The organism is Devosia sp., assembly GCF_048261455.1.
Lineage (GTDB): Bacteria > Pseudomonadota > Alphaproteobacteria > Rhizobiales > Devosiaceae > Devosia_A.
On sequence record NZ_JBLXGA010000005.1, the window covers coordinates 1 to 225,919 of the forward strand.

A 225,919-nucleotide genomic window follows, 5' to 3' on the forward strand; every position below is an offset into this window, starting at 1 on the left:
GGGCCACCAATGGCCGATGAACTAGTTGCGACCGCGCGGTTGGCGCTTGAGGCCGCACGTACGATCGGGGAGCTCGATCTTGGTCAGGCGGTCGTTGCGGTAGGGCAGCGCATTGTTGCCGCAGAGGACATCGCGGGCACCGACGCCTTGCTCCACAGAACCACTCAGTTGCGGGCCGCGGGCCTCACTGGTGACGGCGGCGAGACGATGGTGCTGGCCAAGGCCAGCAAGCCACAGCAGCCCCTGGCGGTCGACATGCCGGCCATCGGTCCCGATACAGTCACTGGCTGCGCCAAGGCCGGCATCGGCCTCATCGTGCTTGAGGCCGGGCGTTGTCTGGTCTTGGGCGCCGACGAGCTGAAGCGCCGCGCCAGAGCCACGGGCATCAGTGTCGTTGGCCTCGCAAGCGATGGCTGATCCGCTGAAGCTGTTCATCGTTGCCGGCGAAGCCTCCGGCGACCGCATCGGTGGAGATCTGGTAAAGCGCCTGCGGGCCCGACAGCCTGTCACGGTGACGGGGGTGGGCGGGCCAGAACTGACGGGTCTCGGCCTCAACAGCCTGTTCCCCATGGACGATCTGGCGGTGATGGGCTTTGCCGATGTGTTGCGCCGTGCGCCGCTGCTGCTGTGGCGGTTGCGCCAGACCGCCAGGGCGATCATCGCGCAGCGGCCGGATGTTGTCGTGTTGATCGACTCGCAGGTTTTTTCTCATCTTCTGGCGCAGCGCGTTCGCCGCACCTGTCCTCAGATCAAGCTGGTGCTGTACGTTGCGCCTACGGTGTGGGCCTGGAAGCCGGAACGCGCCGCAGAACTCAAGCCATTGTTTGACGAACTGCTGGCCGTGCTGCCCTTCGAGCCGCGCGTCGTGGCAGATCTCGGGGGGCCGCCAACGCACTACGTCGGGCACCCGGCGCTCGACAGCGTAGCCTGGCGCGACAGCCCGACGGAGCGGGGGCCTTTGCTCCTGCTGCCGGGCAGCCGCAAGGGCGAGCTCAAGCGCCATCTCGAAATGATGCGGGTTGGGGTCGAACGGCTGCACGCTCATCCGGCGGTCGATGGCTTCGTCCTGCCGACGCCGGCGTCGCATGCAGAGCGCGTCCGGGCTGCCACGGCAGACTGGGCTGCGCCCGTCACGATCGTCAGGGGCGAGGCACGCTATAATGCGTTTTCCGGAGCGGTGGGGGCCTTTGCCACGAGCGGCACCGTGACCCTTGAACTGGCCCTGGCCGGCGTGCCGATGGTGATCGCGTATGTCGCCGATCGCCAGCAATCCAAGCGCTACAACGCAATTGGCCGTCCGCCCATCGGTCTACCCAATATCGTGGCCGGTCAGTCAGTGGTACCCGAGATGCTGTTCGAGGCGGGCAGCGATACGTCCGAGGCGCTGTCCAGTCTCAAAAAGCTCATGGATGATCCCGCGACGCGCCAGCGCCAGCTGAACGATTTCCGTGCGATCCGCGCGCTCATGCAAAACGGGGCGCCAGAGGCGCCCCGTGAAGATCCTGCCGATCGTGTGCTGGCTGTTGCGGCTCAGCGCTCGTCCATGGGGACGTAGTCGCGCACCGGCGAGCCCTGGTAGAGCTGGCGCGGGCGGCCGATTTTCTTCTGCGGGTCTGCAATCATTTCCTGCCACTGGGCGATCCAGCCGACGGTGCGGCTCAGCGCGAAGATGGCGGTGAACATCGAGGTGGGGAAACCGATCGCCTCGAGGATGATGCCCGAATAGAAATCGACGTTGGGATAGAGCTTGCGGGAGATGAAGTACTCGTCGGTCAGCGCAATTCGCTCGAGTTCCTGCGCCACCTGCAGCAGCGGGTTGTTTTCAACACCCATCAGGTCGAGCACTTCACGTGCCGACTCCTGCATCACCTTGGCGCGCGGATCGTAGTTCTTGTAGACCCGGTGGCCGAAGCCCATCAGGCGCACATTGCTGGACTTGTCCTTCACCTTGGCGATGAACTCGGGGATCTTGTCCACTGTGCCGATCTGCTTGAGCATGTTCAGCGCGGCTTCGTTGGCGCCGCCATGCGCCGGGCCCCACAGACACGCGACGCCAGCCGCGATACAGGCGAACGGATTGGCATCGGACGAGCCGGCGAGCCGGACCGTCGAAGTCGAGGCGTTCTGCTCGTGATCGGCGTGCAGGGTGAAGATCAGGTCCATCGCCTTGGCGACGACGGGGTTCACCTCATACTCTTCAGCCGGGACCGAGAAGCACATCTGCAAAAAGTTCGACGCGTAGTCGAGATCGTTGCGCGGATAGACGAACGGCTGGCCCACGGCATACTTGTAGGCCATGGCGACGATCGTCGGGATCTTGGCGATCATCCGGATCGAGGCGATCTCGCGCTGCTCGGGGTCACTGATGTCGGTCGAGTCGTGATAGAACGCCGCCATGGCGCCGACGACGCCGCAGACGATCGCCATCGGGTGCGCGTCCCGCCGGAAGCCACGATAGAAATAGTGCATCTGCTCGTGCACCATGGTGTGGCGGGTCACCCGGCCTTCGAAATCCTTCATCTGCTCTTTGTCGGGCAGCTCGCCGTAAAGCAGCAGGTAGCAGACCTCGAGGTAGTTGGCATTGTCGGCCAACTGATCGATCGGGTAGCCCCGATACATCAGCTCGCCCTTGTCACCATCGATATAGGTGATGGCGCTGTCGGTCGCGGCGGTCGAAGTAAACCCCGGGTCGTAGGTGAACATGCCGGTCTTGGCATACAGCGAACGGATGTCGATGACTTCGGGGCCAACCGAGCCCGAAAGAACCGGGAATTCGTGGGTCTGATCCCCGATGGTCAGTTTGGCGAGTTTATCGGTCATGAGCGCACTCCTTTGGGCCGCAATGGCCCGCGAGTAGGTGGGTGCGGGCAGGCCAGATAGTCGTTAAGGGGCAGGTAGATTGGCGTAACCCATCTACCCCATGTCTGCAACAGGCTGGTTAAACGTACTATTTTTGCGCCGCACCAGCCGCAGGTCAGGCCGCCTGATCGGCCAGGCGGGCCAGTGTTTCCTCGCGGCCGATCAGCACCATCACCTCGAAAATACCGGGTGAAACGGTCCGGCCGGTCAAGGCCGCGCGCAAAGGCTGCGCAACCTTGCCGAGCTTGAGGCCCTGCGCCTCGGCAAAGCTGCGGGCAGCGGCGTCGATCGCGGGCACCGCCCAGTCATCCAGTCCGCCAAGCACTTCTGCGAAGGCAGCAATATGCCCACGCGCAGCGTCGGTCAGTTGCTTGGCCGCCGACTCATCGATCGGCAGCGGCCGCACCTGATAGATGAACTGGGCAAGATCGATCAGTTCGAGCACGGTCTTGGCCCTCGGCTGCAGCTCGGGCAAGGCGGTCAGTACGGTGTCGCGATTGGCCGCAAGACCCTCGGCATCGACCGTGCGCTCCAGCTCTGTCGCGGTCTCGACCATGACCTCATAGAGCCGCTGGGGCGCCGCCTCGCGGATATAGTGGCCGTTGATGTTCTCGAGCTTCACGAAATCGAAGCGCGCGGCGCCCTTGTTCAGGCCATCGAGGCCGAACCACTCGACCATCTGCTCGGTCGAGAACATTTCGTCGTCGCCATGGCTCCAGCCGAGTCGGGCGAGATAATTGCGCATGGCCTCGGGCAGATAGCCCATCTGGCGATAGGCCTCGACCCCCAGGGCGCCGTGGCGCTTGGACAGCTTGGCGCCATCCGGTCCGTGGATCAGCGGGATATGGGCCATGTCCGGCACCTGCCAGCCCATGCCGTTGTAGATGATGATCTGGCGGGCGGCATTGGTCAGGTGGTCGTCACCGCGGATGATATGGGTCACGCCCATGTCGTGGTCGTCGACCACCACGGCCAGCATATATGTCGGCGTGCCGTCCGAGCGCAGGATAATGAAGTCGTCGAGATTTTCGGTCTTGAAGACGACGTCGCCCTGCACGTGATCGCGCACGGTGATCTCACCGGATTCGGGCGCCTTGATCCTGACGACGGGCTTCACGCCCTCTGGCGCCTCCGACGGATCGCGGTCGCGCCAATAGCCATTGTAGCGCGGGGCCTTGCCGGCGGCGCGGGCGTCCTCACGCATCTGCGTCAGCTCTTCTGGGGAGCAGTAGCAGTAGTAAGCCTGGCCGCGCTCAAGCAGCTCCATGACCACTTCGGTGTGCCGGTCGGCGCGCGAGAACTGCATCACCGGTTCGTCGTTCCAGTCGAGCCCGAGCCATTTCATGCCGTCGAAGATTGCCTGGACGGCGTCGTCGGTCGACCGTTCGCGATCGGTATCCTCGATGCGCAGCAGCATCTTGCCGCCGTGGTGCCGGGCGAAGGCCCAGTTGAACAGAGCCGTGCGGGCTCCGCCGATGTGAAGGTATCCGGTGGGCGAGGGCGCGAAGCGCGTAACGACCTGAGCTGACATGCGGTACTTTCCGATCTCTCGGGCTTATTTCTTGCCGGGTGTGTAGCACTTGCCCACGAGAGCGCAAGGGCAAGCGATTGACAGGTGTGTCCGTGCGAGGCAGCAACTCTGAAGGGGAGGATGCCAGCATGGCGCATATCGTGATGGACGCGCTTGGACATCAGGCGATCCGGGAGGCCGGTACCGAAGCGTCGGCCTATGGCATGCCCGCCGAAAGTGCCGGCCGCTGGCGCGGCAAGCGGCTGCAGGGGTTCCGCCAGATGTTGTCGGATGGCGGGCATACTATCGAAATCAGCCTGCCGACGCCGGACGTACTGGCGGCCGCCGACCTGTTGGTCGTCCCCAGCCGCTCGCAACTGCTGCCCTATGCGCCGGATGACCTCAAGGCAATCGGAAGCTTCGTCGCTAATGGCGGGCGCCTGATGATCCTTGGCAATCATCGCGGCATGGTGCTGCCGCAGCAGCAACTAGCCGCGGCGCTGAAGCTGCCGTTCACTTTCGCCAATGCCAGCATCGGTGGCGATCCGCAGATCGCCTTGCTGACCCATGCTGTGACGACAGACGTCACTGCGCTCGCGGTCCGCAACGCGTGCTGGCTGCAGGCGGGACCCGGCAGCGAAGTTCTGGCGCGTTTCGCCGTTGAGGCGCAGCCCTTTGCCCTCGGGAGTGCCGGCCCGGCCGGCCGGGTATTGGCCATTGCCGATTCCGGCTTCATGGCCAGCCTCGATGACGCAGGGCGCGCGATGTTCGAGTCCGCGGACAATGCCCGCTTTTTTGCCAATGCCGTGGCCTGGCTGCTGCAAAGCGACTAGCCGCGTCGGCACGAATTGGCGTCACGCGTGACGGGGACGGTTGAAAGGGGTTAGTATTTTCCCCCATCGGGGCAGGGGACGCCGATGGCCCAGACCGACACGCATGTTGCGGTTCGTCCACCCGCCCGGTCGCTGCTGGCGCCCGGGCCCGAAGTGCGTGTGCCAGACGCCGCGGTCATACGCACCGGTGCAGCCAGATCCGGCACCGGTACGACCGCGGCCATCGCCCAGGCTTTTGCGCATCGGCGCCTGCTGATCCTTACGCCATTCGCGATGATCCTCGGTGTGGTACTGGCGCTGCGTGTGCCGCCATCGCCGCTCGGGCTAGTGGTCGTCGGGCTGGCTTTGGCCATCGGCTTGAGCCGCTCGGGCGCGCGCCCGGTCGCCTTCCGTCTGCTGGCCATCTGTGCCGCCGTATGGCTCGGCTATGGCTTGCCCAGCGTTCATGGCGCGCTGTTCGGCACTGAGATGCTCGCCCGTCCCGCCTATGGCAGCTATCAGATGCGGGTTGATCGGGTGCTCTCGACGCCCGAGAGCGGCCAGCGTCTGATTATCTCCGGCATCACCGAGGGACCGCATACCAGATCGTTACCGATTAGACGGGCACGGATCGTCGCGAAGACCGATCTCGGTCTGGCGCCCGGTGACATCATTGCTGCGCCGGTGCGCTTCTATCCCGTGCCCGGCCCCGTGCTGCCGAACAGTTTCGACCCACAGTTGCATGGCTATTTCGACGGGATCGGCGCCTATGGCACGACGACCGATACGGTCACGCGAGTGACGGCAGGCGACAGTGCCGCCCCAAACCGCCTTGTCGATCAGACCAGACGGGGCATCGCCGCGCGCATCGACCATACCCTTTCACAGCCCTCCGCCGGCGTCGCCCGGGCACTTATCATCGGGGACCAGTCGGAAGTTCTCGATGAGACGCGCGAGATCATGGCAACCGCCGGGCTGGCGCACGTCCTCGCGGTCTCGGGCCTGCATCTTACCCTCGTGACCGGGCTGGTGCTGGTCGCACTGCGGGGCGGGCTCGCGCTGATCCCGGCGCTCCACAGCCATTTGTCGATCAAGCAGTTGGCTGCCGCCGGTGCGGTCGTCGCCGGGCTCAGCTACTTCGCCATTTCGGGCGGCAGCGTTGCGGCGCAGCGCGCCACCATCATGCTGGTTCTGCTGCTGGGCGCCGTCTTGGTCGGTCGCCGCGCCTTTACCATGCGCAATGTCGCGATCGCGGCATTGGTGGTGATCCTCACCGATCCGGCGAGCGTCGTCCGTCCCAGTTTCCAGCTCTCCTTCGCCGCCGTCGTGGCGCTGATCGGCGTCTGGGAACTGGTGCGACGCAGTGAACATCGCGAGCGCAGCGGGCTGGCGCGCGTCGGCGGCTATTTCGTCGGCATCGTCGCCACCAGCCTCGTCGCCGGCGCGGCCACGCTGTTGTTCTCGGTCTACCATTTCCAGCAGACCTCGCCGCTTGGCGTTTTGGGCAATCTCGTCGCCTTGCCCCTCGTCGGCTTTGTGGTGATGCCGGCGGCGCTTGTCGGCACCTTGCTGATGCCGTTCGGCTGGGATGCGCCCTTCATCGCCATCATGGGCTGGGCCATCGACCGGATGATCGATCTCGCGACGCTGGTGGCCGGCTGGAGCGAGGCGATAGACGCCAGCCCTCTGCTGACGCCGCTGTCCCTCGGTCTGGGGCTGGCAGCCTTCGCCTGGTTCGCCTTCATCGAAGGCTGGTGGCGGCTGATCGCACCCGCGCTGCTGATACCCGCCGTCGTCCTGCTGGGAATGGACCGTCCTCCAGATCTGCTGATCGCCGACAGCACCCAGGCCATTGCCTTGCACGGCGATGCCGGTCTCGAACTGGTCGCGGGCAGGGGCGGTTTTGCCGTCGAGGTCTGGCGCGACCACTTCGCGTCACCGATTTCAGCAAACCCGGATCGCCTGAGCTGCGACAGCATTGCCTGTGTCGGCAGCGGTGCCGGGGCCGGCAGTTTCCGGCTGGCCTATGTGCTCGATCCGGCAGGGTTTTTCGAAGAGTGCGGCACTGTCGATCTGGTCGTCAGCCGGCGCTACGCTCCCAGTACATGCGCTGCCCCGCTGGTCATCGACGCCGGCAAGCTGGCCGAGCACGGCGTGCACTGGCTGCGCTGGGATGCGATGGCGCGGCGGTTCGAGATCCGCCGCGCCATCGAAGACCGGTCTCTGCCCTGGCGCGCGCAGCGATAAACTCGCCGCATTTGCGCCATAATCAGGCTTAACGCGCGTTAAGACCTAGAGCTTGATGGCGGGTTCGGGAATGCCGGCCACGTCGAGCTGGACGGCAAAGGTGCTGCCGGCGATCGGATCGCGCTCCAGCTCTTCGGGTGTCATGCCCTCGCGGGCCGTGGTGATGTAGAGCGTCTTCATGTCCTTGCCGCCAAAGGCCGGACAGGAGGTCCGGCCGGTGGGCACTTCGATTTCCATGTCCAGCTTGCCGTCGGGGGTGAAACGCACGATCTTGCCGGCGCCCCAGCGGGCATTCCACATGCAGCCTTCGGAATCGATCACCGCGCCATCGGCATGGCCATCGACCAGACCCGACACGAAGCTCGTCCATTCCCCGATCGGCATGCCGGTTTCTGGATCCAGGTCGCATTTCATGATGTCCGAGCCGTTGTGGCAGAAATAGCCGATGCGGCCGTCGGGCGAGAAACAGGTGGTGTTGGGAATGCCGAGCCCGTCGCGCAGCTGGGTGAGCTTGCCGGCGCGATAGTGATAGAGCGCCCCGGCGCCAGCTTCGGCGCGCCGGCCCATGGTGCCGATCCAGAAGGCGCCGGAGGGGTGCACCCGGCTGTCATTAGACCGGTTTCCCGGCTTGTCCGCCTCGATCTCGACGATGGTCTCGGAGCTGTCGGTGGTGAAATCATAGCGCAGCAGGGCGCCGGACTGCGCCACGGCCATGGTGTTGGCGTCGATCACCGCGGCGGCGGCAACCGTGTCCTTGAAGGTGATACGATCGACCATATGCCCCTGGTCTGTGGCGCTCAGCATCGTCTGGTTCAGAATGTCGAACCAGAACAGCCGCTCATGCTGCGGATGCCAGAACGGGCCTTCGCCGAGTTCGCAGCGGCTGTCGACAAACATCTCGGCTTTCAGGCTCATTTCGATAGTCCCTCCTCATAGGCCGCGACGGCGGCGACGGCCCGTTCGGCCACGGTCTCGGCCGTCATCCCGGGCGTATAGATATAGGTGCCGAGTCCGAAACCGGCGCACCCGGCTGCGAAATACTCGATGAAATTGTCGGGTTTGGCGCCGCCCACGGCGTAGAGCGGCAGGCCTTCGGGCAGCACTGCGCGCATCGCCTTGATGCCCTTGGGGCCCAGAACTTCGGCCGGAAAGAACTTCAGTCCGGTTGCGCCGGCGCGGATCGCGGCAAAGGCATCGGTGGGCGAGAACACGCCGGGGTAGGAGGCCATATGGCACTCAACGGTGTGCGAGATCACCTCGGAATTGGTATCGGGCGACACGACGAAGGTACCGCCGGCTTCGGCGACCTGCTCGACTTCGCGGGGCGACAAGACCGTACCGGCACCGATCATCGCGCTGCCGCCAAAGCGTTCGGCCGCACGGGCGATCGAGGTCAGGGCGTCCGGCGAATTGAGCGGCACCTCGATCATGGTGATGCCGGCGTCGATCAGTGCTGTGCACACCGCATCGATTTCGGGCGGCGTGATACCGCGCAGAATGGCGATCAGGTGACGGTGCTGGATCATTGCAATTGCTCCCTGGCGGCCTTGAGGCCGGCGAGCGTTGCGTCCGTCGCATCGATGATGCGCGTCGTAACGCCCTTTTTCGAAAAGGCGCGGGCATAAAGCGCGGTGAGGCGCGCGCCGCCGATGAGGGGGATCGGGTCGGACCCGTGCTCAACAGTCTGGGCGCCGATTTCCGCACCGATCAGCAGGCCCGACAGATAGCCGGCGCACCAGGCGGGGCTCCGGCCCGACAGCAGTGCCGCAGCGCGGGTCTTGAACAGCATGGCGGTCAGCAGTTCGGGGTGCGACAGGCCCGCTTCTGTGCCGGCGTCGAAACCCTGTTCGCGATCCGCCGTATCGAGGTCACCGGCAAAGGAGTGGCGCAGAACGGAATGGGTGCGCAGCACGTCGAACAGTTCGCCGGTCATCGCCGAGGAAAACCGCTCGAGCCGCGTGCCATCCAGCGTTGCCCATTTGCTGTGGGTGCCGGGCATGACGATCAGCCCGGAATATCCCGGCAGCAGTGCGGAAAGCCCAAGCAGCTGGGTTTCTTCGCCGCGCATCACGTCCTCGGCGCCGCGCTCGCGCTGACAGACGCCTGGCAGGATACGCACCTTGTAGCTGCCGTCGGGCATGTTCGGGGCCACAGTGGCGGCTGCCAGCTGGCTGAGGTCTGCCGGGGCGTCCATATAGGGCGCCTCCATCCAGCCCTGACGGGCGCCCGCCATGCCACACACCAGCACTTCGGTGCCGGCAGCATCGGTTTCGGCCATCAGGGCGCGCAGCGTCGACGGATATTGCTCCGCCGTCAGCTTGCTCATGCCATCAGTCGAGTCACGCGACAGCACGGTCTTGCCGTGCGCATCAATTCCCCAGGCGCGCAGATTGGTCGTTCCCCAATCCACCGCAATCCAATTCACCCCGCCGGGCACAGCCCACTCCCTCGTCAATATCGGCGCTATTTTGATCTTGCCCTGCGCCTTCAAAGCGCCCGATCCCTAGCAGGATTGTCCCCCTCAACACCAGCATGTGCAACAAAAAAGGCCGGTCACACGGACCGGCCAAGGGGGCTGCATGGGGATAAACCGGGTAGCGGGGCTGCTGCTCAGTAGCGGCGGATCAGCCCGACGAGCCGGCCCTGCACGCGCACCCGGTCGGGCGGGAAAATGCGCGTCTCGTAGGCCGGGTTGGCCGCTTCGAGGGCGACGGAATTGCCCTTGCGGCGCAGTCGCTTGAGGGTTGCTTCCTCATCGTCGACCAACGCCACGACGATTTCGCCGGTGCTCGCAGCGTCCTGCTTGCGGATCAAGACGGTGTCGCCATCGAAAATGCCGGCGTCGATCATCGAGTCGCCGCGCACCTCAAGGGCGTAATGGTCACCGGACCCGAGCATTTCGGGTGGCACCATGATCGAATGGGAATGGGACTGGATTGCCTCGATCGGCGTACCGGCGGCGATGCGGCCCATGACCGGCACGGTGACCGACTGGCCGGCATCGGACTGCGCCGGGGCGGGGCGGGGCGGTGGCGACGCCACCCGGCCCAGATTGCCCTCGATAACGCTGGGCTCGAACTTGGCACGGCGGCCACCGAGTGTCGGGTTCATCGAATCCGGCAGCTTCACCACTTCCAGCGCCCTGGCCCGATTGGGCAGACGGCGGATGAAGCCACGCTCTTCGAGGGCGGTGATCAGACGGTGAATTCCGGACTTGCTGCGCAGGTCGAGCGCATCCTTCATTTCGTCGAAAGACGGCGGAATGCCGGTTTCCTTCATCCGTTCATGGATGAACATCAGGAGCTCGTGTTGCTTGCGCGTCAGCATGGTGACCCCATGGATGGATTCGGAACAAAGGCTGAACCTGTATACGTGTTCCAGTTATGTTCTGCAACCATGAAGAAACTTTTTCTGTTCCGGGCCGGTATCTCACCTTCCGGGGTGAAAATTATCCGTCGCCCTTAACAGCTTGTAAGTTCGGATCTTGCAATTATCGGCCCGCTACCACTGGTGGCATATGAGGTATTGCGTATGTGGCTTTCGCTTCTGGCAAGTTTTGCCGCCGTCGGTTTCTTCGTATCCGTCTGGGCCAATTTGCAGGATTGGGCGCTGTCACAACGGACACTGGTTGCGTCCAGCATTTTTGGCATACTGATGGGACTGGCCTCGATCAGCGCTCTGGCGTTGTCGATCGATGTGGCGGCAGGTGTGAAGTTCGATCTGCGGGGTACCGCCATCGCGGTGGCGGCCATTCTCGGCGGGCCGGTTGCTGCGCTCGTCGCGGCCGTGATGGCCGGTACTGCCCGTCTGGTGGTTGGCGGCGCCGGCGCAATTGCCGGTCTCGTTTCGATCGGCCTGACCGTGCTCGCCGGCCTTGCCAGCTATTACATGAGCCGGGGCCGGTTGCCGAATCTTCCGCAAATTCTGCTCTCCTCCTTCCTCGCGGGTCTGGCGCCGCTCGTCGCCGTGGTGACGATCGAAGGCGAGGCCGTCCGGAATACGGTCTGGGCGACGGGGGGGCTGCCGATCTTCGTTCTGACGATGCTTTCGACCTTCAGTGCAGTGTGGCTCGTCGTCATCAACAGCCGTCGCGCGGCCGAGCGCGCTTTGTTGCTCGGCGCGATAAAGCATGCGCCGGACTATTTTTACGTCAAGAACCCGAAAAGCCAGATCATGGCGGCGAACCGCAATGTGGCGCATTTGATCGGTGCCGATGGGGTCGAAGACGTCAAGGGCAAGACCGATTTCGAAATGTCCAGTCCTGAGCGGGCGCAGATCCTGCTCGAGGAGGAACAGCACATCGTCGAAACCGGCGAGCCGCTGCTCAACAAGCATGAAATGATCGAGATTGCCGAGGGCGAAGCGCGCCATTTCGTTTCGTCCAAGACGCCGGTTCAGTTGGGCAATGGCCAGGTTGTGGGCATTGTCGGCGTCAGTCGCGACATCACGGCGGAACATGAGATCCGCACGGAACTGTCGGAAAGCCGAGACCGGCTCTCCTTCATCCTGCAGGAGATGTCGGATGGCGTCGCGCTGATCCGCCACGACGGCACGATCGTGCTCTCCAATCAGCGCTATCGGGACATGTTCCCGCGTACCGGCAGCGCGCGCGTTCCCGGCGCCTATCTTCCGACCATCCTGCAGGCCGTGATCGACACCGGGGAGCAGCCGGCGGTGACCGCGGCCGATGCGAAGGCCTGGATGTCTGATGTGATGCACGCCATGCGCACGGGCGGCGATCAGCTGGTGCAATTGTTCGACGGGCGCTGGCTGCACATGCGCACGCAGGTTCATGCCGAGGGCATGTCGATCGCGGTCGTCTCCGACATCACGGCCATCAAGCGGGCCGAGACCAATTTGCGGGCGATGACCAAGCAGCTGGAGCATTTGGCGCTGACCGACGGTCTGACCTCGCTGGTCAACCGCCGTGGGTTTGACGATGCCATCGACCGCGAAGTCGGTCGGGCCCGTCGCAGCGACACGCCGATCAGCGTGCTGCTGATCGATGTCGATCGGTTCAAGGCCTACAACGACCGTTATGGCCACCTCGAGGGTGATTCCTGCCTGCAGGCTGTCGCCGAGGCACTACGCTCAGCGGTAAAGCGGCCCGTCGACGTCGTTGCGCGCTATGGTGGCGAGGAATTCGCCATCCTCTTGCCCGACACCGGCAACACGGGCGCCTATCATGTTGCCGAAGAAATTCGCAGCGCAGTGCGCAACAGAGCCATCGAACACGAGGCCAGCGAAAAGGGCATCGTCACCGTCAGCATCGGGACGGCCACGATGGAGGGCATCGATCCAGATCTGACGCCGCGCCTGCTGATGCTGCGGGCCGACGAGGCGCTCTATCTCGCCAAGGGCGGCGGCCGCGACAAGACAGCGGTGTGGACCGACCCCAAGCAGACCTTCGCCAACGTCGCCTATCTCTAGCACGTCAGCCCCAGTTGAGCGGAATGACCTCGACGATCTCTCCGGGCGGCTGGCCGGGATCGTTTTCCCGTTGCACGATCAGCGCATCGGCGGCGGCCAGCGAGGATCCATGGGCGCTGTCGGTCTCGAGGATCGGGCGCACCTGCAGATAGCCGATATCGTTGCGGCTCAGGCTGGCGCGGAGGTAATGCCTGCGCGAGCCGTTCGGGGGCAGGGCGCCCAGCGTCGGAACGCCGAAGCGCGGCCAGAACGGGTCGGTGTGTCCCAGAAGCGCCCGAAGCGCCGGACGCAGGATCACCGTCGCCGTCACCAGCGCCGAGACCGGATTGCCCGGCAGACCGAAAATCAGGGTCTTGCCACGAGTGCCGAACATCAGCGGCTTGCCCGGGCGCATGCTGAGCTTCCAGAAATCGAGCGTCACGCCGAGGTCCTTCAGCACGTCCTGCACCAGATCACGCTCGCCGACGCTGGCGCCGCCGGTCGTCACCAGGATATCGACGCCCATGTCGAAGGCGCTCAGCATGGCTGCGTCCAGCTTGGCCTTGTCGTCGGGCACGATACCGAGATCGACGACCTTTTCAGCGAAAGCCGACAACATCGGGATCAGCCCATAGCTGTTGGAGGCAACGATCTGGTCATTGCCCAGCGGCGTGCCGGGCGGCACCAGTTCATCCCCCGTCGCCATGATGGCGATGCGCGGGCGGCGGCTCACCGTCACGTTCGGCAGGTTGGCCGCGGCCGCAAGGCTCAACATGGCCGGCGTCAGCGCAGTGCCGGCGGGCAGCAGTTCCTTGCCACGCTCGAAGTCAAAACCTTGCTTCCGGATATTCTGGCCAACCGTGGGCTGCTTTTCGAAGCGGATCCGGTTGCCTTCGGCGGTCGCCTCTTCCTGCATGATCACCGCATCGGCACCGATCGGCAGCGGCGCGCCGGTGAAGATGCGCACGCATTGGCCGTGCTCCATCATCCCGACGAAACGCGCGCCGGCCTGGGCCGTGCCGGCCATCTTGAGGGCTCGGTCGGGCGTCGCCTCGCTGGCCCGCACGGCATAGCCGTCCATGGCGCTCGAATCGAACGGGGGCTGATTGTGCGTCGCGACCAGCGGGCTCGCCAGCACCCGGCGATGGGCGCGCCCCAGCGGCACGGATTCGCTGCCGAGGTCCGGCAGCTTGCCAAAAATGCGCTCAAGCGCTTCGTCGACTGAAATCAACGCCGGAAGTCTCCTGATTTGCCGCCGGACTTTTCTTCGAGCTGCACGGCAAGAATGCGCATCGCCCGGTCATGCGATTTGGCCATGTCATAGAGCGTCAATGCGGCGACACTGGCGGCGGTCATGGCTTCCATTTCGACACCGGTCTGGGCCGTGGTTTCCGCCGTGGCGGTGACCAGCAGGGTCGCGCCGTTGGCGGCAATCTCGACCTCGACGCGGCTCAGCCCGATCGGGTGGCAGAGCGGAATGAGTTCAGCGGTCTTTTTGGCCGCCATGATGCCGGCGATCCGGGCCACGGCCAACGCATCGCCCTTCTTGAGCTCACCTCCCACGATCAACGCAATCGTTTCCGGCTGCGCGTCCAGCCGGGCCGTCGCAACCGCCCGCCGCCGTGTCACCGCCTTGTCGGCGATATCGACGATATGCGCTTCCCCACGTTGATTGAGGTGGGTCAGCGCCATGTCAGGCGCCCCGCAGAAGCGTCTGCGTCGCCGCAGTCACGTCGTCCTGGCGCATCAGGCTCTCGCCGACGAGGAAGGTGCCGATGCCCACGGTCTCTTCGAGCATGCGCATGTCGTCATGCGTGTTGATGCCGCTTTCGGAGACGAGATGTACGCCCGACGGCACGCCGACGGCGAGGTTCTTCGAGGTGTTCAGCGTCGTTTCGAACGTCCTGAGATTGCGGTTGTTGATGCCGATGAACTCGGCGTTGAGACCCACGGCGCGGTCGAGTTCGATCTGGTCGTGCACTTCGACCAGCGCATCCATGCGCCATTCCTCGGCAGCGTCGAGCAGATAGCGGGCCGTGTCGTCGGTCACCGCGGCGAGGATGATCAGGATGCAGTCGGCGCCATAGGCGCGGCTTTCGGCGACCTGATAGGTCTCGAACAGAAAGTCCTTGCGCAGCACCGGCAGGCGCGTGGCGTTGCGGGCCTCGATCAGATAGCCGGGCGCGCCCTGAAAACTCGGCCGATCGGTCAGCACCGACAGGCAGGCGGCGCCGCCCAGCTCGTAGGCCCGGGCGATGGCTGCCGGATCGAAATCCTCGCGGATCAGTCCCTTCGAGGGGCTCGCCTTTTTCACCTCGGCGATGAGGGCGAAGTCCTTTTCCTCGCGCTTTTTCTTCAGCGCCGAGAGGAAGCGCCGCACCGGCGGGGCGTCATGCGCCTCGGCCACCACTTCGTTCCACGGGCGCAGGGTCTTGGCGGCCGCGATCTCCTCGCGCTTGTAGGTTTCGATCTGCTTGAGAATATCGGTCATCAGTCGCGTCCGTTCGATACCGCCACGAGGCGGGCGAGTGTCTGTTTGGCCTTGCCGCTGTCCACGATCTCGCGCGCCATGGCAATGCCGTCTTCAATAGTGTCCACCTTGTCCGCCACCAGCAGCGCCGCCCCTGCGTTGAGGAGCACCGTGTCCCGGTAGGCGCCGGGGGCGCCGTCGAACAGCGCCATCATCGCCGCCGCATTGTCTTCCGGCGTGCCGCCGAGCAGGTCCTTGGGATCAGTCAGGCTGAGCCCGACCTTGTCGGGATGAAGTTCGAAACTGCGCAGGTCGCCGCCGGCAATCTGGGCGACGAAATTCGGCCCCGAGGTCGACAGCTCGTCCAGCCCTTCGCTCGAATGCACGACCCAGGCCTTGATGGCGCGGTTGGCGAGCAGCGCGGCGGCCACCGGCTCGACCCATTCGGTCGAATAGACGCCCAGCAGATAGCGCCGCACTCCGGCGGGATTGGATTGGGGGCCGAGCAGGTTGAACAGGGTGCGCACGCCCATTTCGGCGCGGGCCGGGCCGACATGGCGCATCGCCGGGTGATGGCTGGGGGCGAACATGAAGCCGATCCCGGCACGCGCAATGGTGTCGCTGATCTCGTCCGGGGTCAGGTCGAGCTTGACGCCCAGGGCTTCCAGCACCTGCGAGGCGCCAGAACGCGAAGAAAGCGCCTTGTTGCCATGCTTGGCCACCGGCACGCCCGCCGCCGCTACCACCAGCGCGGTTGTGGTCGAAATGTTGACGCTGCCCATCCCGTCGCCGCCGGTGCCGACGATGTCGATGGCGTCTTCGGGCGCGGTCACCGGCACCATCTGCTCGCGCAGGATGGAGACGGCCGCGGCGATCTCGCCGACCGTTTCGCCCTTGATCCGCATGCCCATCAGAAAGGCGCCGATCTGGCTCGGGGTGGCGTCGCCCGACATGATGATGCGCATAACGCCGCGCATTTCCTCGCCCGTCAGATCCTTGCTGTCGGCGATCTTGGCCAGTGCCTGCCGGATGTCCATCACGCAGCCCTCTTGCGGTTGAAGTCGGAAGCAATGTTCAGAAAATTCTGCAGCAGCGCATGGCCGTTCTCGGAGGCAATGCTCTCAGGATGAAACTGCACGCCATGGCTGGGGTGTTGCCGATGCTGCATGCCCATGATCAGTCCGTCGTCGGTGGTCGCCGTCACTTCCAGTACGTCCGGCAGGCTCTCGGGTGCGACGGTCAGCGAATGATAGCGCGTCGCCTCGAACCCGGCGTTGAGCCCGCGGAACAGGCCCTTGCCGGTATGGCTGATACGGCTGGTCTTGCCGTGCATGAGTTCTGGCGCGCGGACCACGGTGCCGCCATTCGCCTGTCCCAGCGCCTGATGACCGAGGCAGACGCCTAGGATCGGGATGGTCGGCGCAAAGCGGGTAATCACGTCGAGGCAGATACCGGCTTCGTTCGGCGTACAGGGACCGGGCGACAAAACGATACCCTCGGGCGCCAGCGCGGCGATCTCGTCGAGGGTGATCTTGTCATTGCGATGAACGCTCGGTTCGGCACCGAGCTCGCCCAGGAAATGGACGAGGTTGTAGGTAAAGCTGTCGTAGTTATCGATAATGAGGAGGCGCATGGCTCGGGTTCCTGATGGCACGCTTTGTAAACACCGGAGGAGCCCCGCGAAAGCGGGAATCTCAGGTCAAAGCGCGCTTCGCCATCGGTTGTGCGCCGTGTGTGTCATTGTCCCACCCGGGCCTCGCCGGCGTAGCGGAGGGCTTCCTCGGCGGCGCTGAACAGGGCGCGGGCCTTGTTTTCACATTCGAGCTGTTCGAGTTCGGGCCTGGAATCGGCAACGACACCGGCGCCCGCCTGCACATAGATCTTGCCATCCGAAACGATGGCGGTGCGCAGCACGATACAGGTGTCCATGGTGCCGTCGGCGCCGAAATAGCCGACACAGCCGCCATAGATGCCGCGCCGTGACTTTTCGAGTTCGTCGATGATCTCCATCGCCCGCACTTTGGGCGCGCCGGACACCGTGCCGGCGGGAAAGCCGGCGGACAGCGCATCGACGAAATCCCTGTTCTCGTCGAGATCGCCGATGACATTCGAAACGATGTGCATGACGTGCGAATAATATTCGAGAAAGAAGCGATCGGTCACTTCGACCGACCCGATCTTGGCCACTCGGCCGACATCGTTGCGTCCCAGATCGAGCAGCATCAGATGTTCAGCCAGTTCCTTGGGATCGCTGAGCAGTTCCTCGGCCAGTTCCTTGTCGCGGGTCGGCGTGGCGCCGCGCTTGCGGGTGCCGGCGATGGGGCGGATGGTGACCTTGCCCTTTTCGACCTTCACCAAGATTTCCGGGCTCGAGCCGGCGACGGCGAAGTCGCCGAAATCCAGCATGTACATATAGGGCGAGGGGTTGGTGCGGCGCAGCGCGCGATAGAGCGCAGTCGGCGGCAGATCGAAATCGGCCTCGAAGCGCTGGCTCAGCACAACCTGAAAGATGTCACCGGCACGGATGTAGTCCTTGGCGTCCTCGACCATCTTCCGATAGGCGTCGGGCGATGTGTTGGAGCGCACGGCGATTTTGTCGAGCTTCGGCGGTGCCGCGGTATAGGGCAGGGTACGCCCCAGGCGTGACACGGCATCGTCGATCCGGTCCTGCGCCGCTTCCCAGGCCTGTTTCGCCGTCACGCCCTCGCGCACATAGACGGGTGCGGTCAGATAGAGTTCATCCTTGAGCGTATCGAAGACGGCCAGCACAGACGGGCGCATCAGCACCGATTCCGGAAAGCCCAGCGGGTCCGGGTTGGCGTCCGGCAGGGTCTCCATCAGCCGGACCATGTCATAGCCGAGATAGCCGTAAATGCCTGCCGCGGTGGAGGGCAGGCCGGCCGGCACGTCGGCCTGGCTCTCGGCCACGAGGGCACGCAGTGCTTCCAGCGGTGGTTCATCCAGCGGCTCGAAGGCCTCCGGGTCGGTCCCGGCACGGCGGTTGATGCGTGCCTCGCCCTTTTCGACCCGCATGATGATGTCGGGGGCGAAACCGATCATCGAGAACCGGCCGCGCGTCGCCCCATCCTGCACGCTTTCGAGCAGGAACGTGTTTCTGCGGCCCTCTGCCAGCTTCAGATAGGCGCCGATCGGAGTTTCCAGATCGGCCACGACACGGCGAAAGACGATCTGGGCGCGCCCGGAGTCATAGCCATCCGAAAAACTGGCAAACTCGGCGTCATCCATTATTGCGCCGCCGAGTCGAGGCCAAGCGTGCTGCTCAGCACGGCGTTGTTCAGCGTCACACCCTGGCTGTCCTTGATGCCGGTGATGAGCCCGACATAGAGCGACTCGAGCGTGCCATCGGCAACGAACTGGGTCATCGCGTCGGTTGCGGCGGTGTCGCCCGGGGTCACATCAACCACCTTGAACAGCACCTGATTGCCATTGCTGTTCAGCGCCGAGCCAAAGTGACCGGCGCCGCCACCAAAGATGGCCGACGCGACGGTGCTGTCGATCTCGGTGCCGGGGCTGCCGCCGCGGGTCAGCGGCTGGCTGAGCTGCGGGAACTGGCCGGCGTTGATCGCGACATCATCGAAAGAGGTGCCGGATTCGATCTCGGCGGTCAGCCTGTCCACCTCGGCCGACAGCGCTTCGGATTCGCGCTGCGCAGTCAGCTCGGCGACAAGCTGCTCGCGCACCTCTTCGAGGGTCTGGTCGCGCGCCGGCTCGACCGACTTGAGGTCGAACCAGACGTTGGCATTGGCGCCCAGGGTCACCGTCGGGGCGAGATCGCCCACTTCTGTCGTGAAGACGCGGGACGCGACGCGGCTGCGATCTTCCTCGGGCAGGCCCGGTACCGCGGCCAGCGCTTCGCCATCGGCTGTCATCGTCACTTCGCTGACGTCGAGATCGAAGCGTTCGGCGATCTCGTCCAGCGGCCTGAAGGCGGCCCGCAGCTCCTCGATCTGGTCGAGGATGTCATTATATTCGTTCCGTGCCTGCTTGAGGGCCAGCGACTGGGCGATCTCTTCACTGGCTTCGGCCAGGCTGGTTTCGCCAGCCGGCTCGATCGCCGTCACAGCGATCGCGCGTTTGGCGCCGATGCCGTCGATGATGGTGAAATCACCTTCGTCGGTCGAAAAGGCAGCGTCGGCGAGATCCGAATTGCGGATTTCCGCCTGGGCCAGCGTGCCGAGCGGCTCGGTGGTCAGGCCCGCTTCGGATACCAGCGTATCGAAGCTCTTGCCCTCGGCTTTGCCGGTCTCGAAGGCGGTCACGAGTTCGGGCGTCGCCAGCCCAACCTGCACGATGGTGCGCTTTTCGACGCGCTGGCGGCTGGCGCGGGTGCGCTCGTATTCTTCGGCGATCTCGTCCTCGCCGATGATCATGTTCTCGGCCAGCACCGCGGGGGAGAGGGCGAGCACATCGACGACGCGGGTCTCCTGAGTGCGGAAGCGGCTCTGGTTCTCTTCGAGATAGGCCTGCAGTTCCTCGTCGGTCGGCGCCTCCACCGGCGGCAGGAAGGCGGTGTTGAGCACGAAGTAGTCTACGGTGCGCGTATCGCCGGCATAGCGGCCCAGCAGCGCGGTCGCCGCCGTCGGGGCCGGAGGATCGGCCAGCAGGCCAGCGATCAGTTGCTGGCGCCGTGCCGCATTGGCCTGCAGTTCGAAATACTCCGCCTCGGTGTAACCGCTCTGCTCCAGCACCCGCTCGAAATTGGTCCGATCGAAATTGCCCAATGCGTTGAAAAAGCTGCTATCCTGTCTCAGCAGCTCGGCGAGGCGGGCATCGGATGCACCCAGTCCCATGTCCTTGGCGAGCGAGTTGACGGCCACATCATTGGACAATTGACCGATCACATTGGAGACCAGTCCGCTCGCCACAGCCTCTTCAGTGGTCGGCACCCGACCGATCCGCTGTGCCATTGCGTTGAGCTGGCTGTTATAGGCGCGCTGGAAGTCGCGCACAGAAATTTCTTCGCCACCAACAGATGCAACACTGTTGGTGCCCAGTGTAAATATCACATTGGAAATGCCGAATCCGGCGAGACCGACGATCAACAGGAGTCCCAGGATCTTGCCGATCCAGGTCCGGGCGAGATTGCGCAAGGCATTGAGCATCAGGAGCGTTCCAATGGGTCGAATTCATTCCACCGTATGATGGCGGCGGGATACTAGACAGGGTGAAGTTGGTGCCGCAAGGCACAGAAGACGCGGGGTATGGCAAACGCCTGCGTTAGGCAAGTGGAAGGAGTACCAGTCAGATGGCACAGATTACCCCTCTTATCGCGGGCAATTGGAAGATGAACGGCACCACGGTGCAGCTCGGCGAGGTTGAGCGGCTGGCCGAACTGGTGACCGAAGGCGACGGCCCGCGGTGCACGGTGGTGATCTGCCCGCCGGCGACCATGCTCGAGCGGCTCAACACGATCACGGCATCGGCCGGCATCGTGACGGGCGGCCAGGATTGTCATCCGGCAGCACATGGCCCGCATACCGGCGACATCAGCGCGCAGATGCTGTCCGACTGCGGTGCGCAATACGTCATTGTCGGCCATTCCGAACGCCGGCTCGGTCACGGCGAAACCGACCATCTCGTCCAGCAGAAGGCGCTGGCCGCGTTCGCATCGGGCCTCGTGCCGATCATCTGCGTGGGGGAATCGGAAGACGAACGTGAATCCGGTTCGGCCGAAAAGGTGGTGCTCGGCCAGCTGGCCGAGGCGCTACCGGACAATTGGGGGCCGTTCGGCTTCATCGTCGCCTATGAGCCGGTATGGGCTATCGGCACCGGCAAGACGCCGACCATGCACGACATCGAGGACATGCACGCCACGATCCGCAAATATCTTGTCGAGCATTATGGTGAAAACGGCGAAGGCACCCGAATTCTCTATGGCGGCTCGATGAAGCCGTACAATGCGCGCGACATTCTGCGGCTGAAAAACGTCAATGGCGGGCTCGTCGGGGGCGCAAGCCTCTTGGCAAACGACTTCTATAACATTATCTCGGCGGTCTGAAGCCGGTCGGCCGCTCACACAACGGGCGGCCGAAGCGGCTGGCATTTGTTCTGGCGTGCGTGTAGAAGCCGCCGAAACCCGATATCGAACGCCACAGGTCCTCATGGCCAATATTCTTATCGTCGCCTATCTGCTGATCGTGCTCGCGCTGATTGCAGTCATCCTGATTCAGCGGTCCGAAGGCGGCGGTCTGGGCATGGGCTCGAGCAATTCCAACGGACTCGTGTCCGCCCGTGGCTCGGCCAACCTGCTGACCCGCACCACTGCCATTCTGGCCGCGCTGTTCTTTGCCACGGCAATCGGACTGACCATTCTGGCCGAAATCGATCGCGGGACCAGTTCCATTCTCGACCAGGTCGGAACGGACGGCGAATCGCCGACGACCGTGCTCGACGCCATGGAGCAGCTGCAGCAGCAGTCCACCGACGATCTGCCGGTACCGGCTGCCGCAGAACCCGACGCGCTGCCTGTGCCGGACGAGACTGCGCCTGCCGAAACCGCGCCTCAGACCACTTCCGACGAAGTTTCGGCTGATCCGGGCCTGGCCGTGCCGGAGGCTGCGCCGCCAGCCAGCACCGACATTTCCGACGCTCCAGCGACGACCGAGGCGCCGACGACCACCGACAGCGCCGCGCCGGCCGAGTCGGATACGACAAATCGACCGGCGGCGCCCTCGAACTGAGGCAGCCGCGGTAGAGACCGGGAAGGGGATGGAAACATCCCCTTCTTCTTTTGTGGAGCCGGGTGTGGGCAACGCCATTCCCGCTTCGAATCACGAATATGACCTCATAAGGTGAAGGCCCATGGCTCGGTACGTTTTTATCACCGGTGGCGTGGTTTCCAGCTTGGGCAAGGGACTCGCCTCTGCGGCGCTCGGCGCCGTGCTGCAGGCTCGCGGCTACAAGGTTCGGTTACGCAAGCTGGACCCCTATCTCAACGTCGATCCCGGCACGATGTCGCCGACCCAGCACGGCGAGGTCTTCGTCACCGATGACGGCGCCGAGACCGATCTCGATCTGGGGCACTACGAGCGCTTCACCGGGCGTCACGCCAACAAGCGCGACAACATCACCACCGGGCGCATCTATTCCGACATCATCGCCAAGGAGCGCCGCGGCGATTACCTTGGCGCCACCGTCCAGGTCATTCCGCACGTCACCGACACGATCAAGGATTTCGTGCTCGAGGGGAACGAGGATTTCGACTTCGTCCTCGTCGAGATCGGCGGCACCGTCGGCGACATCGAAGGCCTGCCGTTCTTCGAGGCCATCCGCCAGCTCGGCAATGAACTGCCGCGCGGGCATGCGGTCTATGTCCACCTGACGCTGATGCCGTTCATCCCGAGCGCCGGCGAGCTCAAGACCAAGCCGACACAGCATTCGGTCGCCGAACTGCGCTCGATCGGCATTTCGCCCGATGTGCTGCTGGTGCGTTGTGACCGCCCGGTGCCGGCCGCCGAACGGCGCAAGCTGGCGCTCTTCTGCAACGTGCGTGAAACGGCGGTGATCCAGGGTCTCGATGTCGCCTCGATCTACGACGTGCCGCTGGCCTATCACCACGAAGGTCTCGACCGCGAAGTGCTCTCGGCCTTCGGCATCACCGACGCCCCCGAGCCCGACCTCAGCCAGTGGGAAGAAGTCTCCTCGCGGCTGCACAATCCCGAGGGCGAGGTGAACATCGCCATCGTCGGCAAATATACCGGCCTCAAGGATGCCTATAAGTCGCTCAGCGAAGCGCTGGTGCATGGCGGCATCGCCAACAAGGTCAAGGTCAACATCAACTGGATCGATTCCGAGATCTTCGAGCGCGAGGATCCCGCGCCCTGGCTCGAGCATATCCACGGCATTCTGGTGCCTGGCGGCTTCGGCGAGCGCGGTTCGGCCGGCAAGATCGCCGCGGCGCGCTTCGCCCGGCTCAAGGATGTGCCGTATTTCGGCATCTGCTTCGGCATGCAGATGGCCTGCATCGAGGCGGCGCGGAACACCGCCGGTATCAAGACCGCCAATTCCACCGAGTTCGGCGCGACCAAGGATCCGATCGTCGGTCTGATGACCGAGTGGACCAAGGGCGATGAAAAGGAAACCCGCTCCGCCGAAGGCGACCTCGGGGGCACGATGCGTCTCGGTTCCTACACCGCGCAGCTGACCCGCGGCAGCCGCGTCGCCGATATCTACGGCGCGACGCGGATCTCCGAGCGGCACCGTCACCGCTACGAAGTGAACATGAACTACCGCAAGGTGCTCGAGGCCAATGGCCTGCTGTTCTCCGGCGTCTCGCCCGACGGCAAGCTGCCCGAAATCGTCGAGCGCACCGATCATCCGTGGTTCATCGGCGTTCAGTTTCATCCCGAACTGAAGTCCAAGCCCTTCGAGCCGCACCCGCTGTTCGCCAGCTTCATCGAGGCGGCCACGGTGCAGAGCCGGCTGGTCTGATGGAACTGAGGACGGCGCGGCTGATCCTGCGCCGTGCCCGGCCTGAGGACCTGCAAGACATTCATGCGGTGATGTCCTCGCCGGCGGCCATGCAATACTGGTCGCGCCTGCCGCATGAGTCCCTCGCGGTCACCGAGGAATGGTTTCCGCGCAGCCTCTTGTGCGAGGGCAATCCCGAAGCAGACGAGTGGGTGATCGAATTCGGTGGCCGCGCCGTCGGCTATGTCGGCATCTGGAAGCCGCCGGAGTTCGGCTTCATTCTGCATCCCGATGTCTGGGGGCAGGGGATCGGCTCCGAGGCGGTCACCGCCTATCTCGATCACGCCTTCGATCATTTCGACATTGATGAAATCACCGCCGATGTCGATCCACGCAACGCCGGGTCGCTGCGGCTGCTCGAAAAGCATGGCTTTCGCATTACCGGCACAGAGAAGAACACCTTCAAGCTGGGCGAAGAATGGGCCGACAGCGTCTATCTGAGCCTGCAGCGTTCGGACTGGGTGGCCCGCTCAACCGGTTCGGCCTGAGTGCGACGTCGCCGCGGCACCAGCGCGCTTGACCCGTCTGGCGGCGGGGGATGAAATCGCAGGGTCTGTTGAGGTAAGTTTTCATGACCAGCGCCTTTCCCATCGTCCGCCTGCGCCACTTCGAAACCGGTGACGCCGCCACGCGCCAGCGCATTGCCGCGGAGGTCGACGAGATCTGCCGCACCACCGGGTTTCTGGCCATCGCCGAGCACGGCATTGCGCCGGAGGTGATCGCCGATGCCTGGGACAAGGCGAAGATGTTCTTCGATCAGCCCGCCGAGACCAAGCAGCAGGTGAAGGTGCCATACCCCGGCTATCCCTTCGGCTATATGGGGCCGGGGTCCGAAGCGTTGGCGGCCTCGCGCGGCATGGCGACGCCGCCCGACCTCAAGGAAAGCTTCAACGGCGGCCCGCCCTCGGTTCCGCCGGGCCTCACCGACGCGGACGCACTGGCCTTCTGCTATGCGCCGACTCCATGGCCGGATGCTCCTCAGGGCTTTCGCGAGGCCTGGGCGGCCTATTACGCGGCACTCGAGGATCTCGCTTCGCGGATCATGACGCTGTTCGCTGCGGCGCTCGGGCTGCCCGACGATTTCTTCGCCAACAAGATCGACCATCCGGTCAGCGCCTTGCGGGCCTTGAACTATCCCGAGGTGGACGTGGCACCCGCACCGGGACAACTGCGCGCCGGGGCCCATTCGGACTATGGCAGCCTGACGATCCTTCTGCCGCAACCAGGCTCCGAGGGCCTGCAGATCGAGCAGGCGGATGGCAGCTGGCGCGACGTGCCGCCGATCCCCGGCGCCTTCGTCATAAACATCGGCGACCTGATGGCCCGCTGGACCAATGAGCGCTGGGTGTCGACCGTGCACCGGGTGGTCAATCCGTCGCGCCCCGAGGCCGCGGAGGCGCGGCGGCAGTCCTTTGCCTATTTCCACCAGGCCAACTGGTTCGCCAACATCGAATGCCTCGATGTGTGCCTCGCGCCGGGCGAAACGCCAAAGCACCCGCCGGTGCTGTCGGGCCCGTACCTGATGAGCAAGTTCAAATCCACCGTCGCGGCCTGATCGGAGGGCACCATGGCTGAAATCCTCTCACTGTCGAAAGCCCGCAAGGCGAAAGCCCGAACGGCCAAGGAACAGCAGGCCGAACAGAACCGCGCCAGGTTCGGCCGCACCAAGGCCGAAAAGCTACGCGACGCCGCCGAGCAGGCGCTTGCCACAAAGCTGCTGGACGACGCGAAGCGCGAGGACTAACCCAATTCGTTTAAAGCCATTTCCGGAGACGAGACATGCCGACGCTTTATGACTTTTCCGCCCCCCTCATTGATGGCAGCGCCAAGCCGCTGGCCGACTATCGCGACAAGGTCGTCATGGTGGTGAACGTCGCCAGCAAGTGCGGGCTGACGCCGCAATATGCGGGGCTCGAGCAGCTCTACAAGGACTATGCCGATCGCGGTCTGGTCATCCTCGGTTTCCCCTGCAACCAGTTCGCCCAGCAGGAGCCGGGCGCGGAGTCGGAGATCGCGGCCTTTTGCGACATGAACTACGGGGTCACCTTTCCGTTGTTCTCCAAGGTCACCGTAAATGGCCGCGGCACGCATCCGCTCTATCAGTGGCTGAAAAAGAAGGCCCCGGGCCTGCTCGGTGTCGGCGCCATTCCGTGGAACTTCACGAAGTTTCTCGTCGATCGCAGCGGCACCAAGGTCACGCGGTTTTCGCCGCAGGCCGAACCCGACTCCCTGCGCGAGGCTATCGAAGCGGCGCTCTAGCGGGGCAGGGCGGCGGCTCTTCTTCCGACGAGGGCCGAGACGTCGCCTGCCGCGAACGTGGGCAGTGCTGGTGCGCCATGTGAATGCGCGGGCGCACCGATGCCATTCGCACTTGAGGTCCGCCGACCAGTTCAATTGCCGAGTTTGACGCTCAAGCGGGCCGTGACCGAGAAGACGTCGGGCGTAACCTCGTAAGGAATATCGTACTCGAATGTTGCGGTATCGAACTCCGCATATCGCGCTTCGAGACCCAGCATGATCGCATCGGAAACCGCATATTCTCCGCCCGCGCCGACGGTCCACCCCGTCAGGGTCTGGGGATCTTCAAATCGATCTTCGGTGGCGATCTCTTCAGTGTTCCCGTCGTAGTGAAGAAACGCTGCGCCGGCGGTCACGTATACGAGGGTTCTATCCAACGTCACGCCGGCACGTCCGCGTAGTGATGCCATCCAGTCGGCGCCGGACGTACAGGTATAGTCCGTATTGGAACACAGGCGCGTTTCTTCGAAATCGGTCGCGGCAATGTCGGCTTCAACGCCGAAAACCAGGTGGTCGATCTGCAAATTGTAGCCCGCCTGAACGCCGGCAAGCGCGCCGGAGGCGTCAGGGTGAACGAGAAAGGCTGGAAACGTTAGGTTGGGGTGAAGTTGGCCTCCGCCGAGTTGCACACCGGCGTAGAGGCCATTCCAATCGTAGCCAGGGTCCATTTCAATCTGCGGTGTTCTGTCGGCCGCCATCGTCGACGCCACGGAGAGCGTGGAGACAACGGCAACACAGCATAAAACCGGCAGCATGCGCGACTGCAGAGTTGCCATTTCACTCCTCCTCGAAGCTGGCAGGGCGTTCACCTCGTGAACCATGAGCAGGACAATGATTTTTTATGGTTACGAAGTAATTAAGCGCGATTTACGCGCGCGGTCATGCCAACCGCCTCAGCATGTCTCTTCATGGCGTCCGGATCACAATAAACTGGCGCCACCTGACAGAAATGCGTCGCAAACATCTTGGGCGCCGGTTGCATTCCGCTGGTGTGCGAACTGTGTGTCATGCCACCTGGAAGCAGTCTGCCAGCCACCGTTCATCGGCGTGTCCAAACCGTGGCGACATTGCAGCCATGCCCGGCACGTGTGCCGGTGGCAGATCGGACGCTGAATCATTAACCCGCTGCAAGCCGTTGGAAGGACGAAACAATCCAGCGACTGTCCCCGTCCGGCTAGCTGCCCCTAGACTGGTTGCCGTCGCACACAGGAGGAGCTCGGCGAACCCGCAAAAAGGCCCAAGTGAACGATCCGGGCAATTCCGTTCAGTTCCCTGCGGTCCCGGCGCAGACACCTCTCGGCCGCCGTCGCGCCCGCGGCCCTTCAGGGGTGGAACACATTGGCGGATCGGGCTAATTTGGCGCGCGGGCGGTGCGAAGCATCGCCCTTGTCTTTGGGAGGAGTGATCATGGCAAAAGTGGCAATCATCGGCGGCAGCGGGCATGTCGGCACCTATCTGGTTCCGAAGCTGGTCGAGGCCGGGCACGCCGTGGTCAATGTCACCCGCGGCCAATCGAAGCCCTATCAGGACAATGCCGCCTGGTCGGCGGTCGAAACCGTCACCATCGATCGCGAGGCCGCCGAAGCTGATGGCAGCTTTGGTGCGCAGATCGCGGATCTCGGTGCCGATATCGTCATCGACATGATCTGCTTCACCCCGGCCAGCGCCCGGCATCTGGTCGAGGCGCTCAGGGACAAGGTGCAGCACTTCATCCATTGCGGCACGATCTGGGTCTATGGCCACAACACCGCGGTACCGGCGACCGAAGACCAGCCGCTCAACGGGTTTGGCGACTATGGGCGCCAGAAGGCCGAGATCGAGACCTACCTGCTCAACGAGGCGCGGCGTAACGGCTTCCCGGCGACCGTCTTCCGTCCCGGCCATATCGTCGGACCGGGCTGGGTGCCGCTCAACCCGGCCGGCCATTTCGACCCGGCGGTCTATTCCACCATTGCGCGCGGCGAAGCGCTGACGCTCCCCAATTTCGGGCTCGAGACCATCCACCACGTCCATGCCGACGATCTGGCGCGGCTGGTGATGGCGATCATCGCCAATCATTCGACTGCGGTCGGCGAAGCGTTCAACGCCGTGTCGCCGCAGGCCATCAACCTGCGCGGCTATGCCGAGGCGATGTATCGCTGGTTCGGGCACGAACCCAATCTCAGCTACGCGCCCTATGACACCTGGAAGGCGAGCCAGTCGGCGGAAAACGCCCAGGCGACCTGGGAACACATCGCGCGCAGCCCCTCGCACTCCATGGTCAAGGCGCAGCGCCTGCTCGGCTATGCGCCCCGCTGGTCGTCGCTCGAAGCGGTCAAGGAAGCCGTCACGGCGCTGATTGCCGATGGCCGGGTGAGCCGCGGGTAGGGTGCGGCAGCATAATTTAATCCGCGCGCCCTCTTCACTGTGTCACAACCCTTGTCTAACAAGGGCTCACCCATTCAGCTGATACGAGGCACCACATGTCCACCATCGTCGACATCACCGGACGGCAGATTTTCGATAGCCGCGGCAATCCCACGGTCGAAGTGGATGTGGTGCTCGATGATGGCAGTTTCGGCCGGGCCGCGGTGCCGTCGGGCGCCTCGACCGGTGCGCATGAGGCCGTGGAACTGCGTGACGGCGGCAAGGCCTATATGGGCAAGGGCGTCACCAATGCCGTCGATGCGGTCAACACCGAGATCTTTTCGGAGATCCAGGGCCTCGACGCACTGGACCAGCTGGAAATCGACCGGGCGCTGATCGAGCTGGACGGCACGCCGAACAAGTCGCGTCTTGGCGCCAATGCCATTCTCGGCGTGTCGCTGGCCGTCGCCAAGGCCGCCGCCGAATCCTCGTCGCTGCCACTGTTCCGCTATCTGGGCGGGCCGAACGCCCATGTGCTGCCGGTGCCGATGATGAACATCATCAATGGCGGCATGCATGCCGACAATCCGATCGACATGCAGGAGTTCATGATCCTGCCGGTCGGCGCCGAATCCATTGCCCATGCGGTGCAGATGGGCTCGGAAATCTTCCACACGCTGAAAAAGGCCCTGGCTGCCGACGGTCACAACACCAATGTGGGTGACGAGGGTGGCTTTGCGCCGAACCTGCAGTCCGCTGAAGCGGCGCTGGAGTATATCGTCGGTTCCATCCAGAAAGCCGGCTACGAGCCGGGCAAGGATGTCTATCTGGGCCTCGATTGCGCCGCGACCGAGTATTTCAAGTCCGGCAAATACGAGATGGAAGGCGAGGGCAAGTCGCTGTCTTCCGAAGATAACGCGCGCTTCATTGCCGATCTGGTCGGCAAATTCCCGATCATCACCGTCGAGGACGGCATGGGCGAGGACGACTGGGAGGGCTGGAAGGCCCTGACCGAGATGATTGGCGACAAGGTGCAGCTGGTGGGTGACGACCTGTTCGTCACCAATACCGAGCGGCTGAAGTCCGGCATCAAGATGGGCGTTGCCAACTCGATCCTCGTCAAGGTCAACCAGATCGGCTCGCTGTCCGAGACCCTCGACGCCGTCGAGACCGCGCATCGCGCCGGCTACACCTCGGTGATGTCGCACCGTTCGGGCGAGACCGAGGATTCGACCATCGCCGACCTCGCCGTGGCGCTCAACTGCGGGCAGATCAAGACGGGTTCGCTCAGCCGCTCGGACCGGCTGGCCAAGTACAACCAGCTGATCCGCATCGAGGAGTTGCTGGGCGCCGCGGGGCATTACGCCGGCACGGACATCCTCAAGGACTAAGGCCTACGCCTGACCAATCCATCGGGGGCGGCCAGAGCTGCCCCCATGCATGGGGAGGGTCATATGCTGACCATCCGCTCCTATGAAGACACAGATCGCGATGCGACGATCGAGATCTTCCTCGGCGCCATCCGCCAGACGGCCGCGCGCGACTACACTCCCGCCCAAATCACTGCCTGGGCGCAAGTCGCAGATCCTGACGCCTGGCATGAGACCCGTTTGTCGCGACCGACCTGGATCGCCGAGCTGGACGGCCGTCCAGTAGGCTTTACCGATCTCGGTCCCGACGGCCTCATCGACATGCTGTTCGTCGCCCCCGATGCTGCCGGCCGCGGCGTGGCGGCGCGCCTGTTGCAGCAGGTCAACGCCACGGCGCTCGCCGCCGGCATGGCGCGTTTGTGGACCCAGGCCAGTCTGACTGCCGAGGGTTTCTTCGCCCGCCACGGTTTTGGCGTCGTCCGCCGCCAGATTGTCGAAAGGCGCGGCCAGCGCCTGCGCAACGCCCTTATGGACAAGGCACTGCCCACTCAGACCGCCGCTGAGCTCTCGTCCGTGACCCTGCAGGCGGCGGAACAGGCCGATGTGGCCGCCCTGTCTGCATTTTCAGTCGCGACCTATGTCGCGGCATTCGGGGCCGGTTTCACACCCGCGGACCTTGCCAGCCATCTGGCGCGCAATCTCTCCATGACGCGCTGGCGCGATTATCTCGCATCTGACTCCGTCCTCATGGCGATCGCCAACCAGGCCCCCGTCGGTTTCGTGCAGTTCGGTCCGGGCGAGACGCCGGACGCCTGGGGCTTGCACCGGCTCTATGTCGCTGCGCACCAGCAGGGGCGGGGCGTGGGCTCCATGCTGCTGGACACTGCCCTGAAGCGGATCGACCACGCTGGCGCTCGAACTGTGACACTCACTGTATGGGGCCAGAATGCCGGCGCCATCCGGCTTTACGAGCGTGCCGGGTTTGTCCCTGTCGACCGTGTGCCCTTTACGACCGAGTCGGGCGCCGTGCTCGGGCACGACCTCGTCATGCGGCGGGGTTAGTGCCCGACTTATCCCCGTCCCCTCGCGCTGTGGCATCCTGACATGAAACCGGCTGTTAACGGCCGGTGAACTATCGTCAGCCGGTTCGTTGCAAGGTTTTACTGGATGTCCACTCGCCTCAAACGCCCTGCATTCTGGCGCCATGTCGCCGTCGCCTTGGGGCTCGTCGCCTTTCAGGGCTATCTGGGTTTCAGCTATTTTTCCGGGCAGTTCGGCATCGAAAGCCAGGATATGCTGGAGGCGCAGATCGACGAGCTGAATGCCAGTTCAAATGCGCTGCAGGCCGAAATCGATTCCTATGTCCACCGCATCGCGCTGTTCCAGACGACGCGACTGGATCCGGACCTGGTGTCGGAGCGCGCCCGCGCCTTGCTCTCCATGTCCGAGCCGGACGATATCGTTGTTCTGGTCGATCCAGTGACCGGTAAACCGCTTTCCAGTTCACCATACGCATTAACCGAAGTCAAGTTAAGCTCAATTATCGCAGCGGAAACAGACTGATAGATCTGGTTCTTGTTCTCAAACGCCAGATTGGCGTTGGCGAGACTCTTGCGCTATGATGCCGAAACAGCGGAGCCGTACGCGGCCCGTATCTGACGTGGCATCTTACCTGCGGAGCACTCGCTTATGGCGCGTAAAGCGGGGGCCAAATCGGCCCAGTCCAACGTCCCCGAACTGACCAAGGAACAGGAACTCGCCGCCTTTCGCGACATGCTGCTCATCCGCCGCTTTGAAGAAAAAGCCGGCCAGATGTACGGCATGGGGCTGATCGGCGGTTTCTGTCACCTGTATATCGGTCAGGAAGCGGTGGTTACCGGGGTCACCATGGCCTCGAAAAAGGGCGAAGACGCCCAGATCACCGGTTATCGGGATCACGGCCACATGCTGGTCATGGGGCTCGACCCCAAGGGCGTCATGGCGGAGCTCACCGGGCGTGAGGGCGGCTTGTCGAAAGGCAAGGGCGGCTCCATGCACATGTTCTCCAACGAGCATCGCTTCTACGGCGGCAACGGCATCGTCGGCGCCCAGGTGTCGCTCGGCACCGGGCTGGCCTTCGCGGCCAAGTACCGCGAAGACGACACTGTTTCGATCAGCTATTTCGGCGACGGGGCGGCCAACCAGGGCCAGGTCTACGAGAGCTTCAATATGGCGAAGCTGTGGAACCTGCCCGTGGTCTACATCGTCGAGAACAACCGCTACGGCATGGGCACCTCGGTCGAGCGCGCCTCGGGTCAGCCGGACTTTTCCAAGCGCGGCATCTCCTTCGGTATCGAGGGCGAGCAGGTCGACGGCATGGACATCCGGTTGGTGCATGACGCCGCCCAGCGCGCCATCGAGCACGCCCGTTCCGGCAAGGGCCCGTATATTCTCGAAATGCTGACCTATCGCTATCGCGGCCACTCGATGTCCGATCCGGCGAAATATCGCAGCCGTGACGAAGTCTCGAGCATGCGCGCCGAACGCGATCCGATCGAGCAGGTGCGTAAGCGCATCCTTGAGAACAAGTACGAGACGGAAGAAGGCCTCAAGGAAATCGAGACCGAGATCCGCGCCATCGTCACCGAAGCAGCCGATTTCGCCACCAGCGATGCCGAGCCGCCGGCGTCGGAGCTGTGGACCGACATCTACGCTGAAGCCGAATGAGCGTCGCCCTGCTGGTCATTGCAGGTCTGGTCTGGCTGGTTGCGGCCTATGCGTTCGTGCGCATTCTCACCAGCTGGTACCGGGTGTTTGCGGCGGCGCCTGCGGGGCAAGGCTTTGAGACCGTGTGGAACTTTGCGCGGTTCAACTTCCCGGTCGCCGAAAAGCGCATCGGCGCCGCGGCGCTCCGGCTGGTCGGCATCTATCGTCAGTCGATCGCGATTTTTGCCGCCTGTATCGGCACACTGGTCGCGGTGACGGTGGTCAATATCGTGATCGGGAAAGCGGCCTGATGCGCATCAGTGCACAAAAGATCTCGAAAGTGACGCCGGATGGGCAGCGGTGGAATCGACTGGGGCCTGTGGCTGCTGGCAGCCGGGGTCACCGCGCTGATGGTGGCGTTCTTCGTCTTCGTCGGCACCACAGCCTTCACGCGGCTGCGCCGGCTTATCGGGTTGATCGACGCCTGGCCGCAGATACGGCGGGCACGCGTCGCGGCGGAGGCACGGGCAGGGGGACGGCATCCGTTCTGGCTGCGTGCGGCGCGGGGTCTGGTGCTCATCGCTCTGGCCGGCGTGCTGACCATCATCATCTGGCGGCGCTTCATCTGACGCGCCGCATATCGGTTTCCGGGGCGCCGCGCGCGCTACGGGTAGAATTATTGGGAACGCGCATCGCGGCGAAGCCTGAAGGAAGTGCCATCAATGCCAACTGACATTCTCATGCCTGCGCTCTCGCCGACCATGGAAGAGGGCAAGCTCGCCAAGTGGCTCGTCAAGGAAGGCGACAAGGTCAGCTCGGGTGACGTGCTCGCCGAGATCGAGACCGACAAGGCGACGATGGAAGTCGAAGCCGTGGACGAAGGAACCGTCGGCAAGATCCTCGTCGAAGAGGGCACCGAAGGCGTGAAGGTCAATGCGCCGATCGCCGTGCTGATCGGCGAGGGCGAAAGCGCCGACGACGTCAAATCCGAGAGCAAGCCGGCCGAGACTGCGCCGGAGCCGGCCGAGGCGCCTGTCGTTTCCGCCGAAAAGGCTGCTGACGACGCACCGGCCGATCAGGCTTCGCCTGCGGCACCGAAGTTCGAGCCCGAGGCCGATCCCGATCTGCCCGATGGCGTCGAGATGGTCGAGATGACCGTCCGCCAGGCGCTGAACGAGGCGATGGCCGAGGAAATGCGCAAGGACGGCGACGTTTTCATCATGGGCGAGGAAGTCGCCGAATATCAGGGCGCCTACAAGATCACCCAGGGCCTGCTCGACGAGTTCGGGCCCAAGCGGGTGGTCGACACCCCGATCACCGAGCATGGCTTTGCCGGCGTCGGCGTCGGTGCCGCCTTCGCAGGCCTGCGCCCGATCGTCGAATTCATGACCTGGAACTTCGCCATGCAGGCGATCGACCAGATCATCAACTCCGCCGCCAAGCAGCTCTACATGTCGGGCGGCCAGGTGACGGCGCCGATCGTCTTCCGTGGCCCGAACGGTGCCGCGGCGCGCGTCGGCGCCCAGCACAGCCAGGACTATTCGGCCTGGTACAGTCATGTCCCGGGCCTTTATGTCATCGCGCCCTATAGCGCTGCCGACGCCAAGGGCCTGCTCAAGGCCGCCATCCGGTCGAATACGCCGGTGATCTTTCTCGAAAACGAAATCCTCTACGGCGCCAGCGGGCTCGTTCCCAAGGTCGACGACTATGTGCTGCCGATCGGCAAGGCGCGCATCGCCCGCCAGGGCAAGGATGTCACCATCGTCTCGTTCTCGATGGGCATGCGCTACGCCACCCAGGCGACCGAAAAGCTGGTGGAGCAGGGCGTCGATGTCGAGCTGATCGATCTCAGGACCCTGCGGCCCATGGATACGGCGACGATCATCGAGTCGGTCAAAAAGACCGGCCGCCTCGTCACCGTCGAGGAAGGCTGGCCGCAGAGCGGTGTCGGTGCGGAAATCTGCGCCACCGTCATGGCCGAGGCTTTCGACTATCTCGACGCACCGCCGACCCGGGTCACCGGCAAGGACGTGCCGATGCCCTATGCGGCCAACCTCGAAAAGCTGGCGCTGCCGAATGTCGATGAAGTCATCGCCGCAGTGAACGCCGTCACGTATCGGGGTTGAGGATGTCGGTCTCAGCTGACGACCAGAAATTCCTCGATGCCGCCTATGAGGAGGCCCAGAAGGGCCTGACCGAAGGCGGCATCCCGATCGGCTCGGTGCTGGTGCGCGACGGCGAGATCATCGGGCGCGGGCATAACCAGCGCGTGCAGCAGGGCGATGCCATCCTGCACGGCGAAATGGACGCGATCCGCAATGCGGGTCGGCAAAAGACCTATAAGGACGTGACCTGCTACACCACGCTGAGCCCCTGCATGATGTGCACCGGCACCATCATCCAGTTCGGCATTTCCCGTGTGGTCGTGGCAGAATCGAAGAATTTCAAGGGTTTTCAGGACGTGCTGTCACTCGCAGGCGTCGACGTGATGGACTATCACGACGAACGCTGCGAGCACATGATGGCCAAGTTCATAAAAGACCATCCCGAAGTGTGGAACGAAGATATCGGCGAGTGAGGCAGTCATGAGCATCAACATCACCATGCCCGCACTTTCTCCGACCATGGAGGAAGGCAAACTCGCCAAATGGCACGTCAAGGAGGGTGACACCGTCTCCTCCGGCGATGTCATTGCCGAGATCGAGACCGACAAGGCGACGATGGAAGTCGAAGCCGTCGACGAGGGCACCATCGGCAAGATCGTCGTCGCCGAGGGCAGCGACAATGTGAAGGTCAACGCCGTCATCGCGGTGCTGCTCGCCGAGGGCGAAAGCGCCGACGACATCGGCGACGTTGCAGCCGACGCGCCGAAGTCCGAGGACAAGACCGAAGACAAGGCCGACGCCAAGCCGGATCCGGCTCAGAAGGGCAGTGACGAGCCCGAGCGCGAAAAGGCCGCCGAACACAAGCCGGCCGATGCCGGCGCGCTGCCGCGCGAGAATACAAAGACGCAGGCCGCAGAGGGCGATGACGCTGCCAAGGAGGCCAAGTCGGCCGCCAATGGCAGTGATAGCGGCCGGGTCTTCGCCTCGCCTCTGGCCCGGCGCCTCGCCAAGGACGCGGGCATCGAGATTTCCGCCATCAACGGCACCGGCCCGAAAGGCCGGGTGGTCAAGTCCGACGTTGAAGCGGTCAAGTCCGGCAAGACGCAGCTCAAGCAGGGTGCGGCTTCGTCGTCGAAGGCACCTGCCAGCGGGGGCGGTGCGGCGATGCCAGGCGGGCTCACCAAGGATCAGGTGCTGGCCCAGTTCGAGGAGGGTACCTACGAGCTCGTTCCGAACGACGGCATGCGCAAGGTCGTCGCGGCGCGACTCACCGAGTCCAAGCAGACAGTTCCGCACTTCTACCTCACGCTCGATTGCAACATCGATGCGCTGATGGAAGCCCGGGCGCAGATCAATGCCGCTGCGCCGAAGTCCAAGGACGGCAAGCCCGAGTACAAGCTCAGCGTCAACGACTTCATCATGAAGGCCTGGGCGGCGGCGCTGATGCAGGTGCCGATGGCCAATGCGACATGGGCCGGGGATTCGATCCTCTACCACAAGCACGCCGACGTGGCGGTTGCGGTGTCGGTGCCCGGCGGGCTGTTCACCCCGGTGGTCAAGTCCTGCGATACCAAGTCGCTGCGCCAGATTTCCGACGAAGTGAAAGACCTTGCCGGTCGCGCCCGCTCCAAAAAGCTCGCGCCGCATGAATACCAGGGCGGGGCCTCGTCGGTCTCGAACCTCGGCATGTTCGGCATCAAGAACTTCTCGGCCGTCATCAACCCGCCGCATGGCACCATCCTCGCGGTCGGCGCCGGCGAAGAGCGGGTCTATGTCGACAAGGGCGAGATCAAGACTGGTCAGTTCATGTCGGTGACGCTTAGCTGCGATCACCGCGCCGTCGATGGTGCCCTCGGCGCCGAACTGCTGGCCAAGTTCAAATCTCTGATCGAAACGCCGATGATGATGATGGTCTGATCGACCAGCATCTGGCGGTCGCCGCGCAGCGGCGGCCGCATGCTCTGACCCGACTTGAGCCGGCACGTGATGCGCGACGGAGGGGAAGTATCGATGAAAACCATTCTCGCTTTTGGCGACAGCCTGACCTTCGGGGCGAATCCGATCCCCGGTGGGCCGCGGCATGCCTATGAGAACCGCTGGCCGACGGCGCTCGAAAAGGCGCTGGAGGGCAAGGTCCGGGTCATCGCCGAAGGGCTCGGCGGGCGCACGACAATCCATGACGACTGGGGGACCGGCGCCGACCGTAATGGCGCGCGCGTGCTGCCGACGCTGCTCGAAAGCCATGCGCCGCTCGACATGGTCATCATCATGCTCGGCACCAATGATCTGAAGCCGTTCCTCGGCCGGACGGCTCAGGAAGCCGCCAACGGGGTGCGCCGGCTGGTGCAGATCGTGCGCGGACATTTCATCCGGCCGGGCGACCTCGTGCCCGACATCATCATGGTCTCGCCGCCGCATATCATCTTTTCGGATCACCCGGAGATGCTGCCGCATTTCGGCGGACGTGCGGTGATCGCGGAAAGCGAAGAGATGGCCCGCTGGTACAAGCTGCGCGCCGACGAATATGGCTGCGGCTTTTTCGACGCGGCGACCGTCGCCAAGGCGGACCCGGCCGATGGCGTCCACCTCAACCCCGAAAACACCCGCAAGATCGGCGAGGGCCTTGCGCCGCTGGTTCGCGAAAGGCTCGGCCTGTGACCGACGCCGTCGCCATCCGTCCGGCGCGCAGGTCCGACGCCGCCGACATGGCCCTGCTGGTCAATATCGCCGGCCATGGGCTGCCGTCCTATGTGTGGTCGCAGTCGGAAATGATGGCAGAGGTGGATAGCGCCTTCGAAGTCGGGCGGATGCGCGCGATGCGCGACGACGGCTCGTTTTCCTGGCGCAACGCGCTGCTCGCCGCCACCGATGACGAGGTGGCCGGCATGCTGGTCGGTTATCGCCAGCCCGACGAGATCGCCCCCGAAGACACCAGCGACATGAACCCCGTCTTCAGGCCATTGGTCGAACTCGAGGCCGAGGCGCCGGGCACCTGGTACCTCAACATTCTGGCGGTGTTCTCAAGCTGGCGCGGCAAGGGCGTCGGCGGGATGCTGATCAAGGCAGCTGGAGAGCGCGCCACAGACGAAAAGGCGAAGGGCCTCAGCCTGATCGCCGCAGATGACAATACGAGCGCCTTACGCTTTTACGAGCGCCAGGGGTTCCAGCGCCGCGCCGAAAGGCCGGTGGTTCCGTATCCCGGTGGTCCGCAGTCGGGCCATTGGCTGCTGATGGTGAAGGAATAGACATGGCTGACACTTACGATCTCATCGTCATCGGTGGCGGGCCGGGCGGCTATATCGCGGCCATTCGCGCAGCGCAGCTCGGGCTGAAGACCGCCGTGGTCGAGCGCGAACACATGGCCGGCATCTGCTCCAACTGGGGCTGCATTCCCACCAAGGCACTGCTGCGCTCGGCCGAGGTCTATGGGCATATGGCCCATGCCAAGGATTATGGCCTGTCCGCCGGGGACTTCGGCTTCGACATTCCTGCCATCGTCGATCGCTCGCGCAAGATCGCCGGGCAGATGAACAATGGCGTCCAGTTCCTGATGAAAAAGAACAAGGTCGACATCATCTGGGGCGAGGCGGAACTCACCGCCGCCGATACGATCTCGGTCAGCAAGATGAAGAAGAAGCCGGTCGAGCCGCAGTGGCCCGCGCCGAAGAACGTGCTGCCCGAAGGCACCTACAAGGCCAAGAACATCATCATCGCCACTGGCGCGCGCCCGCGCGTGCTGCCCGGCATCGAGCCCGATGGCGAAAAGATCTGGACCTATTTCGAGGCGATGAAGCCCGAAAAGCTGCCCAAGTCGCTGGTCATCATGGGCTCGGGCGCCATCGGCATGGAGTTCGCCTCCTTCTACCGCTCGCTCGGCGCCGAAGTGACCGTCGTCGAACTGCTGCCCACCATCCTGCCGGTCGAGGATGCCGAGATCGCTGCGCATGTGAAAAAGCGCTTTGAGAAGCGCGGCATCAAGATCATCACCGACGCCAAGGTGGCCAAGGTCGAAAAGACCAAGGACGGCATCGTCGCCCATATTGAACCCAAGAAGGGCGACGCGCAGAAGCTTTCGGCCGACGCGCTGATCTCCGCCGTCGGCGTCCAGTGCAACACCGAGAACCTCGGGCTCGAGAAGGTCGGCGTGAAGGTCGATCGCGGTGCGATCGTCATCGATCCCTACGGCCGCACCAATGTGAAGGGCGTGTGGGCCATCGGCGACGTCGCCGGCCCGCCGATGCTGGCGCACAAGGCCGAACACGAGGCGGTCATCACCGTCGAGGCCATTGCCGGTATCAATAATGCCGCGCATCCGCTCGACAAGACCAAGGTGCCCGGCTGCACCTATTGCGAGCCGCAGATCGCCAGCGTCGGCATGACCGAGGCCAAGGCCAAGGAAGCGGGCCGTGACATCAAGGTTGGCCGCTTCCCCTTCGTCGGCAACGGCAAGGCCATTGCGCTGGGCGAGTCAGAGGGCATGGTGAAAACCATCTTCGATGCCAAGACCGGCGAACTGCTTGGGGCCCATATGGTCGGCGCCGAGGTCACCGAACTGATCCAGGGCTTCGTCGTCGCTATGGGCCTCGAAACCACCGAAGAAGAACTGATCCACACCATCTTCCCGCACCCCACACTCTCCGAGACGATGAAGGAAAGTGTGCTCGATGCCTATGGCCGGGCGCTGAACATCTAGTCGTCGAAGGAATATATTATGGTCAAGGCAATTCAGGTCGGCCTCGGCGGCTGGGGCTTCAACTGGTCGCAGGAGGTCATTCCGAACGTCCCCAATGTCGAGATGGTCGGCTATGTCGACACCAATCCCGACGCCATCAAGCGGGTCACCGAAACGCTGGGCGTCGCGCCCGAGCTGTGCTTTGCCTCGCTCGCCGATGCGGCTGCGGCCACCAAGGCCGATCTGGTCATCGCGACGCTGCGCACCGATGCGCACTATCCGGTGGTCAAGCAGGCGCTCGAGCTGGGGATGAACGTCATTGTCGAAAAGCCCTTTGCCTCGACCATCGAACAGGCCCGCGAACTGGTCGAGATCGCAGAGCGGAACAATCTGATCCTGATGGTCAGCCAGAACTATCGGCATCAGCAGGCGCCGCTCGCCGTCAGCGAGATGATCGCCGACGAAAAATTCGGCCCGGTGAACTTCGTCAGCATCGATTTCCGCCGCCACGCGCCGACCCAGGGCTATCGTTACTGGGACATGCCCGATCCGCTCTTGGCGGACATGTCGATCCACCATTTCGATCTGATGCGCATGGTGCTCAAGAAGAACCCGGTTCGCATCTCCTGCCGCACCTGGAACCCGGCCGGCAGCCCGTTCTCTTATGATCCGGCGGGCGTGGCGCTCATCGAGTTCGAGGGCGGCACCATGGTCAGCTATCGCGGCTCGTGGGTCAGCACCGGCACACCGACGGCCTGGTCGGGCGAATGGAGCATCGACTGCGCCAAGGGCGAGCTGGCCTGGACCTCGCGCGACGATTTCCAGGGGACGACCAAGCCCGACCATCTGGTCCTGCGCCCACTCGAAGGGGCCGAGGACGTGGTCAAGCTCAAGCCGATCGCCTTCACCGATCGCCTGGGCACGCTGAACGCCATGGCCAACGCCGTGGCGACAGGCACGCTGCCGCCGCACTTCAGCTCCGGACGGGATAATCTGTGGAGCCTGGGGCTGACGGTCTCGGCCATCAAGTCGGCCAGCCAGGATGGCGCCTGGGTGCATGTCGCGGACGTGGTCGATCTGGCAGAGTAGGGCGCATGGACGAGCTGCTGAACTCGGATTGGGGTCCGATCCTGATCTTCCTCGCCATCGGGCTGGTCGCCGGCTGGCTCGCCAGCCTGATCGTTGGTGGCGGCGGGATCCTGCGCAATATCATTGTCGGGGTCATCGGCGCCTTTGTGGGCGGCTGGCTGCTGGGGGCACTCAATGTCACGCTGCCGATCGATAATGCACTGCTCAGCCAGATCATCACCGCGACGCTCGGTGCGATCGTGGTGATCGTCGTGGCCCGGGTCATCGCCCGGTAAACTTGCGGGTGACGGGGTTGAAGCCAGCCCGCCGCCACGCGATATCGCAGGCATCACCAGACGCGGCCCGACACGCGGCGCCGCAAACTTGAAACGGGGGAAACGTGACGATGGGCAAGATGGACACACGGGCCATTCTGATTTTTCTGGGTATCGGCATTGTCGCCGGTTTCCTGGCAAGCCTCGTAGTCGGCGGCGGCGGTCTGATCACCTATCTGATCTCGGGTGTGATTGGTTCGTTCGTCGGAGGCTATCTGTTCTCCGCGGCCAAGATCAATCTGGGCATCAAGAACCCGATCGTGTCGCAGATCATCGTCTCGACGGTTGGTGCGATCATCGTTTTGATCATCGCCCGCCTCATCACCTAGGACATTGCACGTGGTCACACTGATCGACAGAGCGGACACGGCGCCGCGGCATCCCGAAAAGGCGCGTCGGCCCGAAAACGAGATGCTGCGCAAGCCGGACTGGATCCGGGTCAAGGCGCCCGGGTCACAGGTCTATCGCGAAACCCAACAGATCGTGCGCGAGAACAATCTCGTCACGGTGTGTGAGGAAGCGGGGTGTCCGAACATCGGTGAATGCTGGTCCAAAAAGCACGCGACCATGATGATCATGGGCGAGATCTGCACGCGGGCCTGCGCCTTCTGCAATGTGCGCACCGGACTGCCGACGGCGCTCGACACCGACGAGCCGGAAAATGTCGCCAACGCCGTCGCCAAGCTCGGTCTCAACCACGTGGTCATCACCTCGGTCGACCGCGATGACCTGCCGGATGGCGGGGCGGAGCATTTCGCCCAGGTGATCCGTGCCATCCGGGCCAAGACGCCGAGGACCACGATCGAGATCCTGACGCCCGATTTCCTGCGCAAGGACGGGGCTCTGGAGATCGTCGTCGCGGCCAAGCCCGACGTCTTCAACCACAATCTCGAGACGGTGCCGTCGAAATATCTCAAGGTGCGGCCCGGCGCGCGCTACTTCCATTCGATCCGCCTGCTGCAGCGGGTGAAGGAACTCGACCCGACGATGTTCACCAAGTCCGGCATCATGGTCGGGCTGGGTGAGGAGCGGAACGAAGTCCTGCAGCTGATGGACGATCTGCGTTCGGCCGAAGTCGACTTCCTGACCATCGGCCAGTACCTGGCGCCGACCAAGCGCCACCACCCCGTCGCCCGTTTCGTTACGCCGGACGAGTTCAAGTCCTACGCGACCGTTGCCACCACCAAGGGCTTCCTGCTGGTCTCCTCCAGCCCCTTGACCCGTTCTTCCCATCACGCCGGCGAGGATTTCGAGCGCCTGCGCGCTGCCCGTCTCGCCAAGGTTGCCCATGCCTGATCTGTTTCTCGAGCGGCATGTGCCGCATCTGCCCAAGTCCATGTTCGAGCTTGTTGCCGATCTCGAAAGCTACCCGCGCTTCGTGCCCAACTGCAAAGCCATGGACGTGAAGCCCAACGGCGGGCGCGGCAAGCTGGCGAAGATGACCATCCAGTTCGGTCCGGTCACCCAGGCCTATACCAGCGAGGTCACAGCCGACCCGCAGGCGATGACCATCATCGCCAAGTCCGATGACGGCCCGTTCAAGTTCCTCGACAGCAAGTGGTCGTTCGAGCCCGAAGGGCAGGGGACGCGCATCACCTTCGACATCGACTTCAAGATTTCGAACCCCCTGCTGGCTGCGGTGGCCGAGCCCGCGTTCGCTGCCAAGCAGGACGAGATCATCGACGCCTTCGTCGCCGAGGCGGATCGCCGCTTCGGCTAGGCCCGGGCGGCCTTCAGCACCAGTTTCAGCGCTTCGATCACCGTCGCATGGCGCACGCCGTCGCGGTCGAGATCGCTGAACTGTTTGCGCAGGTGACGGGTGCCGTCTTCTGTCGCGAGCGCGAAGTGCACCAGGCCGACCGGCTTCTTCTCGGTGCCGCCATCGGGGCCCGCCACCCCGGTCACCGCGACCGCGATATGGGTGCCAGCCGCGCCCATGGCGCCATCCGCCATGGCCATGGCGACGTCCTTGGATACCGCGCCATGCTGGCGCAGCAGCCCGAAGGGCACGCCGATCATCCCGATCTTGGCCTCATTGGCATAGGTGACGAAGCCGCCATAAACGACAGACGACGAGCCGGGCACCGCAGTCAGCGCGCCGGCGATGAGCCCGCCGGTGCAGCTTTCGGCGGTGGAGATGGTCAGCCCCTTGGCCTTCAGCGCCGCGATCGTTTCCTCGGCCAGCGCGGCGATGTCGCCCGGCAGCTTCATGACCCGGCCTCGCGGGGCAGCTCGACGCTGGCACTGGCCATGGCGAAGACGCCTTCCTCGCGCCCGACATAGCCGAGCCGCTCATTGGTCGTCGCCTTGATGCCCACCCGGTCAGGGCTGATGCCGCAAGTCTCGGCAATCACCGCTTTCATTTCGGCGGCGTGCGGGCCGACCTTGGGCACCTCGGCGACGATGGTCACGTCGACATTGACGATCCGGCCGCCGCGTTCGCCGACCAACTTGGCGGCATGCGCCAGGAAGACGGTCGAGCGCGCACCCTTCCATTGCGGATCAGACGGCGGAAAGTGCTGGCCGATATCGCCTTCGCCGATGGTGCCATAAAGGGCGTCGCTGAGCGCGTGCAGGGCCACGTCGGCGTCGGAATGGCCCTTGAGTTTCTGATGATGCGGGATGCGCACCCCGCCCAGCCAGACCGCATCGCCGGGTGCGAAGGGATGCACGTCATAGCCGCTGCCGATCCGCGTTTCCATGCGACGGTCTCCTTCCAACAGGCGCTCGGCCCGGGCAAAATCCTCGGGCTGTGTGATCTTTATGTTGCGCGAACTGCCGGGCGTCAGGATCACGTCGAACCCGGCCCATTCGGCAATCGCCGCATCGTCGGTGAACTCGTCCGGAACGGCGGTCGCCATACGGTGCGCTTCGAGAATCTTGCTGAAGCGGAAGCCCTGCGGGGTCTGGGCGGCGAACAGTTCGCGCCGGTCCTCGGTGCCGTCGGTGGTGCGGCCGTCGCGCGAGCGCTTGATCGTGTCGGTGACCGCGGTGACGGGCAGCGCGGCCACGCCATCCTCAAGCGCCGCCAGGACGCCGTCGAACACCTCGTCCGAGACCATCGGCCGCGCTGCATCCTGAATCAGCACTAGGTCAGGCTGATGCGCCTCCAGAGCCTCGAGACCCGCCAGCACCGACCCCTGCCGGGTGAGGGCGCCCATGGCCGGCGGCAGTAGCCGAGGATGCGTCAGTTTGAGGTCGGCATAGAGCGACTGGTGATCCGGGCTGATGACCGGCAGCACCCAGCGGACCTCGGATCTGCCTAGAAAAGCATCCAGCGTGCGCGCCAGAACCGGGCGACCGGCCAAAGGGCGATATTGCTTTGGCACGCCGGCTCCGCTAGCAGAGGCACGTACACCACGCCCGGCTGCAACGACAATGACTGCAATCGAAGGGTCGGGCATGGCGGTGAAAACTCTTGTCGCTCGGTATGTTGCTGGTCTATCGGCGCCATGCGCAGGCGGCAAGGGGCAGGGGTGCAATCGCTGGTCGTCGGATCACGGTGGTTGCGTATTCCCAACAAGTTTGATTACTCTGCGGGCATTCCCTGTAAATGAGCAAATCTGGGGCAATCGGTGGCTAATCTTGCCTGCGGCTTGAGCATTGGTGCGCACGCACCGCGTTGCCGTGCGTTCCTCGCGCCCATGGCGGGGATCACGGATGCGCCCATGCGCGCGCTGGCCGAGCGTTTCGGTGCGGGGCTGGTCGTTTCCGAAATGATCGCCTCCAACGCCCTCGCTACCGGCATGGACGAGATGGTGCGCAAGCTCGACAAGTCCGGTTCACTGCCACACGTCGTGCAGTTGGCCGGTTGTGAAGCCGAGTGGATGCGCCGGGGCGCCGAAATCGCCCAGGCGGCAGGAGCCGACATCATCGACATCAACATGGGCTGTCCCTCGAAACGCGTCACCACGGGCTATGCCGGCTCCGCGCTGATGCGTGTGCCCGACGAGGCACTGCGGTTGATTGATGCAGTGGTTGGCGCGACGCCGCTGCCGGTTACGGTCAAGATGCGGCTGGGCTGGGACGACGACAGCCTGAACGCGGCCGAACTGGCCAAGCGGGCCGTCGACGCCGGCGCGCAGATGATCACTGTCCATGGCCGGACGCGCCAGCAGTTCTACAAGGGCACGGCGCGCTGGGAGCTGGTGCGCGCTGTGGTCGAGGCTGTCGATGTCCCGGTCGTCGTCAACGGCGACATCGTTGATTTCGCCTCGGCCCGAACGGCTCTGGCACAGTCCGGCGCCGATGCCGTGATGATCGGGCGGGGCGCCCAAGGGCAGCCTTGGGTCGTCGGCCAGATCGGTGCCGCGCTCGAGGGTGAGACGCCGCGCGCCACTCCGACGGGGGCCGCGCTGACCGATCTCGTTCTCGACCACTACGAGGCGATGCTGAAGAGCTATGGCACCGCCACCGGGGTCCGCGTCGCGCGCAAGCATCTGGGCTGGTACCTCGATGCAGCCGCAGCCGATCTCGACAAGGCCGTCCGTACGCGGCTGCTCAAGTGTGAAACGCCGTCCGAGGTGCAGGCTATGATTCCAGAGGCCTTCGCGACGGACCTGAGGCAGGCCGCATGACCGACGTTCCAGAACTTTCCGCCGCGGTGCTGCAGGCGCTGCCGCAGCCCGTCCTCGTCTGCGGCGAGGATCGCACCATCGTCTTCGTCAACTACGCGGCCGAGGCGTTCTTCGGTGGATCTCTCAGCGTGCTCACCCGCCAGCGCCTCGACGATCTGATCGCTTTTGGTTCTCCCATCGTCGGCCTCGTCCAATCGGTGATCGAGCGCCATGCGCCGATGACCGAGTATCGCGTGCGGGTCGGCTCTTCTCGCTTCGGCAATGCCAATGACGATCGAGTGGTCGACGTCTTCGCTACGCCGATGCCCGAGCTAGAGGGCCGCATTGCGCTGCTGTTTCAGGAGCGCACCATGGCCGACAAGATCGACCGACAACTGGTCAGTCGCGGCGCGGCGCGCTCGGTGACCGGGCTGGCATCCATGTTGGCGCATGAGATCAAGAACCCGCTCTCCGGCATTCGCGGAGCGGCACAATTGCTCGAGCAGTCGGTGTCGGACGAGGAACTGCCCTTGGCGCGCCTCGTGCGCGACGAGGTCGACCGGATCGTCGATCTCATCGACCGGGTTGAAGTGTTCGGCGACGATCGTCCCATCGAGCGCGAACCGATCAACATCCATGTCATTCTCGACCGGGTGAAGCTGCTGACCAAGAGCGGCGTGGCGCGCAACATCAGCTTCGTCGAGGACTACGATCCCTCGCTGCCACCAGTACAGGGCAATCGCGATCAGCTCATTCAGGTGTTCCTGAACATCGTCAAGAATGCTGCCGAAGCCCTTGAACATACGAGTAAACCCGAAATCAAGTTCTCGACGGCATTCCGCCCGGGCATCCGCATCTCGGTGCAGGGCGTCAACGAGCGCATCTCGCTGCCGCTGGAGATCATCATCGAGGACAATGGTCCCGGTGCCTCACCCGATCTGGTGCCAATCCTGTTCGACCCCTTCGTCACGACCAAATCCAACGGATCCGGTTTGGGCCTCGCACTCGTCGCCAAGATCATCGGCGACCATGGCGGGGTCGTCGACATGGATACCCGCCCGGGCCGCACCAAGTTCCGCGTTCTGCTGCCTGTCGCTCCCCGGCCGGCTCCGACTTTGACCAAAGAGGGAACTGACAAATGAGTCACACCGTGCTGCTGGCCGATGATGATGCCGCCATCCGCATGGTGCTCAATCAGGCCCTGACGCGTGCCGGTTATGAGGTACGTCCCACCGGCAACCTGTCGACCATGTGGAACTGGGTGAGCCGCGGGGAGGGGGACCTGCTGATCACCGATGTGGCGATGCCCGACGGCAATGCCTTCGAGATCATTCCCAAGATCAAGAAGCTGCGCCCCGATCTGCCCATGGTGGTGATGAGCGCGCAGAACACCTTCATGACCGCGATCCGCGCCAACGAGGTCGGCGCCTACGAGTACCTTCCAAAGCCCTTCGACATTGCCGAAGTGCTCTCTGTCGTGGCGCGGGCCCTGGCCGACGCCAAGAAGCCGACGCCGAGCGAACGCAAGGCGGATGAACCGGGCGAGACCATGCCGCTGGTCGGCCGGTCGGCCGCCATGCAGGACATCTATCGCGCCCTGGCGCGCCTGATGCAGACCGACCTCACGGTGATGATCACCGGCGAGAGCGGCACCGGCAAGGAGCTGGTGGCTCGGGCGCTGCATGACTTCGGCAAGCGCCGGAACGGACCGTTCGTCGCCATCAACATGGCGGCGATTCCGCGCGATCTGATCGAGGCGGAACTGTTCGGTCACGAAAAGGGCGCCTTCACCGGCGCCACGGCGCGGTCGTCCGGCCGCTTCGAACAGGCCGAGGGCGGCACGCTGTTCCTCGACGAGATTGGCGACATGCCGATGGATGCACAGACCCGGCTGCTGCGCGTCTTGCAGGAAGGCGAATATACGATGGTCGGCGGGCGCACGCCGATCAAATCCAATGTCCGCATCGTCGCCGCAACGCATCGTGACCTGAGCCAGATGATCCGCCAGGGGCTGTTCCGCGAGGATCTCTACTACCGGCTCAATGTCGTGCCGATCCGGCTGCCGCCGTTGCGCGAACGCGCCGACGACATCAGCGATCTGGTGCATCATTTCCTGCGGGCCGCCCAACAGGAAGGTGAGCCGGTCAAGACCATTTCGCCTGACGCCGTGCGGCTGATGCAGAACTATTCCTGGCCGGGCAATGTGCGCGAACTGGAAAATCTCGTCCGGCGCCTGTCGGCGCTCTATGCGGATGAGAACATCTCCATCGAAGTCGTCCAGAGCGAACTCAACCTTGCTGACCGGCCGTCGATGCCGGCGGCCAGCGGGCCGGTCGATGTGTCGACCGCCGTGGAGACCCATGTGGCGCAACTGCTGCGCGAGTATGAGCCCAACCTGCCGCCAGCAGGGCTCTATCAGAGGGTGATCGATCGGGTCGAGGCGCCATTGATCGCCATGGCGCTCAATGCCTGCGGTGGCAACCAGATCCGCGCCGCAGACCTGTTGGGGCTGAACCGGAACACTCTGCGCAAGAAGATCCGCACGCACAGCATCGAGATCGTCAAGCAGAGCCGCCGGCAGGGCTAACTGTGGCATTGTGGCCACCATGTTGCTCCGGGTGGGTACGTAGTCGACGCACAAAGCTGGTGGCGAATGTAACCTGTGTCACATTTCGGCAACATTTGACCTTGATGGCTTGGGTCTGCTGATCCACTGTCCGATCGATCCGTCCCAACGCGGCCCTGCCAATGTCCGAAGTAGCGACAGCATCCACCGATCGGCCAGCCGCGCGCGAGGCCATGCCGTCGCACGCCCGCTTCGCCATCCTGAGCGACATGGGTCGGCAAACCCTTCGGTCGATCGGACTGATCGTCGTGCTGCTGTCGGTCTTCGTATCGTCCGGCTCGTTCCTGATCATGACCGGCGCGACCGATATCGAGCCTACGCCGGAAGTGTGGACGATCATCTGGGTGGTGAACGGCCTGCTGGTGTTGACAGTGGTCGCCCTTGTCCTCACCGAAGCTGTGCTGTTGGCTCAGGCCCGTCTGCGGCGCCAGGCCGGCGCCGGGATGCAGGTGCGCATGGTGGCGATGTTCGCCATGGTGGCTGCCATTCCCGCGCTGCTGGTCGCCGTCGTCGCGATGATCTCTCTGAACCAGGGACTGGATCAGTGGTTCTCTGAGCGCACGCGCTCTATGGTCGAGAGTTCCCGGCTGGTGGCGCGCTCCTACATGCTGGAGCATGCGCAGGTTTTGCGCGACGACATCATCTGGGTGGCCACCGAACTCGAACAGGCGCGCGGCACGTTCGATACCGATCAGCAGAAATTTCAGCGCATTCTGACCGCGCTCGCGGTTACCCGCTCGCTGCCATACGCCTACCTGGTATCGACCGATGGCAGTATCGTCATGCGGGCGCAGATCAACGTGCCGGGCGCCGAGCCGCGGCTGCCTGAGGGTGTCACCAGCGGCGTGGTCGAGGGGCGGCCGAGCGAGATCGGTCCGGGACGAACCAATCTTATCGGGTCCATCGTCAAGCTGCGTGGCTATGACAACACCTTCCTGTTCGTCGCCCGGCAGGTGGACCCCGAGGTCCTCGAGTTCATGCGGCTGACGGACGACAACATCTCGCAGTACCGCGAATATGAGTCGAATCGTCTGGTGTTCCAGATCACGTTCACGCTGATGTATGTCGGCCTGGCGCTGGTGTTGCTGCTGGCCGCCGTGTGGATCGGCATCGCTCTGGCCAACCGTTTCGTCGACCCGATCAGAAACCTGATGATCGCCTCGAACCGGGTGAGCGATGGTGACCTCGACGTGCAGGTGCCGGTGCAGCCGGGCAGGGGGGATCTGCGCGATCTGTCCAATCGCTTCAACACCATGACGCAGCAATTGCGCTCCCAGCGCGTTGCGCTGCTCGAAGCCAGCGAGACCAACGAGAAACGCCGGCAGTTTACCGAGGCCGTGGTGGCAGGCGTTTCAGCCGGCATCGTCGGTCTCGACGCCTATGGCGCCATCACGCTGGTCAACGCGCGTGCCAGCGAGATGATCGGGGCCGACGAGATCGCCTTGATCGGGCGGCGGATCGAAGAGGTCATCCCGGCTTTGGCGCCGGTGCTCGAGAACGCGCGCGCGGCGCGCCGCGGGCAGTTGCGCGACCAGATCGAGATCGGTTCGGGGCCGGACTACCGCACCTATCAGGTGCAGCTGACCCGCGAAGGCACGATGACTGAAAACAAGGGCTTCGTCATCACGCTCGACGATATCACCGATCTGCTGTCGGCGCAGCGCACCGGTGCCTGGGCGGATGTCGCGCGGCGCATCGCGCACGAGATCAAGAACCCACTGACCCCGATCCAGCTCAGTGCCGAGCGGCTCCGCCGCCGCTATGCCGACAAGCTGACCGACGACTTCGATGTCTTCGACAAATGCATCAACACCATCGTGCGGCAGGTGGGCGACATCGGCCGGATGGTCGACGAGTTCTCCTCCTTTGCCCGCATGCCCGAGGCTCGCCCGGAGGCTGGCAATCTCACGGATGCCATCAAGCAGGCGGCGTTCCTCGAAAGCGTCCGTCTGCCTGAAGTTTCACTGAAGGTCGAAGTCCCGGACACGCCGATCCAGGCGATGTTCGACAATCGCCTGATCAGCCAGGTGCTCACCAATCTAATCAAGAATGCGGTGGAGGCGATCGAGGGCGCCGGGATCGAGGCGATCAAGGATCCGCGCATCGTGGTCGAGGCCCACGAAGAGGGCGATCGCGTGCGCATCTCGATTTCCGACAATGGCAAGGGCTGGCCAAAGGAAAACCGCAACCGGCTGCTCGAACCGTACGTTACGACGAGAGACAAGGGTACGGGACTGGGCCTTGCAATCGTGGCCAAGATCATTGAACAGCATGGCGGGCGCGTCGATCTCATCGATGCCGACCCTGATGAAAACGGGCGCGTCGGCGCTTGTTTCACCTTTACCCTGCCGCTCCTCGCGGCGGGGGAAAGCGCCGATGGAGCGGCAGCGGCTCCAGATGGCGGCCCCGGGGAACCACCCGGAACGACGACGACCACAAATGCGGGTGGGGCAAAGCCCAAACAAACAGAACAAGGGGAGCCGCAATTGCAAGCGGTCGATAACAGCTGATGGCCCTCGATATCCTGATCATTGACGATGAAGACGATATCCGTGACCTGATCGCGGGTATTCTGGAGGACGAGGGGCACGAGGCGCGGCAGGCGCATGATGCCGATTCTGCCCTCAATGAGATCGCGCGACGCCGGCCCAGCCTGGTGTTTCTCGACATCTGGATGCAGGGCAGCCGACTCGACGGGCTGCAGCTGCTCGACGTGTTCCAGAGCCAGCACCCCGACATGCCGGTCGTGATGATTTCCGGCCATGGCAACGTGGAAACCGCGGTCTCGGCCATTCGCCGCGGCGCTTACGACTATATCGAGAAGCCGTTCAAGGTGGACCGTCTGCTGCTCATTACCCAGCGTGCGACAGAGTCGGCCCGGCTGAAAAATGAGGTCGCCGACCTCCGGGAGCGCTCCGACACTGCTGTCGAACTGGCAGGTACATCGCCGGACCTGCAGAATGTGCGTGGCCTTATCGAGAAATCTGCACCGACCAATTCTCGCATTTTTATCGCGGGCGCCTCGGGGACGGGGAAGGGCTTGAGCGCCCGGTTGCTGCATCAGAGGTCGGCTCGGGCCGACGCGCCGTTTGTTGAAATCAACTGCTCGCTCTATTCGCCCGACGAGGTGCAGGTTGTACTGTTCGGTCGCGAAACCCGCGAAAAGACCGGGAACCTGCGCACCGAGGTCGGGGCGCTGGAACGGGCGCATGGCGGCACGCTCTACCTCTCTGAGATTGCGGCGCTGCCGGCCCCGGCCCAGCAAGCGCTGCTGCGGACACTGGTTGAGAGCAAGTTCACCCGAGTCGGCGGTTCGGCACCCGTCCCCATCGACGTACGTATCATCTCGTCGAGCTCGCAGAATGTGACGGCCCATATCGAGCAGGGCCAGTTCCGCTCGGACCTGTTCCACCGGCTGTCGATCGTCCCGATTCATCTGACGCCGCTCAAGGACCGCCGCGAAGACATTCCACCGCTGATCGATATCTTCATCGAGCAGGTGTGCAGGCTGCACAATCTCAAGCCCATGTCGGTCGGTCCGGACGCCGTCGCGGTGCTGCAAGGCCAGGACTGGCCCGGCAATGCGCGGCAGCTGCGCAACTCGATCGAGCGGCTGCTGATCCTGGTCAAGGACCAGACGCCGCCGGATGGGGTGATCACCGCTGCCTTGCTGCCCCCGGACATTGGTGAAGTGCTGCCGACGGTCGGTGACGGCGATTCGTCGGCGCACCTGATGAGCCTGCCGTTGCGCGAGGCCCGCGAGGTGTTTGAGCGGCAGTATCTGATGGCGCAGATCGAGCGCTTTGGCGGCAATATCTCCAAGACCGCAGAGTTTGTCGGCATGGAGCGCAGTGCCTTGCACCGAAAGATAAAGTCGCTGGGCCTCTGACCATCCGGGCAGGGGTGTGCGGCTATCCACCCCCATCGTTCTGTGCCATAGTCTGCTATGAGTGGGATGAAGCAAAACGTTGGGGAGCGGGGCGACGGCGGGTCGAACCGCCTATCAACGCGAAGTGTCTGCCGGTAACCGCCGGACAGCCTTCGCAACACAAGAGGCCGAGAAATGCCCGAGAAAGTCCAGAATCTGCAGGACGCTTTCCTCAATCACGTACGCAAGCAGAAGGTGCCGGTGACCATTTTCCTGGTCAATGGCGTCAAGCTGCAGGGCGTGATCACCTGGTTCGATAATTTCTGTCTGTTGCTGCGCCGCGATGCCCAGTCGCAGCTCGTGTACAAGCATGCGATTTCGACCATCATGCCCGGCGCCCCGATCCAGCTGTTCGATCCCGAACATACCAGCGACGACTGAACGGAACGGCTGACCGCACTTTATGGGTGATCCAACCGAAGACGACCGCAAGGGCCCGCAACGCTTCATCGACCGACAGCAGGCGGCCACGCGCGTGGGCCTTATCGTGCCCGATGTGCGCGGCGCGGACATGCGCCACAGCATTGAGGCCCGGCAGGGCGAGTTCGAAGGGCTGGCGCAGGCGATACACGTTGATGTGGTGTTTTCCGAAGTGCTGCGCGTGCGCGAAATCCGACCGGCGACCTTCGTCGGCGGCGGGCACGTCAAGGAAATCGCCACGCGGGTGAAAGAGGAGGAGATCGAACTTCTCCTCGTCGATACGGCTCTGCACCCCATCCAGCAGTGTAATCTCGAAAAAGAAACCGGGGCCAAGGTGCTCGACCGCACCGGCCTGATCCTCGAGATTTTCGGCGAGCGCGCCGCGACGCGGGAAGGTGTGCTGCAGGTCGAACTGGCGCACCTCAACTACCAGAAGAGCCGGCTAGTGCGGTCCTGGACCCACCTTGAACGGCAGCGCGGCAGCGGCGGCTTCGGCTTCATGGGCGGCCCGGGCGAAACGCAGATCGAAAGCGATCGGCGCCAGCTGCAGGATCGGATCAAGATGCTGGAAGAGCGCATCGAGAAGGTCCGGCAGAACCGGGCCCTGCAAAAGGGGCGCCGGGATATCGTTCCGTTCCCGGTTGTCGCGCTCGTCGGCTATACCAACGCCGGCAAGTCGAGCATCTTCAACAATCTGACCGGGGCAGGGGTGTTCGAAAAGGACCTGCTGTTCGCGACCCTCGACACCACCGTGCGCAAGCTCGAATTGCCGCATGGCCGTGAGGTCATGCTGTCGGATACCGTGGGATTCGTTTCCGATCTGCCGACCGATCTGATCGCCGCCTTCCGCGCCACGTTGGAAGAGGTGCTCGAGGCCGACGTGATCCTGCATGTGCGGGACATTTCCAATCCCGACCATGTGGCGCAGGCCAGCGACGTGCTCAATGTGCTGTCGGAACTCGGCGTTTCATCGGAGGAAACGCCTATCATCGAGGTCTGGAACAAGATCGACCTCTTGCCGCCATCGGCCGAGGGCGGGCAGAGCAACACGCCCGCCGGACATGTTGCCAGTGTGTGCAGAGTCTCGGCTCATACCGGCGAGGGCCTGCCCGAGCTACTGCTGCAGGTCGAAACGGTGCTGGCTGCCCAGGCACGCACCTACAAGGTCCGGGTCGAGCATGCTCAGGGCGGCGCCGATGTCGGCTGGCTGTACAGCCATGCCGAGGTCATCGGCAGCGAAGCGGACCAAGACGACGCCCAGATTTTCGAGGTCCGGGTCGACCCGCGTCACGCATCGGCGTTTACCGAGCGCTTTGCGGGCCGCATCGAGAGTTCAAACGTCACCGCCTGATTTGTCGGCCGCCCGGATTTCGTTCCAGTAGCCGTCGAGTCGCTCGAGGCCTGCATCCTCCATTGCCACGCCATCCTTGGCCGCGCGCGCTTCAACATATTGGAAGCGACGCGAGAATTTGAGGTTGGCGTCACGCAGAGCGGCTTCGGGATCGACACCGAGCTGGCGGGCCAGGTTGACCGTGGCGAACAGCAGGTCGCCGATCTCTTCGGTGACGGCGGCCTGTGGTTGGTTCTCGGTGACGGCGGCTTCGACTTCGGCGAATTCTTCCTGCACCTTGTCGGCGGTTTCGCGCCAGCTCGGCCAGTCGAAACCGACCTTGGCGGCCCGTTTGGTCAGCTTTTCGGCGCGCATCAGGGCGGGCAGGGCATAGGGCACATCGTCCAGCAGTGAGGCCTTGGCCTGCCCCTTTTTCGCTGCCTTTCTGGCGCGCTCGTCGGCCTTCACTTCTTCCCATTTGGCCTTGGCGCCGCCGGCATTTCTGGCGGCTTCCTCGCCAAACACATGCGGGTGCCGACGGATCAGCTTTTCGGTGACGGCATAGATCACGTCGCCGATTTCAAACAGGCCGCGCTCGCGCGCCATTTGCGCGTGATACACCGGCTGCAGCAGCAGGTCGCCCAGTTCCTCGCGCAGATCATCATAGTCCTCGCGCTCGATGGCATCCGCCACCTCATAGGCTTCCTCGATCGTATAGTTCTTGATCGTCGAGAAATCCTGCTCGATGTCCCACGGACAGCCGCCGTCGGGATTGCGCAGCGCCGCCATGATCTCGAGCAGGCGCGACAGATCGCGTGATGGGGTCATGACAGCGCTCCCGTCGGAATGGTCCGGCTCAGACAAGGTCGAGTGCGATCGTCTGCGCACCGAGTTCGACCTCGACACGCCCGGGGCCGGAGGATGGCACAAGGCCGCACAGAGAGCCGGTGGTGACGCGCATCCCGGCCTTGAGCGGCATGTGGGCCTGCTGGTTGCGGGCATAGGCCATCAGCGAATTGTTCACGGCGCCGAAGCCGTGCTCGGCCGGCGCGCGATAGAGCTCTTCGCCCTTGAAACGCACGACGATGTCCAGGCCGTCGAAAGAGTCGCCTGAGGACCGCGGCGTCGGATCATAGCCATAGCCATAGGCGGACATGCTGTCGGCCAGTCCACCGGCATAACCGGCTTTGCTGCGGTCCGTGAAGCGCGAGCCACAAATCTCGATGCCGCCGACATAGTGGTCGATGGCCGCAAGGATTTCGCCGTCCGTCGCATCGGTAGCGATATCGGCCTTGAGCACGGCGGCGATCTCGACCTCGATGCCGATCACCGTCGCGGCCGGCAGCTTCAGCGTCGCGGCTTCGCCGACACGGGAGGCAAAGATCGGCGCGGCAACGCCAACGCCGTCGGGCGACACGGCGGTCTTCAGCATGCCGACCGTCTCTCCGAGGCCAGCCATAACTGCGGCCTGGATGCGGAAACCTGCGCCAATGTCGACGGCAGTGAAGGGCGAGGGGTCGACGCTCGACGTCGCGGCCCGCTGGGCCGCTATGAGGGACTGGGAGAGCTCGGCTTCAGAGGTCAAAGTGATATTCCTTGATTCGCATAAGATATATTATGGAACTGGCGCAAGTCGCGGATGCTGCCGCTTCCTGCGACTTTCGGCCGTTTTGGCCTGTGGTAAGCCATTATGCCCCGGTTCTGCGACGTGCGGACAATATGGAATTGGTCATCGCCTTTGTCTGTCCAGCCGCGCCTATCGTCGCTGTGCGACGACCATGCCGCCAATGATCAACCCAACGCCGATCAGGATCAATGGGACATTCCCGTTGTTCGGCGCAAAGACCATGTCCATGAGCACGCTCGAGACCATTTGACCGGCGATGATCAGGATTGCGGTCTGTGCCGCACCGATCCGCGGGATCAGCCAGCTGCCGGCGGCGACGAACACCACGCCGATCGGGCCACCGATATAATCGTACAACGGCGCGTCGCCAGCGCCGGCCGGGATGAGCCCGCCAATGATAAGGCCCAGCAACGTCAGCGCGGCAAAGCCGACCACATGGTTCCACAGCGAAGCCACCAGCGGCGATGTCGAGACGCTGAGACGGCCGTTGACCTGACGGCTGACGCCGACCAGCACGCCGGCACAGGCTGCAAACCCGATGGCGGCGATCATGATGCACGCCCGAGAAAGATGATGATGGCGCTGCCGGACAGGATCAGCGCCAGAGACAGCACGTCGCGCCGCTCGAGACGACGCGACGGTAGGCCAAACCAGCCCCAGCGGTCGGCTGCCAGTCCGAACAGCACCTGACCGGCGAGACCGAGCGCCAGTGTGCCCGAGAGCGCCAGCGCCGAATTGACCGCGCTCGAGGTCAGCATCACAGTCGCGGCGCCCGACAGGCCGCCGAGATAGGCCCACAGCGGCGCCTTTGGCACGCCGGCGGCGCTCGGGGTGCGTTTGGGCAGAACCATAAGGAACACCACAGCGGCGACCGTGCCGGTGCCATGCGCCACCCAGGACGAGAACAGCGCATTGCCATAGCGGCCGAGTTCGCCGTTGAAGTGCACCATGAGCGTCAACAGGAAACCGCTGCCGACCGCTGCGGCGAGGGAGATCATGCGCTCCCTACCCTTGCCCGCCACTACTGTTGTCATCAACCGGCTGCGCCGTCGACGACCGCGGTCGCAGTGATCTCAATACGCAGGCCTGCGGCCAGCAACTCCTTGACCACAACCGTTGCGCGGATCGGATACGGCTTGGTGTCGAAGAACTCGGCATAGACCCGGTTCATGCCCTTGGCGTCGGCGCTGTCGGTGAGAAAGACCTGTACCTGAACGATATTGGTGAGCTTGCCACCGGCGGCGGTCACGGCCTGCTTGAGATTGTTGAGCGCCTGCCGGGCCTGCACCTCGATGTCGCCGGTGATGATTTCACCGGTTTGCGGATCCTCCGATATCACAACCATCCACACCTGGTTGCCGGCGCGCACGCAATCGTTGATCGGGCCGCTGGACGGCGCGATGCCGGTGTCGATCACTTCGATCATGGTCATGCCTTTAGAAGTAGACGGCCCGTCGCATCGTGTGCGGCGGGCCTGGCAATCGTTGAACTAGAGCGTCTTGTCGAACCAATCGACTGTCAGCTTCATCAGCGCGTCGAAGGCAGTCATGTCGCCGGTGAAAATATTGAAGGTGTGGTCTGCGCCGTCGATGATCTCCACGGCCTCGGGGCTGCCACTGGCTGCATCGATAATCTGTTCCGTAGCCGCCGGCGGCACGACGCGGTCGTTGGCGCCGGCAATTGCCAGAACAGCGCCGTCATAGCCCGCCAGCTCGCCAGCAATGTCAGTGTTCCGGGCCTCTTCGAACCAGTCGATCGACACGTTCAACGGCGCGCGCCATTCGAACTCGGCCACGGCGAAACCGTTTTCCTTCGCTTCGTCGTAGAGCTCGGCGAAAGCGCCGCTCATGTCGAGCGCGCCAGCCCAGGTGACGACCGACTTCACGTCATCGCGGCGGGCCGCCGTCAGCATGGCGATCGTGCCGCCTTGAGACCAGCCGAGCACGCCGAGGCGCGCATCGTCAATCTCGTCGAGGCTCCTCATGTAGTCGATGACCGCAGCGCCGTCCGCGACACCGCTGGTGAATGTATACTCGGTATAGTCGACCTCGCTGTCGCCATTGCCGGCAAAATCGAAGCGTGCGCTGGCGATGCCGGCGGCAGCCAGTTGCGGCGCCAGCAGGTCATAGCCGTTACCCGCTTCGTGACGATTGGAGCCTGTACCGTGATACATCACGACGAAAGGGAACGGACCATCGCCATCTGGCAGGGTGACCGTTACCGGCACCTGGTGCCCTGCCCCGTCGATCATCAGGGTTTCTTCGGCCGCCATGGCCGGAGCTGCGCCGAGCGCTACAGCCATGAGAACAGGAATAACTCTTTTCATATCAGTCACCTCTTCAATCTGCCGCCGCTGCCCAATGTCGCGATCAGCGCGGACCCGTTACCGTTCCCGCACTAACGTCGATTTGCAAGCCGTCATAGGCCGGCCGCACGTGATCAGGGGTCGTGGCATCGGTTTGGGCGTAGTCGAGGTCGATGTGCAGATTGGTGAGCACTGCGGCGCGTGGCTTGAGATCGTCAATGAGCGCAAGCGACTCCGGCAGGCTCAGATGGCTGGGATGCGGCGTCGGGCGCAGCGCATCGAGGATCCAGACATCAAGGTCACTGACCGCTTGTCGCGACTCCGGCGGGATACCGCTAAGGTCACACGAATAGGCGAAACCGCCGATGCGGAAGCCAAGCGAGTCGATTTCACCATGCTCCTGGCGGAACGGCAGGACGGTGATCGTGCCACCCGGCCCGTCCACCACCAGTTCCTCGCCGGCCGCGATGATATGCTGGGTCAGAATGGGCGGATATCCCGACCCCGGCGGCGTCGAAAAGCAGTACTCGAAGCTGGGCACAATGCGCGCTGCCGCTGCTTCGCTGAAATAGACGTCGACGCGCTTGCGGGTGTTCAGGGCCAGGACCCGCAGGTCGTCTATGCCATGGGTGTGGTCGGCATGTTCGTGGGTATAGAGCACCGCATCGACGCGATCGACATTGGTGTCGAGTAGCTGCTCGCGAATGTCGCAACCGGTATCGATGATGATCCGGGTCGGCTCGTCTGCGTCCTCGGAATAGCCCTCGATCAGCAGCGAGCAGCGGCGCCGGCGATTGCGTGGATCGGCCGGATCGCAGACGCCCCACGCGCCACCGACCCGCGGCACACCGCCGGACGAGCCGCAGCCCATGATCGTTGCGATGATGCGCGACGCTTTAGGCATCAGGCTTTGGCCTTTGAGAACAAACGATAAAAGTTCTCAGTCGTTTCGCGACCAAGCTGCTCGACAGAGATATTGCGAACCTCGGCGACCTTCGCCGCCGTATGCGCCACAAAGGATGGTTCATTTGTCTGGCCACGGTGCGGGATCGGCGCCAGATACGGCGCATCGGTCTCGACCAGATAGCGATCCGCCGGGACCATGGCGGCCACCTCGCGGATTTCCTCGGCGTTCTTGAAAGTGATGATGCCGGAGAACGAAATGTAGCCGCCCAGATCCAACGCCGTCCGCGCCAGTTCCATGCCGGCGGTGAAGCAGTGCAGAAGGAAGGGGAAGGGCCCCTGCCCCGATTCCTCTTTGAGGATCTCGGCCATGTCTTCATCCGCAGCGCGCGAATGAATGACCAGCGGCAGGCCGGTGATCCGCGCCGCTGCAACATGACGGCGCAGCCCGGTTTCCTGGGCGTCCTTTGGCGCGTTGTCGTAGAAATAGTCGAGACCGGCCTCACCGATTGCCACGCAACGCGGATGCGCGCTCAGCCGCACCAGATCCTCGGTCTGGATATGCAGTTCCTCATCAGCGTGATGCGGATGCGTCCCCACCGAGCACCAGATCTGGGGATGCGTTTCGGCGATCGCCTTGATCCGGTCGAAGCGATCGACATGGGTCGAAATCGTCACCATGGCGTCGATGCCGGCCGCCCGGGCGCGATCCAGCACGCCGGCGCGGTCCTCCGCAAGCTCGGGAAAGTCGAGATGGCAGTGGCTATCGATCAGCATGGGCTCAGGCGTTGGTTTTGGGCAGTTCGAACTTCTTGAACACCGGCTCGGGCTTGGGCAAGTGGGTGCCGGCGGGAATGCCGTCTGCCGCCAGCGCATGGGTCAGCAGGCGCGCATCTTCCGACACCGCCAGCGTATCCAGCATCTTGGTCGCCGCTTCGGGCACAAAGGCCAGCGCGGCGATGGCGGCGCGGCGCACCAGATCGGCCGTCGTTGCCAGAATGGTGCCCATCCGTGGCAAATCGGCTTTCAGACCCCATGGCGCCTGATCGGCGAAATAGAGGTTGGCAGCGCTCAACGCCGCGATCAGTTCGCCGGTCGCCTCCGTGACGAGCTGTCCCTGCATCGCCGTCTGCATCCGGCCGATTGCAGCGGTCACCTCGGCAATCACTGCCTGGTCCGCTTCGGTGGGTGCGGCCTCGGGCATGACGCCATCAAAGTTCTTCTGGATCATCGACAGCGAGCGCTGGGCCAGATTGCCGAAATTGTTGGCGAGGTCGGAATTGTTGCGATTGATGAATTTCTCGCGGCCCCAGTCGCCATCGCCGCCGAAGCTGATCTCGCGCAGGCAGTACCAGCGGACCGGATCGGCCCCGTAAAGCTCGAGTTGCTCGTGCGGGTCGACGATATTGCCGACCGACTTCGACATCTTCTTGCCTTCCGACGTCAGGAAGCCATGCGCGAAGACACGCTTGGGCAGTTCCAGACCGGCGCTCATCAGGAATGCGGGCCAATAGACGGTGTGGAAACGAATGATGTCCTTGCCGATGACGTGCACATCTGCCGGCCAGAACTTCGAGAACTGCGCGCCCTTGTCGTCCGGGAAGCCGATAGCGGTGATGTAGTTGGTCAGCGCGTCGATCCAGACATACATAACGTGGTCCGGCGCGTCGGGCACCGGAACGCCCCAGTCGAATGTGGTGCGCGAGATCGACAGGTCCTGCAGACCGCCCTTCACGAAGGAGATGATCTCGTTGCGCCGTTCCTTCGGCGCGATGAACTCGGGGTGCTTTTCGTAAAGCTCCAGCAGCCGGTCCTGATAGGCGGAGAGACGGAAGAAATAGCTCGGCTCCTCGACCCAGCTGACTTCGGCACCTGAGGGCGCGAGCTTCTTGCCGTCCGGTCCGTCGGTCAGTTCGGACTCGTCGAAATAGGCCTCGTCGCGCACCGAATACCAACCCGAATAGGTCGATTGGTAGATGTCGCTATTGTTGCTGGCGGACATGCGCTTCCAGATTTCCTGGGTCGAGGCGTGGTGCCGCTGCTCGGTGGTGCGGATGAAGTCATCGTTCGAAATGTTCAGCGCTGCGGCAAGGTCCTTGAACCGCGCGGCATTGCGATCGGCGAGCTCGCGCGGCGTCATGCCCTGGGCGGCAGCGGTCTGCACCATCTTGATGCCGTGCTCATCGGTGCCTGTGAGAAAGAACGTCTCCTTGCCCTCGAGCCGGGCCCAGCGCGCAATGGCGTCAGTGGTGATCATCTCGTAGGCATGGCCGATATGCGGCTCGCCGTTGGGATATGCGATGGCGGTGGTGACGTAAAACGTATCGGTCATGGCTGGACGGTCGCGACGCTGTTCTGCTGGTGTTTCCAGATCGCATCGAGGATGGCGACCAGGGTTTGCCGCATGTCGAGGTTGTACTCGTCGGTGTCGGCAAGGGAGAGCTCGGCCTTCTCCCATAGCTCGTTGGCGGAGGCAAGACGCCGTCGATCACCGGAACGGGCGGCATCCGTCGCTTCGGCAGCAATGGAATCGAAGATCAGGTCGCGCGCAAAGCGCAGCTCGGCGCTGTCGCGATTGGCGCCAAGCGCATCGGCGAGGGCCAGGCGGGCAGCCGGCGGCGTCGCGCCAGGGTCGGCAAGCCAGTTGCGCAGCCTGTCGAGCGTGCCGCCGTCGGCGAGTTTCAACGCCTCGAAGCCTCGGCGCGGGCGTCCTGCTGCGAGCGCGACGGCAAAGTCCAGTTCGCCCTCACTGCCATTCGCTTCCAGGACTCGCCGGGTGTCATCGGCCGAGATCGGGCGCAGTGCCACCTGCACGCAGCGCGACCGAATGGTGGGCAGCAGCGATCCCGGACGGTGCGAGACGAGCAGGAAGGTCGTATCGGCCGGCGGCTCTTCGAGAATTTTCAGCAGCGCGTTGGCCGAAGAGGCATTGCAGTCGTCGATCGCGTCGATGATGGCGATCCGGTGCCCCGCCCTGCCCCGGGTCTTGCGCAACTGATCGACGAAGGCGCGGATCTCCTCGACGCGGATGACGGTGTAGAAGCCCTTGCCGGTATCGCGGGTCGCCTTGCGCAGAACGAACAGGTTGGGAAAGCTGCCGGAGGTCACCTGCGCGTCGATATGCGCGGGGTCTTCATCCGAGGTTGCCGCAAAGACCGACCGGGCGAGCTGAAAGGCGAAGGTCGCCTTGCCGATGCCGCGCGGTCCATGGATCAGCACACCACCCGGCATGCGCCCTGCCGCCAGGCGCGCTAGCAACTCGTCCATGGCCTCGCCATGCCCGATCAGCACGGGCTGGGATTCGGGCACCGGCACGTTTTCAAGCTGGTCGGCTTCGCGATCCGGTCCCTCGGCGATCACGCGCCGGCCTCGCTATCGAGTTCGGGAAAACGGCGCAGCAGCACATCCCAGATTTCCTGCTCCAGGGCGTCGGGATCCTGGTTGGCCGGCAGGACCACGCAGCGCTTGGCGTTGTGTTCGGCGATATCGAGAAAAGCCTGGCGCAGCCGCCGGTGCCAGTCGAGATCCTCGCGTTCGAAGCGGTCGCCCGTTTCTGCCAGCGCGGATTCCAGCTCCCGCGCATTGACCCGGTCGAAGGCGATCTTGGGATCCATGTCGAGCACAAAGGTGATGTCGGGCGCATGCCCGTCGAGCGCCAGCTCCTCGAGGCCGGCGATCAGCCGTGTGTCCACGCCGCCCGTGAGCCCCTGATAGGCGCGCGTCGAATCGTGGAAACGGTCGGAAATCACCCATTTGCCGCTTTGAAGGCTCGGGGCGATCAACTGATTGACGTGGTTGAGCCGCGCCGCGGCGAACAGCACCGCCTCGGCGCCGGCGCCCCAGCTTTCCGACCGCCCCTGCAGGATGAAGGCCCGCACGGCCTCCGCCTTCGGCGTTCCACCCGGTTCACGGGTGCGGATCGACTCGATGTTCAACCGGTTCAGCCGAACCAGCAGCCGCTTGACCTGGGTGGACTTGCCCACCCCTTCCCCGCCTTCGAACGTGATGAATCGCGCCGTCTTGGCGGGGATGTCGAGCATTGCTGTTTAGTCCTCAGAGCCAGCCAAAGGCCAGTTGCTTCAGTGCGTCGGTTGCCTTGCGGACCAGATCGCCCTCGGCGACGTCCGCGCCTGCATACAGCGGGGTCACCTGCACCACGGCGTCATTGCACATAACGTTGAGCTGGCCAATCGGGTCGCCCTCGGCCACGGGCGGCAAGACCGGCGCATTGTAGGTTACCGTCGCCTGCGGGCAATTCTTGGCGCCCTTGGGCAGGAACAGATCGATCTTGCCCTTGCCGACCAGCGGCACCTGCGCCTCCGAGCCACCGTAGACATTGGCATAGGCGACGGGATCGCCTTCACCATAAACCGGCACGAGTTCGAAACCGCGCGTGCCCCAGGTGACCAGTTTGCGTGCCTCTTCGGCACGTTCGGACATCGAGTTCATCCCGTGCAGCACGGCGATCAGACGGCGGCCACCGGCCGCGGTGGACACAACGGAGCCGTAGCCGGCCGCCTCGGTATGTCCGGTCTTCAGCCCATCGACGCCGATGCTCATGCTAACAAGCGTGTTGCGGTTGAGCTGGCGGATCTTGTTCCAGGTGAACTCGGGCTCCGAAAAGATCGGATAATACTCCGGGAACTGGGCGATGATGAACCGGGCGATGATCGCCAGGTCGCGGGCGCTCGAATATTGCTGCGGGTCCGGCAGGCCGGTGGCGTTGACGAAATTGCTGTTGGTCAGCCCGATTTCGCGGCCCAGCTGGTTCATCATTCCGGCGAAACTGATCTCGGTTCCGGCAATTCCCTCGGCCAGCGCGATGGCCGCATCATTGCCCGACTGGATGATGACCGAACGGATGAGGTCGCTGACCTTTACCTGGGAGTTGAGCTCGGCGAACATCGTCGAGCCACCCGAGGCCGCGCCACCGTCGCGCCACGCATGCTCGGAAATGAAAAATGCGTCGTCGAGCTGCAGCTTGTTCTGCTGCAGCTGGTCGAAGACTACCGCGATGGTCATCAGCTTGGCCATGCTGGCCGGCTCAAGCCGCTCGTCCCCGTTCTTGTGGAACAGCAAAGTGCCCGACTCATAGTCCATGAGCACGGCAAACTTCGCCTTGGTATCAAAATCCTGCCCGAACGCCGGCGCAGCGACGGCAAGGACCGCCGCGACCAGAGCCAGGACGATGAGCCGCAGTTTGCGCACCTTCGACCTCCCTCGCGGTCAACTGACCGCAGCATCGACTGTAACAGACTTAATAAAGAACGAGACCGGTGAGTCCAAGCTCCCGAGCGCGCAACATCACGTCATTACGCGATACGCCGGGCTTGAGATGCGTCAGTGTCAGTCGGGTGGCGTCCGCGCCGGGCAGACGTACCGCGTCCTCGTCGACCGCGCCGAGCATGGCGAAAGCGAGAACGACATCCTCGGCCCTGTCCGCATCAGCGAAGACGCCGAGCTCGAGGCGGATATCGCGGGCATCCTCATCGGTCACGGCTACCCACTCGGCAAGCGCATCAGCGCGCGTCGCCATGGCTTCGACGGCGGCATGCGCGCCGGTTACCGAGGCATCGACATCAGCGTAGCCGAAAAGACCGGTGATATTGGAGAGCAGCGTCCGGCCACCGTCGGCCTCGGCACTCATCGAATCGAAGCGGACACGGTCGGCGTCGCCGCCTGCTGGCTCCTCGACCATGGCGAAGCGCGTGGTCTGGGCTTCCATCCGGGTGGGACGATCAACGCTGGCGAGCAACATTTTCGTATCGTCGCCATTGAGTGGCGCCGGGCCGACATAGTTCACCTGGATATTGCCGACGCCCTTGTCGGAGTAGCCGAGAATCGCTGCTGCACGGTAGCTGAGGTCCATCACTCGGCCGTGCACATAGGGTCCGCGATCGTTGACGCGGACGAGGATCGAGCGGCCATTGTCGAGATTGGTGACGCGCACATAGCTGGGCAGCGGCAGCGTCGGGTGGGCGCCGGAAATGGCGTTCGCGGAAAAGATCTCGCCATTGGCCGTCTGGCGGCCATGGAAGTCGTTGCCATACCAGCTGGCTGAGCCTGTTGCGGCGTAGCCCATCGGATTGGCCACGGGTGTATAGGTCTTGCCCTTGACGACATAGGGCTTGCCCACGACTGCGCGGCCACCCCCACGCGGCGGGTTCTTGGCGGTGCTGAGGCGCGGACTAACCTTGACGCCGTAGTCCTTCGACGTGAAGGCGCCGCGCGCAATATGCGGCACGCCATTGTCGCCACTGCAGGCAGCAACGAGCGGCGCAGCAAAGGCAGCGAGGATCAGTAGGCGCACGGATCGGGAGAGGTGGCGCGATATTCCAGACAAGACGCAGAACCCATTCGTTGGACAGCCAAGTCTAACCAATCTGGCGACCAGGCGGACGCAACCAACGCCATCGTGGTTGCGGGCGAGTTAATTTGCATCAAATGCGACGCGATTTTACCGCTCGGCCGCCCATTGCAGGAGGGCCTCGGTGACGATGTCCGGCTGTTCCAGCACCGCCATGTGGCCGCCGCCTGGCACGACGACCAACCGCGAGTGGGGAATCCCGGCGTGCATCTCCTCGGCCAGCGCCGGCGGGGTGATTGCATCCCCCTCCCCCACGACAATTAGCGTGGGCATTTTGATTGTGCCAAGATCGGGACGTGAATCGACGCGGGCCATGATGGCGCGCTGATGCCGGACATAGGTTTCGGCACCAACCGCCAGTGCCATGCCGACATGCATGGCCTTGAGTTCGGCACTGTCGGCATTGTCGGGGTGGACCGCCAGCCGAAAGCTCTGCGCTGCAGCCAGCGCATACTTTCCCTCTTCGGCGAGCGCGATCGCCGCCAGACGCTTTTCGGTCGCTTCCGGTGCATCCGGGCGCGCCTGGGTGTCCAGCAGGCAGAGACCTGTGACACGTTCGGGCGCTTGACGCATGATCTCGAAGGCAATGTAGCCCCCCATCGAGAAGCCTAGGAGATGAAACCGCGGCGGCGCTGCGGCGAGTATGGCGGTCGCAATTTCCGCGATCGTCGTGCCTTCGAGCGTATTGGCGATCATCACCGGACCGGTCAGCCACAGCTGCGGCAACTGCGCTGTGAATGCAGCTGCGGTGCAGCCGAGGCCAGGAACAAGAAGGATGGGATGTGGCATATTTTAACGTTTATGGTCGGACTGAGGTGAGGTCACTGCAGGCGTGCACGGGCTTGCTTGCTGCAATCGCGGTGTTCATATAAAGATATCTTTATATCCCGGGTGCGTATGCTGCATCCGGCTTTTGCCATTGTGGCGCAGCCCCCAGCGAGAAGTCGAGCCATGACCACCGCTCCCCGCCCCGAGATCGATCGCAGTTCCCTTCCCGATGGTGCGGAGGTGCGCGCCGCGCTGCTCCAGGCCGCATCGGAACGCATACTGGTGCTGGATGGCGCCATGGGCACGATGATCCAGTCGCACCGTTTCGACGAAGCCGCCTATCGCGGCGAGCGGTTCAAGGACTGGCCGAGCGACGTGCGCGGCAATAACGATCTGCTGAACCTGACCCAGCCGGACGCCATCCGGGCGATCCATCTCGAGTACTTCCTCGCCGGTGCGGATCTGGTCGAAACCAACACGTTCTCGTCGACCGATATCGTGATGGCCGACTATGGCATGCAGGAGCTCGCCTACGAGCTGAATTACGCCGGCGCGAAGCTGGCGCGCGAGGCGGCTCAGCTGGCTTTCGAAAAGGACGGCAAACGCCGCTTCGTTGCCGGTGCCCTGGGGCCACTGAACAAGACGGCCTCGATGTCGACGGACGTGAACTCGCCGGGTCACCGGGCCATCACCTTCGACCGGATCGTCACCGGCTATGCGGAGGCGATCAACGGATTGATCGACGGCGGTGCCGACACCCTGCTGTTCGAAACGATCACTGATACGCTCAACACCAAGGCGGGCATTTATGCCGCGCAGCGGATATTCGAAGAGCGTGGCTATGAGCTGCCGGTAATGATTTCCGGCACGATCACCGATCTCAGCGGTCGGACCCTCTCCGGCCAGACGCCGAGTGCCTTCTGGTATTCGGTGCGGCACGCCAATCCGTTCACGATCGGGCTCAACTGCGCGCTCGGCGCCAATGCCATGCGCGCCCATATCAACGAACTCTCCGATGTCGCCGATACGCTGATCTGCGCCTACCCCAACGCAGGGCTGCCGAATGAATTCGGTGGCTATGACGAGAGCCCCGAGTTCATGGCACGGCAGATCGAAGGGTTCGCGCGCGACGGCTTCGTCAACATCGTCGGTGGCTGCTGCGGCTCGACGCCGGACCATATCCGGGCGATCGCCGAAGCCGTGAGCAAGCACAAGCCGCGCAAGGTGCCCGAGGTGCCGACCCTGTTGCGGCTGTCGGGGCTCGAGCCGTTCACGCTCACCAGCGACATCCCCTTCGTCAACATCGGCGAGCGCACCAATGTCACCGGATCGGCGCGGTTCCGCAAACTGATCACCGCGGGCGACTACAGCGCGGCGCTCGATGTGGCGCGCGACCAGGTCGAGAACGGCGCGCAGATTATCGACATCAACATGGACGAGGGTCTGATCGATTCCGAAGCCGTGATGACCGACTTCCTCAATCTGCTCGCGGCCGAGCCGGATATCGCGCGCGTCCCGGTGATGATCGACAGCTCGAAGTTCGAGGTGATCGAGGCCGGGCTGAAGTGCGTGCAGGGCAAGGCGCTGGTCAATTCGATCTCGATGAAGGAAGGCGAGGAGAAATTTCTGCAGACCGCACGGACCGTGCGCGCCTTCGGAGCTGCCGTGGTGGTGATGGCCTTCGACGAAGAGGGCCAGGCAGACACGCTCGAGCGCAAGGTCGAGATCTGCACCCGGGCCTATGAGCTGTTGACCAAAGAGGTCGGTTTCCCGCCTGAAGACATCATCTTCGATCCGAATGTTTTCGCCGTGGCGACGGGCATCGAAGAGCATGCGGGCTATGGCATCGCCTTCATCGAAGCCACGAGGATCATCCGGCAAACTCTTCCGCACGCACATATTTCCGGCGGCGTGAGCAACCTCAGCTTCTCGTTCAGGGGCAATGAGCCGGTGCGTGAAGCCATGCACTCGGTGTTCCTTTACCACGCCATCAAGGTCGGCATGGACATGGGCATCGTCAACGCCGGTCAGCTGGCTGTCTACGATACGCTGGACCCGGAACTGCGCGAGGCCTGCGAGGATGTGATCTTCAACCGGCGCGAGGATTCCACCGAGCGCCTGCTGGATATCGCCGAGAAATATCGCGGTCAGGCCGGTGGCGAACAAAAGGCCAAGGATCTGAGCTGGCGCGAAACACCGGTTGAGGATCGGATTACATATGCGCTGGTGAACGGCATCACCGAGTATATCGACGCCGACACCGAGGAAGCGCGGCAGAAGCTGCCCCGGCCGCTGGACGTCATCGAAGGCCCGCTGATGGCGGGCATGGGCGTCGTGGGTGACCTGTTCGGCTCGGGCAAGATGTTCCTGCCGCAGGTAGTGAAATCGGCGCGCGTGATGAAGCAGGCGGTGGCCCTTCTGCTGCCCTATATGGAGGCGGAAAAGAACGCCGACGGCAATGCGCGCGGCCGCCAGTCGGCCGGCAAAATTCTGATGGCGACGGTGAAGGGCGATGTGCACGACATCGGCAAGAACATCGTCGGCGTGGTCCTGAGCTGCAACAATTACGAGATCCTCGACCTCGGCGTGATGGTGCCGACCCAGAAGATCCTCGAAATGGCGAAGTCGGAGAATGTCGACGTCATCGGGCTCAGCGGTCTGATCACCCCCTCGCTCGACGAGATGGTGCACGTCGCCTCCGAAATGGAGCGCGAGGGTTTCAACATTCCGCTCTTGATCGGCGGCGCCACCACCAGCCGGGTACACACCGCGGTCAAGATCCATCCGCAGTACAACGGGGCGGCTACCGTGCATGTGCATGATGCGAGCCGGGCCGTCGGTGTCGTCTCGGCGCTGCTGTCCAACGAGCAGCGGCCAGCCTATGTGGCCGATGTGCGGGCGGAGTACGAGCGGCTGGCGGAAAAGCATCGCAAGTCGGAAGCCGACAAGAAGCGCACCAGTCTCGCCGCGGCACGGGCCAACCGATTTGCGCCCCAATGGGACAGCTATGTGCCGCCCAAGCCGAGCTTCCTGGGCACGCGGGTGTTCGAAAACTACGATCTGACCGAGATCGCCAAGTACATCGACTGGACGCCGTTCTTCCAGGCCTGGGAGATGAAGGGCCGCTACCCGGCGATCCTCGAGGACGAGGTGCAGGGCCCGGCTGCGCGGCAACTTTGGGAGGATGCGCAGGCCATGCTGGCCGAGGTGCTCAAGAAGAACTGGTTTCGCCCCAAGGCGGTGATCGGCTTCTGGCATGCCAATCAGGTGGGCGACGATATTCGCCTGTTCAGCGATGCGGATCGCAAGGATCAGCTCGCGACCTTTTTCACCCTGCGTCAGCAGCTCTCCAAATCCGGGGGCAAGCCGCATATGGCGCTGGCCGATTTCGTCGCGCCGGAAGGTGTCGAAGACTATATCGGCGGTTTCGTCGTCACGGCCGGGCTCGAGGAAAACGTCATCTCCGAGCGATTCGAGCGCAAGAACGACGATTACTCCGCCATCCTGATCAAGGCGCTGGCCGACCGGTTTGCTGAAGCCTTCGCCGAGCTGATGCACGAGCGCGTGCGCAAGGAGTTCTGGGGCTATGGCGATGCGGAAAGCTTCGCACCGCATGAGCTGATCGGCGAACCCTATCAGGGCATCCGCCCTGCCCCGGGCTATCCGGCCCAGCCCGACCACACGGAAAAGACCACGCTCTTCCACCTGCTCAACGCCAAGCAACGGATCGGCGTCAGCCTCACCGAAAGCTATGCCATGTGGCCCGGCTCATCGGTCTCCGGCATCTATCTCAGCCACCCCGAGAGCTATTATTTCGGTGTCGCCAAGGTGGAGCGCGACCAGGTCGAGGATTATGCCGAGCGCAAGGGCATGGCGATCCGCGAGGTCGAGCGGTGGCTGAGCCCGATCCTCAACTACATCCCGACGCCCGATTCGGACGTCGACGGATGAGCGCCTCAGGCACGCCCTTTGCCCGCCGGACGCAGTCCGTGCCGGTGACGATTGTCACCGATCACGAGGCCATGGCGGGCCTCGGCGGACGGGATACGGCCTTTGTGCGGCTCGACCCGCCGCTGCACGAGCATCCAGACGGAGAGGCCTGTATTGCGTGCGAGAGCCAGGGCAACGTCAGGGTTCTGCTGTTCGAACTGCAAGAAAAGCTGCGCCTCGGCATGGTGCCCGATTTCGCTCGGGTCGTCGTCGATGCCACTTCGGTGACCGACGTCCAGGCGGTTGCCGACGCGCTCGTGCCTGGCAAGCTGCCTGCTGCGGGCCTCCGCGACCATGCAGTGGCGCGGAACTTTCATCTGGACGCGATCAGGCCCGCCTAGACTTGCCAGCGCTTGGGCACTCAAATCCCGGCGCCTCAGCAATCTGCTCAAAAACGAAACGGCCCGCGCGATCACTCGCAGCGGGCCGATTTCCGTGTCCCTTGACGGTGGGACAATCCCTGGTGCGGTCGAGAAGACTCGAACTTCCACGCCTTGCGGCACAGCGACCTCAACGCTGCGCGTCTACCAATTCCGCCACGACCGCACGCCGGGAGAATGCTTCACCGAACCGGCGAAGCGAGGCTGCGTTTAGCAATGCGCGGTGCAGGGTGCAAGCGATTAATTTGCCTTGCCCTGCCCCATCGGCATTCAGAACTTGCGGCGCAGCTTTTCGGTGATCGCGACGGACAGGCGCCCGTCCTCGATCTTAACTTCACCGTTGGCGATCAGCGTGTTGTTGGCATAAACCCGCAGCGGATCGTTTTCGGTGGCGTCGAGCTCGATCACCGCGCCGCGGCCCATGCGCAGCAGGTGATGCACGGGCATCATGGCCGCGCCGAGTTCGACAGTGATGTCGACTTCAATATCTTCTAGAGAGTTCATACATACGCCGAGACTGACCGCCGGCTGAATCGCGCCGGCCCACAAAGAACCATTGGCCGCCCATGCTTACCGAACCGTTAACACCCGTTCCGGATTGCGACACTGGATTGAAGCTACATCGCGCCGACGGCGTGCCGGCCGCCTGGCGCATCTCCGACGGGTTGGTCGACTACCCGACGGCGCTCGAAGAAATGCGCGCGCGCGCCAAGGCCATCGCCGATGGTGAAGCAGGCGAGCAGGTCTGGCTGCTGGAACATCCGCCCCTTTACACGGCCGGCACGTCTGCCGCGCCGGATGACCTGCTGCAGCCGGGCCGCTTTCCTGTCTACGACGCGGGTCGCGGCGGACAATACACCTACCACGGCCCCGGCCAGCGGGTGGTCTATTTCATGCTGGACCTGCGCCAGCGCGGACGCGACGTGCGCTGCCTCGTGCAGGGGCTAGAGGGGCTGATCATCGATACACTGGCGGCTTTCAACATCAACGGCGAGCGCCGGGACGGACGCATTGGCGTCTGGGTCAAGCGACCGGAAAAAGGCCCGCTGCGCGAGGACAAGATTGCGGCGATCGGCGTGCGAGTGTCGCGTTGGGTGAGCTTTCACGGCATCGCCATCAACGTCTCGCCAGAGCTCGAACATTTCGGTGGCATCGTGCCGTGCGGGATTTCCGACCAGGGCGTCACCAGTTTTGAGGACCTCGGCCAGCTCGTGTCGATGGCGGAAGTCGACAGCGCCCTGCGCCGGTCGTTCGAGACGCGTTTTGGTGCGGTGACGAATGCCGGCTAGGGGCTTGTTTCGCGCGACCGAGCGCCGCAAGTTGAACGCAATTCCGATTCCGTCCAGGGGGATATGCCCATGACACTCGATGACCTGAAAAAGATCTTTCTCGGGCCCACCCTGTTCCGGCTCGAGACCATCCTGTCGCCCCGCCTTGTGCCGGTGCTCTATTTCGTCGGGCTAATGGCCCTGCTGCTGTGGGCGGTCATCCACCTGTTCGCCACCTTCGGCCGCGATTTCGGTGATGGCCTGTGGGGGCTGCTGGAAATCGTCGTGTTCGGCACGCTCGGCCTCTTGGTCCTGCGGGTCGTCTGCGAGGTCCTGCTGGTCTTTTTCAAGACCCATGAGACCGTGGCGCGGACCGTCGGCCTGTCGCTGATCTCCAGCCCGCTGACAGAGGATGTACGTGAAGCCATCCACGATATCGCCGCTGAAGAGGATGCGGCCGATGAAGACGACCTCGAAGATGATGTGGCGACGCCGAGCAAGCCGGCCCGCAGGTCGGCCAAGCGTGCGCCACCGACCAAGCCAGATCTCTGATCACGGCAAGGACGCAAATCTGGGTGGGTTGCTGCGGCGCCCCCACCCTTTTTTTGATCAGCGGCGGCGCAGGCCGTCGACACTGAGAGCGCCTGCACCGGCAAACACCAGATACAGAAACACGAAGCAGAACAGGATAGCGGCGTCGCCGCCGTTCAGCACGGGGAAGAAGCTACCCGGTGCGTGTACCATGAAATAGGCAAAGGCCATCAGGCCAGAGAGCACGAAGGCCACCGGGCGGGTAAACAGACCTACGAGGATGGCGAGGCCGCCGACGACCTCGAGAATACCGGCGATGCCAAACAGTGAGAAAAGCGGCGGCTGGAACTCGGCCGCGGGAAAGCCGAAAAGTTTCTGGGTGCCGTGTTCGATGAACAGCAGTGCGGTGATGATACGCAGCGCCGCCAGTGCGTAGGGCTGGTAGCGCGTAAGGGTGGTCGCATTCATTTGGCGTGTCCTATGAGTCCGGAGTGCCGCGGGAGGTCGGCGGGCGGCACCAACACGACGGCGGACCGTCCGGTCAATCGGCGGATCGGTGAACAGTGTGTCGCATGACGATGTCGTGAGCAGGCGGTGCGCGCCGGAATCGCGGCAGCCATGACTTGATCGCAGATCAGCGATCATTGCTTTTTCTGTCAGTTGGCGTATAGCCACGCGCCAATGACCCAAGCCCCAAAAATCGGCCTTGTCAGCCTCGGCTGCCCCAAGGCACTAGTCGACTCCGAACGCATCATGACCACCCTGCGCTCGCAAGGTTACGCTTTCTCGCGCGATTACGCCGGAGCGGACGTGGTGCTCGTCAACACCTGCGGCTTTCTCGACAGCGCCAAGCAGGAGAGCCTCGAAGCAATCGGCGAAGCGATCAGCGAGAACGGCAGGGTGATCGTCACCGGCTGCCTCGGCATCGAAGAAGAGATGATCCGCCAGACGCACCCGTCGGTGCTCGCCGTCTCCGGCCCGCATCAGTACGAACAGGTCGTCAACGCGGTGAACACGCATCTGCCGCCAGTGCCGAACAAGTTCGTCGATCTCGTGCCCGAGGCCGGGCTGCGCCTGACGCCGCGGCACTACGCCTATCTGAAGATTTCCGAAGGCTGCAACAACCGCTGCAGCTTCTGCATCATTCCGCAGATCCGCGGCGATTTGGCCTCGCGGCCGATGGCGTCCGTTCTCTACGAGGCGGAGCGGCTGGTGGCCTCAGGCGTCAAGGAGATCATGGTGATCTCCCAGGACACCTCGGCCTATGGCGTCGACCTCAAATACGCGACCAGCAAGTTCCGCGGGCGCGACGTGTCGGCCAGGTTCCAGACGCTGGCCGAGGAAATGGGCAATCTCGGCGTGTGGACACGGCTGCACTACGTCTACCCCTACCCCCATGTCGACAGCGTCATCCCACTGATGGCTGAGGGCAAGATCCTCCCCTACCTCGACATTCCCTTCCAGCATGCGGCACCGCAGGTGCTCAAAACCATGCGCCGCCCGGCCAACCAGGTGAAGACGCTGGACCGCATCAAGGCCTGGCGCGCCATGGCGCCCGACCTCGCGATCCGCTCGAACTTCATCGTCGGCTTTCCCGGCGAGACGGAAGAGGATTTCGAGTTTTTGCTCGATTGGCTCGAAGAGGCCGAGATCGACCGCATCGGCTGTTTCGAATACGAACCGGTGACCGGCGCGCCTGCCAATGATCTCGACGGCCTTGTGCCGCCCGAGTTGAAGCGCGAGCGCTACGAGCGGCTGATGGAAGTGGCGCAGGACATTTCCGCCCACGTCCTCGCGAAAAAGGTCGGCCGGACGATCGATGTGCTCATCGACGACGTGCAGCCGGACATGGGCCGCGCCATTGGCCGCAGCCAGTGGGACGCGCCCGAGATCGACGGGTCGGTGATCGTCCACGAAGCAGACGGTATCAAGCCGGGTGACATGGTGCAGGTGACAATCACCGATGCCGACGAATACGACCTGTTCGGCGTCCCCGCCGTGCTGGCGGCAAAGGCCGCCGCCGAAGCCGCCAACTAGTCAGCAGGATTGGCCAGCAGGCGCACCAGGCTGGCATAGGCTCTGCTGACAGCGCTGCGGTCGAGCGCGGCAGGGCCGTTGAACGTGGCGCTGACGCAGTAGCGGTGACCATCGTGACCGAGCGTAGCGGTCGTCAGGTTCATCACCCCGGTCTCGCTGCCGCCCTTGAAGGCGACGCGCTGCCAGGTGGCGCGGTCCGCAACTCCCGGATTGATCTGCATCACATCGAGGTCTGCCAGCGCGTCGATCAATGCGCAGAGCCGCTGCACGGGTACGTAGAACTCGACGCCCTGCTGGTGCGGCTGACCGACTTGACCTTCGGTTGGCAATGGCGCTGCAGCGATGTCGGCTAGAACAGACGGCATGCTGCCTGCATCGGCCGCCAGATAGCGCCGGCGTAGCGCATCGTCGGCCTTGAGCACGAAGAACTCGCGTGTCGTCAGCACGTTGGCAGTCCCCAGTGCGGCGGCCACAGCGTCGCGGCCGACGACGCGCATTAGCGTGTCGGTGGCCGTGTTGTCGCTCAGCGAGATCATCAACGCGGCGAGGGAATGCAGCGTGATGGGCGAACCCGCCGGCCAGTTCTGCACAATTCCGGAGGGCAACGAGCGGTCAGCGTCGGTCAGCGCGATGACATCGTTCCAGTTACGCTTCCCCGCGGCGATCTCGTCATTCAGCACTTTCAGCACGCCCAGCTTAAAGGCGGAGCCGACAGCCATGGCCGCGTCGGGGTCCTCGGCATAGAGCGTTTCGCCATCGCGAGTGACCAGGAAAGACACTTGCGGCGCCGCCTGTCGCAACTGGTCAAGAATGACAGTGTGATCTGCAGCCACTGTCATCGCCGGTTGCAGCAGCAGGCCAATGATGCGGCCCTCGTCGTCGAGCACCATGTCGACCGGCACCTCATGGGTCGCGGTGCGAATGAGATATGTATTGGCGCTGCGTTGGGTCACGCTGACGACAGGGCCGATCGTCGCCTTCAACTCATCGGCGAGTCGCGAAATCTGCTCTGGCGGAACCTCTGCGAGAAAACTCGACGCAAAGAGTTCACTTACCGGCCGATCACCGGAAAATACCGATTTGAGCGCGGTAACCTCCGCCTGACCAGCGGCGACCGGTGCACTCATTGCCAGCACCAGAGCCGCAGCGATGGATAATCTGATGCGCATGGAGCCTCTCCCGGGACAGATGGACAGTAACTGGCGGCCTCAGGCACGGACCAGCTCGGCCACTTTCACGGCAGCGTCGAAATCGCGACGGCGCTTGACGCGGCGTTCGCTGATCTCTTCGATCTCGCCCCACAGCCGGATGTTGTGGTCCTCGTCGACATGGGCGGCCGCCCATACGGCCTCGGCATCGAGCAGACCCTCACGCCAGCCGATGGTCAGCAGGCCTGACCCGGTGATTCCGGTCATCGAGACCAGTGCCGCGCTCTCGACAAGATCCACCTCGGCAACGGCCTGCTCCAGCCGCTGCAATGTCGATTGCGGCTGTTCCTGGTGCATGATGCCAATGGTGGGCTGGAACGCCACATCGAAATGGCGCGCCAGTTGCACCAGCACCGGATCCCAGACGCGCTCCTGCTCGGCCACAAGTTCGCGCGGGGTGTCGGCGCGGTAGAGCAGCAGATCGGTGCCGGCGTACTTGACGATCTCGGCCCGCAGGGCGGCCAAACGTTCCTCGCCCGCCTCGACAGCCGAATTGACGAGCCGGGTCACCGGCATGGTCTCGGGATCGATATGGGTGCCCTGCGCTGCCCATTCGGCTGCCATCGCCTCTGCAAGGCTCTGCTGCGGTACGACGACCGGCTTTTGCCCCGGGGTTCGCGGCGACTTGCCGTCGAGCGTTACGGCGAACCCACCGGGCGCGGTGCCGACACCCACGTCCTTGTAGAAGCGCTTGGGCAGTTCCGCCTTTTGCAGGGGCTGGGCGCGGCCGATCCCGTCTTCACGATGCCGGTCGGCGTCTTCGAGGTAATCACGCATGGGATGGCTCCACCAGTCTGGCGATCGCGGCGTCCAGCTCGTCAAAACGGTCGATCACGACATCGGCGCCGGTCGCATGCAGTTCGCCAATGTCGTGATAGCCCCAGCTGACGCCGATGGCGCCGACGCCGGCGGACTTGGCCATGCGCATGTCGTGCACGGTATCGCCGATCATCACCGTCTGGGGACGATCGATGCCGGCCTTGACCATCGCCACCTGGATCATCTGCGGATCGGGCTTGCCGCGGTTGTGGTCGGGCGTTTCGACGCTGTGGAAGCGATCAAGGATGCCATGGCGCTCGAGCAGCTGGATGGCTCCGCGGTGGCTCTTGCCGGTGGCGACCGAAACAATCGTCTCGGGATCGGCGCGCAGCCGGTCCAGTGTCGTCAGCACGCCGTCGAACAGCGGCTCGTTCTGAAGGCCGGCGCGCGCGAAATAGTGCTCGCGATAGCTCTTGAGGATCTCTTCGACCCGCGTCCGTTCCATGCCGGGCGCCAGCATCGCCATGGCGTCATAGGCCGTGATTCCCGACACCGAGCGAATTGTCTGCTCGTCGGGCACCGGCTGGCCCACCGCCTCGAACGAAACAGTGACCGTTTCGACGAAATGACGGACCGAGTCGATCAGCGTGCCATCGAGATCGAAGATTACGAGCTTCATGCGTCCTCGGGGTCCTGATCCTGTGCGTCGTAGCGGCCGGCGTCGAAGCCGAGCACGTCGAAGGTCGCCTGCATATGCTCGGGCAGTGGCGCCGAGACATCAAGCAATTTGCCATTGCGCATCGGGAGGCGGATGCGTCGGGCATGCAGATGCAGGCCCTTGGCAATCTCGTCCGGCGCTTCCCAGTTCTCGATGTTGAAATAGCGCGGATCACCCATGATCGGGTTGCCGAGCTGCGCCATGTGAACACGCAACTGATGGGTCCGCCCGGTCACCGGCTTCAGCGTCACCCAGGCAAAGCGCCGGGCGGCGGTATCGGTGGTCGAATAGTAGCTCACCGAATGCTGCGCGCCCTGCGTCCCTTGCGGCACGACGACCATCTGCTCGCCATCCTGGGTGGGCTGCTTGGCAAGAAAGCACGATATGCTGCCCTGCTTGGGGTGCGGATTGCCCCACACGACCGCCCAGTAGATCTTCCGTGCCTGACGGGAGGAGAACACCGTGCCGAAATGCGCTGCAGCGGCCTTGGTCTTGGCGACGACCAAGCAGCCCGACGTATCGCGATCGAGCCGATGGACCAGCCGTGGCGCCTCGCCCTTGGCGTTCGGCAGGCTCTTCAGCAGCCCATCCATATGGCGCTTGGTGCCGCTGCCGCCCTGCGATGCCAGGCCATGGGGCTTGTTGAAGACGTAGAGCTCATCGTCCTCGTAGAGCAGAATAGAGCGCAGGAACTCGGCGTCCTTGGAGATCACTTGGCCTTCGGCGCGCGCCGGCGCGGGATCGATGGGCGGCACCCGCACCACCTGACCCGGCGCAAGCCGCGTGTTCGTTTTCACCCGGCCGGAATCCACCCGCACCTGGCCGGAGCGCAGCAGCTTTTGCAGATGCCCGAAGGTCACCTGCGGAAAATGCGTCGCAAACCAGCGGTCCAGCCGCATTCCATCTTCATCGCGCGCGACGACCTGCTGGCGCACACCGCTCATAAAATCACCCGTATTGCCGACATTCCGGCCCAAAGTCCGGCCAGGCCCAGAAGGACCGAGCCGATGACGTACAGCCCCGCGAGGCCGAAATTGCCGCGTTCCACCAGCGTGATCGCGTCCAGTGAAAAGCTCGAAAAGGTGGTGAAGCCACCAAACACGCCCACTGCCAGAAACAGCCGTATCTCGCTTTGGTGCTGCGGCGTGGTGCGCACCAGAAACCCGATCAGCAGCCCCATGGCCAACGAGCCCAGAAAATTGACCACCAGCGTCGGCAACGGGAAGCCGCTCCGCAGCGGCCCAATCCAGTTTCCGACGCCAAAGCGTCCCATGGCGCCCAGCGCGCCGCCCAGGCCAACAAGAAGATAGGCGTTCATGCCGCTGTAATACGAGCCGCCCGGCCCGGTGGCTAGCCCCTGTGGCGCAAGGCTAGTCTTCATTCCGCCGTGACTGACGCCGGCTCTCCCAGAAGTCCAGCCGCTTGATCACCTCCCGCTCGAAGCCGCGTTCATTTGGCTCGTACAGTTTGGGGCGCTTGTCGCCGGCGAGAGAGTCCGGGAAGAACTCCTGACCCGAGAAGGCATCGGGCGAGTCGTGGTCGTAACGATAGCCTTCGTGGTAGCCGAGTTCCTTCATCAGCTTGGTCGGCGCATTGAGGATATGCTTGGGCGGCGTCAGCGAGCCGGTCTGTCTGGCGAGGGCCTTGGCCTTGTTGAACGCCACATGCGCAGCATTGGATTTTGGGGCAGTGGCGACATAGGCGATGGCCTGCGCCATGAACAGTTCGCCCTCCGGAAATCCGGTACGTTCGAAGGCCGTCCAGGCCGTGATCACCTGCACCATTGCCTGGGGATCGGCCATGCCGATATCCTCGGAGGCGGCACAGGCAAGCCGGCGGAATATGGTCTTGGGGTCCTCGCCGCCGACGATCATCCGCTGCGCCCAGTACATGGCCGCCTGCACATCGGAGCCGCGCAGGCTTTTGTGAAAGCAGCTGAGGAGGTTGTAGTGCTCCTCCTGGCCCTTGTCATAGACCGGGGCACGCTTTTGCACGGTCTCGGCAAGGCCCTCGAGATCGAGTTCCGTGCCGTCGGGCATGGCGAACAGCTCTTCGCACAGTCCAATCAGATAGCGGCCATCTCCATCGGCCATTTCGAGCAGGCCGTCGCGGGCCGCATCGGTCAGCGGCAGCGTCTTCCCAACATGGTCCTCGGCGCGCTTGGCGAGAGTCGCGAGATCGGCGGGTTCGAAGCGGCGCAGGGTGTAAACCTTGGCGCGCGACAAGAGCGCGGCGACCATTGAAAAGCTCGGGTTCTCCGTGGTTGCACCGATGAGAATGACCGTGCCGTCTTCGACATGGGGCAGCAGGGCGTCCTGCGTCGTGCGGTTGAAGCGGTGCAGTTCGTCAACGAACATCACCGTCTGGCGCCCTGCCCCTTCGCGCAATCCCTTGGCGGCCTCAATCACCTTGCGCAGATCTGCGACGCCGGACAGTACGGCCGACAGCTGGACGAAATCGAGACCGACCTCCTTGGCCACCAGCCGCGCTATGGTGGTCTTGCCGACGCCCGGTGGCCCCCACAGGATGAACGATGACACGCGACCCGAAGCGACCATGCGGCCGATCGGACCGCCCGGTCCCAGCAGGTGATCCTGCCCGATGACATCGGCAAGCTTTGCAGGCCGCAGCGCCTCGGCCAGCGGGCGCGGTGCGGTATCGTCAAACAGTGAGTGCATTCAGCCCCCTATTTCGGCCCTGATGGTCCGTCCGCCCCGCTGTAGCACGACGCGCCAGCTGCGGGGACGGTCATTGGCGATGCGCTCGAAGCTTTCCGCATCGGCGATTGTCGTCTCATTGAGCGACAGGATCAGGTCGCCGACCCGAAGGCCCAGGTCGTCCGCCGGGGAGTTGCGTTCAACCTCGCGGATCACCACGCCCCTCGTGTCGAAACCCAGCCCGAGTTCCTGCGCCAGAGCGGGAGTCACAGTGGCGACCGTGGTGCCGGCAAAGCGCGTATTGCCAGAAATTGAAACCGGCGCGCCGGCGTCGGGTGCCGCCGTAAGTGGCAGCGTGATGCTGGCCTCGCGGCCACCGCGGAAAAAGGTAATCACCGCACTCGCGCCGACCTGCTTGGTGGCAAGCCGGAAGTCGAAGGCGCTGGGCTGATCGATATCAAAGCCATCAACCGCGAGGATGACGTCACCATCACGGAAGCCTGCCTGGTCGGCCGGACCGCCGGGCGCCATCTCGGCGATCAGCGCACCTTGAGGCCGGCCTAGACCAATGCTGTTGGCTATATCGGAGCTGACGGGCTGCAGCCGGGCGCCGAACCAGGGCCGCACCAGCGAGCCGCCAGCAACACCGGTTTCGGCGACCAGCTTGGCCATATTCGCCGGGATGGCAAAGCCGATGCCGACGGAGCCGCCGGAGCGCGAGACGATAGCGGTGTTCACCCCCACGAGGCGTCCCTGCAAATCGACAAGCGCCCCTCCGGAATTGCCGGGGTTAATGGCGGCGTCGGTCTGGATGAAGAACTCATAGCTGTCGGGTTCGACGCCGGTGCGTGCCAATGCCGAAACGATGCCCGAGGTCACCGTCTGCCCAACCCCGAACGGGTTGCCGATGGCGAGCACCATGTCACCCACCTCGAGCTGATCGGAATCTGCGAATTGCACCGCTGGAAAGGCGGTGCCGCCGGCATCCTGCACCTTCAACACGGCCAGATCGGTCTTGGGATCATCGAGCACGAGATCGACCGCATATTCCGTGCCGTCCGTCGTCGCCACCCGGATATCGGTCGCTCCGTCGATCACGTGGTGATTCGTGAGGATGACGCCGCCGGCATCAACGATGACCCCCGAGCCCAGTGACTGGGACTTCCGTGGCCGGCTCCGGCTGAATGGGCTGTTGCCACCGAAGAACCGCTCAAAAAACGGATCATTGCCGAAGGGCGAAGCCGACTGCTGGCTGATCGTCGTTGCGTAGACATTGACGACCGAGGGCGTGACCGACTTCACCACCGGCGCAAAGCTGAGCAGCACCTCCCCCTGCCCCTTCGGCACCACGCGCTCTACAGGCGGCTGGGGTTCGATTGCGGTCGAGACGATTGGCGTCGATCCCGGAACGGCAGGCGGCGCCGAGGCGTTTGGATTCGTGGCCAGGGTGGTGATCACTGCCCCTCCACCAATCACCACGGCGGTAGCCGCCGCCACGAACCAGACCGTGCGCATTGCCATTGATTCACCTCGTTCGTCGAAATCAGCCAACCGCGGCGAACAACGCCCAGAATCGGGCGGCTTTGGGGTGCGCGCCTTACGGTTTGGTAATCGACAAATATGACGTTGCTCCACAAGGGGATCGCCCCTATATGCAGCGCTTTCCATTTTGACTTCAGACCCCAGAAAGGCCAGCCTTAATGTCCGAGCCGAATACGGTCTACGCCAACACCTCCGCCCTGATTGCGCTTGAAGCGCCGGATTATCCGAGCTTCCTGTTCTGTCCCAAAGAACTGAAGCGCAGCGTGAAGGTGTTCAAGAAGGGGTTCGACGGCCTTCTGACCTATGCCGTCAAGTGCAACCCGTCTCCGCACATCATCAAGCAGTTGCACGAAGAGGGGATCAAGGCGTTCGACGTCGCCTCAAATCGCGAGATGGAACTGGTACGCGACTACGCGCCCGGCGCGGCGATGCACTACAACAATCCGATCAAGTCGAAGCGCGAGATCGAGCGGGCTTACGCCGAGTTCGGCATCCGCTCATTCACCATCGATCATCCGCAGCAGCTGGATCAGTTGGCGAGCGTGGTCACCCCGTCGCGCGATATCGAGGTCACGACCCGCTTCAAGGCCGGCAAGGCGCTGAAGTCCTATGACTTCGGTATCAAGTTCGGCGTCTTGGAGCAGGCCGCTGCCGAGATCGTGCAGCTGGTTGATCAGATGGGCTATACGCCGAGCCTCTGCTTCCACGTCGGCAGCCAGTGCGAGGATGCCTACGCCTATGAGCGGCATATCGCTGCTGCCGCCCGCATCGCCGAAGAGAGCGGCATCGAACTGAAACGGTTGAACATCGGTGGCGGCTATCCGGCCCCCTACCCGACCAGCGAAGCGCCGCCGATGGACCACTATTTCGATACGATTTCGACGGCGGTGAAGGACAATTTCGGCAAGAACAAGCCGGAACTGATCATCGAACCGGGCCGCGCCCTCGTCACCTCCTGCACCTCGCTGCTGCTCAGGGTGAAGCATCAGCGCGGTGGCCAGTCGGTCTACGTGAACGACGGCGCCTATGGCTCGCTGATGGAAGTGAAATTCATGCACTTCACACCGCCTGTGCGGGTGTGGCGCGGCCCCCGTCTGCACGACAACTACGGCGAGTTCGCCGATTTTACCATCTGGGGTCCGACCTGCGACAGCTATGACGTGCTGCCCCAGGTGTTCACGCTACCGTCCGATATCGACGAGGACGACTGGATCGAGTTCGGCCTGATGGGGGCCTACACCCAGGCTTCGCTGACGCCCTTCAACGGCTTTGATCGCCGCGACCAGTACGAGGTCGAGGAAGTCTACACCGGCAAGGAAATGCAGCCCGCCGAATAGGCGCTGCACATCGAAGACGGAATGGGCCATCCTGCGGGGTGGCCCTTTTCATCTGGGAGGATGGACGAAGTGGACGCGATACCGCCCCTTGCCGCGCTGGGCCCGCGCATCATGGTCTGCGGCCCTTCCAATGCCGGCAAGTCGACGCTCGCAGCAGCGCTTGCCCAAGCCCTCGGCGTTCCAGCGATCTATCTCGACGTGCTCGCCCACCAACCCCACACCAGTTGGGTGCGCCAACCGCCAGAGGTCTTTGAAGCCCTGCATGCCGACGCCATTGCCGGCCCGCATTGGGTGATCGAGGGCAATTACATGGGCATGCTGCAGACGCGCATGGCCCGCGCGACCGGCATCATCCTCCTCGGCACTGGCCGCTGGGCCGCCCTGACGCGCTACGTCCGTCGAACGCTGTTCGAAACCAGACGGATCGGCAGCAAGCTGGAGAAGGGTCAGGACAGGCTCAACTGGGAGATGGTGCACTTCATCATGGTGGAACAACCACGCAAGCGGCAGCGCGATGTCGACCTGCTGACGGCGACCGGCCTGCCGATGGTCAAGCTCGACTCCATGGCCGAACTCAAGCAGCTCTACGCCGCATGGCGCCTTAGCCGGCCGCGCTGAAACCACCCACGAGCGTAAATTGGCCGTTGATCAGCGCTTCGGTTCCGGCTTCTTGACCAGCCCCAGGCGCACAGCACTTTCGGCGGAAGCCAGCACTGCATCGCGCCCCGAAATGTAAGCCCGCCCGAGCAGCGCCACGCTCTTGGTCGTGTCGTAATGCTTCTCGTTGCCGATATCGTCGATGATCTGGCGCGCCGGTCCGCCGAACCGCGCTACCAGCCGGATGATCCAGTCCGGTGCGCGCTTTTCGGTGATCGGCCAGCCGGGATATTCGGCCCTCAGGATATCGGCCACCTTGTGGAACGGCAGGTACTCCGCCGTCGCCAGATAACGCTCGCCGATCGACTCCGGTTTTTCGAGTGCCGCCGCATGCAACGCCGCAACGTCGCGGACGTCGACAACGGCAAACCCGTTGTTCGGCATCGCGGGTGTCCTGCCCTCGAGCAGGCCCGTCGCGAGCCCGATGGAGATCGACGGGTCGCCATCCACTGCCGGTCCCACGATGGCTCCCGGGTGGATGGTGGTCAGCTCCATGCCATTCGCTTTGGCGAAGGCCCAGGCATTTCGCTCGGCCGTGGTTTTGCCCACGCAATAGGCCCAGGTGTATTTCAGAGTCTCGAACTTCGTCATGTAGGTCTCGTCGAAGACCCGCTTGCCACCCGGCGTCGTGCCGTGGCCATAGCCGACGGTCGCCACGGACGAGGTCATGATTACCCGCGTGATCCCTGCCGCGTGGGCCGAACGCAGCACGCGTTCCGTCCCCTCGACGGCCGGGCGAATGACGAGGCTCTGGTCTTTCGGCTCGTCGCCACGAACGGCCGCAGCGACATGCATCACCGCAGTGATGCCCTCCATCGCCTCACTCCAACCGCGGTCATCGAGAAGATCGGCTTCCACAAGCTCGAGATTGGCGAGGAGATCCGGGCCAGTCTGCGTGGCGACACCGTCGCGCACTTCGTCTGCGCGGCGCAACGAACGGATGGTCCCGCGCACCTGATAGCCGGCCTGCAGCAACTGGATCACCACCCACTTGCCGACGAAGCCGGTCGCCCCGGTCACCAGAATGCGTGCATCTTCAGCCATCGATCATTCCCCCGCGCGATCCAGGCGACCGCCTTACCGCAATACGTTCTGCGATCAAACAAAAAGGCGGCCCGGAGACCGGACCGCCTGAATTCGTTTCGACCCTTGAGGCCGGTCTTATGCGGCCACCGACTCGTCGTCGGTGTCACGCACTTCAACCGGACCGGAGTCCTGACCCTTGGCGTCGACATCGCGATCGACCAGTTCGATGACGGCCATCGGCGCGTTATCGCCGAAGCGGAAGCCGGCCTTCAGGATGCGGGTGTAGCCACCATTGCGCTCCTTGTAGCGCGGGCCAATGGCTGCGAACAGCTTCTTGACCTGCGTCTCGTCACGCATCTGGGCGATGGCCTGACGACGGGCGTGCAGGTCACCCCGCTTGCCGAGCGTGATCAGCTTTTCCACGATCGGCCGCAGCTCCTTGGCCTTGGGCAGCGTGGTCACGATCTGCTCGTGCTTGATGAGCGAAGCGCTCATGTTGGCGAACATGGCCTTACGATGGGCCGAGGTCCGGTTCAGCTTACGGTTTGCTTTACCGTGGCGCATTTCAAAACTCCCTGACGCCCGCGCGTCTCACGACGGGCAGTATTGGTCGGTGGCGTCGATTAATAGTGATCTTCGTAGCGCTTGGCCAGATCGTCGATATTCTCCGGCGGCCAGTTCGCGACATCCATACCGAGGTGCAGACCCATCTGAGCCAGCACTTCCTTGATCTCGTTGAGCGACTTGCGGCCGAAGTTCGGCGTGCGCAGCATCTCGGCTTCGGTCTTCTGGATCAGATCGCCGATGTACACGATGTTGTCGTTCTTGAGACAGTTGGCCGAACGCACGGAAAGCTCCAGCTCGTCGACCTTCTTGAGCAGCGCCGGATTGAAGGCAAGCTCGGGAACGGCGTCGGTGGTCTTTTCCTTGGTCGGCTCTTCGAAATTCACGAAGACAGAGAGCTGATCCTGCAGGATGCGGGCAGCGTAAGCCACGGCGTCATCCGGCGAAATCGAACCATTGGTTTCGATGGTCAGCGTCAGCTTGTCCTTGTCGAGGCTCTCGCCCGCACGGGTTGCATCCACCTTGTACGACACCCGACGAACAGGCGAGAACAGCGCATCGACCGGGATATAGCCGATCGGCGCATCTTCGGGCCGATTCTTGTCAGCCGGGACATAGCCCTTGCCGGAGTCGACGGTGAATTCCATGTTCATCTCGGCGCCGTCGTCGAGATGGCAGATCACCAGCTCGGGGTTCAACACTTCGATGTCGCCAGTGACCTTGATGTCGCCGGCGGTCACAGCGCCCGGGCCCTGACGCGACAGCGTCAAACGCTTGGGGCCTTCGCCGTCCATCTTGACTGCGATTTCCTTGACGTTCAGCACGAGGTCGGTAATGTCCTCGCGCACACCCGGCAACGAGGAAAACTCGTGCAGGATGCCGTCGATCTGGATGGCCGTAATGGCCGCGCCCTGGAGCGACGACAAAAGAACGCGCCGCAGCGCGTTACCAAGCGTCAGCCCATAGCCGCGCTCAAGTGGCTCTGCGACGACAGAAGCTGTCGTTGCGTCGTCGCCACCCGAAACAATGTCCAGTTTGGTCGGCTTGATGAGTTCCTGCCAGTTCCGCTGGATGGTCACGGTGGTGTCCTTTCAAATGGGCGGTTCGCCTTACCGCCGTTCCGCCAAAGCGATGTACCAATCCCGGCGCCGCGCAGCGCCGGGAGATCTACCGTGACAAATCAGACGCGGCGACGCTTGCGCGGCCGGCAGCCATTGTGCGGGATCGAGGTGACATCGCGAATGCTGGTGACGTTGAAGCCAGCAGCCTGCAGCGCGCGAAGCGCCGACTCACGGCCCGAACCGGGACCACGCACCTCGACCTCAAGGGTCTTCATGCCGTGTTCCTGGGCCTTCTTGGCCGCGTCTTCTGCCGCAACCTGGGCAGCATACGGGGTCGACTTGCGGGACCCCTTGAACCCCATGACACCCGACGAGGACCAGGAGATGGTGTTCCCCTGAACGTCGGTGATAGTGACCATGGTGTTGTTGAAGCTGGCGTTCACGTGGGCGACGCCATTGGTAATGTTCTTGCGCTCCTTGCGACGGACGCGCGTGGTTTCAGTTCTTGCCAATTTTATTCCTCAGTTCGATATCGACGCTGCCGTACTTCCAGCAGCTACATCCGGGTGCGAGAGGCAATCTCCCGCCTGCCCGCATTACTTCTTCTTGCCGGCGATCGGCTTGGCCGGACCCTTGCGGGTGCGGGCATTTGTGTGCGTGCGCTGACCGCGGACCGGAAGGCCACGGCGGTGACGCAGGCCACGGTAGTTGCCCATGTCCATCAGACGCTTGATGTTCATGGCAACGCCACGGCGCAGATCGCCTTCAACAACATACTCGCCGTCGATGGCTTCACGGATCTGAATGACTTCAGCATCCGTCAGCTCGTTCACACGACGCTCCAGAGGAATCCCCACCTTGGTGGTGATGTCCTTGGCATACTTTTCGCCGATCCCGTGAATGTACTGAAGCGCGATAACCACGCGCTTGTTTGTCGGGATATTGACGCCAGCAATACGGGCCACGTCCGCTCTCCTATGGTCGGGCGGAACGTTCGTCCGCGCCGTTTGATAACGACAAGGGACCGGCTCCGACCCCTCGCTCTCTTGAGGAACCGAATCCAGCCCGATAATCCGTGAGACTGGCGCGGTTCATAAGGTCCGGTGGTCACAATGTCAACACTGTGACGCGGCCGGATCAGATACTCGGTTTTACACTCAGGCCGGGACCTTGAATTCGAGCACGTGCCGGATACGGCGCGTGACTTCTTCGATGGGGTCCATACCATTGACCACCTTCAGCAGTCCCTTGTCCTGGTAATGGAAAACCAGGGGTTCGGTCTGCTGACGATAGACTTCGAGCCGCTTCTTGATCGACTCGATATTGTCGTCGCCGCGGGCCACAGCCGCTTCGCTCGCGCGCTTTAGAATGCGCTCGATCAGCACGTCGCGATCGGCATACATCCACACTACGGCGTCGAGCGGCATGTCCTTGTTGGCCAGCATGGCTTCGAGCGCATCGGCCTGCGGAATGGTCCGCGGGAAACCGTCGAGCACGAAACCGGGCTTGCAGTCGTCATGGTCGAGCCGCTCGGAAATGATGCCGTTGACGATGTCGTCTGACACCAGACCGCCCTCGTCCATGATCTTGCGTGCGGCAAGGCCGAGCTCGGTCCCTTCGGCGATCGCCTGGCGCAGGATATCCCCTGTCGACAACTGCGGAATGCCGTAGTGCTCGATCAGGATCTTGGCCTGGGTGCCCTTGCCGGCCCCCGGCGGTCCGAGAAGAATCGTCCTCATTTGCGCTTGCCCCCAAGTCGCGAGCGTTTCACCAGGCCTTCGTACTGCTGCGCAATGAGATGGCTCTGGATCTGGCTGACGGTATCAAGGGTCACCGTCACGATAATCAGCAGCGAGGTGCCGCCGATAAACTGGCTGACGTTGAGCTGGCTGTGGATCAGCTCCGGGATCAGTGCGACCACCGTCAGGTAGATGGCACCGACGACCGTGATGCGCGTCAGCACATAGTCGATGTGCTGGGCCGTGCGCTCACCGGGACGGATGCCCGGAATGAAGCCGCCCGAACGCTTCAGATTGTCTGCCGTCTCGGTCGGGTTGAACACGATCGAGGTGTAGAAGAAGGCAAAGAAGATGATGAACGCAGCAAACAGGATCAGATAGAGCGGCTGGCCCCGTCCGAGCAGCGCAGCAGTCACCTGCAGCCACTGCGGCGCGTCGCCCTGGCTGGCAAAGGACGCAATGGTGGCTGGCAACAGCAGCAGCGAGGAACCGAAGATCACCGGGATCACGCCAGCGGTGTTCAGCTTCAGCGGCAGGTGCGACGTGTCGCCCTGGAACATCTTATTGCCGACCTGGCGCTTCGGATACTGGATCAGCAGCCGGCGCTGGGCACGCTCGAAGAACACGATCACGGCGATAACCACGATGGCCAGGGCCAGCAGACCAAACAGCCAGCCGACAGACAGCGACCCGGTGCGGCTTAGCTCGAGCGTCTGCACCACGGTCGAGGGCAGATTGGCCACGATACCAGCAAAGATGATCAGCGAAATACCATTGCCGACGCCGCGCGAGGTGATCTGCTCACCCAGCCACATCAGGAACATGGTGCCGCCGACCAGCGTGATGACGGTCGAAATACGGAAGAACCAGCCCGGATTGATGACGACACCCTGGCTAGCCTCGAGGCCGATGGCAATGCCATAGGCCTGCACGGCGCAGAACACGACCGCGAGGTAGCGCGTGTACTGGTTCAGCTTGCGGCGTCCGCTCTCGCCTTCCTTGCGCAGCGCCTCGAGGCGCGGCGAGGCCGTCGAGATCACCTGGATGACGATCGAGGCGGTAATGTATGGAATGAGGTTGAGGGCAAAGATCGCCATACGCTGCACGGCACCGCCGGCGAACATGTCGAACATGCCCAGAATGCCCTGCTGCGCGCCCTCGAAGGTCGCCGCGTAGGCATCAGGATCGATTCCGGGCAGCGGAATATAAGTGCCCAGACGATAAATCAGCAGCGCACCCAGGGTGAACCAGATGCGCTGTTGCAGGGCCTTCGCCTTGGCGAAGGTTCCGAAATTGAGGTTTCGTGCCAGCTGTTCGGCTGCGGACGCCATAATCGCTCCCTCGAATGCTGGCGCCGCGGCATACGCGGCGGGCATTCAGCTGCTGAAATGCCGCCGGCCGGTGACCGGGCCGTCGATGACGGCCCGCAGCCGGAGCGGACGATTGAGGCAGGCGCTGTTAGGCGTCAGCCGTCTCTTCTGTCTTCGGCATATCGACCTTGCCACCCGCAGCTTCAATAGCTGCAAGCGCGCCCTTGGTCGCATAGTCCACCTTGAAGGATACTTTCTTGGCGGTGAAACCGGAGCTGCCGATCAGCCGCACGCCATCGAGCTTGCGGCGGATGACGCCGGCGTTCACCAGAGCGTCGGCATCCACAACACCCTTCACGTCCAGCTTGCCGCTGTCGATGTAGGCCTGGATGCGATCGATGCGCAGCTGGTTCCACTTCTTGGGATTGTGCGGATTGAAGCCACGCTTCGGCATACGCATGTGAAGCGGCATCTGGCCGCCCTCGAAGCCATTGATGGCAACGCCCGAACGCGAGGTCTGGCCCTTCTGGCCACGGCCGCCGGTCTTACCGACGCCCGAGCCGATGCCACGACCGACGCGAACGCGCTTCTTGCTGGCGCCGGGGTTGTCCCGGAGTTCATTCAAGCGGGTCATGTTCTCGTCCTTACTTGGCGTCGACGACGCGCACGAGGTGCGGGATCTTGTTGATCATGCCACGCACTTCGGGGGTGTCTTTAAGGGTAGACTGCTTGCGCATCTTGTTCAGTCCGAGCCCGACCAGCGTTGCGCGCTGATCCTTCGGACGGCGCGAAGGGCTACCGATCTGCTCGATGGTCACGGTCTTGTCGGCCATGTGTGTTCTCCCCGTGCCCTGGATCACGCTTCGGCGGTTTCGCCACGACGTGCCTGCAGGTCGGAGACCTTCAGACCGCGACGGGCGGCAACCGAGCGCGGGCTGTCAACACGCGTCAGCGCATCGAAGGTAGCCCGGATCATGTTGTACGGATTGGCGGTGCCCTGCGACTTGGCGACGATGTCGTGGACCCCGAGGGTCTCGAACACGGCGCGCATCGGACCGCCGGCGATGATGCCGGTACCCGGAACGGCGGCACGCAGGATAACCTTGCCGGCACCGTGGTGACCCACGACGTCGTGGTGCAGCGTACGCGCTTCTCGCAGCGGCACACGGATCATCTGGCGCTTGGCCTGCTCGGTCGCCTTGCGGATCGCTTCAGGCACTTCGCGCGCCTTGCCGTGACCGAAGCCAACGCGGCCCTTCTGGTCACCAACCACCACGAGTGCGGCAAAACCGAAGCGACGGCCACCCTTGACCACCTTGGCAACACGGTTGATGTGCACCAGCCGGTCGACAAACTCGCTATCGCGTTCTTGAACGTCTCTCATATCTTGTTCCTTTGTCGCCGGATCAGAACTGCAGGCCGCCCTCGCGGGCCGCCTCTGCCAGGGCCTTCACGCGGCCATGATAAAGGTAGGCCCCACGGTCGAAGACGACCTCGGAGACCTTGGCGGCAGCGCCACGTTCGGCGATGAGCTTGCCAACCGTTGCGGCTGCCTCGGCAGTCGAACCGGTCTTCAGCTGACCCTTCACATCCTTGTCGATGCTCGAGGCGGCAGCCAGAGTGCGGCCGCTCACATCGTCGATGATCTGAGCGTAAATGTTCTTGTCGGTGCGGTGCACGGACAGGCGCGGACGACCGTTTGCGACGGCCTTGAGCGCCTTGCGGACACGGGCCTTGCGGCGATCCGCTCCTTTGAGCTTGGTCTGCATTTGGCGCTTCCTTACTTCTTCTTGCCTTCTTTGCGGGCGATGTACTCACCCGCATAGCGCACGCCCTTGCCCTTGTAGGGCTCCGGTTTGCGCCAGGCACGGATATCTGCAGCAACCTGACCGACCTGCTGCTTGTCGGCACCCGACACCACAACCTCAGTCGGGGTCGGCGTGGCGATCGTCACGCCCTCAGGAGTCTCGAACAGGACTTCATGGCTGAAGCCGAGCGAGAGCTTTAGATCCTTGCCCTGCATGGCGGCGCGGAAACCCACGCCCTGGATCTGCAGCTTCTTTTCGAAGCCAGTGCTCACGCCGGTGACCATGTTGGCGATCAGCGCCCGCGTGGTGCCCCAGGCGGCGCGCGCTGCAGTGGTGTCGTTGCCGGGCTCGATGACGATGCCCTCGTCCGTCTGCTTGGCTTCAACGACATCCATGAGCGTCAGCGACTGCTCACCCTTGGGTCCCTTTGCGGTGACCTTGCGATCATCGATCGTGACGGTGACGCCACTGACCGGTGCGATCGGCTTTTTGCCTGTACGAGACATTGTTCTTTTTTCCTTCGGAGTAATCGTCACACCGACGACTTCAAGGCAACAGCCTTAGAAGACGCGGCAGAGTACCTCACCACCCAGATTCTGAGATCTGGCTTCATGGTCGGCCATCACGCCCTTGGGGGTCGAAAGGATCGACACGCCGAGGCCGTTCGCGAACGACGGGATGTTCTTAACCGACGCATAGACGCGGCGGCCCGGGCGCGAGACGCGCTCGATGGTGCGGATGACCGGCGTGCTGTCGGCATACTTCAGCTCGATCGAGAACTCGGGCATGCCCTTGGAATCGGTCTGCTCGGTATAGCCGCGGATGAAGCCCTCGGACTTCAACACTTCCAGCACGCGACCCCGCAGGGTCGACGCCGGAGTCAGCACGTTGGTCTTGTTACGCATCTGCGCATTGCGGATGCGGGTCAGCATATCGCCGATCGGATCGGAAAAGCTCATCGTGGTCTCTCCTTACCAGCTCGACTTGACCAGGCCCGGGATCAGACCCAGGTTGCCCAGCTCGCGCAGCGCGATACGGCTCAGGCCCGCCTTGCGGTAGTAAGCGCGCGGACGACCGGTCAGCTCGCAACGGTTGCGGATACGGTTGCGGGCGGAATTCCGCGGCAGTTCCGCGAGCTTCAGCTGGGCAGCGAAACGCTCGTCCAGGGGAACCGACTGGTCCTTGGTGATCGCCTTCAGCTTGGCCCGCTTCGGCGCATACTGCTTCACGAGCTTTTTGCGCTTGTTGTTCTTTTCGATTGAACTGGTCTTAGCCATGTCGTGCCTCTCTCTTCCGTTACTGCCGGAAGGGGAAATTGAACGCCTTCAACAGCGCGCGCGCCTCGTCGTCGGTCGCAGCCGTCGTGCAGACGATGATGTCCATGCCCCAGACCTGATCGATCTGGTCATAGTTGATTTCCGGGAAAATGATATGTTCCTTGACGCCCATGGCGTAGTTGCCATTGCCGTCGAAGGAGTTCGGGTTCAGGCCACGGAAGTCACGAACGCGCGGCAGCGCGATGTTCACCAGGCGATCGAGGAACTCATACATCTTCACCTTGCGCAGCGTCACCTTGACGCCGAGCGGCATCTGCTCACGCACCTTGAAGCCGGCGATCGACTTGCGAGCGTGGGTGATGACGGGCTTCTGGCCGGCGATCTTCTCGAGATCAGCAGCGGCAGCGCGTACCTTCTTGGTATCGGCAACAGCTTCGCCAACGCCCATGTTCAGCACGATCTTGTCGAGCTTGGGGGCCTGCATGACGTTCTTGTAGCCGAATTCCTTGATCAGGTTCGGCTTGATCGTCTCGTCATATTCCGTCCGCAGACGCGGCATGTATGCGGTATCAGCCATCGATCGTATCTCCGGTCGACTTGGCGACGCGCATCTTGGTGCCGTCGTCGTTGATCTTGAAGCCGACGCGGGTCGGCTTGCCATTCGCATCGGCGACGGCGAGGTTGCTCAGATGAATCGGCGCTTCACGGGTGAAGATGCCGGCGTCTTGGCTGGCCGTCTGCTTGGTGTGGCGACGTACCAGATTCAGACCCTGAACAACAGCACGAGTTTCGGACGGAATGACCTGCATGACCTGGCCGGTCTTGCCCTTGTCCTTGCCTGCGAGAACGACGACCTTGTCGCCCTTCTTAATCTTTGCAGCCATCACAGCACCTCCGGCGCGAGCGAAATAATCTTCATGTGTTTGCGGGAGCGGAGCTCGCGCGGCACCGGCCCGAAAATACGGGTTCCGACGGGTTCGGACTGGGCGTTGATCAGCACGGCCGCATTACGGTCGAAGCGGATCACAGTGCCATCGGCGCGACGCACGGGAAACGACGTGCGTACGACAACAGCCTTCATCACCTGGCCCTTCTTGACGCGACCGCGAGGGATAGCGTCCTTCACAGAGACCACGATAATGTCGCCGACCGAAGCGTACTTGCGGTGCGAACCGCCGAGCACCTTGATGCACATGACACGACGCGCACCGGAATTGTCGGCGACATCGAGATTTGACTGCATCTGGATCATGGCTTGATGCCTTCTAATTGCGGGGTCTGCCTACGCGGCGAGCCCTAAATTCCGGTTTACGCGTTAGGTACGAGGACCCAGCGCTTATTCTTGGAGATCGGTGTCGACTCCTGGATCCAGACGAGATCCCCAACCTTTGCCGAGTTGTCCTCGTCGTGGGCCTGGTACTTCTTGGAACGGCGCACCGTCTTCTTCAGCAGCGGGTGGGTAAACGCACGGTCCACCCGCACCACCACGGTCTTTTCATTGGTGTCGGAGACGACAGTCCCCTGCAATACGCGCTTCGGCATCGGCCCTGATCCTTACTTCGCTGCGGCTTTTTCGCCGAGCACGGTCTTGATCCGCGCGATTTCGCGGCGGACCTCACGAACCCGGTTCGGGTTTTCCAGCTGCTGCGTGGCACGCTGGAACCGCAGGTTGAACTGCTCTTTCTTCAGGCCGAGAAGGCTGTCTTTCAGCTCGTCCGGGGTCTTGACCCGGAGATCTGATGCCAGTCCGCTCTTGGCCTCGTTTTTCTTGCTCTTAGCCATAGCCCTCAATCCGCAATGCGGGTGACAACCCGCGTACTGACCGGAAGCTTCATCGCGCCGAGGCGCAGCGCTTCCTTGGCGACGTCGTCGGGGACGCCGTCGATCTCGAACAGGATCCGGCCCGGCTTAACGCGCGCGGCCCAGTACTCAACGGAGCCCTTGCCCTTACCCATGCGGACTTCGGTCGGCTTCTTTGAAACCGGCAGATCCGGGAATACGCGGATCCACACACGACCGGCACGCTTCATCTGACGGGTGATCGCGCGGCGAGCCGCCTCGATCTGACGCGCAGTGATACGCTCGGGTTCCTGCGACTTCAGCCCGTACTGGCCGAAAGCCAGCTCGGTACCGCCCTTGGCATTGCCATGGATGCGGCCCTTGTGAGCCTTACGGAACTTGGTACGTTTTGGTTGCAGCATTTATCTGATGCCTTCTCAGTTCGCGGAGGAGCGCTCGCGGCGCTGCCCCTGCCCGCCTTCGGCGCCCTCGGTGGCACGACGATCATGCGCAGTCGGATCGTGCTCGAGCACTTCGCCTTTGAAAATCCACACCTTGATGCCGATGATCCCGTAGGTCGTCTGGGCTTCGGCAGTGCCGTAATCGATATCGGCACGCAGCGTGTGCAGCGGCACGCGACCTTCACGGTACCATTCGGTCCGCGCGATATCGGCACCGCCGAGGCGACCACCAACGTTCACACGAATGCCCTGGGCGCCCATGCGGATCGCCGTCTGAACGGCGCGCTTCATGGCGCGGCGGAAAGCCACACGACGCTCGAGCTGCTGGGCAATGCCCTGGGCAACAAGGGTCGCATCCGTCTCGGGCTTGCGCACCTCGACGATGTTGATGTGCACCTCGCTGTCGGTGAACTTCTTCACCTTGGCGCGGATCTTCTCGATGTCAGCGCCCTTCTTGCCGATCACGATGCCCGGACGGGCGGTGTGGATCGACACGCGGCACTTACGGTGCGGACGCTCGATGACGATCTTCGACACTGCGGCCTGCTTCAGGTCGGCCATCAGCGCCTTGCGGATCGCGAGATCCTCGCGCAGCAGATCGCCGTACTCACCCTTGTTCGCGAACCAACGCGAGTCCCAGGTGCGATTGATGCCGAGGCGCAGACCGATGGGATTGATCTTCTGACCCATTATGCGGTCTCCTCGATTTGACGAACCACGATGGTGAGGTTCGAGAACGTGTGCTCCAGGCGAGCGGCGTGACCGCGACCACGAGCCATGAACCGCTTCATGATCAGACCGTCGCCCACATAGGCTTCGGCAACGATCAGGCTGTCCGGATCGAGACCATGGTTGTTCTCGGCGTTGGCGACGGCGCTCTCGAGGGTCTTGCGGACCGGACCGGCGACGCGCTTTTGCGAAAAGGACAGCTCGGCCAGGGCCTTGTCCACGGGCTTGCCACGGATCGCGGCAGCCACGAGGTTCAGCTTCTGGCTGGAGGTACGAAGCATGCGCAGAACCGCCTTGGCTTCGTTGTCCTTGAGCGACCGCTGTGTTTTCGGCTTGCCCATATTACTTCCTCTTGGCCTTCTTGTCGGCCGCGTGCCCGTAGTAGGTACGGGTCGGCGCGAACTCGCCAAACTTGTGACCGATCATCTCTTCCTGAACGTTCACAGGGACATGCTTCTGTCCGTTGTGCACGCCGAAGGTCAGACCGACGAACTGCGGCAGGATCGTGGAGCGACGGCTCCAGATCTTGATGACTTCATTGCGGCCGCTGGCCCGGCTGGTCTCTGCCTTCTTAAGCAGGTAGCCGTCGACGAACGGACCTTTCCAAAGTGAACGCGCCATGGCTTAACGGCCCTTCTTCAGGTGACGCGAGCGGACGATGAACTTGTCCGTCGACTTGTTGCTGCGAGTGCGCTTGCCCTTCGTGGGCTTGCCCCACGGGGTCACCGGATGACGGCCACCGGAGGTGCGGCCTTCGCCACCACCATGCGGATGGTCGACCGGGTTCATCGTCACACCGCGGTTGACGGGCTTGCGGCCGAGCCAACGGTTGCGACCAGCCTTGCCGATCGACGTGTTGGAGTGGTCCTGGTTGGAGACCGCACCAACCGTGGCCAGGCAGGAGCCGTGCACACGACGCTGCTCGCCGGAGTTGAGCCGCAGAATGGCCCAACCGGCATCACGACCGACATACTGCGCGTAGGCACCAGCCGAACGTGCGATCTGGGCACCCTTGCGGGGCTTCATCTCGACGTTGTGCACGATCGTGCCAACCGGCATGCGCTCGAGCGGCATGGTATTGCCAGGCTTCACATCGACTGCGTTGAGCGACGACACAACCTTGTCGCCGGCGCCGAGGCGCTGCGGGGCAATGATGTAGGCCAGCTCGCCGTCAGCATACTTGATCAGCGCGATGAACGCCGTGCGGTTCGGATCATATTCCAGACGCTCGACCGTTGCGACGTCGTCGAAACGGGTCCGGCGGAAGTCCACCATGCGGTAGCTGCGCTTGTGACCGCCACCACGATGGAACACCGTCGTGCGACCGGTGTTGTTGCGACCGCCCGATGAGGACAGACCCTGGGTCAGGGTCTTGACCGGCTTGCCGTTCCACAGCTCCGACCGATCGGTCGTAATCAGCTGACGGCGACCCGGGGAGGTCGGATTGTAAGTTTTCAATGCCATTGTCTACTCTCCCCTTACACGCCGGTCGAAATGTCGATCGACTGACCGTCGACGAGGGTCACAACAGCCTTCTTGACATCCTTGCGGGTGCCCAGCTGCTGCCGGAACCGCTTCACCTTGCCCTTGCGGACCATGGTGTTGACGGCCTTGACCTTGACCGAGAACAGCGCTTCCACGGCGTCCTTGATCTGGCTCTTGGTGGCGTCGATGGCGACATCGAACACGACCTGCGAATACTCGGACGCCATGGTCGACTTCTCTGTCACGACCGGGTTGCGAATGACGTCGTAGTTGGTGAACTTGCTCATGCGAACCGAGCCTCCAGGGCTTCCAGAGCCGCCTTGGTCAGGACGAGCTTGTGGCGACGGAGGATGTCAGCGACATTGATCCCCTGCACCGGCAGCACGTCGATGTGCGGAATGTTGCTGGCCGCCGAAGCGAAGTTCTTGTCCACTTCGGAACCGTCGATGATCAGCGCGTTCGACCACTCGAGCTTGCCGAACTGAGCGACAAGCGCTGCAGTCTTGGCTTCCTTCTGGGCAACGCTCGACACCACGAACAGCTCGCCGGCATTCGCCTTGGCGCTGAGCGCGTGCTTGAGGGCCAGAGCGCGGACCTTTTTCGGAAGATCGATCGCATGGCTGCGCGGCTCCGGCCCGAAGGCACGGCCACCGCCGCGGAACTGCGGCGCAGACTTGGCGCCGTGACGTGCGCCGCCCGAGCCCTTCTGCTTGATCGACTTCTTCTTGGTGTACGCGATCTCGGAGCGATGCTTCACCTTGTGGGTGCCGGACATCGCCTTGAGCTGCTGGTAGCGGACCATGCGGTGCAGGATGTCCTGCCGCACTTCAAGGCCGAAAATATCGTCCTTGAGCGTGACCGAACCGTCGGTCTTGCCGTCCAGAGTAGTGACCTGGAGTTCCATTATTTAGCCTCCCCGGCCGCTGCCTTGAACGAACCCGGCACGGCAGCACCCTCGGGGGCTGCCTTCTTTACCGCGTCGCGGATCATGATCCAGCCGCCCTTGGCGCCCGGAACTGCACCCTCAACCATGATCAGCCCGCGCTCCACATCGGTGCGCACGACCCGAAGGTTCTGGGTGGTAACACGACGGTCGCCCATGTGGCCGGCCATCTTCTTGCCCTTGAACACCTTGCCGGGGTCCTGGTTCTGACCGGTGGAACCGTGGGAACGGTGCGACACGGACACACCGTGCGAGGCACGCAGGCCACCGAAGTTCCAACGCTTCATGGCGCCGGCGAAACCCTTACCAATCGAGGTGCCGGTCACGTCGACCAGCTGACCTTCGACGAAATGGTCAGCCTGCATAGTGGCCCCCACCTCGATGAGGTTCGCAGGATCGACACGAAACTCAGTTAGCTGTCGCTTGGGCTCGACCTTGGCAACGGCGAACTGGCCGCGATCTGCCTTGGTCAGGTTCTTTGCCTTGACGGCGCCGGCACCGAGCTGGAGGGCCGTATAGCCGTCCTTCTCTTGCGTGCGCTGACCCACCACCTGGCAGTTCTGCAGGCCAAGCACGGTCACGGGGACGTCAGAGCCGTCCTCCATGAACAAGCGGGTCATGCCCAGCTTCTGTGCGATCAAACCAGAACGCATCGGTTGTACCTTTTCTTTTTGGCGCCTGACCGGGTCATTATTGCAAGAGGACCCATTTTGCGGTCAGCGCGAAAACTCGTTTGTTTAGAGCTTGATTTCGACGTCCACACCGGCGGCGAGATCGAGCTTCATAAGTGCATCCACCGTCTGAGGGGTCGGATCCACGATGTCCAGAAGGCGCTTGTGAGTCCGAATTTCGAACTGCTCGCGGCTCTTCTTATCGATATGCGGCGACCGGTTGACCGTGAACTTCTCAATTCGCGTCGGCAGCGGGATCGGTCCGCGGACCTGCGCACCGGTGCGCTTCGCCGTGTTCACGATCTCACGCGTAGACGTATCGAGGACGCGGTGGTCAAAGGCCTTGAGCCTGATGCGAATGTTTTGACCGTTCATCTTGCTTTCCTGGGCGAAAAAGGAAGTGCGGCGCACGCTGGTATGGCGCGCCGCACCCTGACTTGCAGTCTTACTTAAGGATCTTCGAAACCACGCCGGCGCCGACGGTGCGGCCACCTTCACGGATAGCGAAGCGGAGCTTCTCTTCCATGGCGATCGGAACGATCAGCTGAACATTAATGTTCACATTGTCGCCCGGCATCACCATTTCGGTGCCTTCCGGCAGCGTCACAACACCGGTCACGTCCGTGGTCCGGAAGTAGAACTGCGGGCGGTAGTTGCCGAAGAACGGGGTATGACGGCCCCCCTCTTCCTTGGTGAGGATGTAAGCCTCAGCAACGAACTCGGTGTGCGGGTTGACGGAACCCGGCTTGGCCAGAACCTGACCACGCTCCACCTGGGTGCGGTCGATACCACGGATCAGCGCGCCGATGTTGTCGCCAGCCTGGCCCTGATCGAGCAGCTTGCGGAACATTTCGACACCGGTCACCGTGGTCTTCTGGGTGTCCTTCATGCCGACGATTTCGACTTCTTCGCCAACCTTGACGATGCCGCGCTCGACACGGCCGGTCACAACCGTACCGCGACCCGAGATCGAGAACACGTCTTCGATCGGCATCAGGAAGGGCTGGTCAATCGGACGCTCAGGCTGCGGAATGTAGGAGTCCACATTGCGCATCAGCTCGAGAATGGCGTCGTGGCCGAGCTTGGCATTGCCGCCGTTCAGAGCTTCGGTGGCCGAGCCCTTGACGATCGGAATGTCGTCGCCGGGGAACTCGTAGGAGCTCAGCAGCTCGCGCACTTCCAGCTCGACGAGCTCGAGGAGCTCTTCGTCGTCGACCATGTCGCACTTGTTGAGGAACACGACGAGTGCCGGCACACCAACCTGACGGGCGAGCAGGATGTGCTCACGGGTCTGGGGCATCGGGCCGTCAGCAGCGGACACCACGAGGATCGCGCCATCCATCTGCGCGGCACCGGTGATCATGTTCTTCACATAGTCAGCGTGGCCCGGGCAGTCGACGTGAGCGTAGTGACGGTTTTCCGTCTCGTACTCAACGTGCGCGGTGTTGATGGTGATGCCGCGCGCCTTCTCTTCGGGAGCAGCGTCGATGTTCGAGTAATCGCGGAACGTCGCGCCACCGGTTTCGGCGAGCACCTTGGTGATCGCAGCCGTCAGCGTGGTCTTGCCGTGGTCGACGTGACCGATGGTGCCGATGTTGCAATGCGGCTTAGAGCGGGAAAATTTTTCCTTAGCCATCACTAGTCTCCGTATTCAGCCCGTTTGGCTGGAGTTGGGTTTGTTATTGGGGGTCAGGCGTATTTTGCCTTGACCTCGGTCGCGACCGCCTGCGGCACCTGCTCGTAGTGGTCGAAAGTCATCGTATACTGTGCACGACCCTGGCTCATGGAGCGCAGCGAGTTCACGTAGCCGAACATGTTGGCAAGCGGCACCATCGCATCGATCACCTGAATGATACCGCGAGATTCAGTGCCACGGATCTGCCCACGGCGCGAATTCAGATCGCCGATGACATCGCCCACATAGTCTTCCGGGGTCATAACTTCAACCCGCATGACCGGCTCGAGGATCTTCGGATCGGCGCGGTTGACGGCTTCACGGAAGCCTGCACGACCGGCGATTTCGAAGGCCAGAACCGACGAGTCAACGTCGTGGTAGGCGCCGTCAACCAACGTGAACTTCACGTCGACGATCGGGAAGCCGATGATCGGACCGGAGCCCATGACCGACTGCACGCCCTTCTGGACGCCCGGAATGTATTCCTTCGGCACGTTGCCGCCCACAATCGCGGACTCGAACAGGAAGCCTTGGCCCTGCTCGTTCGGCTCGATGACGAACTTGATGCGCGCAAACTGGCCCGAACCACCCGACTGCTTCTTGTGGGTATAGTCGTGCTCGACGCGAGTGGTGATTGCCTCGCGGTAGGCCACCTGCGGCGCACCGACGTTGGCTTCAACCTTGAATTCGCGCTTCATGCGATCGACCAGAATGTCGAGATGCAGCTCACCCATGCCGGCGATCAGCGTTTCGCCCGACTCATCGTCGGTCTTGACGCGGAAGCTCGGATCCTCCGCAGCCAGGCGTGCGAGGGCGAGGCCCATCTTTTCCTGGTCGGCCTTGGTCTTGGGTTCCACCTTGATCTCGATAACCGGATCGGGGAATTCCATGCGCTCGAGGATCACCTTGTTGTTCGGATCCGACAGCGTGTCGCCCGTGGTGGTGTCCTTCAGACCGACGATCGCGACGATGTCGCCAGCGTAGGCTTCGTTGATCTGCTCGCGGGAGTTGGAGTGCATCTGGAACATGCGTCCCACGCGCTCGCGCTTCTCCTTGACGGTGTTTTCCAGCATCGCGCCGGCATCCACCTTGCCCGAATAGATGCGACAGAAGGTCAGCGAGCCCATGTGCGGGTCGTTGGCGATCTTGAATGCCAGCATCGCGAGCGGCTCGGAGTCATCAGCGTGACGCTCGATCTCGGCCTCGGTCTTGACGTCGATGCCCTTGATCGCCGGAATATCGATCGGCGACGGCAGGAAGTCGATGACGCCGTCAAGCAGCGGCTGAACGCCCTTGTTCTTGAAGGCAGAACCACAGAACACCGGGAACAGCTTCACGTCGCAGGTGCCCTTGCGGATCAACCGGCGCAGCGTTGCGATGTCCGGCATTTCGCCGTTGAGGTAGGCCTCGGTCGCGTCGTCGTCCATCTCGACAGCGGTCTCGATGAGCTTCTCGCGGTACTCTTCGGCCTTGGCCTTGAGGTCCTCGGGGATCTCAACAATGTCCCACTGCGCGCCCAGCTCTTCATTGCGCCACACGAGCGCATTCATTTCGAGCAGGTCGACAACACCCCGGAAGTCATTCTCGGCGCCGATGGGCAGCTGCATGACGACAGGCTTGATGCCGAGACGCTTATCCATCGTCTCGAGGCAGTTGTAGAAGTCGGCGCCGATCTTATCCATCTTGTTGACGAAGATCATGCGCGGGACGTTGTACTTGTCGGCCTGGCGCCAGACGGTCTCGGTCTGCGGCTCGACGCCCTGGTTGCCGTCGAGCAGCGCGATGGCGCCGTCGAGCACACGCAGCGAACGCTCGACTTCAATGGTGAAGTCCACGTGGCCGGGGGTGTCGATGATGTTGAAGCGATACTGGGTGCCGTCACGGCCCTTCCAGAACGTGGTCGTCGCGGCGGACGTGATCGTGATGCCGCGCTCCTGCTCCTGCTCCATCCAGTCCATGGTGGCAGCGCCGTCATGGACTTCACCGATCTTGTGACTCTTACCGGTATAGTAGAGCACACGCTCGGTCGTGGTCGTCTTGCCGGCATCAATGTGGGCCATGATGCCGAAGTTACGGTAATGATTGATCGGATAATCGCGAGCCATCTCGTTCTGCCTTCCGTTTACCAGCGGTAGTGCGAGAAGGCACGGTTGGCGTCAGCCATACGATGCGTGTCTTCGCGTTTCTTGACCGCCTGGCCACGGCCGTTGGCGGCATCCATCAGTTCGCCGGACAGGCGCTCACGCATCGTGTTCTCACCACGCTTGCGGGCACTGTCGATGAGCCAGCGAATGGCCAGAGCCTGCTGACGCTCGGTACGAACTTCGACCGGGACCTGATAGGTGGCACCGCCAACGCGGCGCGACCGGACTTCGACGGCCGGACGGATGTTGTCCAAAGCGCCGTGAAAGACCGTGATCGGGTCCTGCTTCATCTTGCCTTCGACGATGTCGAAAGCGCCGTAGACGATCGACTCGGCGACCGACTTCTTGCCGTGTTCCATGAGCGAATTCATGAACTTGGAAACGACGAGGTCACCGAACTTCGGATCCGGATTGACTTCGCGCTTTTCAGCAGAGTGACGACGGGACATTCAGAATGCTCCTTACTTCGGCCGCTTAGCGCCGTACTTCGAACGACGCTGCTTGCGATCCTTGACAGACTGGGTGTCAAGCACGCCGCGCAGCACGTGATAGCGAACGCCCGGAAGGTCACGCACACGGCCACCGCGGATGAGCACAACCGAGTGCTCCTGCAGGTTGTGGCCTTCGCCGGGGATATACGAAATGACTTCGCGCTGATTGGTCAGGCGAACCTTGGCAACCTTACGAAGGGCCGAGTTCGGCTTCTTCGGGGTTGTCGTGTAGACGCGGGAGCACACACCACGCTTCTGCGGGTTGGCCTCCATCGCGGGAACCTTGTTCCGCTTGGGCTTTGAGGCCCGGGGCTTGCGGATCAACTGATTAATGGTCGGCATTGCGCTCTTTCCATCCGTCCGGAACTTCTTGCGAAAGACAATGACAAACCAATGGGGCGCCGGTCCTATCCCGAGGTGGGATAGCGGCGCCTCAATCTGCAGCGGACCGCCTGTCTCCAGACGTTCATGCGCACAATGATTTGTCGTCATCTCGTGCCTTTTGCGATGTGTTTGAAGTTCCTAGGTGCCCGCACAGGGTGGCAGATACCCGAATGAACCTCACGACCGATCGCTAAGGTGTGGCTTCTATAGGGTTGCAGAGTCGGTGCGTCAAGGATTCTTTGCGCAGCGCACCGCTGCACCAGCGGCATTATTCGGAGCTTGGCTGCTCAACGACCGCTAATCGGTCAAATCTGCCCTCAAGTCGGCTCTCAGACCAGCACCTTGGTGACATTTCCACCGACTTTGACAGCAAATCCAAGCAGTGATTCACGCGTCGAGAATCATGATGGCGAATCCATCCCATCCTTTCGTACCAACCGTCTGTAATGCGGTGGCGTTGAGTCTTGGTTCATTTGCAATCATCGCAAGGGCCGCCTGGGTCCCCATGACACTGTGATCGGTCGCGTTGGGATCAATGATCCCGCCACCGCGAATGACATTGTCGAGCACGATCACCGTGCCCGGGCGTCCCAGCTTCATGGCCCATTTCAGGTAGATGACATTGCTGGGCTTGTCCGCATCGATGAAAACCAGATCAAAGGGCCCTGCTCCGGCTTCGGTCAGCTTTGGCAACGTGTCCGCGGCCGCACCGACGTGCAGAGCAATGCGTTCCTCGAACCCGGCCCGCGCGAAATTGCCGCGCGCGACCTCGGCATGCCTTGGGTCGTATTCGAGCGTGACGACCTGTCCGTCTTCAGTCAGAGCGGACGCCATCCACAAGGTGGAATAGCCGCCAAGGGTGCGGACTTCGAGAATGCGCTTTGCGCCGGTCATCCGCACCAGCAGCTGCAGGTACTTGCCTTGCGCGGCGGACACATCGATCGCCGGCAGGCCTGCCTCAGCGTTCGCTGCCAATGCGGCTTCCACAAAGTCCGGCGCCGCGACCAGGCGATCCTCGATATATCGATCGACGTCCGTCCACAGACTGCTCATGAGCGGTCCCCCTTTCCTATCGAGGCAATGATCCTGTTCCTCAGGCCAGCGGCCAGTGACAGGACCTGTCGAAAAAACAAAGGGCCCCGAGGGGCCCTTTGCGCATTTTCTGAGTGACGTCCGATTACTCGGCCGGCTCGCTCGGCACCTTGTCGGGGGCCGGGATGGCAGCCGTTGCGGCCTGACGGCGGCGTTCCTCGAGAATGAGGTCGTCGCGCTTGGTCGCCGTGAGCTTGGCCTTGGTGATGCCCGCGCCGGTACCGGCGGGGATCAGGCGACCCACGATGACGTTTTCCTTCAGGCCTTCGAGGACGTCGGCCTTGCCGGAGACGGCCGCCTCGGTGAGGACGCGGGTCGTTTCCTGGAAGGACGCGGCGGACACGAACGAACGGGTCTGCAGCGAGGCCTTGGTGATGCCCAGCAGCACCGGAACGGCTTCCGCCGGGGTCTTGCCTTCAGCGATCAGCTGATCGTTGAGCTCCTGGAAGTCGAGCTTGTCGAGCTGCTCGTCCTTGAGCATCCCGCTGTCGCCCGGCTTGGTGATCTCGACCTTCTGCAGCATCTGGCGAACGATCACCTCGATGTGCTTGTCGTTGATCAGCACGCCCTGGAGCCGATAGACCTCCTGGATCTCGTTGACGAGGTACTTTGCGAGTTCCTCGACGCCCTTGATGGCCAGAATGTCGTGCGGTGCCGGGTTGCCGTCGAGAATGTATTCACCCCGTTCGATCGGGTCGCCTTCCTGCAGATGGAAGGGCTTGCCCTTGGGGATCAGATACTCGGCGGGCTCGGCGCCCTCCTCGGCAGGCTCGATAATGATCCGGCGCTTGTTCTTGTAGTCGCGACCGAATTTGATCGTGCCATCGATCTCGGCGATGATGGCGTGATCCTTCGGACGACGGGCCTCGAACAGCTCGGCCACACGCGGCAGACCACCGGTGATGTCCTTGGTCTTGGCGCTTTCGAGCGGGATACGCGCCAGCACGTCACCGGCAGAGACCTTCTCGCCCGGCTCGACCGCGATGACCGCATCCACTGACAGCAGGTAACGGGCCTCACCACCACGATCGAGCTTGGCAACTTCGCCGCCGCGCTTGACCGTGATCGCCGGACGCAGCTGATCGCTGCGCTGGCTCGTACGCCAGTCGATAACCAGACGCTTGGTGAAGCCGGTCGCCTCGTCGGTGGTCTCGGCAACCGAGGCACCATCGACCAGATCTTCGAATGCGACCTCGCCATCAACTTCAGCCAGCACCGGACGGGTATAGGGGTCCCATTCGGCGATGCGCTGTCCGCGCTTGACCTCGGCCCCATCGTCGACCCGCAGCTTGGCGCCGTAGGTCACGCGGTGGGTTGCACGGTCCTTGCCATCGGGATCGAGGATGGCGATCGTTACGGTCCGACCCATGGCGATCAGCTGACCACCCGAGATCTTCGCGACGTTGCGGTTGCGGATCTCGATCTTACCTTCGGCACCAGCTTCCAGATAGGAGCTGTCGACCACCTGCGCCGTACCACCGATGTGGAACGTGCGCATGGTGAGCTGCGTGCCGGGCTCGCCGATCGACTGTGCCGCGATGACGCCAACAGCCTCACCGATATTCACAGGCGTACCGCGGGCCAGATCACGACCGTAGCAGGTGGCGCAGCAGCCCTGACGCAGGTCACAGACCAGCGGAGAGCGGATGCGGACCGACTGGACCTTGTGGCCTTCGACGACCTCGACGTCCTTTTCCGTGAGCAGCGTGCCACGCGGAATGAGCAGGTCGCCGTTCTCGGGGTTGACGATATCGTCGGCCGTGGTGCGGCCCAGGATACGCTGACCCAGCGAGGCCACGACCTGACCGGAGTCGACGATGGCTTCCATCGTCAGACCACGCTCGGTGCCGCAGTCCTTCTCGGTGATGATCGAGTCCTGCGCCACGTCGACGAGACGACGGGTGAGGTAACCCGAGTTCGCGGTCTTCAGCGCCGTATCCGCCAGACCCTTACGGGCGCCGTGGGTGGAGTTGAAGTACTCGAGAACGTTCAGGCCTTCCTTGAAGTTGGCCGTGATCGGGGTCTCGATGATCGAGCCGTCCGGACGGGCCATCAGGCCACGCATGCCGGCCAGCTGCTTCATCTGCGCCGGCGAACCACGGGCACCCGAGTGGCTCATCATGTAGACCGAGTTGATGGGTTTCTGGCGACCGTTCTCGTCGAATCCGACGGCGGCGATGCCCTTCATCATCTCCTCGGCGACCTTGTCACCACACTTGGCCCAGGCGTCGACCACCTTGTTGTACTTTTCGCCCTGGGTAATCAGGCCGTCATTGTACTGCTGCTCGAACTCCTCGACCAGCTTACGGGTGTCCTCGACGATTTTATACTTCGAGGCAGGGATCACCATGTCGTCCTTGCCGAACGAGATGCCGGCACGGGCAGCGTGCTTGAAGCCCATGTCCATGATCCGGTCACAGAAGATCACCGTCTCCTTCTGACCGCAGCCACGGTAGACCGTATCGATCATCTTGGAGATCATCTTCTTGGTCATCAGCTGGTTGGCTGTGGCGTAGGGCACCTTGATGCTCTTGGGCAGCAGCTTGCCGATCAGCATGCGACCAGGGGTGGTCTCGACGACCTCCGTGGTGCGATTGCCGTCTTCGTCGTAAACGTCGACCCGCCCCTTGATCTTGGTGTGCATGGTCACGACGCCCTGCGCGAGCGCATGCTCCAGTTCACCCATGTCCGAGAAGGCCATGCCTTCGCCGGGCTCACCCTCGGCCATCAGCGACTGATGGTAGAGACCAAGCACGATATCCTGGGACGGCACGATGATCGGCTGACCGTTTGCCGGGTGCAGGATGTTGTTGGTCGACATCATCAGGACGCGCGCTTCAAGCTGAGCCTCGAGCGACAGCGGCACGTGAACGGCCATCTGGTCGCCGTCGAAGTCGGCGTTGAAGGCGGCACAGACCAGCGGGTGCAGCTGGATGGCCTTACCCTCGATCAGATGCGGCTCGAATGCCTGGATACCCAGACGGTGCAGCGTGGGCGCGCGGTTGAGCATGACCGGATGCTCGCGGATCACCTCATCGAGGATATCCCAGACTTCCGGCTTTTCCTTCTCGACCAGCTTCTTGGCCTGCTTCACCGTCGAGCTCAGGCCCTTGGCTTCCAGCCGTGAGTAGATGAACGGCTTGAACAGCTCGAGCGCCATCTTCTTGGGCAGGCCGCACTGGTGCAGCTTGAGTTCCGGACCCACGGTGATCACCGAACGGCCAGAATAGTCGACGCGCTTGCCGAGCAGGTTCTGACGGAAACGGCCCTGCTTGCCCTTGAGCATGTCGCTGAGCGACTTCAGCGGACGCTTGTTGGCACCGGTGATCGTACGACCGCGGCGGCCGTTGTCGAACAGCGCGTCAACGGCTTCCTGCAGCATACGCTTTTCGTTGCGGATGATGATATCCGGCGCACGCAGCTCGATCAGGCGCTTCAGGCGGTTGTTGCGGTTGATCACGCGACGGTAGAGATCGTTCAGATCGGAGGTCGCAAAGCGACCGCCATCCAGCGGCACCAGCGGGCGCAGCTCGGGCGGAATGACCGGAATGACGGTCATGATCATCCACTCGGGCTTGTTGCCCGACACGAGGAACTGCTCGACGATCTTCAGGCGCTTGGCGAGCTTTTTCGGCTTGAGCTCGGTGGTCGCCTCGGCGATCTCGACACGCAGATCGGCGGCGAGCTTTTCGAGGTCGAGCGCCATTAGCATGTCACGGATGGCTTCGGCGCCGATCTTGGCGGTGAAGCTGTCCGCGCCATATTCGTCCTGCGCGTCAATGTACTGCTCTTCGGTGAGCAGCTCGTTCTGCGTGAAGGGCGACAGACCCGGATCGAGCACGACGTAGTACTCGAAGTACAGGATGCGTTCGATATCCTTCAGCGTCATGTCGAGCAGCTGGGCAATGCGGCTCGGCAGCGACTTCAGGAACCAGATGTGGGCGACGGGCGCGGCCAGCTCGATGTGGCCCATGCGCTCGCGGCGCACACGCGACAGGGTGACTTCAACGCCGCACTTCTCGCAGATCACGCCCTTGAACTTCATGCGCTTGTACTTGCCGCACAGGCACTCGTAGTCCTTGGTCGGCCCGAAGATGCGCGCGCAGAACAGGCCGTCGCGCTCTGGCTTGAAAGTCCGGTAGTTGATGGTTTCCGGCTTCTTGATCTCGCCATAGGACCAGCTGAGAATCTTCTCGGGGCTGGCGATGCTGATCTTCATTTGATCGAACATCTGGGCGGGGACCTGCGGATTGAAGGGGTCCATGACGTGGTGATGATGGTTCATCAGGTAGCTCCTCGTTTCGGATGCTTCAGACCTCTCAGGCCTGGAGCCTCACGAATTGAATGGGGTTGGAAATCGGCAGGGTTTATTCCGCCGCTTTCTGAGGAGGTTCTAGCTCGCCGGCATTTTCGTCCGGCGAAGTCTCTGGCTCTTCGGTGGCATCCAGCTCGACGTTGAGACCGAGCGAACGGATTTCCTTGACCAGAACGTTGAAGCTCTCCGGGATACCCGCTTCGAACGTCTCATCACCGCGCACGATGGCCTCATAGACCTTGGTACGGCCGGCAACGTCGTCCGACTTGATGGTGAGCATTTCCTGCAGCGTGTAGGCGGCGCCATAGGCTTCGAGGGCCCACACCTCCATCTCGCCGAAGCGCTGGCCACCGAACTGCGCCTTGCCACCCAGCGGCTGCTGGGTCACGAGCGAGTACGGACCGATCGAGCGTGCGTGGATCTTGTCGTCCACCAGGTGGTGCAGCTTGAGCATGTAGATGTAGCCCACGGTGACCTGGCGATCGAACTGTTCACCCGTACGGCCGTCGAACACGGTCGACTGACCGGACGACTTCAGCCCTGCCCGCTCGAGCATGTCGACGATGTCGGCTTCTTTGGCACCGTCGAAGACCGGCGTCGCGATCGGCACACCCTTGGACAGGTGTTCGCCCAGACGCACCATGCTGTCGTCGTCGAGCTGGCCGACATAATCGTCGTTCGGGTACAGCTCAGCCACTTCCGCCTTCAGCGGGGTGAGATCACCCTTCTGACGGTAGACACGCATCATCTCGTCGATCTTCTTGCCCACGCCGCGACAGGCCCAGCCAAGATGCGTCTCGAGAATCTGGCCCACGTTCATGCGCGACGGCACGCCCAGCGGGTTCAGCACGATGTCAACATGGGTACCGTCTTCGAGGTACGGCATATCTTCGATCGGGGTGATGCGCGACACCACACCCTTGTTGCCGTGACGGCCGGCCATCTTGTCGCCCGGCTGGATCTTGCGCTTGGTCGCAACAAAGACCTTGACCATCTTCATCACGCCCGGCGGAAGTTCGTCACCGCGCTGGAGCTTGTCGACCTTATCGATGAAACGCTGTTCGAGCAGCTTGCGGCTGTCCTCGTACTGCGCGTGAAGCGCCTCCATCTCGGCCATGACCTTGTCGTCGTCGATGGCGAACTGCCACCACTTGGACCGCGGCTGGGCCTCGAAGGTCTGGTCGTTCAGCTTGGTGCCCTGCACATAGCCCTTGGGGCCGGTGGTGGCAGTCTTGCCGAACAGCATTTCCTTCAGACGGGCATAGACGTTGCGATCGAGGATCGACTGCTCGTCGTCACGGTCCTTGGCGAGACGCTCGATTTCCTCGCGCTCGATCGCCATGGCACGCTCGTCCTTGTCGATGCCGTGGCGGTTGAACACGCGGACTTCAACAACAGTACCGGAGTCGCCAGGCGGCACCCGAAGCGAGGTGTCACGAACGTCCGAGGCCTTCTCACCGAAGATGGCGCGGAGAAGTTTTTCTTCCGGCGTCATCGGGCTTTCGCCCTTGGGGGTGATCTTGCCGACCAGGATGTCGCCCGCAGCCACTTCGGCACCGATGTGCACGATGCCCGCTTCGTCGAGGTTCTTCAGAGCCTCTTCCGAAACGTTCGGGATGTCGCGGGTAATTTCCTCCGGCCCGAGCTTGGTGTCACGGGCCATCACTTCATATTCCTCCATGTGAATGGAGGTGAAGACGTCCTGCATCGCGATCTTCTCGCTGAGCAGGATGGAGTCCTCGAAGTTATAGCCATTCCACGGCATGAACGCGACGAGCACGTTGCGGCCAAGGGCCAGATCACCGAGTTCGGTCGACGGACCATCGGCCACGATGTCACCGGCGTCGATGTGATCGCCCACGACAACCAGCGGACGCTGATTGATGCAGGTCGACTGGTTCGAACGCTGGAACTTCATCAGGTTGTAGATATCGACGCCGGGCTTGCCGGGATCGGTCTCTTCGGTGGCGCGAATAACGATACGCGTCGCATCTACCTGATCGACGATGCCCTTGCGCTTGGCAACGATCGCAGCACCCGAGTCACGGGCCACGACCGATTCCATGCCGGTGCCGACAAACGGCGCCTCGGCGCGCAGCAGCGGCACAGCCTGACGCTGCATGTTCGAGCCCATGAGGGCGCGGTTGGCGTCGTCGTTCTCGAGGAACGGGATCAGCGCCGCGGCGACCGACACGAGCTGCTTGGGGCTCACGTCCATCAGATCGACGGTTTCCTTCGGCGTCAGACCGTTGTCGCCGGCGTGCCGGGCAACGACGAGATCGTCGACGAACTCACCCTTGTCGTTCAGCGCAGCATTGGCCTGGGCGACGTAGTGCTTGGCCTCTTCCATCGCCGACAGATAGACCACGTCGTCGGTGACCCGGCCGTCCACGATCTTGCGGTACGGGGTCTCGATGAAGCCGTACTTGTTGACGCGCGCGAACGTCGCCAGCGAGTTGATCAGACCAATGTTCGGGCCTTCCGGCGTCTCGATCGGGCAGATGCGGCCATAGTGGGTCGGGTGCACGTCGCGCACTTCGAAACCGGCACGCTCACGTGTCAGGCCGCCCGGCCCAAGAGCCGACAGACGGCGCTTGTGGGTGATTTCCGACAGCGGATTGGTCTGATCCATGAACTGCGACAGCTGCGAGGAGCCGAAGAACTCACGCACGGCGGCAGCAGCCGGCTTGGCGTTAATCAGATCCTGCGGCATCACGGTGTCGATCTCGACGGACGACATGCGCTCCTTGATGGCGCGCTCCATGCGCAGCAGGCCGAGACGATAGGAATTCTCCATCAGCTCGCCCACCGAACGTACCCGGCGGTTGCCGAGGTTGTCGATGTCATCGATTTCGCCACGACCGTCACGCAGCTCGACAAGCGTGCGAACGACTTCGACGATGTCTTCCTTGCGCAGGACGCGAACGGTGTCCTCGGCCTCAAGATCGAGACGCATGTTCATCTTCACGCGACCGACCGCACTGAGGTCATAGCGCTCGCTGTCGAAAAACAGCGACTTGAACATGGCTTCTGCCGTCTCGACGGTCGGCGGCTCGCCTGGACGCATCACGCGATAGATGTCGAACAGCGCGTCTTCACGGCTCTCGTTCTTGTCCACTGCGAGCGTATTGCGCAGGTAGGCGCCAACCGACACATGGTCGATGTCGAGGATCGGCAGGGTGTCAAAACCGGCTTCGAGCAGCGTGGTCAGCAGCTTCTCGTCCAGCTCATCGCCGGCCTCGGCGTAGATCTCACCGGTCGTGAGGTCGAGCAGGTCCTCGGCCACGAACTGACCGTACAGATCCTCGTCGGACGCAGCGAGATGGGTCACGCCGCCATCGGCAGCCTTGCGGGCCTGGCGGGCGGAGATTTTCTTGCCACCCTCATGCACCACTTCGCCGGTCTCGGCGTTGATGAGATCGAAGGTCGGCTTGGTGTTGCGGATCTTGTCGGCATCGTAGGGACGACGCCAGCCCTTCTCGGTCTTTTCGTAGCTTAACGTGTTGTAGTAGGTCGCGAGGATTTCCTCGGCGTCCATGCCAAGCGCCTTGAGCAGCGAGGTCACCGGAATCTTCCGGCGGCGATCGATACGGGCAAAGACGATGTCCTTGGCGTCGAACTCGATGTCGAGCCAGGAACCGCGATAGGGAATGATGCGGGCGGCGAACAGCAGCTTGCCCGACGAATGGGTCTTGCCCTTGTCGTGGTCGAAGAACACGCCCGGCGAACGATGCATCTGTGAAACGATGACGCGCTCGGTACCGTTGACGATGAACGTGCCGTTCCGGGTCATGAACGGCATGTCGCCCATATAGACGTCCTGCTCCTTGATGTCCTTGACGGAACGGGCGCCCGTTTCCTCGTCCACCTCGAACACGATCAGGCGCAACGTCACCTTGAGCGGCGCTGCGAACGTCATGTCGCGCTGCCGGCACTCGTCAACGTCATACTTGGGCTGCTCGAACTCGTATTTTACGAATTCGAGGGAAGCGGTGTTGGAAAAATCGGTAATCGGGAAAACCGACTTGAAGACAGCCTGCAACCCCAGCTCGTCACGGCCGCCCGCAGGCTCGTCGACGATGAGGAACTGATCGTAGGAGGCCTTCTGGACCTCGATCAGATTGGGCATCTCCGTGACTTCGCGAATGCTGCCGAAAGACTTACGTACCTTGCGGCGGCCATTGAACGTGGTAGCCATACCAGCTCCTGTTTCTCTCGATGTCTCGGAGGCAAATGTCCAAATGCCCGACTATCAGCCGTCGGGTATCAGGACATCAGCCTTGCTATGTGTGGCGGAACCTGTGGGAGGTGTTCCGCAAATCCGCAACTTAACGCGCCTTGCCTGATGTAACAGACTCGATCAGGCGGCGCCCGTCCCTATACCCACAACTGAGACGGTAATGAGGCGGCGCCGCAGCGCCGCCCCGAAACATGCAGTCGAATTACTTGAGTTCGACCTTGGCGCCAGCGGCTTCCAGCTTCTTCTTGATGTCCTCGGCTTCAGCCTTCGGAGCACCTTCCTTGATCGCCTTGGGAGCAGCTTCGACCAGTGCCTTGGCTTCGCCGAGGCCCAGACCGGTGATGGCGCGGACTTCCTTGATCACGTTGATCTTGTTGTCGCCGAACGAGGCGAGAACGACGTCGAACTCGTCCTTCTCTTCAGCGGCCGGCGCACCGGCATCACCACCAGCGGCAGCAGCAACTGCAACCGGAGCGGCGGCGGAGACGCCCCACTTTTCTTCGAGCATCTTCGACAGTTCCGATGCCTCGAGAACGGTCAGGGCAGACAGGTCGTCTACGATTTTGGCGAGATCAGCCATTTGAGTTCACTCTCTTTGTCAGTTTCGATTCGAACCAGGGTCAGGTGACCCGATATGGTTTGCCTATGCGGCATTGCTCTTATCGGCATGCGCCGAAATGACCCGTGCAACGGCCCCACCAGGAGCCTGCAGGACAGATGCGATACGCGTGGCGGGCTGCTTGAGCATCCCGGCCAGCGTGGCACGCAGCTGATCCAGCGACGGCATGGTCGCCAGCGCCTTGACGTTTTCGGCGTCAAGCGAGGTCTCACCCATCGCGCCACCAAGAACCACGAACTTCGAGTTCTTGTCGGCGAAAGCGGCCGCGACTTTCGGCGCGGTCATGGGATCCTCGGCAAAGGCGACGACGGTTGGCCCGGTAAACAGGGCCGACATGTCGGCGTTGTCGGTTTCCTTCAGAGCAAGCTTGGCAAGGCGGTTCTTGGCAACCTTGATCGTCCCGCCAGCCTCTTTCATCTGCTTGCGCAGAGTCTCGAGGTTGGCAACGGTCAGGCCGGCATTCTGGGCAACCACAATCGAACCGGCCGTCGCGAACGACGCCTGGAGCGATGTGATGAGCTCAGCTTTTTCCGCTCTTTCCACTGCTAGTCTCCACAATTCGTCCACAGCGAGCCATGGACTTCTGCCAATTGCTGCACCCCGTTTCCGGAGTTCAGCGGTTGATGCCTGTCAACCGGCTGACCGTCTCGAAGGCTTACGCCCCTTGGCGGCAACTGGCCTGGTTCGAACCGGAGCTATCCGGTCCTCACCCCATCTATGCAGGCCCGTTTCCGGATTAAGCGCCTTGCGGCACACCAGCAGTCTCGGACAGGTCTTCTCGCCATTCTTTTGGAACGGCATCCGGGCGGCCGAAGCCGCCCGAAATTCTTGTCAGTCTCAGCTGTTGACCGAGGACGGCTCGACGTGGACGCCGGGGCCCATGGTCGAGGACACGGCAACGCGCTTCATGTAGGTGCCCTTGGCGCCCGACGGCTTGGACTTCTGCACAGCGTCGGCGATGGCCTTGATGTTCTCAACCAGCGCATCCTCGGTGAAGGACGCCTTGCCGACGCCCGCATGGATGATCCCGCCCTTTTCGACGCGATATTCCACCGCGCCGCCCTTGGCAGCCTTCACGGCGCCGGCGACATCGGGGGTCACGGTGCCGACCTTGGGGTTCGGCATCAGGTTGCGGGGCCCCAGGATCTTACCCAGACGACCGACCAGCGGCATCATGTCGGGCGTGGCGATCACGCGGTCGAAATTGAGGTTGCCTGCCTGAACCTGCTGCACGAGCTCTTCGGCACCGACAACGTCGGCGCCAGCGGCAGTGGCCTCATCGGCCTTGGCGTCGCGGGCGAATACGGCCACGCGCACGGTCTTGCCGGTGCCATTGGGCAGGCTCACCACACCACGGACCATCTGGTCGGCGTGACGCGGGTCGACACCCAGGTTGAAGGCAACTTCGATGGACTCGTCGAACTTGGCCTTGGCGCGTTCCTTGACCATCTTGATGGCCTCGTCGACGCCATAGAGCTTCTTGCGGTCGATCCCCTCGGAGATCGCCTGCATGCGCTTACCAGCTTTTGCCATGATCAGCCCTCCACCTGGATGCCCATCGACCGGGCGGAGCCGGCGATCATGGACATGGCCTGATCAACATCATAGGCGTTCAGGTCGCCCATCTTCTGCTCGGCAATCGTGCGCAGCTGATCGGTGCTCAGCGTGGCAGCGGATTCCTTGCCCGGCAGCTTCGAACCCGACTTTAGGCCAGTGGCCTTCTTGATCAGGTAGGTGACCGGCGGCAGACGGGTCTCAAAGGTGAAGCTCTTGTCCGCGAAGATCGTGATCACGACCGGGATCGGAGCACCCTTTTCCATTTCCTGCGTCTTGGCGTTGAACGCCTTGCAGAATTCCATGATGTTCAGGCCACGCTGGCCGAGGGCCGGGCCGATCGGGGGCGACGGGGTCGCCGATCCGGCGGGGACCTGAAGCTTCAGGTAGCCGGTAATTTTCTTTGCCATGGTCTATCTCCATTGCTGCCCAAGATCGGGCGGGTGGTCCGCGTCACCGGACCGATGAGACGCCGTGGTGCGAAGTTTTGCCGGTGACTGGCCGTCGCCGCCTTCTTCCACGAATGCCCGCCCCCACTTGGAGGCCGGTTCCGGTCAGACCTTTTCGACCTGACCGTATTCCAGTTCGACCGGCGTCGGCCGACCGAAGATTGAAACTTCCACCTTGAGGCGCGAGCGTTCGTCGTCGACCTCTTCCACCACGCCATTGAAGCTGGCGAAGGGGCCGTCCGACACGCGCACCTGCTCGCCGACCTCGAAGGAGACCGACGGCTTGGGGTGATCGACGCCGTCCTGCACCTGCTGCAGGATCGACATGGCTTCCTTTTCGGAAATCGGCATGGGCTTGTCGCCCGAACCGAGGAAGCCGGTCACTTTCGGCGTGTTCTTGATCAGATGGAACGCCTGGTCGGTCATATCCATCTTCACCAGCACATAGCCGGGGAAAAACTTGCGCTCGGCGTCGACCTTGCGGCCACGGCGCATCTCGACGACCTTTTCGGTCGGCACGATCACGTCGTCGAACAGCTCCTCGAGCTTCTTCTGCGCAACCTTTTGACGGATATCCTCCGCCACCTTGCGCTCGAAATTGCTGTACGCCTGAACGATGTACCAACGTTTGGCCATGCCGCGTCGTCGCTCCTAGAAAATATCGTGTGCCGCTTAGCGGATCGACAGCATTAGCTGCACGAGCCACGAAATGACCTGGTCGGCGACCAGAAAGAAGATGCTCGCGATTATGACCATGATCAGCACCATCACCGTCGAGACGAGAGTCTCATTACGGCTGGGCCAGCTCACCTTACTGACTTCCTGACGGACCTCTTGCAGGAATTTCAGTGGGTTGGTGGTAGCCATCGCAGTTCTTTCCTTCGCGGCCAAAAGGCCAAAAACGAACAACCGCGCGAGTCAACTCGGGCGGCTGTCGTGGCGTATCTAATGGCTGCGACGCACGAATGCAACTGGCTTTTGCCATTCGGCTTTGAAGCGCCCGCTTATGTCAGCCATAAGAGTCAGTTCTGAGGCTTCTTCCCCCATTCTACCCGGCCTCGTGACCAAGGATAACGGATGACCTCTCTCGGTTCTATTGTTCAGCGTGATACCAAGCTGTCGCCAGCGCATGCTTCTAAGAAAATTGCTAACGACTTGCATAGACCTTACCTAGTCTATCGCGTCTGGCGCGAAACGCAGCGACAGTTAGCGGGACGCCTCGTGCCTTTACCCAAGTTGCGAGTACAACATGACAGCGACGCGAGGTACGGGCTGGATGCCGTGTTCCGGCGCGAGGCCGACACCGTCACGCTCACTTTGTCGATATCCAAGGATATTCGCTTCCGGCATGCCGGTCGCAAACACTCTGCCGCATACCTTTATTGGTTCGCGCACTGCGATACTGAGGTCGAGATGCTCTCTGTGACGCTGTCTGACGGTGAAAGTCCCTCGGGCGCGCGCTTTGCTCCCTCTACAGGCATTGCAAACATGATACCGCTGCCAGACCCGCACTTTTTTCAGAATTACGGCTTCAGCGCTTCGTGGCGTGCGGCAGAAGTCTCCTCTGTTGATTGGCACGAGCGATCAAGCGACATAGTGTGGCGTGGAACCAACTCAGGCTCGCAGAGCAATGATCCTCAGCTTGTCGAATCTGCGCCGCACGCAGTTACGCCAAGGATACGACTGTGTCTCGCGTTGCGCGCAGTCGCCGGGACAGATGTTAAACTGTCCCGAGCAAATGACCGGCTTATAAGCTTCGCCGCGCTGCAGCAGTTCGGCATAACGGGCGACCCCATCCCCGAATCCAGCTGGCTCGGCCGCAAGTTCGCTATCGACGTCGACGGCAATACCAACACCTGGTCCAATCTGCTTATCCGACTGCACTTTGGGTGCTGCGTGTTGAAAGTGGAAAGCGAACACGGCTACCGGCAGTGGTATTATGACCGGCTCATCCCGTGGGAACACTATGTGCCGATCAAGCCGGACATGTCCGATCTACTCGAGCAGATCGACTGGGTGCGTTCTCACGATACTGAAAGTCAGGCGATCGCCGCCAATGGACAGGCGCTGGCCCGCAGTCTCACCTTTGACTCCGTCCGCTCGGAGGCTGTTGAACTGATCACCGAGAACTGGACACCCTATTGATCGATCGCTGGCTCACGCGCGAAACCCTCCTGGTTCTGGCCGCTAACGCCCTCCCCCTCGCCGGCGCACTGGTTGGTCAGTGGGATGCGTTCACGCTGGTGCTGTTCTACTGGCTCGAGACCGCGGTTTTCGGCTTCTGGATCGTCCTGCGCGTCGCTACGACCAAGGGTGAACTGATCCGCGGCATGCGCGACCAGTCCGGCGCTCCGGTCCAGGGCGGCCCCGGCGCCGGCCTGTTCGTGCTGGCGCATGCCGGCATCTTCATGGGCGTGCACCTGCTGTTTCTGTGGACGCTGTTCGCCGGTCACTGGGAACAGGAATTCAGCGGTCCGCTGGCCTTCATCGAACATGTGTTTTTCACGCAGGGCCTGTGGTTGCCACTAGCGGGACTGTTCATTCTGCGTGGCCTGAACTCCGGGATGTTTGCACGCGATGGCCACGGCCCGGAGCGCGAGGTCATCGGATTCTATCTGCGGATCGTCATCATGCAGGGCACGATCCTCATCGGCGCCTGGTTTGCTCTGCTGCTGGGCAGCCTCGGCGCACTGATCATGCTGTCGGTCCTCAAGACCGCGGCAGAACTCTTTTCCGCTTCGCTCGTCGGCCGCACCGAAGAAGCGCTCGAGCGGGCCGCCGCCGAACAGGAGGCCCGCAAGCGCGGACCCAGGCGCTGAGACCGCGAACGCAACGCGATCGGTCCGGGCGCATTCCTTCCATCACAGATGGAGGGCCCGATGCAGGCAATGTTCTTTGACGCGCTGGAACTGATCACCGTTCTGATCGAGGCGCTCGGCGTAGTTGCTATTCTGGCCGGCATCGTCATCGCCGGTGTTGGCATGCTGCGCGACCGTGGCCGGCAAGACGCCTATCACCGGATGCGGTCGACGCTTGGACGGGCCATCCTGCTCGGGCTCGAACTGCTCGTTGCAGCCGACATCATCAATACGGTGGCGATCGAACCCAGTCTCGGCAGCCTAGGCATCCTCGCAGGTGTCGTGCTGATCCGAACTTTCCTCAGCCTGTCGCTCGAAGTCGAGATCGAGGGCCGCTGGCCGTGGCGCCGCAATGCGCCGTCAAATACAACGGCGCCCAATCGATCCTGAGAGGAAGTGTGCAGGTGCGCCTCGCGCGGGGCGCATGGCAGGGGCAGAAGGACTTGAACCCTCGACCCTCGGTTTTGGAGACCGATGCTCTACCAACTGAGCTATACCCCTAAACCTGCGGCCCTTCGTCTAATCGGAAAGCGAAATCGGTGCAAGGCCATTTGTGCGTCGAACGGGCTGCGCGTGCTAGCCCCTCCCCTCACGCCCGCCCTTTGCGTTCAGTCGCCCTGCACATGCGCGCCGATGTAGCGGATCAGGGGCAGCATCCGCGTGCAGATGTCCGCAACGAAATCCACACCCTGCGGCCCCAGCAGTTCACGCGGCATCGGCAGGCGCTCCTGCGTGCGCACCACCAGCCCCTTGTACTTGAGCCAACCCGCCGCCGTTGCCTCCTTGTCGAAGCCGCGCGGCACGGTCTTCAGCGCCGGCGGGTCCATCGGCAGGCCGCTCTCCTCGATGGCCTGTTCTACCGCAGCGCCCCCGTCAGACAGAACCTGGGTGCGGAAACGCGCCAGCTGCGCGTCGGAAAAAGCCCAGTGCCCTGCCCCATAGCTGAATCCGTTCGCCCCGATGACCACGTGCACACCAGGTCCGGCGTTCGGCTTGTCGCCGGTGAAAAAGATCAGGTGCTGATTATCGTGGTACGGCGCCTTGTCGGCTGAAAACCGGGTATCCCGAAAGATCCGGCGCACCGAACCGTTGAGCTTCGGCTCGGCATGGAGCGGCGGATCACAGTCGGCAAGCGCGGGCTGTAACGCTGTGCAAAGCGCCATGCTCGGGCCGCGTACCGCCTCCTCGTAGCGGTGCCGGTTGGCCTCGAACCAGCTCTTGTCGTTATGGACAGCCAGGTCGCGCAAGAAACGCTGCGTATCCTCGGTATATCCCGTGAAGCTCATCCTTGTTGTCCTCGCCCTAGCCTGCGGTCTTTGGGGGGCATCGCGCCAACATATCGCTCCGTCAGCGCCAGCCAGGTGTCGAGGCCGGTCTGCAGCGCTGCTTCCGGCTCGACATGAACAAACCCCGGCATCTTTCGCCCCATGGCGACCGGTTCGGCGCCCGGCAGCCGCAATGCCTCGGCTTCGTTGTCGCTGCCGACCCTGAACATGAAGCCATATTTGCCGATACCGCACAGCATGTTGCCATTCAGCATGAAGAAGTCACCGCCAAACATGTGCTTTTCGCTGATCTCCGGTCGATGAGCGAGATGGTCGCGCAAGCTGGCGGCGTAGGTCTTGGTGTCGGGCATCGTCATCTCCGTCGTAGTGATTGGCCCGGCGCCATAGGCACCGGGCCAAACGCTCAGTGTGCGTAGGTGATGAAGGCGATCGCGGCGCCGCTCGGATCGGTCAGGTGACACATCCGCCCGACGCCGGGCGCGTCAAACGGCTCCACGAGCGGCTTGGCGCCATGCTCGACCGCACGGCGAAAGCGCGTGTCGACGTCGTCCACGGTGATGTAGCCGATCCAGCCGGCCCGGGGCGCGGGGTTCGGGCTGAAGCCGCCGACAGGCTCGTCGGCAACTTCGAGACGGCCATAGCTTGAGCCGTCTGCCATCGGCATGTCGGCGACCGACCAGTCGAGCACGTCGGTGTAGAACTTGCGGGCCTCGGCCGGGTTCGGGCCGACATATTCGAACCAGCTCGGCGCACCGTGGGTGATGTTGCGGTTCATTTCGTCCTCCATTGATGAAGATCGTCACTGCGGCGATCACTCCAAGGACGGCGCGGTGGCTCCCATCCGGACAGCGGTGCACGATTTTTCTTCAATTTCGGCCAGACGGGCTTCGAGATAACCGCGTTCCGCCGGATTGGGGCTGCACCTCAAAGCCGCTTGCAAGGCCAGTTGCGCCCCTGCGGCATCTCCTGCCTCGGCACATAGCCCAGCCCGCGCCGCGTGGAACGGCAGGTAGCGCTGCAGTTGATCTGCCAGCGGCGCCAGCAAATCGAGCGCTGCTTGGGGCCCCTCGACCTTGCCCAGGGCAACGGCGCGGTTGAGTGTCACCACGGCACTGGGCTCGACCATCTCCAGCACCGCATAGAGCGCCGAGATCTCCGCCCAGTCGGTCTTTTCGGGGGTTTTCGCGCTGCAATGAACCGCTGCGATGGCCGCCTGAAGCTGGAACGGCCCGGGCCGCTGATGGCGCAGGGCGTTCTGCACCAGCACCGTGCCTTCGGTGATCAGGTCCTCGGACCACAGTGCCCGGTTCTGCGCGTCGAGCGTCACGAGCTCGCCCTTGGAATCGAGCCGCGCCGGGTGCCTGGCGTGCTGCAGCAGCATCAGTGCCAAGAGGCCCATGGTCTCGAGTTGGCCCGGAAACAGATCGAGTAGCAGCCGCACCAGCCGGATCGCCTCGACGCAAAGCGCCTGCCGGATCGGCTGGTCACCCCCGCTCGCCGAATAGCCCTCGTTGAACATGAGGTAGAGCATGCGCGACACCGCCTTCAGCCGCGCTGCGCGTTCCTCTGGCGACGGGGGTGCCGTGGCCATGCCCGCGGCTGCCGCACGCTGCTTGGCCCGTGACAGCCGGCGCTCCATGGTCTCCGGCGTCACGACGAAGGCCCGCGCGATCTCGCCGACCGACAGGCCGGCCACGACCTTCAGCGCCAGTGCCAGCTGGTCGGTGAGTTGCAGCTTGGGATGGCAGCACATGAACAGCAGCCGCAGGATATCGTCACGATAGACCGCGTCATCCATTGCCGCCGCGATAGCCTGCTCCGCATCGGTGTCGGCCGCCGCCGCATCGAGTACGGCATCGGGATCGGCCGAGGCAAACCGCCGCTTGCGGCGCGTGAGGTCGATCCCGGCATTGTAGCCGGCGCGGATCAACCAGGCCGTCGCATCCTTTGGCACACCACGTTCCGGCCAACTGTGCAGGGCGCGGACACACGCTTCCTGGTACAATTCCTGAGCGAGATCGAGATCGCCGAAGGCGCGCAACAACGCCGCCACGGTGCGGGCCCGTGCCTGACCGAGGAGCGCATCCATGCCCGGCGTAGCGCTCACCCGGCGTCGCCTATTCCGACCATGCGACCGGGCGCACTTCGAGCGTTACCGTATCGCTGGCGATGATCCTGGCATAATCGAGTGCTGCATCCATGTCGGCGCAGTTGATCTGGTAAAAGCCGAGGAAATGTTCCTTGGTTTCGGCATAGGGGCCGTCCATCAACACCGTCTGCCCGGCTGGACCGCTCAACCGCATCGCCGTGGCGCTGGAGGCGAGCCTCGCCGACACCTCGTAGGCGCCATCGGCATGCAGTTTTTCCAGCAAGCGGTGATGTCCGTCCATCACCTCGGCCTGCCGCTCAGGCGTCAGCCGGTCGAACAGTCCCGGCTCTCCATAGATCAGAATCGTGAATTGCATCGCGCGTCCCTCATTCCCAGTCACGTGCTGCGCAACGCCGATCATAGAAAAACTATCGCGTCGCGCCCATCCCAAGGACGCAGGTGGACTGGAGAACCGGACAGGTCGGCATGAATTTCTGGCACCAGCCTTCACATGGATTCAAAAATTCGCCGGCAGGCTATCTCGTAGCACTGCTGGCAAAGATCAAACCCGGTTGCGCTTCTCTGTCATCCCGGAACCCGAGACGACAGAGAAGGCGCTGGGGATGCTCAGAACTCGTCCCAGTCAGCCGAGATCGCCGCATTGCCACGGCTGAGATACTGCGCTGCCGCCTTGCGTGCGGGGGCCGCGGGGTGTGCTGGACGTTGGGTGGTGGCTGGTCGAACCATCGACGGCGCAGAAGCAGAGCCGCCTGTCGCGAATACAGCCACGATCTCATCGAGTTCACCCGCCTGGCTCTCGGTCTGTTCGATCGCCGCGTTCATTTCCTCGACCAGCGCCGCATTGTGCTGGGTCATTTCATCCATCTGCCGCACGCCGACATTGACCTCTTCGATCGACGCCGCCTGTTCCTTGCTTTCGCGGGCAATGCCTTCCATCACCAAACTGGTCTCGCGAATGCCGTTCTGGATCGCTTCGAGCTTGCTGGCGGCGTCTGCGACCAGTTTGGACCCGCCGGAGACTTCGGTCGCACTTTGCTCGATCAGCACTTTGACCTCAGCAGAGGCCGACGCCGCCGATTGCGCTAGGCGCCGTACTTCGATGGCTACGACCGCAAACCCCTTGCCAGCATCACCGGCGCGCGCCGCTTCCACCGAAGCGTTCAGCGCCAGCAGATTGGTCTGGAAGGCGATGTCATCGATCAGCCCGATGATGTTGGAGATCTTGGCCGAGGACGCGGTGATCTTTTCCATCGCTCCGGTGGCCTGACTCATCACCTGACCGCCTTCCTCGGCAGTCCGCGAGACCGATTGCGACTTCAGGCTGGCCTCTCCCGACTTGTTGGCATTTTCCAGCACGGTGGAGGCCAGTTGCTCCATCGTCGCCGAGGTCTCTTCGATCGTTGCGGCCTGCTTGGTGGTGCGCTCGCTCAGATCATTGGCGCCGGCCAGAATTTCCCCGGTTGCCGTGCGCAAAGTCTGCGAAGTGTTCTTGAGCCGGTGGACCACATCGCTCAACCGGTCCGCCACCGAATTGGTATCGGCCTGAAGATGGGCAAAGGCACCCTGATACTCGCCCGCCATGCGTTCGGTCAGGTCGGTGTTGGCAAGTGCCTTGAGCACCCGTCCGGTTTCGTTCAGCCCGTTCTCGACTGTTATGAGCAGGCTGTTGACGCTGCCGGCCAGGCTGTTGAGTTCGGCGTCGGGGAATTTGGCGTCCACGCGCTTTGAAAAATCGCCGGCAATCGCTGAATCGACCACTTCGCCGAAAGCGCCCTGCAGTTGCGTCATCATGGTGCGGCGCTGCGCTTCATCGGCAACGATCCGCGCCGCTTCCGCCTCGGTCATCTGGCTGACCTTGATGCCATTTTCGCGGAACACTTCGACGGCGCGCGCCATCTCGCCCAGTTCGTTTCGTGCATTGGTGAAGGGCACATCCACGCTCGCCGGGTCTTCAGTGACCTGGTGCATGACATTCACCAGCTGCGGAATGGGGCGCATCAGGCGCTTGGCGGCAAAGAACAGCGCAGTGCCGACCACCGCGAACACGAGGGCCGAGACAGTGAACAGCATGAGCAGGGTCTCGTCCTGTGCCGCCGTGATCTTGGCCTTCTGGACGCCGGCATAGAGAATGCCGACCATCTTGCCGTCAGTGTTCTGGATCGGCTGATAGACGGTGTAATAGGGCGTGCCCAGGATCACCGCTTCGCCGAGATAGGTGTCACCCTGCATCACCACGGGATAGACAGCGCCGTTCTGTCCCAGCGGTGTGCCAACGGCGCGCGTGCCGTCGGGCTTGATGATATTGGTCGTGCGCCGCCAGAAATCCTGGCTTTCCTCATCCCAGGCAAAGACGGTCGCGGTCTCGCCAGTCACCCGGGTGATCTCTTCGATCATCGTGTTGTCGGTAAACTCGGGCATGGCCGGCACCGTGATTCCGGTGACCTCGTTGTCAGCGGACCATTCGAGTTCGGCCCCCGGCACAACTTCGCTGAAGATCGTCGCTGCGGTGCGCAGATTGACAAGCTGGTTGTCGCGCGCCAGTTGCGCGGTGCTGGACGCCAGGTTCAGGTAGACCACGAGCGCCATCGCGGCGACGGCGATGGCGAGGCCACCAATCGACATCAGGACAATCGCGGTCGAGAGCTTTACGCCACCGCGGACTGCATTCTTTTTATTCATCGCTGTCTTCCTTGTCGCCCGCACGTTCCGGGTACGGTCGTCTAAATGTCCTGTCGTACAAGCTGTACGGTTACTGGCGCCCTACCCGTCGCCCGCACGTGCGACCCTTGGACTGCAATGACCAGGAGCGAAGGAACCGGGGCGTTTGCGATGCGAGAACAAATGGCTCTCTGCCGACGACCGGGGCTTCTAATCTGAACATGCCTTGTGCGCATCATCGCGCAGGACAATTAAGGCAGCGTGAAATAGGGGTTGGATTCGAACTTAACGCATATGGATTTTTGCAGCAGAGTTCTCGATCCGATGGCGCGCCACGCACCCGGGACATCCTGAAGCCCGCGGGACGACTGTGGGCCTGAATTCAGTTAGGGTCGAAAACCGGCAACTGCGATTCAGCCAGCGTGAGCTCTAGATGCGCCATGCGACGCAAGCGAGTGCCCCGCAAACCAAAGGGGCGCGTCGAGTCATTTGGCAGCTGTGATTGGGGAGAGGCCGGACAGGTTTGGAGCGGGTGAAGGGAATCGAACCCTCGTATTCAGCTTGGAAGGCTGCTGCTCTACCATTGAGCTACACCCGCACCAGACGATCGGCACAATGGGCCGCCACTTGCGTAGCACGAAAAGTGGGGTGGTGGGAGAGGTAGGACTCGAACCTACGAAGGCGTAGCCAGCGGATTTACAGTCCGCCCCCTTTGCCGCTCGGGACACTCTCCCGGTTCCCAAAAGAACCGCTGGCTTGCGCCAGGCGAACGGCTTGGTAGTCCGAAACGCGTGGGGTTTATGCTGATGGGAAGAGCCACTGTCAACTCCCATATGACACTTTCCTCACGGGCGGGAAAAAAGGGAATTGCTTGCCGAGTTCACGCAAAGCAGCTAGCGCAGGTCCATGAGCCGAAACAAGTTTCCCCCAAAGCCCCGCTACGACCCGGATACCGGGCCGGTCTACCTGTACGGCATGCACACGGTGCGCGCGGCACTTGACAATCCGCGTCGCGAAAAACGTAACCTTCTGGTTACGCCAAATGCCTTGGCGCGGCTGAATGAGTCGGGCGGGACCGGCGGCATGTCCCCGTCCACCACTACGCCGAAGGAGCTCGATCGGCTGTTGGGCAGCGATGCGGTGCATCAGGGAGTCGCGCTGGAAGTCGAACCGGTGAGTCGCTTCGGGCTTGCCGACCTCAAGGCGCCACGGCTCGTGGTGGTGCTCGACCAACTGACCGATCCGCATAATGTCGGCGCGATTCTGCGCACCGCCTGTGCTTTCGGCGCCGATGCGGTGATTACCACGGCCCGCCATTCGCCGCGCGAAACCGGCGTCATGGCCAAATCGGCGTCCGGCGCACTCGATCTCGTGCCGATGATCGAGGTGCGCAACCTCGGCGATGCGCTTCAGGATCTGAAACGCATGGGACTCGTGGTCATGGGATTCGATTCCGAAGCCCCTGCCCCCCTGCGCCCGCGGACCGACGACATGTCTCTGGCCGTCGTCATGGGCGCCGAAGGCAAGGGCCTGCGCCAGCGGACGCGCGAACTCTGCGACGAGATGGTGCGGCTCGATATGCCCGGACCGATCAAGTCGCTCAATGTGTCCAATGCTGCAGCAATCGCGCTCTTTGCCGCCACGGCAGGCCGCCGCGCCCAATAAGAAAGCCGCGACCCGAAGGTCGCGGCTCAGCTCATATCGACACTGATGGCCGTTGCCTACTGAGCGGCTTCGATCGCCGCGAGGGCATCGGCCCGGCCGCGTGCCGCAGCACCGTCCAGTTCGACCTCGACGACAACCTCAGCGTCCGCGTCAACCGCATCGGCATCGGCGATCGCGGCCTCGGCATCTGCCTCACCGCGGGCCTCTGCGTCGCTCATTGCATCTCCGCTTTCGATCGGCGCAGCTTCGGAGTCCGCCGCCATCGGCGTGACCTCAATCTCGATGTCCATCGGCGTGTCATCAGCCGCGGCAACCGCCGCTTCGGCATCTGCCGCGCCGCGCACGCTGGCGCTATCAGCGGGCTCCGCCATAGGCGTCGCCTCAACCTCGGTGTCCATCGGCACGGCGTCAGCCGCCTTGATCGCCGATTCGGCGTCCGAAGCGCCGCGTGCACTGGCGGCGTCAGCGGACTCCGCCATGGCAGCGGCCTCTGCGGCCATGCGCTCTTCTTCTTCCCTTGCGGCGGCCTCGGCAGCGATTCGCTCCTCTTCGGCCTTTGCTGCTGCGGCAGCCTCGGCTTCTGCCTTAGCGGCGGCTTCCAGTTCGGCCTTGGCGTCTGCCTCGGCTTGAGCCTGTGCCGCGGCTTCCTCGGCAGCCTTCTGCTCGGCTTCTGCCTTGGCAGCAGCTTCTGCAGCCGCCGCTTCTTCAGCCGCCTTGGCTTCGGCTTCCGCCTTTGCAGCAGCCTCGGCGGCTGCGGCTTCCTCGGCGGCCTGTTCAGCAGCGGCGGCCTCCTCTGCGGCCTTGGCCTCAGCTTCCGCAGCAGCCGCTTCCTCAGCCGCCTTGGCCTCGGCTTCAGCCTGCGCAGCTTCCTCGGCAGCAGCAGCTTCCTCGGCAGCCTGCTCGGCAGCGGCAGCCTCTTCGGCGGCCTTGGCCTCGGCTTCCGCAGCCGCCGCTTCTTCAGCAGCGGCAGCTTCTGCGGCGGCGCTATCGTCCGGCTGCTCGGCCGTGGCCTCTGCCGACGGCGCCGGCTCGGATGGCGTATTGTTGTCACACGCCGCGAGCAGCAGTCCGCCGAGCAGCACTGCAGCCGGCAGGCCGATGGCAGTTGTCCGTTTCATGTTGTGTCCCTCTCAAGTCCGACGCGCTTATGGCCGACAAACCGGCCCTCGGAGCCCATAAACCATCAATAGGGACAGTTTCGCAATGCGCCGGGAGCGTCGATCCGCTGATAAGCTGCGCGCAAAGCGGCATCTGTGCATCATGGTTTCTTGCGCAGTCGAGCCGCCGGTGCTATCGCACGCGCCGTGCCGGCATAGCTCAGTTGGTAGAGCAGCTGATTTGTAATCAGAAGGTCGCGGGTTCGACTCCTGCTGCCGGCACCAGCTCCCAAAAACCGACAGCCCTGTTAGCTCGCAAGCCGTTGCGGGATCTGAGCGCCGACGAGCTCCATGAGATTTTCGGCTGTCATCGGTCGCCCGAAGCGATAGCCCTGCCCTATGTCGCAGCCAAGCTCGGCCAGGACGCGCATCTGCGCTTCGGTCTCGATTCCTTCGGCCACGACGTCACGGCCCAGTTCACGGCTCATGCGCAGGACCGCCGATGCGATCGCGAGGGAGTCGCGATCATCCGGCAGCCCGGTGACGAAAGCACGATCGATCTTGATGGTGTCGACCGGCAGTTCGGCGATGGCCCGCAATGAGGAATAGCCGGTGCCGAAATCATCGAGCGAAATCCGCACACCTTCCTGGCGAAGGTGCTCCAGACAGCCGACCACATGCGGTGCCGGCGCCAGAAAGACACCTTCGGTAATCTCCAGATCAATCCGCCGCGGATCGACGCCATGACGCCTCGCCTCGCTGAGCAGGTGATCGGAGACGTTTGACGTCTGGATTTCGAGAGGCGACACATTGATGCCGATGCGCAGATGATCGGGCCACGCGGCGGCGGCGCTGAGTGCCCGCGTCCGCACCAGCCGCCCCAGCTCGACGATCAGTCCGGAGCGCTCCGCCAGCCGCACAAACAGCTCGGGCGACACCTGCTGGTCCTGTCGCTTCCAGCGCACCAACGACTCCGCGCCGATGATGGTGCCGTCCTTGAGCGAGACCTGCGGCTGAAACAGGACATCGAGGGCTTCATCGCGCAGCGCCACGCGCAGGTCGGCCTCGATCATCCGGTTGTGATCGAGGGTCTGTTCCATCTGGCGATCGAACAGGACCACAGGCGTGGTCCACGTCTCGCCGGCGACGGACAGGGCCATCTCGGCATGGCGCAGAAGCGCTTCTGCGTCGTCACCAGTGTCATCCGGCGTCATGGCGCCGATGCGCGCACCGATGGTCGGGGCGAGATCGCCGCATCGCATGGGCCGGTTGAGTTCTTCGAGCAGGTTTGTGCCATAGTGACGGAGCTGCGCCTCGGAGAGGTTTGTGGGGCCAATGCCGGCAAAGTGGTTGCCGCCGAGGCGGGTCACCTCCGCGAGGCCTAAGGCCCGCATGCGTCCAACCACCTGACGCAGCACCTCGTCACCGACGCTTTGGCCAAAGGTGTCGTTGACGGCGTGCATCCCCGTAATGCTGAGCGCAAAGATGCTGACAGTTTCCAGCTCACGTTCCGCAAGCCTGGACACCAGCGTGTGCCGTTGCAGGGCGCCGGTCAGAAGGTCGTGCGCGCTCAGATAGCGCATGCGCGCTTCGTCATGCAGTCGCGCAGTCACATCGCGGAACGACAGACAGACCATGCGGCGGGAACTGCGGGCACCTTCCTCGAGCATGCGGGACAGCGATACAAGGTATTCGATGTGTCGGGTCTCGAGCGCCTGAGCATAAGCGATGTCGATAGTCTGCGGCCAGGTTACAGCCTCGCCAGTCTCCAGCGCCGTCCTGACCGCGTCGGCGAGTTGCGGGGGCAAGTCGGCGGCGACGGTGATGGAATGGCCGAACAGTTCATTTGCCAACGGGCTTGACGACAGGACTTTGCCGTCGCGGTCGATCACCAGAATGCCTTCGAAATTGTCGCCAACCACGCGATCGAGGATGCGCTGGACCTCATCGCGCTGGGTCTCGGCCAAGCGGCGCTGGCGCCAGCGTTGCGACAGTTCCTTCTTGGCTACGGCAATCAACACCGCGACAAGCGTCAGATGGATGCCAATGGTGCTAAGCAAGAGCCCCATCTGGGCCTGCAGCAGCAACGCGCCGGCTTCAGCTACCAGCGCGAGTGCCAAAGTAGTCGCCAGGGCTATACCAAGCCGGCGCTGGGTCAGCGCCAGCAGGCTCCCCAGCAGAAGGGCGCAAATGGGCACCACCCACCAGGGCAGACTGGCCAGTTCGCGATGCTGAACCAATGTGTCTGCCGCCAGGATCTGCACAAGCGCGCCGGGCAGCACGCCGTGTTTCGGCACGACGAAAAGATCTCGTAGTTCGATCGCCGACGCGCCGATCACCACCTGGCGCCCGGAAACTGCGCTCATATCAGCCGTGCCATTCAGCACGTCGATGGCGGACAGCCGCGGAATGCGGCTGGGGTCGATGGCGTAATCAATACCAAAATGGGGGCTGCCTGCACCGCGCTCCGCCAGTAGCGCGGCAAGCGAAGGCAATGGCGTGCCGCCGATGGCACGGCCATTTTCCGCCTGGCGCAACACGCCACCATCATCCACTGCAATATTCACCGAGGCGAGATCGACCAGCGGAAGAAACCGCTCCATTGGCATGCTGCCCACGGGCCCGTTTGACCCCGTCTGCTCGAAAGCAACGAGCACCGCGTAACCGCCGGCGTCAGCGAGGGCCGCTGCAAAGGCTGCATCCTCCGTCTCGGAACTTGCCGCGCTGAAGTCGACGTCGAAGGCGACCTGCTCGGCCCCTGCGTCGAGAAGGCGTGTCAGCAAATCGCCGTGCAGATGGCGTGGCCAGGGCCACAGACCAACCTCGGCGATGCTTTCGGAGTCGATGTCTACATAGGCGAAATTCTCAGTCGGCGCGACGGTTGCCGCCTCAAAGCGCAGATCCTGCAGCCATTTGTCGGCGGGCGAAAGCGTCTGGGATACTGACAGAACGGCCACGGCGGCCGCGGCGAGAACCGCGACCAGCCAGATCCGAACGGCAGGGGCAAGCGTCACGCGTCAGTCCTAGTCTTTGTCGCCCGACTTGCCGCTTTTCAGGTGGCCCAGGGCCTTGCCGGCGGACTTTTCGACGTCTTTTGCGAGGCCCTTGCTGGACTTTTCCGCATCCGACTTTGCCTTGCCTGCTGACTTGGCCGCATCATCGGCGAGTTTTTTCAGCTGCCCCGGCGGCATACCATCCGACCCGACACCTTTGGCCTGGGGCGGCAGGTCCGGCGTACCCTTGAGACTCTCGCCGTCCAGCAGCAGTTCGCCATCATCGGCACGCGAAGCGCGTTGGCCTGCCCCGACCAGGGTATTGGCACCACTCTTACGGTCGCGGACAGCCACGGTGCCGCGGTTGACGCGAACTTCGGCAATGTTCTCGCCATAGATCACGGTGAATCGGGTCCCTTTGACCACGGCGGCAAGTTGCGGCGTTTCCACGGCGAAATGCTCGACCTGGCGCACATCGGCCTCGACCGAGACGATGCCGAAATCCTGCTTTACCGTGGTGTAGAGCGTATCGGCGCGATCATAGATGCGGATCTGCGTGTTCGAGCCCAAATCGATGCGCTCATTGCCACGCTCCAGGCGCACCTTCGTGCCTTTGCCGGTCCGCACCATGGTGCCGTCCGGCACGATGTCACCACGCGACAGAGGCGTCCAACCGTTGTCGAGCATAAGAAAGACCGGCCCGCGCACCCGCGACGCGGCCCAGTCCGCGGCCAGCGCTGGTGTGAGGAAAAAACTGACAAATACAAACCCGACCAGGGCGCGAAGAACAGACATGGGGGTAGCCTCTATTGCGCGAAAACACCGCTTTTCATGCGGTACGTTCGCTCAATAGTCCTTCGCAGATATGAATCGCGCCAAGTCTCTGCGGCTGAGGTAAACCCTTTATTTCCGAACCCGGACAAATACGCGGTACACCTCAGGGCTCCGCGTGCGAAGATCAGTGTTGCGGACGCCCGGGTGGCGCCCTGCTCTGCTCGCTAGAACAGCCCGCCGCGCCCTAGGGTCATATCCGTACTGGGATCCTGCCCCTGCTGGATGTTCTGGAAGGCATTGGAATCGACGCCGATTACCGAGGTGACGAGATTGGGGCCCGTCCCAGGCTTGAAGGCCTCGTAGATGGCCGCCGAGCCGCCGTTCGCCTTCACGCCGGTCGCCGGATCGATCCAGACCTGGGCCATGCCGCTGGGCATGTTGAACGGTGTGGGCGGTTTGCCCTGCAATGCCTTCGACACGAAGCTGGTGAAGATCGGCACGGCCATTTCACCGCCTGTCGCCCGCCGGCCCATGCTGCGTGGCGTATCGAAGCCAACATAGACGCCAACTGCCAGTTCCGGCGTGAAGCCGATGAACCAGGCGTCCTTGTAGTCGTTCGACGTACCGGTCTTGCCCGCCACGGGACGGTTCAGCGACTTGGCGCCGGTGCCGGTGCCACGCTGCACGACGCCTTCCATCATCGAGGTGATCTGATAGGCCGTCATCGGGTCGAGGACCTGCTCGCGGTTGTCGATGATCAGCGGCTCGGCCTGACCCTGCCAGCTGTCCGCGGTACAGCCGTCACACAGCCGCTCGTCATGGCGATAGATGGTCTTGCCATAGCGGTCCTGGATACGATCAATCAGCGTCGGGGTGATGCGACGGCCGCCATTGGCGATGGTCGCATAGGCCGCCGTCATGCGCAGATCGGTCGTCTCGCCGGCGCCGAGCGCCATGGCCAGCACCGGGTTCAGCGTGTCGTAGATGCCGAACATCTTGGCGTAGTCCGAGATCAGCGGCATGCCGAGATCCTTGGCCAGCCGAACGGTCATGACGTTCCGGCTGCGCTCGATGCCCCGGCGCAGGGTCTGCGGTCCATAGAATTGCTGTGCATAGTTTTCCGGCCGCCAGACCGAACCATCGGCATTGACCACTTCCAGCGGTGCGTCGAGCACCACCGAGGCCGGCGTATAGCCGTTGTCGAGCGCCGCCGAATAAACGATCGGCTTGAACGAGGAGCCGGGCTGCCGCAGCGCCTGCGTCGCGCGGTTGAATTCGGACTCGGCGAACGAGAAGCCGCCGACCATGGCCAGGACGCGCCCGGTGCGCGGGTCCATCGCAACGATGGCGCCTTCGAGCTCAGGCACCTGCTCGAGCGTGTAATTGCTTTCGGTGCCCTCGACCTTCGACACATAGATCACGTCGCCGGGTTTCAGCACCGTACCGAGTTTCGGCGAGAGCCACTTGATGTCCGGCCCGGCGAGCGTGCCGGTCTCGCGGTCAGACGACACCGCGCCGCCGATCTCGGTTTCCGGCCGCAGGCCGATCTTACCTTCATTGGCGCCCATTTCGAGCACCACGGCGAGCTGCCATTCCGGCACATCGGTCAGCCGGTCGATCTCGTTGACGGCGACGCCCCAGTCCTCGGAAATATCGACGGTCGCAACCGGACCGTTGAAGCCTTCCGCCCGGTCGTAGCGGATCAACCCGTCCATCAGCGCCTTGCGCGCGTAGCCCTGCAGCTTGGGGTCGAGTGTGGTGCGCACCGACATGCCGCCACCATAGAGCTCGGCTTCACCGTACAGCTTGTTGAGCTGGCGGCGCACTTCTTCGGTGAAATACTCGGCCGAATAAAGTTGGCTGCCAGAGCTGCGTGGGGTGACGTTCAGCGATTCCTGCTTGGCGGCTGCCGCTTCCGCCTCGGTGATGTAGCCATTCTCCAGCATGCGATCGAGCACCCAGTTGCGGCGTTCAATGGCCTGCTTGGGCCGGCGGAAGGGGTGGTAATTGTTCGGGCCCTTGGGCAGCGCTGCGAGATAGGCGGCCTCGCCGAGGGTCAGTTCGTGCAGCGCCTTGTCAAAATAGTTCAGCGCCGCTGCGGCCACGCCATAGGAATTGAGGCCAAGGAAGATCTCGTTGAGATAAAGCTCGAGGATCTTGTCCTTGGAAAAGGTCGACTCAATTCTCAGCGCCAGAATGGCTTCTTGGATTTTTCGGTCCCAGGTCTGCTCCGAGGTAAGCAGGAAGTTCTTGGCCACCTGCTGGGTGATGGTCGAGCCGCCACCCTGGATCGAGCGATTGCCTTCGATGCGGGCCATGATGTTGTCGCGCAGCGCGCGGATCACACCGTCAACGGCAATGCCGCCGTGGCTGTAGAAATCCTTGTCCTCTGCCGAAATGAAGGCGTTGATCACCAACGCCGGGACGGTCTCGATCGGCTGGAACAGGCGGCGTTCACGCGCATACTCGGCGAGCAACGTTCCGTTCGCGGCGTGCACCCGGGTCGTCACCGGCGGCTGATAATCCTTGAGCACCGTATAGTCCGGCAGGTCGGACGAGACCTGCTGAATATAGACAACGCCGACACCAACCGCCGCCAGCGCACAAAAGATACCAAAGCCGAATAACCAGCCGAGCAGTCTGAACATCGATACGAGAACCCCGGAATCGTTGCGCCGGGCAAGTCAGACCCGGCGCTCAGTTGACGGAATCATACCAGACAAGGGCCGAAATGTGGACAAGTCTGCACGATCAGCAGCTTGTGTCCGGCATCTGCCGTCAAAGTGGCAAAAAAATCACTCCGCTGCCGCGGTCTGGCGCGCGGCATCGAAATAATCGGAGATGCCCTCTGCCAGCGCCGAGACCGCCTTCTCGCGCCAGTCCGAGCGCTGCAGGTTGGCGATGTCCGAAGCGTTCGACAGGAACCCGAGTTCGATCAGCACCGACGGCACATCCGGAGCCTGCAGCACGAAAAAGTCGGCCTGCCGGACCGGGAAGCGGCGCAGCCTGACGGCCGGTCCCAGCCGCTTGACGATCGCCTGCGCCGCGAGGAACGAGGATTTGCGCATTTCGCGCCGCATCAGGTCGAGCAGGATGCTGCTCACCTCCGGCGGTCCGTTCGGTAACGCGAAGCCGGCCACCATGTCGAACTTGTTCTCGCCCTCGGCCAGCACCTTGTCGAGGATATCGGTCGCCTTTTCGTCGCGGGTGTAGACACTGGCGCCTCGGATTTCTTCTTCCTGAAAGCTGTCGGCGTGCAGCGAGATAAACAGGTCCGCCTTGTTCTGACGGGCCAGCGCCACGCGTTCGTTCAGCGTCAGATAGGTGTCGTCCTCGCGTGTCAGGGCCACATCGAAGTGCCCGGTATCGATCAGCACGCGCTGCAGGTCGAGCGCGAACGCCAGGGTGATCGCTTTTTCGCGTACCCCGTTCGGTGCCGAGGCCCCGTTGTCGATACCGCCATGTCCCGGATCGATGACCACCAGGGGCCGCGTTCCGGGATCGGAGTTTCCGGTCGCCAGCGCGGGTTTGCTCGCCGCGGCCTCTGCTTCGGCCCGCTGACGCGCTGCCATCGCATCGGCCGCAACTCGCGCCGCGAAGTTCTCCTCGGTGTCGCCGATCATGTCGACCACCAGCCGCGCGGGCTGATCGTCCACCGCATCGAGCACATAGGCCTGCTGCACCTGGCCTGGCTTACCCAGCTTGAGCTCGGTGCGCGCCCTGCCCTTTTCCGCCATCGTGATGCTGAAGGACGATATCAGTCCGGTCCCGGCGACATCGGCCGGCACCGAGATGTTGACCTGCCAGGCCTTGACGTCCACGGCGATGCGGTCGGGCTCGCGCAGCGACACGATGGCAAATTCTGTGGGGCCGCTCAGATCGATCACCAGCCGGGCCCGATCGGGCGTCGAGGTCACACGGGCGTCGATCACGTCCGGATAGTCCTCAATCGTATCGAGCTGGGCCATGGCCGGGGCGCCGAAGAGCAGGACCATCAACGCGGCGAACAGGACGCGGACTGCGGCACTGGTGTCGCGCGGCGCGGCGGGTGAAAATATCACGGCGGCAAGACTCCTTGAGATTGTCCGCAGACCTTCAGACCAATCGGGCGATTCCGGGGCATCGGGAAAGCACCATCAGTGCATGATCACGCGGCCGTGAGGTCAAACGCGTACAGAATGGGGGGCTGGAGTTTCCTGTTGCCAATTTGCTGCAACAGCCCTAAAGCCTTGATTGAGGCGGCTTGCCTCCTACCCCATCTGTCGTCTGGCGCCTTGCGCTGGCGGCCTGGCGGTCGGCGGCGGCGGACCGGAGGTGTTTCTCCGGCTTCGAGATGCGGCACATTTTGACGCCTCTGTGTAGAATATCGGTCCCAACAGGATCGACTGGCAGGCGACGCCCAAGGCCTTCGGCCTGCCCCAAGGAAGAGGTGTTATGGCCACCGAGCGGGCAAATTCTGACGCAACGCACAGTTCTGTTTGCGCATTTGCCGTCTCCTTTCTTCGGCCTGGGGTCCTTTTTCCACGCGCTGACGCCTCCGTCAGTGCCTTTAACGGCGCAGTGAGCGCCTCCTTACTCGAACCATTCGCCTCGCATGGCGCCAGACGCGGACGACCGGTAAGCCGGGCGTCGTCCGTCGGTGCGCGAAGGCGCGGAGCAACGTTTTATGGCTACCAAGAGAATGCTGGTGGATGCCATCCACCCGGAAGAGACGCGGATCGTCGTCACCAGCGGCAATAAGCTAGAGGAATTCGACTTCGAATCCGCCAGCCGGCGGCAGCTCAGAGGCAATATCTATCTTGCCAAGGTGACACGGGTCGAACCGTCCCTGCAGGCCGCTTTCGTCGAATATGGCGGCAATCGCCACGGCTTCCTCGCGTTCAGCGAAATCCACCCCGATTATTACCAGATCCCCGTTGCCGACCGCGAAGCTCTGCTGCGCGAAGATGCGGCACAGGAATCTGATGAGAGCGCCGATTCTTCGAACGCGCCGGCGGAAGCCGGTGCCGAAGCCGACCCGCAGTCGACCGAGCCGGATGAGAGCGACGACGGCAGCCATGTCGAGCAGGCCCCGTCGAACAGCGAGCCGGTCGAACAGGTCGGCGGCAGCGATGCGCTGGAAGACATCCAGGAACGGCGGCGCCCCAATGTGCGCAGCCGTCATTACAAGATCCAGGAAGTGATCAAGCGCCGGCAGGTCATGCTGGTGCAGGTCGTCAAGGAAGAACGCGGCAACAAGGGCGCGGCGCTCACCACCTATCTGTCACTGGCAGGCCGCTATTCGGTTTTGATGCCCAATACCGCCCGCGGTGGCGGCATTTCGCGCAAGATCACCAATGCTGCCGATCGCAAGCGCCTCAAGGACATCGTCGGCGACCTCGACGTGCCGCAGGGTCAGGGCATCATCCTCAGGACCGCCGGCGCCAGCCGCACCAAGGCTGAGGTGAAGCGCGATTTCGAGTATCTGCAGCGGCTGTGGGAAAATGTCCGCGCCCTGACACTCAAGTCCCAGGCGCCGTGCCTCGTCTACGAGGAAGGTTCGCTGATCAAGCGGACCATCCGCGATCTGTATTCCAAGGAGATCGACGAGCTGCTGGTCGCCGGTGACGAGGCCTATCGCGAGGCCAAGGACTTCATGCGGATGATCATGCCCTCGCACGCCAAGAACGTGCAGGCCTTCAAGGAAGATCAGCCGATCTTTTCGAAGTTCAATGTCGAGCCGCAGCTCGACCAGATGTTCTCGCCGCAGGTCACCCTGCCTTCGGGCGGCTATCTGGTGATCAATCCGACCGAGGCGCTGGTTTCGATCGACGTCAACTCGGGCCGCTCCACCAAGGAGCACAATATCGAGGACACGGCGCTCCAGACCAATCTGGAAGCGGCCGAGGAAGTCGCGCGCCAGCTGCGCCTGCGTGATCTCGCCGGTCTGATCGTGATCGATTTCATCGACATGAGCGAGAACCGGGCCAACCGTGCGGTAGAGCGCAAGCTCAAGGACGCGCTGAAGAACGATCGCGCCCGCATCCAGGTCGGCCGTATCAGCCACTTCGGCCTGATGGAAATGAGCCGCCAGCGCATCCGCTTCGGGGTCGTCGAAAGCTCCACCCACAAGTGTCCGACCTGCTCCGGCACCGGCCTCGTGCGCTCGGTCGAAAGCCTGGCGCTGATGGTCATGCGCCAGGTCGAGGATCACGTACTGAAAAAGCCCGGCGCCTCGATCAACCTGCGGGTGCCGACCGATGTCGCGCTCTACATGCTCAACAGCAAGCGCAACACGCTCATCGCGCTCGAAGTGAAATACGAACTGTCGATCACCATCGTGGCCGATGACCATGTCGGCCCGACGCATTTTGCCATCGAACGAGGCGAAGCGCGGGTCAATGATCGCCTGCCGACCGCCGGCACTCATGTGCGGGTCGACACCACTGTGCTCGAGGACGCTGACGACGACATCGAGGATGATACCGCCGACGAGACCGAAAACGCTGCCGCTTCGAATGACGAATCGGGCGAGCGCGGTGGCCGTCGCCGCCGTCGGCGCCGTCGTGGTGGGGATCGCGAAGATCGGCCGCAGCAGGCTGCTGCGGAAACGACCGATGCTGACGGCGTCGCCGCCGAAAGCGCCGCCTCCGGCAGCAATGAAGATGACTCTGGCGATACGCCTTCGGCGGATGGCGAAGAGCCGCGCCGCCGGCGCCGGCGGGGCCGCCGTGGTGGGCGCCGTAACCGTCGTCCCGAGGATGGCCAGAGCGAAACGCAGGCCGAGACGCAGGCACAGCCCAATGAGTCCGGTGATCAGGCGGCAGACGAGGCCGTCGCAGAGACGCCTCCGGCCGAGAGCACAATGCCTGATGCCGACGCCGTCGAGACCGTCGCCGAGGCCGTGCTGGCCCAGGATGCCATCGCCGAAGCCTCGGGTGTCGATCTCGACAAGCCGGCAGAGCCGGTCGCCGAAGCGCCTGTCGAAAAGCCCAAGCGCGGCCGCCGCAAGAAGGCCGAGCCGGCTGCCGAGGTGAGCACCGAGACGGCTCCGTCTCCCGAGGCTTCCGCCGACGCAGCGGCAGAAGCCGAAGCGCCGCCGGCCAAGCCCAAGCGCACCCGGACCCGTAAGCCCAAGGCGGCCACGCCGCCGACAGAAGAGGCAGCTGTCGCTTCTGCCGAAAAGCTCGACTCTGTGACCGAACCGGCCGAAACGCCGGCACCGGCCGCAGCCGAACCGGTTGTCACCGAGGACAGCGCTCCGGTGGCAGAGCCGGAAGCGGAAAAGGCCGAAACGCCCAAGCCGCGCCGCCGCAGCCGCAAGGAAATCCCGGACGGCGAGATCGTCGTCAGCTCCGCCAAGGAAACCGAGGCGGAAGCCGAGGCGCCGAAGCCGAAAAAGGCCGGCTGGTGGCAGCGTCGTCTCGGCCTCGGCTGAGACTCGGGCGCAAATTGAGCGCAAACGGCGGCCCGTGGGCCGCCGTTTCTGTTTCACGGCCAGGCAAGTGTGCGTGCCGCACTGCCTGCGACCGCGGTAGGGTGGAGAGATGTCCCGCACCGAACGCCTTCTCAGCCTGATGGAACTGCTGCGCGGCCGGCGCGTGCCGGTCGCCGGTGCCGAACTGGCCCGCGAACTCGGTATCTCGCTGCGCACGCTTTATCGCGACATCGCCACGCTGCAGGGCCAGGGCGCCGATATCGAAGGCGAAGCGGGCCTCGGCTATGTCCTGCGCCCCGGCTTCACCCTACCGCCGCTTATGTTTTCCGCGGACGAGATCGAGGCGCTGGTACTCGGGTCGCGGTGGGTCGCGCGTCGCGTCGCCGACGACCGGCTCGGCAAGGCGGCGCAAACGGCGCTCGACCGGATCGCCGCGGTGCTGCCGGATGGTCTGCGCGACACCGTCGACAATGCCACGCTGCTCGTCGCGAATGGTGAGGTGATCCCAGAGGTTGTCGACTTCGCGATGATCCGCGACGCCATTCGTGCGGAGCACAAGCTGCGCATGACCTACCGCACGCCGGACGGCGCCGTGACGGAACGGGTCGTCTGGCCCTTTGCGGTGGGGTTCTTCGACAAGGTCCGCATGGTCGTCGGCTGGTGCGAGCTGCGCGCCGATTTTCGCAGTTTCCGCATCGACCGCATCTCCCAGGCCGAGCCCCTGGGCGCGCGCTATCCGCGCCGCCGGGCCAAGATGCTGGCAGAATGGAACGCGCGCGAGGGCCGGCCTCCGGCCTGAGTGTCGCTCGGATTTCTCAGTTCGTGCGCTGCTGCCGGAATCTGTCAATGCCGGTGCCTAAGCGTCGTCGGGTCAGCAACGACCCAACGACAGGATACCAGCCATGACCGTCAGCATGATCATCAACTATGTCGACAACGCCGGCACAGCCGCGCCACTCTACGCCGCCGTGCTCGGCACGAAGCCGATCCATGAGGAGGTGGGCTTCGCGATGTTCCCGCTCGCAGGAAAGACCACCCTGGGCCTGTGGAGCCGTGACAGCGTCAAGCCGGCCAGCACCGCCACGGGCAGCCAGTCCGAGATCTGCGTCACCGTCGGCAGCGATGCCGAGGTCGATACGACCCGGGCCGCATGGGAGAAACTGGGGCTCAAGATCGTGCAGCAGCCGACCGAGCTCGGTTTCGGCTACACCTTCACCGCCGAAGACCCCGACGGCAACCGCCTCCGCTGCTACACCCCGAAATAAGCCACCGCCGCCTCAGGCCCTGTAGCGGTATACAACGTCCTCCAGGTCCTGGCGCGTGGCGTCAGGATCGATCACGCCGCCCAGCCGCTCACACACAGTGCGCGAGGCGGCGTTCTCGGCGTCGCAATAGCTAACCAGTGTCGTGAGACCACGCTGCTCAAACGCCCAGCTCCGCATCTCTCGTGCCGCTTCAGTCGCATAGCCGTGACCCTCGAAACCGGCATAGAGGAACCAGCCGAGCTCCTTTTCGGCGAACAACGGCCCATGGCTGATCCCCACCTGCCCCACCGTCTCGCCCGTCGCTGCCAGTTCGATCAGCAGGCAGCCATGCTCGAACAGCTGCCAGCAGGCGACGTCGTGACAGAATAGTCCCCAGGCGGCGCGGGTATCGAAGGGGCCACCCATGAAACGCGCGCGCTCCGAGGCCATCATGTCGCGGTAGGCATCGAAGTCCGCCGCAGCCATGGGGCGCAGGCGCAGGCGTTGAGTGGTCAAGGTGGGCATCATGAAATCATCAATGCTCAATGGCTGGTGGACCTGTCTGCTACCGGCACCAAAGGCGACGAGCCAGCAAGATTGACTCATTGAGCCGTATTTATTCTCCGCGCCACGACGACACCCTCCTGAGCCCACCACTGCTCATACTCTTCGCTGAACGCGGTCTGGTCCTCAGCTGCCAAGCCGCTAGGGGGTTCGAACTGTGAGAGGACCACGTAGCGTGGCCGCTGTTCGAATATGGCATGCATCGGATCCGCGGGCATCAGGCCTGCCCGAACCAATGGTGCATACATCGCCTCTCGTCGCAGATTTGCGGGGAAAGCGCCGATGGGCAGCATAGGATCGCGATCCAAGAAAAAAAGTATCAGTTGATTGCCGAGCGCCCAGACGCTGTCATCACTGCCGCTGTAGGCCTCAATGGCTGCCGCCGCGTCGGCGATCGGATGATCTACCTCGCCAGCAATCTGACGCGATACCAGCAAGGCACCCTGGACACCAAACCAAACTGTGCCCAAGGCCACAATCGCCGTCGTACCTGTCAGAACCCAGTTGGTGAGTTTTTTGCCGGCCAGCGCCAGCGACACCGCACCGAGACCAAGCACGGGCGGAAATGTCTGAAGCATGTAGTGATTATAGAAGGACCCGGTCATTGCGATCGACAGACAAATCGATACCAGAAATGTAGCGAAAATTACCCTGTCGCGAAGGAAGGTCTTGGGAGCATCCTGCCTGAGCAGGCTCATGACGGAACCGAGACCCAGTATCAGCAGCAGCACGATCACACTCGAGACCCCCGGAACAAGCCGAAGAAAACCCAGCGGGATCCAAACCAAGCCCACCGTGCCGGTTCTCGAGCGAGCGTATTCCAGTGGCAGTTCTACTGCTGCAACCCAGAGCAGCGGCAACTGGCCGTGTAGGGCGAATAGGCCAACAACGGCCAGCAAAGGCGTCAGGCCGCCAAAAGAGAGTGCAATTACGCTCCAACGCCGCAATCCAATGGCCGCTGGCCGATAGATCGCGAAGAGATGTAGCAGTGTCACGCCGAGCGCAAGGTAGACTAAGTTGGTCCGAACCAGCACTGCACAGCCGATCATCACGCCCGCTGCGTAGGATGCTCTGTTGCTGTTCGGTAGGCTCGCCAATACCAACAGAGATGTCGCCACGAACAGATTGGCAATGATCTCCGAGTTCGTGGATTCGCCCAGGTGTCCTGCATGCGAGACCACGAAGGCCGCAGCCAAAGCGAACGCGAGCGCTTGCGAAACATATCGCTTGCACAGAACGAAGAGGATGACAGCAGTGGCGGCGATAGCCGCGTCTCCGAAAAGGCGTACAGCCTCGACCGTCTCGCCCATTGCAGCCATTCCGCCCGCTAGGATCAGGAAGAACAGCGGCGGCTTGTTGTCCAGCGCCTCGATGTAAGGTAACCCATTGCGCAACACACTCTGAGCGACGACCATGAAAGTCGCTTCATCAACGTCGATTTGCTCCGATCCGAGAGCATAGTGTTGCGTCGCGAAAGCTAGCAGGATCAGCGCGGCCGGCATCCACAGCCAGCCGAGATCGGCAAGACGTGACGCCACCATCCTCACGGCTCCACAAACCCCGCGATCCGCTCGATCGCCTGCTCCATCGTGTCGCGCGTGCCGGCGAAGGAAAAGCGCACGAACCGATTGCCGTTCAAGCGGTCGAAATCTACGCCCGGGGTCGCGGCCACGCCGGCCTGATCGACCAAGGCCTCGCACCAGCTCAGCGAGTCGTCGGTGAAGCGGCTGACGTCGCAATAGACATAGAAGGCGCCATCGTTTTCGTCGGCCAGCCCGAAGCCCAGCTGCTTCAGCGCCGACACCAGCAGTTTGCGGTTTTCGGCATAATGCGCCTTCTGCTCTTCGGCGTAGGCGCGCGCCCCCAGCGCCACGGTGGCGGCGTGCTGGCTCAGCGTCGGCGCCGAGATGAAGAGGTTCTGCTGCAGCATCTGAGTGCGTGCCAACACCGCCTCGGGCAGCACCATCCAGCCGATGCGCCAGCCGGTCATGCAGTAGTATTTCGAGAAGCTGTTGATGACGATCGCCTGGTCGGTGAACTCCAGCGCACTCACCGAGGGCCCGCGATAGTCGAGCCCGTGATAGATTTCGTCAGAGATCAGCCGCACCCCGAGCCGGGCGCAGGTGGCGACGATCTCCGCCAGCCCCTCGCGGGTCACGGCGGCGCCGGTCGGGTTGGCCGGCGAGGCGAACAGCAGACCCTCGAAGGGCGATCGCGCATGCGCGGTCGCGATATCCTCGGCGGTCAGGCGCCAGTTGTTGGCGGCCTGAACGGGGATTTCCACCGCCTCGAAGCCGAGCCCGCTCAGCGTATTGAGATAGGCGGGGTAGCCCGGCCGGGTCACCGCAATCCGCGCGCCGGGCCCAAAGGTGCCCAAAAAGGCGAGGATGAAGCCCGAGGACGAGCCCATGGTCGCAATGATCGAATCGGGGTGCACCGCGGCCTGGTGCTGGCTGTGGTAATAGTCCGCCAGCGCAGCGCGCAGCTGCGGCACGCCGGCGAAATGCGTATAGCCCTGCGGCTGGTCGAGCATTTTGGCGGCGGCAGCGCGCACCTCGGGCGCTGGCGCTACGCCGGGCTCGCCGATCTCGAGATGACAGATGCTGTGCCCCTGGTCTTCGAGGGCCCGCGCCCTCGCATTGATCGCCATGGCATAAAAGGGCCTGAGCCCGGAGGTATCGGATGTCTCGGTCATCGTTCATCGCTAGGACAGTCGCGCCCATGCCTCAACCAGAATTGATGCGTTCGGGGCCTCACGGTAACCGCGGCGCTGTACTTTCGGCGCTAGTCTGCTAGCAAGCCGTGCCTCTCATGATCCGGAGTTTCCATGTCCCGCCTCGCAACTGCCCTGCTGATCATCGCCGGAATCCTCATCGGCGGGCTCGCCGCAGCGCTGGTGATTCGGCCCGGGCTCGACGAAGCGCAGGTGCGCCAGATCGCCGAACAGGTGCTCACGGAGCGTGCGGCCGACCTGCCACCGGCGCTCGATGAAGCCGCGGTGCGCGAGATCGCCGATGGCGTGGTGACGAGTGCCATGGCCGAGAGCGCCGACACCGCGCCGATGTCGCAACCAATCGACGCGGCGGCGCTCAATCCGATGATCGAGAGCTATCTGCTCGAGAACCCCAAAGTCCTGCAGCGCGCCTCGGCGGCGCTCAATGAGCAGATCAGGGCCGAAGAAACCGCCGAGCGTCAGGCGGCGCTCAGCGATCTACAGACGGCGATCTATGAAGATCCGGACCATATCGTCCTCGGCAATCCCGACGGCGATGTCACGCTGGTCGAAATGTTCGACTACAACTGCACCTATTGCCGTCAGGCCCTGCCCGACCTTGCGACTCTGATCGCCGAAGACCCGCAGCTGCGAGTGATCCTGAAGGAATTCCCGATTCTGGGCCCCGACTCGATCGATGCGGCGCGCGTCGCGGCGGTCGTCGGCCAGTCGGATGTCGACTACTGGGCTTTCCACCAGGCGCTGTTCAGCAGCAGGGGCAAGATCGACAAGGCCGCCGCCGTCAAGGCTGCGAGCGATCTCGGCCTCAGCCCGGTATCGGTGCAGCTTGAAATGGAAGATGCCGATATCACGGAAATCCTGCAGCGCAGCTTCCAGATCGCCGACCGGCTGCAGATTTCGGGCACCCCGACCTTCATCATCGGCGACGAGGTGATCCCGGGTGCCGTCGGCCTAGAGGGGCTGCGCCAGCGCGTCGACAACATGCGCGCCTGTGGCGCCACCACCTGTCCGGCGCAGGAAAACGCGCCGGGCTGAGCCTCAGGGCCGCATTTCCGCCCTTTTTCGTGAACTATGTCCCGGCCACGCTTGCGCCCGAATGGGCCGCAGTGCACAACGCAGGCATCATGGCTCACCGTATCCTCGTTCTCAATGGCCCGAACCTCAACATGCTCGGCACGCGCGAGCCGCAGACCTATGGCGCGCAGACGCTGGCCGATGTCGAGAAGCTGACGGTCGAGCATGGCGCGTCGCTCGGACTCGAGGTGACCTGCAAGCAGTCCAATCACGAGGGTGAGCTCGTCACCCTCATCCAGCAGGCGCTGGGTTCGGCCGAAGCCATCATCATCAATCCGGGTGCCTATTCGCACACCTCGGTCGCAATTCACGATGCCCTTCGGGCCGTGGCGTTGCCGGTGGTCGAGGTGCACCTGTCCAATATTCACGCGCGCGAAGCCTTCCGCCACCATTCCTATGTGTCCCCCGTGGCGCTCGGGGTGATTTGCGGGCTCGGCTCCACCGGGTATAAGCTGGCCCTCAGCGCGCTGGCCGAAAAACTATAAGAGGCATCCAATGACCAAGGCGTCGTCCAATTCTGCCGATCAGGAGCTTATCGCGGCCATCGCGAAGCTGCTCAACGAGCAGGATCTTGCCGAAATCGAGATCGAACGCGAGGACCTCAGGGTCCGGGTGACGCGCAGCTATGCCACACAGGCCGTGCAGCAGGTATCCGTCCCCGCCGCGCCCCAGGCCGCCGCACCGGCGCCCGCTCCCGCGGCCGCAGCTGCACCTGCCGCCGCTGCCACCCCCGAGGATCATGCGTCGAACCCCGGCACCCTAACCTCGCCCATGGTCGGCACGATCTATCTCGCGCCCGAGCCGGGCAAGCCGCCCTTCGTCAAGGAAGGCAGCAAGGTCTCCGAAGGCCAGACGGTGCTCATCGTCGAGGCGATGAAAACCATGAACCAGATCCCGGCGCACCGCTCCGGCACCATCACGAAGATCCTCGTCGACGACGCGGTTCCGGTCGAGTTTGGCCAGCCTCTCGTCGTCATCGAGTAGCCGAGATGTTTCAGAAAGTCCTGATCGCCAATCGCGGTGAGATCGCGCTGCGTATCCTTCGCGCCTGCAAGGAACTCGGCATCCAGACGGTCGCCATCCATTCCACGGCCGACTCGAACGCCATGCATGTGCGCCTCGCCGACGAGAGCGTGTGCATCGGCCCGCCGCCCGCCAAGGACAGCTATCTCAACATTCCCTCGATCATGGCGGCGTGTGAAATCACCGGTGCCGACGCCGTGCATCCGGGCTATGGCTTTCTGAGCGAGAACGCGCGCTTTGCCCGCATTCTCAACGAAAGCAAGATCGCCTTCATCGGCCCGTCGTCGCACCATATCGAGATCATGGGCGACAAGATCACGGCCAAGAAGACCGCGCTTGAGCTCGGCATTCCCGTAGTGCCTGGTTCTGCCGGCGCCGTCGAATCCGACGAAGACGCGATCAAGACCGCGGCAGAGATCGGCTATCCGGTGCTGATCAAGGCGACCGCCGGCGGCGGTGGCCGCGGCATGAAGGTCGCCCATTCCGAAGCCGACCTGCTCAACGCCTGGTCGACGGCTAGGACCGAAGCCAAGGCCGCGTTTGGCAATGACTCGGTCTATATGGAAAAGTACCTCGGCCAGCCGCGCCATATCGAGGTGCAGGTGCTGGGCGACGGCCAGGGCAACGCGGTGCATCTGGGCACCCGTGACTGCTCGCTGCAGCGGCGCCACCAGAAGGTATGGGAAGAGGCGCCTGCCCCCACCGTGCCGATGGACCAGCAGATGGAGATCGGCGAGATCTGCGCCGCCGCCATGCGTAAGCTGAACTATTCCGGCGCCGGCACGGTCGAGTTCCTCTACGAGAACGACGCCTTCTATTTCATCGAGATGAACACCCGGCTGCAGGTGGAGCATCCGGTGACCGAGCGCATCACCGGCGTCGACATCGTCTACGAGCAGATCCGAGTCGCCTCGGGTGAAAAGCTCAGCTTCTCGCAGGACGACGTCAAGTTCAACGGCCACGCCATCGAGGTGCGGATCAACGCCGAGGATCCGGAAACCTTCGCGCCTTCGCCGGGCAATATCACCTTCTACCACCCGGCCGGTGGCGTCGGCATCCGCGTCGATTCCGCTGTCTATCAGGGCTACACCATCCCGCCCTATTACGACTCGCTGATCGGCAAGCTGATCGCCTATGGCCGCACGCGCGACGAATGCATGAAGCGCCTCAACCGCGCCGTGGACGAGTTCGTTGTCGACGGGGTGAAGACCACCCTGCCCCTGTTCCAGCGGCTGCTGCAGAACGGCGACGTGGGACAAGCCAATTACGACATCCACTGGCTTGAAAAGTTCCTCAAGGACAACAAGGCCTGAGGCCAGGCTGATCGCTCTGAACCGACCGGCCATCGTGTCGGTCGGTTTTTTTGCGCCACCGCGCCAGCACCAACAGCCGCGCACAGCTGCCAGTCCGCCATTCGACACTGATGCAGGTCTGCCACACCCGCCCCGTTGCACATTCGTGCCAGGGAACCGGCCGCTTTCAGCCGTATTTATGATTAACCACGTATGAACGCGGCGACTTGCGCCGGTTCAGGCTCGGGCCTTCATATTACCCTTGGTTGAAGGGGGACTTCAAATGCATCTGATCGACATCATCGACGCTGCCATCTTCCTGTTCCCGGTCGTCGCCACCGTCACGGTGATCTCCCGGTTCACGCTGCGCGGGCTGCGGCACCAGCACTGAGCGCACCGCGTCGAGCCACACGCGAAACGCTTCGGTGTAGCCGATCGCATCGACGGCGTGGCTCTCGAGATGGTTGCGCGCCGCGGTGACCAGCAGCGCCGTTTCGGGCCGTGCCGCAACCAGTTGCCGTGAGATTTCGATCGGCACCAGCGGGTCATGCGCCCCATGTGCGACATGGACCGGTCCGGCAAAATCCGCCACCGCGTTGCGACTGTCGGCATCCGCGAGCGGCGCCCCGCTGAGACGCAGTAGCCACAGCGCGACCTCGACGACAGCACCGGCGAATGGCACATGCCGGCGGGTGCCGCCCGCCGTCAACACCGTTCGGAAATCGAGCGCTGGGGCGTCGAGCGCCAGTCCGGCGATCACCGATCGATCGTCCGACCGTTTCAGATATTGCCCGATGATCGCCGCGCCCATTGACTCGCCGACCAGCACCAGCCGTTCGGCGCCATTGGACCGCGCCCAGCCGACGGCCGCCTCGAGGTCGGGCCATTCTTCCAGCCCGAAGCTGTAGAGCTGGCGGCGGCCAACGGGCGCCCCGGGGTCGTTACGATAGGTGATCATCAGCACCGGCACGCCGGCCGCATGAAGGATGCGCAACTGGCGATAGCCGTTCTCGCGCGTCCCGCCGATGCCATGAACGAAGATCGCCCAAAGCGGCGACGGTTCGGCTACCGGCACCATCCAGGCGTCCGCCGGTCCCAGGGGCGTCTCGTACCGCACCGTCTCGAACGCATGGCCGAAGGCGGCGCCAGGATCGCCGCGATAGCCCAGGGTCACCGCATCGGGCGGCGCGACCTTGTTCGCGCCACTCCAGTCGACGACGCCCGCCGTCAGCGTGAGGCGCAAACCAATGGCGAGCAGCATGCCGGCCACCGGGACATAGAGCACGGCCAGAACCGCAAGCCAGATCAGTATGTTCACCCGCCCATCCTGCACGATCGCATCAAGGGCCATCCTGCGCGAATTTGCCGGTCTGCGCCATTGTTCCGCTTCGGCAGCCACGCCATATTGACCGCATGTCAAAACCGACTGACCCGTTCGCCCTCGAACTGACGCCGGAGCTGATCATCCGGGCCTATCAGTCCGGCATTTTCCCGATGGCCGAAGACGCCCAGTCGACCGAGCTCTTCTGGGTCAGCCCGGAGCGGCGCGGCATCATCCCGCTCGATGGCTACCATCTGTCGCGCAGCCTGAGAAAGACCCTGCGGTCACACAGCTATCAGATCCGCGTCGACACCGATTTCGCTGCCGTCATTGAAGGCTGCGCCACCGCCGGCACCGACCGCCAGTCGACCTGGATCAACGACGACATCCGTCAGCTCTATGGGGCGCTGTTCGACCGCGGGGTCGCGCATACCGTCGAGGTGTGGGACGGCGAGGCGCTGGTCGGCGGGCTTTATGGCCTCTCCATCGGCGCGGCGTTCTTCGGCGAATCCATGTTTCACCGCAAGACCGACTGCTCGAAGATTGCCATGGCGCATCTGCTGGAGCGGCTGTCGGCCGGTGGCTATCAGCTGCTCGACACCCAGTTCATCACCGATCATCTGCGCACCTTCGGCGCCATCGAGATCCCGCGCGCCGACTACGAGCAGCGGCTCGCCATGGCCATCGGTAGCGTTGCGGACTACGGGGCAATCGAGCGCGCATCGCGCTAGGGGTAGTGCGCAGCACGCCACCACCAAACGCGCGGCACCCGGTAAGCCCGATCTTAAGGCGAAAACTGAAAGTCTGCTTCCTTTCGCCATGAGAGGATCGGATGGCCTCGCAGATCCCGCTCAACGCCTACCGTTCGGACGACCCGGATACGATGCATCGCCTGATCGAGGCGGTTCCATTCGCGGTCTTCGTCAAGGATGCGCAGAGCCGGTTCGTCGCGGTCAACACGATCATGGCCGACATGCTGGGCCGACCCGCCCGCGAGCTGATCGGCTACAAGGATCATGATCTCGTTCCCCATGAGCAGGCCGAAGCGTTTCGGCGCGATGACCTGCGGGTGCTGCAGTCCGGCCAGGACCTGCGCACCGAAGAGCTGTTCACCGCGCCCGACGGTGAGCTTAAGACGCTGCAATCGCACAAGAAGCGCATGACGCTGCCGGACGGTTCGCATCTCGTCGTCGGCACGCTCATCGACATCTCGGACCAACGGTCGGCGGAAGCCGTGACCTCCGAGCAGGCCACCCGCGACGCGCTGACCGGGCTCTACAACCGGCACCACTTCGAGCAACTGGTCGATGCGATCTGTGAAGACGCCGATCCCGACAGCGACAGCTATGCGCTGATGCTGGTCAATCTCGACACGTTCAAGCCGATCAACGACGCCTATGGGCTGACCATCGGCGACATCATCCTGTGCGAAGTCGCTTCCAAGCTCAGTCGCATCCTGCGCCGGGGCGACAACGCGCGCTCCGGCGATATCGTCGCGCGGCTCGGCGGCGATGAATTCGCCATCTGGTGCCGGCAGGATCAGGCGACTGCGCTCACCGGGATCACCCGGGTCGTCCACCGCATACTCGCGGATCTGCGCCGCCCCATCAATGCCGGCCAGGTCAGCCTCGGCATCGGCGCAACGATCGGCGTGGCGCGCTATCCGATCGACGGCACTGACATGCGCAGCCTGCTGCGGGCCGCCGATATCGCCATGCGCCGCGGCAAATCGGAAACCCGGGGCGGTTTCCGCACCTTCGAGGCGCGGTTGGGCGAGGAAACCCGCGAGCTGGCGCGGCTGGAAGCGGATCTGCGCGGCGCCATCGCCAGCGATCAGATCGTGCCGCACTACCAGCCGGTGATGTCCCTGCCCGACAATCGGCTCGTCGGCTTCGAAGTTCTGGCCCGCTGGCAGCATCAGACCCGCGGCTTGCTGCTGCCCGACCAGTTCATCTCCATCGCCGAGCGCATGGGGATCATCACCGATCTGACGAAATCCGTGCTGCGCCAGGCGGCGGCCGATGCGCTATGCTGGAATGCGCAGCTGCGCCTCTCACTCAACCTCTCGCCACTGCAGCTGTCGGATCCGACATTGCCCGACACGCTGCTCGAGGTTTTGGACAATGTGGGCCTCAGCCCGGCCAGGCTTGAGGTGGAGATCACCGAAAAGGCCCTGACCGGCGATCCGGATGTGTCCCGCGCCAACCTGCGGGCCCTTCACCGCGCCGGGGTGTCCGTGGCGCTCGATGATTTCGGCACCGGCTTTTCCGGCTTCAACCACCTGCGCGACCTGACCTTCGACAAGATCAAGATCGACCGCTCGCTGATCCGCTCGGTGGTGGACGATGACGACTGCGACAAGATCGTCAGCGCCATCTTCGGGCTGGCGCGCAGCCTTGGTCGCGGAGCGGTGGCCGAAGGCATCGAGGACGAAAAGACGCTCGCCCACCTTGTCGGTCAGGGCGCTCAATGCGGTCAGGGCAACCACTTCGGCCGTCCGGTCGCCGCCGAGATGGTGCCGGCCATGATCGCCCGGCTGGCCCGCGTCGCGTCCCCTGCCCCCAGACCCGCTGCGGTAGCGCCTGTCCCGCACGAGGCACGGGACAGCGAGACCGCATAGTGATCAAGGCCTCAAAGCGAGGCGATTACGTTTAGGAACAGGTCAGACCGGGCCAGATACGGTGGCCGCGGCCCCGCCGGCGTCGTCCTCGTCGCTGCCGGCGGCATAGGCTTTGGATAAAGCTCTGTATTGCGGCGAGTTGAGCGCCACGATGGTGACCAGCACACCAATCATCCCGGCGATGGTGAAGACGAGCGCGATCCCGCGGTCGGCGCCGGTGCCGAACCAGCCGCCGATGGTTTCGGCGCCGTAGCCGTCGGTCATGAACGGGATCACCAAAAACTGTGTCAGCGGCCCGATCAGGAAGGCGGTCAGCGGCGAAGCAGCCTGCTCGACCGACTGGGCAAAACCGAACACCCGGCCCTGGCGCTCCAGCGGCACCACTTTCTGCAGCGTCGTGTGCTCGGCGGCTTCGGCATAGGGCCCGAGGAACATCCAGACAAAACACCCGGCGACCAGCAGCCAGAAGGACGGCTGGATGGTGAAGACACAGCAGGCCGACCAGGTGATCAGGTTGACCAGCAGCAGCGTGCGCAACGGGTTCTTTCCGAGCCCGGTCCGCGAAATCAGGATGCCGCTGATGATGAAGGCGACCGAGAGCACGCCGAAGGTGAAGCCCCAGGCCTGCACCGACACCAGCGACAGGCCGTATGCGTCGAGCAGCGCCATGAAGATGCCGCCGAGGAAGTTGTTGAAGGTGGCGAAAAAGATCAGCGCGAAAAGCCCCGGGACAGCGGCGATGACGCGCACGGTGCCGCGGATATCGATGGTCTTGGGCGCCGCCTCTTCGCCGGGCGCGGGCTCGACCTCGGTCTCGTCCATCCGGATCCGGCTCATGTGCACCAGAACCAGCAGCGTGAGGACGATCGCAAGCCCGAGTGTCGCCACCATCCCGCCCCAGGCGACCAGCACGCCGCTGATCATCGAGGTCGTCAGGAATCCGATCCCCGTAACCATGCCGACCAGCCCGTTGGCCTTGTCCCGTTCGGGCTCCGGGATCAGGATGGTGACGATGGTTGTGAGCGCGATCGACCGGATATTGCCGGCCATCACGCCGAACATCGAAAGGATCACGAAGACCCACAGGTACCAGCCATAGGGGTCGGTGAAGGCGCCCTCCGGCTCGAGCGCCACCATGGCCATGGCGGCAGCGTAGAAGCCCAGCGACACGGCGCTCGAGCCGAGCATGACGCGCTTTTTCGGGTTGTGATCGACGAGGCTGCCGAGCCAGAACCCCAATGCCGCCGTGAGGATCAGGTAGATGCCGGCAATCATGCCGGTGGCGAAGACCGATTGCGTCTCGATGAACACCCAGAACGTCAGGGCGAACCACACCGTGAAGTTGGTGACATTGGCCACCAGGTTGTTCCCCAAAACGTTGTAAAAGGTCCTGCGCATTGCGTCCCCCCGCAACTGCCGTTCTACTCGTGCTTATAAAGGCGGGCGGCGGCCCTGCGTAAGCGTAATCGTCAGTGCGGTACCGCGCTCAAGCAGTGGCAGCGGAAATCTCGGTTTCATCGTCGTACTGGTAGCCGACATCACACGGCCTCCGGTTCCAGATTCATCAGCGCGCGATCGCTGCCATCCATTGCGAACGGCACCGACTCGTGCTCATGGGCGATCAGCCAGCGGCCGTCGCGGCGCTGCAGCAGCGTCGTCGTCCGCATCCACCACGCCGCCAGTTCCCCCTCATGGGTGGGCGCGCTGATGTGGACGAAGCCGTTTGCCACGGCCAGATCGCCGCTCACCGCTATCCTGAGTTCGCGCGTCTGCCGCTCGACTGGTCCAGCCCAGGATGACAGCCACAGCGCCAGTTCCGCCTCGTCGATCGGTTTGCCGAGTGGCGGCGCAAGGTCGAAGATCAGTGCATCGGGCAGATAGAGCGCGCAGATCGCCACCGCATCGCGCGCCAGCAGGCCCTGCCGCAGCGCCTCGAACACGTCGGTGATCGCGTGCGTCGTTTGCACATCGGTCTGCTGCGCCGTCATATGAGCGCCTCGGTCAGGTCAGCCAGCCGGTCGAAGCTGCTGTTCCAGCCTTCCCCATGGCCATCGCGGATCGAGGCGGCTTCGAACGGGGTCTGGTGAAACACCATGCGCGTGCGGCCGTCCTCGGTGTCGGTCAGGATCACCGTGACGATGGTCTCCGGCCCGCCGTCCCACTGGAAGGTGAAGACCAGCTTCTCGTTCGGCACGATTTCGCAATACGTGCCGCCCTGCCACAAATCGCCCTGCGGACCCTCTGCCTTCGGCCCGGCGCGTAGGCAGCCGCGCCACTTGCCGCCAACCCTCACGTCCTGTTCGAACACGGCCGCCGGATAATCGCGCGGCCCCATCCAGCGGACCGTATGTGCGGGGTCGGTCCACAGCTTGAACACCAGTTCGCGCGGCGCGTCGAACACCCTGACGATCGTCAGGTCGTGTGCTGCGCCTTCACTTTCCGCTGCCGCTTCCATCCGCATCCTCCTGTTTCAGCTCTGAGATATAGTCATCCATCCGGTCGAAGCTCTGCTCCCAGTGGCGCCGGTATTGCTCGAGCCAGTCGGCGACAGTGCGCAACTGCGCCCCTTCGAGCCGACACGGCCGCCACTGCGCCTCCCGTCCGCGCGAAATCAGCCCCGCCTGCTCAAGCACCTTCAGATGGCGCGAGATGGCCGGCAGCGAGATGTCGAATGGCTCGGCCAGGGCGTTGACCGAGGCCTCTCCGTGACTCAGCTGCTCAAGGATCGCCCGTCTCGTCGGGTCGGCCAGCGCGGCAAAGGTCAGGGAGAGCGGATCGGTCTGCATACTTCACGCTTTCGTTAAATAACGTCTTCGTTAAATATCGGATACGGATGTCCGTCAAGCGCTCATGCGCCTGTTCGGCATGTCCGGGTCTGGAGATATGGGGAATCGGCGGTTGCCCGCCCCGCGCTTCCGCCTAGTTGGCGTCGGGCGGCGGTACGTCGGAGCTGGTCTTGCAGTCGATCAGCCAGATGTCATAAACGGCGTGATCGATGGCGTTCAGCGCCGGGCTGTCGGCAAACATCCAGCCGGTGAAGACGCGCTGGATAGATCCCTTGAGACTCACCTGGTCAACCTCGACGAACACGGTCGTGCGCTGGGTCTCGGTCGGCGGGCGCGTATAGCAGGCACGCGGCGTGATCTGCAGCGCGCCGAACTGCACGGTCTCATCTATATAGACGTCGAAATTGGTGATCCGGCCGGTGATCTTGTCGAGCCCGGAGAATTCGGCGATCGGATTGGCAATCGTGTCGGCCAGCGCCGCAGGGGCGCCCAGCGCGAGTGCCGCCGCGAGCGTTGCACCCGCAATCCATGTCGAAGCTCGAAAACCCATAAGGATGCTGGACGGTCCTATTCGGGCGACCAGGCGTCGTAGTCGCCGGTCACGCGCGGGCGCTCGCCCTTGTTGAGCAGGCTGCCATCCGGACGGTAGGCCAGCGGCGTACCGGTCAGGTTGGGCAGATGCGCCTTCTGCCACTCGCGCGGCACATATTCGGTCTCGGTCGGCGGCACGTGAGTGCGATAATGCATCCAGCCATACCAGCCGGGGGGAATCGTCGTCGGGTCGGCATAGCCGACATCGTAGATCACCATGCGGCGCTCGTAGCCGTTGGGGCCGATCTTGCCGTTCTTGGAGCGGTAGTACTTGTTGCCGAACTCATCGGAGCCGACATATTCGCCCTGCGTCGCCGCCCACAGCCGCGTTCCCCAGGTATTGCCCCGCCACCAGGCGAAGATTTCCGTCAGGAAGGCTTTCCAGCTGAAGTCGTCACGCTCGCGTGCCATGCGTCTCGTCCGTATGCGTTCGCGGGCCATGCGAGAGGCACGGCCGACCTGTTGTCGAAGCGTCTAACATGGGCCGCTGCGCCGGACCAGTCCCAACCGCTGTTGCACCGCAACCACTACAGCTTGTGTTCCGACCGCCACCGCATCCGGGTCACTTGGTAGCCGGCATATGAAGGAAATATTGCACTTGACACATTTCGCACCGGATTCTGCGTAGCCGGTAGCGCCGTGCCTTCATCCTCAACCTCGCTCTCAAAGCGCTTCAAGAGCCTCGAAATTCTCATGGGTTAGCGGGCAAAGCGGCAGTGCGATGGCATCGGGGGCGAGCGAAAATTGACCATCTGAATCGCGATTCGGCGCTTCAGTCTTTTCCCCACAATCCACATATGACACACTGGATTTAGGCACGGGATACCGCCAATGCCACTATCAGTTGTGTCGTGTGACCTGATCGCGCCATTGACCGACTCAGTGACTCACGCAAAACATTCGGACGTTGCGTGGCTCCTCCCGGACGGCGTGACAGGTACGTGGGTGCGAACGGCCGGCACGGATCGGCTGAGGCGCCCGACGGGGCTCTTACGGTCGTTGCGGCGGCCGCTAAAACAGCGTCAGACAAGAGGCAAAGGCCGCCCAAACAGCGGTCACGGGCGTTTGCGTCCGATTCAAACTGGGGAACTATAAGCGAATGCGCATTGAACGGCGGTACACCAAGGCCAGCGAGAGCCCCTATGCGGGCATCGAGTTCCGCTCGACCACCAGCGAAATCCGCAATCCGGATGGGTCGATTGTTTTCAAGCTCGAGGACGTGCAGGTCCCCAATAGCTGGTCGCAGGTTGCGGCCGACATCATCGCGCAGAAATATTTCCGCAAGGCCGGCGTCGCCAAGGTGCTGAAGCGGGTCGAGGAAAATTCCGTCCCGTCCTGGCTGTGGCGCTCCGTTCCCGACGAGAAGGCGCTGGCCAAGCTCCCCGAAGACGAGCGCTACGGCTCGGAAACCGATTCCCGTCAGGTGTTCGAGCGGCTCGCCGGCACCTGGACCTACTGGGGCTGGAAGGGCAACTACTTTGCTTCCGAGGAGGACGCGCGCGCCTTCTTCGACGAGCTGTGCTATATGCTGGCGACCCAGAAGGTGGCGCCGAACTCCCCTCAGTGGTTCAACACCGGCCTGCATTGGGCCTATGGCATCGACGGCCCCGGCCAGGGGCACTTCTACGTCGACCCCTTCACCAAAAAGCTCGTCTCGTCCAAATCGGCCTATGAGCATCCGCAGCCGCATGCGTGCTTCATCCAGTCCGTCGCCGATGACCTCGTCAACGAGGGCGGCATCATGGACCTGTGGGTGCGCGAGGCGCGCCTGTTCAAATATGGCTCCGGTACCGGCTCCAACTTCTCGGCGCTGCGCGGTGAAGGCGAGCGTCTGTCGGGCGGCGGCAAGTCGTCGGGCCTGATGAGCTTTCTGAAGATCGGCGACCGTGCAGCGGGCGCCATCAAGTCGGGCGGCACCACGCGTCGCGCCGCCAAGATGGTGGTGGTCGATATCGATCACCCCGATATCGAGACCTACATCAACTGGAAGGTGAAGGAGGAGCAGAAGGTCGCGGCGCTCGTCACCGGCTCCAAGGTCGTCTCCAAACACCTCAAGGCCATCATGAAGGCCGCGGTGAACTGCGACGGCAATGGCGACGACTGCTTCGACGTCACCAAGAACCCTGCCCTCAAGCGCGAAGTGCGTGCGGCCAAGAAGGCGCTGGTGCCCGAGAACTACGTCTACCGGGTCATCCAGTTCGCCAAGCAGGGCTATACCGATCTCGAATTCCCGATCTACGACACCGACTGGGATTCCGAGGCCTATCTGACCGTTTCCGGCCAGAACTCGAACAATTCCGTCCGCGTCACCGACGACTTCCTCAAGGCGGTCGAGGATGATGGCGAGTGGAACCTCAACGGTCGCATCACCAAGAAGGTGACCAAGACGCTCAAGGCCCGCGATCTGTGGGAACAGATCGGCTATGCCGCCTGGGCCTCGGCCGATCCGGGCATCCAGTACCACACCACCATCAACGAGTGGCACACCAGCCCGGCCGCCGGCCCGATCGTCGCGTCGAACCCGTGCTCGGAATACATGTTCCTCGACGACACGGCGTGTAACCTCGCCTCGGTCAACCTGCTGCCCTACCGCAACAAGGACTCGAGCTTCGACGTCGCCGCCTTCGAGCACACCTGCCGGCTGTGGACCATCGTCCTCGAAGTCTCGGTGATGATGGCGCAGTTCCCGTCCAAGGCGATTGCCGAGCGCTCGTTCGAATACCGCACGCTGGGCCTCGGCTACGCCAATATCGGCGGCCTGCTGATGACCTCGGGCATTCCCTATGATTCCGAGCAGGGCCGCGCCATCGCCGGTGCCATCACCGCCGTGATGACCGGCGTCGCCTATGCCACCTCGGCCGAAATGGCCGGTGAGCTCGGCGCCTTTGCCGATTACGAGCGCAATGCCGAGCCGATGCTGCGGGTCATCCGCAACCATCGCAACGCCGCCCATGGCAAGACCGACGGCTATGAAGGCCTGTCGATCCTGCCGGTGGCGCTCGACCACGCCAATATCGGCGACGCGACGCTGTCGACCCGCGCCAAGGCGGTGTGGGACGATGCGCTCAAGCTCGGCGAGAAGCACGGCTATCGCAATGCGCAGGTCTCTGTGATCGCCCCGACCGGCACCATCGGCCTCGTCATGGATTGCGACACCACCGGCATCGAGCCCGACTTCGCGCTCGTGAAGTTCAAAAAGCTCGCCGGCGGCGGCTACTTCAAGATCATCAACCGCGCCGTCCCGCCGGCGCTGCGCACGCTCGGCTATTCGGAAAGCCAGATCGCCGAGATCGAGGCCTATGCCGTCGGTCACGGCAATCTCAACCAGGCCCCGGGCATCAACCCCTCGACGCTGCGCGCCAAAGGCTTCACCGACGACAAGATCGAAGCCCTGAACGGCGCCACCAAGGCCGCGTTCGACATCAAGTTCGTCTTTAACCAGTGGACCCTGGGCGTTGATTTCCTGAAGTCTTTGGGTGTCACCGACGAGCAGCTCAGTGACATGAGCTTTGACCTCCTCGCCTTCCTCGGCTTTTCCAAAAAAGACATCGAAGCGGCCAATACCCATATCTGTGGCGCTATGACCCTCGAAGGAGCCCCGCACCTCAAGGACGAGCATCTGCCGGTGTTCGATTGCGCCAATCCCTGCGGCAAGATCGGCAAGCGCTACCTCAGTGTCGACAGCCACATCCTGATGATGGCGGCGGCGCAGCCCTTCATTTCGGGCGCCATTTCCAAGACCATCAACATGCCGAACGACGCGACGGTCGAGGACGCCAAGAGCGCTTACATGCTGTCGTGGCGTCTGGCGCTCAAGGCCAATGCGCTCTATCGCGACGGCTCCAAGCTGAGCCAGCCGCTCAATGCCTCGCTGCTCGCCGATGCGGATGACGAGGATGAGGACGAGGCCGCCGAGGCCCTGCTCGCTGCCAACCAGGCCGCGCGCATCCCGGCCGTGGCCGAAAAGGTGGTCGAGCGCATCATCGAGCGTGTCCGCGACCGCGAAAAGCTGCCGAACCGGCGGAAGGGTTACACCCAGAAGGCCAATATCGGTGGCCACAAGGTCTACCTGCGCACAGGCGAGTTCGACGACGGGCGGCTGGGCGAGATCTTCATCGACATGCACAAGGAAGGCGCCGCCTTCCGCGCGATGATGAACAACTTCGCCATCGCCATCTCGCTCGGTCTGCAGTACGGCGTGCCGCTCGACGAATATGTCGAGGCTTTCACCTTCACCCGCTTCGAGCCGGCCGGCATGGTGATGGGCAACGACCGGATCAAGAACGCCACCTCGATCCTCGACTATATCTTCCGCGAGCTGGCCGTGAGCTATCTCGACCGTGAGGATCTGGCCCATGTCAATCCGGAAAGCCCGACGGCGCTGAGCAAGGAAGGCGAAGGCCATCGCCCCACCCCGGTGCCGGCCCAGCAGTTCGTCTCGCGCGGCATGACCCGTGGCAAGGTGAAGGACCAGAACCTGATGCTGGTGCCCGGTGGGCTCACCGCTCAGCAGGCCAATCCGGTCGCAGCCATGCAGACGTCGACGGTGACGGCGCTCAAATCAGCCAGCGCGCTGAAGACCGAGCCCAACCCGCACGTCCTCAACGAAGCCGAACTCAACCCCGTCCCGACCCCGCCGGCCAGCCAGGACATCGGCCAGCTGCGCTCCCAGGCTCAGATGCAGGGTTATACCGGCGACCAGTGCTCGACGTGCAACTCGATGCGCATGAAGGTGAGTGGGCACTGCATGGTCTGTGAGGATTGCGGAACGACGACGGGGTGTAGCTGAGGGAGAACCACACAGGTTCGCAAACTAACCTCGGGCACGCCAAGTGCCCGAGGTTCCTTCGACTAATAGGGACGGCCCAAGGGACTAGGTAGAACAGAAACATCTAGAGAGATCGTATGATGCGTAAGTTCGACAAACGAGCCGCTAAGCTTCGAGACATTCTGGGACTGACCAACGCACGAAGGCTCGACGCCACTGAGCTCCTTGAGCGCGCGGCAGTTTCCGGGCTCATCATCGGCCATGAAGAGGTCGAAGATGCCTCGCTTCCGTACGATGCAGCTCAATGGCATGCCGAGCCGAAGAAAATAATAATCCGTCAGTCGGTCATGTTGCGTTCGGTGGAGGACGATCCTCGCCCACTTTTCACTGTGGCCCACGAACTCGCTCACGCGGTGCTGGGACATCCGACCCGAAATCGGAGAGCTTCCGGGCAGCTGCAGTTTGGTCGACACATTGAACAGCAAGAGGCGGATGCGGATGCGCTGGCAGCCGCCCTGCTCGCGCCGATGGACCTCATAGTCGACTTACAGCCCACTTCCGCGAGGGTGATTGCTGAGGAATTTGGAATCCCGATCTGGATCGCGGAACGACGGCTAGTCGATTACCAGAAGTCTCCAGCTTACGCTGGTCGCCGGCTGCTCCTCATTGAACGGGAAACATTCGATACGGGAGACTACGAAGCGGCGATGCGAGCGATGGCTAGGAACGCCGAGCGCTAGCATGATCATTCGAATTCCATATAGGCCAATCCCTGGGCCTGATCGTGTCTGACGACCAACAATCATTCAAGTTCAACGATGATGCGAGAACAATCGCAGACCGCACCGTCGTAAAAAACTCCTACGAGCTCGCACTCAATAGTCTTTCTAGACTTTCTTCATATGGATCGGCAGGCGAATCCGTCGATGCACACGGCGAAGTGGCGACACGCCAAACTCAGCTAGCAACCGAAGACGTGCTGCATTTAGCAATATCGCTGCGACGATTGATTTCCGCCAACCAGATACATAACAGGGCAAAGAACATTTCGGTTCCAAGTATCAGCTTTCGAAGCGCAGATCGCTATGGTGTAAATTCATTTATTGATGGCGAGTACACACTTTGGAGCGCGCTCAATAAATTGATACATTCCACCGAGCTCCGCCTACTCAATTTCTCTTTTGAAGCGCTACTTGAATCTAGAATGCTGACCGCATCAGACATCTATCACCTGACACTAAATCGTCATCAGTATCGTTTCCCACCGGTGTGCATCCTAAAAACCGAAAATGGTCAGCAAGCGAAGTTCCACGTCTCCGCCTTGTGCGATGCGGCTGGAGACGCATTGGAGGCAGCCGAAGAAAAGGCTGGTGAGATCAATATATTCCTTGGGTCATTGTACACAGATTAGTACTCCAGCTTGGTGATCGCAGCGGTAGGTAAGTACTGTAGCTGCAACCCAATTCATGAACAGAGATCTAGCCGTGCTTGGTGATCGTTCGGCAGCATTCCCATCAGCCCTCATGGTGAGCCTGTCGAACCACGAGGGCGTGTTACCATCGCGCAGTCCGCCTCGCCCTTCGACACGCTCAGGGTGAGGCTCCGCATCTCAGGATGACGCTCATTGGAGCGGTGCCCTCAATCGCCATCCCGTCCTCGTCCCCGCGCCAAGCGCGCCAGTTCCTCCCAATCCTGCGCCATCAGGGCTTCCTTCTTCGCCCGCGACCAGCCCTTGATCTGCCGCTCGCGCGCAAAACCCTCCAGCAGGCGCTCATAGTATTCGGCGTAGACCAGCACCACGGGCCGCCGACGATGCGTATAGCCAAGAACCAGCCCCTCGTTGTGCTCCCACACCCGTTCCTCCGGCGTCCGCTTGGTGCTGCCGACATAGTATGACCCATCCGCGCAGCGCAGCATGTAGACCCACAGGTGCAGGCTCTCATCCATGCTGGGATGGTCGGTCGAACGAAGGGATCGGGCAAGCGGAAAGCGCGAGGAGCGCCCGCCTCATCCTCCGACAGGCTCAGGATGAGGCTCACGGGTGGCTGCGCGCGCCATAGTTTGGTTGCGCGGACAGGGCACTCGGCCGTCAACAGCCCTCATGGTGAGCCCTCATCGTGAGCTTGCCGAACGGCGAACCACGAGAGCGTGGCACCGCCGCGCAACCAGCCGCGCCCTCCGACAGGCTCAGGGTGAGGCTCACAAGTCCAGCATCGGCCCTCAACTGATCTCCGCCCCTAGCCCCCTGCCACGATTAGCGCGCGCCACACCGCGTCCAGCTGCTCCAGCGCCGCTGCAACGCGTCCCGCAGCACCCGCTGCATCGGCATTCGACAAGCGCGCCAGACCCTCCTAGACTTTCCCCACCCACCGATCCGAGCGGCCTGCACAGGCGCCTGTGCCCCGCGCCGCTCCGCCAGCACGAAGAGACATCCCATGTCCGCACCCGCTCTCCGCGTCGATCCGCTCGTCTGGGGCCACGGCCCCAAGGAAATCGAAATCTTCCTCGAGCCCACCTGCCCCTATTCGGTCCGCACTTTCGACAAGCTCGACGACCTGCTCGCCGCAGCCGGCGAAGACAGGATCACGCTGCGCCTCCGCATCCAGTCGCAGCCCTGGCACATGTTTTCGGGCGTCATCACCCGCTGCATCTTCGCTGCGGCAACCCTGCCCGAGGGCAAAGAGGCCGCCAAAATGGTGCTGGCGGCGGTCGGCGCGCATCGCGAGGAATTCGAGTTCGATCACCACGCCACCGGCCCCAACCGCACGGCAACGCCCGACGACATCATCCGCCGCATCGAAAGCTACACCGGGCTCGAACTCATGGCGGCCTTCGACCATCCCGAGCTCGACAAGCCGATAAAGCTCGAATGCCGCTATGCCCGCCAGAACGGCATCCACGTCTCGCCGAGTTTTCTGATCGAAGGCATTTTCCAGCCCGACATGAGCAGCGGCGATGCCGTCGCCGACTGGGCCAGGCGGCTGAGCTGACCCCGATGTTCGATGCCGCTCCCGACACCGCAACCCATACCGCCGCCTGCCTCTGCGGTGCGGTCCGCGTCACCGCCAGGGGCGCGCCCGACCGGGTCGGCATCTGCCATTGCATGGATTGCCGCCGGCATTCCGGTGCGCCCTTCGGCGTCGCCGTCATCTTCGCCGAAGCAGCGGTCACCGTCAGCGGCGACACGAACGCCTACGAGGGCCGGCACTTTTGCCCGCGCTGCGGCAGCTCGGTGTTCTCGCGCACCGGCGACGAGTTCGAACTGGCGCTCGGTGCGCTCGATGCGCCGAACCAGGTCTTTCCCGGCTATGAACTCTGGACCACCCGGCGCGAGACCTGGCTGCCGCCTTTCCCCGTCACCGAGCATTATCCCCGCAACCGGACCTGAGGCCACACGCATCGCGGCTGTACGGAGGACCTCAAAAATGCTCCAACCTGCGGCAAACACTTAGGAGGAACCCATGACACTACCCGATCACACGCTCAACGATGGCACCACCCTGCCCGCCGTCGGCCTCGGCACCTATGGGCTGCGCGGCATCGAGGGCGCCGAAGCCATGGCGGCAGCGCTCGGCGAGGGCTATCGCCTGCTCGATTCCGCTGTGAACTATGAAAACGAGGGCGCCGTGGGCAAGGCGGTGCGCATGTCGGGCGTGCCGCGCGAGGAGATCCGCGTCACCTCAAAGCTGCCCGGCCGCCACCACAAGAAGGCCGCGGCGCTGATCGCCATCGAGGAATCGGTGCTGCGCACCGGGCTCGACTATCTCGATTTGTACCTCATCCACTGGCCCAACCCGAACCAGGGCCTGTTCGTCGAGGCCTGGGAGGCGATGATCGAGGCGCGCGAGCGCGGGCTGCTGCGCTCGATCGGCGTCTCCAACTTCCTGCCGGCCCATCTCGATCTCATCGTCGAAAAGACCGGTGTGGCGCCCAGCGTCAACCAGGTCGAGCTCCACCCCTATTTCAACCAGCCCGAGCAGCGCGAAGCCGACAAGTCGCACGGCATCGTCACCCAGGCCTGGTGCCCGCTCGGCAAGGGGTCTGACCTGTTCGATGACGACGTGATCACGTCGCTCGCCGAAAAGCACAACCGCACCCCGGCGCAAATCGTGCTGCGCTGGCATATCCAGCTCGGCACGCTGCCGATCCCGAAGTCCTCGAGCTCGGCCCGCCGCAAGGAAAACCGCGACATCGCCGATTTCACCCTCGACGATGCCGACATGGACAAGATCAACGGCCTCACCAAGCCGGACGGGCGCCTGTTCGACGCCGACCCGGCGACCCACGAGGAGTTCTGAGCGGGGGCGCATTGGTGTAATACGGAACGGGCGGCCAAATGGCCGCCCGCTTCGCTCGTAGTCAGCTGATTACCAGACGACCTTGTGGGTCCGCCCGGTCTGGATATCGACCAGCCCCTCGGGCGCGAGATCGTTCGGCGCCACGAGGTTCCAGTGCCATGGCGCGCAGGTGAGCGTCGCGAAGCCCAGCCGCTCGGGAAAGCCCGGCAGCCAGCGCGGGTGAAAGCTCGGCTCGTAGAGCCACTCCATCTCGGCCGCTTCGGCATAGAGCGCGTCCATTTCCGCAGCCAGCCCTTCCGCCGGCCGGCACGACATCAGCCCGGCAATCTCGTAGCGCACCGTGGCGACCAGCTTGCCCTCGCGCACCAGCGCCCAGCCGCCGCCGGTCTCGCTCAACGCGTTGACCGCCATGGCCATCGCCGCATCGGACGAGCCGACGCACCACACATTGTGCTTGTCATGCGCCAGCGAGGACGCGACGGCACTGTTCTCGGTCTTCGGTCCGCAGCCGAGCCAGAACATCCGTGCCACCTTGCCGGCGCCGGAATAGCGATCGACGATCGAGAATTTGGTGATGTTGCGCGCGGGGTCGCGCTGCACTGCCCCGTCCGCCACCGGCAGCGTGAAGGTCAGAAAGTCCTCGGTCCAGTGGAAGGGCCGCAGCACCGCCGCCTCGGCCGTCTGCTCCGGCCGCGGCGCCGCAATGGCAAAATCCTCGGCGGTCAGCGTGCGGCCGATCTGCACCGTGTTGCGGGCCCAGTCGGGCCAGTCGATCTTCGGCAGGGGCCCGGTGAAGGTGCCGCCCGCGGCTGCCTCCTGGCCATCGGCCCAGACCTTTTCGATCGCAAAGCTCTGCATGTCGGAGAGCAGCACCACGTCGCCGAAGCGCCCTGGCGCGATCGTCCCCACCCAGGGCGTCAGCCGCATGTGCCGCGCCGGGTTGATCGTCACGCATTGCACGGCAATCTCGGGGCTCAGCCCGTTCTCGATCGCGGTGCGCACATTGAGGTCGGTCGCCCCGCGCTTCAGCGTTTCGTTGGTGCTGCGGTCGTCGGTGGCGAAGGCGATCTGCGACCAGTCCGCCAGCCCGCGCCCGACGAGATCGCGGATGATCTCGGGCATGGTGTGGATGCGCAGTTCCATGAACAGCCCGTGGGTCAGCTTGTCCCAGAATTCCTCAGGCGTCATCGCCTCGTGGTCCGAAGCCAGCCCCGCCGCGGCGAAGGCATTGATGGTCGCAAGGTCGCGCAGCCCCGCGGCATGCCCCTCCACCACGCCGCGTCGTGCAAAGGTCGCCGCGATCATCCCCCAAAGCCGCTCATGCGAGGGGTTGTCGGCATTGATGATCGCCGGCCAGTCCATCACCTCGTCCAGCCCCGCAACCATCAGGCTTTCGCGCAAGAAGGCGTCCTGCTCGTCATGGCCGAGATGGCTGCCGCCCGCCTCATAGGCCGTGGGCGGCACGGCCGAGCCGGGCAGCGGAAAGATCTTCAGGGGCGAGCCCTGCCGCCGCGCCTCGAGCCAATAGTCGAGCGTATGGCTGGCCCGCACGTTGGAAAACTCGTGGCTCGCCTCGCAGGTCCAGGTGTTGCCGCGCGGAATCACCAGCGCCGCTTCGAATTCCGGCGTCAGGTGCGAGCTTTCGATATGCTTGTGCACTTCGCCGAGGCCCGGCACCGCCGACAGCTCCGGCTCGGCAAACCGCTCGCCGATCTCGCCGGGATAGGTCCCGGCATCGCCGACCCAGGCGATGCGCCGGCCGGAGAAGACGATCTCCTGATCTGCTTTCCAGGTCCGCGTCGCGACATCCAGCAACCGCCCGACCCGCAGCGAGCGGTCCGCCGCGACCCGGCCCAGCGCCACCTGCGTCAGCCGCTTGCGAATCGCCACCTCGCCCTGGGCATCGATCAGCAGGTCGTCGGGTCGTTCACTCATGAGCCAGAATCCTCGGCATCGGGAAAGGGAGAGCGCGCCGGGCCGGCACGCACCTGACAGATCGACAGGATACGCGCGCCCTGCGCATCGGCGCTGAAACCGTGGCTGGTGCTGCCGTCGAAATAGACGCTGTCGCCCGTCTCCAGCACGCGTGGTGCATAGGGGTCCATCTCGAACACCACACGCCCCGACAGCACATAGACGAATTCCTCGCCCTCATGCGCGCTGCGGATCCGCCCGGGCGTCCGGCCATCGGCCGGAATGTCGACGATCATCGGCTCCATGGACTTGGCCGCCAGTTCCGTCGCCAGCGCTTCATAAGCGCCCATCTCATTGGCGTAATGTGCACCCTGCCCGGCCTTGGTCACGGCGCGCGCGCCGAGCGCCGGACGGGATGGCCGGTCGCCCAGGAGCACCGCAAAATCGACGCCCAGTCCGGCCGCCAGCTTGGTCAGAATGCCATAGGCCGGCGCGGTCTGGTTGTTCTCGATCTTCGACAGTGTCGAGATCGAAACCCCGGTGATCCGTGCCAGCTCGGCCAGCGTCCAGCCGTTGCTGCGCCGCACCTCGGCCAGATAGGCGCCGACCGGCGCAACGACCGATTGACCGTCTGCGACGTCCTCAACTGCTGCGTCAGCGCCCGCGGCGCGCTCGTCACTCATCCCGGGGTTCTCAGCTTCGTGTCAAAGTGTGTTTGCCCAAAATACATGCAATTATCAAATCTGAAAAAAATGTAGACGACCCGAAAAACCGGTGCAATGATTGATTTGCGTTAACCGTCGGGAGCGGTGACAAGTCGGTGCAAGCGGCGCGCGTTCCCACCATCATCACACCCACTCGGGCGGCGGGGAGGCTGTTCGAGCACAGCTACGGACGCCTTTCATGATTCCAGTGTTCACCCGCCTCGCAACGGCCACCCGCCGCATTGCCCTGGCCGCCGCGGTCGTTGCCGCAGGTCTCGTTCCCGCAACTGCCGCCGACGATCTCAAGGTAGCGCTCATTCTGCCCGGCCCGATTTCCGACAATGACTGGAATGCCGGCGGCTATGCCGGTCTGATGGCCGCCAAGGATAACCTCGACATCGAGGTCGCCTATTCCGAAAACGTCGCCGATGCCGACGCAGAGCGCGTCATGCGCGATTATGCCTCGCGCGGCTATGGCCTCGTCATCGCCCATTCCTTCTCCTATGGCGCCGCCACGCTCGCCACCGCCGAGGATTATCCGGAAGTCATGTTCCTCGCCGGCACCGCCCAGGAGCTGGCCGAGAACGTCGGCACCTATGACAACCCCGACTATCAGGGCGCCTATCTCACCGGCATGCTCGCCGCCGGCGCCAGCGAGAGCGGCAAGATCGGCTGGGTCGGCGGCAACCCCGCGCCCAACATGCTCGCCAACTACCATGCCTGGAAGGCCGGTGCCGAAGCCGTCGATCCCGAGATCACGGTCATGCTGACCTGGATCGGTTCGTGGTTCGATCCGCCCAAGACCAAGGAAGCCTCCATCGCCCAGGTCGAACAGGGTGCAGACGTGCTCAGCGCCCAGGCCGTCGGCGTGATCGATGCTGCCGTGGAAAAGGACGTGCTGGCCATCGGCGCCGTGTCCGACCAGAACTTCCTCGGCCCCGATGTGGTGCTGACCAGCGTCCTGTGGGATCTCGGCCCGGTCTATACCGACGTAGCCAAATCCGTCATGGAGGGCACCTGGGAAAGCCGCGCCTGGACCTATGGCATCAAGGAAGGCTCGATCAAGCTCGCCGATTTCCACGGACTCGACAGCAATGTTGATCCCGCGGTCCTCGCCGAGGTCGAAGAGACCATGGCCGCCATCAAGGCCGGCGATTTCGTCGTCCCGCACGACACTTCGATGGTCGAATAACGCCAAAAGGTTCGTTCCTGTGGCCCAACCGGCAACACGCGCTGCGGTGCCGTCGCTCTCCTTGAGCGGCGTCACCGTGCGCTTCGGCGATTTCGTCGCCAATGACGACATCAGTCTCGATCTCATGGCTGGCGAAATCCACGCCGTGCTGGGCGAGAACGGTGCCGGCAAGACGACGCTCATGCGCGTCGTCGCCGGTCTCCTGGTCCCGCACCAGGGCGAAATCCGGGTCGAGGGCCGCACCGTGGCCCTCACCTCGCCCCTCGACGCCAGCGCCGAGGGCATCGGCATGGTGCACCAGCATTTCATGCTCATTCCCACCCTGACCGTCGCCCAGAACGTCGCCCTGGGTCAGCAAGGCGGCGGCCGCTTCCTGCCCCGCCTCGATGCCATTGCTGCCCGCATCCGCGAGATCGGCGAGACTTACGGCCTGCGCGTCGATCCCGATGCCTATGTGCGCGACCTGTCGGTCGCCAGCCAGCAGCGGGTCGAGATCGTTAAGGCGCTAGCCTCCGGCGCCCGCATCCTCGTTCTCGACGAGCCCACTGCGGTGCTCGCGCCTGCAGAGGTCCAGGGACTGTTCGAGGTGCTGCGCATGCTGGCTGCGGCCGGCACCAGCATCGTTTTCATCTCCCACAAGCTGAACGAGGTGATGCAGATCAGCGATCGCGTCACCGTGCTGCGCCGTGGCCGGCTCGTTGCGACGCTCCCCACCGCCGACACCGACCCGGGCGATCTGGCCCGGCGCATGATCGGCCAGGACCTGCCCACGGCCCGCACCAGAACGCCGTTCACCGGCACGGCCGAAGACATCCTTTCGGTGAGAGAACTCACCCTGCACGACGAACGCGGCATCGCCTGCGTCAACGACGTCTCGCTCACCGCTCGCCGCGGCGAAATCCTCGGCATCGCCGGTATCGACGGCAATGGCCAGCAGGAACTCGCCGAGGCCATCGTGGGCCTCCGCACCCCGCATTCCGGAACCCTGCGCATCAAGGGCATCGACGTCACACACCGCCCGCCGGGCGACCGCATCGCTCTGGGGCTGGCGCATATCCCCGAGGACCGGATCCGCACCGCGCTGGTCAACCTGCCGGTCGCCGACAATGCCGTGGTCGAGGCCATCGGCACGCCTCAGTTCTCCCGCGGCGCCGTGCTCGACCACAAGGCAATCGACAGTTTCAGCAGCCGCCTCATCGCCGGTTACGACGTGCGCTGCTCTGGCCCCGACCAAAACGTTTTGACGCTTTCGGGCGGCAACCAGCAGAAACTGGTCGTCGGCCGCGCCTTCGTACGAGATCCCGATCTCATCGTCGCGGTCCAGCCCGTGCGCGGGCTCGATATCGGCGCCACCAGCTTCGTCCACGACGAACTCGTGGCCCAGCGCGCCCGCGGCGCCGGCGTCATCCTCGTCTCGACCGAACTCGACGAGATCCTCAAACTGTCGGACCGCATTCTGGTGATGTTCGATGGCCGCATCGTCGGCGAACTCGACGGTTCTGGCGTCGACCTCGATCAACTCTCCCGCCTCATGACTGGACAATCGCAATGAGCACGGCTGCCCCGCCCGTGACCCCTGCCGTGCGCCGGCCCGCCGTTGCGCCGGCGCTCCGCGCCATCGCCTCGAGCGTCGGCGCGGTGCTGCTCGCCTTTGCGCTTTGCGCCATCCTGATCGCCTTGTGGCAGGTCAATCCGCTCACCGCGTATCTGGCACTGTTCGACGGTGCCTTCGGCAGCTGGAACAGTCTCGCCGAAACCCTGCTGCGCGCCGTACCGCTCACCTTTACCGGCCTCGCGGTTGCCATCGCCTTCCGCGGCGGCGCTTTCAATCTGGGCGGCGAAGGCCAGCTTTTCGTCGGCGCGACCGCCGCCGCTGCGGTCGGCCTCAACGCCGCCATGCTGCCACCGCTGCTGCTGATTCCGCTGATGATCCTCGCCGCTGCCCTCGCCGGCGCGCTGTGGTCCAGTCTTGCGGGCGTGATGAAGCTGCGCCTCGGCGCCAACGAGCTGATCACCACGATCATGCTCAACTATATCGCCATCTACCTCATCTCCTACCTGCTGCATGGCCCGATGCAGGAAGCGGCTGGCTATCTCGCCCAGACCGAGCGCCTCTCCCGTGCCACCGAATTCCCCGATCTCATTCCGCGGACAAGGCTGCACATGGGCGCCCTGCTGGCGCTGGTCATGGTCTTCGTCATGCATTTCGCGCTCTGGCACACGGTATGGGGCTACAAGCTGCGCGTCGTCGGCCTCAATGCGCGTACCGCGCTCAACTCCGGCATGAAGGTCGGCGCCCTGTCGCTCTCCGCCTTCCTCGTCAGCGGTGCGCTGGCCGGGCTCGCCGGCTACATGGAGCTGATCGGCGTCCAGCACCGCATGATCGAGAATTTCTCGCCCGGCTTCGGCTATACCGGCATCATCGTCGCGCTGCTCGGGCGCACCAATCCCTTCGGCGTCCTCGCCGCCGCCATCCTCTTTGCCGCGCTGCAGGTCGGCGGCACCAGCATGCAGAGCGCTGCGGGCGTCCCCAGCACCCTGACCCAGATCATCCAGGGCGTCGTCGTCCTCTTCGTCATCGGCCGCGGCGCCGGCGAGCTCTTCTCACGCATGCTGAAGCGAGCGTAACCCGATGGATCTTCTCGCGCTTTTGACATCGCCGGTGGCCGACGGCTTCTTCCAGGCCAGCATGCGGCTCACCGTGCCCATCATGCTCGCAGCGCTGGGCGGCATGATCGCCGAGCGCTCCGGCGTCCTCAACATCGGCCTCGAGGGCATGATGCTGGCGGGCGCCTTCACCGGCTTTCTCGTCGCCTATGGCACAGGCAATCTCTGGCTCGGCGCCCTCGCGGGCATGCTCGCAGGAGCCATGCTGGCGCTGATCCTGACCTTTTACACTGTCGTCCTTACCTCCAATCAGGTCGTCGTCGGCATCGCGCTCAATCTGCTCACCGTCGGCGCGACGAGCTTTGCCTATCGCGCCTTTTTCGGCATGGGCACGACGCAGCCGCGGGTCGATCCCTTTCCCACACTGCAGATCCCGGTCCTCTCCGACATTCCCGTGCTCGGGCCCCTGCTGTTCGAGCAGACCGCGCTGGTCTACGTCTCCCTCTGCGCCATCCCGGTCATCTGGTTCATCGTCACTCGCACGACGCCCGGCCTCGCGATCACCGCGGTCGGCGAACACCCAGAAGCCGCCGAAACCCTCGGCATTTCGGTCGCCCGCACCCGTACGCTCAGCCTCGTCGCCTCCGGCTTGCTTGCGGGGCTCGGCGGTGCCTTCCTGTCGCTCAGCGCTACGGGGCTGTTTCTCGACAACATGACCGCCGGCCGCGGCTATATCGCGCTCGCCATATTGGTGCTCGGACGCCGCCATCCGCTCGGTGTGCTTCTCGCCGCCATCATCTTCGGTGGCGCCGACGCGCTGCAGCTGCGCGGCCAGAACATGGGCATCGGTCTGCCCTATCAGTTCCTCGTCATGCTGCCTTATGTTCTCACCATCGGCGTCTTGATCGTCTTCGCCGGCCGCACGCGCGATCCCGCGGCGCTCGGCGAACCCTTCAAGCGCGCCCGCGCCGACTGACCCCTCCAGGACGTCCACCATGTTTATCGATAGCCACTGCCATCTCGATTTCGACGCATTCGACCCCGACCGCGAAGCGGTGATGCAGCGCGCCCGCGACGCCGGTGTCAACGCCTTCGTCACCATCTCCGTGCGGGTGAAGCAGTTCGATCGCGTGCTCGAGACCGCCCTCGCCTGGCCCCATGTCTATTGCGCCGTCGGCACGCTGCCGCACTATGCCGATGAGGAAACCGACGTCACCGCCGCCGATCTGGTGCGGATCGCCCAGCACCCCAAGGTCGTCGGCATCGGCGAATGCGGCTACGACCGTCTGCTCGGCGACGCGCCGTGGGACGATCAGGTCAAGGTCTTTGCCGAACACATCGCCGCCGCGCGCGAAACGCAATTGCCGCTGATCATCCATTCGGTGCGCGAGGACGCGGCGATGGCCGAAACCCTCGAAGCCGAGACGCGCAAGGGCGCCTTCCCGATCCTCATCCATGCCTTTTCCGGCCAGCGCGACTTCGCCGACCGCGTCCTGGCTCTCGGCGCCTATTGCTCTATCTCGGGGCTCGCGACCTATCCGGAATACGAGTATCTGCGCGACATCGTCCGCACCCTACCGGCCGACCGCATCCTCGTCGAAACCGACGCCCCCTCGCAAAACCCCGGCGCCGATCGCGACGGCCGCAACGAGCCGGCCAATATCCTCACCACTGCACAGCTGGTCGCCGACCTCAGAGGCCAGACCCTTGCCGAGCTCGGGGCGCAGACCACCGAGAATTTCTATCGCCTTTTCACCCGCGTGCCGCGCCTCACACCCGCGGCCTGACGCCATCCTCCCGGAGGGTCCAGATGTCCCGCTCCCTCGTTGTCGCCGCGGCCCAGATGGGGCCCATCGCCCGGGCCGACAGCCGCTCGGCGACCGTCCGACGCCTGATGACGCTGCTGGGCGAAGCCCACGCTCGCGGCGCCGGCTTCGTAGTCTTTCCCGAGCTGGCGCTCACCACCTTCTTTCCGCGCTGGCACCTGACCGACCCGGCCGAAATCGACGCCTTTTTCGAAACCGAGATGCCGGGCATCGAGACCGCCCCGCTCTTTTCGCTCGCCGAGCGGTTGGGGATCGGCTTTTACCTCGGCTATGCCGAACTGGTCCGCGACCCCGACGGCACGCCTCACCGCTACAACAGCGCCATCCTCGTCGATCAAGCCGGCGATATCGTCGGCCGCTACCGCAAGATCCACCTGCCCGGCCACGACGCCCCGCAGCCGCACCTAAAATCCCAGCATCTCGAGAAGTACTATTTCGAGCCCGGTAATCTCGGGCTGCCGACCTGGCGCACGATGGACACCGTCATGGGCATGTGCATCTGCAACGACCGGCGCTGGGCTGAGGTTTATCGCGTCCTGGCGCTGCGCGGCGCCGAAATGGTCGTCGTCGGCTACAACACGCCGAACGATCATACCGGCGTCTATGATTTCGACGCGCTCACCGAATTCCACCACCGGCTCGCCATCCAGGCCGGCGCCTACCAGAATTCGCTCTGGGTCGTCGCCACGGCCAAGGCCGGCAATGAGGAAGGGTCCGAACTCATCGGCCAGTCGATGATCGTCGCACCCTCCGGCCAGATCGTCGCCATGGCGACCTCGAGAGGTGACGAGGTGATCACCGCGCGCTGCGATCTCGACATGGCCGCGCTCTACCGGCGCACCATCTTCGATTTCGACCGCCATCGCGTGCCGGACGAATATCGCCTTATCGCGGAGCGCCGCGGCCCGGTGGCGCCGGACTGACGCCACCGCTCAGGTTGTTGGCCGCTCAGATGCGGCCAGCGGCCCAGTCGGCCATCTGGGCCCACAGCCGCGCATAGCCATCCCATTCGACAAAGGGCGGCGGCGCCCAGTGCGGGCCGCAATCGGACGTAAAGGCCACCGAGCGGCCCTTGTCGCTTTCACCGGCAACGATCAGCGGGTCCGCCCCGACGCTGGCGACCAGCACCGCCTCGGGCCGCGCCATGACGCGGTTGTAACCCAACAGGTCCGGCCAGGCCCCATCGAGCCCCTTCGCGATCGGATGCCCTGCTGCCACGACTTCAGGCGCCGTCCCGTTCGGGCGCTCGACCCGGTCATCGGCGGTCAGCAGCGTCACCGGCAGCACGTCTTCCACCGGCGTTCCGGCATAACGCGCCTTAGCGTCGATCCCCTGGAAGGTCAGATAGCCGCCGACCATGATCAGACCGCCACCGGCGCGCACATAGTCGGCGATCACCTCCAGCCGATCGGGCTTCGGCACCGACTTCGAAAAGGTATCCGGGTGCAACTGCAGGCTGTTGGCGCCGATATCTGAGATGATCACGCAATCATATTCGCCAAGCTCTTCTGCCGAAAAGGGAAACTCCCGCACAGCGACATGCGCCGGCTGGTAGGTCACTTCCCAGCCGCCAGCGATCAGCGCTTCACGCAGCCAGTGCACGCCCTCGGCATATTCAGTGGTGGTGAAGCTGTCGAAGCCCTTTTGATGGATCGAATGCACGGTCCAGGATTCGCCGGCGATCAGCACTCTTGGTTTGGTCACGTCTCAGCTCTCTATCGTTAGGTCGCGCACCGAGTGGCGCACGACGAGTTCAATCTCGAGGCGCGTGACCGGTGGCACCGCCTCCCCGTTCAGCAGCGCCAGCAGACGCGCGAAGGCCACCCGGCCCATCTCGTCGATGGGCTGGCGGATCGTCGTCAGCGGCGGATCGATCAGTTCGGCGAAGGGCATGTCGTCGAAGCCGACGAGCGAAATGTCGTCGGGCACCGACAGCTCCAGCTGCCGCAATGCCTGCAGCACGCCGATGGCGATATAGTCGGACAGCGCCAGGATTGCCGTCGGCCTCGGTGTCAGGCGCGCAATCTCCAGCGCCGCCTCATAGCCAAACTGGCGGGTGTAATTGCCGCAGAACAGCCAGTCCGGCCGCAGGGCGAGACCGTTGGCCTGCAGCGCCTCGGTCACGCCCTGAAGCCGCTCGCCGACGCTGAACAGCGCCCGCGGCCCAGCGATCACCGCGATATCGCGATGCCCCATATCGATAAGGTGCTGGGTGGCACGGGCGCTCCCCACTGTGTTCTCGACAAACACCCGCGGCACGGTGACGCCCTCAATGTTCTCGTCGAGCAGCACGACATTGCGATGCTGTGCCAGCAGCCCGGCGAGCGTGCCGTCATCGGGCTGGTTGGTGATCATCAGCAGCCCATCCACCGCCTGATCGGCGAGCCGCACCAGGGCGTCGACCTCCTTGGCGCGCTGCCCGCCGGTCGAGGAGAGATAGACCCCATAACCGCAGGCGCTGGCCGCCTCCTCGACCGCCGCCGCGAGCGCCGCAAAGAACGGGTTGCCGATATCGGGCGTCACCAGCCCGATCACCTCGGCCTTGCCGGTCGACAGGCGCTTGGCGAGCGAATTGGGGCGATAGCCGAGCGCCGCCACCGCGGCCTCGATCTTGTCGCGCGTCGCCTGCGGCAAGCTGATGTTGTGGTTGAGATAGCGCGACACGGTCGTCGGCGAGACGCCGGCGCGACGGGCCACCTCGCTCAGCGTCGGCATCCGACCTGCTCCCAGCCTGCGTGCCGTCCGGTCATCCGGCTCACACCTCCCATGCACGCACCGTCAACGTCACGCCCGGCGCAACGGTCGCCAGCAGCGCCTCGGTCCCCGGCACATGATCGACCGCTCCACCGCGTGTCGCGCCCAGCGTCGCCGCAACGATCGCGTCGGGCGCATAGCCATGCGCGCGCACATCGATCAGCGCCGCCTGCAGCGGCGGCATGGTCGGGTTGAAGGCGACGGATTCGATCGTTGCGCCGGCAACCCGCGCCCCGTCGGCGAGGTCCAGCACCACAGCGGCCGGACATTTGCTGTAGGGCGCGTGCGCGCGGCGTCCAGTCTCCAGCAGCACGTCAGACAGATCATCCAGCGCTTCCTCGACAAATCGCAGATCGCGCCAGTTCACCCGTCCCGCTACCGCGCCCGGTTCGCCCAGATAGGCGGTATCGAAGGGCCAGGGATAAAGCTGCGCCAGATCCAGCCGGTGCCCCAGCAGATCGATGAGCTTCAGCTGGTCGGCACCGGCGAATTCCGACAGATACTGCCGGCAATGCCCGCATGGATGCGCCTCGCCCAGCGCAATGGTGTCGATCCGCTGGCCACGGCTGAAGGCACGGGAGAAGACAAAGCCCTCGCCATGCACCGTCGTCCCCAGGTGAGTGCCGGCAAATTCCATATTGCCGCCGAGGATCAGGTCGCCGGTGCCCGCCTCGCGGCCGATCGCGCCGACGTGGAAGTCAGAAATCGGTGGAAAAGCGAAGGCCCGGGCCGCCGCCAATCCGACCAGCATCACCTCCTCGACGTCTTCGAGGGCAAAGCGGCTGGCGATATCGGCGGCATCGGCCGCCGAAACCACCCCGCCCGAATTGGTGACGAGGGCCTCTTTACCGCTGCGCGCCGCCTCGCTAAGCGCTTCCGCGACAGCGTTGCCATGCCGGGCTGAGAGCTCCGCGACACGCGCCGCCCGCGCCGGGTCCGCGGCGAATGGACTGCCGCTCATCGGCCCGCTCCACAGGTCGCGCAACCAGCAAAAGCCTCAAACATAGGCAAGCCTCATTATTGCCTCCCAAACGCACAGGGCCCACGAGAACGCATTTGACAAACCCGCGCCATCTGGCGTTAATCCGCAATGTAAAGCGCTTTACCAAACGAAGGTCAAATGGGTTCTGTTCTGGTCTGCGATGCCGTGGTGCTGACGCTCGATGCGTCGAATGCCGTCCATGAAGGCGGCTGGTTATCGTTCGACGACGGCCGGCTGACGGGCGTCGGCCCGGCCGAAAGCACACCCGATCCCGCGGGCTTCGACACCGTCCATCGCCTGCCCGGTCACCTCATCATGCCGGGGTTGATCAATGCGCACACCCATGCCGCCATGGTGCTGTTCCGAGGCCGCTCCGAAGGCCAGAGCCTGCTCACCATGGACGGGTGGTACAATTCCATCCGCGAACCCGAACTCAGCCTCGAAGCCGCCGATATCGGCCCTGCCGTGGCACTCTCCTGTGCCGAAATGCTGCTGTCGGGCACCACTACATTCTGCGAGCAATATTTCTTTGCCGACGAGATCTCAGCAGCCGTGCAGCGCGCCGGCATCCGCGCCGTCATCGCCTATGGCATCGTGCAGCTGGGCGATGTGGCGCGCGGCGAGCAGGAACTCGCGAGCGCGGGAGATTTCGTCGCCCGCCAGCGCAGCGCCGATGGCCGGGTGATCCCCTGGTTCGGCCCGCACGCCCCTTATGTCGACAATACCGAAGAGCTGTTGCGCGCCGAAGTGGCGCTCGCCAACGAGCTCGGCTGCGGCCTGCACCTGCACATGGCGGCTGGGCCCGAGGACAACGAGGAAACGATCGCCCGCTACGGGCTGACCGCCACCGAGGCGCTTGAGCGCGACGGGTTCTTTGCCGGCCGCGTCCACGCCGCCCACTGCCTCGATCTCAGTGACAACGACATCGCGATCTTTGCCGCCGCCCCGGCTGCGTCGGTGGCCTATTGTGCCACTGCAGGCCTCCGCTCCGGGCGCGAGGGTATGTGCCCCGCCGTTGGGCTGCGCGCAGCGGGGGTGACCGTGGCGCTCGGCACCGATAATGTCGCGGCCAACAACAGCTATGACATGGTCTCGGAAATGAAGATCGCCGGGCTCGTCGCCTCCCACCGCGAAGGTCGCGCACAGCCCTTGTCGAGCAACGACCTGGTGCGCATGGCAACCATCGAAGGCGCCAAGGCCCTCGGCATCGCATCCGAAACGGGCTCGCTGGAAGTCGGCAAGGCGGCCGATCTCATCGCCATCGACATCACCGGCCACGGCTATTCCGAAACGCCCGACATCGAGACCCTTCTGGTCTATTCGGGCAGCGGGCGCGACGTGCGCCATGTCTGGGTGGCGGGCGAACAGCTGGTCGACAACCGCAAGCTGGTCCGGCAGGATTTTGCCGATATCCGCGCCGACTACAGCCGCACCTATGCAGATTTCTGGCAACGGGTCGAAGCGGCGAGGGCCGTCGCATGAGCGCCAACATGCTGATCCTCGATACCGATGGCGGCGTCGACGACGCCCAGGCGCTGCTGATGCTCATCGCACATGGCCGCACGCCCGATGCCATCACCACGGTGTTCGGCAATGTCGGATTGGATGTGGCGACCCGCAACATGCTGGACGTGCTGGCTATTGCCGGCGCCGACGTGCCCGTCCACATGGGGGCCGCCGCGCCCATGGCGCAGCCTATCATCGACGCCCGGGACGTCCATGGCGAGGATGGCCTGGGTGGCGCGGAGCGCCCTGCCCGGTCTGCCGACCCGGTCAGCAAGGACGCCATCGGCTTCCTGCGCAGAACGCTCGGCGCGCATGTCGCAACGGCTGAAAAAGTCGATCTGCTGATGATCGGCCCGTTGACCAATCTCGCCCATGTGCTCGAGGCCGAGCCGGGTCTCGTCGCCGGCATCGGCCAACTCACCATCATGGGCGGCACGGTCTATGGCCGCGGCAACACCACGCCGGCCGCCGAGTTCAACATCTTTGCCGATCCGGAAGCTGCGGCGATCGTCTTTGCCGCCGACATCAATACGCTGGTGGTTCCCTGGGAACCGTGCACCACGCATGCCGTCGAGGGCGCCGAACTCGACGCGCTGCTGGCCGCGGCGCCCGATGGCCCGGTCAAGCGCTTCCAGGCCGCCATTTCCGCCCATATGCGCAAGCGGGCTATCGGCTATGGCCGCGGTGACGTGGTGCAGATGGTCGATCCTTTCGCCGCGGCCGTTGTCATTGCCCCCGGCCTTGTCACAAAATCCATCGAGGCTGCGGTCGAGGTTGCCCTCGCCCCCGGCGTCACGCGCGGAATGACCGTGATCGATCCCAGTGGACGCCTTGGCACGCCCAAGGTCACACTGGTCGAAAGCGGCGACCTGCCCCAGTTGAAGGCCCTCTATCAGGGCTCGCTCAGCTTCGGCAGCACGACCAAGAATAACCAGGACCAAACAGGAGCTGATCTATGACCAAGGGAACGATCACCCGCCGGATGTTTACCGGCCTCATGCTCGCCACCAGCCTGACCGGTGCGATGGCGCTGCCGGCAGTGGCGCAGGACTACACCGAAGAGAACCCGCTGAAGGTGGCGCTCGTCGTCCACGGCAATCTGGGTGACAAGAGCTTCTTCGACAGCGCCGCAGCCGGCCTCGAAGTCGCCGAGGAAGAGCTGCCGGTCGATGTGACCGTCATCGAAGCCGGCCTCGACCGCAGCCGCTGGCAGCCCGCGCTGGCCGATGCGGCCGATAGCGGCTATGACGTCGTCATCGGCGGCACCTGGGAAATGAACGGCTTCATGCAGGAGCTGTCGCCCGAGTATCCCGACACCAAGTTCATCCTGTTCGATGACACCCCGGATTTCTCCGCGGGCGATTTCCCGAACATCCTCGCCATCCAGTACCGCACCTCGACCGCCGCCTATCTGGCCGGTTACGCGGCAGCCATGGTCTCCGAGACCGGCAAGCTCGGTGAAATCCTCGGCGTCGAGGGCGCCACGGTCGTCGAGTTCGCCGTCGGCTTCGAGCAGGGCGCCAAGGCCGCCAATCCCGATGTCGAAGTGACCCGCGCCATTGCCGGCAGCTTCACCGACCCGGCCAAGGGCAAGGAACTGGCGCTCGCCCAGTTCGCTCAGGGCGTTGACGTGGTCTTCCCGATCGCCGGCGGTACCGGCATCGGTGCGCTGCAGGCCGCCCGCGACGAAGGCAAGCTCGCCATCGGCGTGGACAGCGACCAGGCGACGATCTTCTTCCCGACCGATCCGGCCCAGGCCGCCGTCATCTTCACCTCGGTGGAAAAGAAGATCGGTGAGTCGCTCTACGCTGCTCTCGAGCAGACCATCGACGGCACCGCGCCTTATGGTTCGGCAGTGCTGCTGGGTCTGGCTGACGGCGCTGTCGGCATCTCCAAGAATGCCCAGTACGAAGAGACGGTGCCGGAAGACGTCCGCACCAAGATTGACGAAGTGCAGGCCGAGATCGAAGCCGGCGACATCACCGTCGACTCTGTGATGTAAAACCCATCGGGGTCACGGCGCATCACGCGTCGTGGCCCCGGTCCGCGGCCGATATCTCGGCTGCGCTCTTCCTACGACACTGACGATTCCGGACCGCGCACATGTCGCCTTTGCTCCAGGCCAGATCGATCACCAAGAAATACCCGAACGGCCCGGTGGCCAATGACGGGGTCGATCTCTCCATCATGGCTGGCGAAGTCCACGCCGTGGTGGGCGAAAACGGGGCGGGCAAGTCCACCCTGATGAAAATCCTGTTCGGCATCGAGCAGCCCGACAGCGGCGAACTGCTGCTGGATGGCAAGCCCGTCGCCTTCAACACGCCACGCGATGCCATCGATGCCGGCATCGGCATGGTGTTCCAGCATTTCTCGCTGGTGCCCTCCTTCTCCGTTTATGAAAACGTCGTCCTCGGTGCAGAACCGCGCAATGGCGCGAAGTTCGACCGTGAAAAGGCCATCGCCGACGTGCGCGCGCTGTCCGAGCGCTTCAAGCTCAATGTCGACCCGCTGCCCCCGGTGGCGACGCTGCCGGTCGGCCAGCAGCAGCGCGTCGAAATTCTGAAGGCGCTCTATCGCGACGCCCGCATCCTCATTCTCGACGAACCCACCGCGGTGCTCGCGCCGCAGGAAGTCGAAGAGCTGTTCGTCGCCGTCCGCTCGCTGATCGCGCAGGGCCGCACCGTCATCTTCATCGCCCACAAGCTGCCCGAAGTGCTCGAGATTTCCGACCGCATCACCGTCATGCGGCTGGGCAAGACGGTCGGTCAGGTCGCGGCCAAGGAAGCGACCGAGCAGAGCCTCGCCACCCTGATGGTCGGCAAGGAGGTCACGCTGCGCGTCGACCGGACGCCGAACGAAGGCCCGCTCTGCCTCGAGGTCAAGTCGCTCGGCATTCGCGGCAATTCCGGCAACATGATCTGCGAAAACCTCGATCTCAACGTCCATTCCGGCGAAATCGTCGGGCTGGTCGGCGTCGAGGGCAATGGTCAGGCCGAACTGATCGAGGCCGTCGCCGGTCTGCGCGACGCCGCCAGCGGCACGATCCACGTCGATGGCCAGAACATCGCTGCGCTCAGTGTTCTCGAACGGCGCGGCAAGGGCATGGCTTCCATTCCCGAGGACCGCATCGCGCAGGGCCTCGCGACCGGCGCCAGCGTCGCCGAAAACCTCGTCGCGACCCGCATGACCGATCCGAAATTCGTGCGCCGGGGCCTGCTCGACCTCAAGGCCATCCGCGACAACGCCCGGCAGCTGATCGATCGCTTCTCGATCCGCGTCGGCGGCCCTGAATCGGCCGTTGGCACGCTGTCCGGCGGCAACATGCAGAAGGTCGTCGTGGCGCGTGAGCTGGCCGAGCAGCCCAAGGTACTGCTGGTCAACCAGCCGACCCGCGGCGTCGATCTGGGCGCCACGCAGTTCATCTGGCAGTCGATCACCGCAGCGCGTGACGCCGGGGCGGCCGTGCTGCTCAGCTCGGCGGACCTGTCCGAACTCCTGGCGCTCAGCGACCGGCTGGTGGTGTTCTACCGCGGCCGCATCGTCGCCGCCTTCGCCAATACCGAAACACTCACTCCCGAGACGCTGGGCGTCTACATGCTGGGGATCGAAACCCAGGAACCCGAGACCATAAGGGCCGCCCTTCGATGAGCAGTTCAAACTCCCGTTTCGCCGGTCTGGGCAAGGAAGTCGGCCGCGCCGTGGGCGCGCTGGCGATCGCCCTGATCGTCGCCTTCATCATCATCCTGCTGACCTCCGACGATCCGTTCAAGGCGCTCGACACGCTGTTGACCGGGCCGCTGAGCAGCAAGCGGACCATGGGTCTGTGGATCGACGACGTCGCCAAGCTCACCCTTACCGGCCTGGCCTTTGCGCTGGTGTTCCAGGCGCGCCAGTTCTCGCTGGGCGTGCAGGGACAGGTCTATGTCGGCGGCCTGTTCGCGACCCTGATCGCCATGTCGCCGATCGGCGAAACCTGGGCCGCCATCCCGGTCTCGATGCTGGTCGCGATGATCGCCGGTGCCGCCTATGGCTTCATTCCCGGCTATGCCAAGGCCCGCTTCGGCGCCAACGAGATCGTCTCGTCGCTGATGCTGAACTATATCGCGATCAAGATCGTCAACTACCTCGTCCGCGCCCATCTGGCGCCGCCCGGTACCGGGCAGCTGATGACCGAGAAATTCCCGGCGACCTCGATCTTCCCCGCCATCATCCCCAACACCCGGTTCGATCTCGGCATCGTCATCGCGCTGGTCTGCGTCGGGCTGGTGTGGTTCGCGCTCTATCGCACCTCCTGGGGGCTGAAGCTGCGGCTCGTCGGTCACAACACCAGCTTTGCCGAATATGCCGGCATCCGCTCGCGCTTCATCATGGTCTCGGCCATGACCGCCGCCGGCGCCGTCGGTGGCCTTCTGGGCGCCGTTTTCGTCGAAGGTCGCGCCTTCGGCCGGCTGACCATCGATTTCGACGGCAATCTCGCCTTCGAAGGCATTCTCATCGCCATCGTGGCGCGCAACCGGCCGCTGGCCATTCCTTTCGCCGCGCTGTTTTACGGCTATCTGCGCCAGGGGGCGCAGCTCATGGGCATCCGCACCGATGTGCCCACCGAAATGATCACCGTCGTCCAGGCCGTGGTGATCCTGCTGTTCGCGTCGTCCTTCACCCTGCCCGGCCGCAATGCCATTGCCGCCATCGGACGTCGCTTCAAGCCCCGTGCCGCGCGTGAAGGAGCCGCATCATGATCGACCTGCTGCTCACGATTTTCTCGGCGACCTTCTTCGTCACCGTCATCCGCACCACGACGCCGCTGCTGTTTGCGACGCTCGGCGGTCTGATCTCCGACCTGTCGGGGGCCCTCAACGTGGCGCTCGAAGGCATGATGCTGATCGCGGCGCTGACGGCGGTGATCGTCTCGGTCTATGCGCCGTGGTATGTCGCGGTCCCCGCCGGCATGCTGGCCGGCGCGGCGCTCGGCGCGCTGATGGGCCTGTTCCACCTGCGCTTCAAGGCCGACATCATCCTCGTCGGCTTCGCCGTCAACATCCTCGCGGCCGGCGGCACGGTGTTCCTGCTGTCGATGGCGACCGGTGGCGACAAGGGCACCTCGATCAACCTGCAGTCGAAGGCCCTGCCGGCAATCGACTTCCCGCTCGAGCACATCCCGGCCATCGGCCCCTTCCTCGACAGTTTCCTGTCCGGTCACTCGGTGCTGAGCTGGCTCGCCGGGCTGAGCGTCGTCGCCATCTGGTACTTTTTGTACCGCACCCCGCCGGGCCTATGGCTACGCGGCGTGGGCGAGTATCCCGCCGCCCCCGAGGCGGCCGGCATCGCGGTCAACAAGGTGCGCTATTGGTCGCTCATCGCATCGGGCGCCCTTGCCGGGCTCGGCGGCGTGCAGCTCGCCATGTTCAACTATATCGGCTTCACCCGTGACATGACGGCGGGCCGCGGCTTCATCGCGCTGGGCGCGGTGCTGCTCGGTGCCCGTCATCCGGTCGGCGCGCTGCTCGCAGCACTCCTCTTCGGCGTCTTCGAGGCGCTGTCGATCGTCATGCCGAACCTGTTCAACTGGATCCCCGGCGAAATCATCCAGTCGATCCCCTTCCTCGTTACGCTGATCGCGCTGATCCTCTTCTCCTACCGCGCCCAGCAGGCGATGAAGGCGCGCGCCATGCGTGCGGCCGACCGATGAGTCTGCCCGATGACCTGATCCTCAATGGCGCCGACGAGGTCGCGATCCGGCAGAACCTGACGCTAGTCGCCCTCGGCAAGCGCCCGGCGGATCGGGTCATCGAAGTCGGCCGGCTCCTGGCGGTCCACGCCAACGAATGGCTGGAGAACTACGAAGTGGTGATCGCCGGCCGGCGCATCGCCTATATCGGCCCGATCGGTTCCTATCGCGGCACGGTGACCGAACGGCTGCGCTACCCCGGGCTCTCCGCCGTGCCTGGCCTCGGCGAAGTGCACAAGCATATCGAAAGCACGCATCTGACGCCTGAGTTCGAGGCCGAACTGGTGCTGCCGCGCGGCAATACCTGGACCTGCGAGGCGAGCCACGAATTCGCCAATGTGAACGGGCCTAAGAATATCGAGTTCTGGCAAAAGGCCCGCCTTGCCGGTTCGCCGCTAAAAGTCTTCATCCAGCCGGGCTCCGCCGTGCCGCCCAGCGCCTGGGAGGAAAGTGGCGGCTATTACGGCTATGACGAGCAGCGCGGCTTTCTCGACACCAACCTCTCCGTCCCCTCGCTCGACGAGGTGATGGACTGGCCCTCGGTCTGGGACCCCGAAAATCCCGGCTACGCCCGCATGTGGGGCCTGCTGCGCGCCACGATGGAATCGCGCGGCGTCGTCGAGGGCCACGGCTCCGGCCTCACCGACCCGCACGACATCTCCGCTTTCATCGCCGCCGGGCTCAGCTCCGACCACGAGGTCTGGGCGCTGGACGAGGCCTGGGACCGGCTGATGCGCGGCATCTTCACCGAACTGCGCCCCTTCTCCTACGACGTCATCCTGCCGGGCCTGTTGGAACGCGGCCTCAAGGACTGGTCGAACATCGCCTTCACCACCGACGATCGCAGCGCGTCGGAAACGCTCGAAACCGGCGCCGCCGACTACAATGTCCGCCACGCCATCGCCCATGGCCTCGCGCCCGAAATCGCCATCCAGTGCGCGACGATCAATCCGGCGCGCCATATGCGCATCGACCAGTGGGTCGGCTCGATCACGCCCGGCCGCTATGCCGATCTGGTGCTGGTTGACGATCTCGACGCCTTCCATATCGCCGAGGTGATCGCCGACGGCGAGCCGGTCTCGAAGGGCAAGACCTATACCGGTCCCGCGACCCGCATCGCCTGGCCGGACTGGGCCGCAAAGACCATGAACATCGGCCGCCAGCTCACGGCCGAGGATTTCCGCATCGCTGCCGCCCCCGGCCGCCAGACGATGCAGGCGGCCGTGCTGCGTCCCTTCCACTGGAACGAGGATTTCATCGTCGAGGAGCTGCCGGTGGTCGATGGCGCCGTTCAGCGCGATGCCGACCACCTCATCACCAAATGGGCGGTAATCGATCGCTATCGCGGCGATGGCGCACTGGCGAAGATGTTCTGGACCGGCTGTGGTCCCGCCGACCCGGATACGGCGCTCGCCTGCTCTGTCGCCCATGACAGCCACAATGTCTGGTCGGTCGGCTCATCCGACGCCGCGATGGCCATGGCGGTCAATCGGCTGCAGGAGATCGACGGCGGCTGGGTGCTGGTCCACAAGGGCGAAGTCATTGCCGAGATGCGCTTCGAGATCGCCGGGCTGATGACCGCCCGCACCGCCGAAGCCTTCGATACCGACATGCAGGCTTTCTATCGCGCGGCTGAGCAGGTCACCTGGATGTTCCAGCCCTCGGCGCTCAACCTGTGGAAGCCCGGCTTTCCCGAATTCCTCAAGTTCGCGACGCTCACCTGCTCGCCCTGGCGCTGGGTGCTGGTCGCGCCCTCGAAGGCAGCGCCCGAAGGCTTCGTCAACGTGCAGACCAGCGAGACGCATCCGGTGGTCTGGTAGCCGAGCCAATCCCCGCCGCGCCATAGCGGCGCAAACTGACGGCCAGATCCACCGGGGAGCTGCCGATGTCATCCGCTGCACGTCTCGACAACCGTCTGTCCTTCGTCCTTTGCGCCCTCAGCAGCTGGCTCGAACAACTCGAGACCGACAAGCTGCTGGCGCGCCGCCGCCTGCGGTCCGACCAGCGGCGCGAACTGGAGCGCCTGCTCGACACCACTGAGAGGGCGACAAGCCGCCGGCTCGGAGGCGGCTGGCGCGTCACCTGGCCCGAAGACGCCATCCTCACCGGCCACGACGCGCGCATTGCCCTCGGGCTGGCGCTCCACGCGGCCGCGTTCGCGCGAAAGCACGAGACAGGCGTCCGCAGCACGAGCGCCCCGCATCCGCGCAACCGCCAACGCCTGCCACCCAAGTCTCTGCGCTGATCTGCCTGCCGCACACCTAAAACGCGCGCCGCCAAGCGCGCGACTTATCCCCGTCCCATCACTCCGCGCTAAACTCGTGCCGTTCCCGGCAGGGCGCGGTCGCGTACGGACGGCTGGCCGGGGCTTTGGGGGTCGCCGGAGCCGTCCGGCGGCAGGTCATTGGCATGGGCAACCGGCCGACTGGTCAGGTCCCGTCCCGGTAACGGTGACGTGGAGGGCACCAGCCACGCACGCTCCCTCATGCGCAATGGTCTCAACCGACCTCAAACGGTCCGGCGCGGCGACGGCCGTTACTTTTGCGGACTACCCGCGTGGCCAGACACCGCGCCGGATCCGCCCATCCTGCGCACCCGACGGCAAACGCGCCGTACGGGCGCCTCAACGCGCCCACGCGATCTGAACGTTATGAAATTGCGGAGCTGAAGGAGATCCGATGCGCTCAGAGGCCCGAATGGGTCTGGTACATGCCGATGCCGAGTTCGGTGATTTCGAGCAGCACGAGCTGCAGCGCGTCACCGACGCCGGCCAGTTGCGCAGCGGCTTCCGGGCTTTCTTCGGCAATCTCCGACACCGTGGCCTGGAAGGCGGCGATCTCGGCGTAAATCTCGGTTGCCGTCTCCTCGAGGCCGACCAGCCGATCAACCTGAGCCTTGTCCTGCCGCGCCTCGAAGAGCTTTGGCTTCAAGTCGGCGGCTATTGCGCGCCAGCGTTCGATATTGTCGACATAGTGCTGCAGGCGTTCTGCAATTTCGGCGTTCGTGGTCATGACGCTGCGCTCCATATGATGGAACGTAACGGTGAAAACGGCTCGAGGGATGCACTGGCCGTGAAAAAACACCGCAGCACCGGTGTTTCAGGCACGTTGGCGTTCCGTCACCTTCACCCGGCACCGCTGTCCCGGAGCCTCCACTTCAATCCCCGGCATCCTGTCCAGCAGCGCGCTCAGCTTGGCCGAGCCGTAGCTTTGCGGGCGGAAGTCCGCCACCCGGGCGCGCAGCATACTGCCCAACACCGCGAGCGGCACCCAACCGCCCGCCTCGGTCTTCGCATCGGCCAGGACCCCGTAGATCAGCTGTACCGCACCGCTCGGCGCCGCGGCCAAAGGCGCCGTTCGAGGCGCCGTGGGCCCGCCGATGTCGGTAAATGCGGTGCAGGCCGATTTATAGGCCGTCGGCGTCTTGGCTTCGCCGATCCCGTACACCGCCCGGCCCGCTTCGCGCAGCCGCAGCGCCAATCGGCAGAAATCACTGTCGGACGACACGATGCAGAAGCCGCCAAAGCGACCGGAATGCAGGAGGTCCATGGCATCGATCACCAGCGCAATATCGGCGGCATTCTTGCCACTTGTGCACGCGAACTGCTGCTGCGGTAAAATGGCATGATGCTGCAAGACGTTGGGCGTCCAGGTCAGCGCGGGGTTGGTAAAATCACCATAGGCACGGCGCAGCACCACATTTCCAAAGCTCTCGATCTTTTCGAAGACCACCGACGCCGTCGCTGCGGGAATGTTTTCTGCGTCGATAAGTACCGCCAAATCCAACTTGTCCATCGCCACTGCCCAGCCTCCTCCAACACTATTTCGGAGATTGATTCTGCTGCAAAAACTGAGGAGATAGTATCGACAAAACCGCGAAATATTTGTCGATATTGCGACGATGACATCTGCCATGGTCCGGATCAGGGCATGGCGTCGGTCAGCGCGTGGCGCCGGCCTTGCGGGCTGCGGCGTCCAGCGCTTCGAGAAAACTCGAGCGGTCACGGGGCGTGAAACTTGCGTTGAACCCGCGGCTTTCGCCGGTTTCGCGCAGGTGCTGGTTCAGGTCGCGCATCGCCAGCGCCATGCCGATCGACTGCTCGGTGAACGGCCGCCCGGTCGGTCCGAGCACCGCCGCCCCACGCTCGAGCGCCCGAGAGGCCAGCGGAATATCTGCGGTGATGACGATGTCGCCTGCGCTGACATTATCGACGATCCAGTCGTCGGCGGCGTCCGCACCCTGCGGCACCACTATGTTGCGCACCATCTCGTCGCGCGATGGGCGCAGGCCGAAATTGGCGACAAAGGTCGTGCGCAGGCCATAGCGGTCCGCGACCCGCAAAACCTCGTCCTTCACCGGGCAGGCATCGGCGTCGACAAATATCTCGAATTGGGGCAAACCAGCGTCCTTCTGCACATTCGCGCCGCATTGACGGCGCAGATCACGTCCCACCAACCATACCAACGACACCGGATTCGCCGATGCGCCTGTTTGCCCTCGCTGCCCTCATCACCCTGCCTGTGCTTGCCGCGTGCAGCAATGATACCCCGCCCGCCCAGGCACCGGTGGAGGCACCTGCCGTCGAAGCCCCCGCTGACCCGGCACCGGCCACGCCGGCACCCGCCGCCGAGGCCCCGGCTGCCACCCCGGCTACGCTGCCAGCCGGCGCCAAGCCGCTGATCGGCACCTGGGCCGTCGACCTTGCCAATTGCGGCAGCACTGATGCTGTGGTCACCGTCACGGCGTCGCGGATCGAAAGCGCCAACCGCAGCTGCGATATCGCGCTCAGCGACGCGGGGAACGGGACATTCACCACCAGCTGTGGCGATGAATCGCTGACCCTGATCCCGGTTTTCGCACCGAGCGGCGAAGGCATCAACATCGATACCGCCAATGGACGCGAAACCGTCCTGCGCTGCACACGCTGACCCAAAGCACGGTGGCCTTGAAGCTAAGGCCACCGTCTTGTCCCCACTTGCATGCCCTGTGCTATCGTCTGCGTGACATCGTTTCGCGGAGCAATCGCAGTGGCCAGCCTCACACCTTTTGAACGCATTACCCTGCAGGTCCAGGCCCAGATTCCGCTGGTGCGGGCGATGGAAGCGGCGCTCGGCAAGCCCGAGGCGCATCGGCTGGTCCGCGAAGCGCTCGACGCCGCCAATCGCGAGATGGTCGGCCAGCGTGGCAGCCTGCTCGATATTCCCACGCTCGCTGCCGAATTCGCTGGCTTCGGCCAAGGCATCCGTTACGAGTTCGAGACGATCGAACAGACCGACACGGTGCTGCGCAACGACGTCAGCCATTGCGACTATGCCGAGTTCATGGAGCAGATCGGCGCCCGCGATCTTGGTGAGCTGCTGATCTGCAATTCCGATTTCGCCATGGCCGACGAACTCGGCCTCAAGCTCGAGCGTACCAAGACCTGCATGGCCGGCGATGGCCAGTGCAATTTCTGCTACACGGTCAAGTCGAAGCCAATTACTGCCTCGTCGGAAACTCAGCCGACATCCTGACCGCCCCAGGTCTCGCGCCAGGTGGGTACGGGATCGTTCGGCGCCGGGGTCGCAAGATAGATGGCCCGGGCCATCGCCCGGCTGAGACAGACCGCGGCGGCGTGGCCGAGCCGCAGCACGTCCACCACTTGCGGCGATACCCGCTTCGCCCGGGTCGAGACCGAAAAGATCAGGTCGCCGTCGACCGGCGTATGGGCGGGGCTCGCCGCTCGGGCGATGCCATCCTGCGCCGCGACGGCGAGGCGCTTCAGCTGCGCCTTGTCGAGGTCCGCATCGGTCGCGACGATGGCGATCGTGGTATTGGCCATCGGGTTGACCCAGTCGCGCTTGGTCCGCGCCGTCTGCGCAAATGCCATCGGGTCGGCCAATGGCCCCAGTCCGCCGAATTCGCCATCGACCTCGAAAGGTGCGGCCCAGAAGTGGCGGCTGTCGCCCATCGTCACGCTGCCCGTCGGATTGGCGACGACCAGCGCCCCGACCGTGAAACCGCCCGGGATCACCAGCGAGGCCGATCCCAGCCCGCCCTTCAGATTGGCGGTCATCGCCCCGGTACCTGCCCCGGCCGTGCCGAGCGTGAAATCCACCTGCGCGGCCGCCAGCGCCTGCAGCCCCATGGCACGATATGGATTGTCGTCCCAGTCCTTGTCGCCGCCATTGAGCAGGTCGAAGATGATGGCGCCTGGCACGATCGGCACCGTGGCATGCTCCACCCGGTAGCCCCGCCCCAGCTTGCGCAACCCGTCGGTCACCCCCGATGCCGCATCGAGCCCAAAGGCCGAGCCCCCCGACAGGACCAGCGCGTCGATGTCCTCGACCAGCTTGTCCGGCGCCAGCAGCTCGGTCTCCCGCGACCCGGGCGAGCCGCCCATCACATCCACCGAAGCGCGGAACGGTGCATCGGCCACCAGCACCGTGGTGCCGGTCTTGATCGCATGATCCTCGGCATTGCCGACCCGGAGGCCAGCAACATCGGTGATCAGGTTACGTGGTCCGGTTTGCATCCGGGCTCCTTGCAGTCGGTGGAAATTGGTTTGCGCTGTGGCTCAGGCGGCACTGCCCAGGCGGGCGTTCACCAGATCGAGCGCAGCGTTGACCGGCACCCCGTCCGGGTCCCAGGTCCGGCGCATCTCCAGCATCTGGCGGGCGATGGCCCAGTTGCCGAGCTTCAGATGCGCATCGAGCAGCAGTTGCCCGAACAGGTCCCGCTGTGCATGGCTGCCGCCGATCTCGGTCAGCCGCGGATTGGCTATGCCCAGCCAGCGCGCCGCATTGGCCCAGTCGCGCCGGGCATGGGCCAGCATGCCGCGTGCCGCCGGCAGCGCCACCTCCTGCCAGACCACCCGGTCGAAGGCCTCAGATTGCGCTGCCTTGTGCTCGACCGCCCGCATCAGCTCATCGGCCTCGTAGCGCTCAGCGCGCGCCAGGCCGTAGAGATATTGCAGCGTCAGAAAGGGCTGGATCGTATCCTGCGCCCTGCCCTGCATCTTGTCGGCCACGCTCTGCCAGCGCTCGCCGACATCCATCCCGGCGATCTCCATCCGCGCCAGCAGCGATACGGCGCCCACCTGATCCTGCGAATAGTCCGGCGCAATGCCCCAGACGTGGTTGTCATAGGCATCGAACACCGCGACATGGTCGCCTTGGCTGATATGAAACAGCGCCTTGTGCCACCAGTTGTGGGTGTACATGAAGGAGTTGAGACCCACCCAGGTGTGCTTGGCCTCCTCGAGAAAGGCCACGCCTTCGGCCACCCGGCCGGTGCCGAGCATGACATGCGCCAGTGCATGCTGCGCCCAGGGCTCCTTGGTCTTCAGCCTCAGCGCCAGACGCGCCTCTTGCTCCGCCGTCTCGAGTTCGTGCAACTGTTCATGGGCAAAGGCCAGCATGCCATGCAGATGCGGGTTGTCGGCATTCTCCGCCTCGGCGGCCTTGGCAATGCGCAGCATGCTCGCGGCATCGCCGCGGTTGAAGCTGAAATACTGGTGCAGCTTCACCGAAGCGAGATCGCGCGGAAAGGCGGCAACGATCTCGTCGCCGACAGCCTGCACGCCCGGAATGTCCCCGCCGATCCAGCGACGCAGCTGTTCGGCCAGCATCCGCTCCCGCGGATTGGCCCGGGTCAATGCCGCATCGACGCGATCGAGGTAGCGCTGCGCCATCGCCTCGGCGCCCTCGGCCTCGAGGAACATCCAGGAAAAGCCGGCATAAATATTGGCCAGCACGGCATCCGGCTCGGCATCCGCCGCCGCCATGACGTTCACCGCCTGCGTCTCGTAACCGAGGAATCCGGAGACGAAATCGTCGACACCCGCCAGCGTCGCGTCGGAGATGCCGCTCACTTCATTGCCGAGAATGTCCTGTGCCATGATGCGCGTCACCAACTGTCGTGCGATGACTATAGCCTCGCTACTTCCGCTGTCCACGCGGCAAAGACGCCAATCAGCAAGGCCAGACATGCCCAGCTTCACGCGCGAGAGCGCCAGCATCCACTACGAAATTCTCGGGGCGGGAGAACCGTTGCTGCTCATTGCCGGCACGGCCAGCGACGGGGCCAGTTGGGGGCCGCTGTTGGACCTGCTGCCGGAGCGGCAATTGATCCTCATCGACAATCGCGGCTCCGGGCGCACGACGGTCGAGGGTCCGCTCAGTCATCGCGACATGGTCGAGGATTGCGCGGCCCTGCTCGACCAGCTCGGCCTAGGTGCCGTCGACGTCGTCGGACATTCGCTGGGCGGATTTTTGGGGCTGTGGCTCGCGGCGCTCCATCCGGGCAAGGTCAAACGGCTGGTGACGCTTGGCTCCGGCGTGATCGACGCACGCAGCAAGGCGGTGTTCGCGGATCTGTCGCGGCTCTATTTCACGCTACCGCCGCAGGACTTCTTCCGGATGCTCTATCCGTGGCTGTTCTCGCCGGCGTTCTTTGCCGATCCGGCGACTCGGGAGGCCGCGGCCGAAGCCTCGACGAACTACGCCTACCGCCAGTCACCCGCCGACTTTGCTCGACAGGTGGCCGCGATGGAGCGACCGCTGTCGGTCGATCTCGGCACGATCTCCTGCCCGGTGATGGCAGTTGCCGGCGAGGGCGACCTGCTGGCACCGCCCGGCACCGTCGCAACCGCCCATGCAGCGATTGCCGACCACTGGGTGGTGACGATCCCGCATGCGGCGCATTCGATCCACTGGGAACAGCTCAAGGCCACTGCCGAGGCGATCCTCGGCTTTCTCGGGCGAAATTAGATGACCCGGCCGCCGTCCACCTCGAGCGCCACGCCAGTAATCATCGACGCCTCGTCGGAGCACAGGAAGCACGCGGCATTGCCCATGTCCTCGGGCGTCGAGAACCGGCCCAGCGGAATGGTGGACAAGAACTTGGCCCGGATCTCGGGCGTGTCCTCGCCCATGAAGGTCTTGAGCAGCGGTGTCTCGCCGGCCACCGGGTTGATGGCATTGACCCGCACGCCCTCGGGCGCCAGCTCGACGGCCATGGATTTGGTCGCCGTGACCATCCAGCCCTTCGACGCATTGTACCAGCTCAGCCGGGGCCGCGGGCTGACCGCTGCCGTGGACGCCACGTTGAGAATGGCGCCGGTCTTCCTCGCCTTGAAATGGGGCACAAGATGCCGGGCCGTCAGATAGACCGACTTCATGTTGACGTCGAAGACGCGGTCGAAATCGGCCTCGGAAATGTCGTCGAGCCCCGCCGGCTGGTGACTCACACCGGCATTGTTGACGAGGATATCGACCTTGCCGAAGGCCATGATCGCGGCGGCGGCCATCTCGTTGACGCTCGCATCATTGCTGACATCGACGCGACCGGCCTTTTGGCCGAGTTCTCGCGCAAGCGCTTCGGCGCCTTCGAGATTGATATCCGCGATCAGTACCTTGGCGCCCTCGGCAGCGAACTTGCGCACGATGCCCGCCCCAAAGCCCGAGGCACCGCCCGTGACGATCGCCACCTTGCCGTCCAGTCTCATCTCACTCTCCTGCGCCACGCCAGTGTCCCGACGCCTACCACATCAGCCGTGCCACGCCGCCACGGTCTTCAACACCGAGAAGCCGTAAAGCGCCTCGAAGCCCTTCTCACGGCCATGGCCGGATTTGCCGACGCCGCCGAACGGCAGTTCAACCCCACCGCCTGCCCCATAATTGTTCAGGAACACCTGGCCGGTGCGGATCGCCTTGGCCATGCGCATCTGCCGGCCACCATCCTGCGTCCAGACGCCGGCAACGAGGCCGAAGTCGGTGCCATTGGCGATGGCCACGGCCTCGGCTTCGTCGTCGAAGGGGATGATCACCTGCACCGGGCCGAAAATCTCGTCCCGCGCCAACCGATTGTCCGGCGTCACGCCCGACAGCAGGGCCGGCGTCAGGTAGTGCCCGCCTGCCGGTGCGTCACCAGCCAGTTCGCCCCGCGCCGCGACTTCTGCGCCACCGAGATCGCCGAGAAACCCGTCGACGATTTCCTGCTGCCGCGCCGAGACCATGGGACCGACATCGAGGTCGCTGATCGCCGGCCCGACCCGCAGGCTGCGGTAACGGGCGGCCATGCGGTCCGTGACCTCGTCGAGGATCGAGCGATGCACGAGAATGCGCGAGCTGGCCGAACAGGTCTGCCCCGCGTTCTGGATGCCGGCATTGACGAGAAACGGCAAAGCCCGATCGAGATCGGCATCGGCGAAGACCAGTTGCGGCGACTTGCCGCCGAGTTCCAGCGTCACCGGCACGACATTGCGCGCCGCCGCCCGCTGCACCAGCTGCCCCACACCGACCGAGCCGGTGAAGGAGATGTGGTTGACCCCCGCGTGCGCCGTCAGCGCCGCGCCGGCTTCCTCGCCGAGCCCCGGAACGACGTTCAGTGCCCCCGCCGGCAGGCCGGCCTCTTCCGCCAGCTTCGCAAAGGCAATCGCCGTCAGGCAGGCTTCTTCGGCCGGCTTCAGCACCGCCGCATTGCCCATGGCCAGCGCACCGGTCACCGAGCGGCCGATGATCTGCATGGGGTAATTCCACGGGATCACGTGCCCGGTTACGCCATGTGGCTCGCGCAGGGTGTAGACGGTGTAGCCGTCGAGATAGGGAATGGTCTCGCCCATGATCTTGTCGCAGGCGCCGCCGTAAAATTCGAGGTAGCGGGCCAGCGCCACGGCATCGGCGCGGGCCTGCTTCAGCGGCTTGCCGACATCCATGGCCTCGATCCGGGCCAGATCGTCTACCCGCTCCAGCACCTTCTGCCCGATCCGGGTCAGCACCCTGCCCCGCTCCACGGCTGGCATCCGGCCCCATTCGCCGCCGAGCGCTGCGCGCGCCGCAGACACGGCTGCCTCGACATCGTCGGCATTGCCGCGGGCGATCCTGCCGATCTCGGCACCGCTCGAGGGATCCTCGATGGGCAGATAGTCACCCGAAACAGGCGCAACCCAGCGCCCCCCGATGAAGCACTTGGTGGAGTCGAAAAACAGGTCGAGCGTATCAGCTGGCTTGGTCATGGTGTGGCACTACCCTCCCGCACGGTCTGCCACAAGAGGCAGGCTTGGCGCTCACGCTTCACGCGCCCGAAGCGCCATCTCGATGTCGGGCGTCGCCGACAGCAGCTCCTGCGTGTAGGGGTGCTGCGGCGCGCGGAACACGGCTTCCGTCTCGCCTACCTCGACGATCTTGCCGGCCTTCATCACCAGCACCCGGTCGGTGATCGAGCGCACCACCGACAGGTCGTGCGAGATGAACAGGTAACTGAGCTGCAACCGGTCGGAGAGATCCGCCAGCAGGTCGAGCACCTGGGCGCGCACCGAAACGTCGAGGGCCGAGACCGCCTCGTCGAGAATGATCAGGCTCGGCTCGATGATCAGCGCCCGCGCAATGGCGATGCGCTGCCGCTGGCCGCCCGAAAACTCGTGCACATATTTCTCGCCGTCCGATGCAGACAATCCGACTTCGGTCAGCGCCCGCGCGATGCGCTGCTGCCGCTCCGCGCCCTGCGGTGCGTCGGCGCCCAGCAGGTGAAACGGTTCGCTGACCAGCCGGTCGACACGGTGGCGCGGGTTGAAGGAGCCATAGGGATCCTGGAACACGACCTGCATCTTGCGTCGTGTCTCGAAGCTGGCGCCACGCTTGGGGTCGATCTCATTGCCAGCGATGGCGATGCGCCCGCCCTGGATCGGCTCCAGCGCCATGATCGCTCGCGCGAGGGTCGACTTACCGCAACCCGATTCACCGACGAGCCCGACATTCTCGCCCCGGGCGATGGTCAGGCTCACGCCATCCACGGCCCGGAAAGCCTGACGCTTGCCGAACAGGCCCTTGCGCGGCATGGGATAGTCACGGATCACCCCGTCGAGCGCCAGTACCGGCACGCCGTCGCTCACCTCAGGGGGCACGCGTGGCGGCACATGCGAGGACGCTTCAAACAGCGCCTTCGAATACTCGTGCTGCAGATTGCGGAACACCGGCACGGTCGGTCCCGCCTCGACGATGAGCCCGCGCCGCATGATCGCGACCTTGTCGGCCAGCCCGGCAACAACGCCCAGATCGTGGGTGATGAACACCAACCCCATGCCGTCTTCATCGACCAGCCGCCGGAGCAGCTTGAGGATCTGCGCCTGGGTCGTGACATCGAGCGCCGTCGTCGGTTCGTCGGCAATCAGAAGTTTGGGGCGCATGGCGATCGCCATGGCGATCACCACCCGCTGGCGTTGTCCGCCGCTCAATTCGTGCGGAAATCGATCGAGCCCGTAACGCGGCGCCGGCAGCTCGACCCGGTCGAGTGTCTCGCGCGCCACCTTCATCGCGGCGTCGCGGCCCATGCCGCCATGGATCATTGCCGTCTCGGCAACCTGATCCCCGATCGTCTTGACCGGGTTGAGCGCCGTCATCGGCTCCTGAAACACCATGCCGACACTGTTGCCCCGCAGCTCGCGCATCTGCCGGTCCGGCAGGCCGGTGACCTCGCGCCCCTCGAGCTTGATCGACCCCGACAGTTCCGAGCCGGGCGGCAGCAATTGCATGATCGACAGCGCCGTTATCGACTTGCCGGAACCGGACTCGCCAATGATCCCCAGCACTTCGCCGGCATCGACGCTGAGGTCGATGTCCTTGAGGATGTCGAATGGCCCGATCTTGAGGGCGAGATCGCGAACTTCCAGCAAAGCCATCAGCGGGTCCGCCTCAAACGCGGATCGAAGACGTCGCGCAATCCGTCCCCCAGAAGGTTCACCCCCAGCACCATCAGCACGATGGTGAGGCCGGGCACCAGCGCCACATGCGGGGCCAGCGAGATCATCGTCTGGCTGTCGGCCAGCATCTTGCCCCAGCTCGGGGTCGGCGGTTGAACGCCCAGACCGACATAGGCCAGCGCCGCTTCGGCAAGAATGCCGAGGGCGAACTGGATCGTCGCCTGCACCAGCAGCGTATTGGTGAGGTTGGGCAGGATGTGTTCGAAGGAGATCCGCGCCGCGCCCTTGCCCGAAACGCGTGCCGCCATGATGAACTCACGGTTCCACAGCGTCAGTGCCCCGGCCCGTGCCAGCCGCGCGAAGACCGGGACGTTGTAAAGGCCCACGGCAATGATCGCGTTGATTGCACCCGGCCCGAACACGGCCGTGATCAGAATGGCGATCAGCAGCGCCGGAAAGGCAAAGATCAGATCATTGCCGCGCATCAGCACGTCGTCGAGCAAAGTGCCGCGTCTGGCTGCGGCCAGCAGGCCCATGGGCACGCCGACGAGGACGGCGACCGACACGGCCAGAAAGGCCACCGCAATCGAGGTGCGGGCGCCGACCATGATCATCGAGGCGATGTCGCGTCCGAAATGATCCGTGCCGAGCCAATGCGCGGCACTCGGGGGCTTCAGCTTGTCGGGAATGTTCTGTGCCGCAAAGTCATAGGGCGTCCAGACGAAGGAAATCAGCGCCATCAGCACGAAGAGCAGCGTGATTGTTGCGCCGATCAGGAAATTCGGTGAGCGCAGCATGGCGCGCACCAGTCCGCCGCTATTGGCCGGTGGCGTTACGACGATATCGCTCATGCCGTCCTCCGGCGCAGCCGCGGATCGACCAGCGCATAGGTCACATCAACGAGGAAGGTGACGACGATCACCGCCAGCACCAGCAGCATGACGACCGACTTCACGACGATAAGGTCGCGCGAACTGATCGACTGGAAGACCAGCCGGCCCAGACCGGGGAGGAAGAAGACGTTCTCGATGATGATGCCGCCCGCCAGAAGGAAAGAGAACTGCAAACCCATGATGGTCAGCACGGGGATCAGCGCATTGCGCAGGGCATGGCGCCACAGGGTCTGGCCGTGGCTGAGGCCCTTGGCCCGCGCCGAGCGGATATAGTCCTCACCCAGTGTGTCCAGAAGCGACGAGCGCATGACGCGTGCCAGGATCGAGGCCTGCGGCAGGGCCAACGCCACAGCCGGCAGGGTCAGAGACTTAATTGCCATCAGCGGATCGCTCCAGCCTGGAAAGCCGCCGGCCGAGAACCATCTCAGCGTGATCGAGAACAGCAGCACCAGCAGCATGGCGAACCAGAAGTTCGGCACCGCGACGCCGATCTGCGTGGCGCCCATGATGGACACATCGGTCGGCGAGTTGCGCTTCACGGCGGCGAGAATGCCGACGGGAAAGGCGATGAGGGTGGAGAGCGCCAGCGCATAGATCGCCAAAGGCAGGGAGATCCAGATCCGGTCCGAGACGAGATCGATGACCGGCACCTTGTAGGTGTAGCTGATCCCCAGATCGCCGGTGAACCAGCCGGTGACCCAGCTGAAATAGCGCTCCAGCAGCGGCGCATTCAGCCCCAGCTCGTCACGCAGGCGCGCCGCGAGTTCCTCGGTGGCGTTCAGCCCCAGCATGAACTGCGCCGGATCGCCGGGTACGACTTCCAGCACGAGGAAGATGACGATCGACGCAGCGATCAGGCTGAGCACCAGGGAGACGACGCGGCCGAGCAGATAGGATGGCATGTATTCGATCCGCCGGCCGCGCCGGTGCAATTGGGGCGAGCCGGAGGGCCCGCCCCTTCAGGTCATTCGGTCCAGCTGACTCCGGTGAGGTCGGTCGCCTGGTTCGGCGCATTCTCCCACAGCCCGCTGAGATTGGCATTCCAGATGCCAACCTTGGCGAGCTCGAACAGGAAGCCCACGGCGTAGTTGTCGGCGAGGTTCTGGGCCGCGGCCTTGGTCAGCTCCGAGCGCTTTGCCGGATCGGACTCGACACTGAGATCGGCGATGATCTTGTTGAACTCGTCATTGCCGTAGTCGAAATAATAGTCCGGGCGCGAGAAGATGCTGATGTCGTTCGGCTCGGTATGGGAGATGATGGTCAGGTCGTAGTTCTTCTGCTTGAAGACCTCGTCCAGCCACTGCGCCCATTCGAGATTGGTCGTCTCGGTCTTGATGCCGACGGCCGCAAGCTGCTGCGCGATGATCTCGCCACCGCGGCGGGCATAGCCTTCCACCGGCGGCAGTTTCAGCGACAGCGTGATATCGGTGGCACCGGCCTCTTCGAGCAGCGCCTTCGACTTTTCGGGGTCGTAGTCCGACTGCCCCGTCAGATCGACATAGTCCGGATTGGCCGGCGACAGGAAGCTGCCGATCGGTGTGCCGTAGCCAAACATGGCGCCGTCGATCACCGCCGTACGGTCGATGGCGTGGGCGATCGCCTCGCGCACCTTGATGTCGTCGAGCGGCGGCTTGCCATTGTTCATGGCGAGAATGGTCTCGCCCTCGGTCGCGCCGATGACTACCGTGAAGCGCGGGTCGGCCTCGAACTGGGTCACGGTCTCTGGCGAGGGATAGTTCGGGAAGGCATCGACATCGCCTGCCTGCAGCGCCGCGAAGGCGGCCGTCGGGTCGGAGATGAACTTGAAGGTCGCGCCTTCCAGCGCCACCGGGGTGCCCCAGTAGCTCTGGTTCTTCTCGAGCATGATCGAGTCACCCTCGACGCGATCCTTGAAGACGAACGGCCCCGTGCCGATCGGGTCGAGCTTGTTGTTGTCGGCGCTCTCGGGCGCGACCATAACGGCATCGCCCCAGGCAAGGTTGTAGATGAAATTGCCGTCCGGCTGGCTCAGCGTCACCTTGACGGTCGTCGGGTCGACGACCTCGACGCTGTCGATGTTCACATAGAGCGCCTGCTGGGCATTGGCCGATCCCTCGGCGCCGATCCGGTCGAGCGAGAACTTCACATCCTCGGCGTCGAAAGCGGTCCCATCATGGAAGGTCACGCCTTCGTTGAGATGAAACGTATAGGTCAGGCCGTCTTCGGAAATGTCCCAGGACTTGGCCAGCGCCGGCACGATGCTGCCATCGGGGGCGAACTTGGTCAGACCTTCAAAGACATTGGCGTAGACCACCTCGTCCACGGCGGCTGCGGCTTCAGCGGTCGGATCGAGGCTGGGGGGCTCGAGAACGAGCCCGATCTTCACATCGGTACGTGACTGGGCAAGAGCCGGAGTCAGTGCCGTGCTCATTGCCAGCCCACCGGCGAGCGCGAGCAACACGAAAGTTTTGCGCATAGTGTTCCCTTCCGAATTGGCCACCCTTACCGGTGGCCTTGCATGATCCTAGGATGCTTCACCGACAAGGCAAACCGTTTGTGAGGCGGCAACGTCGCCCGGCACGAAATGACCATGTTTCGGCGACGCTGTCATCGTGGCCCGAGCAGGTCGCGCAGGGTCAGAGCCATCACCTTGGCCGAATCCAGCATGTCGGTGACGCCGACCCATTCGTCCGGCTGGTGGGCCAGATCCAGGATTCCGGGGCCATAGGCAATGCAGTTCTTCAGCCGGCCGATGCGATCGATGTGCTTTTGGTCATAGGTCCCCGGCGAGACGACATACTCGGGCCCGACGCCGAGCACGTCCTCGATCGCCCTTGCCGTCGCGGTGACCACCGGCGCTTCGCGCTCGGTCATGGTCGGCGAGATGGTCCAAAGGTCCCGTATTTCGTAGCTGAAGTCCGGCCGCTCGGCGGTCAGCCGATCGAGCAGGTCCACGACCTCCTGACGCACTTCGGCCGGGCTTTCCTCGATCAGGTAGCGGCGATCGATCACGATGCGCGCAGAGTGCGGCACCACGGGTGCGGGAAACCCGGTGTAGCCGTCCTCGGGTTCGTCCTGACCGCCATGGATCGAATTGATGTTCATCGTCGACTGCCGGGCACCCGGCGGCACGACCGGCATCGCCGTGTGCTTTTCGGCGAGCGCGGGGAACAGCGTCCGTTCGAACTCGGCCAGCAGCGCCCCCATGTGGCGGATGGCGCTATCGCCCAGAAAGGGCATCGACCCGTGCGCAATGCGCCCGAAAGTCTCGATCTCGGCCCACCACACGCCGCGATGGCCCAGACAGATGCGGTCCTTGTTGAGCGGCTCGGGAATGATCACGTGCTGCACACGCTCGGGCGAAAAATAGCCCTTCTCCGCCAGATAGGCCACGCCACCGAAGCCGCCCGTCTCCTCGTCCGCGGTCGCGGAGATCTCGATGGCGCCGACGTAGTCGGGCACGGCTTCGGCAAAGGCTTCGGCGGCGATGATGGAAGCCGCGAGACCGCCCTTCATGTCGCAGGTACCACGGCCATAGATGCGATCGTTCCGCAACTCGCCGCCGAACGGGTCGACGGTCCAGCCCCGTCCCACTTCGACGACGTCATGATGGGAGTTGAAATGCACCGTCTCACCAGGCGACTTGCCTTCGCGCCGCGCCACCATGTTCCAGCGCGGATAGAGATCTATATCGCCAACGGCGCCGTCTGCGCGGATGAGTTCGACCGCGTAGCCGGATGCCTTCAGACGGGTGCCGAGATACTCGCAGATCTCGCGATAGTTCTGTCCCGGCGGATTGACGGTGGGAATGCGAATGAGATCCTGGGTCAGGGCGATGAGGTCGTCGCGCCGGGAATCGATGGCTGACAGCAGTCTTTGCCGGGTGTCGGCGTCTATGGTCGTGGTCGTCATGGGCGCACAGTGTGGCGGCGCGCATGGCCTGTCAATCGCGCTCCTTCGCGCGTCCTCTGCCACTCTTGCACCGCGGGCCGGAGTGTGGCTGTTTCCTTGCATGTCACAGATCAGCAGACCCACCGGAACCGCCGACATTCTCTATGTCATGGCGGTGGACAACGAGTATGGCCCCGAGCTGAAGGCGCGGATTGATCCGATCTTCACCGGTGTTGGCCCCGTCGAAGCGGCAATGGTGATGACGCATGCACTCGCCAAGCTCGAAGCGCGCGAACGCATGCCGCAGTATGTCGTGTCACTCGGCTCTGCGGGCTCCGCCACCCTGCCCCAGACCGACGTGTTTCAGGTGAGCTCTGTTAGCTATCGCGATATGGACGCCTCGCCACTGGGTTTCGCGCCCGGCGTCACGCCGTTCCTCGACCAGCCGGCGACACTGGAACTCGGCCCCTTCGTCCCTGACCTCAAGCGCGCAACACTGTCGACTGGCGCCGATATCGTTTCGGGCGCGGCCTATTCGGCGATCGCCGAAGACATGGTCGATATGGAAACCTATGCAATCAAGCGCGTCTGCCAGCGCTTCCATGTCCCGCTAATTGCACTTCGCGGCATCTCGGACGGCGACTCGGAGCTCGGTCAGTTGGAAGACTGGACGCGCTATCTCAGCATCATCGACGGCAAGCTCGCCCATGCCATCGACCTGTTCGAAGACGCTCTGGCGCGCAAGACGCTCGTCTAGCTCTTCTTGCGGCGGCTGCGGCGCCAGTTGGTAAAGCGGCGCTGGGTGCGCAGGATCATCTGGTTCAGTGGCGCCTGCAGAAACGGCAGATCCAGTGCGAGCAGCAGCAGGCCGAGCGGCAGCATCCAGATGCCGAGCACCGGCAGGAAGCTGAATACGCCGCCAAGCACCAAGAGGATGCCCAGCGGAATGCGGATCAGTCGCGACGTGGGACGTCGCACCCATTCCAGAAAACGGGTCGCCATCGGCACCGAGCGGCCGATTCGGTCAAACTGCCGGTTCAGACGCGACTGATTTTTGTCTGGCATGCGAAACTCCATGTATGTCGCATCTGGGTTTCCGCCTATTCGGCTCCAAGTCCGTCCGCATGAAAAATTTGTCCGTCGCGCTACTTGCAAACAGAGCGCTAAACCGCTTTGCAAGTTTCGGGAACGCGCTTAGCTTTATTCCGATCGAGAATTAAATGGCAGGTTGCATGTAATAGCCACTTCGGCGAATGGGGAGGAGCAATGTTCGGCAGTCAGATCGTCCGTGCAGGCGGCCAATTCGTTTTGCCGGAAACCCGCCGATTGCGCTTCGACGATGTGCTGCTGGCGATACGGTCAGGCGTGAAAGACTTCGGTCGCACATCGTCGCATGTAATTGTCCTGAGTTTGCTTTACACGCTGGTCGCCGTCCTGTTGGTCGTATGGACGTCAGGCAACAATGCTTGGCCCCTTGTCTATCCGCTGATCACCGGTTTTGCCTTTCTCGGTCCGCTGGCGGCGCTTCCCCTTTATGAACTGAGCCGTCGTTTGAGCAAGGGCGAACCGCCCTCTCTTGCGGCCGCGTTGCAAGTGTTCAGCACCCGGTCCCTGGCGTCCATCATGCTGGTGGGGCTGGTCCTGCTTGTCCTGTTCACGGCCTGGCTCACTGTCGCGCAAGCCCTTTATGTGCTGTCCTTCGGCGTGGCAGCACCGCATTCGATGTCCGCTTTCCTGAACCAGCTCCTTTTTACCGCCAACGGGCGCGACCTGATCGTCTTCGGCAACCTCGTTGCCCTTGCATTGGCGATCGTTGTACTCGCTATCAGCTTCGTCACTGTTCCGCTGCTGCTCGATCAGGATGTCGGAGCAGCGGTCGCGGTGATGATTTCAATTCGGATGACGATGCGCAATCCGGTGGTCGCACTCACCTGGGGCCTCATTGTGGCAATCAGCTTGTTGATTGGCGCAGCCATTCTGGTCGTAGGTCTCGCTGTCGTCATACCGATACTTGGTCACGCCAGCTGGCACCTTTATCAACGGGCCATGATTGCCGAGACGCCGAACTCACGTTGAGGCAATCGCTCGGACTAGCCACATGTTTACCGCGGGAACCCGGCACCTGGTGCAGGCGTTCACTGTCCAACACGCTGGAGCACCGTTATGGCCAAATCGAACCGCAACATCGCCGCTTGGACGCAACAGGCGGAAGATCGCCTTAGCCGGCAGATCGCTAACCTCGGTCAGGAAGCGTCTTCCATTGCGGAAACACTAGGGCGCTACAGCGCGCGCGCCGGTCACAATGCAGGTCATTTCATACATGACGTGGCCGAGGACGCGGCCCACGGCACCGCTGTGGTGGCCAGCCGGGCCGGGCGCCAAGCGGCGCGCGCCGGACGCGCAGTCGGCAAGGACCCGCTTCCGGCGGTAGCCGCCGTCGCCGGACTGGCTTGTCTGCTTAGTCTGTTGCTTGGTTCCAGGTCGCGACGGTAAGCACAGGGCAAAACGTAAACAGGAAATTAACTTCGTACGCTGCATTGTGCGATTGCGTGCATAAGCGCGCCTTCGCACATGGTGTCGCGTTTTGGAGTTGGTCTTGCTCGGACGAGCCATCAGACTTCTTGTTTCAGCTTCGCTCAGCGCATCACTGTTGGCCGGCTGTGTGACGTTGCCGTTCGCAGGCGCATCTTCCCGCGATTGCATGGCGCGCGCGATGTACTTCGAATCCAATCGATCCAGCGAAGACGGCATGCTTGCCGTCGGCACCGTGGTGATGAACCGCGTCTCGGACCGTACCTATCCTGAGAATGTTTGTGGCGTCGTTGGCCAGAAGAACCAGTTTGCATCCGGCGTTCTCAGCCGTCCGATGAAGGAAGGCGCCTCTATGGCGCGCGCCTATCGCATAGCAGACCGCGTCCTCGCCGGACAGCGGCACCGCGGGCTGAGCCGGGACGTGAAGCACTTCCACACCGCCGGCTACAGCTTCCCGTACAAGAACATGTATTATGTGCTGAAGGCTGGCGGAAACGTCTTTTACGAAAAGCGCAAGCCCGGCACGTTCAGCAATACGCGGTTCTTCGCCTCGATAGGCGGCTAGAAGTCGCCGCCGAAATCGAAGCCACCACCGTCAAAACCACCGAAGTCGTCACCGCCCATATCGGTGTCATCCCCGCCGGCGTCGGTGGGCTCTGGCGCGCTTTCGGGCATGGGTTCGACCGCTTGGGCCTCACTACTTCCGAACATCGAGCCAATCAGGCTGCCGAGCATCATGCCGCCGGTGACGCCGAGCGCTGTCTGAGCGGCCCCGGCCAGAAAACCGCCACCCGAACGCGTCTCGTCGCGATCCCACGGCCCGCGCGCTCTCTGCGCAGGCGCTGGCGCCCGCGCCGCAGCTTCAAGCTCCGCTATCCGTCGTTGCGCTGTTTCCAGCGCCTGCTCCTGAACAAGGATCGTCTGCGCCATGTAGTACGGCGCCGCCGGCTGCCGCGCGATTTCATCGCGGATGAACTGCTCTGCGTCCGCGTCGCGCACCTGACTGCTCGCTTCAACGCTGGCGAGCCGATCAAACAGCCCTTCGATTGCGCGACGGTCTTCTGGGTTCAGCATTGCTGTCTCTCCACTCCGTTGTTCAGACAAGGACATGGGGAGCCCCCGTCTTCACCGCAATGGACGCGAAATTCAAAACCGCCTCTTGAAACAACGCATCCGCTGACGTCTCGGCATCCGGAAAGCCGTCACCATTGACATCGGTGCCAAGGCGCGGAACCTGATGGCAGGATCGCAAGCGAGGCCGCACATGGCAGACGATACTCCCGACGACAGCAAGCTGACGAAATCCAAGTCCCGCTGGGCCGAACTCGGCAAGTTCCTGACAGGTCAGCGCAGCCGACCCGAAGACGCCCGTCTGCCGCCGGGGCAGCATCTGGTCACCAGCTGGCCGGTGCTCGACCTGGGCCAGACTCCCAATGTCAGCCAAGACGTCTGGCGACTCGATATCGTCGGTCTGGTCGATGATCCGCAGACATGGACATTTCAGGGGATGATGGACCAACCGCAGGTAAAGGCAGTGTCCGATATCCACTGCGTTACGAGCTGGTCGCGCTATGACAATCACTGGGACGGTGTCTCGACGACCCATCTGATGGAGGCAGTCAGGGTCAAGGAGACGGCCAGGCACGTGCTTTTCACCTGCAATGATGGCTATACCACCAACCTGACGATCGAGGACTTTGCCAGTCCCGATGCCTTGTTGGCCCACAGCTGGGAAGACGCACCGCTGACTGCCGAGCATGGCGCCCCTGTTCGCCTTGTCGTGCCGCATCTCTACTTTTGGAAGAGCCCCAAGTGGCTGCGCAAAATCGAGTTCGTCGCCAAGGACCATCCAGGCTTCTGGGAGCTGCGCGGCTACCACAATCGCGGCGACCCGTGGACCGAGCAGCGCTACAGCTAGTCCGAGCCAGGTCGTGCACTTGCACGATCGTGAAGGCGCATGCAGAGGTCGGTGCGCAACTCAGAGACAATCTGGCGTCGCCACCAACGACGCGCTACAGCGGCAGCAATGACACTGCCCGCATGCATCGGACCACCATGCCCTTGCGCGTTTACCCAAGGATTTGATGCGGGCTGCCGTCCAAGATTTTTCGGAGAATACCATGACCTCATTTCGCCTCCTGGCTGCCCTTGCAGTGCCCGTCCTCCTCGCCACACCGACCCTTGGCCAGGACGCGTCGACCAATCCTGTCAGTGGTCCCTATGCTGATTACGTACCCGACACCTCTCTCAATACCTACGGCGACGCGCCGCCGGACACTGAGCTGGCCAAGCGCTTGTTCGTGCTGGCGTTCACGGAAGAATGCAGCGCGGCGATCGATGGCGGCTATGGCGGGATCGAGCCGCAGATCTACGATCTGAGCTATCGCGAGTCCTATGACGATGCCGACATGGCGGACCGGACCTTCCGGCTTTACCAGTTCACCTGCGATGCCGGCGCCTACAATGTCTCGTCGATTTTCTATGGCTGGGATAACAGCTGGGGCCTGCGCCCATTGAGCTTTGCCTATCCGACGATCGAAGCCGTTTATGGAGACACGCCCGACACTGCGACCGACGCGCCGCTCGAGCAGGTCGACGTCAAGGGCATGAGCTCACGCTTCCGTGTGACGAACCCGAAGTTCAACGCCGACATGGGGGCAATCGAGGCCACCAGCTACTGGCGCGGTATTGGTGATGCCTCCGATAGCGCGGTCTGGGCCTTCGAGGGTGGCGAATTCGTGCTCAAGCGCTACGATGTCGATGCGAGCTATGATGGCGAAATCAACCCCGAGACCGTGTACGACGTAAGCGGTTCGTAGGGTCGTCCCGTTCCGCTCGCACTCCGACTACAGGAGCCGAGGAGGATGAAATGGCAGGAACGACCAACAAGATCGGACCGACAGACGCCGAGGTAGACGCATATCTCGATACCGTGACGGACGAGAAACGCCGGGCCGATGCAGAACAACTGATCGAGATCATGTCCGGTGTCACCGGCGAGCCGCCCCGCATGTGGGGCGACTCGATGATCGGGTTCGGCAGTTATCACTACAAGTACGAAAGCGGTCGCGAGGGCGACGCAATGCTGACCGGCTTCGCGCCGCGCAAGGCCGAGTTCAGCCTCTACCTGATGGGGCGCTACCTGCCCGAGAGCCAGGATCGCGCTGAAGAACTGTTGGGGAGCCTTGGCAAACACCGTGCCGGCAAGGCGTGCCTTTACGTCAAGCGGCTCTCCGACATCGATGTCGACAAGCTCACCGAGCTGGTCGACATGTCGGTTGAGGCACTTCGTGAGCGCTACGGAGCGTAAAAACGAATGGGGCCGCGACATCAGTAGATGTCGCGGCCCGAGGAAGCTCCGCCGTACTCATTGAGGGCTTGGGGGCAACGGCGGGTCGCCTCCTCCTGAGTTCACCGGATGCATGGGTCGTTTGCATTGGTCCAGCGAACCGACACCATAGATGGTCGCGTATTGCGGCGAGAAAAGTGCACTCACCGCAAGGTGAAGATCATGACTCTTCGGTAAGGTGCGAGTTGCCGAAACCGGCCTGAACGCCTAATGACTGACCGCAACGCGGGCATGGCCCGTATTGCCAAAGGGAAAGAGCCGATGGACACGATTACCCCGGCCACGCTGCCCCAGAAGGCCTTCACCGATCCCGTTGCGGCCTGGGACTATATCGACGAGATCTATCGTCGGAACACCGGATTTATTCGCCAGCATTTGCTCGATCTGGAGCACGGAATCGTGCCGAAGGGACGGGTCCGTGCGTTCTATCCGGAAGCGCAGGTAACGTCGCGCAGCTATGGCTCGACCGATTCGACGCTGCCCTATGGCTATCTGCACACCCCTGGGCTCTATCGTACCACCATCACGCAGCCGGCGCTGTTTCGCCGCTACCTGATCGAGCAGTTCGAGGTGATCCTCGCCAACCATGGCGGTGCCATCGAGGTGGGCGAATCTTCGACGCGCATTCCGCTGCACTTTGCCGTGGCCGCCAACGAGCGCATCGACGGCGAAGCGATCAACGCCCTGCCGATCCCGCTGCGTGACCTGTTCGATGTGCCCGACCTGCAAGACACCGACGACGAGATCGCCAACGGCACCTTCGTGCCGCCACCCGGCGGCCCCTACCCGCTCGCCCATTTCACCGCGCCGCGTGTCGACTATTCGCTGCAGCGGCTGAGCCACTACACCGGCACCGGCCCGGAGCATTTCCAGAATTTCGTGATCTTCACGAACTACGCCTTCTACATGGATGAGTTCGCCCGGGTAGCGAAGCAGTTCATGGCCGAAGGCCATCCGGACTACGAGAGCCTCGTCGAGCCCGGCGGGCTCACCACCCTCAACGCCCGCCTTGGCGGCGGAACGACGGGCGAAGCTGCGACCCGGTCGCCGCAAATGCCGGCGTTGCACCTCACCATGCCGCGCGGCCGCGGCATCACCATGGTCAACATCGGCGTCGGGCCTTCGAATGCCAAGACGGCAACGGACCACATCGCCGTCCTCCGCCCGCATGCCTGGATCATGCTTGGGCACTGCGCCGGCCTCAGGAACTCGCAGGACCTGGGGGATTACGTGCTCGCCCACGCCTATTTGCGCGAGGACCATGTGCTGGACGCCGATGTGCCCGTCACGGTGCCGATTCCGGCGCTGGCCGAAGTTCAGGTGGCGCTTGAGCAGGCCGTGGCCGAGATCACCGAGACCGAAGGCATGGCGACCAAACGCATCATGCGCACGGGCACCGTGGCGACCTTCGACAACCGCAACTGGGAGCTGCGCGACCAGCGCGAGATCGTGCGCCAGCTCAGCCAGTCGCGCGCCGTCGCCCTCGATATGGAATCGGCGACCATCGCTGCCAACGGCTTTCGCTTCCGCGTCCCCTACGGCACTCTGCTGTGCGTCTCGGACAAGCCGCTGCATGGCGAGTTGAAGCTGCCTGGTATGGCGTCCGACTTCTACCGCACGCAGGTGAACCGCCACTTCCAGATCGGTTTACGTGCGATGGAGATCCTGCGCGGGCAGCCGCCGGAGCGGCTTCACTCGCGCAAGCTGAGAAGCTTCGCCGAAACGGCGTTTCAGTAAGCAGCCGGAGCATTTACGTCGCCCTCAAAGGGCGACGTAGTCGATCTCCATGAACCGATCAACTTCGGGTATCCAGCGCCCCTCGACGAAGGCCACATGCTTGGGATGGGCATTATAGGCGTCGTAGGTCGCCTGGTCGGCGAACTCCATCGAGAAGCCGAAATCATAGTCGTTCTTGGCGCTGACCTGGCGCAGCTGCTCGAACTTCTCGACGCCGGGAATTTCGATCAGCACTTTCGCGTCCTCGAGAAACTTGGCCTCCTCCGCCGAATCCTTGGCGTGCTTCAGCGCGAACACCACTGTGTGCCGGATCATATTGAGCCCTCCTCGATGGCCATGGCTTCACTTGCCGCAATGGCCGCCATGTTGACGATGCCGCGACTGGTGGTCGACGGCGCCAGAATATGCGCCGGCGCGTTGAACCCCATCAGGATCGGGCCAACAGCGAGCGCGTTGTTCATTTCCTTGAGCAGCGTCATGGAAAGGTTAGCGCTGTCGAGATTGGGGAACAGCAGCAGATTGGCCTCACCATCCAACACCGTGTCCGGAATATAGCGCTGCCGCAGGTCCTCGTTCAGCGCCACGTCGCCCTGCATCTCGCCATCGACGATCAGGTCGGGTGCGACCGACTTAAGCTTCTGATAGGTCTCGCGCATCTTGAAGGCGGTATCGCCGTCGCGCGAGCCGAAGTTCGAGTAGCTCAGCAGCGCCACACGCGCCTCGAGGTTGAAGCGTTTCAGGTGCTCGCGCGCCTGCAGCGCAATAGATACGAGTTCATCCGGCGACGGGTCCATGTTCACATAGGTGTCCGCCAGGAAGAACGCCCCCCTCGGCATGATCAGCATGCTAAGTGCCGAAGTGTCCTCGACGCCGTCGCGCAGCCCGAGGATCGAGCGGATATCGCGCACGTGCTTGATGAACCGCCCCTGGAAGCCGCACAGCAGCGCGTCAGCCTCGCCCCGCTTGATTGCCAGCGCCGCAATCACCGTCGTGTTGGTGCGCACGATGGTGCGTGCGATGTCCGGCGTAACGCCATCACGTCCCACGAGTGAGTGAAACAGGCTGACATAATCGCGATAGCGCGGGTCGTCCTCGGGATTGATCACCTCGAAGTCGCGATCGGGGCGGATCGTCAGGCCGAAGCGCTGCAGCCGGCTCTCGATGACTTGCGGGCGACCGATCAGGATGGGCTGTGCCATCCGGTCTTCGATCAGCACCTGCGCGGCGCGCAGCACGCGCTCGTCCTCGCCATCGGCGAAGGCGATGCGCTTGCCCTGCCCCTGCACCCGGTCCATCACCGGCTTCATGACGAGTCCAGAGCGGAAGACGAAGCGATTGAGGCTGTCCTGATAGGCCTTGAAGTCGTCGATCGGCCGCTTGGCGACACCCGAATCCATCGCGGCCCGCGCCACCGCCGGCGCGATGCGCAGGATCAGGCGCTGGTCGAACGGATTGGGAATGATGTGTTCCGGGCCATAGACCGCGGGCTGACCTGACGGCGACACTTCCAGCCCAGGATCGTGGGCCAGCCGCGCGATGGCATGCGCCGCGGCGAGTTTCATCTCTTCATTGATCGTCGTCGCGCCGACATCCAGCGCCCCACGGAAGATGAAGGGGAAGCAGAGAACGTTGTTGACCTGATTGGGATAGTCAGAGCGCCCGGTGCACACCATGGCGTCGGGCCGCAGCTCCTTGGCCAGTTCCGGCATGATCTCCGGATTGGGATTGGCCAGCGCCAGGATCAGGGGGCTGGGCGCCATCTTCATCAGCATCTCGGGCTTCAGCACGCCGGCAGCAGACAGCCCGAGGAAGATATCCGCCCCCTCGATGACCTCGGACAGCGTCGTCGCATCCGACTTGCGGCAAAAGCGGCCGCGCCACTTATCGTTGACGTCGTCGCGCTGGTCGGTCAGCAAGCCGTCCTTGTCGGCAACCCAGATATTTTCGGGACGGGCGCCGAGCGCCACGAGGATATTGAGGCAGGCGATAGCGGCGGCGCCGGCACCGGAGGTGCAGATCTTCACCTCCTCGATCTTCTTGCCGCTCAGTTCCAGCCCGTTCAGGACGGCGGCGCCGACAATGATTGCCGTGCCGTGCTGATCGTCGTGGAAAACCGGGATATTCATACGCTCGCGCAGCGTTTCCTCGATCTGGAAACACTCGGGCGCCTTGATATCTTCGAGATTGATGCCGCCGAAGGTGGGCTCAAGCGGTCGCACGACTTCGATGAACTTTTGCGGGTCGGTCTCGTCGATCTCGATGTCGAACACATCGATACCGGCGAACTTTTTGAACAGGACCGCCTTGCCCTCCATGACCGGTTTGCTGGCGAGAGCACCGATCGCGCCAAGACCGAGCACCGCCGTGCCATTGGAGATGACCGCAACGAGATTGCCCCGGGCGGTATAGCGCGTCACCGTCTCGGGATCGGCGGCGATCTCCTCACACGGAGCAGCCACGCCGGGCGAATAGGCGAGGCTAAGGTCGCGCTGATTGCCAAGCGGCTTGGTCGCCTGAATTTCCAGTTTGCCCGGCTTGGGGTACTCGTGGAAATGCAGCGCTGCGGCCCGTAGCGCCTTGCGCTGTTCGCCCACGTCATCGCTCATTCGGCTTCCCCTCCTCGCTTTGCCTGAGTGAGTGCCACTAATCCGATTGATTTGGAAGCTTGGGAAGCATCGGATTTCCGCTACGCGGCAGAAATCTGTCCTCGGCCAGTCACCGCGATCTGCCGGTTCGATGCCTTGGGACGTACCAGCGCCTTGGCAAGCTCAAGGAAGGCGCCGGCCTTCAGTGCCGGAGCAAAGAGATAGCCCTGCGCATGCAACACACCAAGACCGCGCAGATAGAGCGCCTGCTCTTCTGTCTCGACGCCCTCGGCGACAATGTCGGTTCCAAGGTCCCGAGCCATGGCCACGAGGCCGTCGAGTACGGGCACATGGGTCATGCCGGGCTGGATCATCTCGACGAAAATCTTGTCGAGCTTGATCACGTCGACGCCAAGCGTCTGCATATAGGCGAGGTTTGAATGGCCCGTACCAGCGTCGTCCATGGCCACCCGACAGCCCAGGGCATGGAGGCCAGCAATCACGCTGTTCGCCTGAACGAGCTGATCCAGCGGCTGGCGCTCGGTCAGCTCGAACACCAATTGGCGGAAGGCGATGCGGGAATCGGCGAAAATCGTGTGCACGTCGTCGACAATGTCACCGTCGCGGAAGTGCCCCTCAAACAGGTTGATCGAGATCTTCAGGTCAGGGTTTTCGGCGCACAAGTCAGACAGGTCAGTCTTGACCTGCTGCATCAGGCTGACCGTCATGGGGATGGCGAGCCCCGTCACCTCGGCATAATCGATGAACGCCCCAGGCGGTACGACATCGCCGTTGTTCTTCTCCCAGCGGCACAACACCTCGCAGCCGACCAGCGCGCCGGTGCGCAGGTTGATGACCGGCTGATAGTAGGGCTTCAGTTCGCCTGCCGCGATGGCGCGTTCCAGATCGAAGGCAGGCAGGTCGGAGCGCCGGACATATTGCAGCGCCAGAACGAGGAAAGCGCCGCACATCAGGCAGGCGATGACAGTGAAACTGGCGTCGAGATCGCCATAGTCAGCCCGCACGACCGCAAAGGGCACTGCAGCCGTCACCCGGAGCGGCAGTTCGCCGGCAAGCGCCTGGGCAGCCACATATTCAGTATTGCCACGCCGGTCATAGGCGAGAACGTCGCCGACCGAAACGATCTCGTCGCCATCAGTCAGCGAAAGACGGACCATGGATGTGGGCTTCAACCCGGCCAGCAGGCTTTCCGGCTCGGAGGCCAGCACCGGTGCGAAAGCGGACAGTTTGCGTCCACCATCGGCCTGTTGCGTGACCTTCAATGCGGGCATGCTCATTTCGCCGAGGCGAACGATGGAGATCGTTTCCGTGCGACCCGCGACAGAGAGCTCCTGGCTCAACGGAGAGTAATCGACCGCGCGCCCGAGTGCGTCGCAGTACTGAACACCGTCAGCGTTCTCCACCAACACCTGCTTGAGATAGAGGCTCGACTCCATCTGGCGGTGAACATTGGCGAGGAAGGACGGTGTGCACAGGGACGGGCTGTCCGCCGCAATGCGCTGCAGGGCGTTTATGGAGTCGTAGGCCGTGGTCTGCAAACGCGCGGCGATTGCGTCGGCGGCGCTTTGCAGCGTCGCGCGCTCTCGCACCCGGACGTAGGAATCGAGCAGGACGTCGACCGCCATCACCGGAAGGAACGCGCAAATTGCTGCAATCAGCATCAGCACATGCGAGTATTTCGACGTCACCGCTGTAAAACGCTCCCTGCCCGTCGCCACATGCTAGTGGCGACGGCTTAAGGGAGGTTTAACGACTGTTAACCCGCCGGTCATAGTGGCGCGTTGGGTTCACCTGTCGATGCTCTGTATTGATGCCTACTTTGGCTCAATGACCCGCAGGCTGAGTTCACGCAACTGCTTGGGTGCAGCGGGTGCCGGGGACCCCATCATCAGATCCTCGGCCTGCTGGTTCATCGGGAACAGCGTGACCTCGCGCAGGTTCTGCGCCCCGCACAGCAGCATGACTATACGGTCGATACCGAACGCCGCGCCACCATGCGGCGGGGCGCCATACTGGAAGGCGCGATACATGCCGCCAAAGCGCTCGATCACTTCTTCCTTGGTCGTGCCCGTCAGCTCGAAGGCCTTGATCATGGTGTCGGGCAGCTGATTTCGGATCGAGCCCGAGGCGATCTCGAAGCCGTTGCACACCGCATCATACTGATAGGCCTTGATCGACAACGGATCCTCGGTCTCCAGCGCCTTGAGCCCACCCTGCGGCATCGAGAAGGGGTTGTGGGCGAAATCGAGCTTCTTTTCGTCCTCGTCCCACTCGTAGAAGGGGAAATCGATGATCCAGCAGAACTCGTATCGGTCGAGATCGGTCAGCTCTAGGTCGAGCCCGACCTTGGCGCGCGCATCGCCGGCGAACTTGTAGAACTTCTCCGGCCGACCAAGGACGAAGAAGACGGCGTCGCCGTCTTTCAGGCCAAGCTGCTCGCGGATCGCAGAGGTGCGCTCTTCGCCGATGTTCTTGGCTATGGGCCCGGAGCCGGCACCATCCTTGAAGAAGATATAGCCCAGACCCGGCTGACCCTGCTGCTGCGCCCAGGCGTTCATGCGATCGCAGAAGGCGCGACTCCCACCGGTCGGCGCGGGAATGGCCCACACTTCAACCTTGTCATCCTTGGCAATCTGGTTGGCGAAGATCCCGAAGCCCGAACCAGCGAAGTGTTCGGTTACGGCCTGCATCTCAATCGGATTGCGCAGATCCGGCTTATCGCTGCCGTATTTGCGGATCGCCTCGGCATAGGGGATGCGCGGCCAGTCCTTGGTGACAGGCTTACCCTCGGCAAACTGCTCAAACAGCGAGGTAATGACCGGAGTCATCGTGTCCCAGATCTCTTCCTGGGTGACAAAGCTCATCTCCAGATCGAGCTGGTAGAATTCGCCGGGCAGCCGGTCCGCCCGGGGGTCCTCATCGCGGAAACACGGCGCAATCTGGAAATAGCGATCGAACCCGGCGACCATCAGCAATTGCTTGTACTGCTGCGGCGCCTGCGGCAACGCGTAGAACTTGCCGGGATGAATGCGGCTCGGCACAAGGAAGTCTCGTGCGCCTTCAGGCGACGAAGCGGTGAGGATCGGCGTCGAATACTCCGCAAACCCGTTCTCGCCCATCTTCTGGCGCATCGACGAGATGATCTGGGTGCGCTTGACGATATTGGCGTGCAGCGTCTCGCGCCGCAGATCGATGAAGCGATAGCGCAGACGGATATCCTCAGGATAATCCGGCTCGCCGAACACCGGCAGCGGCAGTTCCTGGGCTTCGCTCAGCACTTCGAGCTCGCGGATAAACACCTCGACCTCGCCAGTCGGCTGCTTGGCGTTCACAGTCTCCGGCGTCCGCGCCTTCACCTCACCATCGACGCGGATCACCCATTCGGCGCGCACCGTTTCGGCCAGCTTGAACGCTGCGGAATCCGGATCGATCACTAGCTGGGTCAATCCGTAGTGGTCGCGCAGGTCAATAAACAGCAAACCGCCGTGGTCGCGTACACGGTGTACCCAGCCACTCAGGCGCACATTATTGCCAACGTCGCCGATGCTCAGGCCTGCGCAAGTGTGGGTGCGATAGCGATGCATGTGGGTCAGTCTCTGTATGTGTGATTTAGGGCCGGATTCAGGGCCGGGAAAAGCGCATGCAGGGGCGCAATTGTCAAGTTGAACGCCCCGCTGACGCCCCCGTCGCACAATTCGGCGTTGGCAGCAATGCTCTGTGCCTGATATGCAGTTTTCCAAACGAAGCTGGCCGAAAGAGTCCTATGGACCTGATTACGACGACCGGCGATCTTGACGCCTTCTGTGCGCGGGCCGCCCGTTACGACTTCATCACCGTCGATACCGAATTTCTTCGCGAAACGACTTACTGGCCGAAACTGTGTCTGCTGCAGGCTGCAACGGTGGATGAAGCGGTTCTGATCGATCCGCTGACTCCTGGCATCGATATGTCGTCTTTCCTCACGCTTCTCGACAATCCGAACGTCCGCAAAGTCTTCCATGCGGCGCGCCAGGACATCGAGATCTTCGTCAAGATGAGTGGCAAGGTCCCGCAGAACATTTTCGATACGCAGGTCGCGGCCAGCGTCTGCGGTTTCGGCGACAGCGTCTCCTACGACAATCTGGTGCGGTCAATCACCGGCGTCGAGCTCGACAAGTCGTCCCGTTTCACCGATTGGGCGGCGCGTCCCCTGTCGGAAAAGCAGAAAACTTATGCGCTGGCCGACGTGACGCATCTGCGCGACGTCTATGCGGCACTGGTTGCGCGTGTTCAGGAAAGTGGCCGCAGCGACTGGGTCGAGGACGAGATGGGGGTCCTGAACTCCATTAGGACCTATGTGGTCGAACCCGAAAACGCCTGGGAACGCTTGAAATCGCGCCTGCACAAGCCGCGGGACGTGGCCGCCCTGCGCGAACTGGCCGCCTGGCGCGAAAAGCGGGCGCAGGATACCGATCAGCCGCGCAGCCGCGTGCTGAAAGATGATGCCCTGGTCGAACTGGCGACGCAGCGGCCGCAGTCGCAGGAGGCATTTGAAAAGCTTCGTGCGGTGCAGCGCGGTTTCGGCCGCTCATCTGCTGCGGGCGAGATCATCGATGTGATCAAGCGCGTCGAGGCTCTGTCGAAGAACGAGTTGCCCAAGGCGCCGGACCGCTACCGCGGGCCATCTCCGAAGGGCGCTACGGGGGATCTACTGCGTGTGCTGCTGAAGTCAGTCGCAGAGCAAAACGGCGTTGCCCCTCGCATCATCGCGACTTCGGACGATATCGACTCGATCGTGCTCGACGATGCGGCTGACGTCCCTGCCCTCAAGGGTTGGCGCCGCAAGCTGTTCGGCGAGAAAGCTCTGGCGATCAAGAGCGGCAAGCTCGGCCTTGCGGCGAGCAAGAAAGGCGTCATCGAGATCGAAGTGCTCGACGACGAGGACTGAGCCTAGCCCTCGACGACCACTTCGGTGCCTTTGACACCGGGCGCCACCCCAGCCAGTTGATCCAGCCGCCCGCGCAGATGCTCACCATCGAGAAAGGCGAGATCGGGTGGCAGGTGCAGGCGCAAGACTGATTTTTCCATTGAGAAATGCGTGCGCGGCAGGACGCCCGGCATGGCAGCCGACATCGGATAGGCGACACGAAATCCTGCGCCGATCAGGCGTGCCCGGGGGCTGAGTTCAGCCGCCAGCGACAGCACGGCATTGTCGGGCGCCTTCTTCAGCCCCATGTAGCGCACGGCGAGCACCTCGGCGAGGAACGCTCGCCCTGGATGATCGACGCCAGTGGCTGCGCCATAAGCCACCATGTCCACGGCCTGTTCGCCGCGATAGTCCGGATGGCCGCGCCAGCCGATGTCAGCGAGAAAACAGACGGCCTGACGCAGGCGCGTGTCTTCCGCGGTCTCTTCGATCTCTAGGGCCTCGAACAGCCCAGCGGTGAACGCAATAAGATCGTCTGAATGCGCCGGCGAGCGCGAGCGCAGGATGCTCATGTCTTCGGCCATCTGCAGCAGCGGGTCCTTGGATTTTTCATCCGCATCGAGCAGACCGTGCAAATAGCCTTCGCGCACGCCCAGCGCCGAAAACAGCACCTTGTCGAACTTGCCAGCCTTCAGCACTTCGATCATGACCGCCGCGCCGAAAGGCACCAACTCGCGCCGACCGGAGCTGGCAAACTCGGAGCCGGGGTAGTTCTTCGCCGAGTCGGCGTCGACGATTTCCTCGCACAGTTTCAGCAGATCGCTGGCCTTGACCGCGTAGTTCTGCACCATGTGCAAGGGATAGCCACGCAGCTGCTGGTGCACCTTGGCGAGTGACCGCCAGGTGCCGCCGATCGCGCAGAAATCGCCGCCCTGCCCGGTCAGAAGTTCCGACTTCTTCAGCCGCTGCTTGGCGAGGCTTTGTGCCTTGCTGGCCGACCCATTGCTGTCGTCCTGCATGCGAATGACGCCCAGGCCATGGGTCTCACCGGTGGAGTCGTCGCCTGCGTCGACGCCAGACAGTTCCAGACTGCCGCCACCGAGATCGCCGACGGTGCCGACAAATCCAGGCATGCCCGAGATCACACCCAGCGCAGCGAAATGCGCCTCTTCGGCACCGCTGAGCACCGTGACTTCGGTCCCCATGGTGCGTTGGACGGCCGCAACGAACTCGGCTGAGTTCTCGGCCTCACGGACAGCAGAGGTTGCCAGAATGTGGGTCTGGCCGACCTTCATCAGTTTGGAAACAAGCGCGAAACGCTTGATTGCTGTGAGGGCGCGCTGAGCGTTTTCCGGCGCAATCTGCCCAGTCGCCGCAACGCCGCGCCCCAAGGCGCAGGCGGTTTTTTCGTTGTATAGCGTGGTCAGCGCCCGTGACAGCCGCTCGTAGACCACAAGACGCACGGAGTTGGAGCCAATATCGAGCACAGCGACGGGTTTGCCGCCCTTGATGCGGCCCTGCGCGGTCGGATCGGCGTCAACGCCCCAGTACTGGTTCACTCGTCACTCTCGTCGCTGTCGCGCCGTAGCGCGGTGCCTCGACCACTTAGGCTGGCGTTGGTCATGAAATAGTTGTGCGCGCTGTAAGGTACTTCGCCCTCCTTCAGTCGCACGCGATCCGAACTTCCATCGGGAAGGACCTCCCACACCTGCTGGTTGTCCTTGAGATAGGCGACCATCATCCGGTCCAGTATCTGCTTATGCACCGTCTTGTTGAGGATCGGAACCATGACTTCAACACGCCAATCCAGATTACGCTGCATCAGGTCCGCCGAGCTCATCAAGACCTTGGCGCGGCGCGACGGCATCGGCTCGCCCTGACCGAAGCAGAAGATGCGGCTATGCTCCAGGAAGCGACCGACGATCGAGCGCACGCGAATATTGTCAGAAAACCCGGGAATGCCGGGGCGCAAGCAGCAAATGCCGCGTACGATGAGTTCAATCTTCACGCCCTTTTGGCTGGCATCGTAGAGTGCATCGATGATGTCGGGATCGACCAACGCATTCATTTTCAGCCAAATGCTGGCGGGCTCACCACGTTCCGCAAACTCCACTTCGCGCTCAATATGCTTGAGCAGCGTATCGCGGAGCGTCACCGGCGAGAAGGCGATCTCCTCCATCTCTGCGGGTCGGGCATAGCCAGTGATGAAGTTGAAGACGCGCGCCACGTCGCGGGTGATCGCCGGCTCGGTCGTGAAATAGCTGAGATCGGTATAAATCTTGGCCGTGATCGGATGATAGTTGCCGGTCCCTAGATGGCAGTAGCTCACCAGCTTGCCGCCCTCGCGCCGCACGACCTGGCTCATCTTGGCGTGGGTCTTCAGCTCGATGAACCCGAACACCACCTGTGCGCCGGCCCGTTCAAGGTCGCGCGCCCAGCGGATGTTGGCCTCCTCGTCGAACCGCGCCTTCAATTCCACCAGTGCGGTCACCGACTTGCCGGCTTCGGCTGCCTGGATCAGCGCCTTGACGATCGGACTGTCCTGGGAGGTGCGGTAAAGCGTTTGCTTGATGGCGACAACATCAGGATCACGCGCCGCCTGCATCAGGAACTGCGCCACCACATCGAAGCTCTCGAACGGGTGGTGGACCAGCAGGTCCTTGGCTTTGATGGCGGCAAAGATATCGCCGCTGAAATCGCGGATGCGCTCGGGGTAGCGCGGCAGATAAGGCGGGAATTTCAGGTCCGGCCGGGAGATGTCGCAGATCTTCGACGCGTCAGCGAGACCGAGAAAGCCTTCGACTTCAAAGACCTCGCTATCGGCAAAACCGAGCCGGTCACAGATGTGCCGCCGCAAGGCGCGCGGCATCTTCTTTTCGATCTCGAGGCGAATGACGAGCCCGCGACGGCGCTGCCGCAGGGCGGACTCGAACTCGACGACAAGATCCGCAGCCTCATCATCGATTTCAATTTCGCTGTCTCGAATGATGCGGAAAGCCCCCGAGCCCGAAATCTCGTAGCCGGGAAACATCTTGGAGATGAACAGATTGATGAGCGTGTCGATCGTAACGACCTCGACGCGGTCATCCGACGACAGGCTGCCCGGAAGCGTCACGAAGCGTTCCAGGTTCGACGGCACGCGCACCAGCGCGGTCAACGCCTGCGTGGTCCCGGCACGCGTCAGTTCGAAAGCGAGCGTAAAGCCGAGATTGGGAATGAACGGGAACGGATGAGCGGGGTCGACCGCAATCGGGGTCAAAACCGGGAAAATCTCGTCGCGGAACAGGCGCTGCAGCCAGGTGATCTGCTCGGCGCTCAGATCGTTGACTTCGTGGATGACGACATCGGCCTCTTCGAGTTCGTCGCGCAACTTGCGCCAGTGGTCCTGCTGTTCGAGATGCAGGTGCTGGGCAAGCGTGGCAATCTCTTCAAGCTGCTCCACCGGGGTCAACCCGTCGGCGCTGAGCTTGGTCATGCCGGCGCGTTGCTGCCCTTTCAGGCCAGCGACGCGAACCATGAAGAACTCGTCGAGGTTGTTGGCCGAGATCGAAAGGAAACGCAGTCGCTCGAGCATCGGATGATTGACGTTTCCCGCCTCCTCCAGAACCCGCATGTTGAACTGCAGCCAGCTGACCTCTCGATTGACGAAACGCGCCGGACTGCGCCGGAGCTCGGACACGTCGGGTCCGGTGCCAATCTCTTCGGAGATCTCAGCCATTTCATTCATCGTCGTCGCCTTCCAGGTCCAATGCAAGCTGCGAGCGGTCGTTTCGACCATCCCGTTCCGCCAGCACTTTTGCGGCCAGAGCGCGGGTCACTGCAGTGCCGCGTTCCAGCGCCAGTCGATCCAGCATGTCCGCTAGTATAACAGCCTCGTGCGGCGATCGCTCCATCCGTGCAACGAGATAGGCAATCACCTTGGGATCGACCGCCAACTGCCGGTCGGCGAACAGTTTCACCAGCATTTGCGACAGCTGGATGTCGTCGCTCAGCTGCAGGTGAAATTGCGCCGCGAGGCGTGCCCGTGACTTCAGGTCGGCCGTCTGAAAGGGCCATTCAGCCACAGCATCGCGGGCCGTCAGTAACAGGGGACGACGGTCGCGCATCGATTGGTTGAGCAGGTGGAACAGCGCCGGCTCTTCATACCCGGCGCGATCGGCATCCTCGATCACCAGGGGGGTGCTGCCGCCGACGCGCGAGAGTTCCTCTGCTGTGTCGGGCCCGGCATAGACAGCCCCTGCCCGCTCGGACCAGATACGGGCCAGATGCGACTTCCCCGACTTGGCCGGCCCTTGCAAAAGGGTCATCGGCCCTGACCAGTCAGGGAAAGCGATCACGTGACCGTAGGCGAGCTCATTGCCTTCGCCGACAATAAAGTCGTCTTCGGCATGCGACGGCTCGTAGCCGAGGTCGAGCGCCATTTGGCCACGGCGCAACGGGCGCTCGGTCGCCGACATCATTTGGCCGTGCGGCGTGCCTTACCGCGCGACGGCTTGGGGGTCGGCTCACTCGGTGGTGGCGCAACAGGGCCGACGAGTTGTGTGGCCGGCGCGCCGTTGGCATCAAGGCCCAGATATAGCGAGGAATTGCGGTATTTGGTCAGCGCATATCGTGTCAGAACGCCGGAAATCGCTGCGAGCGGCACCGCCAGCAACAAGCCAACAAACCCAAACAACAGACCGAAGGCGAACAGCGCGAACATCAGCCACACCGGATTGATGTTGATACTCTGGCCAACGAGCTTTGGATAGAGCACGTTGCCCTCGAGAAACTGGCCGACCATGTAGATCGTCAGGATGACCAGAACCATAATCCACTGATCGGGCCAGAACTGCACGATTGCAATGGTCATCGACAGCACGAAGCCGACAATGAACCCGACAAAGGGAATGAAGCTCAGCAGGCCGCCGATCAGCCCAATCGAGAGACCGAAGTTCAGTCCCGCCACGGTCAGCGCCGTGGAATAGAAAATGCAGAGTACCAGAATCACGCTGCCCTGCCCGCGGATCACTCCGGCCATGGCCTGATCGATCTGCTTGAGCACACCGAGGATCTCATCCTGGTGCTGGCGCGGCATCAGATCGCGGGCTTTCTCCGTCATCCGCTCCCAGTCGACCAGCAGATAGAACGCCATCACCGGCGTGATGAAGAGCACGGCAATGGTGTTCAGCACCGTCAGTCCGCTCGCCGCCAGCGTTGCGGTGAGTCCGCCGACAATCTCGACACCCCGACCGATAAGCTCGGTCAGGCTGCTCTCGAGTTGCGCGGTCCGCTGCGGGCCGAGCCATTCAGTAAGTTGCGGCGCCCATTCCTGCAGCAGTCGCTGCACATCGGTTATGTAGCCGGGCAGCAGCGAGACCAGGCTCGCCACCTGCTGAGCCACGAGCGGCACCAGGGCCAGCACCAGACCGGCGATTATCGCTATGACGATGCCCAGAACGATCAGGGCGCCCCAGGCCCGCGCGATATGCAGCCGCTGCAGCAGGTTGACGATGGGGTTCAACAGATAGGCGATTGCCAGCCCGACCACGAAGGGCAGCAGAATTGAGCGGAACACCCAAATGAGAAGAATGGTGGCCAGGAAGAGGCCAATCCATATCAGCACCTGATTCCGTAGGGTCATAGTCGGGGCCATCTCTTGCGTGCGCGTGGTTGAGGGGCTATCAGCGCGTTAAGTATCGTGCCGCTCCCGCATAGCATAGGGCCCATGTCCGACGCGCAAAAACTGCCATCAAACGGGCTCTCTTACAAGCAGGCCGGCGTTGACATCGACGCCGGCAATGCTCTTGTGGATGCCATCAAACCGGCTGTCCGGTCTACCCGTCGTCCCGGTGCGGATGGCGAAATAGGCGGATTCGGCGGTCTTTTCGATCTCAAGGCTGCCGGATTCAAGGATCCGGTGCTGGTCGCCGCCAATGATGGCGTCGGCACGAAGCTGCGCATTGCCATCGAGACCGGCAACAACAGCACAATCGGTCAGGACCTTGTCGCCATGTGCGTCAACGATCTGATCGTCCAAGGCGCTGAGCCGCTGTTCTTTCTCGACTACCTCGCTACAGGCAAACTCGATGTCGCCGCCGCGACGGCAATCGTCGAGGGAATTGCCGAAGGCTGCCGTATTGCCGGCTGCGCGCTTATCGGCGGCGAGACTGCCGAAATGCCGGGGATGTATCACGGCAAGGATTATGATCTCGCAGGCTTTGCCGTCGGCGCCGCCGAGCGCGACGCCCTGCTGCCGCGCGCCGATATCGCCGCCGGAGACGTGCTTGTCGCCCTTGCATCTTCGGGCGTCCATTCCAATGGCTACTCGCTGGTGCGCCGAATCGTCGAAGTTTCGGGGATCGACTGGTACCTGCCGGCGCCCTTCGACGAGACCGTCAGCCTCGCCGACGCGCTGCTGACTCCTACGCGCATCTATGTGCGCCCGCTGCTCGCCGCGCTGCGGGCCGGCAAGAGCATCAAGGCGTTGGCCCATATCACCGGTGGCGGCTTCATCGACAACATCCCGCGGGTGCTGCCCGAAACGCTTTCGGCGCATGTCGAGCTCGACAAAATCTCGGTACCGCCAGTTTTTGGCTGGCTGGCGCGCGTCGGCGGAATCGACGCGACGGAAATGCTGCGCACCTTCAACTGCGGCGTCGGCATGCTTGTCGTCGTGCCGGCCGAGGAGGTCGAGACCGTGGTGGCTACTCTCAACGAGCAGGGCGAAAACGCCACCGTGGTCGGCCGACTCGTGCCGCGCGACGGCGACGCGGTCACCTTCGAAGGCGCTCTGGCTCTTTAGTGACCCAGCCCTCCGGACGGCTGATCGTCATCGGCGGCCTGCCGGGCTCGGGGAAAACCACGCGGGCCCTGGAACTGGCAGCATCGACGGGCGGCACGCGTCTGTCGCCGGACGACCGGATGGAGCGGCTCGGCATCGACATGTGGGACAGCGATGCCCGCGCCCGCATCGAGGCGCTGCAGTTCGATCTGGCGGTGGACTTGATCCGGCTCGGTGGCGTTGCCATCATTGAGTGGGGCACATGGGCGCGGGAGGAGCGCGACCGCCTTCGGCGCGCTGCCCGAGACCAGGCCGCCCGCGTCGAACTGGTCTGGTGCAGCGCCCCACCGGACGAGCTGTATGCCCGCATCTCTGCTCGCGACCGTGAGCAGCCACCCATTTCCCGCGCCCAGATCGACGAATGGGCCCGGATCATCGAAACCCCCACGGCGGAGGAGCATTCCCTGTTCGACCCGCCCCTTGAGGCCCCACGTGACTGACAAGAAGCGCGTTGCCATCTTCATTTCCGGACGCGGCTCCAACATGTCCTCGCTCATCGATGCAGCGAAGGCACCGGACTATCCGGCCAAAATCGTTGGCGTTTTCGCCAACAAGCCCGATGCGGGCGGCCTCGCCACGGCCAAGGCCGAGGGCATCGCAACCGCCTGGCGCTGGCATCTCGACTACCCCAGCCGCACCGGCTTCGAGCTGGCGATCTCCGATGTGCTGAAGCTCTGGCGCCCTGACATCATCTGTCTTGCCGGCTTCATGCGCCTGCTGACCCCCGAATTCACCCGCAAGTGGGAGGGGCGGATGCTCAACATCCATCCATCCCTGCTACCCCGGCACAAGGGCCTCCACACCCATGCCGCGGCGCTCGCGGCCGGCGACAGCGAGCATGGTTGCACGGTGCACTTCGTGACCGCCGGCATGGACGAGGGTCCGGTCATCCAGCAGGCCAAGGTCCCGGTACTGCCGGGCGACACGGCGGAGAGCCTCGCGGCCCGCGTCCTCGTCGAGGAGCACAAGCTCTACGCCGAGGCGCTGGCAAAGTTCGCGCGCGGAGAGGTCAGATGGCCTGGCGAGACGACGACCTGACGGCGCTGGAGGCGGCGGCACCCTCCCTGCCCGTCCCCGACGAAACCCTGCAGGTCCCCGTCGACGGCGCATCCATCTGGTGCGCTCGCTTCGGTGCCGGCCCCGCCGTGCTGCTGCTCCATGGCGGCCACGGTCATTCCGGCAATTTCGCCTATCAGGTCCCGGCCCTCACCGCCGCCGGCTACCGGGTGGTCACCATCGATACCCGCGGCCACGGCCGCTCGACGCGGGACGCCCGACCCTTCAGCTATCGCCAGCTCGCCGCCGACGCCCTTGCCGTCCTCGACCATCTCGACATAGACCGCGCCGCCATTGTCGGTTGGAGCGACGGCGCCGTCACCGGTCTCCTTGCCGCCATGGCGAATACCGAGCGAGTCGCCGGGTTGTTCTTTTTCGCCTGCAATGTCGACGAGACCGGCACCCGCCCGTTCGAATTCACTCCGGTAATCGGCCGCATGCTCGGTGCCCACAAGCGCGACTATGCCGCCCTCTCGGCAACTCCGGACCAGTTCGACACCCTGTTCGAGGACGTCGGCCAGATGCAGTCCACCCAGCCCAACCTCACCGCCGCCGACCTCGCGACCGTCAACGTCCCCGTCTGGTCGGTGATCGGCGATGGCGACGAATTCATCACCCGCACCCACGCCGAATATCTGGCCGAAGCCATGCCCGGCGCCCGCTTCCGCCTGCTCCAAGGCGTCACCCACTTTGCCCCACTGCAGCGCCCGGACGTCTTCAACGCCGCAGTGCTGGAGTTTCTGGCAGAAACGCGTCCGTGACGCCGGGAGGCAGAACAAAGACCTGCCTCCCCGCACCATCACCGAAACTGATAGCCTCCATCGTCAAAATCGGTTCGACCGCATAGCGGGGCGCGCCTAGGGTCGCCAGGCTTTTTTGGAGACCCAACGCAATGCGCATTCGCTATTGGCTGCTGATCGGCCTGCTCGGCTCGATATGGGGCTGTTCGTTCCTGTTCAACGCGATCCTGATTCGCGAACTGAGCCCGCTGTGGGTCTCCACCCTCCGAGTTTCCGTCGGCGCGGTCATCTGCTGGCTCGCCATCCTCGCGACCGGGCGCCAGGTGCCACGTGATCTCGCGACCTATGCCCAGCTTCTGGTCCTCGGGCTCATCAACTACGCCATTCCCTTCGCGCTCTTCCCCTTCGCCGAGCAGACGGTCGCCAGCGGCCTGGTCGGTGTTATCAACGCCATGACGCCGATGACCACCGTGCTCGTGTCCCAGCTCTGGCCTGGCGGTGAGAAGGCCACCTGGAACAAGTGGCTGGGTGTTGTCGTGGGATTCGCGGGGGCCATCGTCCTGTCGCTGCCCGCCCTCGGTGCTGGCGCCTCGGGTCAGGTGCTCGGTATGCTCGCGGCTTTCGCCGCCACCATCTTTTACGCCATCACGCTCAACTACGCGCGTCGCTTCAAGGCGGTCGATCCTTTCGCCGTCGCCGCATCCTCGCTGACCGGCGCGGCCCTCGCCTCGGCGCCCGTGGCGCTGGCGGTCGCGGGACTGCCCGTCATCACCCGCGTCGAGACCTGGAGCGCCCTGTTCGGCATCGGCGTCTTTTCGACCGGCTTCGCCTTCCTGCTGCTCTATTGGCTGCTGCCGCGGGTCGGGGCGACCAACCTCTCGCTCAACACCTATCTCGCGCCGATCGCGGCCATCACGCTGGGCGTCGTGCTGCTGGGCGAGCGCTTCGAGCTCGTCCACCTCGTCGGCATCGTCATCATCTTCCTCGGCCTCGTCTGCATGGACGGCCGCATCTTTCGGCGGGGGATCGTGGCGCCGCCCCCTGCGGCCGGCGCCTGAGTGTCACGCCGCGGCTTCGGGCATATGCTGGCCGGGGGTGGAGAGCGAGATCTGGCGCTCTTCCTCGGTCATGTCCGCCGGCACGTCGGCAAACAGCGGCGTCGAGAGGTAGCGTTCGCCGGTATCGGGCAGCATACACAGGATCGTCGCGCCGTCCGGTGCATTTTCGGCGACCTTCAACGCCGCAGCAAAAGTCCCACCGGATGAAATTCCGACAAAGATGCCCTCCTTCTGGGCGAGATCCATGGAGCATTTCATGCCTTCGGGACCGGCGACAGTGATGATCTCGTCGATCAGGTTCTCATCCATGGCGAGGCCGGTCACACGGGGAATGAAGTCAGGGCTCCAGCCCTGGTAGGGATGCGGCTTCCATGCCGGATGGCTGTCGGCGGCAGAGCCATCGTCGCGACGTGCCTGCGGCTTGCCGCTCGACAGCATGGGTGCCCCATCGGGCTCGGTGACAATGATCTTGGTCTCCGGCCGCTCTTTGCGCAGAACACGAGCAACACCAGTCAGTGTGCCGCCGGTGCCGAAGCCGGTCACGAAATAGTCGAGACGCTCACCGTCGAAATCCTTGAGGATTTCCTGGGCTGTCGTGCGTGAGTGCACCTCGGGGTTCGCATCGTTCTCGAACTGCCGGGTCTGGAACCAGCCGTTCTGCGCAGCCAGCTCTTCCGCCTTGCGCACCATGCCGTTGGCGCGCTCCGCTGCCGGGGTCAGGATGACCTTGGCGCCGAGAAAACGCATGAGCTTCCGCCGCTCGACGGAAAAACTCTCGGACATGACAATGACCAACGGATAGCCGCGCTCGGCGCAGACCATGGCAAGCCCGATGCCGGTGTTGCCGCTGGTGGCTTCGACAACTGTCTGGCCAGGCTTGAGGGCGCCGGCCTTTTCGGCAGCCTCAATGACCCCGAGGGCCAGCCGGTCCTTCACCGAGCTGAGCGGATTAAAGGACTCCATCTTCACGTACAGCGTGACGTTTTTCGGCGCCAGCTTGTTGATCCTGACCACCGGCGTGTTGCCGATCGTGCCGATAATGCTGTCGAATTTCATGGGTCAGCCTCCGCTTTGTGCGGCGGAGCCTACTCCCCGGCGCCCCGCAGGCACAAGACGGACGGCCGATGAAGCGATAGTGCCGACCTTGCCGACCCTCTCGCTTGCGGCCCGTGTTCTCCGACAAAGGCAGTGGCTCAGTGCGACAGCCGATGCTCCATGCGCCATACCGCCATGGCGCCTTCAACAGCGCGCTTGAAATCGTCCTTCGCCGCGGCCGCGCTTTCGACAATCTCACGCACGCGCCAGAACTCCTGGGCGCCGAAAATACCGACCTCGGCGCGCACCAGCAGATAGGGCCGCATGTCGCGCACAACAGCGTCTACCAGACGCTGGGACATGATTTCCGTCGCCCCGATGGCTGCATCGAAGATGCTGGGCTCGACGACCGGCTGTGAAGGATCGGGATAGCGCTGGACGTCAATGCCGATGACCATATCGCATAACCCCTCCAGCCGGTTCACCGGCAGAGGGTTGGTGACGCCACCATCGACGAAGTAGCGTCCGTCGATCACTGCCGGGCGGAAGAGGCTCGGAATGGCCATGGACGCCGCAATGGCCGGCACGAGTGGTCCCGAGTCGAAGACCACCTCCCGCCAGTCGTGGTAGTCGGTCGCCACCACTTTGAACGGAATCTTCAGCGCCTCGAAGGTGTCCGGGAAATCGACGGGAAGGAAGGTCCGCGCAACATCGACTGCGTGGGGCTGCACGGAAAGGCCTCGGGCAAAGAGCTTTTGCAAATCCAGCGGATTGCGGCTCCAGAACGTGCTGGCAATCTGCTGAATCGACCCCAAGACCTCATAGGCGTGGGCGCGCAGTTCGGCGCCGGTCATGCCATTGGCCCAGCCCGCACCGATCAGACCACCGATAGACGCTCCGGCTATGGCCGCCGGTTTGAGGCCCAGTTCATCAAGCGCCTCGATATAGGCGATGTGTGCCAGCCCGCGCGCTGCCCCGCTTCCCAGTGCCACGCCAATACGCATGTCTTGCCTCGCTTGCTCAGCAGCGGGAACGGCCCACCACGAGAAAAAGGCCCCGCCATTTCAGGCGAGGCCTCGTCAACTTTTTGGCTAGCGCCGAACCATCAGGCGCTGGCCGGGGCGTCTTCCTGCTTGCGCTCGGCGTAGATGTACAGCGGACGCGCGTCCTTGCCGTTCACCACCTCCTCACTGATGACGACTTCCTCGACGCCTTCCAGCGACGGCAGGTCGTACATAGTGTCGAGCAGGATGCCTTCCATGATCGAGCGCAGTCCACGCGCGCCGGTCTTGCGCTGGATGGCATGCTTGGCGATCGCCAAAAGCGCATCCTCGTGGAAGGTCAGCTCGACCTCTTCCATCGAGAACAGCCGCTGATACTGGCGCACCAGCGCGTTCTTGGGCTCGGTCAGAATCTGGATCAGTGCCGCCTCATCGAGATCCTCGAGGGTCGCCAACACCGGCAGACGGCCGATGAATTCCGGGATCAACCCGAATTTCACAAGATCCTCAGGCTGCACGTCCTTCAGCAAATCGCCGACCCGGCGATCCTGCGGGTCCTTGACGGTGGCCGCAAAGCCGATACCAGCGCCCTCGCCACGTGCCGAGATGATCTTTTCGAGACCCGCAAACGCGCCGCCGACGATGAACAGGATGTTCGTCGTGTCGACCTGCAGGAATTCCTGCTGCGGATGCTTGCGCCCACCCTGCGGCGGCACGGACGCGACGGTGCCTTCCATGATCTTCAGCAGCGCCTGCTGAACGCCTTCGCCCGAAACGTCACGGGTGATCGACGGGTTGTCGGACTTGCGCGAAATCTTGTCGACCTCGTCGATGTAGACGAT

226 protein-coding genes and 5 tRNA genes (1 of these 231 cut by a window edge) are annotated in these 225,919 nt (G+C 63.5%); 95 read left to right on the plus strand and 136 right to left on the minus strand.

The genetic code is table 11. The features are described from left to right. Together ACN0TK_RS06925 and ACN0TK_RS06930 are read left to right on the plus strand one after the other, a co-directional pair. A partial coding sequence (locus ACN0TK_RS06925; protein ID WP_417308740.1) for an LpxI family protein occupies positions 1-417 on the plus strand: 417 nt, incomplete at its 5' end. Further along, entirely contained in the window at positions 410-1,555 is a 1,146-nt protein-coding gene (locus ACN0TK_RS06930; RefSeq protein WP_417308741.1) for a lipid-A-disaccharide synthase, read from the plus strand. The genes ACN0TK_RS06925 and ACN0TK_RS06930, both read left to right, overlap by 8 nt. Here the strand turns inward: ACN0TK_RS06930 and ACN0TK_RS06935 are convergent. Then, positions 1,531-2,820, minus strand: a complete 1,290-nt coding sequence (locus tag ACN0TK_RS06935; protein ID WP_417308742.1) for a citrate synthase — start codon at positions 2,818-2,820, stop codon at positions 1,531-1,533. The genes ACN0TK_RS06930 and ACN0TK_RS06935 overlap by 25 nt on opposite strands. Before the next feature lie 154 nt (positions 2,821-2,974). After that, entirely contained in the window at positions 2,975-4,390 is a 1,416-nt protein-coding gene (gene gltX / locus ACN0TK_RS06940) for a glutamate--tRNA ligase (RefSeq protein WP_417308743.1), read from the minus strand. A gap of 128 nt (positions 4,391-4,518) precedes the next feature. On the opposite strand from gltX, the gene ACN0TK_RS06945 reads away from it, so the two are divergent. Together ACN0TK_RS06945 and ACN0TK_RS06950 are read left to right on the plus strand one after the other, a co-directional pair. Next, a complete protein-coding gene (locus ACN0TK_RS06945) occupies positions 4,519-5,202 on the plus strand; it encodes a DUF4350 domain-containing protein (RefSeq protein ID WP_417308744.1) in 684 nt (227 codons plus the stop codon). Between the two features lie 84 nt (positions 5,203-5,286). Further along, positions 5,287-7,428: a ComEC/Rec2 family competence protein gene (locus tag ACN0TK_RS06950; protein ID WP_417308745.1), complete on the plus strand. Its 2,142-nt coding sequence runs from the start codon at positions 5,287-5,289 to the stop codon at positions 7,426-7,428. Between the two features lie 45 nt (positions 7,429-7,473). Here ACN0TK_RS06950 and ACN0TK_RS06955 read toward each other — a convergent pair whose 3' ends face one another. The 4 genes from ACN0TK_RS06955 to lexA form a co-directional block, all read right to left on the minus strand. Further along, positions 7,474-8,343: an SMP-30/gluconolactonase/LRE family protein gene (locus ACN0TK_RS06955; RefSeq protein WP_417308746.1), complete on the minus strand. Its 870-nt coding sequence runs from the start codon at positions 8,341-8,343 to the stop codon at positions 7,474-7,476. Further along, a complete protein-coding gene (locus tag ACN0TK_RS06960; protein WP_417308747.1) occupies positions 8,340-8,954 on the minus strand; it encodes a 2-dehydro-3-deoxy-6-phosphogalactonate aldolase in 615 nt (204 codons plus the stop codon). The genes ACN0TK_RS06955 and ACN0TK_RS06960 overlap by 4 nt, the downstream gene beginning before the upstream one ends. Next, on the minus strand, positions 8,951-9,838 hold the full coding sequence (locus ACN0TK_RS06965) for a 2-dehydro-3-deoxygalactonokinase (protein WP_417308748.1): 888 nt from the start codon (positions 9,836-9,838) through the stop codon (positions 8,951-8,953). Before ACN0TK_RS06965 ends, ACN0TK_RS06960 begins: the two co-directional genes overlap by 4 nt. A gap of 200 nt (positions 9,839-10,038) precedes the next feature. After that, on the minus strand, positions 10,039-10,755 hold the full coding sequence (lexA, locus tag ACN0TK_RS06970; protein ID WP_417308749.1) for a transcriptional repressor LexA: 717 nt from the start codon (positions 10,753-10,755) through the stop codon (positions 10,039-10,041). A 204-nt stretch (positions 10,756-10,959) separates the two neighbouring features. Here lexA and ACN0TK_RS06975 point away from each other — a divergent pair, with 204 nt between their 5' ends. Then, the gene (locus ACN0TK_RS06975) at positions 10,960-12,858 is read left to right on the plus strand and encodes a diguanylate cyclase (RefSeq protein ID WP_417308750.1); all 1,899 of its coding nucleotides are present in this window, start codon (positions 10,960-10,962) and stop codon (positions 12,856-12,858) included. A 4-nt stretch (positions 12,859-12,862) separates the two neighbouring features. On the opposite strand, the gene glp is transcribed toward ACN0TK_RS06975, so the two are convergent. From glp to ACN0TK_RS07010, 7 genes are all read right to left on the minus strand, one after another. Further along, positions 12,863-14,068 carry a gephyrin-like molybdotransferase Glp gene (gene glp, locus ACN0TK_RS06980; RefSeq protein ID WP_417308751.1) on the minus strand — a complete coding sequence of 402 codons (1,206 nt, stop codon included), beginning with the start codon at positions 14,066-14,068 and terminating at the stop codon, positions 12,863-12,865. Beyond that, entirely contained in the window at positions 14,065-14,529 is a 465-nt protein-coding gene (gene moaC, locus ACN0TK_RS06985; protein WP_417308752.1) for a cyclic pyranopterin monophosphate synthase MoaC, read from the minus strand. The genes glp and moaC overlap by 4 nt, the downstream gene beginning before the upstream one ends. Before the next feature lies 1 nt (position 14,530). Then, complete coding sequence (trpC, locus tag ACN0TK_RS06990) at positions 14,531-15,328, minus strand: indole-3-glycerol phosphate synthase TrpC (protein ID WP_417308753.1); 798 nt, start codon at positions 15,326-15,328, stop codon at positions 14,531-14,533. Beyond that, positions 15,328-16,347, minus strand: a complete 1,020-nt coding sequence (gene trpD, locus ACN0TK_RS06995; protein ID WP_417308754.1) for an anthranilate phosphoribosyltransferase — start codon at positions 16,345-16,347, stop codon at positions 15,328-15,330. Before trpD ends, trpC begins: the two co-directional genes overlap by 1 nt. After that, positions 16,344-16,940 (minus strand): anthranilate synthase component II, encoded by a 597-nt coding sequence (locus ACN0TK_RS07000; RefSeq protein ID WP_417308755.1) that lies wholly within the window; start codon positions 16,938-16,940, stop codon positions 16,344-16,346. Before ACN0TK_RS07000 ends, trpD begins: the two co-directional genes overlap by 4 nt. Before the next feature lie 104 nt (positions 16,941-17,044). Next, on the minus strand, positions 17,045-18,553 hold the full coding sequence (gene trpE / locus ACN0TK_RS07005; RefSeq protein WP_417308756.1) for an anthranilate synthase component I: 1,509 nt from the start codon (positions 18,551-18,553) through the stop codon (positions 17,045-17,047). Beyond that, complete coding sequence (locus ACN0TK_RS07010) at positions 18,553-20,430, minus strand: SurA N-terminal domain-containing protein (protein WP_417308757.1); 1,878 nt, start codon at positions 20,428-20,430, stop codon at positions 18,553-18,555. Before ACN0TK_RS07010 ends, trpE begins: the two co-directional genes overlap by 1 nt. A 143-nt stretch (positions 20,431-20,573) precedes the next feature. Here ACN0TK_RS07010 and tpiA point away from each other — a divergent pair, with 143 nt between their 5' ends. The 7 genes from tpiA to ACN0TK_RS07045 all read left to right on the plus strand — a co-directional run bounded on the left by tpiA (position 20,574) and on the right by ACN0TK_RS07045 (position 26,056). Beyond that, positions 20,574-21,326: a triose-phosphate isomerase gene (gene tpiA, locus ACN0TK_RS07015; protein ID WP_417308758.1), complete on the plus strand. Its 753-nt coding sequence runs from the start codon at positions 20,574-20,576 to the stop codon at positions 21,324-21,326. Positions 21,327-21,429: 103 nt separating this feature from the next. Next, positions 21,430-22,008 (plus strand): preprotein translocase subunit SecG, encoded by a 579-nt coding sequence (gene secG / locus ACN0TK_RS07020; protein ID WP_417308759.1) that lies wholly within the window; start codon positions 21,430-21,432, stop codon positions 22,006-22,008. 121 nt (positions 22,009-22,129) lie between these two features. Beyond that, positions 22,130-23,758: a CTP synthase gene (locus ACN0TK_RS07025; protein WP_417308760.1), complete on the plus strand. Its 1,629-nt coding sequence runs from the start codon at positions 22,130-22,132 to the stop codon at positions 23,756-23,758. Continuing rightward, entirely contained in the window at positions 23,758-24,285 is a 528-nt protein-coding gene (locus ACN0TK_RS07030) for a GNAT family N-acetyltransferase (RefSeq protein ID WP_417308761.1), read from the plus strand. The genes ACN0TK_RS07025 and ACN0TK_RS07030 overlap by 1 nt, the downstream gene beginning before the upstream one ends. A gap of 83 nt (positions 24,286-24,368) precedes the next feature. Continuing rightward, the gene (locus ACN0TK_RS07035) at positions 24,369-25,352 is read left to right on the plus strand and encodes an isopenicillin N synthase family dioxygenase (RefSeq protein ID WP_417308762.1); all 984 of its coding nucleotides are present in this window, start codon (positions 24,369-24,371) and stop codon (positions 25,350-25,352) included. A gap of 12 nt (positions 25,353-25,364) precedes the next feature. Then, the gene (locus ACN0TK_RS07040; RefSeq protein ID WP_417308763.1) at positions 25,365-25,541 is read left to right on the plus strand and encodes a DUF4169 family protein; all 177 of its coding nucleotides are present in this window, start codon (positions 25,365-25,367) and stop codon (positions 25,539-25,541) included. Between the two features lie 35 nt (positions 25,542-25,576). Next, entirely contained in the window at positions 25,577-26,056 is a 480-nt protein-coding gene (locus ACN0TK_RS07045; RefSeq protein ID WP_417308764.1) for a glutathione peroxidase, read from the plus strand. A gap of 131 nt (positions 26,057-26,187) precedes the next feature. Here ACN0TK_RS07045 and ACN0TK_RS07050 read toward each other — a convergent pair whose 3' ends face one another. Beyond that, entirely contained in the window at positions 26,188-26,871 is a 684-nt protein-coding gene (locus ACN0TK_RS07050) for an outer membrane protein (protein ID WP_417308765.1), read from the minus strand. 631 nt (positions 26,872-27,502) lie between these two features. Here ACN0TK_RS07050 and ACN0TK_RS07055 point away from each other — a divergent pair. The 18 genes from ACN0TK_RS07055 to ACN0TK_RS07140 all read left to right on the plus strand — a co-directional run bounded on the left by ACN0TK_RS07055 (position 27,503) and on the right by ACN0TK_RS07140 (position 42,396). After that, a complete protein-coding gene (locus tag ACN0TK_RS07055) occupies positions 27,503-28,462 on the plus strand; it encodes an NAD-dependent epimerase/dehydratase family protein (protein ID WP_417308766.1) in 960 nt (319 codons plus the stop codon). Positions 28,463-28,557: 95 nt separating this feature from the next. After that, positions 28,558-29,832, plus strand: coding sequence for a phosphopyruvate hydratase (gene eno, locus ACN0TK_RS07060; RefSeq protein WP_417308767.1), 1,275 nt, complete (start codon positions 28,558-28,560; stop codon positions 29,830-29,832). A 63-nt stretch (positions 29,833-29,895) separates the two neighbouring features. Next, on the plus strand, positions 29,896-30,873 hold the full coding sequence (locus ACN0TK_RS07065) for a GNAT family N-acetyltransferase (RefSeq protein WP_417308768.1): 978 nt from the start codon (positions 29,896-29,898) through the stop codon (positions 30,871-30,873). A gap of 105 nt (positions 30,874-30,978) precedes the next feature. After that, positions 30,979-31,374: an FtsB family cell division protein gene (locus ACN0TK_RS07070; RefSeq protein WP_417308769.1), complete on the plus strand. Its 396-nt coding sequence runs from the start codon at positions 30,979-30,981 to the stop codon at positions 31,372-31,374. A 126-nt stretch (positions 31,375-31,500) separates the two neighbouring features. Then, complete coding sequence (pdhA, locus tag ACN0TK_RS07075) at positions 31,501-32,517, plus strand: pyruvate dehydrogenase (acetyl-transferring) E1 component subunit alpha (RefSeq protein ID WP_417308770.1); 1,017 nt, start codon at positions 31,501-31,503, stop codon at positions 32,515-32,517. Further along, complete coding sequence (locus ACN0TK_RS07080) at positions 32,514-32,807, plus strand: hypothetical protein (protein ID WP_417308771.1); 294 nt, start codon at positions 32,514-32,516, stop codon at positions 32,805-32,807. Before pdhA ends, ACN0TK_RS07080 begins: the two co-directional genes overlap by 4 nt. Before the next feature lie 39 nt (positions 32,808-32,846). Further along, complete coding sequence (locus tag ACN0TK_RS07085; RefSeq protein ID WP_417308772.1) at positions 32,847-33,125, plus strand: hypothetical protein; 279 nt, start codon at positions 32,847-32,849, stop codon at positions 33,123-33,125. A gap of 93 nt (positions 33,126-33,218) precedes the next feature. Next, a complete protein-coding gene (locus tag ACN0TK_RS07090; protein WP_417308773.1) occupies positions 33,219-34,622 on the plus strand; it encodes a pyruvate dehydrogenase complex E1 component subunit beta in 1,404 nt (467 codons plus the stop codon). Positions 34,623-34,624: 2 nt separating this feature from the next. Next, positions 34,625-35,074, plus strand: a complete 450-nt coding sequence (locus tag ACN0TK_RS07095; RefSeq protein WP_417308774.1) for a nucleoside deaminase — start codon at positions 34,625-34,627, stop codon at positions 35,072-35,074. Between the two features lie 7 nt (positions 35,075-35,081). Further along, positions 35,082-36,518 (plus strand): pyruvate dehydrogenase complex dihydrolipoamide acetyltransferase, encoded by a 1,437-nt coding sequence (locus ACN0TK_RS07100; protein ID WP_417308775.1) that lies wholly within the window; start codon positions 35,082-35,084, stop codon positions 36,516-36,518. A 93-nt stretch (positions 36,519-36,611) separates the two neighbouring features. Continuing rightward, positions 36,612-37,259 (plus strand): SGNH/GDSL hydrolase family protein, encoded by a 648-nt coding sequence (locus ACN0TK_RS07105; protein ID WP_417308776.1) that lies wholly within the window; start codon positions 36,612-36,614, stop codon positions 37,257-37,259. Beyond that, positions 37,256-37,846: a GNAT family N-acetyltransferase gene (locus ACN0TK_RS07110; protein ID WP_417308777.1), complete on the plus strand. Its 591-nt coding sequence runs from the start codon at positions 37,256-37,258 to the stop codon at positions 37,844-37,846. Before ACN0TK_RS07105 ends, ACN0TK_RS07110 begins: the two co-directional genes overlap by 4 nt. Positions 37,847-37,848: 2 nt before the next feature. After that, positions 37,849-39,294, plus strand: coding sequence for a dihydrolipoyl dehydrogenase (lpdA, locus tag ACN0TK_RS07115; protein WP_417308778.1), 1,446 nt, complete (start codon positions 37,849-37,851; stop codon positions 39,292-39,294). 18 nt (positions 39,295-39,312) lie between these two features. Continuing rightward, the gene (locus ACN0TK_RS07120) at positions 39,313-40,362 is read left to right on the plus strand and encodes a Gfo/Idh/MocA family protein (RefSeq protein ID WP_417308779.1); all 1,050 of its coding nucleotides are present in this window, start codon (positions 39,313-39,315) and stop codon (positions 40,360-40,362) included. A 5-nt stretch (positions 40,363-40,367) separates the two neighbouring features. Beyond that, a complete protein-coding gene (locus tag ACN0TK_RS07125; RefSeq protein ID WP_417308780.1) occupies positions 40,368-40,637 on the plus strand; it encodes a GlsB/YeaQ/YmgE family stress response membrane protein in 270 nt (89 codons plus the stop codon). A gap of 119 nt (positions 40,638-40,756) precedes the next feature. Further along, a complete protein-coding gene (locus ACN0TK_RS07130; protein ID WP_417308963.1) occupies positions 40,757-41,005 on the plus strand; it encodes a GlsB/YeaQ/YmgE family stress response membrane protein in 249 nt (82 codons plus the stop codon). A 10-nt stretch (positions 41,006-41,015) separates the two neighbouring features. After that, complete coding sequence (gene lipA, locus ACN0TK_RS07135; protein ID WP_417308781.1) at positions 41,016-41,972, plus strand: lipoyl synthase; 957 nt, start codon at positions 41,016-41,018, stop codon at positions 41,970-41,972. Beyond that, positions 41,965-42,396 carry a type II toxin-antitoxin system RatA family toxin gene (locus ACN0TK_RS07140; protein ID WP_417308782.1) on the plus strand — a complete coding sequence of 144 codons (432 nt, stop codon included), beginning with the start codon at positions 41,965-41,967 and terminating at the stop codon, positions 42,394-42,396. Before lipA ends, ACN0TK_RS07140 begins: the two co-directional genes overlap by 8 nt. On the opposite strand, the gene ACN0TK_RS07145 is transcribed toward ACN0TK_RS07140, so the two are convergent. Both ACN0TK_RS07145 and ACN0TK_RS07150 read right to left on the minus strand, forming a co-directional pair. Beyond that, positions 42,393-42,887, minus strand: coding sequence for a CinA family protein (locus ACN0TK_RS07145; RefSeq protein ID WP_417308783.1), 495 nt, complete (start codon positions 42,885-42,887; stop codon positions 42,393-42,395). The genes ACN0TK_RS07140 and ACN0TK_RS07145 overlap by 4 nt on opposite strands. Further along, a complete protein-coding gene (locus ACN0TK_RS07150) occupies positions 42,884-44,080 on the minus strand; it encodes a bifunctional 2-C-methyl-D-erythritol 4-phosphate cytidylyltransferase/2-C-methyl-D-erythritol 2,4-cyclodiphosphate synthase (protein WP_417308784.1) in 1,197 nt (398 codons plus the stop codon). The genes ACN0TK_RS07145 and ACN0TK_RS07150 overlap by 4 nt, the downstream gene beginning before the upstream one ends. Positions 44,081-44,344: 264 nt before the next feature. On the opposite strand from ACN0TK_RS07150, the gene dusB reads away from it, so the two are divergent. The 7 genes from dusB to hflX all read left to right on the plus strand — a co-directional run bounded on the left by dusB (position 44,345) and on the right by hflX (position 53,557). Beyond that, positions 44,345-45,253, plus strand: a complete 909-nt coding sequence (dusB, locus tag ACN0TK_RS07155; RefSeq protein WP_417308785.1) for a tRNA dihydrouridine synthase DusB — start codon at positions 44,345-44,347, stop codon at positions 45,251-45,253. Further along, positions 45,250-46,374 (plus strand): two-component system sensor histidine kinase NtrB, encoded by a 1,125-nt coding sequence (locus ACN0TK_RS07160; RefSeq protein ID WP_417308786.1) that lies wholly within the window; start codon positions 45,250-45,252, stop codon positions 46,372-46,374. Before dusB ends, ACN0TK_RS07160 begins: the two co-directional genes overlap by 4 nt. After that, the gene (gene ntrC, locus ACN0TK_RS07165) at positions 46,371-47,819 is read left to right on the plus strand and encodes a nitrogen regulation protein NR(I) (RefSeq protein WP_417308787.1); all 1,449 of its coding nucleotides are present in this window, start codon (positions 46,371-46,373) and stop codon (positions 47,817-47,819) included. Before ACN0TK_RS07160 ends, ntrC begins: the two co-directional genes overlap by 4 nt. 161 nt (positions 47,820-47,980) lie before the next feature. After that, complete coding sequence (locus ACN0TK_RS07170) at positions 47,981-50,368, plus strand: ATP-binding protein (protein WP_417308788.1); 2,388 nt, start codon at positions 47,981-47,983, stop codon at positions 50,366-50,368. Then, positions 50,368-51,747 carry a sigma-54-dependent transcriptional regulator gene (locus ACN0TK_RS07175; protein ID WP_417308789.1) on the plus strand — a complete coding sequence of 460 codons (1,380 nt, stop codon included), beginning with the start codon at positions 50,368-50,370 and terminating at the stop codon, positions 51,745-51,747. Before ACN0TK_RS07170 ends, ACN0TK_RS07175 begins: the two co-directional genes overlap by 1 nt. A gap of 174 nt (positions 51,748-51,921) precedes the next feature. Next, on the plus strand, positions 51,922-52,167 hold the full coding sequence (gene hfq / locus ACN0TK_RS07180) for an RNA chaperone Hfq (protein ID WP_417308790.1): 246 nt from the start codon (positions 51,922-51,924) through the stop codon (positions 52,165-52,167). Positions 52,168-52,189: 22 nt separating this feature from the next. Beyond that, entirely contained in the window at positions 52,190-53,557 is a 1,368-nt protein-coding gene (gene hflX, locus ACN0TK_RS07185; RefSeq protein ID WP_417308791.1) for a GTPase HflX, read from the plus strand. Here the strand turns inward: hflX and mazG are convergent. From mazG to ACN0TK_RS07255, 14 genes are all read right to left on the minus strand, one after another. After that, on the minus strand, positions 53,540-54,364 hold the full coding sequence (mazG, locus tag ACN0TK_RS07190; RefSeq protein WP_417308792.1) for a nucleoside triphosphate pyrophosphohydrolase: 825 nt from the start codon (positions 54,362-54,364) through the stop codon (positions 53,540-53,542). The two genes, hflX and mazG, sit on opposite strands and share 18 nt — an antisense overlap. A gap of 28 nt (positions 54,365-54,392) precedes the next feature. Then, positions 54,393-55,121, minus strand: a complete 729-nt coding sequence (locus ACN0TK_RS07195) for a hypothetical protein (RefSeq protein WP_417308793.1) — start codon at positions 55,119-55,121, stop codon at positions 54,393-54,395. Between the two features lie 171 nt (positions 55,122-55,292). Further along, complete coding sequence (locus tag ACN0TK_RS07200; RefSeq protein WP_417308794.1) at positions 55,293-55,715, minus strand: DMT family transporter; 423 nt, start codon at positions 55,713-55,715, stop codon at positions 55,293-55,295. Beyond that, a complete protein-coding gene (locus ACN0TK_RS07205; protein WP_417308795.1) occupies positions 55,712-56,197 on the minus strand; it encodes a DMT family transporter in 486 nt (161 codons plus the stop codon). Before ACN0TK_RS07205 ends, ACN0TK_RS07200 begins: the two co-directional genes overlap by 4 nt. Beyond that, positions 56,197-56,589 (minus strand): RidA family protein, encoded by a 393-nt coding sequence (locus ACN0TK_RS07210; RefSeq protein ID WP_417308796.1) that lies wholly within the window; start codon positions 56,587-56,589, stop codon positions 56,197-56,199. Before ACN0TK_RS07210 ends, ACN0TK_RS07205 begins: the two co-directional genes overlap by 1 nt. 63 nt (positions 56,590-56,652) lie before the next feature. After that, a complete protein-coding gene (locus ACN0TK_RS07215; RefSeq protein ID WP_417308797.1) occupies positions 56,653-57,489 on the minus strand; it encodes an alpha/beta hydrolase family protein in 837 nt (278 codons plus the stop codon). 43 nt (positions 57,490-57,532) lie between these two features. Further along, a complete protein-coding gene (locus ACN0TK_RS07220) occupies positions 57,533-58,372 on the minus strand; it encodes an MBL fold metallo-hydrolase (RefSeq protein WP_417308798.1) in 840 nt (279 codons plus the stop codon). Next, complete coding sequence (locus tag ACN0TK_RS07225) at positions 58,372-59,148, minus strand: TatD family hydrolase (protein WP_417308799.1); 777 nt, start codon at positions 59,146-59,148, stop codon at positions 58,372-58,374. The genes ACN0TK_RS07220 and ACN0TK_RS07225 overlap by 1 nt, the downstream gene beginning before the upstream one ends. A gap of 4 nt (positions 59,149-59,152) precedes the next feature. Continuing rightward, on the minus strand, positions 59,153-60,703 hold the full coding sequence (metG, locus tag ACN0TK_RS07230) for a methionine--tRNA ligase (protein WP_417308800.1): 1,551 nt from the start codon (positions 60,701-60,703) through the stop codon (positions 59,153-59,155). Continuing rightward, positions 60,700-61,731 (minus strand): AAA family ATPase, encoded by a 1,032-nt coding sequence (locus ACN0TK_RS07235; RefSeq protein ID WP_417308801.1) that lies wholly within the window; start codon positions 61,729-61,731, stop codon positions 60,700-60,702. Before ACN0TK_RS07235 ends, metG begins: the two co-directional genes overlap by 4 nt. Next, complete coding sequence (gene tmk, locus ACN0TK_RS07240; protein WP_417308802.1) at positions 61,728-62,411, minus strand: dTMP kinase; 684 nt, start codon at positions 62,409-62,411, stop codon at positions 61,728-61,730. The genes ACN0TK_RS07235 and tmk overlap by 4 nt, the downstream gene beginning before the upstream one ends. A 13-nt stretch (positions 62,412-62,424) precedes the next feature. Beyond that, positions 62,425-63,579, minus strand: a complete 1,155-nt coding sequence (locus tag ACN0TK_RS07245; protein ID WP_417308803.1) for a D-alanyl-D-alanine carboxypeptidase family protein — start codon at positions 63,577-63,579, stop codon at positions 62,425-62,427. A 49-nt stretch (positions 63,580-63,628) separates the two neighbouring features. Then, complete coding sequence (locus ACN0TK_RS07250; RefSeq protein ID WP_417308804.1) at positions 63,629-64,681, minus strand: septal ring lytic transglycosylase RlpA family protein; 1,053 nt, start codon at positions 64,679-64,681, stop codon at positions 63,629-63,631. A gap of 147 nt (positions 64,682-64,828) precedes the next feature. Continuing rightward, positions 64,829-65,527 (minus strand): alpha/beta fold hydrolase, encoded by a 699-nt coding sequence (locus tag ACN0TK_RS07255; RefSeq protein ID WP_417308805.1) that lies wholly within the window; start codon positions 65,525-65,527, stop codon positions 64,829-64,831. Positions 65,528-65,689: 162 nt separating this feature from the next. On the opposite strand from ACN0TK_RS07255, the gene metH reads away from it, so the two are divergent. Then, on the plus strand, positions 65,690-69,457 hold the full coding sequence (metH, locus tag ACN0TK_RS07260) for a methionine synthase (protein ID WP_417308806.1): 3,768 nt from the start codon (positions 65,690-65,692) through the stop codon (positions 69,455-69,457). Then, the gene (locus tag ACN0TK_RS07265; protein WP_417308807.1) at positions 69,454-69,837 is read left to right on the plus strand and encodes a hypothetical protein; all 384 of its coding nucleotides are present in this window, start codon (positions 69,454-69,456) and stop codon (positions 69,835-69,837) included. The genes metH and ACN0TK_RS07265 overlap by 4 nt, the downstream gene beginning before the upstream one ends. Positions 69,838-69,957: 120 nt before the next feature. Here ACN0TK_RS07265 and ACN0TK_RS07270 read toward each other — a convergent pair. Together ACN0TK_RS07270 and ACN0TK_RS07275 are read right to left on the minus strand one after the other, a co-directional pair. After that, a tRNA-Leu gene (locus tag ACN0TK_RS07270) sits at positions 69,958-70,042 on the minus strand. A 104-nt stretch (positions 70,043-70,146) separates the two neighbouring features. After that, positions 70,147-70,380, minus strand: a complete 234-nt coding sequence (locus tag ACN0TK_RS07275; protein ID WP_417308808.1) for a FliM/FliN family flagellar motor switch protein — start codon at positions 70,378-70,380, stop codon at positions 70,147-70,149. 62 nt (positions 70,381-70,442) lie between these two features. On the opposite strand from ACN0TK_RS07275, the gene lipB reads away from it, so the two are divergent. After that, positions 70,443-71,165 (plus strand): lipoyl(octanoyl) transferase LipB, encoded by a 723-nt coding sequence (gene lipB, locus ACN0TK_RS07280; protein WP_417308809.1) that lies wholly within the window; start codon positions 70,443-70,445, stop codon positions 71,163-71,165. A 69-nt stretch (positions 71,166-71,234) separates the two neighbouring features. After that, complete coding sequence (locus ACN0TK_RS07285) at positions 71,235-71,696, plus strand: DUF4282 domain-containing protein (RefSeq protein WP_417308810.1); 462 nt, start codon at positions 71,235-71,237, stop codon at positions 71,694-71,696. 57 nt (positions 71,697-71,753) lie between these two features. Here the strand turns inward: ACN0TK_RS07285 and ACN0TK_RS07290 are convergent, their stop codons facing one another. Then, the gene (locus ACN0TK_RS07290; protein ID WP_417308811.1) at positions 71,754-72,143 is read right to left on the minus strand and encodes a DoxX family protein; all 390 of its coding nucleotides are present in this window, start codon (positions 72,141-72,143) and stop codon (positions 71,754-71,756) included. 213 nt (positions 72,144-72,356) lie between these two features. Between ACN0TK_RS07290 and rimO the strand changes: the two genes are divergently transcribed. Continuing rightward, the gene (gene rimO, locus ACN0TK_RS07295; RefSeq protein WP_417308812.1) at positions 72,357-73,712 is read left to right on the plus strand and encodes a 30S ribosomal protein S12 methylthiotransferase RimO; all 1,356 of its coding nucleotides are present in this window, start codon (positions 72,357-72,359) and stop codon (positions 73,710-73,712) included. Here rimO and ACN0TK_RS07300 read toward each other — a convergent pair. From ACN0TK_RS07300 to ACN0TK_RS07330, 7 genes are read right to left on the minus strand one after another with little or no spacing between them, the layout of a single operon-like run. Beyond that, positions 73,709-74,881 carry a serine hydrolase gene (locus ACN0TK_RS07300; RefSeq protein WP_417308813.1) on the minus strand — a complete coding sequence of 391 codons (1,173 nt, stop codon included), beginning with the start codon at positions 74,879-74,881 and terminating at the stop codon, positions 73,709-73,711. The genes rimO and ACN0TK_RS07300 overlap by 4 nt on opposite strands. Before the next feature lie 39 nt (positions 74,882-74,920). After that, positions 74,921-75,697, minus strand: a complete 777-nt coding sequence (locus tag ACN0TK_RS07305; protein WP_417308814.1) for an ATP12 family chaperone protein — start codon at positions 75,695-75,697, stop codon at positions 74,921-74,923. Then, on the minus strand, positions 75,690-76,358 hold the full coding sequence (locus tag ACN0TK_RS07310; RefSeq protein WP_417308815.1) for an HAD family hydrolase: 669 nt from the start codon (positions 76,356-76,358) through the stop codon (positions 75,690-75,692). Before ACN0TK_RS07310 ends, ACN0TK_RS07305 begins: the two co-directional genes overlap by 8 nt. Beyond that, on the minus strand, positions 76,355-77,341 hold the full coding sequence (locus ACN0TK_RS07315; protein WP_417308816.1) for an RluA family pseudouridine synthase: 987 nt from the start codon (positions 77,339-77,341) through the stop codon (positions 76,355-76,357). The genes ACN0TK_RS07310 and ACN0TK_RS07315 overlap by 4 nt, the downstream gene beginning before the upstream one ends. Beyond that, the gene (crcB, locus tag ACN0TK_RS07320) at positions 77,338-77,715 is read right to left on the minus strand and encodes a fluoride efflux transporter CrcB (protein WP_417308817.1); all 378 of its coding nucleotides are present in this window, start codon (positions 77,713-77,715) and stop codon (positions 77,338-77,340) included. The genes ACN0TK_RS07315 and crcB overlap by 4 nt, the downstream gene beginning before the upstream one ends. Before the next feature lie 52 nt (positions 77,716-77,767). Continuing rightward, a complete protein-coding gene (locus ACN0TK_RS07325) occupies positions 77,768-79,075 on the minus strand; it encodes a replication-associated recombination protein A (protein WP_417308818.1) in 1,308 nt (435 codons plus the stop codon). Continuing rightward, the gene (locus ACN0TK_RS07330; protein ID WP_417308819.1) at positions 79,076-80,575 is read right to left on the minus strand and encodes a Do family serine endopeptidase; all 1,500 of its coding nucleotides are present in this window, start codon (positions 80,573-80,575) and stop codon (positions 79,076-79,078) included. 179 nt (positions 80,576-80,754) lie between these two features. On the opposite strand from ACN0TK_RS07330, the gene ACN0TK_RS07335 reads away from it, so the two are divergent. Both ACN0TK_RS07335 and ACN0TK_RS07340 read left to right on the plus strand, forming a co-directional pair. Then, positions 80,755-81,933, plus strand: a complete 1,179-nt coding sequence (locus ACN0TK_RS07335; protein WP_417308820.1) for a hypothetical protein — start codon at positions 80,755-80,757, stop codon at positions 81,931-81,933. 69 nt (positions 81,934-82,002) lie between these two features. Then, a complete protein-coding gene (locus tag ACN0TK_RS07340) occupies positions 82,003-82,551 on the plus strand; it encodes an AAA family ATPase (protein ID WP_417308821.1) in 549 nt (182 codons plus the stop codon). Positions 82,552-82,581: 30 nt separating this feature from the next. On the opposite strand, the gene ACN0TK_RS07345 is transcribed toward ACN0TK_RS07340, so the two are convergent. From ACN0TK_RS07345 to secE, 41 genes are all read right to left on the minus strand, one after another. Continuing rightward, complete coding sequence (locus tag ACN0TK_RS07345) at positions 82,582-83,634, minus strand: NAD-dependent epimerase/dehydratase family protein (protein WP_417308822.1); 1,053 nt, start codon at positions 83,632-83,634, stop codon at positions 82,582-82,584. 117 nt (positions 83,635-83,751) lie between these two features. Continuing rightward, positions 83,752-84,180, minus strand: coding sequence for a 50S ribosomal protein L17 (rplQ, locus tag ACN0TK_RS07350; RefSeq protein WP_417308823.1), 429 nt, complete (start codon positions 84,178-84,180; stop codon positions 83,752-83,754). A gap of 59 nt (positions 84,181-84,239) precedes the next feature. Next, the gene (locus ACN0TK_RS07355) at positions 84,240-85,259 is read right to left on the minus strand and encodes a DNA-directed RNA polymerase subunit alpha (protein ID WP_417308824.1); all 1,020 of its coding nucleotides are present in this window, start codon (positions 85,257-85,259) and stop codon (positions 84,240-84,242) included. Between the two features lie 101 nt (positions 85,260-85,360). Further along, a complete protein-coding gene (gene rpsK, locus ACN0TK_RS07360) occupies positions 85,361-85,753 on the minus strand; it encodes a 30S ribosomal protein S11 (protein WP_417308825.1) in 393 nt (130 codons plus the stop codon). Between the two features lie 84 nt (positions 85,754-85,837). Beyond that, positions 85,838-86,206: a 30S ribosomal protein S13 gene (gene rpsM, locus ACN0TK_RS07365; protein ID WP_417308826.1), complete on the minus strand. Its 369-nt coding sequence runs from the start codon at positions 86,204-86,206 to the stop codon at positions 85,838-85,840. 192 nt (positions 86,207-86,398) lie between these two features. Then, positions 86,399-86,980, minus strand: coding sequence for an adenylate kinase (locus ACN0TK_RS07370; RefSeq protein WP_417308827.1), 582 nt, complete (start codon positions 86,978-86,980; stop codon positions 86,399-86,401). Next, a complete protein-coding gene (secY, locus tag ACN0TK_RS07375) occupies positions 86,977-88,311 on the minus strand; it encodes a preprotein translocase subunit SecY (protein ID WP_417308828.1) in 1,335 nt (444 codons plus the stop codon). Before secY ends, ACN0TK_RS07370 begins: the two co-directional genes overlap by 4 nt. A gap of 127 nt (positions 88,312-88,438) precedes the next feature. Beyond that, entirely contained in the window at positions 88,439-88,924 is a 486-nt protein-coding gene (rplO, locus tag ACN0TK_RS07380) for a 50S ribosomal protein L15 (RefSeq protein ID WP_417308829.1), read from the minus strand. Positions 88,925-88,934: 10 nt separating this feature from the next. Further along, positions 88,935-89,123 (minus strand): 50S ribosomal protein L30, encoded by a 189-nt coding sequence (gene rpmD, locus ACN0TK_RS07385; protein WP_417308830.1) that lies wholly within the window; start codon positions 89,121-89,123, stop codon positions 88,935-88,937. A gap of 23 nt (positions 89,124-89,146) precedes the next feature. After that, positions 89,147-89,674, minus strand: a complete 528-nt coding sequence (rpsE, locus tag ACN0TK_RS07390) for a 30S ribosomal protein S5 (RefSeq protein ID WP_417308831.1) — start codon at positions 89,672-89,674, stop codon at positions 89,147-89,149. Between the two features lie 22 nt (positions 89,675-89,696). Continuing rightward, on the minus strand, positions 89,697-90,059 hold the full coding sequence (gene rplR, locus ACN0TK_RS07395; RefSeq protein ID WP_417308832.1) for a 50S ribosomal protein L18: 363 nt from the start codon (positions 90,057-90,059) through the stop codon (positions 89,697-89,699). 11 nt (positions 90,060-90,070) lie between these two features. Then, entirely contained in the window at positions 90,071-90,604 is a 534-nt protein-coding gene (gene rplF, locus ACN0TK_RS07400; RefSeq protein WP_417308833.1) for a 50S ribosomal protein L6, read from the minus strand. A 54-nt stretch (positions 90,605-90,658) separates the two neighbouring features. Then, entirely contained in the window at positions 90,659-91,057 is a 399-nt protein-coding gene (gene rpsH / locus ACN0TK_RS07405; RefSeq protein WP_417308834.1) for a 30S ribosomal protein S8, read from the minus strand. Between the two features lie 12 nt (positions 91,058-91,069). Next, on the minus strand, positions 91,070-91,375 hold the full coding sequence (gene rpsN / locus ACN0TK_RS07410; RefSeq protein WP_417308835.1) for a 30S ribosomal protein S14: 306 nt from the start codon (positions 91,373-91,375) through the stop codon (positions 91,070-91,072). A gap of 19 nt (positions 91,376-91,394) precedes the next feature. After that, a complete protein-coding gene (gene rplE / locus ACN0TK_RS07415; protein WP_417308836.1) occupies positions 91,395-91,952 on the minus strand; it encodes a 50S ribosomal protein L5 in 558 nt (185 codons plus the stop codon). Beyond that, positions 91,945-92,259 carry a 50S ribosomal protein L24 gene (gene rplX / locus ACN0TK_RS07420; RefSeq protein ID WP_417308837.1) on the minus strand — a complete coding sequence of 105 codons (315 nt, stop codon included), beginning with the start codon at positions 92,257-92,259 and terminating at the stop codon, positions 91,945-91,947. Before rplX ends, rplE begins: the two co-directional genes overlap by 8 nt. Next, on the minus strand, positions 92,259-92,627 hold the full coding sequence (gene rplN / locus ACN0TK_RS07425; RefSeq protein WP_417308838.1) for a 50S ribosomal protein L14: 369 nt from the start codon (positions 92,625-92,627) through the stop codon (positions 92,259-92,261). Before rplN ends, rplX begins: the two co-directional genes overlap by 1 nt. Positions 92,628-92,683: 56 nt before the next feature. Further along, positions 92,684-92,917 carry a 30S ribosomal protein S17 gene (rpsQ, locus tag ACN0TK_RS07430; RefSeq protein WP_417308839.1) on the minus strand — a complete coding sequence of 78 codons (234 nt, stop codon included), beginning with the start codon at positions 92,915-92,917 and terminating at the stop codon, positions 92,684-92,686. A 12-nt stretch (positions 92,918-92,929) separates the two neighbouring features. After that, positions 92,930-93,157 carry a 50S ribosomal protein L29 gene (gene rpmC / locus ACN0TK_RS07435; protein WP_417308840.1) on the minus strand — a complete coding sequence of 76 codons (228 nt, stop codon included), beginning with the start codon at positions 93,155-93,157 and terminating at the stop codon, positions 92,930-92,932. A gap of 5 nt (positions 93,158-93,162) precedes the next feature. Then, the gene (gene rplP, locus ACN0TK_RS07440; RefSeq protein ID WP_417308841.1) at positions 93,163-93,576 is read right to left on the minus strand and encodes a 50S ribosomal protein L16; all 414 of its coding nucleotides are present in this window, start codon (positions 93,574-93,576) and stop codon (positions 93,163-93,165) included. Between the two features lie 15 nt (positions 93,577-93,591). Beyond that, entirely contained in the window at positions 93,592-94,305 is a 714-nt protein-coding gene (rpsC, locus tag ACN0TK_RS07445) for a 30S ribosomal protein S3 (protein ID WP_417308842.1), read from the minus strand. Continuing rightward, entirely contained in the window at positions 94,305-94,685 is a 381-nt protein-coding gene (gene rplV / locus ACN0TK_RS07450) for a 50S ribosomal protein L22 (RefSeq protein WP_417308843.1), read from the minus strand. Before rplV ends, rpsC begins: the two co-directional genes overlap by 1 nt. Before the next feature lies 1 nt (position 94,686). Further along, entirely contained in the window at positions 94,687-94,965 is a 279-nt protein-coding gene (gene rpsS / locus ACN0TK_RS07455; RefSeq protein ID WP_417308844.1) for a 30S ribosomal protein S19, read from the minus strand. 3 nt (positions 94,966-94,968) lie between these two features. Next, complete coding sequence (gene rplB, locus ACN0TK_RS07460; RefSeq protein WP_417308845.1) at positions 94,969-95,808, minus strand: 50S ribosomal protein L2; 840 nt, start codon at positions 95,806-95,808, stop codon at positions 94,969-94,971. 14 nt (positions 95,809-95,822) lie between these two features. Continuing rightward, entirely contained in the window at positions 95,823-96,116 is a 294-nt protein-coding gene (locus tag ACN0TK_RS07465; protein WP_417308846.1) for a 50S ribosomal protein L23, read from the minus strand. After that, positions 96,113-96,733 (minus strand): 50S ribosomal protein L4, encoded by a 621-nt coding sequence (gene rplD, locus ACN0TK_RS07470; RefSeq protein WP_417308847.1) that lies wholly within the window; start codon positions 96,731-96,733, stop codon positions 96,113-96,115. The genes ACN0TK_RS07465 and rplD overlap by 4 nt, the downstream gene beginning before the upstream one ends. Continuing rightward, positions 96,733-97,425, minus strand: coding sequence for a 50S ribosomal protein L3 (rplC, locus tag ACN0TK_RS07475; RefSeq protein ID WP_417308848.1), 693 nt, complete (start codon positions 97,423-97,425; stop codon positions 96,733-96,735). The genes rplD and rplC overlap by 1 nt, the downstream gene beginning before the upstream one ends. Positions 97,426-97,509: 84 nt before the next feature. Continuing rightward, the gene (rpsJ, locus tag ACN0TK_RS07480) at positions 97,510-97,818 is read right to left on the minus strand and encodes a 30S ribosomal protein S10 (RefSeq protein ID WP_035038345.1); all 309 of its coding nucleotides are present in this window, start codon (positions 97,816-97,818) and stop codon (positions 97,510-97,512) included. 70 nt (positions 97,819-97,888) lie between these two features. Beyond that, positions 97,889-99,079, minus strand: a complete 1,191-nt coding sequence (gene tuf / locus ACN0TK_RS07485; protein WP_417308849.1) for an elongation factor Tu — start codon at positions 99,077-99,079, stop codon at positions 97,889-97,891. Between the two features lie 53 nt (positions 99,080-99,132). After that, on the minus strand, positions 99,133-101,223 hold the full coding sequence (gene fusA / locus ACN0TK_RS07490) for an elongation factor G (protein ID WP_417308850.1): 2,091 nt from the start codon (positions 101,221-101,223) through the stop codon (positions 99,133-99,135). 17 nt (positions 101,224-101,240) lie between these two features. Beyond that, positions 101,241-101,711 (minus strand): 30S ribosomal protein S7, encoded by a 471-nt coding sequence (gene rpsG / locus ACN0TK_RS07495; protein ID WP_417308851.1) that lies wholly within the window; start codon positions 101,709-101,711, stop codon positions 101,241-101,243. Between the two features lie 12 nt (positions 101,712-101,723). Beyond that, the gene (gene rpsL, locus ACN0TK_RS07500) at positions 101,724-102,095 is read right to left on the minus strand and encodes a 30S ribosomal protein S12 (RefSeq protein WP_035080811.1); all 372 of its coding nucleotides are present in this window, start codon (positions 102,093-102,095) and stop codon (positions 101,724-101,726) included. A gap of 429 nt (positions 102,096-102,524) precedes the next feature. Beyond that, entirely contained in the window at positions 102,525-103,124 is a 600-nt protein-coding gene (locus ACN0TK_RS07505; protein ID WP_417308852.1) for an O-methyltransferase, read from the minus strand. Between the two features lie 190 nt (positions 103,125-103,314). Beyond that, positions 103,315-107,514: a DNA-directed RNA polymerase subunit beta' gene (gene rpoC, locus ACN0TK_RS07510; protein WP_417308853.1), complete on the minus strand. Its 4,200-nt coding sequence runs from the start codon at positions 107,512-107,514 to the stop codon at positions 103,315-103,317. Positions 107,515-107,596: 82 nt separating this feature from the next. Beyond that, entirely contained in the window at positions 107,597-111,742 is a 4,146-nt protein-coding gene (gene rpoB / locus ACN0TK_RS07515) for a DNA-directed RNA polymerase subunit beta (protein WP_417308854.1), read from the minus strand. Between the two features lie 244 nt (positions 111,743-111,986). After that, a complete protein-coding gene (rplL, locus tag ACN0TK_RS07520) occupies positions 111,987-112,364 on the minus strand; it encodes a 50S ribosomal protein L7/L12 (protein WP_417308855.1) in 378 nt (125 codons plus the stop codon). A gap of 63 nt (positions 112,365-112,427) precedes the next feature. Next, on the minus strand, positions 112,428-112,946 hold the full coding sequence (gene rplJ / locus ACN0TK_RS07525) for a 50S ribosomal protein L10 (RefSeq protein WP_417308964.1): 519 nt from the start codon (positions 112,944-112,946) through the stop codon (positions 112,428-112,430). 294 nt (positions 112,947-113,240) lie between these two features. Next, entirely contained in the window at positions 113,241-113,936 is a 696-nt protein-coding gene (rplA, locus tag ACN0TK_RS07530) for a 50S ribosomal protein L1 (protein WP_417308856.1), read from the minus strand. A 2-nt stretch (positions 113,937-113,938) separates the two neighbouring features. Continuing rightward, positions 113,939-114,367 carry a 50S ribosomal protein L11 gene (gene rplK, locus ACN0TK_RS07535; RefSeq protein WP_417308857.1) on the minus strand — a complete coding sequence of 143 codons (429 nt, stop codon included), beginning with the start codon at positions 114,365-114,367 and terminating at the stop codon, positions 113,939-113,941. A gap of 144 nt (positions 114,368-114,511) precedes the next feature. Then, a complete protein-coding gene (gene nusG / locus ACN0TK_RS07540) occupies positions 114,512-115,042 on the minus strand; it encodes a transcription termination/antitermination protein NusG (protein ID WP_417308858.1) in 531 nt (176 codons plus the stop codon). 36 nt (positions 115,043-115,078) lie between these two features. Continuing rightward, entirely contained in the window at positions 115,079-115,273 is a 195-nt protein-coding gene (gene secE, locus ACN0TK_RS07545; protein ID WP_417308859.1) for a preprotein translocase subunit SecE, read from the minus strand. Positions 115,274-115,483: 210 nt separating this feature from the next. On the opposite strand from secE, the gene ACN0TK_RS07550 reads away from it, so the two are divergent. Genes ACN0TK_RS07550 through ACN0TK_RS07560 form a run of 3 tightly spaced genes read left to right on the plus strand, consistent with a single transcriptional unit; the run spans position 115,484 to position 117,654 of the window. After that, positions 115,484-116,551, plus strand: coding sequence for a glycosyl transferase family 90 (locus ACN0TK_RS07550; protein WP_417308860.1), 1,068 nt, complete (start codon positions 115,484-115,486; stop codon positions 116,549-116,551). Beyond that, positions 116,548-117,225: a DUF6498-containing protein gene (locus ACN0TK_RS07555; RefSeq protein ID WP_417308861.1), complete on the plus strand. Its 678-nt coding sequence runs from the start codon at positions 116,548-116,550 to the stop codon at positions 117,223-117,225. The genes ACN0TK_RS07550 and ACN0TK_RS07555 overlap by 4 nt, the downstream gene beginning before the upstream one ends. 60 nt (positions 117,226-117,285) lie before the next feature. After that, entirely contained in the window at positions 117,286-117,654 is a 369-nt protein-coding gene (locus tag ACN0TK_RS07560; RefSeq protein ID WP_417308862.1) for a DUF1622 domain-containing protein, read from the plus strand. A 35-nt stretch (positions 117,655-117,689) separates the two neighbouring features. Here ACN0TK_RS07560 and ACN0TK_RS07565 read toward each other — a convergent pair. The 9 genes from ACN0TK_RS07565 to ACN0TK_RS07605 all read right to left on the minus strand — a co-directional run bounded on the left by ACN0TK_RS07565 (position 117,690) and on the right by ACN0TK_RS07605 (position 124,052). Continuing rightward, positions 117,690-117,765: transfer RNA gene (locus ACN0TK_RS07565), tRNA-Trp, on the minus strand. A 107-nt stretch (positions 117,766-117,872) separates the two neighbouring features. Next, entirely contained in the window at positions 117,873-118,550 is a 678-nt protein-coding gene (locus tag ACN0TK_RS07570) for a DUF2461 domain-containing protein (RefSeq protein ID WP_417308863.1), read from the minus strand. Continuing rightward, the gene (locus ACN0TK_RS07575) at positions 118,547-118,900 is read right to left on the minus strand and encodes a TfoX/Sxy family protein (RefSeq protein WP_417308864.1); all 354 of its coding nucleotides are present in this window, start codon (positions 118,898-118,900) and stop codon (positions 118,547-118,549) included. The genes ACN0TK_RS07570 and ACN0TK_RS07575 overlap by 4 nt, the downstream gene beginning before the upstream one ends. 53 nt (positions 118,901-118,953) lie before the next feature. Further along, positions 118,954-119,325, minus strand: a complete 372-nt coding sequence (locus tag ACN0TK_RS07580) for a VOC family protein (RefSeq protein ID WP_417308865.1) — start codon at positions 119,323-119,325, stop codon at positions 118,954-118,956. A 36-nt stretch (positions 119,326-119,361) separates the two neighbouring features. Beyond that, positions 119,362-120,657, minus strand: coding sequence for an RNA polymerase sigma factor (locus ACN0TK_RS07585; RefSeq protein WP_417308866.1), 1,296 nt, complete (start codon positions 120,655-120,657; stop codon positions 119,362-119,364). Between the two features lie 10 nt (positions 120,658-120,667). After that, positions 120,668-121,015 (minus strand): YciI family protein, encoded by a 348-nt coding sequence (locus ACN0TK_RS07590; protein WP_417308867.1) that lies wholly within the window; start codon positions 121,013-121,015, stop codon positions 120,668-120,670. A gap of 251 nt (positions 121,016-121,266) precedes the next feature. After that, entirely contained in the window at positions 121,267-123,339 is a 2,073-nt protein-coding gene (locus tag ACN0TK_RS07595) for a methyl-accepting chemotaxis protein (RefSeq protein WP_417308868.1), read from the minus strand. Positions 123,340-123,842: 503 nt separating this feature from the next. Then, positions 123,843-123,916: transfer RNA gene (locus ACN0TK_RS07600), tRNA-Gly, on the minus strand. Between the two features lie 51 nt (positions 123,917-123,967). Further along, positions 123,968-124,052, minus strand: a tRNA-Tyr gene (locus tag ACN0TK_RS07605). A gap of 172 nt (positions 124,053-124,224) precedes the next feature. Here ACN0TK_RS07605 and rlmB point away from each other — a divergent pair. Next, positions 124,225-124,983: a 23S rRNA (guanosine(2251)-2'-O)-methyltransferase RlmB gene (rlmB, locus tag ACN0TK_RS07610; protein ID WP_417308869.1), complete on the plus strand. Its 759-nt coding sequence runs from the start codon at positions 124,225-124,227 to the stop codon at positions 124,981-124,983. Positions 124,984-125,039: 56 nt separating this feature from the next. Here the strand turns inward: rlmB and ACN0TK_RS07615 are convergent, their stop codons facing one another. Continuing rightward, a complete protein-coding gene (locus tag ACN0TK_RS07615; RefSeq protein WP_417308870.1) occupies positions 125,040-126,101 on the minus strand; it encodes a hypothetical protein in 1,062 nt (353 codons plus the stop codon). Between the two features lie 188 nt (positions 126,102-126,289). Between ACN0TK_RS07615 and ACN0TK_RS07620 the strand changes: the two genes are divergently transcribed. Next, positions 126,290-126,365, plus strand: a tRNA-Thr gene (locus ACN0TK_RS07620). A gap of 23 nt (positions 126,366-126,388) precedes the next feature. Here ACN0TK_RS07620 and ACN0TK_RS07625 read toward each other — a convergent pair. The 4 genes from ACN0TK_RS07625 to ACN0TK_RS07640 form a co-directional block, all read right to left on the minus strand. Beyond that, complete coding sequence (locus ACN0TK_RS07625; protein WP_417308871.1) at positions 126,389-129,094, minus strand: EAL domain-containing protein; 2,706 nt, start codon at positions 129,092-129,094, stop codon at positions 126,389-126,391. Positions 129,095-129,103: 9 nt separating this feature from the next. After that, positions 129,104-129,868, minus strand: a complete 765-nt coding sequence (locus ACN0TK_RS07630) for a FecR domain-containing protein (protein ID WP_417308872.1) — start codon at positions 129,866-129,868, stop codon at positions 129,104-129,106. Positions 129,869-130,071: 203 nt separating this feature from the next. Beyond that, complete coding sequence (locus ACN0TK_RS07635) at positions 130,072-132,495, minus strand: penicillin-binding protein 1A (RefSeq protein WP_417308873.1); 2,424 nt, start codon at positions 132,493-132,495, stop codon at positions 130,072-130,074. A gap of 147 nt (positions 132,496-132,642) precedes the next feature. After that, positions 132,643-133,908, minus strand: a complete 1,266-nt coding sequence (locus ACN0TK_RS07640; RefSeq protein ID WP_417308874.1) for an N-acetylmuramoyl-L-alanine amidase — start codon at positions 133,906-133,908, stop codon at positions 132,643-132,645. Between the two features lie 605 nt (positions 133,909-134,513). Between ACN0TK_RS07640 and ACN0TK_RS07645 the strand changes: the two genes are divergently transcribed. The 3 genes from ACN0TK_RS07645 to ACN0TK_RS07655 all read left to right on the plus strand — a co-directional run bounded on the left by ACN0TK_RS07645 (position 134,514) and on the right by ACN0TK_RS07655 (position 138,529). Beyond that, the gene (locus tag ACN0TK_RS07645) at positions 134,514-137,264 is read left to right on the plus strand and encodes an Rne/Rng family ribonuclease (protein ID WP_417308875.1); all 2,751 of its coding nucleotides are present in this window, start codon (positions 134,514-134,516) and stop codon (positions 137,262-137,264) included. Positions 137,265-137,373: 109 nt separating this feature from the next. Further along, a complete protein-coding gene (locus ACN0TK_RS07650; RefSeq protein ID WP_417308876.1) occupies positions 137,374-138,063 on the plus strand; it encodes a helix-turn-helix transcriptional regulator in 690 nt (229 codons plus the stop codon). 103 nt (positions 138,064-138,166) lie between these two features. Then, positions 138,167-138,529: a VOC family protein gene (locus ACN0TK_RS07655; RefSeq protein WP_417308877.1), complete on the plus strand. Its 363-nt coding sequence runs from the start codon at positions 138,167-138,169 to the stop codon at positions 138,527-138,529. Between the two features lie 12 nt (positions 138,530-138,541). On the opposite strand, the gene ACN0TK_RS07660 is transcribed toward ACN0TK_RS07655, so the two are convergent. From ACN0TK_RS07660 to ACN0TK_RS07670, 3 genes are all read right to left on the minus strand, one after another. Then, a complete protein-coding gene (locus ACN0TK_RS07660) occupies positions 138,542-139,033 on the minus strand; it encodes a GNAT family N-acetyltransferase (protein WP_417308878.1) in 492 nt (163 codons plus the stop codon). Between the two features lie 77 nt (positions 139,034-139,110). Beyond that, complete coding sequence (locus tag ACN0TK_RS07665; protein ID WP_417308879.1) at positions 139,111-140,613, minus strand: ArnT family glycosyltransferase; 1,503 nt, start codon at positions 140,611-140,613, stop codon at positions 139,111-139,113. 2 nt (positions 140,614-140,615) lie between these two features. Further along, positions 140,616-141,767: a pyridoxal phosphate-dependent aminotransferase gene (locus ACN0TK_RS07670; protein ID WP_417308880.1), complete on the minus strand. Its 1,152-nt coding sequence runs from the start codon at positions 141,765-141,767 to the stop codon at positions 140,616-140,618. Positions 141,768-141,899: 132 nt separating this feature from the next. Between ACN0TK_RS07670 and ACN0TK_RS07675 the strand changes: the two genes are divergently transcribed. The 4 genes from ACN0TK_RS07675 to accC all read left to right on the plus strand — a co-directional run bounded on the left by ACN0TK_RS07675 (position 141,900) and on the right by accC (position 145,216). Then, the gene (locus ACN0TK_RS07675) at positions 141,900-142,841 is read left to right on the plus strand and encodes a DsbA family protein (protein ID WP_417308881.1); all 942 of its coding nucleotides are present in this window, start codon (positions 141,900-141,902) and stop codon (positions 142,839-142,841) included. A gap of 89 nt (positions 142,842-142,930) precedes the next feature. Next, on the plus strand, positions 142,931-143,365 hold the full coding sequence (gene aroQ / locus ACN0TK_RS07680) for a type II 3-dehydroquinate dehydratase (protein WP_417308882.1): 435 nt from the start codon (positions 142,931-142,933) through the stop codon (positions 143,363-143,365). 10 nt (positions 143,366-143,375) lie between these two features. After that, positions 143,376-143,864 (plus strand): acetyl-CoA carboxylase biotin carboxyl carrier protein, encoded by a 489-nt coding sequence (gene accB / locus ACN0TK_RS07685; RefSeq protein ID WP_417308883.1) that lies wholly within the window; start codon positions 143,376-143,378, stop codon positions 143,862-143,864. Between the two features lie 5 nt (positions 143,865-143,869). Then, on the plus strand, positions 143,870-145,216 hold the full coding sequence (accC, locus tag ACN0TK_RS07690) for an acetyl-CoA carboxylase biotin carboxylase subunit (RefSeq protein ID WP_417308884.1): 1,347 nt from the start codon (positions 143,870-143,872) through the stop codon (positions 145,214-145,216). A gap of 235 nt (positions 145,217-145,451) precedes the next feature. Here the strand turns inward: accC and ACN0TK_RS07695 are convergent, their stop codons facing one another. Beyond that, positions 145,452-146,513, minus strand: coding sequence for an alpha/beta hydrolase (locus ACN0TK_RS07695; RefSeq protein ID WP_417308885.1), 1,062 nt, complete (start codon positions 146,511-146,513; stop codon positions 145,452-145,454). Between the two features lie 95 nt (positions 146,514-146,608). Here ACN0TK_RS07695 and aat point away from each other — a divergent pair, with 95 nt between their 5' ends. Further along, positions 146,609-147,247 carry a leucyl/phenylalanyl-tRNA--protein transferase gene (gene aat, locus ACN0TK_RS07700; RefSeq protein ID WP_417308886.1) on the plus strand — a complete coding sequence of 213 codons (639 nt, stop codon included), beginning with the start codon at positions 146,609-146,611 and terminating at the stop codon, positions 147,245-147,247. Positions 147,248-147,348: 101 nt separating this feature from the next. Continuing rightward, positions 147,349-149,136 (plus strand): putative bifunctional diguanylate cyclase/phosphodiesterase, encoded by a 1,788-nt coding sequence (locus ACN0TK_RS07705; RefSeq protein WP_417308887.1) that lies wholly within the window; start codon positions 147,349-147,351, stop codon positions 149,134-149,136. Between the two features lie 42 nt (positions 149,137-149,178). Here the strand turns inward: ACN0TK_RS07705 and ACN0TK_RS07710 are convergent, their stop codons facing one another. From ACN0TK_RS07710 to ACN0TK_RS07735, 6 genes are all read right to left on the minus strand, one after another. After that, the gene (locus ACN0TK_RS07710; protein WP_417308888.1) at positions 149,179-150,534 is read right to left on the minus strand and encodes an MFS transporter; all 1,356 of its coding nucleotides are present in this window, start codon (positions 150,532-150,534) and stop codon (positions 149,179-149,181) included. Positions 150,535-150,674: 140 nt separating this feature from the next. Next, complete coding sequence (locus ACN0TK_RS07715) at positions 150,675-151,124, minus strand: YybH family protein (RefSeq protein ID WP_417308889.1); 450 nt, start codon at positions 151,122-151,124, stop codon at positions 150,675-150,677. Next, positions 151,121-151,591 carry an SRPBCC family protein gene (locus ACN0TK_RS07720; RefSeq protein ID WP_417308890.1) on the minus strand — a complete coding sequence of 157 codons (471 nt, stop codon included), beginning with the start codon at positions 151,589-151,591 and terminating at the stop codon, positions 151,121-151,123. The genes ACN0TK_RS07715 and ACN0TK_RS07720 overlap by 4 nt, the downstream gene beginning before the upstream one ends. Continuing rightward, positions 151,569-151,922, minus strand: a complete 354-nt coding sequence (locus ACN0TK_RS07725; protein WP_417308891.1) for an ArsR/SmtB family transcription factor — start codon at positions 151,920-151,922, stop codon at positions 151,569-151,571. The genes ACN0TK_RS07720 and ACN0TK_RS07725 overlap by 23 nt, the downstream gene beginning before the upstream one ends. A gap of 133 nt (positions 151,923-152,055) precedes the next feature. After that, positions 152,056-152,472, minus strand: coding sequence for a DUF2155 domain-containing protein (locus tag ACN0TK_RS07730; protein WP_417308892.1), 417 nt, complete (start codon positions 152,470-152,472; stop codon positions 152,056-152,058). 17 nt (positions 152,473-152,489) lie between these two features. Continuing rightward, positions 152,490-152,924 carry an NADH:ubiquinone oxidoreductase subunit NDUFA12 gene (locus tag ACN0TK_RS07735; RefSeq protein ID WP_417308893.1) on the minus strand — a complete coding sequence of 145 codons (435 nt, stop codon included), beginning with the start codon at positions 152,922-152,924 and terminating at the stop codon, positions 152,490-152,492. A gap of 688 nt (positions 152,925-153,612) precedes the next feature. Between ACN0TK_RS07735 and ACN0TK_RS07740 the strand changes: the two genes are divergently transcribed. The 3 genes from ACN0TK_RS07740 (at position 153,613) to ACN0TK_RS07750 (ending at position 158,692) form a co-directional block, all read left to right on the plus strand. Beyond that, positions 153,613-157,302 (plus strand): vitamin B12-dependent ribonucleotide reductase, encoded by a 3,690-nt coding sequence (locus tag ACN0TK_RS07740; RefSeq protein WP_417308894.1) that lies wholly within the window; start codon positions 153,613-153,615, stop codon positions 157,300-157,302. 119 nt (positions 157,303-157,421) lie between these two features. Beyond that, positions 157,422-158,021 carry an ImmA/IrrE family metallo-endopeptidase gene (locus ACN0TK_RS07745; protein ID WP_417308895.1) on the plus strand — a complete coding sequence of 200 codons (600 nt, stop codon included), beginning with the start codon at positions 157,422-157,424 and terminating at the stop codon, positions 158,019-158,021. Between the two features lie 44 nt (positions 158,022-158,065). Beyond that, positions 158,066-158,692 (plus strand): hypothetical protein, encoded by a 627-nt coding sequence (locus ACN0TK_RS07750; RefSeq protein WP_417308896.1) that lies wholly within the window; start codon positions 158,066-158,068, stop codon positions 158,690-158,692. Positions 158,693-158,919: 227 nt separating this feature from the next. On the opposite strand, the gene ACN0TK_RS07755 is transcribed toward ACN0TK_RS07750, so the two are convergent. Then, positions 158,920-159,216 carry a GIY-YIG nuclease family protein gene (locus tag ACN0TK_RS07755; protein WP_417308965.1) on the minus strand — a complete coding sequence of 99 codons (297 nt, stop codon included), beginning with the start codon at positions 159,214-159,216 and terminating at the stop codon, positions 158,920-158,922. A 500-nt stretch (positions 159,217-159,716) separates the two neighbouring features. Here ACN0TK_RS07755 and ACN0TK_RS07760 point away from each other — a divergent pair, with 500 nt between their 5' ends. The 3 genes from ACN0TK_RS07760 (at position 159,717) to ACN0TK_RS07770 (ending at position 161,579) form a co-directional block, all read left to right on the plus strand. Next, positions 159,717-160,271, plus strand: a complete 555-nt coding sequence (locus ACN0TK_RS07760; RefSeq protein WP_417308897.1) for a DsbA family protein — start codon at positions 159,717-159,719, stop codon at positions 160,269-160,271. 5 nt (positions 160,272-160,276) lie between these two features. After that, positions 160,277-160,669, plus strand: a complete 393-nt coding sequence (locus tag ACN0TK_RS07765; protein ID WP_417308898.1) for a GFA family protein — start codon at positions 160,277-160,279, stop codon at positions 160,667-160,669. 73 nt (positions 160,670-160,742) lie between these two features. Further along, the gene (locus ACN0TK_RS07770; RefSeq protein ID WP_417308899.1) at positions 160,743-161,579 is read left to right on the plus strand and encodes an aldo/keto reductase; all 837 of its coding nucleotides are present in this window, start codon (positions 160,743-160,745) and stop codon (positions 161,577-161,579) included. Between the two features lie 69 nt (positions 161,580-161,648). Here the strand turns inward: ACN0TK_RS07770 and ACN0TK_RS07775 are convergent, their stop codons facing one another. Continuing rightward, the gene (locus ACN0TK_RS07775; protein WP_417308900.1) at positions 161,649-163,514 is read right to left on the minus strand and encodes an adenine deaminase; all 1,866 of its coding nucleotides are present in this window, start codon (positions 163,512-163,514) and stop codon (positions 161,649-161,651) included. Then, entirely contained in the window at positions 163,511-164,176 is a 666-nt protein-coding gene (locus ACN0TK_RS07780) for a helix-turn-helix domain-containing protein (RefSeq protein WP_417308901.1), read from the minus strand. Before ACN0TK_RS07780 ends, ACN0TK_RS07775 begins: the two co-directional genes overlap by 4 nt. A 220-nt stretch (positions 164,177-164,396) precedes the next feature. Here ACN0TK_RS07780 and ACN0TK_RS07785 point away from each other — a divergent pair, with 220 nt between their 5' ends. From ACN0TK_RS07785 to ACN0TK_RS07810, 6 genes are read left to right on the plus strand one after another with little or no spacing between them, the layout of a single operon-like run. Then, positions 164,397-165,389, plus strand: a complete 993-nt coding sequence (locus tag ACN0TK_RS07785; protein ID WP_417308902.1) for a BMP family protein — start codon at positions 164,397-164,399, stop codon at positions 165,387-165,389. A gap of 19 nt (positions 165,390-165,408) precedes the next feature. Continuing rightward, positions 165,409-166,941, plus strand: a complete 1,533-nt coding sequence (locus tag ACN0TK_RS07790) for an ABC transporter ATP-binding protein (protein WP_417308903.1) — start codon at positions 165,409-165,411, stop codon at positions 166,939-166,941. Beyond that, the gene (locus ACN0TK_RS07795; protein ID WP_417308904.1) at positions 166,938-168,017 is read left to right on the plus strand and encodes an ABC transporter permease; all 1,080 of its coding nucleotides are present in this window, start codon (positions 166,938-166,940) and stop codon (positions 168,015-168,017) included. The genes ACN0TK_RS07790 and ACN0TK_RS07795 overlap by 4 nt, the downstream gene beginning before the upstream one ends. Before the next feature lie 4 nt (positions 168,018-168,021). Next, entirely contained in the window at positions 168,022-168,972 is a 951-nt protein-coding gene (locus tag ACN0TK_RS07800; protein ID WP_417308905.1) for an ABC transporter permease, read from the plus strand. Positions 168,973-168,991: 19 nt separating this feature from the next. Then, the gene (locus ACN0TK_RS07805; protein ID WP_417308906.1) at positions 168,992-169,783 is read left to right on the plus strand and encodes a TatD family hydrolase; all 792 of its coding nucleotides are present in this window, start codon (positions 168,992-168,994) and stop codon (positions 169,781-169,783) included. A gap of 23 nt (positions 169,784-169,806) precedes the next feature. After that, complete coding sequence (locus ACN0TK_RS07810) at positions 169,807-170,745, plus strand: N-carbamoyl-D-amino-acid hydrolase (protein WP_417308907.1); 939 nt, start codon at positions 169,807-169,809, stop codon at positions 170,743-170,745. A gap of 25 nt (positions 170,746-170,770) precedes the next feature. Here the strand turns inward: ACN0TK_RS07810 and ACN0TK_RS07815 are convergent, their stop codons facing one another. Genes ACN0TK_RS07815 through cdd form a run of 3 tightly spaced genes read right to left on the minus strand, consistent with a single transcriptional unit; the run spans position 170,771 to position 173,537 of the window. Further along, positions 170,771-171,526: a glutamine amidotransferase gene (locus ACN0TK_RS07815; RefSeq protein ID WP_417308908.1), complete on the minus strand. Its 756-nt coding sequence runs from the start codon at positions 171,524-171,526 to the stop codon at positions 170,771-170,773. A gap of 3 nt (positions 171,527-171,529) precedes the next feature. Continuing rightward, positions 171,530-172,537 carry a LacI family DNA-binding transcriptional regulator gene (locus ACN0TK_RS07820; RefSeq protein ID WP_417308909.1) on the minus strand — a complete coding sequence of 336 codons (1,008 nt, stop codon included), beginning with the start codon at positions 172,535-172,537 and terminating at the stop codon, positions 171,530-171,532. A 40-nt stretch (positions 172,538-172,577) separates the two neighbouring features. After that, positions 172,578-173,537, minus strand: coding sequence for a cytidine deaminase (gene cdd / locus ACN0TK_RS07825; protein ID WP_417308910.1), 960 nt, complete (start codon positions 173,535-173,537; stop codon positions 172,578-172,580). A 159-nt stretch (positions 173,538-173,696) separates the two neighbouring features. Here cdd and ACN0TK_RS07830 point away from each other — a divergent pair, with 159 nt between their 5' ends. The 8 genes from ACN0TK_RS07830 to ACN0TK_RS07865 all read left to right on the plus strand — a co-directional run bounded on the left by ACN0TK_RS07830 (position 173,697) and on the right by ACN0TK_RS07865 (position 183,037). Further along, positions 173,697-175,040 (plus strand): amidohydrolase family protein, encoded by a 1,344-nt coding sequence (locus ACN0TK_RS07830; RefSeq protein ID WP_417308911.1) that lies wholly within the window; start codon positions 173,697-173,699, stop codon positions 175,038-175,040. After that, positions 175,037-176,023, plus strand: a complete 987-nt coding sequence (locus tag ACN0TK_RS07835; protein WP_417308912.1) for a nucleoside hydrolase — start codon at positions 175,037-175,039, stop codon at positions 176,021-176,023. Before ACN0TK_RS07830 ends, ACN0TK_RS07835 begins: the two co-directional genes overlap by 4 nt. Continuing rightward, entirely contained in the window at positions 176,020-177,066 is a 1,047-nt protein-coding gene (locus tag ACN0TK_RS07840; RefSeq protein ID WP_417308913.1) for a BMP family lipoprotein, read from the plus strand. The genes ACN0TK_RS07835 and ACN0TK_RS07840 overlap by 4 nt, the downstream gene beginning before the upstream one ends. Before the next feature lie 101 nt (positions 177,067-177,167). Further along, positions 177,168-178,712: an ABC transporter ATP-binding protein gene (locus ACN0TK_RS07845; protein ID WP_417308914.1), complete on the plus strand. Its 1,545-nt coding sequence runs from the start codon at positions 177,168-177,170 to the stop codon at positions 178,710-178,712. Further along, a complete protein-coding gene (locus ACN0TK_RS07850; protein WP_417308915.1) occupies positions 178,709-179,803 on the plus strand; it encodes an ABC transporter permease in 1,095 nt (364 codons plus the stop codon). Before ACN0TK_RS07845 ends, ACN0TK_RS07850 begins: the two co-directional genes overlap by 4 nt. Further along, positions 179,800-180,753 carry an ABC transporter permease gene (locus ACN0TK_RS07855; protein WP_417308916.1) on the plus strand — a complete coding sequence of 318 codons (954 nt, stop codon included), beginning with the start codon at positions 179,800-179,802 and terminating at the stop codon, positions 180,751-180,753. The genes ACN0TK_RS07850 and ACN0TK_RS07855 overlap by 4 nt, the downstream gene beginning before the upstream one ends. Then, entirely contained in the window at positions 180,750-182,612 is a 1,863-nt protein-coding gene (locus tag ACN0TK_RS07860) for an adenine deaminase (protein WP_417308917.1), read from the plus strand. The genes ACN0TK_RS07855 and ACN0TK_RS07860 overlap by 4 nt, the downstream gene beginning before the upstream one ends. Before the next feature lie 65 nt (positions 182,613-182,677). Then, complete coding sequence (locus ACN0TK_RS07865; RefSeq protein ID WP_417308918.1) at positions 182,678-183,037, plus strand: hypothetical protein; 360 nt, start codon at positions 182,678-182,680, stop codon at positions 183,035-183,037. Between the two features lie 439 nt (positions 183,038-183,476). Here the strand turns inward: ACN0TK_RS07865 and ACN0TK_RS07870 are convergent, their stop codons facing one another. From ACN0TK_RS07870 to ACN0TK_RS07880, 3 genes are all read right to left on the minus strand, one after another. Further along, entirely contained in the window at positions 183,477-183,803 is a 327-nt protein-coding gene (locus ACN0TK_RS07870) for a hypothetical protein (RefSeq protein ID WP_417308919.1), read from the minus strand. Positions 183,804-183,890: 87 nt separating this feature from the next. After that, on the minus strand, positions 183,891-184,586 hold the full coding sequence (locus ACN0TK_RS07875; protein ID WP_417308966.1) for an NYN domain-containing protein: 696 nt from the start codon (positions 184,584-184,586) through the stop codon (positions 183,891-183,893). A gap of 145 nt (positions 184,587-184,731) precedes the next feature. Next, complete coding sequence (locus ACN0TK_RS07880) at positions 184,732-185,190, minus strand: YaiI/YqxD family protein (RefSeq protein WP_417308920.1); 459 nt, start codon at positions 185,188-185,190, stop codon at positions 184,732-184,734. Positions 185,191-185,273: 83 nt separating this feature from the next. Here ACN0TK_RS07880 and ACN0TK_RS07885 point away from each other — a divergent pair, with 83 nt between their 5' ends. Then, entirely contained in the window at positions 185,274-185,720 is a 447-nt protein-coding gene (locus ACN0TK_RS07885) for a hypothetical protein (RefSeq protein WP_417308921.1), read from the plus strand. A 99-nt stretch (positions 185,721-185,819) separates the two neighbouring features. Then, on the plus strand, positions 185,820-186,305 hold the full coding sequence (locus ACN0TK_RS07890) for an L-2-amino-thiazoline-4-carboxylic acid hydrolase (protein ID WP_417308922.1): 486 nt from the start codon (positions 185,820-185,822) through the stop codon (positions 186,303-186,305). Here the strand turns inward: ACN0TK_RS07890 and ACN0TK_RS07895 are convergent. After that, the gene (locus tag ACN0TK_RS07895; protein WP_417308923.1) at positions 186,290-187,306 is read right to left on the minus strand and encodes a P1 family peptidase; all 1,017 of its coding nucleotides are present in this window, start codon (positions 187,304-187,306) and stop codon (positions 186,290-186,292) included. The two genes, ACN0TK_RS07890 and ACN0TK_RS07895, sit on opposite strands and share 16 nt — an antisense overlap. 42 nt (positions 187,307-187,348) lie before the next feature. Next, positions 187,349-188,671, minus strand: coding sequence for a tetratricopeptide repeat protein (locus ACN0TK_RS07900; protein ID WP_417308924.1), 1,323 nt, complete (start codon positions 188,669-188,671; stop codon positions 187,349-187,351). An 88-nt stretch (positions 188,672-188,759) separates the two neighbouring features. Here ACN0TK_RS07900 and ACN0TK_RS07905 point away from each other — a divergent pair, with 88 nt between their 5' ends. Then, the gene (locus tag ACN0TK_RS07905) at positions 188,760-189,542 is read left to right on the plus strand and encodes an alpha/beta fold hydrolase (protein ID WP_417308925.1); all 783 of its coding nucleotides are present in this window, start codon (positions 188,760-188,762) and stop codon (positions 189,540-189,542) included. Here ACN0TK_RS07905 and ACN0TK_RS07910 read toward each other — a convergent pair. The 7 genes from ACN0TK_RS07910 to ACN0TK_RS07940 form a co-directional block, all read right to left on the minus strand. Continuing rightward, positions 189,539-190,279, minus strand: a complete 741-nt coding sequence (locus ACN0TK_RS07910; RefSeq protein ID WP_417308926.1) for an SDR family oxidoreductase — start codon at positions 190,277-190,279, stop codon at positions 189,539-189,541. The two genes, ACN0TK_RS07905 and ACN0TK_RS07910, sit on opposite strands and share 4 nt — an antisense overlap. Positions 190,280-190,321: 42 nt before the next feature. Next, positions 190,322-191,788 carry an aldehyde dehydrogenase family protein gene (locus ACN0TK_RS07915; protein ID WP_417308927.1) on the minus strand — a complete coding sequence of 489 codons (1,467 nt, stop codon included), beginning with the start codon at positions 191,786-191,788 and terminating at the stop codon, positions 190,322-190,324. 51 nt (positions 191,789-191,839) lie between these two features. Continuing rightward, positions 191,840-193,450, minus strand: a complete 1,611-nt coding sequence (locus tag ACN0TK_RS07920) for an ABC transporter ATP-binding protein (RefSeq protein WP_417308928.1) — start codon at positions 193,448-193,450, stop codon at positions 191,840-191,842. Beyond that, entirely contained in the window at positions 193,450-194,322 is an 873-nt protein-coding gene (locus ACN0TK_RS07925; RefSeq protein ID WP_417308929.1) for an ABC transporter permease, read from the minus strand. The genes ACN0TK_RS07920 and ACN0TK_RS07925 overlap by 1 nt, the downstream gene beginning before the upstream one ends. Then, positions 194,319-195,266: an ABC transporter permease gene (locus ACN0TK_RS07930; RefSeq protein WP_417308930.1), complete on the minus strand. Its 948-nt coding sequence runs from the start codon at positions 195,264-195,266 to the stop codon at positions 194,319-194,321. Before ACN0TK_RS07930 ends, ACN0TK_RS07925 begins: the two co-directional genes overlap by 4 nt. 62 nt (positions 195,267-195,328) lie before the next feature. Then, a complete protein-coding gene (locus ACN0TK_RS07935; protein ID WP_417308931.1) occupies positions 195,329-196,819 on the minus strand; it encodes an ABC transporter substrate-binding protein in 1,491 nt (496 codons plus the stop codon). A gap of 131 nt (positions 196,820-196,950) precedes the next feature. Then, the gene (locus ACN0TK_RS07940) at positions 196,951-198,255 is read right to left on the minus strand and encodes an acetylornithine deacetylase/succinyl-diaminopimelate desuccinylase family protein (protein ID WP_417308932.1); all 1,305 of its coding nucleotides are present in this window, start codon (positions 198,253-198,255) and stop codon (positions 196,951-196,953) included. Positions 198,256-198,355: 100 nt separating this feature from the next. Here ACN0TK_RS07940 and ACN0TK_RS07945 point away from each other — a divergent pair, with 100 nt between their 5' ends. Further along, positions 198,356-198,991, plus strand: coding sequence for a 5'-methylthioadenosine/S-adenosylhomocysteine nucleosidase (locus tag ACN0TK_RS07945; RefSeq protein ID WP_417308933.1), 636 nt, complete (start codon positions 198,356-198,358; stop codon positions 198,989-198,991). Here ACN0TK_RS07945 and ACN0TK_RS07950 read toward each other — a convergent pair. Beyond that, a complete protein-coding gene (locus ACN0TK_RS07950; protein WP_417308934.1) occupies positions 198,988-199,299 on the minus strand; it encodes a hypothetical protein in 312 nt (103 codons plus the stop codon). The genes ACN0TK_RS07945 and ACN0TK_RS07950 overlap by 4 nt on opposite strands. Positions 199,300-199,500: 201 nt before the next feature. Here ACN0TK_RS07950 and ACN0TK_RS07955 point away from each other — a divergent pair, with 201 nt between their 5' ends. The 3 genes from ACN0TK_RS07955 to ACN0TK_RS07965 all read left to right on the plus strand — a co-directional run bounded on the left by ACN0TK_RS07955 (position 199,501) and on the right by ACN0TK_RS07965 (position 201,331). Further along, positions 199,501-200,310: a DUF2189 domain-containing protein gene (locus ACN0TK_RS07955; protein ID WP_417308935.1), complete on the plus strand. Its 810-nt coding sequence runs from the start codon at positions 199,501-199,503 to the stop codon at positions 200,308-200,310. 87 nt (positions 200,311-200,397) lie between these two features. Next, on the plus strand, positions 200,398-200,727 hold the full coding sequence (locus ACN0TK_RS07960) for a hypothetical protein (RefSeq protein ID WP_417308936.1): 330 nt from the start codon (positions 200,398-200,400) through the stop codon (positions 200,725-200,727). Between the two features lie 220 nt (positions 200,728-200,947). Then, entirely contained in the window at positions 200,948-201,331 is a 384-nt protein-coding gene (locus ACN0TK_RS07965; RefSeq protein ID WP_417308937.1) for a cell wall hydrolase, read from the plus strand. Here ACN0TK_RS07965 and ACN0TK_RS07970 read toward each other — a convergent pair. Continuing rightward, positions 201,328-201,840, minus strand: a complete 513-nt coding sequence (locus ACN0TK_RS07970) for a DUF2076 domain-containing protein (RefSeq protein WP_417308938.1) — start codon at positions 201,838-201,840, stop codon at positions 201,328-201,330. The two genes, ACN0TK_RS07965 and ACN0TK_RS07970, sit on opposite strands and share 4 nt — an antisense overlap. A 190-nt stretch (positions 201,841-202,030) precedes the next feature. Between ACN0TK_RS07970 and ACN0TK_RS07975 the strand changes: the two genes are divergently transcribed. The 4 genes from ACN0TK_RS07975 (at position 202,031) to ACN0TK_RS07990 (ending at position 205,852) form a co-directional block, all read left to right on the plus strand. Continuing rightward, a complete protein-coding gene (locus tag ACN0TK_RS07975) occupies positions 202,031-202,684 on the plus strand; it encodes a sulfite oxidase-like oxidoreductase (protein WP_417308939.1) in 654 nt (217 codons plus the stop codon). A gap of 202 nt (positions 202,685-202,886) precedes the next feature. Continuing rightward, complete coding sequence (locus ACN0TK_RS07980; RefSeq protein WP_417308940.1) at positions 202,887-203,585, plus strand: DUF1176 domain-containing protein; 699 nt, start codon at positions 202,887-202,889, stop codon at positions 203,583-203,585. 50 nt (positions 203,586-203,635) lie between these two features. Next, positions 203,636-204,076: a DUF1801 domain-containing protein gene (locus ACN0TK_RS07985; RefSeq protein ID WP_417308941.1), complete on the plus strand. Its 441-nt coding sequence runs from the start codon at positions 203,636-203,638 to the stop codon at positions 204,074-204,076. A 300-nt stretch (positions 204,077-204,376) separates the two neighbouring features. After that, positions 204,377-205,852: an AMP nucleosidase gene (locus ACN0TK_RS07990; RefSeq protein WP_417308942.1), complete on the plus strand. Its 1,476-nt coding sequence runs from the start codon at positions 204,377-204,379 to the stop codon at positions 205,850-205,852. A gap of 24 nt (positions 205,853-205,876) precedes the next feature. Here ACN0TK_RS07990 and ACN0TK_RS07995 read toward each other — a convergent pair whose 3' ends face one another. The 4 genes from ACN0TK_RS07995 to aspS all read right to left on the minus strand — a co-directional run bounded on the left by ACN0TK_RS07995 (position 205,877) and on the right by aspS (position 212,042). Further along, a complete protein-coding gene (locus ACN0TK_RS07995) occupies positions 205,877-206,167 on the minus strand; it encodes a Dabb family protein (RefSeq protein ID WP_417308943.1) in 291 nt (96 codons plus the stop codon). Beyond that, positions 206,164-208,458, minus strand: coding sequence for an NADP-dependent malic enzyme (locus ACN0TK_RS08000; protein ID WP_417308944.1), 2,295 nt, complete (start codon positions 208,456-208,458; stop codon positions 206,164-206,166). The genes ACN0TK_RS07995 and ACN0TK_RS08000 overlap by 4 nt, the downstream gene beginning before the upstream one ends. A gap of 80 nt (positions 208,459-208,538) precedes the next feature. Beyond that, complete coding sequence (locus ACN0TK_RS08005) at positions 208,539-210,146, minus strand: EAL domain-containing protein (RefSeq protein WP_417308945.1); 1,608 nt, start codon at positions 210,144-210,146, stop codon at positions 208,539-208,541. 126 nt (positions 210,147-210,272) lie between these two features. Then, positions 210,273-212,042: an aspartate--tRNA ligase gene (gene aspS / locus ACN0TK_RS08010; RefSeq protein ID WP_417308946.1), complete on the minus strand. Its 1,770-nt coding sequence runs from the start codon at positions 212,040-212,042 to the stop codon at positions 210,273-210,275. A gap of 179 nt (positions 212,043-212,221) precedes the next feature. Between aspS and rnd the strand changes: the two genes are divergently transcribed. After that, the gene (gene rnd / locus ACN0TK_RS08015; protein ID WP_417308947.1) at positions 212,222-213,385 is read left to right on the plus strand and encodes a ribonuclease D; all 1,164 of its coding nucleotides are present in this window, start codon (positions 212,222-212,224) and stop codon (positions 213,383-213,385) included. A gap of 2 nt (positions 213,386-213,387) precedes the next feature. Here the strand turns inward: rnd and ACN0TK_RS08020 are convergent, their stop codons facing one another. Genes ACN0TK_RS08020 through ACN0TK_RS08035 form a run of 4 tightly spaced genes read right to left on the minus strand, consistent with a single transcriptional unit; the run spans position 213,388 to position 218,987 of the window. Next, a complete protein-coding gene (locus tag ACN0TK_RS08020; RefSeq protein ID WP_417308948.1) occupies positions 213,388-214,923 on the minus strand; it encodes an exopolyphosphatase in 1,536 nt (511 codons plus the stop codon). Next, positions 214,920-217,091, minus strand: a complete 2,172-nt coding sequence (locus tag ACN0TK_RS08025; RefSeq protein ID WP_417308949.1) for an RNA degradosome polyphosphate kinase — start codon at positions 217,089-217,091, stop codon at positions 214,920-214,922. Before ACN0TK_RS08025 ends, ACN0TK_RS08020 begins: the two co-directional genes overlap by 4 nt. Next, a complete protein-coding gene (locus ACN0TK_RS08030; RefSeq protein ID WP_417308950.1) occupies positions 217,084-217,824 on the minus strand; it encodes a hypothetical protein in 741 nt (246 codons plus the stop codon). Before ACN0TK_RS08030 ends, ACN0TK_RS08025 begins: the two co-directional genes overlap by 8 nt. Further along, positions 217,821-218,987: an AI-2E family transporter gene (locus ACN0TK_RS08035; RefSeq protein ID WP_417308951.1), complete on the minus strand. Its 1,167-nt coding sequence runs from the start codon at positions 218,985-218,987 to the stop codon at positions 217,821-217,823. The genes ACN0TK_RS08030 and ACN0TK_RS08035 overlap by 4 nt, the downstream gene beginning before the upstream one ends. Positions 218,988-219,071: 84 nt before the next feature. Here ACN0TK_RS08035 and purM point away from each other — a divergent pair, with 84 nt between their 5' ends. The 5 genes from purM (at position 219,072) to ACN0TK_RS08060 (ending at position 223,041) form a co-directional block, all read left to right on the plus strand. Next, positions 219,072-220,148, plus strand: coding sequence for a phosphoribosylformylglycinamidine cyclo-ligase (gene purM / locus ACN0TK_RS08040; protein ID WP_417308952.1), 1,077 nt, complete (start codon positions 219,072-219,074; stop codon positions 220,146-220,148). After that, entirely contained in the window at positions 220,148-220,627 is a 480-nt protein-coding gene (locus ACN0TK_RS08045) for an AAA family ATPase (RefSeq protein WP_417308953.1), read from the plus strand. The genes purM and ACN0TK_RS08045 overlap by 1 nt, the downstream gene beginning before the upstream one ends. 43 nt (positions 220,628-220,670) lie before the next feature. Then, on the plus strand, positions 220,671-221,225 hold the full coding sequence (purN, locus tag ACN0TK_RS08050) for a phosphoribosylglycinamide formyltransferase (RefSeq protein WP_417308967.1): 555 nt from the start codon (positions 220,671-220,673) through the stop codon (positions 221,223-221,225). Next, complete coding sequence (locus ACN0TK_RS08055; protein WP_417308954.1) at positions 221,201-222,004, plus strand: alpha/beta fold hydrolase; 804 nt, start codon at positions 221,201-221,203, stop codon at positions 222,002-222,004. Before purN ends, ACN0TK_RS08055 begins: the two co-directional genes overlap by 25 nt. A 131-nt stretch (positions 222,005-222,135) precedes the next feature. Next, positions 222,136-223,041: a DMT family transporter gene (locus ACN0TK_RS08060; RefSeq protein WP_417308955.1), complete on the plus strand. Its 906-nt coding sequence runs from the start codon at positions 222,136-222,138 to the stop codon at positions 223,039-223,041. A 3-nt stretch (positions 223,042-223,044) separates the two neighbouring features. Here ACN0TK_RS08060 and cysK read toward each other — a convergent pair whose 3' ends face one another. The 3 genes from cysK to clpX form a co-directional block, all read right to left on the minus strand. Next, the gene (gene cysK, locus ACN0TK_RS08065) at positions 223,045-224,097 is read right to left on the minus strand and encodes a cysteine synthase A (RefSeq protein ID WP_417308956.1); all 1,053 of its coding nucleotides are present in this window, start codon (positions 224,095-224,097) and stop codon (positions 223,045-223,047) included. A gap of 137 nt (positions 224,098-224,234) precedes the next feature. Then, a complete protein-coding gene (locus tag ACN0TK_RS08070; protein ID WP_417308957.1) occupies positions 224,235-225,080 on the minus strand; it encodes a patatin-like phospholipase family protein in 846 nt (281 codons plus the stop codon). 101 nt (positions 225,081-225,181) lie between these two features. Further along, positions 225,182-225,919 carry the 3' portion of an ATP-dependent Clp protease ATP-binding subunit ClpX gene (clpX, locus tag ACN0TK_RS08075; RefSeq protein WP_417308958.1) on the minus strand. Its footprint extends 540 nt past the window's final position, so 738 of the gene's 1,278 nt are visible here — the last part of the coding sequence; its start codon lies beyond the right edge, outside the window; its stop codon occupies positions 225,182-225,184.

Coding starts and splice junctions, on each gene's coding strand:
- ACN0TK_RS06930 (WP_417308741.1), top strand. CDS start 410: ATGGCTGATCCGCTGAAGCTGTTCATCGTTGCCGGCGAAGCCTCCGGC.
- ACN0TK_RS06935 (WP_417308742.1), bottom strand. CDS start 2,820: ATGACCGATAAACTCGCCAAACTGACCATCGGGGATCAGACCCACGAA.
- gltX (WP_417308743.1), bottom strand. CDS start 4,390: ATGTCAGCTCAGGTCGTTACGCGCTTCGCGCCCTCGCCCACCGGATAC.
- ACN0TK_RS06945 (WP_417308744.1), top strand. CDS start 4,519: ATGGCGCATATCGTGATGGACGCGCTTGGACATCAGGCGATCCGGGAG.
- ACN0TK_RS06950 (WP_417308745.1), top strand. CDS start 5,287: ATGGCCCAGACCGACACGCATGTTGCGGTTCGTCCACCCGCCCGGTCG.
- ACN0TK_RS06955 (WP_417308746.1), bottom strand. CDS start 8,343: ATGAGCCTGAAAGCCGAGATGTTTGTCGACAGCCGCTGCGAACTCGGC.
- ACN0TK_RS06960 (WP_417308747.1), bottom strand. CDS start 8,954: ATGATCCAGCACCGTCACCTGATCGCCATTCTGCGCGGTATCACGCCG.
- lexA (WP_417308749.1), bottom strand. CDS start 10,755: ATGCTGACGCGCAAGCAACACGAGCTCCTGATGTTCATCCATGAACGG.
- ACN0TK_RS06975 (WP_417308750.1), top strand. CDS start 10,960: ATGTGGCTTTCGCTTCTGGCAAGTTTTGCCGCCGTCGGTTTCTTCGTA.
- moaC (WP_417308752.1), bottom strand. CDS start 14,529: ATGGCGCTGACCCACCTCAATCAACGTGGGGAAGCGCATATCGTCGAT.
- trpC (WP_417308753.1), bottom strand. CDS start 15,328: ATGACCGATATTCTCAAGCAGATCGAAACCTACAAGCGCGAGGAGATC.
- ACN0TK_RS07000 (WP_417308755.1), bottom strand. CDS start 16,940: ATGCGCCTCCTCATTATCGATAACTACGACAGCTTTACCTACAACCTC.
- trpE (WP_417308756.1), bottom strand. CDS start 18,553: ATGGATGACGCCGAGTTTGCCAGTTTTTCGGATGGCTATGACTCCGGG.
- ACN0TK_RS07010 (WP_417308757.1), bottom strand. CDS start 20,430: ATGCTCAATGCCTTGCGCAATCTCGCCCGGACCTGGATCGGCAAGATC.
- tpiA (WP_417308758.1), top strand. CDS start 20,574: ATGGCACAGATTACCCCTCTTATCGCGGGCAATTGGAAGATGAACGGC.
- secG (WP_417308759.1), top strand. CDS start 21,430: ATGGCCAATATTCTTATCGTCGCCTATCTGCTGATCGTGCTCGCGCTG.
- ACN0TK_RS07025 (WP_417308760.1), top strand. CDS start 22,130: ATGGCTCGGTACGTTTTTATCACCGGTGGCGTGGTTTCCAGCTTGGGC.
- ACN0TK_RS07030 (WP_417308761.1), top strand. CDS start 23,758: ATGGAACTGAGGACGGCGCGGCTGATCCTGCGCCGTGCCCGGCCTGAG.
- ACN0TK_RS07035 (WP_417308762.1), top strand. CDS start 24,369: ATGACCAGCGCCTTTCCCATCGTCCGCCTGCGCCACTTCGAAACCGGT.
- ACN0TK_RS07040 (WP_417308763.1), top strand. CDS start 25,365: ATGGCTGAAATCCTCTCACTGTCGAAAGCCCGCAAGGCGAAAGCCCGA.
- ACN0TK_RS07045 (WP_417308764.1), top strand. CDS start 25,577: ATGCCGACGCTTTATGACTTTTCCGCCCCCCTCATTGATGGCAGCGCC.
- ACN0TK_RS07050 (WP_417308765.1), bottom strand. CDS start 26,871: ATGGCAACTCTGCAGTCGCGCATGCTGCCGGTTTTATGCTGTGTTGCC.
- ACN0TK_RS07055 (WP_417308766.1), top strand. CDS start 27,503: ATGGCAAAAGTGGCAATCATCGGCGGCAGCGGGCATGTCGGCACCTAT.
- eno (WP_417308767.1), top strand. CDS start 28,558: ATGTCCACCATCGTCGACATCACCGGACGGCAGATTTTCGATAGCCGC.
- ACN0TK_RS07065 (WP_417308768.1), top strand. CDS start 29,896: ATGCTGACCATCCGCTCCTATGAAGACACAGATCGCGATGCGACGATC.
- ACN0TK_RS07070 (WP_417308769.1), top strand. CDS start 30,979: ATGTCCACTCGCCTCAAACGCCCTGCATTCTGGCGCCATGTCGCCGTC.
- pdhA (WP_417308770.1), top strand. CDS start 31,501: ATGGCGCGTAAAGCGGGGGCCAAATCGGCCCAGTCCAACGTCCCCGAA.
- ACN0TK_RS07080 (WP_417308771.1), top strand. CDS start 32,514: ATGAGCGTCGCCCTGCTGGTCATTGCAGGTCTGGTCTGGCTGGTTGCG.
- ACN0TK_RS07085 (WP_417308772.1), top strand. CDS start 32,847: ATGGGCAGCGGTGGAATCGACTGGGGCCTGTGGCTGCTGGCAGCCGGG.
- ACN0TK_RS07090 (WP_417308773.1), top strand. CDS start 33,219: ATGCCAACTGACATTCTCATGCCTGCGCTCTCGCCGACCATGGAAGAG.
- ACN0TK_RS07095 (WP_417308774.1), top strand. CDS start 34,625: ATGTCGGTCTCAGCTGACGACCAGAAATTCCTCGATGCCGCCTATGAG.
- ACN0TK_RS07100 (WP_417308775.1), top strand. CDS start 35,082: ATGAGCATCAACATCACCATGCCCGCACTTTCTCCGACCATGGAGGAA.
- ACN0TK_RS07105 (WP_417308776.1), top strand. CDS start 36,612: ATGAAAACCATTCTCGCTTTTGGCGACAGCCTGACCTTCGGGGCGAAT.
- lpdA (WP_417308778.1), top strand. CDS start 37,849: ATGGCTGACACTTACGATCTCATCGTCATCGGTGGCGGGCCGGGCGGC.
- ACN0TK_RS07120 (WP_417308779.1), top strand. CDS start 39,313: ATGGTCAAGGCAATTCAGGTCGGCCTCGGCGGCTGGGGCTTCAACTGG.
- ACN0TK_RS07125 (WP_417308780.1), top strand. CDS start 40,368: ATGGACGAGCTGCTGAACTCGGATTGGGGTCCGATCCTGATCTTCCTC.
- ACN0TK_RS07130 (WP_417308963.1), top strand. CDS start 40,757: ATGGACACACGGGCCATTCTGATTTTTCTGGGTATCGGCATTGTCGCC.
- ACN0TK_RS07140 (WP_417308782.1), top strand. CDS start 41,965: ATGCCTGATCTGTTTCTCGAGCGGCATGTGCCGCATCTGCCCAAGTCC.
- ACN0TK_RS07145 (WP_417308783.1), bottom strand. CDS start 42,887: ATGAAGCTGCCGGGCGACATCGCCGCGCTGGCCGAGGAAACGATCGCG.
- ACN0TK_RS07150 (WP_417308784.1), bottom strand. CDS start 44,080: ATGCCCGACCCTTCGATTGCAGTCATTGTCGTTGCAGCCGGGCGTGGT.
- dusB (WP_417308785.1), top strand. CDS start 44,345: ATGCGCGCGCTGGCCGAGCGTTTCGGTGCGGGGCTGGTCGTTTCCGAA.
- ACN0TK_RS07160 (WP_417308786.1), top strand. CDS start 45,250: ATGACCGACGTTCCAGAACTTTCCGCCGCGGTGCTGCAGGCGCTGCCG.
- ntrC (WP_417308787.1), top strand. CDS start 46,371: ATGAGTCACACCGTGCTGCTGGCCGATGATGATGCCGCCATCCGCATG.
- ACN0TK_RS07170 (WP_417308788.1), top strand. CDS start 47,981: ATGTCCGAAGTAGCGACAGCATCCACCGATCGGCCAGCCGCGCGCGAG.
- ACN0TK_RS07175 (WP_417308789.1), top strand. CDS start 50,368: ATGGCCCTCGATATCCTGATCATTGACGATGAAGACGATATCCGTGAC.
- hfq (WP_417308790.1), top strand. CDS start 51,922: ATGCCCGAGAAAGTCCAGAATCTGCAGGACGCTTTCCTCAATCACGTA.
- hflX (WP_417308791.1), top strand. CDS start 52,190: ATGGGTGATCCAACCGAAGACGACCGCAAGGGCCCGCAACGCTTCATC.
- mazG (WP_417308792.1), bottom strand. CDS start 54,364: ATGACCCCATCACGCGATCTGTCGCGCCTGCTCGAGATCATGGCGGCG.
- ACN0TK_RS07200 (WP_417308794.1), bottom strand. CDS start 55,715: ATGATCGCCGCCATCGGGTTTGCAGCCTGTGCCGGCGTGCTGGTCGGC.
- ACN0TK_RS07205 (WP_417308795.1), bottom strand. CDS start 56,197: ATGACAACAGTAGTGGCGGGCAAGGGTAGGGAGCGCATGATCTCCCTC.
- ACN0TK_RS07210 (WP_417308796.1), bottom strand. CDS start 56,589: ATGATCGAAGTGATCGACACCGGCATCGCGCCGTCCAGCGGCCCGATC.
- ACN0TK_RS07215 (WP_417308797.1), bottom strand. CDS start 57,489: ATGAAAAGAGTTATTCCTGTTCTCATGGCTGTAGCGCTCGGCGCAGCT.
- ACN0TK_RS07220 (WP_417308798.1), bottom strand. CDS start 58,372: ATGCCTAAAGCGTCGCGCATCATCGCAACGATCATGGGCTGCGGCTCG.
- ACN0TK_RS07225 (WP_417308799.1), bottom strand. CDS start 59,148: ATGCTGATCGATAGCCACTGCCATCTCGACTTTCCCGAGCTTGCGGAG.
- metG (WP_417308800.1), bottom strand. CDS start 60,703: ATGACCGATACGTTTTACGTCACCACCGCCATCGCATATCCCAACGGC.
- tmk (WP_417308802.1), bottom strand. CDS start 62,411: ATGCTCGACATCCCCGCCAAGACGGCGCGATTCATCACGTTCGAAGGC.
- ACN0TK_RS07255 (WP_417308805.1), bottom strand. CDS start 65,527: ATGCCACATCCCATCCTTCTTGTTCCTGGCCTCGGCTGCACCGCAGCT.
- metH (WP_417308806.1), top strand. CDS start 65,690: ATGACCACCGCTCCCCGCCCCGAGATCGATCGCAGTTCCCTTCCCGAT.
- ACN0TK_RS07265 (WP_417308807.1), top strand. CDS start 69,454: ATGAGCGCCTCAGGCACGCCCTTTGCCCGCCGGACGCAGTCCGTGCCG.
- ACN0TK_RS07275 (WP_417308808.1), bottom strand. CDS start 70,380: ATGAACTCTCTAGAAGATATTGAAGTCGACATCACTGTCGAACTCGGC.
- lipB (WP_417308809.1), top strand. CDS start 70,443: ATGCTTACCGAACCGTTAACACCCGTTCCGGATTGCGACACTGGATTG.
- ACN0TK_RS07285 (WP_417308810.1), top strand. CDS start 71,235: ATGACACTCGATGACCTGAAAAAGATCTTTCTCGGGCCCACCCTGTTC.
- ACN0TK_RS07290 (WP_417308811.1), bottom strand. CDS start 72,143: ATGAATGCGACCACCCTTACGCGCTACCAGCCCTACGCACTGGCGGCG.
- rimO (WP_417308812.1), top strand. CDS start 72,357: ATGACCCAAGCCCCAAAAATCGGCCTTGTCAGCCTCGGCTGCCCCAAG.
- ACN0TK_RS07300 (WP_417308813.1), bottom strand. CDS start 74,881: ATGCGCATCAGATTATCCATCGCTGCGGCTCTGGTGCTGGCAATGAGT.
- ACN0TK_RS07305 (WP_417308814.1), bottom strand. CDS start 75,697: ATGCGTGATTACCTCGAAGACGCCGACCGGCATCGTGAAGACGGGATC.
- ACN0TK_RS07310 (WP_417308815.1), bottom strand. CDS start 76,358: ATGAAGCTCGTAATCTTCGATCTCGATGGCACGCTGATCGACTCGGTC.
- ACN0TK_RS07315 (WP_417308816.1), bottom strand. CDS start 77,341: ATGAGCGGTGTGCGCCAGCAGGTCGTCGCGCGCGATGAAGATGGAATG.
- crcB (WP_417308817.1), bottom strand. CDS start 77,715: ATGAACGCCTATCTTCTTGTTGGCCTGGGCGGCGCGCTGGGCGCCATG.
- ACN0TK_RS07325 (WP_417308818.1), bottom strand. CDS start 79,075: ATGCACTCACTGTTTGACGATACCGCACCGCGCCCGCTGGCCGAGGCG.
- ACN0TK_RS07330 (WP_417308819.1), bottom strand. CDS start 80,575: ATGGCAATGCGCACGGTCTGGTTCGTGGCGGCGGCTACCGCCGTGGTG.
- ACN0TK_RS07335 (WP_417308820.1), top strand. CDS start 80,755: ATGTCCGAGCCGAATACGGTCTACGCCAACACCTCCGCCCTGATTGCG.
- ACN0TK_RS07345 (WP_417308822.1), bottom strand. CDS start 83,634: ATGGCTGAAGATGCACGCATTCTGGTGACCGGGGCGACCGGCTTCGTC.
- rplQ (WP_417308823.1), bottom strand. CDS start 84,180: ATGCGCCACGGTAAAGCAAACCGTAAGCTGAACCGGACCTCGGCCCAT.
- ACN0TK_RS07370 (WP_417308827.1), bottom strand. CDS start 86,980: ATGAGGACGATTCTTCTCGGACCGCCGGGGGCCGGCAAGGGCACCCAG.
- secY (WP_417308828.1), bottom strand. CDS start 88,311: ATGGCGTCCGCAGCCGAACAGCTGGCACGAAACCTCAATTTCGGAACC.
- rplO (WP_417308829.1), bottom strand. CDS start 88,924: ATGACCCGCTTGAATGAACTCCGGGACAACCCCGGCGCCAGCAAGAAG.
- rpmD (WP_417308830.1), bottom strand. CDS start 89,123: ATGGCCGACAAGACCGTGACCATCGAGCAGATCGGTAGCCCTTCGCGC.
- rpsE (WP_417308831.1), bottom strand. CDS start 89,674: ATGAGAGACGTTCAAGAACGCGATAGCGAGTTTGTCGACCGGCTGGTG.
- rplR (WP_417308832.1), bottom strand. CDS start 90,059: ATGCAGACCAAGCTCAAAGGAGCGGATCGCCGCAAGGCCCGTGTCCGC.
- rplF (WP_417308833.1), bottom strand. CDS start 90,604: ATGTCTCGTACAGGCAAAAAGCCGATCGCACCGGTCAGTGGCGTCACC.
- rpsH (WP_417308834.1), bottom strand. CDS start 91,057: ATGAGCTTTTCCGATCCGATCGGCGATATGCTGACCCGCATCCGCAAT.
- rpsN (WP_417308835.1), bottom strand. CDS start 91,375: ATGGCTAAGACCAGTTCAATCGAAAAGAACAACAAGCGCAAAAAGCTC.
- rplE (WP_417308836.1), bottom strand. CDS start 91,952: ATGGCTGATACCGCATACATGCCGCGTCTGCGGACGGAATATGACGAG.
- rplX (WP_417308837.1), bottom strand. CDS start 92,259: ATGGCTGCAAAGATTAAGAAGGGCGACAAGGTCGTCGTTCTCGCAGGC.
- rplN (WP_417308838.1), bottom strand. CDS start 92,627: ATGATCCAGATGCAGTCAAATCTCGATGTCGCCGACAATTCCGGTGCG.
- rpsQ (WP_417308839.1), bottom strand. CDS start 92,917: ATGCCGAAGCGCGTATTGCAGGGGACTGTCGTCTCCGACACCAATGAA.
- rpmC (WP_417308840.1), bottom strand. CDS start 93,157: ATGGCTAAGAGCAAGAAAAACGAGGCCAAGAGCGGACTGGCATCAGAT.
- rplP (WP_417308841.1), bottom strand. CDS start 93,576: ATGCTGCAACCAAAACGTACCAAGTTCCGTAAGGCTCACAAGGGCCGC.
- rpsC (WP_417308842.1), bottom strand. CDS start 94,305: ATGGGTCAGAAGATCAATCCCATCGGTCTGCGCCTCGGCATCAATCGC.
- rplV (WP_417308843.1), bottom strand. CDS start 94,685: ATGGGCAAGCCGAAAACACAGCGGTCGCTCAAGGACAACGAAGCCAAG.
- rpsS (WP_417308844.1), bottom strand. CDS start 94,965: ATGGCGCGTTCACTTTGGAAAGGTCCGTTCGTCGACGGCTACCTGCTT.
- rplB (WP_417308845.1), bottom strand. CDS start 95,808: ATGGCATTGAAAACTTACAATCCGACCTCCCCGGGTCGCCGTCAGCTG.
- ACN0TK_RS07465 (WP_417308846.1), bottom strand. CDS start 96,116: ATGAGCAAGTTCACCAACTACGACGTCATTCGCAACCCGGTCGTGACA.
- rplD (WP_417308847.1), bottom strand. CDS start 96,733: ATGGAACTCCAGGTCACTACTCTGGACGGCAAGACCGACGGTTCGGTC.
- rplC (WP_417308848.1), bottom strand. CDS start 97,425: ATGCGTTCTGGTTTGATCGCACAGAAGCTGGGCATGACCCGCTTGTTC.
- rpsJ (WP_035038345.1), bottom strand. CDS start 97,818: ATGAACGGTCAAAACATTCGCATCAGGCTCAAGGCCTTTGACCACCGC.
- tuf (WP_417308849.1), bottom strand. CDS start 99,079: ATGGCTAAGGAAAAATTTTCCCGCTCTAAGCCGCATTGCAACATCGGC.
- fusA (WP_417308850.1), bottom strand. CDS start 101,223: ATGGCTCGCGATTATCCGATCAATCATTACCGTAACTTCGGCATCATG.
- rpsG (WP_417308851.1), bottom strand. CDS start 101,711: ATGTCCCGTCGTCACTCTGCTGAAAAGCGCGAAGTCAATCCGGATCCG.
- rpsL (WP_035080811.1), bottom strand. CDS start 102,095: ATGCCGACCATTAATCAGTTGATCCGCAAGCCCCGGGCCTCAAAGCCC.
- rpoC (WP_417308853.1), bottom strand. CDS start 107,514: ATGAACCATCATCACCACGTCATGGACCCCTTCAATCCGCAGGTCCCC.
- rpoB (WP_417308854.1), bottom strand. CDS start 111,742: ATGGCTACCACGTTCAATGGCCGCCGCAAGGTACGTAAGTCTTTCGGC.
- rplL (WP_417308855.1), bottom strand. CDS start 112,364: ATGGCTGATCTCGCCAAAATCGTAGACGACCTGTCTGCCCTGACCGTT.
- rplA (WP_417308856.1), bottom strand. CDS start 113,936: ATGGCAAAAGCTGGTAAGCGCATGCAGGCGATCTCCGAGGGGATCGAC.
- rplK (WP_417308857.1), bottom strand. CDS start 114,367: ATGGCAAAGAAAATTACCGGCTACCTGAAGCTTCAGGTCCCCGCCGGA.
- nusG (WP_417308858.1), bottom strand. CDS start 115,042: ATGGCCAAACGTTGGTACATCGTTCAGGCGTACAGCAATTTCGAGCGC.
- secE (WP_417308859.1), bottom strand. CDS start 115,273: ATGGCTACCACCAACCCACTGAAATTCCTGCAAGAGGTCCGTCAGGAA.
- ACN0TK_RS07550 (WP_417308860.1), top strand. CDS start 115,484: ATGACCTCTCTCGGTTCTATTGTTCAGCGTGATACCAAGCTGTCGCCA.
- ACN0TK_RS07560 (WP_417308862.1), top strand. CDS start 117,286: ATGCAGGCAATGTTCTTTGACGCGCTGGAACTGATCACCGTTCTGATC.
- ACN0TK_RS07570 (WP_417308863.1), bottom strand. CDS start 118,550: ATGAGCTTCACGGGATATACCGAGGATACGCAGCGTTTCTTGCGCGAC.
- ACN0TK_RS07575 (WP_417308864.1), bottom strand. CDS start 118,900: ATGCCCGACACCAAGACCTACGCCGCCAGCTTGCGCGACCATCTCGCT.
- ACN0TK_RS07580 (WP_417308865.1), bottom strand. CDS start 119,325: ATGAACCGCAACATCACCCACGGTGCGCCGAGCTGGTTCGAATATGTC.
- ACN0TK_RS07590 (WP_417308867.1), bottom strand. CDS start 121,015: ATGCAATTCACGATTCTGATCTATGGAGAGCCGGGACTGTTCGACCGG.
- ACN0TK_RS07595 (WP_417308868.1), bottom strand. CDS start 123,339: ATGAATAAAAAGAATGCAGTCCGCGGTGGCGTAAAGCTCTCGACCGCG.
- rlmB (WP_417308869.1), top strand. CDS start 124,225: ATGAGCCGAAACAAGTTTCCCCCAAAGCCCCGCTACGACCCGGATACC.
- ACN0TK_RS07615 (WP_417308870.1), bottom strand. CDS start 126,101: ATGAAACGGACAACTGCCATCGGCCTGCCGGCTGCAGTGCTGCTCGGC.
- ACN0TK_RS07630 (WP_417308872.1), bottom strand. CDS start 129,868: ATGTCTGTTCTTCGCGCCCTGGTCGGGTTTGTATTTGTCAGTTTTTTC.
- ACN0TK_RS07635 (WP_417308873.1), bottom strand. CDS start 132,495: ATGTTCAGACTGCTCGGCTGGTTATTCGGCTTTGGTATCTTTTGTGCG.
- ACN0TK_RS07645 (WP_417308875.1), top strand. CDS start 134,514: ATGGCTACCAAGAGAATGCTGGTGGATGCCATCCACCCGGAAGAGACG.
- ACN0TK_RS07650 (WP_417308876.1), top strand. CDS start 137,374: ATGTCCCGCACCGAACGCCTTCTCAGCCTGATGGAACTGCTGCGCGGC.
- ACN0TK_RS07655 (WP_417308877.1), top strand. CDS start 138,167: ATGACCGTCAGCATGATCATCAACTATGTCGACAACGCCGGCACAGCC.
- ACN0TK_RS07660 (WP_417308878.1), bottom strand. CDS start 139,033: ATGCCCACCTTGACCACTCAACGCCTGCGCCTGCGCCCCATGGCTGCG.
- ACN0TK_RS07665 (WP_417308879.1), bottom strand. CDS start 140,613: ATGGTGGCGTCACGTCTTGCCGATCTCGGCTGGCTGTGGATGCCGGCC.
- ACN0TK_RS07670 (WP_417308880.1), bottom strand. CDS start 141,767: ATGACCGAGACATCCGATACCTCCGGGCTCAGGCCCTTTTATGCCATG.
- ACN0TK_RS07675 (WP_417308881.1), top strand. CDS start 141,900: ATGTCCCGCCTCGCAACTGCCCTGCTGATCATCGCCGGAATCCTCATC.
- aroQ (WP_417308882.1), top strand. CDS start 142,931: ATGGCTCACCGTATCCTCGTTCTCAATGGCCCGAACCTCAACATGCTC.
- accB (WP_417308883.1), top strand. CDS start 143,376: ATGACCAAGGCGTCGTCCAATTCTGCCGATCAGGAGCTTATCGCGGCC.
- accC (WP_417308884.1), top strand. CDS start 143,870: ATGTTTCAGAAAGTCCTGATCGCCAATCGCGGTGAGATCGCGCTGCGT.
- aat (WP_417308886.1), top strand. CDS start 146,609: ATGTCAAAACCGACTGACCCGTTCGCCCTCGAACTGACGCCGGAGCTG.
- ACN0TK_RS07705 (WP_417308887.1), top strand. CDS start 147,349: ATGGCCTCGCAGATCCCGCTCAACGCCTACCGTTCGGACGACCCGGAT.
- ACN0TK_RS07710 (WP_417308888.1), bottom strand. CDS start 150,534: ATGCGCAGGACCTTTTACAACGTTTTGGGGAACAACCTGGTGGCCAAT.
- ACN0TK_RS07715 (WP_417308889.1), bottom strand. CDS start 151,124: ATGACGGCGCAGCAGACCGATGTGCAAACGACGCACGCGATCACCGAC.
- ACN0TK_RS07720 (WP_417308890.1), bottom strand. CDS start 151,591: ATGGAAGCGGCAGCGGAAAGTGAAGGCGCAGCACACGACCTGACGATC.
- ACN0TK_RS07725 (WP_417308891.1), bottom strand. CDS start 151,922: ATGCAGACCGATCCGCTCTCCCTGACCTTTGCCGCGCTGGCCGACCCG.
- ACN0TK_RS07730 (WP_417308892.1), bottom strand. CDS start 152,472: ATGGGTTTTCGAGCTTCGACATGGATTGCGGGTGCAACGCTCGCGGCG.
- ACN0TK_RS07735 (WP_417308893.1), bottom strand. CDS start 152,924: ATGGCACGCGAGCGTGACGACTTCAGCTGGAAAGCCTTCCTGACGGAA.
- ACN0TK_RS07740 (WP_417308894.1), top strand. CDS start 153,613: ATGCGCATTGAACGGCGGTACACCAAGGCCAGCGAGAGCCCCTATGCG.
- ACN0TK_RS07745 (WP_417308895.1), top strand. CDS start 157,422: ATGCGTAAGTTCGACAAACGAGCCGCTAAGCTTCGAGACATTCTGGGA.
- ACN0TK_RS07760 (WP_417308897.1), top strand. CDS start 159,717: ATGTCCGCACCCGCTCTCCGCGTCGATCCGCTCGTCTGGGGCCACGGC.
- ACN0TK_RS07765 (WP_417308898.1), top strand. CDS start 160,277: ATGTTCGATGCCGCTCCCGACACCGCAACCCATACCGCCGCCTGCCTC.
- ACN0TK_RS07770 (WP_417308899.1), top strand. CDS start 160,743: ATGACACTACCCGATCACACGCTCAACGATGGCACCACCCTGCCCGCC.
- ACN0TK_RS07775 (WP_417308900.1), bottom strand. CDS start 163,514: ATGAGTGAACGACCCGACGACCTGCTGATCGATGCCCAGGGCGAGGTG.
- ACN0TK_RS07780 (WP_417308901.1), bottom strand. CDS start 164,176: ATGAGTGACGAGCGCGCCGCGGGCGCTGACGCAGCAGTTGAGGACGTC.
- ACN0TK_RS07785 (WP_417308902.1), top strand. CDS start 164,397: ATGATTCCAGTGTTCACCCGCCTCGCAACGGCCACCCGCCGCATTGCC.
- ACN0TK_RS07795 (WP_417308904.1), top strand. CDS start 166,938: ATGAGCACGGCTGCCCCGCCCGTGACCCCTGCCGTGCGCCGGCCCGCC.
- ACN0TK_RS07800 (WP_417308905.1), top strand. CDS start 168,022: ATGGATCTTCTCGCGCTTTTGACATCGCCGGTGGCCGACGGCTTCTTC.
- ACN0TK_RS07805 (WP_417308906.1), top strand. CDS start 168,992: ATGTTTATCGATAGCCACTGCCATCTCGATTTCGACGCATTCGACCCC.
- ACN0TK_RS07810 (WP_417308907.1), top strand. CDS start 169,807: ATGTCCCGCTCCCTCGTTGTCGCCGCGGCCCAGATGGGGCCCATCGCC.
- ACN0TK_RS07820 (WP_417308909.1), bottom strand. CDS start 172,537: ATGCCGACGCTGAGCGAGGTGGCCCGTCGCGCCGGCGTCTCGCCGACG.
- cdd (WP_417308910.1), bottom strand. CDS start 173,537: ATGAGCGGCAGTCCATTCGCCGCGGACCCGGCGCGGGCGGCGCGTGTC.
- ACN0TK_RS07830 (WP_417308911.1), top strand. CDS start 173,697: ATGGGTTCTGTTCTGGTCTGCGATGCCGTGGTGCTGACGCTCGATGCG.
- ACN0TK_RS07835 (WP_417308912.1), top strand. CDS start 175,037: ATGAGCGCCAACATGCTGATCCTCGATACCGATGGCGGCGTCGACGAC.
- ACN0TK_RS07840 (WP_417308913.1), top strand. CDS start 176,020: ATGACCAAGGGAACGATCACCCGCCGGATGTTTACCGGCCTCATGCTC.
- ACN0TK_RS07845 (WP_417308914.1), top strand. CDS start 177,168: ATGTCGCCTTTGCTCCAGGCCAGATCGATCACCAAGAAATACCCGAAC.
- ACN0TK_RS07850 (WP_417308915.1), top strand. CDS start 178,709: ATGAGCAGTTCAAACTCCCGTTTCGCCGGTCTGGGCAAGGAAGTCGGC.
- ACN0TK_RS07855 (WP_417308916.1), top strand. CDS start 179,800: ATGATCGACCTGCTGCTCACGATTTTCTCGGCGACCTTCTTCGTCACC.
- ACN0TK_RS07860 (WP_417308917.1), top strand. CDS start 180,750: ATGAGTCTGCCCGATGACCTGATCCTCAATGGCGCCGACGAGGTCGCG.
- ACN0TK_RS07865 (WP_417308918.1), top strand. CDS start 182,678: ATGTCATCCGCTGCACGTCTCGACAACCGTCTGTCCTTCGTCCTTTGC.
- ACN0TK_RS07870 (WP_417308919.1), bottom strand. CDS start 183,803: ATGACCACGAACGCCGAAATTGCAGAACGCCTGCAGCACTATGTCGAC.
- ACN0TK_RS07875 (WP_417308966.1), bottom strand. CDS start 184,586: ATGGACAAGTTGGATTTGGCGGTACTTATCGACGCAGAAAACATTCCC.
- ACN0TK_RS07885 (WP_417308921.1), top strand. CDS start 185,274: ATGCGCCTGTTTGCCCTCGCTGCCCTCATCACCCTGCCTGTGCTTGCC.
- ACN0TK_RS07895 (WP_417308923.1), bottom strand. CDS start 187,306: ATGCAAACCGGACCACGTAACCTGATCACCGATGTTGCTGGCCTCCGG.
- ACN0TK_RS07900 (WP_417308924.1), bottom strand. CDS start 188,671: ATGGCACAGGACATTCTCGGCAATGAAGTGAGCGGCATCTCCGACGCG.
- ACN0TK_RS07905 (WP_417308925.1), top strand. CDS start 188,760: ATGCCCAGCTTCACGCGCGAGAGCGCCAGCATCCACTACGAAATTCTC.
- ACN0TK_RS07910 (WP_417308926.1), bottom strand. CDS start 190,279: ATGAGACTGGACGGCAAGGTGGCGATCGTCACGGGCGGTGCCTCGGGC.
- ACN0TK_RS07915 (WP_417308927.1), bottom strand. CDS start 191,788: ATGACCAAGCCAGCTGATACGCTCGACCTGTTTTTCGACTCCACCAAG.
- ACN0TK_RS07920 (WP_417308928.1), bottom strand. CDS start 193,450: ATGGCTTTGCTGGAAGTTCGCGATCTCGCCCTCAAGATCGGGCCATTC.
- ACN0TK_RS07925 (WP_417308929.1), bottom strand. CDS start 194,322: ATGAGCGATATCGTCGTAACGCCACCGGCCAATAGCGGCGGACTGGTG.
- ACN0TK_RS07930 (WP_417308930.1), bottom strand. CDS start 195,266: ATGCCATCCTATCTGCTCGGCCGCGTCGTCTCCCTGGTGCTCAGCCTG.
- ACN0TK_RS07935 (WP_417308931.1), bottom strand. CDS start 196,819: ATGCGCAAAACTTTCGTGTTGCTCGCGCTCGCCGGTGGGCTGGCAATG.
- ACN0TK_RS07940 (WP_417308932.1), bottom strand. CDS start 198,255: ATGACGACCACGACCATAGACGCCGACACCCGGCAAAGACTGCTGTCA.
- ACN0TK_RS07945 (WP_417308933.1), top strand. CDS start 198,356: ATGTCACAGATCAGCAGACCCACCGGAACCGCCGACATTCTCTATGTC.
- ACN0TK_RS07950 (WP_417308934.1), bottom strand. CDS start 199,299: ATGCCAGACAAAAATCAGTCGCGTCTGAACCGGCAGTTTGACCGAATC.
- ACN0TK_RS07955 (WP_417308935.1), top strand. CDS start 199,501: ATGTTCGGCAGTCAGATCGTCCGTGCAGGCGGCCAATTCGTTTTGCCG.
- ACN0TK_RS07960 (WP_417308936.1), top strand. CDS start 200,398: ATGGCCAAATCGAACCGCAACATCGCCGCTTGGACGCAACAGGCGGAA.
- ACN0TK_RS07965 (WP_417308937.1), top strand. CDS start 200,948: ATGTACTTCGAATCCAATCGATCCAGCGAAGACGGCATGCTTGCCGTC.
- ACN0TK_RS07970 (WP_417308938.1), bottom strand. CDS start 201,840: ATGCTGAACCCAGAAGACCGTCGCGCAATCGAAGGGCTGTTTGATCGG.
- ACN0TK_RS07975 (WP_417308939.1), top strand. CDS start 202,031: ATGGCAGACGATACTCCCGACGACAGCAAGCTGACGAAATCCAAGTCC.
- ACN0TK_RS07980 (WP_417308940.1), top strand. CDS start 202,887: ATGACCTCATTTCGCCTCCTGGCTGCCCTTGCAGTGCCCGTCCTCCTC.
- ACN0TK_RS07985 (WP_417308941.1), top strand. CDS start 203,636: ATGGCAGGAACGACCAACAAGATCGGACCGACAGACGCCGAGGTAGAC.
- ACN0TK_RS07990 (WP_417308942.1), top strand. CDS start 204,377: ATGGACACGATTACCCCGGCCACGCTGCCCCAGAAGGCCTTCACCGAT.
- ACN0TK_RS07995 (WP_417308943.1), bottom strand. CDS start 206,167: ATGATCCGGCACACAGTGGTGTTCGCGCTGAAGCACGCCAAGGATTCG.
- ACN0TK_RS08000 (WP_417308944.1), bottom strand. CDS start 208,458: ATGAGCGATGACGTGGGCGAACAGCGCAAGGCGCTACGGGCCGCAGCG.
- aspS (WP_417308946.1), bottom strand. CDS start 212,042: ATGCATCGCTATCGCACCCACACTTGCGCAGGCCTGAGCATCGGCGAC.
- rnd (WP_417308947.1), top strand. CDS start 212,222: ATGGACCTGATTACGACGACCGGCGATCTTGACGCCTTCTGTGCGCGG.
- ACN0TK_RS08025 (WP_417308949.1), bottom strand. CDS start 217,091: ATGAATGAAATGGCTGAGATCTCCGAAGAGATTGGCACCGGACCCGAC.
- ACN0TK_RS08030 (WP_417308950.1), bottom strand. CDS start 217,824: ATGATGTCGGCGACCGAGCGCCCGTTGCGCCGTGGCCAAATGGCGCTC.
- ACN0TK_RS08035 (WP_417308951.1), bottom strand. CDS start 218,987: ATGACCCTACGGAATCAGGTGCTGATATGGATTGGCCTCTTCCTGGCC.
- purM (WP_417308952.1), top strand. CDS start 219,072: ATGTCCGACGCGCAAAAACTGCCATCAAACGGGCTCTCTTACAAGCAG.
- purN (WP_417308967.1), top strand. CDS start 220,671: ATGTCCTCGCTCATCGATGCAGCGAAGGCACCGGACTATCCGGCCAAA.
- ACN0TK_RS08055 (WP_417308954.1), top strand. CDS start 221,201: ATGGCCTGGCGAGACGACGACCTGACGGCGCTGGAGGCGGCGGCACCC.
- ACN0TK_RS08060 (WP_417308955.1), top strand. CDS start 222,136: ATGCGCATTCGCTATTGGCTGCTGATCGGCCTGCTCGGCTCGATATGG.
- cysK (WP_417308956.1), bottom strand. CDS start 224,097: ATGAAATTCGACAGCATTATCGGCACGATCGGCAACACGCCGGTGGTC.
- ACN0TK_RS08070 (WP_417308957.1), bottom strand. CDS start 225,080: ATGCGTATTGGCGTGGCACTGGGAAGCGGGGCAGCGCGCGGGCTGGCA.